The 228215-nt window shown below is 67.8% G+C and carries 209 protein-coding genes, 1 tRNA gene and 3 pseudogenes (2 of these 213 cut by a window edge); 125 read left to right on the plus strand and 88 right to left on the minus strand.

What is annotated here, in order from left to right; translation table 11 throughout:
• The 4 genes from nrdF to AC5RTY_RS05575 form a co-directional block, all read left to right on the plus strand.
• Positions 1–241: the final stretch of a class 1b ribonucleoside-diphosphate reductase subunit beta gene (gene nrdF, locus AC5RTY_RS05560; RefSeq protein ID WP_494073851.1), read on the plus strand. Its footprint begins 737 nt before the window's first position; the window shows 241 of its 978 coding nt (coding positions 738–978); its start codon lies beyond the left edge, outside the window; its stop codon occupies positions 239–241.
• 441 nt (positions 242–682) lie between these two features.
• Positions 683–2179, plus strand: coding sequence for an SIR2 family protein (locus AC5RTY_RS05565; protein WP_494139186.1), 1497 nt, complete (start codon positions 683–685; stop codon positions 2177–2179).
• A 666-nt stretch (positions 2180–2845) separates the two neighbouring features.
• Positions 2846–4045: a DUF262 domain-containing protein gene (locus AC5RTY_RS05570; RefSeq protein ID WP_494139187.1), complete on the plus strand. Its 1200-nt coding sequence runs from the start codon at positions 2846–2848 to the stop codon at positions 4043–4045.
• A gap of 173 nt (positions 4046–4218) precedes the next feature.
• Positions 4219–5451, plus strand: coding sequence for an AAA family ATPase (locus AC5RTY_RS05575; protein WP_494139188.1), 1233 nt, complete (start codon positions 4219–4221; stop codon positions 5449–5451).
• 219 nt (positions 5452–5670) lie between these two features.
• On the opposite strand, the pseudogene AC5RTY_RS05580 reads toward AC5RTY_RS05575, so the two are convergent.
• From AC5RTY_RS05580 to AC5RTY_RS05595, 4 genes and pseudogenes are all read right to left on the minus strand, one after another.
• Positions 5671–7097 (minus strand): annotated as a pseudogene (locus tag AC5RTY_RS05580) (NAD(P)-binding protein).
• Positions 7090–8067 (minus strand): thioredoxin-disulfide reductase, encoded by a 978-nt coding sequence (trxB, locus tag AC5RTY_RS05585; RefSeq protein ID WP_494139342.1) that lies wholly within the window; start codon positions 8065–8067, stop codon positions 7090–7092. Before trxB ends, AC5RTY_RS05580 begins: the two are co-directional and overlap by 8 nt.
• Positions 8068–8112: 45 nt before the next feature.
• Positions 8113–8535, minus strand: coding sequence for an arsenate reductase ArsC (locus AC5RTY_RS05590; protein WP_494139189.1), 423 nt, complete (start codon positions 8533–8535; stop codon positions 8113–8115).
• A gap of 158 nt (positions 8536–8693) precedes the next feature.
• Positions 8694–9368 (minus strand): arsenate reductase/protein-tyrosine-phosphatase family protein, encoded by a 675-nt coding sequence (locus tag AC5RTY_RS05595; protein ID WP_493999857.1) that lies wholly within the window; start codon positions 9366–9368, stop codon positions 8694–8696.
• Positions 9369–9414: 46 nt separating this feature from the next.
• On the opposite strand from AC5RTY_RS05595, the gene AC5RTY_RS05600 reads away from it, so the two are divergent.
• On the plus strand, positions 9415–10155 hold the full coding sequence (locus AC5RTY_RS05600) for an aquaporin (protein ID WP_494101537.1): 741 nt from the start codon (positions 9415–9417) through the stop codon (positions 10153–10155).
• 171 nt (positions 10156–10326) lie between these two features.
• Here the strand turns inward: AC5RTY_RS05600 and AC5RTY_RS05605 are convergent, their stop codons facing one another.
• Both AC5RTY_RS05605 and cmtR read right to left on the minus strand, forming a co-directional pair.
• Positions 10327–10998 (minus strand): cation diffusion facilitator family transporter, encoded by a 672-nt coding sequence (locus AC5RTY_RS05605; protein WP_494101536.1) that lies wholly within the window; start codon positions 10996–10998, stop codon positions 10327–10329.
• Positions 10995–11348, minus strand: a complete 354-nt coding sequence (gene cmtR / locus AC5RTY_RS05610; protein ID WP_494101535.1) for a Cd(II)/Pb(II)-sensing metalloregulatory transcriptional regulator CmtR — start codon at positions 11346–11348, stop codon at positions 10995–10997. The genes AC5RTY_RS05605 and cmtR overlap by 4 nt, the downstream gene beginning before the upstream one ends.
• 434 nt (positions 11349–11782) lie before the next feature.
• On the opposite strand from cmtR, the gene AC5RTY_RS05615 reads away from it, so the two are divergent.
• Positions 11783–12403, plus strand: coding sequence for a hypothetical protein (locus AC5RTY_RS05615; protein WP_494101534.1), 621 nt, complete (start codon positions 11783–11785; stop codon positions 12401–12403).
• Positions 12404–12496: 93 nt separating this feature from the next.
• Here AC5RTY_RS05615 and AC5RTY_RS05620 read toward each other — a convergent pair whose 3' ends face one another.
• The 4 genes from AC5RTY_RS05620 to AC5RTY_RS05635 form a co-directional block, all read right to left on the minus strand.
• A complete protein-coding gene (locus AC5RTY_RS05620; RefSeq protein ID WP_494101533.1) occupies positions 12497–12865 on the minus strand; it encodes a cupin domain-containing protein in 369 nt (122 codons plus the stop codon).
• 91 nt (positions 12866–12956) lie between these two features.
• Positions 12957–14030 (minus strand): DNA polymerase IV, encoded by a 1074-nt coding sequence (locus tag AC5RTY_RS05625; RefSeq protein ID WP_494101532.1) that lies wholly within the window; start codon positions 14028–14030, stop codon positions 12957–12959.
• Positions 14031–14179: 149 nt separating this feature from the next.
• Positions 14180–15346, minus strand: a complete 1167-nt coding sequence (locus AC5RTY_RS05630) for an MFS transporter (protein ID WP_494109294.1) — start codon at positions 15344–15346, stop codon at positions 14180–14182.
• Positions 15347–15390: 44 nt separating this feature from the next.
• A complete protein-coding gene (locus AC5RTY_RS05635; protein ID WP_494101530.1) occupies positions 15391–16278 on the minus strand; it encodes a dihydrodipicolinate synthase family protein in 888 nt (295 codons plus the stop codon).
• A gap of 132 nt (positions 16279–16410) precedes the next feature.
• On the opposite strand from AC5RTY_RS05635, the gene pdxR reads away from it, so the two are divergent.
• Positions 16411–17805, plus strand: a complete 1395-nt coding sequence (gene pdxR / locus AC5RTY_RS05640) for a MocR-like pyridoxine biosynthesis transcription factor PdxR (RefSeq protein ID WP_494101529.1) — start codon at positions 16411–16413, stop codon at positions 17803–17805.
• Between the two features lie 35 nt (positions 17806–17840).
• On the opposite strand, the gene AC5RTY_RS05645 is transcribed toward pdxR, so the two are convergent.
• The 3 genes and pseudogenes from AC5RTY_RS05645 to AC5RTY_RS05655 all read right to left on the minus strand — a co-directional run bounded on the left by AC5RTY_RS05645 (position 17841) and on the right by AC5RTY_RS05655 (position 18483).
• Positions 17841–17996: a hypothetical protein gene (locus tag AC5RTY_RS05645; RefSeq protein ID WP_494101541.1), complete on the minus strand. Its 156-nt coding sequence runs from the start codon at positions 17994–17996 to the stop codon at positions 17841–17843.
• Positions 17997–18112: 116 nt separating this feature from the next.
• Positions 18113–18259: pseudogene (locus AC5RTY_RS05650) on the minus strand (aldo/keto reductase); the annotation flags it as partial.
• Positions 18256–18483, minus strand: coding sequence for a hypothetical protein (locus AC5RTY_RS05655; RefSeq protein WP_494139190.1), 228 nt, complete (start codon positions 18481–18483; stop codon positions 18256–18258). The gene AC5RTY_RS05655 and the pseudogene AC5RTY_RS05650, both read right to left, overlap by 4 nt.
• Before the next feature lie 146 nt (positions 18484–18629).
• On the opposite strand from AC5RTY_RS05655, the gene AC5RTY_RS05660 reads away from it, so the two are divergent.
• Positions 18630–18818 (plus strand): hypothetical protein, encoded by a 189-nt coding sequence (locus AC5RTY_RS05660; protein WP_494139191.1) that lies wholly within the window; start codon positions 18630–18632, stop codon positions 18816–18818.
• A gap of 57 nt (positions 18819–18875) precedes the next feature.
• On the opposite strand, the gene AC5RTY_RS05665 is transcribed toward AC5RTY_RS05660, so the two are convergent.
• Complete coding sequence (locus tag AC5RTY_RS05665) at positions 18876–19130, minus strand: hypothetical protein (RefSeq protein ID WP_494101527.1); 255 nt, start codon at positions 19128–19130, stop codon at positions 18876–18878.
• Positions 19131–19238: 108 nt separating this feature from the next.
• The gene (locus AC5RTY_RS05670) at positions 19239–20138 is read right to left on the minus strand and encodes a ribonuclease Z (protein WP_494101526.1); all 900 of its coding nucleotides are present in this window, start codon (positions 20136–20138) and stop codon (positions 19239–19241) included.
• Positions 20139–20347: 209 nt separating this feature from the next.
• Between AC5RTY_RS05670 and AC5RTY_RS05675 the strand changes: the two genes are divergently transcribed.
• On the plus strand, positions 20348–20953 hold the full coding sequence (locus AC5RTY_RS05675; protein WP_494049876.1) for a DnaJ family domain-containing protein: 606 nt from the start codon (positions 20348–20350) through the stop codon (positions 20951–20953).
• Between the two features lie 7 nt (positions 20954–20960).
• On the opposite strand, the gene AC5RTY_RS05680 is transcribed toward AC5RTY_RS05675, so the two are convergent.
• Positions 20961–21584, minus strand: a complete 624-nt coding sequence (locus AC5RTY_RS05680; protein ID WP_494102311.1) for a uridine kinase family protein — start codon at positions 21582–21584, stop codon at positions 20961–20963.
• A gap of 152 nt (positions 21585–21736) precedes the next feature.
• Between AC5RTY_RS05680 and AC5RTY_RS05685 the strand changes: the two genes are divergently transcribed.
• Positions 21737–22516, plus strand: a complete 780-nt coding sequence (locus tag AC5RTY_RS05685) for a lipoate--protein ligase family protein (protein WP_494102312.1) — start codon at positions 21737–21739, stop codon at positions 22514–22516.
• Positions 22517–22575: 59 nt separating this feature from the next.
• Entirely contained in the window at positions 22576–23685 is a 1110-nt protein-coding gene (gene moaA / locus AC5RTY_RS05690; protein WP_494109293.1) for a GTP 3',8-cyclase MoaA, read from the plus strand.
• 141 nt (positions 23686–23826) lie between these two features.
• On the opposite strand, the gene AC5RTY_RS05695 is transcribed toward moaA, so the two are convergent.
• The 3 genes from AC5RTY_RS05695 to AC5RTY_RS05705 all read right to left on the minus strand — a co-directional run bounded on the left by AC5RTY_RS05695 (position 23827) and on the right by AC5RTY_RS05705 (position 25963).
• A complete protein-coding gene (locus AC5RTY_RS05695; protein WP_494073860.1) occupies positions 23827–24456 on the minus strand; it encodes an MBL fold metallo-hydrolase in 630 nt (209 codons plus the stop codon).
• Positions 24453–25541 (minus strand): S-(hydroxymethyl)mycothiol dehydrogenase, encoded by a 1089-nt coding sequence (locus AC5RTY_RS05700; RefSeq protein WP_493999841.1) that lies wholly within the window; start codon positions 25539–25541, stop codon positions 24453–24455. Before AC5RTY_RS05700 ends, AC5RTY_RS05695 begins: the two co-directional genes overlap by 4 nt.
• 164 nt (positions 25542–25705) lie before the next feature.
• On the minus strand, positions 25706–25963 hold the full coding sequence (locus AC5RTY_RS05705) for a glutaredoxin domain-containing protein (RefSeq protein ID WP_127512700.1): 258 nt from the start codon (positions 25961–25963) through the stop codon (positions 25706–25708).
• A 168-nt stretch (positions 25964–26131) separates the two neighbouring features.
• Here AC5RTY_RS05705 and AC5RTY_RS05710 point away from each other — a divergent pair, with 168 nt between their 5' ends.
• The 8 genes from AC5RTY_RS05710 (at position 26132) to pdxS (ending at position 36118) form a co-directional block, all read left to right on the plus strand.
• Entirely contained in the window at positions 26132–26839 is a 708-nt protein-coding gene (locus AC5RTY_RS05710; RefSeq protein ID WP_494073861.1) for an SOS response-associated peptidase, read from the plus strand.
• A 140-nt stretch (positions 26840–26979) separates the two neighbouring features.
• Complete coding sequence (locus tag AC5RTY_RS05715; RefSeq protein WP_494073862.1) at positions 26980–27414, plus strand: SRPBCC domain-containing protein; 435 nt, start codon at positions 26980–26982, stop codon at positions 27412–27414.
• A gap of 261 nt (positions 27415–27675) precedes the next feature.
• Positions 27676–27990, plus strand: coding sequence for a DUF6504 family protein (locus AC5RTY_RS05720; RefSeq protein WP_493977563.1), 315 nt, complete (start codon positions 27676–27678; stop codon positions 27988–27990).
• A gap of 99 nt (positions 27991–28089) precedes the next feature.
• Positions 28090–31710 carry a DNA polymerase III subunit alpha gene (locus AC5RTY_RS05725; protein ID WP_494101831.1) on the plus strand — a complete coding sequence of 1207 codons (3621 nt, stop codon included), beginning with the start codon at positions 28090–28092 and terminating at the stop codon, positions 31708–31710.
• A 156-nt stretch (positions 31711–31866) separates the two neighbouring features.
• Positions 31867–33879 carry a threonine--tRNA ligase gene (gene thrS, locus AC5RTY_RS05730; RefSeq protein ID WP_493999837.1) on the plus strand — a complete coding sequence of 671 codons (2013 nt, stop codon included), beginning with the start codon at positions 31867–31869 and terminating at the stop codon, positions 33877–33879.
• Between the two features lie 2 nt (positions 33880–33881).
• Entirely contained in the window at positions 33882–34460 is a 579-nt protein-coding gene (locus tag AC5RTY_RS05735; protein ID WP_493999836.1) for an HIT family protein, read from the plus strand.
• A gap of 7 nt (positions 34461–34467) precedes the next feature.
• Positions 34468–35079 carry a phosphatidylinositol phosphate synthase gene (pgsA, locus tag AC5RTY_RS05740; protein WP_493999835.1) on the plus strand — a complete coding sequence of 204 codons (612 nt, stop codon included), beginning with the start codon at positions 34468–34470 and terminating at the stop codon, positions 35077–35079.
• Between the two features lie 124 nt (positions 35080–35203).
• Positions 35204–36118, plus strand: a complete 915-nt coding sequence (pdxS, locus tag AC5RTY_RS05745; RefSeq protein ID WP_494014074.1) for a pyridoxal 5'-phosphate synthase lyase subunit PdxS — start codon at positions 35204–35206, stop codon at positions 36116–36118.
• An 89-nt stretch (positions 36119–36207) separates the two neighbouring features.
• Here pdxS and AC5RTY_RS05750 read toward each other — a convergent pair whose 3' ends face one another.
• Positions 36208–38256, minus strand: coding sequence for a M3 family metallopeptidase (locus tag AC5RTY_RS05750; protein WP_494139192.1), 2049 nt, complete (start codon positions 38254–38256; stop codon positions 36208–36210).
• A gap of 102 nt (positions 38257–38358) precedes the next feature.
• On the opposite strand from AC5RTY_RS05750, the gene AC5RTY_RS05755 reads away from it, so the two are divergent.
• On the plus strand, positions 38359–39732 hold the full coding sequence (locus AC5RTY_RS05755; RefSeq protein WP_494139193.1) for a CapA family protein: 1374 nt from the start codon (positions 38359–38361) through the stop codon (positions 39730–39732).
• A 58-nt stretch (positions 39733–39790) separates the two neighbouring features.
• Here AC5RTY_RS05755 and AC5RTY_RS05760 read toward each other — a convergent pair whose 3' ends face one another.
• Positions 39791–40513 (minus strand): type 1 glutamine amidotransferase, encoded by a 723-nt coding sequence (locus tag AC5RTY_RS05760; RefSeq protein WP_494139194.1) that lies wholly within the window; start codon positions 40511–40513, stop codon positions 39791–39793.
• Positions 40513–41811, minus strand: coding sequence for a MurT ligase domain-containing protein (locus tag AC5RTY_RS05765; RefSeq protein ID WP_494139195.1), 1299 nt, complete (start codon positions 41809–41811; stop codon positions 40513–40515). The genes AC5RTY_RS05760 and AC5RTY_RS05765 overlap by 1 nt, the downstream gene beginning before the upstream one ends.
• A 137-nt stretch (positions 41812–41948) precedes the next feature.
• On the opposite strand from AC5RTY_RS05765, the gene pdxT reads away from it, so the two are divergent.
• The 9 genes from pdxT to AC5RTY_RS05810 all read left to right on the plus strand — a co-directional run bounded on the left by pdxT (position 41949) and on the right by AC5RTY_RS05810 (position 51787).
• Positions 41949–42653 carry a pyridoxal 5'-phosphate synthase glutaminase subunit PdxT gene (gene pdxT / locus AC5RTY_RS05770; protein ID WP_494139343.1) on the plus strand — a complete coding sequence of 235 codons (705 nt, stop codon included), beginning with the start codon at positions 41949–41951 and terminating at the stop codon, positions 42651–42653.
• A gap of 2 nt (positions 42654–42655) precedes the next feature.
• Complete coding sequence (locus AC5RTY_RS05775; RefSeq protein ID WP_493999828.1) at positions 42656–43411, plus strand: YebC/PmpR family DNA-binding transcriptional regulator; 756 nt, start codon at positions 42656–42658, stop codon at positions 43409–43411.
• Between the two features lie 26 nt (positions 43412–43437).
• Entirely contained in the window at positions 43438–43998 is a 561-nt protein-coding gene (gene ruvC, locus AC5RTY_RS05780; protein ID WP_493999827.1) for a crossover junction endodeoxyribonuclease RuvC, read from the plus strand.
• Between the two features lie 164 nt (positions 43999–44162).
• The gene (ruvA, locus tag AC5RTY_RS05785; protein WP_494014068.1) at positions 44163–44798 is read left to right on the plus strand and encodes a Holliday junction branch migration protein RuvA; all 636 of its coding nucleotides are present in this window, start codon (positions 44163–44165) and stop codon (positions 44796–44798) included.
• Between the two features lie 28 nt (positions 44799–44826).
• Entirely contained in the window at positions 44827–45885 is a 1059-nt protein-coding gene (gene ruvB / locus AC5RTY_RS05790; protein WP_494128999.1) for a Holliday junction branch migration DNA helicase RuvB, read from the plus strand.
• Between the two features lie 142 nt (positions 45886–46027).
• Positions 46028–46471, plus strand: a complete 444-nt coding sequence (gene yajC / locus AC5RTY_RS05795) for a preprotein translocase subunit YajC (protein ID WP_494023013.1) — start codon at positions 46028–46030, stop codon at positions 46469–46471.
• Between the two features lie 111 nt (positions 46472–46582).
• Positions 46583–48310 (plus strand): protein translocase subunit SecD, encoded by a 1728-nt coding sequence (secD, locus tag AC5RTY_RS05800; RefSeq protein WP_493999824.1) that lies wholly within the window; start codon positions 46583–46585, stop codon positions 48308–48310.
• Positions 48311–49306: a protein translocase subunit SecF gene (secF, locus tag AC5RTY_RS05805; protein ID WP_494023015.1), complete on the plus strand. Its 996-nt coding sequence runs from the start codon at positions 48311–48313 to the stop codon at positions 49304–49306. It begins immediately after the preceding gene.
• Between the two features lie 270 nt (positions 49307–49576).
• Entirely contained in the window at positions 49577–51787 is a 2211-nt protein-coding gene (locus tag AC5RTY_RS05810) for a RelA/SpoT family protein (protein WP_494014064.1), read from the plus strand.
• 58 nt (positions 51788–51845) lie between these two features.
• On the opposite strand, the gene AC5RTY_RS05815 is transcribed toward AC5RTY_RS05810, so the two are convergent.
• From AC5RTY_RS05815 to AC5RTY_RS05825, 3 genes are all read right to left on the minus strand, one after another.
• Positions 51846–52457: a type IV toxin-antitoxin system AbiEi family antitoxin gene (locus tag AC5RTY_RS05815; RefSeq protein WP_494139196.1), complete on the minus strand. Its 612-nt coding sequence runs from the start codon at positions 52455–52457 to the stop codon at positions 51846–51848.
• A gap of 97 nt (positions 52458–52554) precedes the next feature.
• The gene (locus AC5RTY_RS05820; protein ID WP_494139197.1) at positions 52555–54135 is read right to left on the minus strand and encodes a DUF349 domain-containing protein; all 1581 of its coding nucleotides are present in this window, start codon (positions 54133–54135) and stop codon (positions 52555–52557) included.
• A gap of 62 nt (positions 54136–54197) precedes the next feature.
• On the minus strand, positions 54198–54989 hold the full coding sequence (locus AC5RTY_RS05825) for a peptidylprolyl isomerase (protein WP_494139198.1): 792 nt from the start codon (positions 54987–54989) through the stop codon (positions 54198–54200).
• Between the two features lie 195 nt (positions 54990–55184).
• Between AC5RTY_RS05825 and hisS the strand changes: the two genes are divergently transcribed.
• The gene (gene hisS / locus AC5RTY_RS05830; RefSeq protein WP_494139199.1) at positions 55185–56534 is read left to right on the plus strand and encodes a histidine--tRNA ligase; all 1350 of its coding nucleotides are present in this window, start codon (positions 55185–55187) and stop codon (positions 56532–56534) included.
• 80 nt (positions 56535–56614) lie between these two features.
• Here the strand turns inward: hisS and AC5RTY_RS05835 are convergent, their stop codons facing one another.
• Positions 56615–57865, minus strand: coding sequence for an APC family permease (locus AC5RTY_RS05835; protein WP_493999817.1), 1251 nt, complete (start codon positions 57863–57865; stop codon positions 56615–56617).
• A gap of 212 nt (positions 57866–58077) precedes the next feature.
• Between AC5RTY_RS05835 and aspS the strand changes: the two genes are divergently transcribed.
• From aspS to AC5RTY_RS05850, 3 genes are all read left to right on the plus strand, one after another.
• Positions 58078–59874: an aspartate--tRNA ligase gene (gene aspS, locus AC5RTY_RS05840; protein WP_494139200.1), complete on the plus strand. Its 1797-nt coding sequence runs from the start codon at positions 58078–58080 to the stop codon at positions 59872–59874.
• Positions 59875–59956: 82 nt separating this feature from the next.
• The gene (locus tag AC5RTY_RS05845) at positions 59957–60571 is read left to right on the plus strand and encodes a GNAT family N-acetyltransferase (RefSeq protein WP_494139201.1); all 615 of its coding nucleotides are present in this window, start codon (positions 59957–59959) and stop codon (positions 60569–60571) included.
• A gap of 51 nt (positions 60572–60622) precedes the next feature.
• Complete coding sequence (locus AC5RTY_RS05850; RefSeq protein ID WP_494139202.1) at positions 60623–62047, plus strand: replication-associated recombination protein A; 1425 nt, start codon at positions 60623–60625, stop codon at positions 62045–62047.
• A 50-nt stretch (positions 62048–62097) separates the two neighbouring features.
• Here AC5RTY_RS05850 and dtd read toward each other — a convergent pair whose 3' ends face one another.
• Positions 62098–62550 (minus strand): D-aminoacyl-tRNA deacylase, encoded by a 453-nt coding sequence (gene dtd, locus AC5RTY_RS05855; protein ID WP_493999813.1) that lies wholly within the window; start codon positions 62548–62550, stop codon positions 62098–62100.
• 270 nt (positions 62551–62820) lie between these two features.
• Between dtd and rpsD the strand changes: the two genes are divergently transcribed.
• From rpsD to AC5RTY_RS05980, 25 genes are all read left to right on the plus strand, one after another.
• Positions 62821–63447 (plus strand): 30S ribosomal protein S4, encoded by a 627-nt coding sequence (gene rpsD, locus AC5RTY_RS05860; protein WP_493967703.1) that lies wholly within the window; start codon positions 62821–62823, stop codon positions 63445–63447.
• Positions 63448–63698: 251 nt separating this feature from the next.
• Complete coding sequence (locus tag AC5RTY_RS05865) at positions 63699–64082, plus strand: DUF948 domain-containing protein (RefSeq protein WP_493999812.1); 384 nt, start codon at positions 63699–63701, stop codon at positions 64080–64082.
• Positions 64083–64100: 18 nt separating this feature from the next.
• A complete protein-coding gene (locus AC5RTY_RS05870) occupies positions 64101–64334 on the plus strand; it encodes a DUF6167 family protein (RefSeq protein ID WP_494023022.1) in 234 nt (77 codons plus the stop codon).
• 76 nt (positions 64335–64410) lie between these two features.
• The gene (gene alaS, locus AC5RTY_RS05875; RefSeq protein ID WP_494139203.1) at positions 64411–67089 is read left to right on the plus strand and encodes an alanine--tRNA ligase; all 2679 of its coding nucleotides are present in this window, start codon (positions 64411–64413) and stop codon (positions 67087–67089) included.
• An 8-nt stretch (positions 67090–67097) separates the two neighbouring features.
• Complete coding sequence (ruvX, locus tag AC5RTY_RS05880; RefSeq protein ID WP_494076820.1) at positions 67098–67670, plus strand: Holliday junction resolvase RuvX; 573 nt, start codon at positions 67098–67100, stop codon at positions 67668–67670.
• Entirely contained in the window at positions 67667–69226 is a 1560-nt protein-coding gene (mltG, locus tag AC5RTY_RS05885) for an endolytic transglycosylase MltG (protein ID WP_494139204.1), read from the plus strand. The genes ruvX and mltG overlap by 4 nt, the downstream gene beginning before the upstream one ends.
• A complete protein-coding gene (locus AC5RTY_RS05890) occupies positions 69223–70137 on the plus strand; it encodes a shikimate dehydrogenase (RefSeq protein ID WP_494139344.1) in 915 nt (304 codons plus the stop codon). The genes mltG and AC5RTY_RS05890 overlap by 4 nt, the downstream gene beginning before the upstream one ends.
• A 32-nt stretch (positions 70138–70169) precedes the next feature.
• On the plus strand, positions 70170–71369 hold the full coding sequence (gene aroC / locus AC5RTY_RS05895; RefSeq protein WP_493999807.1) for a chorismate synthase: 1200 nt from the start codon (positions 70170–70172) through the stop codon (positions 71367–71369).
• A complete protein-coding gene (locus tag AC5RTY_RS05900) occupies positions 71369–71911 on the plus strand; it encodes a shikimate kinase (RefSeq protein ID WP_493999806.1) in 543 nt (180 codons plus the stop codon). The genes aroC and AC5RTY_RS05900 overlap by 1 nt, the downstream gene beginning before the upstream one ends.
• Positions 71908–73005, plus strand: coding sequence for a 3-dehydroquinate synthase (gene aroB / locus AC5RTY_RS05905; RefSeq protein WP_494139205.1), 1098 nt, complete (start codon positions 71908–71910; stop codon positions 73003–73005). Before AC5RTY_RS05900 ends, aroB begins: the two co-directional genes overlap by 4 nt.
• 342 nt (positions 73006–73347) lie before the next feature.
• Complete coding sequence (efp, locus tag AC5RTY_RS05910) at positions 73348–73911, plus strand: elongation factor P (protein ID WP_493977527.1); 564 nt, start codon at positions 73348–73350, stop codon at positions 73909–73911.
• The gene (gene nusB / locus AC5RTY_RS05915) at positions 73911–74330 is read left to right on the plus strand and encodes a transcription antitermination factor NusB (protein WP_493999804.1); all 420 of its coding nucleotides are present in this window, start codon (positions 73911–73913) and stop codon (positions 74328–74330) included. The genes efp and nusB overlap by 1 nt, the downstream gene beginning before the upstream one ends.
• Before the next feature lie 233 nt (positions 74331–74563).
• Positions 74564–75157 (plus strand): bifunctional pyr operon transcriptional regulator/uracil phosphoribosyltransferase PyrR, encoded by a 594-nt coding sequence (gene pyrR, locus AC5RTY_RS05920; protein ID WP_494139206.1) that lies wholly within the window; start codon positions 74564–74566, stop codon positions 75155–75157.
• A complete protein-coding gene (locus AC5RTY_RS05925; protein ID WP_493999802.1) occupies positions 75154–76158 on the plus strand; it encodes an aspartate carbamoyltransferase catalytic subunit in 1005 nt (334 codons plus the stop codon). The genes pyrR and AC5RTY_RS05925 overlap by 4 nt, the downstream gene beginning before the upstream one ends.
• Complete coding sequence (locus AC5RTY_RS05930; protein WP_494139207.1) at positions 76155–77483, plus strand: dihydroorotase; 1329 nt, start codon at positions 76155–76157, stop codon at positions 77481–77483. The genes AC5RTY_RS05925 and AC5RTY_RS05930 overlap by 4 nt, the downstream gene beginning before the upstream one ends.
• A 1-nt stretch (position 77484) precedes the next feature.
• On the plus strand, positions 77485–77985 hold the full coding sequence (locus AC5RTY_RS05935) for a PH-like domain-containing protein (protein WP_494139208.1): 501 nt from the start codon (positions 77485–77487) through the stop codon (positions 77983–77985).
• Between the two features lie 8 nt (positions 77986–77993).
• Positions 77994–79199: a glutamine-hydrolyzing carbamoyl-phosphate synthase small subunit gene (carA, locus tag AC5RTY_RS05940; RefSeq protein ID WP_494139209.1), complete on the plus strand. Its 1206-nt coding sequence runs from the start codon at positions 77994–77996 to the stop codon at positions 79197–79199.
• Positions 79199–82498, plus strand: coding sequence for a carbamoyl-phosphate synthase large subunit (carB, locus tag AC5RTY_RS05945; protein ID WP_494014044.1), 3300 nt, complete (start codon positions 79199–79201; stop codon positions 82496–82498). The genes carA and carB overlap by 1 nt, the downstream gene beginning before the upstream one ends.
• The gene (gene pyrF, locus AC5RTY_RS05950) at positions 82491–83366 is read left to right on the plus strand and encodes an orotidine-5'-phosphate decarboxylase (protein ID WP_494139210.1); all 876 of its coding nucleotides are present in this window, start codon (positions 82491–82493) and stop codon (positions 83364–83366) included. The genes carB and pyrF overlap by 8 nt, the downstream gene beginning before the upstream one ends.
• A gap of 174 nt (positions 83367–83540) precedes the next feature.
• Positions 83541–83858, plus strand: a complete 318-nt coding sequence (gene mihF, locus AC5RTY_RS05955; protein ID WP_493999796.1) for an integration host factor, actinobacterial type — start codon at positions 83541–83543, stop codon at positions 83856–83858.
• Between the two features lie 12 nt (positions 83859–83870).
• On the plus strand, positions 83871–84443 hold the full coding sequence (gene gmk / locus AC5RTY_RS05960; RefSeq protein ID WP_493999795.1) for a guanylate kinase: 573 nt from the start codon (positions 83871–83873) through the stop codon (positions 84441–84443).
• 42 nt (positions 84444–84485) lie between these two features.
• Entirely contained in the window at positions 84486–84749 is a 264-nt protein-coding gene (gene rpoZ, locus AC5RTY_RS05965; RefSeq protein WP_493999794.1) for a DNA-directed RNA polymerase subunit omega, read from the plus strand.
• 24 nt (positions 84750–84773) lie between these two features.
• Complete coding sequence (locus AC5RTY_RS05970; protein ID WP_494139211.1) at positions 84774–86054, plus strand: bifunctional phosphopantothenoylcysteine decarboxylase/phosphopantothenate synthase; 1281 nt, start codon at positions 84774–84776, stop codon at positions 86052–86054.
• Between the two features lie 144 nt (positions 86055–86198).
• On the plus strand, positions 86199–87404 hold the full coding sequence (gene metK / locus AC5RTY_RS05975) for a methionine adenosyltransferase (RefSeq protein ID WP_494023035.1): 1206 nt from the start codon (positions 86199–86201) through the stop codon (positions 87402–87404).
• Between the two features lie 5 nt (positions 87405–87409).
• A complete protein-coding gene (locus tag AC5RTY_RS05980) occupies positions 87410–89545 on the plus strand; it encodes a primosomal protein N' (RefSeq protein ID WP_494139212.1) in 2136 nt (711 codons plus the stop codon).
• Here the strand turns inward: AC5RTY_RS05980 and AC5RTY_RS05985 are convergent.
• Complete coding sequence (locus AC5RTY_RS05985) at positions 89427–90938, minus strand: HNH endonuclease (RefSeq protein ID WP_494139213.1); 1512 nt, start codon at positions 90936–90938, stop codon at positions 89427–89429. The two genes, AC5RTY_RS05980 and AC5RTY_RS05985, sit on opposite strands and share 119 nt — an antisense overlap.
• Before the next feature lie 128 nt (positions 90939–91066).
• Here AC5RTY_RS05985 and AC5RTY_RS05990 point away from each other — a divergent pair, with 128 nt between their 5' ends.
• Entirely contained in the window at positions 91067–91510 is a 444-nt protein-coding gene (locus tag AC5RTY_RS05990; protein WP_494109271.1) for a hypothetical protein, read from the plus strand.
• A gap of 227 nt (positions 91511–91737) precedes the next feature.
• On the opposite strand, the gene AC5RTY_RS05995 is transcribed toward AC5RTY_RS05990, so the two are convergent.
• Both AC5RTY_RS05995 and AC5RTY_RS06000 read right to left on the minus strand, forming a co-directional pair.
• On the minus strand, positions 91738–92823 hold the full coding sequence (locus AC5RTY_RS05995) for a glycosyltransferase family 4 protein (protein ID WP_494109270.1): 1086 nt from the start codon (positions 92821–92823) through the stop codon (positions 91738–91740).
• Positions 92820–93698, minus strand: coding sequence for an alpha/beta fold hydrolase (locus tag AC5RTY_RS06000; RefSeq protein ID WP_494109269.1), 879 nt, complete (start codon positions 93696–93698; stop codon positions 92820–92822). Before AC5RTY_RS06000 ends, AC5RTY_RS05995 begins: the two co-directional genes overlap by 4 nt.
• A 313-nt stretch (positions 93699–94011) precedes the next feature.
• Between AC5RTY_RS06000 and glpK the strand changes: the two genes are divergently transcribed.
• The 3 genes from glpK (at position 94012) to AC5RTY_RS06015 (ending at position 99154) form a co-directional block, all read left to right on the plus strand.
• Positions 94012–95526, plus strand: coding sequence for a glycerol kinase GlpK (gene glpK, locus AC5RTY_RS06005; RefSeq protein ID WP_494139214.1), 1515 nt, complete (start codon positions 94012–94014; stop codon positions 95524–95526).
• Positions 95527–95690: 164 nt separating this feature from the next.
• Entirely contained in the window at positions 95691–98180 is a 2490-nt protein-coding gene (gene leuS / locus AC5RTY_RS06010) for a leucine--tRNA ligase (protein WP_494139215.1), read from the plus strand.
• Between the two features lie 17 nt (positions 98181–98197).
• A complete protein-coding gene (locus AC5RTY_RS06015) occupies positions 98198–99154 on the plus strand; it encodes a DegV family protein (protein WP_494139216.1) in 957 nt (318 codons plus the stop codon).
• Positions 99155–99221: 67 nt separating this feature from the next.
• On the opposite strand, the gene AC5RTY_RS06020 is transcribed toward AC5RTY_RS06015, so the two are convergent.
• The 4 genes from AC5RTY_RS06020 to AC5RTY_RS06035 form a co-directional block, all read right to left on the minus strand.
• Positions 99222–99983: a hypothetical protein gene (locus AC5RTY_RS06020; RefSeq protein ID WP_494139217.1), complete on the minus strand. Its 762-nt coding sequence runs from the start codon at positions 99981–99983 to the stop codon at positions 99222–99224.
• A 22-nt stretch (positions 99984–100005) separates the two neighbouring features.
• Positions 100006–100437 carry a hypothetical protein gene (locus AC5RTY_RS06025; protein ID WP_494139218.1) on the minus strand — a complete coding sequence of 144 codons (432 nt, stop codon included), beginning with the start codon at positions 100435–100437 and terminating at the stop codon, positions 100006–100008.
• Between the two features lie 760 nt (positions 100438–101197).
• Positions 101198–102166: a hypothetical protein gene (locus AC5RTY_RS06030; RefSeq protein ID WP_494139219.1), complete on the minus strand. Its 969-nt coding sequence runs from the start codon at positions 102164–102166 to the stop codon at positions 101198–101200.
• Positions 102167–102258: 92 nt separating this feature from the next.
• Complete coding sequence (locus AC5RTY_RS06035) at positions 102259–102507, minus strand: hypothetical protein (protein WP_494139220.1); 249 nt, start codon at positions 102505–102507, stop codon at positions 102259–102261.
• 431 nt (positions 102508–102938) lie between these two features.
• Here AC5RTY_RS06035 and AC5RTY_RS06040 point away from each other — a divergent pair, with 431 nt between their 5' ends.
• From AC5RTY_RS06040 to AC5RTY_RS06050, 3 genes are all read left to right on the plus strand, one after another.
• Complete coding sequence (locus AC5RTY_RS06040; protein WP_494139221.1) at positions 102939–104588, plus strand: fibronectin type III domain-containing protein; 1650 nt, start codon at positions 102939–102941, stop codon at positions 104586–104588.
• A 181-nt stretch (positions 104589–104769) separates the two neighbouring features.
• On the plus strand, positions 104770–105060 hold the full coding sequence (locus AC5RTY_RS06045; RefSeq protein ID WP_494139222.1) for a hypothetical protein: 291 nt from the start codon (positions 104770–104772) through the stop codon (positions 105058–105060).
• Positions 105061–105168: 108 nt separating this feature from the next.
• Positions 105169–105801, plus strand: a complete 633-nt coding sequence (locus AC5RTY_RS06050) for a DUF4240 domain-containing protein (RefSeq protein WP_494139223.1) — start codon at positions 105169–105171, stop codon at positions 105799–105801.
• A 32-nt stretch (positions 105802–105833) separates the two neighbouring features.
• On the opposite strand, the gene AC5RTY_RS06055 is transcribed toward AC5RTY_RS06050, so the two are convergent.
• The gene (locus AC5RTY_RS06055) at positions 105834–106163 is read right to left on the minus strand and encodes a hypothetical protein (protein WP_494139224.1); all 330 of its coding nucleotides are present in this window, start codon (positions 106161–106163) and stop codon (positions 105834–105836) included.
• Between the two features lie 103 nt (positions 106164–106266).
• Positions 106267–107139 carry an endonuclease NucS domain-containing protein gene (locus AC5RTY_RS06060; RefSeq protein ID WP_494139225.1) on the minus strand — a complete coding sequence of 291 codons (873 nt, stop codon included), beginning with the start codon at positions 107137–107139 and terminating at the stop codon, positions 106267–106269.
• Positions 107140–107455: 316 nt separating this feature from the next.
• On the opposite strand from AC5RTY_RS06060, the gene AC5RTY_RS06065 reads away from it, so the two are divergent.
• The 3 genes from AC5RTY_RS06065 (at position 107456) to holA (ending at position 112171) form a co-directional block, all read left to right on the plus strand.
• Entirely contained in the window at positions 107456–108262 is an 807-nt protein-coding gene (locus tag AC5RTY_RS06065) for a ComEA family DNA-binding protein (protein ID WP_494139226.1), read from the plus strand.
• A gap of 569 nt (positions 108263–108831) precedes the next feature.
• Positions 108832–111021, plus strand: coding sequence for a ComEC/Rec2 family competence protein (locus tag AC5RTY_RS06070; protein WP_494139227.1), 2190 nt, complete (start codon positions 108832–108834; stop codon positions 111019–111021).
• 142 nt (positions 111022–111163) lie between these two features.
• Positions 111164–112171, plus strand: coding sequence for a DNA polymerase III subunit delta (gene holA, locus AC5RTY_RS06075; RefSeq protein WP_494139228.1), 1008 nt, complete (start codon positions 111164–111166; stop codon positions 112169–112171).
• Between the two features lie 131 nt (positions 112172–112302).
• Here holA and AC5RTY_RS06080 read toward each other — a convergent pair.
• From AC5RTY_RS06080 to AC5RTY_RS06090, 3 genes and pseudogenes are all read right to left on the minus strand, one after another.
• Positions 112303–112719 (minus strand): annotated as a pseudogene (locus AC5RTY_RS06080) (DUF2231 domain-containing protein); the annotation flags it as partial.
• Between the two features lie 196 nt (positions 112720–112915).
• Positions 112916–113176, minus strand: a complete 261-nt coding sequence (gene rpsT, locus AC5RTY_RS06085) for a 30S ribosomal protein S20 (protein ID WP_493978395.1) — start codon at positions 113174–113176, stop codon at positions 112916–112918.
• Between the two features lie 268 nt (positions 113177–113444).
• The gene (locus tag AC5RTY_RS06090; protein ID WP_494139229.1) at positions 113445–114023 is read right to left on the minus strand and encodes a type II toxin-antitoxin system PemK/MazF family toxin; all 579 of its coding nucleotides are present in this window, start codon (positions 114021–114023) and stop codon (positions 113445–113447) included.
• Positions 114024–114289: 266 nt separating this feature from the next.
• On the opposite strand from AC5RTY_RS06090, the gene lepA reads away from it, so the two are divergent.
• Both lepA and hemW read left to right on the plus strand, forming a co-directional pair.
• Positions 114290–116143 (plus strand): translation elongation factor 4, encoded by a 1854-nt coding sequence (gene lepA / locus AC5RTY_RS06095; RefSeq protein ID WP_493999775.1) that lies wholly within the window; start codon positions 114290–114292, stop codon positions 116141–116143.
• A 47-nt stretch (positions 116144–116190) separates the two neighbouring features.
• Positions 116191–117420, plus strand: a complete 1230-nt coding sequence (gene hemW / locus AC5RTY_RS06100; protein WP_494139230.1) for a radical SAM family heme chaperone HemW — start codon at positions 116191–116193, stop codon at positions 117418–117420.
• On the opposite strand, the gene AC5RTY_RS06105 is transcribed toward hemW, so the two are convergent.
• A complete protein-coding gene (locus AC5RTY_RS06105) occupies positions 117368–117994 on the minus strand; it encodes a TetR-like C-terminal domain-containing protein (RefSeq protein WP_494139231.1) in 627 nt (208 codons plus the stop codon). The two genes, hemW and AC5RTY_RS06105, sit on opposite strands and share 53 nt — an antisense overlap.
• Positions 117995–118049: 55 nt before the next feature.
• Here AC5RTY_RS06105 and AC5RTY_RS06110 point away from each other — a divergent pair, with 55 nt between their 5' ends.
• Positions 118050–118535, plus strand: a complete 486-nt coding sequence (locus tag AC5RTY_RS06110) for a DUF4188 domain-containing protein (protein WP_494139232.1) — start codon at positions 118050–118052, stop codon at positions 118533–118535.
• A gap of 56 nt (positions 118536–118591) precedes the next feature.
• On the opposite strand, the gene AC5RTY_RS06115 is transcribed toward AC5RTY_RS06110, so the two are convergent.
• Together AC5RTY_RS06115 and AC5RTY_RS06120 are read right to left on the minus strand one after the other, a co-directional pair.
• Complete coding sequence (locus tag AC5RTY_RS06115) at positions 118592–119014, minus strand: DUF4870 domain-containing protein (protein ID WP_494014022.1); 423 nt, start codon at positions 119012–119014, stop codon at positions 118592–118594.
• Between the two features lie 109 nt (positions 119015–119123).
• Positions 119124–119966 carry a DUF3097 family protein gene (locus tag AC5RTY_RS06120; protein WP_493999770.1) on the minus strand — a complete coding sequence of 281 codons (843 nt, stop codon included), beginning with the start codon at positions 119964–119966 and terminating at the stop codon, positions 119124–119126.
• 146 nt (positions 119967–120112) lie between these two features.
• Here AC5RTY_RS06120 and hrcA point away from each other — a divergent pair, with 146 nt between their 5' ends.
• From hrcA to AC5RTY_RS06135, 3 genes are all read left to right on the plus strand, one after another.
• A complete protein-coding gene (gene hrcA / locus AC5RTY_RS06125) occupies positions 120113–121126 on the plus strand; it encodes a heat-inducible transcriptional repressor HrcA (RefSeq protein ID WP_494023054.1) in 1014 nt (337 codons plus the stop codon).
• Between the two features lie 73 nt (positions 121127–121199).
• Positions 121200–122333 carry a molecular chaperone DnaJ gene (dnaJ, locus tag AC5RTY_RS06130; protein WP_494001258.1) on the plus strand — a complete coding sequence of 378 codons (1134 nt, stop codon included), beginning with the start codon at positions 121200–121202 and terminating at the stop codon, positions 122331–122333.
• 2 nt (positions 122334–122335) lie between these two features.
• The gene (locus tag AC5RTY_RS06135; RefSeq protein ID WP_494139233.1) at positions 122336–123163 is read left to right on the plus strand and encodes a 16S rRNA (uracil(1498)-N(3))-methyltransferase; all 828 of its coding nucleotides are present in this window, start codon (positions 122336–122338) and stop codon (positions 123161–123163) included.
• Positions 123164–123186: 23 nt separating this feature from the next.
• Here the strand turns inward: AC5RTY_RS06135 and AC5RTY_RS06140 are convergent, their stop codons facing one another.
• Positions 123187–124188: a GerMN domain-containing protein gene (locus AC5RTY_RS06140; protein ID WP_494014019.1), complete on the minus strand. Its 1002-nt coding sequence runs from the start codon at positions 124186–124188 to the stop codon at positions 123187–123189.
• 278 nt (positions 124189–124466) lie between these two features.
• On the opposite strand from AC5RTY_RS06140, the gene AC5RTY_RS06145 reads away from it, so the two are divergent.
• The 5 genes from AC5RTY_RS06145 (at position 124467) to AC5RTY_RS06165 (ending at position 130183) form a co-directional block, all read left to right on the plus strand.
• Positions 124467–125573: a PhoH family protein gene (locus AC5RTY_RS06145; RefSeq protein WP_494139345.1), complete on the plus strand. Its 1107-nt coding sequence runs from the start codon at positions 124467–124469 to the stop codon at positions 125571–125573.
• Positions 125570–126043 carry an rRNA maturation RNase YbeY gene (gene ybeY, locus AC5RTY_RS06150; protein ID WP_493978405.1) on the plus strand — a complete coding sequence of 158 codons (474 nt, stop codon included), beginning with the start codon at positions 125570–125572 and terminating at the stop codon, positions 126041–126043. Before AC5RTY_RS06145 ends, ybeY begins: the two co-directional genes overlap by 4 nt.
• Before the next feature lie 30 nt (positions 126044–126073).
• On the plus strand, positions 126074–127387 hold the full coding sequence (locus tag AC5RTY_RS06155) for a hemolysin family protein (RefSeq protein ID WP_494014836.1): 1314 nt from the start codon (positions 126074–126076) through the stop codon (positions 127385–127387).
• Positions 127388–127437: 50 nt separating this feature from the next.
• Entirely contained in the window at positions 127438–128379 is a 942-nt protein-coding gene (gene era / locus AC5RTY_RS06160; protein WP_494014133.1) for a GTPase Era, read from the plus strand.
• A 253-nt stretch (positions 128380–128632) separates the two neighbouring features.
• Positions 128633–130183 carry an LCP family protein gene (locus AC5RTY_RS06165; RefSeq protein WP_494139234.1) on the plus strand — a complete coding sequence of 517 codons (1551 nt, stop codon included), beginning with the start codon at positions 128633–128635 and terminating at the stop codon, positions 130181–130183.
• A 6-nt stretch (positions 130184–130189) separates the two neighbouring features.
• Here AC5RTY_RS06165 and AC5RTY_RS06170 read toward each other — a convergent pair whose 3' ends face one another.
• The gene (locus AC5RTY_RS06170) at positions 130190–132130 is read right to left on the minus strand and encodes a M13 family metallopeptidase (RefSeq protein ID WP_494014017.1); all 1941 of its coding nucleotides are present in this window, start codon (positions 132128–132130) and stop codon (positions 130190–130192) included.
• Between the two features lie 211 nt (positions 132131–132341).
• Here AC5RTY_RS06170 and leuA point away from each other — a divergent pair, with 211 nt between their 5' ends.
• The 3 genes from leuA (at position 132342) to AC5RTY_RS06185 (ending at position 135711) form a co-directional block, all read left to right on the plus strand.
• On the plus strand, positions 132342–134093 hold the full coding sequence (gene leuA / locus AC5RTY_RS06175; protein ID WP_494014016.1) for a 2-isopropylmalate synthase: 1752 nt from the start codon (positions 132342–132344) through the stop codon (positions 134091–134093).
• 68 nt (positions 134094–134161) lie between these two features.
• Complete coding sequence (gene recO / locus AC5RTY_RS06180; RefSeq protein ID WP_493999761.1) at positions 134162–134914, plus strand: DNA repair protein RecO; 753 nt, start codon at positions 134162–134164, stop codon at positions 134912–134914.
• Entirely contained in the window at positions 134911–135711 is an 801-nt protein-coding gene (locus tag AC5RTY_RS06185) for an isoprenyl transferase (RefSeq protein WP_494014015.1), read from the plus strand. Before recO ends, AC5RTY_RS06185 begins: the two co-directional genes overlap by 4 nt.
• Before the next feature lie 24 nt (positions 135712–135735).
• On the opposite strand, the gene AC5RTY_RS06190 is transcribed toward AC5RTY_RS06185, so the two are convergent.
• Entirely contained in the window at positions 135736–136752 is a 1017-nt protein-coding gene (locus tag AC5RTY_RS06190) for an alpha/beta hydrolase (RefSeq protein ID WP_494014014.1), read from the minus strand.
• Between the two features lie 92 nt (positions 136753–136844).
• On the opposite strand from AC5RTY_RS06190, the gene AC5RTY_RS06195 reads away from it, so the two are divergent.
• Positions 136845–137912 (plus strand): quinone-dependent dihydroorotate dehydrogenase, encoded by a 1068-nt coding sequence (locus tag AC5RTY_RS06195; RefSeq protein WP_494014013.1) that lies wholly within the window; start codon positions 136845–136847, stop codon positions 137910–137912.
• Positions 137913–138074: 162 nt separating this feature from the next.
• Here the strand turns inward: AC5RTY_RS06195 and AC5RTY_RS06200 are convergent, their stop codons facing one another.
• Positions 138075–138659: a DUF3043 domain-containing protein gene (locus AC5RTY_RS06200; RefSeq protein WP_494139235.1), complete on the minus strand. Its 585-nt coding sequence runs from the start codon at positions 138657–138659 to the stop codon at positions 138075–138077.
• A 110-nt stretch (positions 138660–138769) separates the two neighbouring features.
• Here AC5RTY_RS06200 and AC5RTY_RS06205 point away from each other — a divergent pair, with 110 nt between their 5' ends.
• From AC5RTY_RS06205 to AC5RTY_RS06230, 6 genes are all read left to right on the plus strand, one after another.
• Positions 138770–140149, plus strand: a complete 1380-nt coding sequence (locus AC5RTY_RS06205; protein WP_494014012.1) for a M20/M25/M40 family metallo-hydrolase — start codon at positions 138770–138772, stop codon at positions 140147–140149.
• A 138-nt stretch (positions 140150–140287) separates the two neighbouring features.
• The gene (locus AC5RTY_RS06210; protein ID WP_493978415.1) at positions 140288–140674 is read left to right on the plus strand and encodes a HesB/IscA family protein; all 387 of its coding nucleotides are present in this window, start codon (positions 140288–140290) and stop codon (positions 140672–140674) included.
• Positions 140675–140847: 173 nt separating this feature from the next.
• On the plus strand, positions 140848–141693 hold the full coding sequence (gene ctaC, locus AC5RTY_RS06215) for an aa3-type cytochrome oxidase subunit II (protein WP_493999755.1): 846 nt from the start codon (positions 140848–140850) through the stop codon (positions 141691–141693).
• Between the two features lie 17 nt (positions 141694–141710).
• The gene (gene ctaD, locus AC5RTY_RS06220; protein WP_493999754.1) at positions 141711–143438 is read left to right on the plus strand and encodes an aa3-type cytochrome oxidase subunit I; all 1728 of its coding nucleotides are present in this window, start codon (positions 141711–141713) and stop codon (positions 143436–143438) included.
• 2 nt (positions 143439–143440) lie between these two features.
• Positions 143441–143842 (plus strand): cytochrome c oxidase subunit 4, encoded by a 402-nt coding sequence (locus AC5RTY_RS06225; protein ID WP_493999753.1) that lies wholly within the window; start codon positions 143441–143443, stop codon positions 143840–143842.
• Between the two features lie 143 nt (positions 143843–143985).
• Positions 143986–144771 carry a GntR family transcriptional regulator gene (locus AC5RTY_RS06230; protein WP_493999752.1) on the plus strand — a complete coding sequence of 262 codons (786 nt, stop codon included), beginning with the start codon at positions 143986–143988 and terminating at the stop codon, positions 144769–144771.
• A gap of 235 nt (positions 144772–145006) precedes the next feature.
• On the opposite strand, the gene qcrB is transcribed toward AC5RTY_RS06230, so the two are convergent.
• The 4 genes from qcrB to ctaE form a co-directional block, all read right to left on the minus strand.
• Positions 145007–146653 (minus strand): cytochrome bc1 complex cytochrome b subunit, encoded by a 1647-nt coding sequence (gene qcrB / locus AC5RTY_RS06235; RefSeq protein WP_493999751.1) that lies wholly within the window; start codon positions 146651–146653, stop codon positions 145007–145009.
• Positions 146654–146655: 2 nt separating this feature from the next.
• Positions 146656–147684 carry a cytochrome bc1 complex Rieske iron-sulfur subunit gene (gene qcrA, locus AC5RTY_RS06240; RefSeq protein WP_493978421.1) on the minus strand — a complete coding sequence of 343 codons (1029 nt, stop codon included), beginning with the start codon at positions 147682–147684 and terminating at the stop codon, positions 146656–146658.
• 90 nt (positions 147685–147774) lie between these two features.
• Positions 147775–148587, minus strand: a complete 813-nt coding sequence (gene qcrC, locus AC5RTY_RS06245) for a cytochrome bc1 complex diheme cytochrome c subunit (protein WP_493999750.1) — start codon at positions 148585–148587, stop codon at positions 147775–147777.
• An 82-nt stretch (positions 148588–148669) separates the two neighbouring features.
• Entirely contained in the window at positions 148670–149308 is a 639-nt protein-coding gene (ctaE, locus tag AC5RTY_RS06250) for an aa3-type cytochrome oxidase subunit III (protein ID WP_493999749.1), read from the minus strand.
• A 148-nt stretch (positions 149309–149456) separates the two neighbouring features.
• Here ctaE and trpD point away from each other — a divergent pair, with 148 nt between their 5' ends.
• Positions 149457–150509, plus strand: coding sequence for an anthranilate phosphoribosyltransferase (trpD, locus tag AC5RTY_RS06255; protein WP_494014011.1), 1053 nt, complete (start codon positions 149457–149459; stop codon positions 150507–150509).
• 92 nt (positions 150510–150601) lie between these two features.
• Here trpD and AC5RTY_RS06260 read toward each other — a convergent pair whose 3' ends face one another.
• Together AC5RTY_RS06260 and AC5RTY_RS06265 are read right to left on the minus strand one after the other, a co-directional pair.
• Positions 150602–150883 carry an Lrp/AsnC family transcriptional regulator gene (locus tag AC5RTY_RS06260; RefSeq protein WP_493978425.1) on the minus strand — a complete coding sequence of 94 codons (282 nt, stop codon included), beginning with the start codon at positions 150881–150883 and terminating at the stop codon, positions 150602–150604.
• Positions 150884–150930: 47 nt separating this feature from the next.
• Positions 150931–151338: a DUF3054 domain-containing protein gene (locus AC5RTY_RS06265; protein WP_493999747.1), complete on the minus strand. Its 408-nt coding sequence runs from the start codon at positions 151336–151338 to the stop codon at positions 150931–150933.
• 136 nt (positions 151339–151474) lie between these two features.
• On the opposite strand from AC5RTY_RS06265, the gene AC5RTY_RS06270 reads away from it, so the two are divergent.
• The 5 genes from AC5RTY_RS06270 (at position 151475) to AC5RTY_RS06290 (ending at position 154165) form a co-directional block, all read left to right on the plus strand.
• Positions 151475–151849, plus strand: coding sequence for a VOC family protein (locus AC5RTY_RS06270; RefSeq protein ID WP_494076057.1), 375 nt, complete (start codon positions 151475–151477; stop codon positions 151847–151849).
• Positions 151850–151911: 62 nt separating this feature from the next.
• Entirely contained in the window at positions 151912–152499 is a 588-nt protein-coding gene (locus AC5RTY_RS06275; protein ID WP_494023067.1) for a sigma factor-like helix-turn-helix DNA-binding protein, read from the plus strand.
• A complete protein-coding gene (locus tag AC5RTY_RS06280) occupies positions 152496–153020 on the plus strand; it encodes a hypothetical protein (protein WP_494076056.1) in 525 nt (174 codons plus the stop codon). The genes AC5RTY_RS06275 and AC5RTY_RS06280 overlap by 4 nt, the downstream gene beginning before the upstream one ends.
• Before the next feature lie 226 nt (positions 153021–153246).
• Positions 153247–153576, plus strand: coding sequence for a hypothetical protein (locus AC5RTY_RS06285; RefSeq protein WP_494014006.1), 330 nt, complete (start codon positions 153247–153249; stop codon positions 153574–153576).
• A 112-nt stretch (positions 153577–153688) separates the two neighbouring features.
• Complete coding sequence (locus AC5RTY_RS06290) at positions 153689–154165, plus strand: VOC family protein (RefSeq protein ID WP_494014005.1); 477 nt, start codon at positions 153689–153691, stop codon at positions 154163–154165.
• A 49-nt stretch (positions 154166–154214) separates the two neighbouring features.
• On the opposite strand, the gene AC5RTY_RS06295 is transcribed toward AC5RTY_RS06290, so the two are convergent.
• Positions 154215–155354 carry a glutamate--cysteine ligase gene (locus tag AC5RTY_RS06295; RefSeq protein ID WP_493999741.1) on the minus strand — a complete coding sequence of 380 codons (1140 nt, stop codon included), beginning with the start codon at positions 155352–155354 and terminating at the stop codon, positions 154215–154217.
• Positions 155355–155662: 308 nt separating this feature from the next.
• Here AC5RTY_RS06295 and AC5RTY_RS06300 point away from each other — a divergent pair, with 308 nt between their 5' ends.
• Genes AC5RTY_RS06300 through AC5RTY_RS06310 form a run of 3 tightly spaced genes read left to right on the plus strand, consistent with a single transcriptional unit; the run spans position 155663 to position 157583 of the window.
• A complete protein-coding gene (locus AC5RTY_RS06300; protein WP_493999740.1) occupies positions 155663–156154 on the plus strand; it encodes a cation:proton antiporter regulatory subunit in 492 nt (163 codons plus the stop codon).
• A gap of 2 nt (positions 156155–156156) precedes the next feature.
• Positions 156157–157341, plus strand: coding sequence for a cation:proton antiporter (locus AC5RTY_RS06305; RefSeq protein ID WP_494139236.1), 1185 nt, complete (start codon positions 156157–156159; stop codon positions 157339–157341).
• Positions 157338–157583: a GNAT family N-acetyltransferase gene (locus AC5RTY_RS06310; RefSeq protein ID WP_494074484.1), complete on the plus strand. Its 246-nt coding sequence runs from the start codon at positions 157338–157340 to the stop codon at positions 157581–157583. The genes AC5RTY_RS06305 and AC5RTY_RS06310 overlap by 4 nt, the downstream gene beginning before the upstream one ends.
• A gap of 595 nt (positions 157584–158178) precedes the next feature.
• Here the strand turns inward: AC5RTY_RS06310 and AC5RTY_RS06315 are convergent.
• Positions 158179–160566 (minus strand): ATP-binding cassette domain-containing protein, encoded by a 2388-nt coding sequence (locus AC5RTY_RS06315; RefSeq protein WP_493999737.1) that lies wholly within the window; start codon positions 160564–160566, stop codon positions 158179–158181.
• 191 nt (positions 160567–160757) lie between these two features.
• Positions 160758–161699, minus strand: coding sequence for a 5'-3' exonuclease (locus tag AC5RTY_RS06320; protein WP_494139237.1), 942 nt, complete (start codon positions 161697–161699; stop codon positions 160758–160760).
• Between the two features lie 61 nt (positions 161700–161760).
• Between AC5RTY_RS06320 and AC5RTY_RS06325 the strand changes: the two genes are divergently transcribed.
• Positions 161761–162663, plus strand: coding sequence for a putative periplasmic lipoprotein (locus tag AC5RTY_RS06325; RefSeq protein WP_494139238.1), 903 nt, complete (start codon positions 161761–161763; stop codon positions 162661–162663).
• Positions 162664–162781: 118 nt separating this feature from the next.
• Positions 162782–163414 carry a peptide deformylase gene (locus AC5RTY_RS06330; RefSeq protein ID WP_494139239.1) on the plus strand — a complete coding sequence of 211 codons (633 nt, stop codon included), beginning with the start codon at positions 162782–162784 and terminating at the stop codon, positions 163412–163414.
• Positions 163415–163439: 25 nt separating this feature from the next.
• On the opposite strand, the gene AC5RTY_RS06335 is transcribed toward AC5RTY_RS06330, so the two are convergent.
• Entirely contained in the window at positions 163440–165512 is a 2073-nt protein-coding gene (locus AC5RTY_RS06335; protein ID WP_494139240.1) for a S9 family peptidase, read from the minus strand.
• A gap of 74 nt (positions 165513–165586) precedes the next feature.
• Between AC5RTY_RS06335 and AC5RTY_RS06340 the strand changes: the two genes are divergently transcribed.
• Positions 165587–166489: a methyltransferase domain-containing protein gene (locus tag AC5RTY_RS06340; RefSeq protein ID WP_494139241.1), complete on the plus strand. Its 903-nt coding sequence runs from the start codon at positions 165587–165589 to the stop codon at positions 166487–166489.
• A 24-nt stretch (positions 166490–166513) separates the two neighbouring features.
• Here AC5RTY_RS06340 and yczE read toward each other — a convergent pair whose 3' ends face one another.
• A complete protein-coding gene (yczE, locus tag AC5RTY_RS06345; protein ID WP_493999731.1) occupies positions 166514–167161 on the minus strand; it encodes a membrane protein YczE in 648 nt (215 codons plus the stop codon).
• Positions 167162–167428: 267 nt separating this feature from the next.
• Here yczE and AC5RTY_RS06350 point away from each other — a divergent pair, with 267 nt between their 5' ends.
• The 3 genes from AC5RTY_RS06350 to AC5RTY_RS06360 all read left to right on the plus strand — a co-directional run bounded on the left by AC5RTY_RS06350 (position 167429) and on the right by AC5RTY_RS06360 (position 169517).
• The gene (locus AC5RTY_RS06350) at positions 167429–167902 is read left to right on the plus strand and encodes an NfeD family protein (RefSeq protein WP_493999730.1); all 474 of its coding nucleotides are present in this window, start codon (positions 167429–167431) and stop codon (positions 167900–167902) included.
• Positions 167903–167962: 60 nt separating this feature from the next.
• Complete coding sequence (locus AC5RTY_RS06355) at positions 167963–168898, plus strand: SPFH domain-containing protein (protein ID WP_493999729.1); 936 nt, start codon at positions 167963–167965, stop codon at positions 168896–168898.
• A gap of 271 nt (positions 168899–169169) precedes the next feature.
• The gene (locus AC5RTY_RS06360; RefSeq protein WP_493978444.1) at positions 169170–169517 is read left to right on the plus strand and encodes an RNA polymerase-binding protein RbpA; all 348 of its coding nucleotides are present in this window, start codon (positions 169170–169172) and stop codon (positions 169515–169517) included.
• An 89-nt stretch (positions 169518–169606) separates the two neighbouring features.
• Here AC5RTY_RS06360 and AC5RTY_RS06365 read toward each other — a convergent pair whose 3' ends face one another.
• From AC5RTY_RS06365 to AC5RTY_RS06450, 18 genes are all read right to left on the minus strand, one after another.
• The gene (locus AC5RTY_RS06365) at positions 169607–170338 is read right to left on the minus strand and encodes a polyprenol monophosphomannose synthase (protein WP_493999728.1); all 732 of its coding nucleotides are present in this window, start codon (positions 170336–170338) and stop codon (positions 169607–169609) included.
• A 507-nt stretch (positions 170339–170845) separates the two neighbouring features.
• The gene (locus AC5RTY_RS06370) at positions 170846–172480 is read right to left on the minus strand and encodes an amidohydrolase (protein WP_494013992.1); all 1635 of its coding nucleotides are present in this window, start codon (positions 172478–172480) and stop codon (positions 170846–170848) included.
• 40 nt (positions 172481–172520) lie between these two features.
• Positions 172521–175340: a DEAD/DEAH box helicase gene (locus AC5RTY_RS06375; protein WP_494139242.1), complete on the minus strand. Its 2820-nt coding sequence runs from the start codon at positions 175338–175340 to the stop codon at positions 172521–172523.
• A 67-nt stretch (positions 175341–175407) separates the two neighbouring features.
• Positions 175408–176268 (minus strand): twin-arginine translocase subunit TatC, encoded by an 861-nt coding sequence (tatC, locus tag AC5RTY_RS06380; RefSeq protein ID WP_493999725.1) that lies wholly within the window; start codon positions 176266–176268, stop codon positions 175408–175410.
• A gap of 5 nt (positions 176269–176273) precedes the next feature.
• Positions 176274–176558 carry a Sec-independent protein translocase subunit TatA gene (gene tatA / locus AC5RTY_RS06385; protein WP_493999724.1) on the minus strand — a complete coding sequence of 95 codons (285 nt, stop codon included), beginning with the start codon at positions 176556–176558 and terminating at the stop codon, positions 176274–176276.
• Between the two features lie 42 nt (positions 176559–176600).
• Positions 176601–176936, minus strand: coding sequence for a hypothetical protein (locus tag AC5RTY_RS06390; RefSeq protein WP_493999723.1), 336 nt, complete (start codon positions 176934–176936; stop codon positions 176601–176603).
• Between the two features lie 10 nt (positions 176937–176946).
• Complete coding sequence (locus AC5RTY_RS06395; RefSeq protein ID WP_494139243.1) at positions 176947–178944, minus strand: helix-turn-helix transcriptional regulator; 1998 nt, start codon at positions 178942–178944, stop codon at positions 176947–176949.
• A 109-nt stretch (positions 178945–179053) separates the two neighbouring features.
• The gene (locus tag AC5RTY_RS06400; RefSeq protein WP_493978452.1) at positions 179054–179449 is read right to left on the minus strand and encodes an FKBP-type peptidyl-prolyl cis-trans isomerase; all 396 of its coding nucleotides are present in this window, start codon (positions 179447–179449) and stop codon (positions 179054–179056) included.
• 72 nt (positions 179450–179521) lie between these two features.
• The gene (locus AC5RTY_RS06405) at positions 179522–180430 is read right to left on the minus strand and encodes an FKBP-type peptidyl-prolyl cis-trans isomerase (protein ID WP_493999720.1); all 909 of its coding nucleotides are present in this window, start codon (positions 180428–180430) and stop codon (positions 179522–179524) included.
• Between the two features lie 85 nt (positions 180431–180515).
• Entirely contained in the window at positions 180516–181877 is a 1362-nt protein-coding gene (gene pafA, locus AC5RTY_RS06410) for a Pup--protein ligase (RefSeq protein ID WP_494013987.1), read from the minus strand.
• A gap of 2 nt (positions 181878–181879) precedes the next feature.
• The gene (gene prcA, locus AC5RTY_RS06415; protein ID WP_493999718.1) at positions 181880–182611 is read right to left on the minus strand and encodes a proteasome subunit alpha; all 732 of its coding nucleotides are present in this window, start codon (positions 182609–182611) and stop codon (positions 181880–181882) included.
• Positions 182612–182613: 2 nt separating this feature from the next.
• Complete coding sequence (gene prcB / locus AC5RTY_RS06420) at positions 182614–183450, minus strand: proteasome subunit beta (protein ID WP_494074542.1); 837 nt, start codon at positions 183448–183450, stop codon at positions 182614–182616.
• A gap of 3 nt (positions 183451–183453) precedes the next feature.
• Entirely contained in the window at positions 183454–183657 is a 204-nt protein-coding gene (locus tag AC5RTY_RS06425; RefSeq protein WP_493978456.1) for a ubiquitin-like protein Pup, read from the minus strand.
• A 42-nt stretch (positions 183658–183699) separates the two neighbouring features.
• Positions 183700–185298 (minus strand): depupylase/deamidase Dop, encoded by a 1599-nt coding sequence (gene dop / locus AC5RTY_RS06430; protein WP_494139244.1) that lies wholly within the window; start codon positions 185296–185298, stop codon positions 183700–183702.
• Positions 185299–185312: 14 nt separating this feature from the next.
• Positions 185313–187001, minus strand: a complete 1689-nt coding sequence (gene arc / locus AC5RTY_RS06435) for a proteasome ATPase (RefSeq protein WP_493978557.1) — start codon at positions 186999–187001, stop codon at positions 185313–185315.
• 206 nt (positions 187002–187207) lie between these two features.
• Positions 187208–188248, minus strand: coding sequence for a tRNA (adenine-N1)-methyltransferase (locus AC5RTY_RS06440; protein ID WP_494013985.1), 1041 nt, complete (start codon positions 188246–188248; stop codon positions 187208–187210).
• 107 nt (positions 188249–188355) lie between these two features.
• Positions 188356–189513: a site-2 protease family protein gene (locus tag AC5RTY_RS06445; RefSeq protein WP_494013984.1), complete on the minus strand. Its 1158-nt coding sequence runs from the start codon at positions 189511–189513 to the stop codon at positions 188356–188358.
• On the minus strand, positions 189510–190238 hold the full coding sequence (locus AC5RTY_RS06450) for an HAD family hydrolase (RefSeq protein ID WP_494139245.1): 729 nt from the start codon (positions 190236–190238) through the stop codon (positions 189510–189512). Before AC5RTY_RS06450 ends, AC5RTY_RS06445 begins: the two co-directional genes overlap by 4 nt.
• Positions 190239–190449: 211 nt before the next feature.
• Here AC5RTY_RS06450 and AC5RTY_RS06455 point away from each other — a divergent pair, with 211 nt between their 5' ends.
• On the plus strand, positions 190450–191310 hold the full coding sequence (locus tag AC5RTY_RS06455) for a PAC2 family protein (protein WP_494001254.1): 861 nt from the start codon (positions 190450–190452) through the stop codon (positions 191308–191310).
• Positions 191311–191389: 79 nt separating this feature from the next.
• Here the strand turns inward: AC5RTY_RS06455 and mshC are convergent, their stop codons facing one another.
• Both mshC and AC5RTY_RS06465 read right to left on the minus strand, forming a co-directional pair.
• Positions 191390–192652: a cysteine--1-D-myo-inosityl 2-amino-2-deoxy-alpha-D-glucopyranoside ligase gene (gene mshC, locus AC5RTY_RS06460; RefSeq protein WP_494109249.1), complete on the minus strand. Its 1263-nt coding sequence runs from the start codon at positions 192650–192652 to the stop codon at positions 191390–191392.
• 111 nt (positions 192653–192763) lie between these two features.
• The gene (locus AC5RTY_RS06465; protein WP_494139246.1) at positions 192764–193588 is read right to left on the minus strand and encodes an undecaprenyl-diphosphate phosphatase; all 825 of its coding nucleotides are present in this window, start codon (positions 193586–193588) and stop codon (positions 192764–192766) included.
• A gap of 198 nt (positions 193589–193786) precedes the next feature.
• On the opposite strand from AC5RTY_RS06465, the gene AC5RTY_RS06470 reads away from it, so the two are divergent.
• Positions 193787–194722, plus strand: a complete 936-nt coding sequence (locus tag AC5RTY_RS06470) for an aldo/keto reductase (RefSeq protein ID WP_493999712.1) — start codon at positions 193787–193789, stop codon at positions 194720–194722.
• Positions 194723–194792: 70 nt separating this feature from the next.
• Here the strand turns inward: AC5RTY_RS06470 and AC5RTY_RS06475 are convergent, their stop codons facing one another.
• Positions 194793–195071 (minus strand): hypothetical protein, encoded by a 279-nt coding sequence (locus AC5RTY_RS06475; RefSeq protein ID WP_493978463.1) that lies wholly within the window; start codon positions 195069–195071, stop codon positions 194793–194795.
• 52 nt (positions 195072–195123) lie between these two features.
• Here AC5RTY_RS06475 and AC5RTY_RS06480 point away from each other — a divergent pair, with 52 nt between their 5' ends.
• Complete coding sequence (locus tag AC5RTY_RS06480; protein WP_493999711.1) at positions 195124–195357, plus strand: DUF5703 family protein; 234 nt, start codon at positions 195124–195126, stop codon at positions 195355–195357.
• Between the two features lie 27 nt (positions 195358–195384).
• On the opposite strand, the gene AC5RTY_RS06485 is transcribed toward AC5RTY_RS06480, so the two are convergent.
• Positions 195385–196542: an acyl-CoA dehydrogenase family protein gene (locus AC5RTY_RS06485; RefSeq protein WP_494139247.1), complete on the minus strand. Its 1158-nt coding sequence runs from the start codon at positions 196540–196542 to the stop codon at positions 195385–195387.
• A 32-nt stretch (positions 196543–196574) separates the two neighbouring features.
• Positions 196575–197879 carry a M20/M25/M40 family metallo-hydrolase gene (locus AC5RTY_RS06490; protein ID WP_494139248.1) on the minus strand — a complete coding sequence of 435 codons (1305 nt, stop codon included), beginning with the start codon at positions 197877–197879 and terminating at the stop codon, positions 196575–196577.
• A gap of 252 nt (positions 197880–198131) precedes the next feature.
• Between AC5RTY_RS06490 and AC5RTY_RS06495 the strand changes: the two genes are divergently transcribed.
• Positions 198132–198215, plus strand: a tRNA-Leu gene (locus AC5RTY_RS06495).
• Here the strand turns inward: AC5RTY_RS06495 and AC5RTY_RS06500 are convergent.
• Both AC5RTY_RS06500 and AC5RTY_RS06505 read right to left on the minus strand, forming a co-directional pair.
• The gene (locus tag AC5RTY_RS06500; protein ID WP_493999708.1) at positions 198180–198731 is read right to left on the minus strand and encodes a DNA alkylation repair protein; all 552 of its coding nucleotides are present in this window, start codon (positions 198729–198731) and stop codon (positions 198180–198182) included. The genes AC5RTY_RS06495 and AC5RTY_RS06500 overlap by 36 nt on opposite strands.
• A 43-nt stretch (positions 198732–198774) precedes the next feature.
• Positions 198775–200604, minus strand: a complete 1830-nt coding sequence (locus tag AC5RTY_RS06505; RefSeq protein WP_494139249.1) for a thiamine pyrophosphate-requiring protein — start codon at positions 200602–200604, stop codon at positions 198775–198777.
• A gap of 115 nt (positions 200605–200719) precedes the next feature.
• Between AC5RTY_RS06505 and AC5RTY_RS06510 the strand changes: the two genes are divergently transcribed.
• Positions 200720–201271, plus strand: coding sequence for a flavin reductase family protein (locus AC5RTY_RS06510; protein WP_494139250.1), 552 nt, complete (start codon positions 200720–200722; stop codon positions 201269–201271).
• A gap of 41 nt (positions 201272–201312) precedes the next feature.
• Here the strand turns inward: AC5RTY_RS06510 and AC5RTY_RS06515 are convergent, their stop codons facing one another.
• Positions 201313–201819, minus strand: a complete 507-nt coding sequence (locus tag AC5RTY_RS06515) for a hypothetical protein (RefSeq protein WP_494139251.1) — start codon at positions 201817–201819, stop codon at positions 201313–201315.
• 129 nt (positions 201820–201948) lie between these two features.
• Here AC5RTY_RS06515 and AC5RTY_RS06520 point away from each other — a divergent pair, with 129 nt between their 5' ends.
• The 5 genes from AC5RTY_RS06520 (at position 201949) to AC5RTY_RS06540 (ending at position 207043) form a co-directional block, all read left to right on the plus strand.
• A complete protein-coding gene (locus tag AC5RTY_RS06520; RefSeq protein ID WP_494139252.1) occupies positions 201949–203124 on the plus strand; it encodes a type III polyketide synthase in 1176 nt (391 codons plus the stop codon).
• A gap of 17 nt (positions 203125–203141) precedes the next feature.
• Positions 203142–203867: a class I SAM-dependent methyltransferase gene (locus tag AC5RTY_RS06525; RefSeq protein WP_494139253.1), complete on the plus strand. Its 726-nt coding sequence runs from the start codon at positions 203142–203144 to the stop codon at positions 203865–203867.
• Positions 203851–205122 carry an FAD-dependent oxidoreductase gene (locus AC5RTY_RS06530; protein WP_494139254.1) on the plus strand — a complete coding sequence of 424 codons (1272 nt, stop codon included), beginning with the start codon at positions 203851–203853 and terminating at the stop codon, positions 205120–205122. The genes AC5RTY_RS06525 and AC5RTY_RS06530 overlap by 17 nt, the downstream gene beginning before the upstream one ends.
• 118 nt (positions 205123–205240) lie before the next feature.
• The gene (gene mshA, locus AC5RTY_RS06535; protein WP_494023092.1) at positions 205241–206473 is read left to right on the plus strand and encodes a D-inositol-3-phosphate glycosyltransferase; all 1233 of its coding nucleotides are present in this window, start codon (positions 205241–205243) and stop codon (positions 206471–206473) included.
• Positions 206474–206530: 57 nt separating this feature from the next.
• Positions 206531–207043 carry a GNAT family N-acetyltransferase gene (locus AC5RTY_RS06540; RefSeq protein WP_493999700.1) on the plus strand — a complete coding sequence of 171 codons (513 nt, stop codon included), beginning with the start codon at positions 206531–206533 and terminating at the stop codon, positions 207041–207043.
• A gap of 16 nt (positions 207044–207059) precedes the next feature.
• Here AC5RTY_RS06540 and AC5RTY_RS06545 read toward each other — a convergent pair whose 3' ends face one another.
• A complete protein-coding gene (locus tag AC5RTY_RS06545) occupies positions 207060–208289 on the minus strand; it encodes a kynureninase (RefSeq protein WP_494023093.1) in 1230 nt (409 codons plus the stop codon).
• Between the two features lie 153 nt (positions 208290–208442).
• Between AC5RTY_RS06545 and AC5RTY_RS06550 the strand changes: the two genes are divergently transcribed.
• Together AC5RTY_RS06550 and AC5RTY_RS06555 are read left to right on the plus strand one after the other, a co-directional pair.
• Positions 208443–208886 carry a YciI family protein gene (locus AC5RTY_RS06550; RefSeq protein ID WP_494013970.1) on the plus strand — a complete coding sequence of 148 codons (444 nt, stop codon included), beginning with the start codon at positions 208443–208445 and terminating at the stop codon, positions 208884–208886.
• Positions 208844–210160: an RNA polymerase sigma factor gene (locus AC5RTY_RS06555; RefSeq protein ID WP_494139255.1), complete on the plus strand. Its 1317-nt coding sequence runs from the start codon at positions 208844–208846 to the stop codon at positions 210158–210160. Before AC5RTY_RS06550 ends, AC5RTY_RS06555 begins: the two co-directional genes overlap by 43 nt.
• Positions 210161–210179: 19 nt before the next feature.
• On the opposite strand, the gene AC5RTY_RS06560 is transcribed toward AC5RTY_RS06555, so the two are convergent.
• Genes AC5RTY_RS06560 through AC5RTY_RS06570 form a run of 3 tightly spaced genes read right to left on the minus strand, consistent with a single transcriptional unit; the run spans position 210180 to position 213750 of the window.
• Positions 210180–211076 carry a MaoC family dehydratase gene (locus AC5RTY_RS06560; protein ID WP_494139256.1) on the minus strand — a complete coding sequence of 299 codons (897 nt, stop codon included), beginning with the start codon at positions 211074–211076 and terminating at the stop codon, positions 210180–210182.
• Positions 211073–212413, minus strand: a complete 1341-nt coding sequence (locus AC5RTY_RS06565) for a 3-oxoacyl-ACP reductase (protein WP_494025905.1) — start codon at positions 212411–212413, stop codon at positions 211073–211075. Before AC5RTY_RS06565 ends, AC5RTY_RS06560 begins: the two co-directional genes overlap by 4 nt.
• Complete coding sequence (locus AC5RTY_RS06570) at positions 212413–213750, minus strand: acetyl-CoA C-acetyltransferase (RefSeq protein WP_494013966.1); 1338 nt, start codon at positions 213748–213750, stop codon at positions 212413–212415. The genes AC5RTY_RS06565 and AC5RTY_RS06570 overlap by 1 nt, the downstream gene beginning before the upstream one ends.
• Positions 213751–213828: 78 nt before the next feature.
• Between AC5RTY_RS06570 and AC5RTY_RS06575 the strand changes: the two genes are divergently transcribed.
• From AC5RTY_RS06575 to AC5RTY_RS06605, 7 genes are all read left to right on the plus strand, one after another.
• On the plus strand, positions 213829–214614 hold the full coding sequence (locus AC5RTY_RS06575; RefSeq protein ID WP_494139257.1) for a TetR/AcrR family transcriptional regulator: 786 nt from the start codon (positions 213829–213831) through the stop codon (positions 214612–214614).
• 77 nt (positions 214615–214691) lie between these two features.
• The gene (locus AC5RTY_RS06580) at positions 214692–216800 is read left to right on the plus strand and encodes an acyl-CoA dehydrogenase family protein (RefSeq protein ID WP_494139258.1); all 2109 of its coding nucleotides are present in this window, start codon (positions 214692–214694) and stop codon (positions 216798–216800) included.
• A gap of 236 nt (positions 216801–217036) precedes the next feature.
• Positions 217037–218497: a DUF3375 domain-containing protein gene (locus AC5RTY_RS06585; protein WP_494139259.1), complete on the plus strand. Its 1461-nt coding sequence runs from the start codon at positions 217037–217039 to the stop codon at positions 218495–218497.
• Positions 218497–219375: a DUF4194 domain-containing protein gene (locus AC5RTY_RS06590; RefSeq protein WP_494139260.1), complete on the plus strand. Its 879-nt coding sequence runs from the start codon at positions 218497–218499 to the stop codon at positions 219373–219375. The genes AC5RTY_RS06585 and AC5RTY_RS06590 overlap by 1 nt, the downstream gene beginning before the upstream one ends.
• Before the next feature lies 1 nt (position 219376).
• Positions 219377–222703, plus strand: a complete 3327-nt coding sequence (locus AC5RTY_RS06595; protein ID WP_494139261.1) for an ATP-binding protein — start codon at positions 219377–219379, stop codon at positions 222701–222703.
• Between the two features lie 171 nt (positions 222704–222874).
• Entirely contained in the window at positions 222875–223897 is a 1023-nt protein-coding gene (locus tag AC5RTY_RS06600; protein WP_494139262.1) for a DUF808 domain-containing protein, read from the plus strand.
• A gap of 94 nt (positions 223898–223991) precedes the next feature.
• Positions 223992–224360 carry a hypothetical protein gene (locus AC5RTY_RS06605; protein WP_494026073.1) on the plus strand — a complete coding sequence of 123 codons (369 nt, stop codon included), beginning with the start codon at positions 223992–223994 and terminating at the stop codon, positions 224358–224360.
• Positions 224361–224641: 281 nt separating this feature from the next.
• Here AC5RTY_RS06605 and AC5RTY_RS06610 read toward each other — a convergent pair whose 3' ends face one another.
• Positions 224642–225169, minus strand: a complete 528-nt coding sequence (locus tag AC5RTY_RS06610; protein ID WP_494139263.1) for an RsbRD N-terminal domain-containing protein — start codon at positions 225167–225169, stop codon at positions 224642–224644.
• Between the two features lie 120 nt (positions 225170–225289).
• Here AC5RTY_RS06610 and AC5RTY_RS06615 point away from each other — a divergent pair, with 120 nt between their 5' ends.
• Together AC5RTY_RS06615 and AC5RTY_RS06620 are read left to right on the plus strand one after the other, a co-directional pair.
• Entirely contained in the window at positions 225290–226984 is a 1695-nt protein-coding gene (locus tag AC5RTY_RS06615; protein ID WP_494025901.1) for an amidohydrolase, read from the plus strand.
• Positions 226971–228215, plus strand: the 5' portion of a protein-coding gene (locus tag AC5RTY_RS06620; RefSeq protein ID WP_494139264.1) for an MFS transporter. 81 nt of this gene lie beyond the right edge of the window; only the first 1245 of its 1326 coding nucleotides appear in the window; the start codon lies at positions 226971–226973; the stop codon falls past the right edge of the window. Before AC5RTY_RS06615 ends, AC5RTY_RS06620 begins: the two co-directional genes overlap by 14 nt.

Raw genomic sequence — 228215 nt, forward strand, 5'->3', positions numbered from 1 at the left:
CTACGACGCCGTCGGCCTGTCCGAGGACGTCAAAAAGTTCCTGAACTACAACGCCAACAAGGCGCTGATGAACCTGGGCTACGAGGCCATGTTCCCGTCCACCGTGACCGACGTAAACCCGGCCATCCTCTCCGCCCTGAGCCCCAACGCGGACGAGAACCACGACTTCTTCTCCGGCTCCGGCTCCTCCTACGTGATCGGCAAGGCCGTCAACACCGAAGACGAAGACTGGGACTTCTAGTTCAATCGTGAGATGCAGGCCTAGTTGGAAGAACCGCACCCTAGTCCCAGGGTTGCTGGAAGTTTTCCAACTAGGTCTGCAACCTGGGCAGATGCGAGGCCTGATGATGGTGACGGTTCTCTGTATAGCTGTCGGACCCGTCTGAGCACCTCGAAAAGCACGACGTCCACTGCAGGCCAGCCAATCCCGACTGTCCGTTGACAAGTCCTAGGCACGACTCGATCCCTAGGTCGCAAAGTCTCGCGTCGGCGCGGGTGAGGCTGAACTGCACTTGCTTATACGCGTGGCCATCGCGTCCGCCCACAAGGTTAAGCACTGCTGGCGACCGACTTAAAACCGGGCTCGCTGCCGAGTCCGCCGCCATAGGCGCCAACCTGCCCTGACGGGAGTCTACCTGTCCGTCGGCTAGTAATTTCCTCTCGCCCTGACGGAAGGCTCTTTATGCCCGCTTCACTCCGCACGCCCCGGCCCGTCTACATCCTCGGCGCAGGGTTCTCCAAGGCCATCCACAAAGCCATGCCTATCACCAACGCGCTGGGCGATGAACTTCAGCGACGATTGGCGGGGCAAGTGACCATCGACCTGCGCGCCCGGCAGACGTTCGAGGCTTGGTTGACGGCGATGCTTGACCCTATGCCGTTCCTTAGCCAAGCTGAAGTGCTGGCCCGCAGGTCGGCCGCTGCAGTGGTGACCCAGACGATCGCGGACATTCTGGATGAGGCCCAAGCCAAGGCCATCGCCGATCCTGCGCCGGATTGGCTGCTTCAGTTGGTCCGCCTGTGGCACGCCGAGCGCGCAGTCGTCATCACGTTCAACTACGACTGCCTAGTAGAGCGCGCCATCAACACTGCCCTCATCCCGGTCGGATACTCGAGGGAGTCACCAGAGGTGCTCCGAGGTATGGATGTAGTGAGCCCCGCGCCTCCTCGTCAAGAAAACCTCTATTTGGGCGACGGGAACTCGAATTTGGCGTTCGAATCGATGACCCTCGTGAAACTCCACGGATCGTTGAACTGGTACCGGGCTGACGGTGATGGGTTCGGGTCTACTCTGTTCCAGACCTTCGACTACGGGAAGTTCAACGGCGAGACACCCAACATGCCGCGAGGAAATCCGGAGTTTATCGCGCACATGGACCGCTTCGTCATCCCGCCTGTCTCAGAGAAGTCACAGCATTACGGAGCGTACGTGGTGCCGACGCTGTGGAAAACCGCACGGGATGCAATGTCCGTTGCCACGCGCGTGACCTTTATGGGCTATTCACTGCCGCCAGAGGACCGAGTCTCGGTGGAATTGATGACCTACTGCCCGAAGGGGGTGAAAACGATTGTCGTCGACCGCACTAAGTTCGATCCAGAATGCCCTGATGCTTTGCCCAACCGTCTCAAGGCACTTGGACTGAACGTCGTCAGCGAGATTTTCGGGGATGACGCCATCGCGCGGGCGGTGACGCGGCTGATGATGGCGACCCAGATCCAAATGTCGGGAGGTATCTCCAACGACGCGCCCGCACCCTCGTACGACTGCTACGTGACCTGGGTGGACGCTTCGGAACTCGAGAACGGCCCGTCATACGGGTTCCACCTGCTCACGTCCGACGACGTGGACCCCACCGTGCTCCATGCGGTGCCTGTCCGGGGTCAGGGCATCTTGTCAGACCGGGCGAGATTTCAAACGAACTTGGAGGAGGATTTCAGGGAGCGCGGCTTGAATCCCGGCGAGCTGGTCACCGAATCTGCATTCCGTAGGCTCGTCAACAAGCGCATCGGCATTCGCATCAACCCGAGCAACGGATCAATTTGGCGCACCGTCGTCGGGTTCCAGCATGTTGTAAGCACCCATGCAGAGGCAGGGGAGGTCATTTCTCTCCACACGATGGAGGGCGACTTCCCGCGTCCGAACCCCGATGGCTTGGGACTGGCCTTGCCGTCCGCTTAGGACCGGGAGGGAACGGGTCGCCTCTTGCACGAGATGAACGCGGACCCGAGGGGTTGAACCCTAGTCTCAGTACATAAATTGGGAATTTCAAGAAGGGACTGCGGCAGGTTCATCTTGTAGTATCTGCAAGTCCCTGCAGGTAATCCGCGTATCCCGCCTGTGGTTGCGCGGGGAGGTATGACGGTGCCCGATCTCGCGCCGGGCCAGTCCATGCTGAAAGGCACGGGTTCATCCTTCACCGGTTGCTAAAATTCTTAGGTGATCACCGGTGAAATCAAGTCCAAGTCGACAAAGTATGGAACGCCTGCAGGACAGTCGGGATCTCCAACCCGCTGGAGGACGATTCCAACCCTTGACGATCGTGCTGGAATAGGATCGGTAGCGAAATAACCCATATCATGACTGGATTTCTCGGGATGTGTAGGAAGTCCCACATAAGACTGGGTTAGATGAGCGTATAGGAATAAGAGGCGTGCTCGGGACACTCATAAATCACACGCTGGCTTACATTGGCTCAGTCACGATCTAGCGCAAAAGCTACGCGCGGTGCCTGGAGCAGCCATTGGAAACAGTCTCACCCGGCGGGCCAGAAAGTAACCCAGGGGATCGCGGCGGCGGCCGACGGATGCCCGAGGCAGAAGCTAGTAGCATAAGGAACACTATGCTTTGTATCACGTCGAAGCACATTCAACAGTTGAGGAACAGATGAAGCTAGAGCCATGGGAACCTGATCTTCGTACCATCAGAGACAGAGTCCGCGAAAAAGAGCTCGACCTTCAGCCGGATTTTCAACGGGGTAAGGTGTGGCCCGTGTCGAAACAGCAGAAACTGATCGACACGGTTCTTCGCGGCTGGGCCGTTCCAGCTGTTCATCTGCTCGTACTCAAGGACCACACTCTGGCTGTTCTTGATGGGCAACAGCGTCTTAATGCCATGATTGATTTCCTCGATGACGCATATAAAGTCAAATTGTTCGATCCGAACGATGAGTCGCTGGCTCACCTTGCGGGACTCAGGTTTAGTGAGCTTCCGCTCGAGACTCAGCGGATGATCTATAGCTACAAAGTATCCTCATACCGCCTATACGAGTATGAACCAGAAGAGCCGTATGAGTTGTTCTTCCGGTTGAATCTGCCGACTGGATTGACTCAGGCCGAGAAGCGTAATGCGCTTGTGGGGGGAGCCCGAGAACAAGTAAAAGATTTGTTGAGCGTGGCCCTTCGATCGGGCTGGTCCAAGGAAACGCTAGGCTTTGAGAACTCCAGGCTCGCCTATGACGATGCGATTGCGAAAATGTGTGAGTATGTCGAGTTGGGAACGGTTCGAGTTCCAATGAATACTCAGGTCATGGAGTCGCGCTATAGGTCCGTTCACGGGTTCTCCAATGAAACGATGCATGTAGTTTCTAAGGTAGTTTCCCATATAGGTGGCTTACGAGCGCGTACAGCGAGTTATGATTTTCGCTTAAATAAGGCGACCCTGCTTACGTGGGCACTAGCGTTAGCCCGGCAGGAAATAAACGAGAACCTCCGTGGGCTCGATGTCGATGCAGCGTTCTTCGCGTTAGAATCGGCGAGGACGAGTCTTAGAAAGCCCGAGTCACGGGACAAGGGCTCGTTCGGTCACTGGAATGTGTATGCATCGGTTTACTCAGACCGAGCAAGTCTACGCGTTTCCGATGTGCTCTCAGTGATAGCGCGCGACCTCTGCCTGTGGCGAGCCGTCTTGGGACTGCAGCCAGGGGCTCGGCAGTTGGAGAGCACGCTAAAGGAGTTGCTACAACTCGAGAATTCCATCGAGGAATTCGATGAAGCTGATGTTCTAAACTATCTCGAGATGTGCAAGGACTGGGGCGTCATAAAGTGAAACGCCAAGCACTTCAAGACATATGGAACCGCGTTCAACCTGACCGATGGCAGGTCCCGCGTGTAAATACGGTACTCCCGCATTCCTTGTCCGGCTTCACTGGGACGCCCGCAGAGCTCAGCGGTGGGATCTCAGTTTTGTGTGGATCAAATAGTAGTGGAAAGACCCGTCTTTTGGCTGCCCTGACAACCGCTTTAAGAGAAACTGATTCCTCGGTTATTGCAGTGGACTCAGTTGGAATTGAACCATCAAAGGTCGAGTTTCTAGACACTTCATGGCAGTTACAACGGCAGATTCTTTCAGTCGCAGGTGACGCAACCCTCACTGATAGATTGGCTCAGGCTGGCCCTCTAAGGGCAAAGCAATCCGACGTGAAGTTGCTGAACTATGTCCTTGCTGACGACATTTCAGAAATTAAAATTTATGAACTCGATGCCACTGATTCCTCGCCATTGATTGAAAATACAGCAGGTTCTCACCCAACTGCTCTTCTCTCCCGGGAGTTCAGGGAAGACGTTGTCCCCTACTTCGAGGTTACCGCACGGGGGGCGACCCGCGGGAGCCTGCAGCTTAGCCAGGGTGAACTTAGTGTGCTTACGCTGTATTGGACACTACTTCGTGCCGAGAAGGGCGGCCTTCTAGTGATGGACGAGCCGGACGCCTTCTTGTCTCCGCAGTCTGGCCGTCGGGTATTTGACCTTATCGCGCATTACGCGAGCGAGCGCAAGTGCCCCTGCGTCATCACTTCTCATTCATATCTCGCTCTATCGACAATTCCCGTCGATCACATACTTGTTCTACGCACTGATCTCCAGCGAGAAACGACCGTCGAGGCCGGCAGTAGGGACTTACTTTGGAAAACGCTTAAGGTTGGCCCGACCAGGAGAATCGTTTTCGCAGTCGAAGACGAGGCTGGACGACAATGGCTTCATGCCTTATTTAGACTGCTAGATTTCAGCCATACAGAAGTGTCGGCGATATGGAACGTCCAAGGTGATGATAAGGTACGGCGTATTGCCCTTTTGCCACCGAGTAAGGATGCCGACGTTGCTTTCTGGGGAGTTCTCGACGGGGATCAGCGAGGACACAAAGATAATGCAGGGCAATTCCTTGTTCTCCCGGGCGACAAGAGCCCGGAGGGCGTGATCCTAAACGTTTTGCGCAGTGGCGAGGAGCGCGTGTTGCCGGAGACGGTTACCCAAGCAAGGATCGAGGAAATCCTAGCGGACCACTTGGGGGAGGATCCCCACGAACAAGTCATAGCAGTGGCAAATAAACTAGGCTTCGAACTCCCTAGTTTCCGTGAACAGATCTGGACTCGGTGGCTGATGAACACAGAGGAGGGCCGAAGTGCACTTGAACAGTTCAAGGTTGAACTTTCGGCGGTGAAAGTCCTTGGGGCCTGACGAGTTGCGTGTATCGGTGCGTGACGCCTAGGAGTAAACATGCAGACGTGATTTGAGGACGGTTGAGGAACTAACTGGAGGCTCATTTCCTCGATGGTGGACGGTGCCTTGCCGCGTGGATCGCAAATGCTGCAAATACCATTGGGCCCTGGGAGCAGCCAACGGAGATTGCATGAGCAGCATCCCACCGAAAGGGTTTAGGCTGACTCATCCAAACCTTCATCGGGTTCTTTGGGCAGCTACCGCCGCCGCACCGGAGCGTCCATGCGCCAGCCCAGTTGGAATGCCAAGGAACGCCGGCTCGGAAGCTGCGCAGCAGGCATCGCCAGGTGCGGCGGCCGCTGCCGTTGTGTCACAGCTGCCGCCGAGGTCGGTGGAGCAGACGCCGGTTTCCGGTAGGACGAGTTCGACGTTGTCGGCTGCCTCCTGATCGACTGCGAGGGCAGCCGCGATGGAGCGGACCTGTTCGTACCCGGTGGCCATCAGGAAGGTCGGCGCGCGGCCGTAGGACTTCATGCCGGCGATGTAGAAGTCTTTCTCCGGGTGGGACAGGAGCTTGGCGCCGTGGGGTTCGACGGTGCCGCAGCTGTGAAATTCGGGATCGATGAGCGGGCCGAGCTCCCGCGGCGCTTCCACCGCAGGGTCCAAATCCAGCCGGACTTCGCGCAGCATGTCCAGGTCCGGGCGGAACCCGGTGGCCGGCACCAGCAGATCCACGTCCAGCTGTGCCTGTCCGTCAGGGGTTGTTCCGAGGACGGCCAGGGTGTCGGCGCTCTTGAAGCCGGTGATCGTGAACGAGGTGTGCAGCTCGATGGCTTTTTCCTCGACCAAGGCGCGCAGGCGGGAACCGAGCGCTCCGCGGGCGGGCAGGCCGTCGAGGTCGCCCCCACCGTAGAGGCTGGCGGCCGAGTTGCGGCGGATGGCCCAGCTGATCCGGGTTCCGGGTTGCTGGGCGGCCAGCTCGCCCAGCGACAGGAGGGTGTTGGCGGCTGAGTGTCCGCCGCCGACGACCAGGACGTGTTTGCCGGCGTAGCGGGTCCGGTCGCGTCCGGTGACATCGGGCAGCGGGTCTGCGATGTTACCCGCCGCGCGGGCTTCAACCTCCCCTTCGGCTGGGAGCCCGGCCCGCCCGAGCGGGTTCGGGGTGTTCCAGGTTCCGGAAGCATCGATGACCGCGCGGACACGATGATCGGTGCTGGTGCCTCCGGCGTCTTCCACCCGGACCAGGAACGGGGTGGTCTCCCGGCCGCGGGATTGGGTCTTGTCCATGCCTTCACGGCTAACAGCGGTGACCCGGCTGGAGGTCCGCAGGGCGCCGGCGATCGCGGGGACCGCTGCCAGCGGATTAAGGTACTGCTCGATGAGTTCTGCGCCGGTGGGCAGCGCCTCAGGGTCAGGTTCCCGCCAACCGGTTCCGGCAAGCAGCCGGCGTGCGGCGGCGTCGATGTTGTAGCGCCACGGTGAGAAGAGCCGGATGTGTCCCCACGCGTCGATTGCCGCGGCAGGCGTGTCGCCTGCTTCGAAGATGACCGGCTTTAGCCCTCGTGCAGCAGGTGGGCGGCTGCCGCCAGCCCGACCGGGCCGGCGCCGATGACGGCGACGGGAAGCTGCCTGGTCTCGGTCTGGGTGGCGGTGTCCTTAAGCATGGGTGCTCTCCTCGACGAGTGCGGTGGCAATGCTGTCGCTATCTTCGAGTGCTGCGAGGTAGCGTTCGGCGTCCAGGGCTGCCGAGCAGCCGGTGCCGGCGGCGGTGATGGCCTGCCGGTACCGGTGGTCCACGGCGTCACCGCAGGCGAAGACGCCTGGGAGGTTCGTGCAGGTGGTGGGTGCGTCGCCCTTGATGTAGCCCTCGTCGTCGAGGTCGATCTGTCCCTTGACCAGGTCGGTGCGGGGCAGGTGTCCGATGGCCACGAAGATCCCGGTCGCAACCGATTCGCGCGTGGTTCCGGTGACGGTGTCGGTCAGGGTCACGCCGGTGACTTTGCCATCGCCGTGGATCGCGGTAACCGCGCTGTTGTATTCGAAGCGGATCTTTTCGTTGTCCTTCGCGCGATGGGCCATGATCTTCGATGCGCGGAGGGCGTCGCGGCGCACGACGACGGTGACGGACTTGCCGAAGCGCGTGAGGAAGAGGGCTTCTTCCATGGCGGAGTCGCCGCCGCCGACCACAACGATGTCTTGTTCGCGGAAGAAGAACCCGTCGCACGTAGCGCACCAGGAAAGGGCGTGTCCGGAGAACTTCTTTTCTTCCGGTAGGCCCAGTTCCTTGTAGGCGGATCCGGTGGCCAGGATGACAGCAGGCGACTCGTGGGTCTGACCGTCCCCGGTGGTCACTCGCTTGAGGTGGCCCTTGAGAACAACTTCAGTGACGTCGTCGAAGACTATGCGCGCGCCGAACTTTTCAGCCTGTTTCTGTAGCCCTTCCATGAGTTCGGGTCCCTGGATGCCGCCCGGGAAGCCGGGGAAGTTTTCTACCTCCGTTGTGTTCATCAACGCTCCGCCGGCAGTGACGGACCCTGCCACGACCAAGGGGTTCAGTCCCGCGCGGGCGGCGTAGATCGCGGCGGTGTAACCTGCCGGGCCGGACCCGATGACGATCAGCTGTTCAGTGTGGATGTCGGTGCTCACGAAAGTCTCCCCTGATGCTCTAAGTCGGTTGGTCTAATTGGTGGCAGGGATCAGGGATTCGATCAATCCCTCGATGCGGGTCTTGATCTCGTCGCGGATGGGGCGGACAGCGTCCACACCCTGCCCGGCCGGGTCATCCAGGACCCAGTCCTCATAGCGCTTGCCGGGGAAATAGGGGCATTCGTCGCCGCAGCCCATGGTGATCACGACGTCCGACTCCTTGACGGCCTCGGTGGTGAGGACCTTCGGGATCTCGGCGGACATGTCGATGCCGAGTTCGGCCATGGCCTCCACTGCGGCCGGGTTGACCTTGTCAGCGGGCTGGGAGCCGGCCGAGCGGACTTCGATGGCGCCTTCGGAGAAGGTGGTCAGGAATGCCGCCGCCATCTGCGAACGCCCTGCGTTGTGGACGCAGACGAAGAGGACGGAAGGCTTTTTGATGGTACCGGTGCTCACGGGTTTCTCCAGTGGTTCGAACGGTGGTGGTTTTGCTTGGGTGTACAGCCGCTCCATCGCTGCACCGACTCCGCATTGATGCCTGTCGATGTGAGCAGCATCCGGCCCCCATATTGATGATTGTCGATATTTGCAATGCGCTTGTTCTGCCCGGCTGGTCAGGCGGCGCGCAGGCGTGGCGCGAGATCGCTGATGCGGTTGGAGATGTCGAGGAAGGCGTGTTCGAAAGCGTCGTTGGTGTTCGATCGGACGGGGTCCGGAACAGACCAGTGAATTCCTTCCAGGCTCGGCAGTTCCTCGTGTGCGTTGTCGCACACGGTGACGATAAAGTCGTCGCTGGTTGCAACGTCAGTCAGTTGGCGCGGACTTGCGTTCCCGAGATTGACGCCGTGACGTTGCGCGATATCGATGGCCCCCTGGGCGACGCGGTCTGCCGGCTGCGTGCCCGCCGACGTCGCCGGAATTTTACTCACGCGCCGCCATAGGGCAGTCGCCAGCTGAGACCGTGCGCTGTTGCGCGTGCAGACGAAGAGGACGCGGCGCACGCCGTGTTCACGCCGGGGCGACAGCCCCTCCAGCGCCCCGGAGGTGAGTCTGATGTAGCTGCGCCGCTTATCCGCCTCCGAGCGGCGGCGGGTCGCGAGGCCGGCAGCTTCCAAGGTGCGCAGGTGGTGGGACAGCAGGTTGGAGGGGATGCCGAGCTCCGCCTGAAGCTCCGTCGGTGAGTAGTCTCCGAGCGTCAGCAGATCGACAATCCGCAGGCGGGCAGGGTCTGCGAGGGCGGCATGTTTTGCAACTCGCGCCTGAAAGTCCCCGTTTAGCTCAATAGTCATTGATTCAATTTTGACTGAGTTAATTTATTCGGTCAAGCTGGATCTCATGACTTCACACCTGCCGCCCTTGTGGCGCCGCGCTGTCGCCGAGCTGCTTGGTACGGCACTGCTTGTTTGCATCGTCGTCGGCTCGGGCATTGCCGCGCAGCAACTTTCCCCGAACGATGTGGGACTGCAGCTGCTGCAGAACAGCACCGCCACGGTGCTGGGCCTCACGGTTCTGATCCTCATGTTTGGACCGGTCAGCGGCGCCCACTTCAATCCCATGGTGTCGCTCGCGGACTGGCTTCTGGGCAGGCGCAGCCGCACCGGCTTGACCCTCGCGGAATTGGGCACGTATCTGGTGGCGCAGATGGTCGGTGGGATCGGCGGCAGCGTACTCGCCAACGCCATGTTTGAAGTGGGTACGACCGTCTCGACCAAGGATCGAGCAACTGCGGGAACGCTGCTGGGCGAGGTGGTTGCGACGGCCGGGCTCATTCTGCTGATCTTCTCCCTGGCTGCCACTCGAAGGGGTATCCTCGCGGCTCCCGCTGTAGGTGCGTACATTGGCGCGGCGTACTGGTTCACGTCCTCGACGTCTTTCGCCAACCCTGCGGTGACGGTCGGCCGCATCTTCAGTGACACGTTTGCCGGCATCGCTCCGAGCTCCGTCCCCGGTTTCGTGCTGGCGCAGATCATCGGTGCGGCAGTGGGCGTCGGCCTCCTCATGCTCCTCTTCCCTGCGGCCTCGCGTATGGCGGACGACGTCGTTGTCCCGCACCCCTCGCGAAAGGGCGGATCCTGACCGCAAGGGCATGGGTTTCGTTCCCCGCCGGAATCTGGCAGGCGGGGCCCAGGTGTTGATGGCCCCCCCCCCCCCCGCCAGCGGGGACGTTCCTGGGTGCCCACGTGGCGAAGGAAACGGCCACCATTTTCAAGGCCCTGTCTGACCTGAGCCGACTGCGCCTGCTCTCTGTCACTCACGGTCTTCTTGGCCGCCGTCGTCGTGGAGTTCTTCGAGGACCTCGAACGGTGACTCGACATCTCCCGTCCAGGCCTCGATGCCTTCGCGGACGGCAAGGGCGGCAACCACCAGAGCCGCGATCGAATCTGCCCAGGCCCACCCGAACAAGGTGTTCAGAATTAGACCAATCAGTACAGTCCCGGACAAGTAGATGCAGAGCAACAATTGTTTGGCATCTGCCTGAACGCTCTTCGAGTTCAACTCACGCCCGGTCCGGAACTCGAACCACGCGAGCACGGGCATCACGATGAGACTCAGTGAAGCGATACCGATGCCGAGGGGGCTGTGCTCGACCTTTTCAATGCCCGAGAGAGCCAGTACCGCGTCTATGGTGACGTAGGCCGCTAAGGCGAAAAAGGCAATGCCGATTGCGCGGACAGTCACTTTCTCCCAACGTTCGGGGTCTTTGCGTGTGAACTGCCAGGCGACGGCTGCCGCGGAGAGAACCTCAATGATGGAATCGAGGCCGAAGCCGATGAGCGCCGCAGACGAAGCCATGGAGCCGGCCCAGATCGAGACAATCGCTTCGATCACGTTGTACGTGATGGTGGAAGCGACAATGAGTCGCACACGGCGGTGCAGTACAAAACGCCGCTCGGCAGAGAGCGCAGTTGGTGCTGTCATCGGGACCCCTCGCAGCACCCGGGCAATGGGCATGCCGGGTCGGCGCAGGGGTTGTTTTCGTCCACCATCAGTGTCACTTCGACGAGGGCCTGTAGAGCGTTCGCCAGATGGGGGTCGGCGATCTCGTACCGGGTTTGCCGACCTTCAGGTTCGGCAATGACGATGCCGCAATCACGAAGGCACGTCAGGTGATTGGAAACATTCGACCGCGTCAAGTTCAGGCTGCGCGCGAGGACGGCTGGGTAGCTTGGCTCCTTGAGCAGGGTCATGAGGATGGATGCTCGGCTTGGATCGGCCATGGCCCGCCCTAGGCGATTCATGACATCCAGCCTCGAAGTTATAGTCAGCATGCACTGACTATACAGTTGTTGCTGAACTATCCCACAACCAAAAGGGGTGCCCCTGCTCGGATGGGCAATAACTGGAAGAGAATCTGGTGCGGGAAATAACCTTAATTCGGGCATCGACATCGCTTCCGCCCCTAATACTCACCTTTGGATGTGACGTTATCGCCTGCCTCCTGATATCCCATTCGCAACTGGGAGAAACGGTGCATTTCTTTTTGCTCGGTTTTATACACCCTTAATGAGAGAGGGTAGTGGGACTGCGTCAGAACTCGTTGACAGTCGCAGAACCGCAGGCGTAGGTTGACCGCACTGTGCGCCTGGCTGGGGGAGGAACGCAGGGACCGTGGTTCTCTCAACGGACCTGTCGCCACTACGGCATCCAACGCATCTCCCTGCAGGATGAGCGAGAAGCCTCCTGCCCGCCCAGGAGCCCCATCATGATCACCAAGAAGACACTGCGCCTGCCCATTTTCATTGCTTTTGCCCTCGCCGCGGGGACCGCGCCGGCCATTGCAACGCCCCAAGAGGAAACCCCAACCCAGTGGCCGCCCGAGGACACCGGGGGGCACTATCTACCGGTCCCCGACGATTACTACGCTCCAATAGAGATCGAGGCATGCGGCTCGACCGTCACCCTGGAATCCGGAGACGTTCGGGAAGTCCACTACAAAGCCCGGGTTAGGCAGAACGGGTCAACACTGGTGAAGTTCCGGGGCGATGCCACCGTGGACCTGACGCGCGCTTCGGACGGTGCCTTCATCGACGAACTAGACATCTCCGGACCGGGCTTCCAATACTTCTCGGCCGATCAGTTAACCATCGTCGACTCGCTCAAGGGTGCCTCGATCATTTACCCCGTAAGCCCCGCTGATGCCGCGGCGCTGGAAGAAGAAGGCCTACCCGAGTTCTTGTACTTCGAGCGGGGGTGGCTGGCCTTCCATATTCAACTCTCTGAGGATCCGGAGGTGATGGAGCCAATTTCAGTGGATATCGTGATGAACACCATTCGGCACGTTCACGATGTGTGCGAAATGCTCGACGAGGCGGCCGAGAAGTAACACGTTCTCCTCCCCGGGCCGGGGAGGAGGAATCGAGGATGAGGCGCCCCAGAGGGCGTCAGCGAGCCAATTGCGGCGACGCGAGATGACGCCTTAGTCCTGTCGCTTGGCGTAGTCACTGTATCCGTGCCAGTCAAGGACCACGCATGGCTCATCGCCTACGACCCATGCATCGTGACCTGGAGGAACCGACATCAGGTCGCCGATGGCGAACTCGTTTTCCTCGCCGTCGTCCATGACGATCTTGATTCGTCCGGACAACACATAGCCGGTATGGGCCACCTGACAGCTGTCCGTCCCGGCGATGGGTTTAACGTGCTTGGACCACTGCCAACCGGGTTCGAAAACCGCCCGCCCGACGGCGCCTGACTCGAGATTGATCAGATCCAGTTTCCCCTTACCGTCCTCGAAAGGCCGGGTTTCTTCGGGCTCGTTCAGACTCTTGCGGATCATGGGTGACATGAGGGTCTCCTTTGAACCAACCTGCCCTGCACACACAAGTGTGGCAGCACGCCGGGAACAGGGTCAACGTGTGCCGGCCTGACGGGGACCGTCACCAACCGCCGCGCGTCGGCGTATGTCCCTTTCGGGCGTCGTCGGGCATCGCCATCTCGGCCCGCAGGCCCAAGAGACGGATGGGACGGCCCGCTTCGATTCCGGCTGCTAGGTCCAGGGTCCGCGCCAGGATTTCGTGCCGGTCGAACGTCTCGGGAATCTTCCGCGCATGGGTCTTGGTGAAGAACGGAGCGTATCGAACCTTGAGGGTCAGCCCGACGACGGGCCGTCCCTCGGCCACAACGTCCTCAAGGACCCGCGCTGTCAGCTCCCTGACGGCGTCGTCGACCTGGGCGGGCTCAGTCAGGTCCTGCTGGAAGGTGCTCTCCCGGCTATGTCCCCGGGCAACCCACGGGGTGTCGTCCACGACGCTGGCGCCGTCCCCGCGTCCGAGTTCCGCGTACCAGGGCCCCATCCTGGGGCCGAACTCCGGGACCAGCTCTTGGGGGTCGGACGCGGCGAGCTCGGCAACGGTGTTGATGCCGAGCTTGGCCAGCCGGCCCGACACCTTGGTGCCGACGCCCCACAGGTCTTTGGTGGGCCGGCCGCCCATGACGTCAAGCCAGTTCCCGGCGGTGAGGCGAAAGACGCCGGCCGGCTTGCCGAAACCGGTGGCGACCTTGGCGCGGACCAGAGTGTCGCCGATGCCCACGCTGCAATGCAGCTGCGTTCGCTCCAGTACGGCGGCCTGCACCTGCCGGGCGTAGGCTTCGGGATTCTCTGTTTCGACGCCGACAAAGGCTTCATCCCAGCCCAGCACCTGCACGGTGGCGCCTGGCTGCGCTCGCAGCGTATTCATCACCGCTTCTGACGCCGCGAGGTACGCCTCGTGATCGACGGGGAGGATGACGGCGTCGGGCACTTTCCGTGCCGCCGTGCGCAAGGGCATTCCGGAACCCACGCCGAACGCCCGGGCTTCGTAGGATGCGGTCGACACCACAGCCCGTTCCGTGGGGTCGCCCCGGCCGCCGACAATGATCGGCTTGCCCGCAAGCTCCGGCCGTCGGAGCACTTCGACCGCAGCGATGAACTGGTCGAGATCGACGTGCAGCACCCACGGGATTCCGCTCACGCCACCAGTGTGCCCTAAACATCCCCGGCAAGCATCGGGGCGCCGCCGGCTTGGCCGCAATCGGCCTTCAGTGAATTCCAGCGGTGCCGACGGGAGTCCCGCACCAGCGTAGAGCGTGTGGCGCAGCCGTGCGTTGATCTGGCCTTGCTTCAGGACTTGGCGGTGGCACGGCGGTCCACAACCGAGGCGCCCACGACGGCCGTAACGATGGACACTGCAAGGAATAACGGCAGCTGGGTGGCCTGCGAAACAACGGCACCGGCAACAGCAGTTCCTGCCGAACCGGCAGTGATCTTCAGGGCTCCGACCCACACGAACACCTGGCCGCGTGCTTCCGGCGGCGCATATTCGCTGCGGGCGGCCAGGGTTGCGGCGAAGAAGTACGAGTTCGCGATCCCGGCCAAGGAGTAGGCCGCCACCGCGACAGGGAAGCTGCCGGCGAATGCAGCCCCGGCCAGGGCTAGGCCTACCCCGACCGCAAGCCATGTCATCAGTCGGTCGGCGTCGGCCTGCATCGGCCGGACCATCACCCCTGCCGAACCGGCCAGCCCGCCCAGCCCGTAGGCCGCGGCTAGGACGCCCGCTGCAGCAGGTGCGACGGCGAGCTCCGCGGTGCAGGCTACGGCCGTGATGGGCAGGACCGCAACCGACAGGGCGACAACGACCGTCAGATAGAGCGTTCGGCGCAAAGGACCCGACGAGAGCATCATCACCAGCGTCCGCCCCGGCTGAGGCACCTCCGAGGGCGCGGCAGCAGGCGGGCAATAAGGCAGGAGCCTGATCACCGCCGCGGCGGCGAACGTGGCAGCGGCCAGGATCAGCGCTGCCACCGCGGGACCCGACCACGCCGAGACGGCGGCGACAAGGGAGGGCCCGATGGTGCCGCCAATGCCGTAGGTGGCCACGTCCCAGCCTTGGGCGCGGCGCTGGCTGGATTTTCCCGGTCCCGCTATGGCCGGCAGCCGGCTGCTGATGCCCCCGGTCAGCAGGGGACCAACCAGTCCGGAAGCGACCAGCAGTGCTCCCGTGATCACGGGCCAAGTCACCGGATATAGCAGTACAGCGGCCGCGAGCGTTGTCCCGTGGGCCATGCAGGCCAAGGCAATCACGGAACGGCCGTCGCGGGCAGTATCAAGGCGCCGGGCGACGAAGGGGCCAAAGAGGTGGGGAGCGGTAATGCAGGCGCCCAGAAGGCCGGCCAGCCATCCCGGCGACCCGCTCGTTGCCACCAGAAGAATGATGGCAACGACCGCACCCCCGTCCGCGCTGCGGGCCAGGGTGGCCGCCACGATATAGCGGGCGAGTGCCCCACGCACATCGGTGCCTCGGCCGGGCGCGTGGCCGGTAGTCACCCCTTGGGTCACGCCCGAAGACCGCACTGGCGAATAGCGTCCGCAACTTTCAGGCTGCCTTCACTGTCCAGACCGTGAAGCGGCAACGGCAGGCTGGGTGACGGAATCAGCCCCAACTGCTCTGCAATTGCTGCGGTAACGCGCAGGCTGCCGTACGTCCGGAAGAGCGACCACAGGGGCTCGAGATTCGCCGACGCTTCCAGGGCCCGGTCGCTGCGGCCGGCCAACGCATGATCCGCCATCGCCTTGGCCGTTTCGGGAAGGACGCCGGCGATCACCGAGTACCACACATTACAGCCGGCGAGCAGCGCTTCCGCAGCGGCCCAGTCGCCGCTGATACCTACCGATATGGGTTCCGGCAGCAGCGAGCGCAACTCCCTCGGGCGTGCAGAAGCCTGCCCCGGCGGGGGAGGCGGGATCTTGATGGAGACAATCGCCGGCATGTCGGCGATGCGCGAATACAGGGCATCGGAAAATGTGAACCCTGTCGTGCCGGGGTTGTCGTAGACGACGATGGGTACCGAAGCTGCCGCCGCGACGTCCTGGTACAGGCCGAACACCTCCGCCTCCGTCAGGCGTTGGTATGAAACCGGGGCCAGCAGCAAACCCGAAGCCCCTGCCGCCTGGGCATCTTCAACATTCGCCAAGACATCGCGCGTACGAACCGCACCCACGCCGGCGATAACCGGGACCCCGTCGGAGGCATCGACAGCTGCCTCAAGTACTGCACGGCGTTCCTCCCGGGACAAGTACGCGTAGTTTCCGGTGGATCCGAGCACTCCAAGGGAATCCACGCCGGCTCTCGCAGCCCGGGACACCAATAAAGCAACGGCCTTCACATCGATGCGGTCATCAACAATCGGTGTGAGGGGGAAAGCGCAGAGTCCGTCAAACATGAGTCCTTCTTTCATCCGGCTGTCGGCTGGTTAAAAACGGAGCAGCGGCGTGGGCGTCTGGTTGCGGTTTCCATGGTGGCAAGCCCCTTGGACCTACACTAGGTCCAAGAAAAATCAAATCAGGAGGTCCATGTGGGAGAGGCCGAGCTTCCGCTCACACTCGACAGGAATGCGCCGGCTCCACTCGCCGCCCAACTGGCCGACCAGCTCCGCCGGGCCATCCTCGGCGGGCTGCTGGGGCCGGAGCACACGCTCCCGGCAACACGCAGGATGGCCTCCGAGCTCGGCATTTCACGCGGGGTCGTGGTCCGGGCGTTCGAGCAGCTGGCCGGTGAGGGATTCCTGGAAAGCCACGGTGCCGGTGGAACCCGGGTCGCGCTCCGCCCGGACGTTCAACACCCTGCCCACGAAGAACGCCCGGTCCCGCACCATCAGGACAGCAGGCCAATCATCGACCTCACACCGGGACGTCCCTCGCCCGCGCCCTTCCGGGACCGCGAGTGGCACACGGCCTGGCGCAAGGCGGTATCCGAACAAGGACCGACGCACCTGCCCCCGCCGCTGGGGACCGCCACCCTGCGGAAGGAAGTCGCAGGGCACCTGGCCGCAGCCAGGGGACTGGCCGTCGAACCCGATGACGTCATCATTACCGCCGGAACCAGCGACGCCCTGCTTCTGGCCGTGGCAGCCCTGCGAAACCGCAGAGAGCATCCCCACATACTCGTCGAGGATCCCGGGTATCCAACGGCCCGACGGGTCATGGCCGCCGCCGGTGCCGTGGTGGAGACAGTGCCCGTCGACGACGACGGACTCAAAGCCGCCCAGCTGGCGTCCCTTGGTCGGCCGCCGGACGCCGTGCTGATCACCCCGAGCCACCAGTACCCGCTAGGCGGCCGGATGCCGGTGCAGGAACGGCTGAATCTTTTGAACTGGGCAGCCGAACACGACGTGCTCGTCCTCGAAGACGACTACGACAGCGAATTCCGTCACCGCAGGATGCCCTTGCCTGCCGTTGCTTCACTTCCATCCACAGCCGACGTCGCGCTGCTGGGGACATTTTCCAAGTCCCTCAGTCCCTGGCTGCGGTGCGGCTACCTCGTGGTCCGCGGGGAATCAGGCCGCGCGCTAAAGGCGATCCGCGAAGACCTGGACACGCCGGTCGCCGGCATCATGCAAACGGCCCTTGCCTACTACATCCAGGCCGGAGGCCTGGCACGGCACATCACGCGCGCCCGCCGCGAATACGCGCACCGCAGGGCCCTGCTGCTGGAACGCCTTGGAACCCGTTCGGACCTTCAACTCGCCGCCCTCGACGGCGGACTTCACGCAGTCCTGCGGTTCCAGGGAAAGGACGCCCCTCTACTGGCCAACGACGCCCTTCGCCGCGGAGTCCGCCTGGCCACCCTGGCCGCCTACTACGCCGACCGGGCACCCGAGAACGGCCTCGTTATCGGTTATGGCGCCCCCAGCGATCTGCAGCTCACCCAAGCCCTCGACGTCATCGTCGAACTGCTGAGCGCGCCCTGACCGCTGCAACTGAACGCCGGCAGCAACTCCTCGCCTCAGTTGATCTGATCAGGGTGGGAACCGATTCGGCCGTCCCGCCGGTCAAGGCCGGCCAGGCACTCCATGGCGGCGTTGTCCAGCAGGAAGTCCCAGACGCGGAAGTTTTCCTGAATGCGGGGACTTGTTGCCTTGGAGATGGCGATATTGCCCAACTGGAGATGCCAGCGCAGGACCACCTGTGCAGGGGTTTTGCCCAGGTCGCGGGGCCAGGTCCACCACGATAGGATCCTTTAGCGCTGCCCCCCCGGGCCAGGGGACTCGAGGCCACGGTGCGGATGCCGTGGGCGGCGTTGAATTCCCGCAGTCCCGCTTGTTGGAACCAGGGGTGCAACTCGATCTGGTTGACCGCCGGCACGACGTCGGTGTGTTGGAGCAGCTGTTCGAGATGTTTCGGAAGGAAGTTCGAAACGCTCACCGCCCGTACACGCCCCTCATGGTAGAGGCGCTCGAGCGCCTTGGAGGTTTCACCCCCCCCTGCTCGTTGCCGTACAGGGCCGCGGTGTCGATGTGGCGGAAACCGGCCTGCAAAGCGCGATAGCAAAGCCCGGCGGTCTCCGGCGGGGGGATTCTGGCCGTGCCGAAGCCGAGACGGTCTATCCACACACCGTTGTTGAGCGCTGTCTTCTGCTCGGCCGCCATGGACGAGACTCTAGTCTGCGGGGCCCGCAGAAACGATCGTTCAGAGACGAAAGTGCCCACCCTGCATCACTGAATCTTCGAGCGAGCGGCCCTTGGCATCCGACGGCGACCGGAGGACGATTAAGGGACCGATAAAAAGGAGGTTCGTGATGTGCTACGCCTCGAATAGGGATTCCCGCTGGGGCTTCCGCAAGGAAGCCGTGGACACGCCGGAAACCCGCCGCGAAGACAAGGACACCGGGCGCGAAACCTGGACGAAGACTGATGACTCCGAAGTGATTGCCTTCCTGGACAAGTCAACAGTGGAAGAGCCAGCCAGCGACCGAACCACGTAGCCGAAACCGTACGGGATAGATGAAGCCCCGCAGTAACTCTGCGGGGCTTCATTGCGCCTACTGGCTCGGCGATTCATCCGGGTCGAAATCTTCCAGCGGGGCTCCCAGCCGGTCGTCCGCCATCCCGCCCTCGAGCGGATCGGACAGGGTCTCGTCCACGGGACGCGCGGAGTCCGTATCGATCCCGGCATCCACCAGTTCCGGCGGCACCGCGTCGACGCCCTCATCCGGGATGAGCGGGTCTTCACCTTGGATGTTCAGCTCCGGATCCGGCAGGGTCTGTTCGTCCTCCGGGCGGTTCTGCTCGCTCATTGCAGCCTCCTTCGATCGTGATTCACCTTGCGCTGAGATTGCCACCGTAACCCGGACGAGCCGGGAGGGAAACAGGCAGGGCTGCCGGAAAACCGGCCAGGGCGTGCTTCATCGCCCGATGCCGGTCCGCCGGCGCTGGGGAAACGGGATCAGGTCCAGGTCTCGGGCCGCAACCACCTCGGCCCCTCCTGCCCGCGCCCTGGCCTGTTCCTCGAGCGGGGCCAGGTCGGGATAGCGCGAGGAGAAATGGGTCAGCACCAGCGTGCCCACACCGCCGCCGGCGGCGAGTCCGCCGGCCTGACCGGCGGTGAGGTGGCGGTGCCGGACGGCAAGAGCACCGTCGTCGTCGCTGAAGGTGGACTCGGCCACGAGCAGGTCGGCGCCGTCGGCCAGTTCCTCCGCCCCGGCGCAGACCGCGGTGTCCATTACGAAGGCGAAGCGCTGTCCCGGGCGGGCCACGCTGACATCCTCCAGCCGCACCCCCTTCCAGGTTTCTTCCCGCTGCAGGCGGCCCACGTCGGGGCCGGAAATCCCGGCGGCAGCCAGCCGGTCGGGCAGCAGGGTGCGGCCGTCGGGTTCGACCAGCCGGTAGCCGTAGGCCTCGATCCGGTGGTCCAGGGGTCGCACCTCGAGGCCGTCCGCGATGGCCCCGGCGCCGCCGTGCGGGTGCAGGCGCAGGTCAAGTCCCGGGGAGGCGAGTGAGACCAGGGCCCGGACCACATCAGCACCGGAGGCCGGATAGTGCAGATGAACCGGATGCTCAACGCCGTCCAGGACCATGCGCGAGAGCACGCCGGGCAATCCGTAGCAGTGGTCGCCGTGCACATGCGTCAGACAGATGCGCGTGATCCGGCTGGCCGAAACCCCGGCGAGGATCATTTGCCGCTGCGTTCCCTCACCCGGGTCGAACAGCACTCCCTCGCCGTCCCAGCGCAGCAGGTAGCCGTTGTGGTTGCGGCTCCGGGTAGGAACCTGCGAGGCGGTGCCCAGGACGACAAATTCGCGCATGCGGCCGAGTCTGCCATCGCGGATGCGCCGGCGGCCACCGCCTGAAGCGCGCCGGCGCGGCCGCGCCGGCGCGACCGGCCGGGGAACCTGCGATCGGCGCATGAACGACGGCGACGCATTGCTGGCTCGCAACGGGGCTGGGAAAATGTCAGGAAAAGCCCGGTGGCCGAGCATCGGGCCCAAGTCGTACCGGAGGCGGTGTCTGACGAGTGAACAGCAGGGCAGCGGGTGACGACGGCCGGCGGCTGGAACGCGCCGCGGAGCTGCGGGCGTCACGCGAACGCGGGCCGGCCGACGCGGAGGAAGAGGAGCGGGCGGAGGCCGAAGAGGAGAAGCACCGGAAAATCCGGGAGCTGGACACCTCCCGGCGCGCGGACTACCTGATCCGGGATGCCATGGCCCGCGGGGATTTCGATGACCTGAAATACGCCGGAAAACCGATACCCAACCTGGGCAACGGGTATGACCCCGACTGGTGGCTTAAGGGGCTGATCGAGCGCGAGAACCTCACGGGGCTGGGCCCCGAAGCCCTGCTGCTGCGGACCGAGGACGCCGAGCTGGACGGACGCCTGGACCAGCAGATCTCGGACCGGCGGGTGCGCGAAATCCTGGAGGACTTCAACGCCCGGGTGGTCAACGCGCGGCGACAGTTACAGGGCGGCCCGCCGGTGATCACCAAGACCCGGGACGTGGAGTATGAACTGGAACGCTGGCGGGAACGCCGGGCGGCCAGGGCGGCCGCGGCGGCACGCGAGGAACCGGAGCCCGAGCCCAAGCGGCCATGGTGGCGCCGGATGTGGGACGTGACCGAATAGCCGGGCGCTACTTCCGCTGGGCGGCCGGTGTCCGGCGCAGGGCGGCCAGCTCCCTCTTCACCTGCCGCTTGGCGACAGGGCGAAATCCCGCCGCCACATAACGGTCGCGCACGGCGCGCTCGGAACGGAAGATTGCCCAGCCCCGTTTGAGCAGGAACGGCAGTGGCTTGCGGTGCTCCCGCAGGTCGCGCACCAGGCGGCGCACCGCCGTCGTGATGGGGGAGACCCTGATGAAGACGGGGTCAACCTCCGCCCCGAGGCCGCGCAGCCGACCGAGCACGGCGTCGGCGAAGATCCCCTCGGCAATCACCGGCCCCTCCGAGAGTTCCACGGTGCGGTGCCCGCTGTAGCTGGAGGTGGCGATGGAGTAGTTGGGGATCCGGGTGCTGCCGGTCTCCAGCAGGTCCATTATGGCGCCGGCCGCGGCGCCGCTGTTCCAGGTGCCGGCATGGTCCCAGTCGATTTCCCCGTACGGGGTGAGCGGCATGGGGGACGCGCCGGTGTGCTCGCTGATCTCCCGGTAAAACGCGTCGAGCTCCACATGCGGACGGCCGAACCGCGCTGCCAGGTAGGACTTACCGGAGCCGGAGACGCCGCCGAGCAGCACGAGCGGTGTTTGGGGAGAAGTCACATGGCTATTATTCCGTGTCGGGCACGGTGGCAAGGTCCTCGATTGCCTGGACCCGGCGCGGACAGCACTTTATGGCCCCGGGCCGTAAAATGGCAGGGGCATCCGCCGAGACCGGCGGCGCGGATCAGCAGGTTCAGGAAGCAGGCATCACTTTGGAGCAGTCGGCGCAGGGCCCTGGCGGGCTCGACTGGGTCCGCCAGCCGGAGTCTTTCGGCGCGGAGGCGGACCTGCAGTTTGGACTGGAACTGCTGGCCTCGGCCAAGCAGGGACGGCTCGGCGCTACCGTGCGCCTGTACCGTCCGGCACCCACGGTGGCGTTCGGGCAGCGGGACGCTCATCTGCCCGGCTTTCAGGAGGCGGCCCGTCGCTGCCGCGAACGTGGATTCGAACCGCTGGTGCGCAAGGCGGGCGGCCGCGCGGCCGCGTACCACGAAGGCTGCCTGGTGCTGGACCATGTGGAGCCGCTGGCCGATGCCATTGCCGGCGCGAAAAAGCGTTTCGGCCGGTTTGGGGAGCTCATCGCCGGCGGCCTGCGGGCCACCGGGCTGGAGGCCGGCGTGGGCGAAATCCCGGGGGAGTACTGCCCGGGTGAGTTCAGCATCCACGGCGCGTACCCGGTTGATCCCCTGCGCAGGATCAAGCTGGTGGGCACCGCGCAGCGGGTCGTGGCCGGTGCCTGGCTGTTTTCCTCCGTCGTGGTGGTGGAGGATGCGGCACCGCTGCGCGAGGTCCTCACTGCCAGTTACGACGCACTCGGCCTGGACTGGGATCCGGCAACGGCCGGCGCGGCCGAGGACCTGCTGCCCGGCCTCGGCGTGGACTCGGTGGAGCAGGCGCTGCGGGCGGCGTACGCCGGCTACGCCGACGTGGCGGACGGGGCGTTTGCCGACCTGCTGGCCCGCGTGCAGGTCCCGGAACCGGCCCCGTTGTAGTCGACGCCCGGCCCGCCTAGTCTGGAGGGGACTTCGAGTCCCGGCAGCGGAGGCACACCATGGACGGGCCAGCGCAGCACGGTCCGCACACCCTCGACGACGCACTGGGCCGGCCCCTGCGGGATCTGCGGATCTCCGTCACCGACCGGTGCAACTTCCGCTGCGTCTACTGCATGCCCAGGGAAGTATTCGGCCGCGACTTCGTGTTCCTGCCCAAGGACCAGCTGCTGACCTTCGACGAAATCGTCCGGGTGGCCCGGATCGCCGCCGCCGAAGGGGTGGAAAAGCTGCGGCTGACCGGCGGCGAACCGCTGCTGCGGCGGGGAATCGAGGACCTGGTCACCGGGCTGGCCGGGCTCCGCACGCCCGAAGGCCGTCCGCTGGACCTGGCGATGACGACCAACGGCTCGGCGCTGGCCCGCAAGGCCGAGGCGCTCAAGGCGGCCGGGCTGTCCCGGGTGACCGTCTCGCTGGATTCGGTTGACGACGCTACCTTCCGCGCGATGAACGACGTCGACTATCCCGTCGCCGCGGTGCTGGAGGCCATCGAGGCCGCGGCCGCGGTCGGGCTGGGCCCGGTCAAGGTCAACATGGTGGTCAAGCGCGGCCAGAACGACGGCGGCGTCCCGGCCATGGCGCGCCACTTCCACGGCACACCCCACATCGTCCGGTTCATCGAATACATGGATGTGGGCACGACCAACGGCTGGAACCTGGCGCAGGTCGTCCCGTCGGCCGAGATCGTGCGGCGGATCGATGCCGACCTGCCCCTGGAACCGCTGGCACCCCGGTACCCCGGCGAGACGGCCACGCGCTTCAGGTACCGCGACGGCGGCGGCGAAATCGGGACCATCTCCAGCGTCACGCAGGCGTTCTGCCACGGCTGCACCCGCGCCCGGCTGAGCACCGACGGGAAGCTGTTCACCTGCCTGTTCGGCACCGGCGGAACGGACCTGCGCGCCCTGCTGCGCGGCGGCGCGGACGACGGCGAACTGACGCGCGTGCTCTCCGGCGTCTGGCGGGCCCGCTCGGACCGCTACTCGGAACTGCGCAGCGCCGAGACCGCGGGCGTGGCCGCCGGAAACGAGACCGGTCCGGCGCCGCGCGAGGCGCCCCCGGCCACCGGTTGGCCAGGGCAAAGGGTCGAGATGCACTACATCGGCGGCTGATCGGTCGGCCGCACCGCAGCCGCGCGTGGAACCGATGGCGCCACCGCCGGCAAGCCGGATCCGGCCCCGGACAGCACACCGCCCGCACCCGAACCGGAATACGGTCGGGCGCGGGCGGTGCGGGACTGGGCCCGGACTTACTCAGTGGCCGCGGGCAATCCACTCGTCGAGCTGCGGCGCTTCGGCGCCGATGCTGGTGGAATCGCCGTGACCGGTCTTCACCGTGGTCTCGGCCGGCAGCGTCAGCAGCCTGCCCTTGATCGACTCGATGATCGTTTCGAAGCTGGAATAGCTGCGGCCGGTGGCTCCCGGACCGCCGTTGAACAACGTGTCCCCGCTGAACAGCACGTTCTGCGATGCCAGGTGGAAGCAGACCGATCCGGGGGAGTGGCCCGGAGTGTGGATGGCCTGCAGCCGCGCCCCCGCGATCTCGAAGGTGTCGCCGTCCTCGATCGCGTGGTCGGGTGCGCTGTCCGGGAAGACGGCGTCCCAGAGCATCCGGTCGGCGTCGTGCAGGTAAACCGGTGCCTTCACCAGGTCCCGGAATTCACCGACGGCGCGGATGTGGTCGTCGTGACCGTGCGTGAGCAGGATGGCCTTCACCGTCCGGGAGCCGACGGCGTTGGCAATGGCCTGCGGATCATGTGCCGGGTCGATGACGATGACCTCGGTGGCGTCGCCGACGATCCACACATTGTTGTCCACGTCCCAGGTGCCGCCGTCCAGCGAGAACGTGCCCGAGGTGACCAGGTTTTCGATTGCGGCGCTCATGCGACCTCCACCACCGAACGCAGCACCTTGCCCTCGTGCATCTTGTCGAACGCGGCCTCAACCTCGTCGAGCTTGATCCGCTCGGTGACGAAGGCGTCCAGGTCCAGGTTGCCCTGCTTGTAGTGGCTGACCAGCATCGGGAAGTCGCGGGACGGCAGGCAATCGCCGTACCAGGAGGACTTCAGCGAGCCGCCGCGGCCGAACACGTCCAGCAGCGGCAGTTCGATCTTCATGTCCGGCGTGGGGACTCCCACCAGGACCACGCGCCCGGCCAGGTCGCGGGCGTAGAACGCCTGCTTGTAGGTTTCCGGACGTCCAACCGCTTCAATCACGACGTCGGCGCCGTTGCCGCCGGTGAGCGCCCGGATGGCCTCCACCGGGTCCTGTTGCTTCGAGTTGATCCCGTGCGTGGCACCCAGCGACTTGGCCAGCTCCACCTTGTTGTCATCGATGTCGACGGCGATGATCGTGGTGGCGCCGGCCAGCTTGGCGCCGGCGATGGCGGCGATGCCCACGCCGCCGCAGCCGATCACGGCCACGGATTCGCCGCGCTTGACCTCGCCGGTGTTGATCGCCGCGCCGATGCCGGCCATGACGCCGCAGCCGAGCAGTCCGACCGCCGCCGGGTCGACGTCGTCGTCCACCTTGGTGCACTGGCCGGCGGCCACCAGGGTCTTCTCGGCAAAGGCACCGATGCCCAGGGCGGGGGAGAGCTCGGTGCCGTCCTCGAGGGTCATCTTCTGGGTGGCGTTGTGCGTGTTGAAGCAGTACTGGGCTTCACCGCGCCGGCAGGCCCGGCACTCGCCGCACACTGCGCGCCAGTTCAGGATGACGCGGTCGCCGGGCTCAAGATCGGTCACGTCGGGGCCGACGGCGCTGACCACGCCGGTGGCTTCGTGGCCGAGCAGGAACGGGAAGTCGTCGTTGATCCCGCCCTGCTTGTAGTGCAGATCGGTATGGCAGACGCCGCAGGTGAGGATGTCCACCAGCGCCTCGCCCGGGCCCGGATCGGGAACCAGGATGGTTTCGATGGAGACCGGAGCATTCTTTTCCAGGGCCACTACTGCCCGAACCTTGTGAACCATGCGGGAGTGATTCCTTCCTAGCGAAGTCTGGCGAGGCCGTCGTCGGCCGTCCTGCCCCATCCTAGGAACAAAACAGGGGCGCCACAATTTCCAAAACGATTGTTATGGAAACTGCGGCGCCCCGTGGCCCGCGGTCCGGATTCCGCCGGTGGAGCCTGCCGCTGCTAGACGCCCAGGCGTTCCTTGACCAGGGAGAGCGGCGGGTTCGTGGCGCTGCTGCCATCCGGGAAGAGCAGGGTGGGAACCGTCTGGTTTCCGTCGTTGAGCTTCTCGACGAGCTCCGCGGTGCCGGGGACCTCTTCGATATTAATCTCGGTGTAGCCGATGCCCTGCGCATCGAACTGGGTCTTCAGGCGGCGGCAGTACCCGCACCAGGTGGTGGAGAACATGGTGACGGTTCCGGCAGCAGGTGTGTAATCCAAGATGGCTCCTTCTGGTCTGAAAGCTTGTGTACATGTCAACGTCGCACCGGGCGCGGTCATTCCCGGCGCCGGCCGCGGCGGCTGCCGGGCGGGGAGTACCGCCGGGGTGCGAGGCCGTTTCGGGCCGCGCGCCGGGCTTCCGCCGCGCGGCTGGACCATAATGGAGGCATGTGCGGCAGATACGTCATGGCCCGGAGCACCGGCGACCTGGTGGCTTCCTTCGACGTCGATGAGTCCTATGTCGAAGAGATCCAGCCTTCCTACAACGTGGCTCCGACCGACGAGGTCCCCTTGATCATCGACCGCAAGCAGGCCGACGGCGAGGGAGTGTCCAGGAAACTCATCCTGGCGCGGTGGGGCCTCGTGCCGCCGTGGGCCAAGGACCCCCGCTCCGGCGCCCGCCTGATCAACGCGCGGATGGAGACCGTGACGGAGAAACCCTCGTTCCGAAAGGCGGCGGCCAGGAAGCGCGGATTGCTTGTTGCCGACGGGTATTTCGAATGGCAGAAGACCGAGGACGGCAAGATCCCGACCTACCTGCACGGCGCAGGCGACGAGGCGCTGGCTTTCGCGGCTTTGTTCGAGAACTGGCCCGACCCGGCCCTGCCCGAAGACCACCCGGAGAAGTGGCTGCGCACCTGCACCATCATCACCACCCAGGCGGCCGATGCGCTCGGGCATATCCATGACCGGACACCGCTGATCGTTCCGCCCGGCCTCTATGCGGACTGGCTGGATCCGGAAACAACATCCGAGGCCGACGTGCGGCAGCTGCTGGAGGCCATGCCCGAACCGCATCTTGTCCCGCGGCGGGTCAGTTCGAAGGTGAACAACGTGCGCAACAACGGGCCCGACCTCATCGACGAGGCAGCATGAGCGCCGTCGGGCGGCCCGGAAGCGGGGATCGTTCCCTGAGCGGTGTCCCCGCAGCCATTGTGCGCCGGCCCCGGCTGCCGGAAGCTGGGATGGAGTAGCCGCACCCGCGGCGCCACGGCGGGAACCAGGGGAGGAAGCCAATGTCCGGACGGTACGTGGCCAGTTCGACGGCGACCATTGCGGCGCCGCCGGACCGTGTCTGGTCCGTGATCACGGACCCCGAGGCCATCAGGGGATTCATGTTCGGCACCGACGTGCAGACCGATTGGAGCGTTGGCGGGCCCATCCGTTGGCGGGGCGAGTGGGAGGGCGAGGCGTACGAGGACAAGGGCCAGGTGCTGGAGTTCGAACCCGGACGGCGGCTGGTCGTCACGCATTTCAGCCCGCTGTCCGGCCGGGAGGACTTGCCCGAGAACTACCACCGTCTCGTCTGGACGCTGGAGGAAGTTCCGGGCGGCACGGAGTTCACGCTGTCGCAGGACAACAACGAGACCGCCGAGGCGGCGGAACACTCCAAGCTGATGTGGGACAAGCTGGTCGGCGACGTGAAGTACCTCGCCGAGCACGACGGCTAGGCTCCTTGGCCGCCGCACGGCACGCACCTGGCCGTCCTACCTGCACGGTAGGCCGTGCTGCTGCACTTAGCCGCAGTGCGGCCGCGCGCTGAGCCGACGTCGGCGGGAGGCCCGATTTTGTCAGTGCCCGAACCTAGGCTTGATCTTGGATTCGAATACATATTCGAATAGAATAAGAGGGTCAAGTTCTTCGGCGGGCGTGTTGGCAGGGGCGCTCGCCGGGGATTATGACCCGTTGTCCAGATGAAAGGCGACTGGGACATGGGTGTTTTCAGCGAAGCAGTTGACGTTGTGTGTTCCCCTGCCGGACAGCCGCTCCGGCTGCGCTGGCAGGGCAGGAGCTACCGCATCGTCGCGGAACCGGTGCGTTGGTACGAACGCCGCAAATGGTGGGCGGAGGAACTGCGTGCGGAACGGGGCCGGGGCGCGGGACTGGTGGACCATGAGATCTGGCGGGTGCAGGCGCGGCTGAACGGCCGGTCGCAGATCCGCACCCTGGACCTTTCCCATCAGGTGGATACCGGACGCTGGCGCCTGATCCGCGTCCATGATGCCGTCCGGGAGCTGAGCGCCTGACCGCACCACGGTACCCGCCGGCCTTTCTGTCAGCCCCCGGTTCGCCCCGGCAGTCCGCCGGATGCCGATCCCGAGACCCGACCGTTGTTTGGAATGTCCATGAGCTTTACCCACCTGCACGTATCCACGGCGTACAGTGCCCACTACGGTGTCTCCTGGCCGGAGGAACTGGCCGCTGCGGCCGCTTCCTTCGGAGCCGACGCCTTGGCCTGCACCGACCGGGACGGTCTCTACGGCACGGTCAAGCACCTGAAGGCATGCCTGGCGACGGGGATGGATCCGATAGTCGGCGTGGACCTGGCCGTCCAAGACGGCGGCGGTCGGGACACCGGCCGCGTTGTGGTGCTGGCCCATGGCGGGAACCAGGGCAGCGGTTACCATGCGCTCTGCCGCCTGGTCTCGGAAGCCCACGCCGGCACGGCTGCCCGCGGGCGTTCCGCCAGCCGCCGGACGCCCGGCGTGACGGTGGATCAACTCGCCCGGCATGCGGGCATTCCGGACGGCGGACCGGCCCTGACGGTGCTGGTGGGTCCTTTTTCCGACGTCGGACAGGCGCTGCGCCGCCGTAGCTACGCCGAAGCCCGCCGGCTGGCCGGACGCTGGCGCAGCGGACTGCCGGCCGGGGCGCTCGCAGTGGAAATTGTCTCCCACCTGAGTGCCCCGGGGGAGAATCTCAGTACCGCCCACGCGGTGCGGATGCTTAACCTGGCCGGGGAGTTGAATCTTCCCGCAGTGCTGACCAACGCCGTGCGCTACTGCGAAGAGGACGGCGCCGCCACTGCAGATGTGCTGGACTCGGCGAGGGCGCTGACAGCCTTGTCCAAGCTGCCGGATCTGCAGCCGAGCGCCCAGGGCTGGTTGAAATCCCCCGACCGGATGCAGGCCCTGGCGCGGGAAATCGTGCAGGCAGCCGGCGGCGGAAGCAAGGACGTCATTCGCCTGCTGGCCACGACGGAAGCGGTGGCCGACCGGTGCCGCATGGATCCTTACCGGGACATGGGGTTCAAGCGCCCGGTGGTCCCCGAAGCCTCCGTCATCGGGATCGACGGGGATCCCGTGGCCGAGCTGGTCCAGCGCTGCGAAACCGGCATCGCCGAACGGTTTGGCGGAATGTCCGGACGGGCGGAGAAGGAACTGCGGGACCGGCTGGCCCATGAGCTGGGCATCATCTCGCGGCTGGGCTTCGCCTCCTACTTCCTGACGGTGGCCGAAGTGTCGCGCATGATCACCGGGATGGGCGTGCGCGCCGCGGCCCGGGGGTCGGGTGCCTCGAGCCTGGTGAACTATCTGCTCTACATCAGCCACGTGAACCCCCTGGACCACGGGCTGATCTTCGAGCGCTTCCTCTCCCAGGACCGTTCCACCCTGCCGGACATCGACATCGATGTGGAAAGTGCAGAGCGGCACAACGTCTACCAAAAAATCTTCGACCGTTTCGGCAGCCAGCGGGTCACCCTGATGAGCATGCAGAACGGTTACCGTGCCCGCGGGGCGGTCCGCGACGCCGGCTTGGCGCTGGGCCTGCCGGAGGAGGAGATTTCGGGCATCGCCAAACAGCTCTGGCGGTTCTCCGCGCGCCAGTTCCGTGAGGCTATGGCGGAGAAGCCGGAGCTGCGCGCGTTTTCCGCCCAGGTGGAGCAGGACCAGCAGCTGGACCTGCTGGTGGATTTGACCGAACGGCTGGACCGGCTGCCCCGGCATATCTCCATGCACCCCTGCGGCGTGATCCTGGGCGACAGCTCGCTGTTGGACCGCACCCCTACCCAGCCAAGCGGGCTGGGTCTGCCGATGAGCCAGTTCGACAAACACGACATGGACCCGATGGGCATGCTCAAGCTGGACGTGCTGGGCGTGCGGATGCAGAGTTCCATCGCCTACGCGCTCAAGGAAATAGCCCGCATACATCCGGGCAAGGACGCCGTGACGGCAGCCGGCCGGCATCCGGTGGGCGAGGACGGAACCGGGCCCGACTACATTGCCGCGGACGGGACCATCAACCTGGAACAGGTCCCGCTGGACGACGAGCCGACCTATGAGCTGATCCGCAGCACCCACACCCTGGGATGCTTCCAGATTGAATCGCCGGGCCAGCGCGAGCTGGTGGGCAAGATGGCCCCGCGGGACTTCAACGACCTGATTATCGACATTTCGCTGTTCCGTCCGGGGCCGATGCAATCGGATATGGTCAGGCCGTTCCTGGAACACCGCCATGGCTGGGCGCCGGAGCGCTTCCCGCACCCGGATTTGATTCCGGTCCTCAAGGAAACCCACGGCGTCACGATCTTCCACGAACAGGTCCTGCGGACCTTCGACGTATTCACCGGTTGCGGACTGGCCAAGGCGGACGAATTCCGCCGGCTGCTGGGCAACGAGGAAGCCGAACCCGCGGTGGAGGAATACTTCCGCAACGCCTCGCTGGACCGGGGGTATCCGCCGGAGGTGGTCGACACGGTGTGGGGCACGCTGAAGTCCTTCGGCAGCTTTGGCTTCTGCAAAGCCCACGGGGCCGCCTTCGCGGTGCCCACCTACCAGACGGCCTGGCTGAAGGCCCACCACCCCGAGGCGTTCCTGGCCGGGCTGTGGCAGCACGATCCGGGAATGTACCCGCTGCGCCTGCTGGTGGCCGAAGCGCGGCGGCTGGGCATCCCGATCCTGCCGCTGGACATCAACCGCAGCACCGACCGCTACCAGGTGGAACGCGTACCCTCCGGCAGCGGCGAAAAGCTGGGGATCCGGCTGAGCCTGACCGGCATCTACGGGCTCTCGGCGGCCGAGCTCAAACGCATCGTCGCCGGCCAGCCGTACGAATCGCTGGCCGACCTGCGCGCGCGGGCCAAGGTCGGCAAACCCGCGCTCAAACGCCTGGCCCAGCTGGGCGCCTTCGACGAGCTGAACCGCCGGACCGGCCAGCGCGGCGGCCGGGCGGCCAGCCGGACGGATTTGGTCTACCATCTGGACCAGCCGGACAGCCGCCCGGTTCCCCAGCGCTACCAGCCCACCGAGGGCCAGCTGTCCCTGCCGCTGGGGGACTTGGAGCTGCGCCATCTGGTCCCGGTCTTCCCGGAACCGACCACGGTGGACAAGGTGCGCACCGAACTGGACCTGCTCTCGATCGACGCCAGCTCCCACCTGATGGAGAGCTACGCTCCGCTGCTGGCCCAACTCGGAGTCACCCAGGCCAAGGACCTGCTGCAGATGCGCAACGGGAGCGAAGTAATGGTGGCCGGCATCCGTGTGGCCACCCAGACACCGCCCATGCGCGGCGGCCGTCGGGTGGTTTTCATCAGCGTGGACGACGGCACCGGCTGCGTGGACGCCACCTTCTTCCAGGAAGCCCAGGAACGCTCCGGCCCGTTGCTGTTCGGCACCGAGATGCTGCTCATCCGCGGCCTCACCCGGCGGACCGGCCCCAGGGGAATCGGGCTGCAGGCGCTGGAGGCGTGGGACCTTTCGGACACTGCCAGCCTTCCGCTGCCGGGGCACCCTGTTCCTTCCGGGCCCGCTGCAGGACGGGGGCCGGCAACACCGGCGGCAGGACGAGGGCCGGCAACACCGGCGGCAGGACGGGGGCCGGCAACACCGGCGGCCGGCAGGGACGCCGCCCGCCAGGAAAAGCTTGGACCTGGCGAACTTGCCCGCCGCATGGCCGCCGAAGGACTGGATCACCGCGTGCCGGCCGGGTCCTGGCTGGCCGGTAGCCACGGGAACCGGGCAGGATGATGCGCGGCCAGACGCGGCTCGCCGGCCCCAGCGGGCGCGCAGCCCCGCCGCGGCGGTGTTGGTCGGGCTTCGCGTCAGCGGATACGATCGTAGAGGCTTGCAGCGCCCAAGTATGTCGCTGCAGTAACGGCTTACATCCACCATAAGGAGACCTCTGTGTCAGCGCCCCAGAACATCACCCTCATCGTCGACGGCGAAGAGAACCAGGTGACCGAGGGCACGACGGGAGCCGACCTTTACGGCGCCCGACGGGAGGTCGTCGTCGTCCGCGTCGACGGCGAACTGAAGGACCTGGACCAGCCGATCCCCGCCGGAGCCAAGGTCGAAGCCGTGACTATCGACTCTCCCGACGGGCTCAACGTGCTGCGCCACTCCACCGCGCACGTCATGGCCCAGGCGGTCCAGCAGCTGCGGAAGGACTCCAAGCTCGGGATCGGCCCGTACATCACCGACGGTTTCTACTTCGACTTCGACGTCGATGAGCCCTTCACCCCGGAGGACCTGAAGCAGCTGGAGAAGATGATGCTCAAGATCGTCAACTCCAACCAGCGCTTCGTCCGCCGCACCGTCTCCGAGACCGAAGCGCTCGCCGAGATGGCGGGGGAGCCGTACAAGGAAGAGCTGATCGGGCTCAAGGGCCACTCCGACGAGGCCGGCGAGGGCGCCAGCATCGAAGTGGGCGCCGGCGAACTGACCATCTACGACAACGTGGACGCCAAGAGCGGCGAAGTGGTCTGGAAGGACCTCTGCCGCGGGCCGCACCTGCCCAACACCAAGCTGATTTCCAACGCCTATGCGCTGACCCGCTCGGCCGCCGCCTACTGGCGGGGCAACGAAAAGAACAAGCAGCTGCAGCGCATCTACGGCACCGCCTGGCCCACCAAGGAAGACCTGAAGGCCTACCAGGAGCGGCTGGCCGAGGCAGAGCGCCGCGACCACCGCCGGGTGGGCGCCGAACTGGACCTGTTCTCCTTCCCGGATGAACTCGGCTCCGGCTTGCCCGTCTTCCACCCGAAGGGCGGCATCGTCCGCAAGGCGATGGAGGACTACTCGCGGCAGCGGCACACCGAGGCGGGCTACGAGTTCGTCTACACCCCGCACATCACCAAGAGCAACCTGTACGAGGTCTCCGGCCACCTGGACTGGTACCGGGACGGGATGTTCCCTCCCATGCATGTGGACGAGACCCGCGACCCCGAAACCAACGAGGTCGTCAAGCCCGGCCAGGACTACTACCTGAAGCCGATGAACTGCCCGATGCACAACCTGATTTTCCGCTCGCGCGGCCGGTCATACCGCGAGCTGCCGCTCCGGATGTTCGAATTCGGCTCCGTCTACCGCTACGAAAAGTCCGGCGTAGTCCACGGCCTGACCCGCGTGCGCGGCATGACCCAGGACGACGCCCATATCTACTGCACCCGCGAGCAGATGAAGGACGAGCTGACCACCACGCTCAACTTCGTGCTGGACCTGCTCAAGGACTATGGGCTCGACGACTTCTTCCTGGAGCTCTCCACCAAGGACCCGGAGAAGTACGTGGGCGCCGATGAGGTCTGGGACGAGGCCACCCGCACCCTGGCCGAGGTCGCCGAGGCATCCGGCCTGGAACTGGTGCCGGACCCGGGTGGAGCGGCCTTCTACGGCCCCAAGATTTCGGTACAGGCCCGCGACGCGATCGGCCGCAGCTGGCAGATGTCCACCATCCAGCTGGACTTCAACCTGCCCGAACGGTTCGAACTCGAATACCAGGCAGCCGACGGCAGCCGCCAGCGCCCGGTCATGATCCACCGCGCCCTGTTCGGGTCGGTAGAGCGCTTCATGGGCCTGCTGATCGAACATTACGCCGGCGCCTTCCCGGCGTGGCTCGCCCCGGTCCAGGTGGTCGGCATCCCGGTGGCGGAGGCGTTCAACGACTACATGCTGGAGATCGTGGCCAAGCTGCGCGCTCAGGGCATCCGCGCCGAGGCCGACCTGGGTTCGGACCGCTTCCCGAAGAAGATCCGGACCGCCAGCAAGGACAAGGTTCCGTTCGTGCTGATCGCAGGCGGCGAGGACGCCGAGGCCGGAGCCGTCTCCTTCCGCTTCCGCGACGGCAGCCAGGACAACGGCATCCCGGTGGACGAGGCCGTGTCCCGGATCGTGCAGGCCGCCGCCAGGCGCGGCAACTGACGATGGCCGAGACGACCGAAGCCATGACCGACCGGACCGGCGACGAGGTGACGGACGGCTTTGAGCTGCCCGGCGTGCCGGATGCCTTCCAGCGGCTCTGGACGCCGCATCGCATGGCCTACGTCAAGGGCGGCCAGGGCCAGTTCAAGAACAAGGACGAGTGCCCGTTCTGTGTGGCTCCGGCCCGCCCCGACGAGGAATCGCTGATCGTCCACCGCGGCGAGTTCGCCTACGTGGTGCTCAACCTGTTTCCTTACAACCCCGGGCACCTGCTGGTCTGCCCGTACCGCCACGTGCCCGACTACACCGACATCACCGCGGAGGAGACCGCCGAGTTCGCCGAGCTGACCCAGACGGCGATGCGGGTCCTGCGGAAGGTGGCCAACCCCAGCGGCTTCAACCTGGGCATGAACCAGGGCGAAGCCGGGGGCGCCGGGGTGGCGGCGCACCTGCACCAGCACGTGGTGCCCCGGTGGGGCGGCGACGGGAACTTCTTCCCGATCATCGCCCAGACCAAGGCGATCACCGAGACCCTGGACGAGGTCCGCAAGCAGGTATCCCAAGCCTGGCCGGCACGGTAGCGCGGCGATGCTCAACAAGTACGCGCGCGGGTTCTTCGGAAAGCTGTTCTCGCCGCTGGCCCGTGCCCTGATCCGGATGGGCGTCTCGCCCGACGCCGTCACCATCGTGGGCACCCTCGGGGTCTCCGTGGGGGCGCTCGTGTTCTACCCGCTGGGGGAGCTGTTCTGGGGAACGGTCTTCATCACGGCGTTCGTCTTCTCCGACATGGTGGACGGCCTGATGGCGCGCATGCTGGAGCGCAACAGCCGCTGGGGCAACTTCCTGGATTCCACCCTCGACCGGCTGGCCGACGGCGCGGTGTTCGCCGGCGTGGCCATCTGGTTCTTCACCGGCGGGGAGAACACCGCCATCGCCGTCTCCGCGCTCGTATGCCTGCTGCTCGGCTCGTTGGTCTCCTATGCCCGGGCCAAGGCCGAGTCGCTGGGCTGCACCGCCGCGGTGGGCCTGGCCGAACGCTCCGAGCGCCTGGTATCCGTCCTGGTTTTCACCGGCCTGACCGGACTGGGCCTGCCGGAGGTGGTCCTGCTGGTGGTCCTGGTGCTGCTGGCCGCCGCCAGCCTGCTGACCGTGGCCCAGCGGATCATGGCCGTCTACCGTCAGACACAGCAAACCGCCTGATCCGCCCCGGACCGCCCAGGCCCCCGGTTGGGGCCCCGAGGAAGGTTACGTCATCGGTGACCCAGCGCACCGGGCCGGACGTATGATGAGGTGTACGTTTCCTACCGACTCCTAGGGGCTTTTAGTGTCCAGCAGTGAAGAAACTTCAACTCACGCGCCCGTGACCGGCAGCAGCCGCGTCAAGCGGGGCATGGCCGAGATGTTGAAGGGCGGCGTCATCATGGACGTCGTGACTCCCGAACAGGCCCGCATCGCCGAAGACGCCGGTGCGGTGGCCGTGATGGCCCTTGAACGCGTTCCGGCGGATATCCGCGCCCAGGGCGGCGTGTCCCGGATGAGCGACCCGGACATGGTGGACGGCATCATCGACGCCGTCTCCATCCCGGTAATGGCCAAGGCCCGCATCGGCCACTTCGTCGAGGCGCAGGTGCTGCAGTCCCTCGGCGTGGATTACATCGACGAGTCCGAGGTGCTGACCCCGGCCGACTACACCAACCACATCGACAAGTGGAACTTCACCGTTCCCTTCGTCTGCGGCGCCACCAACCTGGGCGAGGCCCTGCGCCGCATCAACGAGGGCGCGGCCATGATCCGTTCCAAGGGCGAAGCCGGCACCGGCGACGTCTCCAACGCCACCGGCCACATGCGCCAGATCCGCTCCGAGATCAAGCGCCTGTCGGCAATGCCCGAAGACGAACTGTACGTGGCCGCGAAGGAACTGCAGGCCCCGTACGAGCTGGTCAAGGAAATCGCCGCCACCGGCAAGCTGCCCGTGGTGCTGTTTACCGCCGGCGGCATCGCCACCCCGGCCGACGCCGCGATGATGATGCAACTGGGCGCCGACGGCGTGTTCGTCGGCTCCGGCATCTTCAAGTCCGGCAACCCGGCCGAGCGCGCCGCCGCGATCGTCAAGGCCACCACCTTCCACGACGACCCGGACGTCATCGCCAAGGTCTCGCGCGGGCTGGGCGAGGCCATGGTCGGCATCAACGTGGACGAGATCCCGCAGCCGCACCGCCTCGCCGAGCGCGGCTGGTAAGTACCGACGACGGCGAACGCCCGGTCCCGCACGACAGTGCGGGACCGGGCGTTTGCCGTTTCCGGGGGGTTGCCCTTCCGGGGCCGCCGTTACGGGACGTCCCCGCGGCCGGCCGGGGCGCTGCTGGCCCGGTCGAGGCCGCGCCTGGCCAGCAGCGGCGCGAGGTCGGCGTCCCGTCCGCGGAAGCTCCGGTAGGCCTGCAGCGGGTCCATGCTGTTGCCCCGTGAGAGTAGTTCGCGGCGGAAACGGTCTCCGTTGCCGCGCCGGAGTCCGCCGTTTTCGCCGAACCAGGCGACCGTGTCTGCGTCGAGGATTTCGCTCCAGATGTAGGAGTAATAGCCCGCCGCGTAGCCGCCGGCGAAGATGTGCTTGAAGTAGCCGGTGCGGTAGCGGGGCGGGACCAGGGGCAGGTCGATTCCGGCGTCGGCCAGCGCCCGCCGTTCGAAGGCCGGCGGATCCTCGACCCGCTGCCCGGCGGACAGGCTGTGCCACGCCAGGTCGAGCACGCACGCGGCCAGGTACTCGGTGGTGGCAAAGCCTTCGCCCCACAGCTGCGCAGCCTTGATGCGGTCCACCACCTCCCGCGGCAACGGCTCGCCGGTCAGGTGGTGCCTGGCGTAGCTGCCGGCGACCTCCGGCTCCAGCATCCACATCTCGTTGACCTGCGACGGGTACTCCACGAAGTCCCGGGGCACGTTGGTGCCCGAGAGGCCGGGGTACTCCACCCGGGACAGCAGGCCGTGCAGCGCATGGCCGAACTCGTGGAAAAGCGTCACCACGTTGTCGTAGCTGAGCAGGGCCGGCTCGCCGGGAGCGGGCTTCGGGATGTTCAGGTTGTTCATCACGACGGCGCGCTGTCCCAGCAGGTGGGACTGCTCGACCAGCGAATCCATCCAGGCACCGCCGTTCTTCGTGTCCCGGGTATGGAAGTCGCCGATGAACAGGCCCAGCCGGGCACCGTCGTCGTCCATCACTTCCCAGATCCGGGCCTGCGGATGATAGGCGGCGAGGTCCGGCCTGGCCTCGAACCGCAGCCCGTACAACCGGTTGGCGGCGAAGAAGACGCCGTCGGCGAGCACGCGTTCGAGCTCGAAGTACTGCCGCAGTCCGGCCAGGTCCACGCTGTAGTCGCGGCGGCGCACAACCTCCGCATAGTAGGCCCAGTCCCACGGCTCGAGGGGGTGGCCGGCCGCCTCGGCGAGGATCTCCGCCTCGGCGCGGGCGTTGGCGACGGCCGGCGGGACGAGCCGCGCCAGCATGTCCTGCACGGCCGCGAGCGAGGGCGCCGTCTGCCCGTCCAGCACATACTCGGCATGATTGGCGAAGCCGAGCAGCGCGGCCCGCTCGGCCCGCAGCTCCGCCGTGCGGGCCGCCAGCTCCAGCGTCCGGTGGCCCGCTTCGCCGCGGCCCACCGATGCCTCATGCAGGCGGCGGCGGGTGCCGCGGTCGGTGAGGGTTTCCAGCGCCGGCTGGGCGGTTGGCAGGGTCAGGACCAGTAGCCATCCGTCGTCGTAACCGGCGTCCCGCGCCGCGAGTTCGGCGGCGGTCAGGTCGTCGTCGGCGAGCCCGGCCAGTTGTGCGCGGTCGGTGACATGTACCGCGGCGGCATTGCCGGCGTTTAGCAGTTCCCGAGAGTACTCCGCGTCCAGCTCCGACAGCTCCACGTTCATGGCGCGCAGCCGCTCCTGGTCTGCCGGGGGGAGCTGGGCGCCGGCCCGGCGGAACTTCTTGCGCAGCTCGGTGAGCAGGCGCAGGTCTTCGCCCTCGAGGCCTTCGGCGGCTTCGTCGACCGCCGAGACCCGCCGGTAGAGCGCCGCATGCAGGTAGATGTTGTCACGGTGGGCGGCCCGCTGCGGGGCCATCCGTTGCTGCAGCTCCATCACGTCGTCGGTGGCGTCGGCGGCGGCGAAGTTGTCCAGCACGGCGCTCACCCGGTACAGCGTGCGGCCGGACCGTTCGAAGGCGACGGCGGTGTTCTCGAACGTCGCCGGTGCCGGATTGGCCGCGATCGCCTCGATTTCCGCCAGTTGCTCGCGGAACCCGGCCTCGAACGCTTCCGGATAGTGTTCAAGGCGGATCGCGGCGAAATCGGGCAGCTCATAGGGGAGGACACTGGGTTCCAGGAAGGGGTTGGCCATGCCACCACTTTGCCATGGGTACCCGGCGTCCCCGCCGTACCTGCCGGGGGCACGCCGCCGCGCCGCCGTGGTGCACGGCACAGCCGGACTTACACTTGCGGCATGAGCAGGCAGCCGCCCGAGGGCCCGACGGGTTCCCCGGTGCGGGAACCGGGCCGATGCCTTCACCGGGCAGCGGTGTCGCGGACTCCCGCAACGGCGGCGGCGTTGGCCATCGCGGCCCTGCTGCTGGCCGGCTGCGGCCCGGGGCGGGAGGCCGCCGGACCGCCCGGCACAGGGCCGGCCGACACCAAGCCGGCGGCGGTGCCCTCCGGATCCGGCCCACCGGGGAGCGGCGGCGCGGGGGAGGCGCCGCCGTCGACCTCCGCACCGGAGCCCGCCCCGGAGCCGGCGGCGACGGCCGGCGCGGGCCCGGCGTGCCCGGGAATCCGCTGCGCCACCGTAGCCCTCACCGGCGACCTGCTGCTGCACGAGCCGCTCTGGGAGCAGGCGGCCGCCGACGCGCGGCGGACCGGGAAAGGAACCTTGGACTTCGAGCCGATGTTGGCGGCCCAGGAGCAATACCTGGACACCGCCGACCTCGCCGTCTGCCAGCTGGAAACCCCGTTGGCCGGTGACGACGGACCGTACTCCGGCTACCCGGCGTTTAACGCGCCGCCGCAGATCCTCGACGCCGCCGCCGCCCTGGGCTACGACGCCTGCACCACCGCCAGCAACCACGCGTTCGACCACGGCACCGCCGGCCTGGAACGGACCCTGCAGGCGCTGGACGCGCGCGGCCTGGCACACACCGGCACCTACGCCAGCGCGGCCGAGGCCGAGGAGGTACTGGTTCTGGACACCCCGGCCGCGCGGATCGCGTTCATCACCGGCACCTTCTCGCTGAACGGGCTGGAGCCGGATCGGCCCTGGCAGGTGGACGTGCTGGATCCCCCGGCGATGATCGCCAAGGCCAGGAAGGCCCGGGCGCAGGGCGCGGACATCGTCCTGGGAGCGGTGCATGCCGGGGACGAATACACCGCCTACGCCAGCCCGCAACAGCAGGAGGTTGCCCACGCGTTGGCCGACAGCGGCGAGTTCTCCTTGGTGTACGGGCACCACAGCCACTCCGTCCAGCCGATTGAGCGCCACGACGGCACCTGGATCGTCTACGGGCTGGGCAACACCCTCGCCGCGCATGCAACCCCGAACATCCTCAACACCGAGGGGTTGATGGTCCGGGTCCGGTTCAGCCAAGCCGGCGACGACGGCGCCTGGGAGGTGGCGGGGCTGGACTGGCTGCCGGCCACGTTCGACGGACCCGGGCACCGCTGGTGCCCGGTGGCAGCGGATGCGCTGGCGGCAGCCGCGAAGTCCGGGGACTGGTGCGTGTCCGAACAGGCGGACGCGGCCAGCCGGCTACGGACCAAGGCGACCGTCGAGTCCATGGGAGCCCCGACGGACGTCGCCCGCGAGTGGCTGCTCAGCGGCGATTGACGCCGCGGTCCGTCGCCCAACCGGCTCAGCGGCGGGCCAGCAAAGCGGCAGTCCGGCGTCAGCGCGGACGGGCCGCCGCGTCGGCGCGGGCTTCGGCCTCATGCGGAATGTCCAGCGCCACGTCGTTGAAGCTGCCGTAGCGCCGCTCGACGGCGTGGCGGATCAGGTAGTCGGCCACGGCCGGGTTCTTGGGCAGCAGGGAACCGTGCAGGTAGGTGGCAATGATGTTCCGGTAGCGGGCGCCCTCGGTGCCGTCGGTGCCGTTGTTGCCCTGGCCCTTGGTGACCCGTCCCAACGGCCGGACATCGCTGCCGAGGGTGGTCAGTCCGCTGTGGTTCTCGTACCCGATAACCGTGCCGAACTCGCCGCTTTCGAGCACGGTGTTGCCGATCAACCGGGTGGGCCCGCCCACGGTTTCGGCATCGAGCAGCCCGATGCCGGTGATGACCTCGCCGGTGTGGGTGGTGAACCGGTGGCCGAACAGCTGGTAGAGGCCGCAGACCGCCAGCATCGGCAGGCCGTCCTCGGCCAGCTCCCGCAGCCGCCCGCCCTGGGCCAGCAGGTCGGCCTGGATCTTGTTCTGGCCGGAGTCCTGGCCGCCGCCGCCCACGATCAGGTCCACCTGCTCGGGGAACGCGTCGCCGGGGTTGTACTCGTGCAGCCGGACGTCGTAGCCGCGCAGCTCCAGGCGCTTGCGCAGCACCAGGACATTCCCCCAGTCGCCGTAGATGTTCATGTCCCGCGGGTAGAGCTGGAGCAGGTCGATAACAGGAGCGTCCATCAGGAGACCACTTCCACTTCGGTCAATTTGCCGAGCTCGCGGCGCAGCGCCAGCATGGCGGTGTAGGTGCAGTAGATGCGCTTCGGCGTCTCCGGACCGCCCGCAATGAACCGCTGCAGCGAGGCATTGAGGTCCGTGTCCACCCGGTCCACCGGAACGTCCTCATAGAAGAGGCGCAGCCCCATGTCGCGTGCCCGAACGCCGGAAACCTCGGCCACGCCGGTGTCCCGCAGCGAATCGAAGTCGACGTCCCACAGCCAGGACATGTCCCGCCCGTCCGCGTAGTTGTCGTTAATGGCGATCATGGTCCGGTAGCCGGCGGCGGGGAAAGACTTCAGTGCCAGCCGGAAGCCGGCCGGGTTCTTCACCAGCACCAGGTCCAGCGGCTGGCCGTTGACGGTCAGCGATTCGCCGCGGCCGAAGGCCGGCGTCACGTTCTCCAGCGAGGCCAGCAGCGCCGGCTCGTCCACCGCGGGGCCCAACACGGTCCGCGCCAGCACCAACGCCGCGGCGGCGTTGAACACGTTGTAGACGCCGGTCAGCTTCAGCTCGACCTCGAGCTCACGGCCGTCCAGCTGGAAGGTTGCGGCGGCCCCTTCACAGGCCGAGAGCACGACGTCGGCGCTCGGCCGGCCGCCGTCGGCGGCGGCGGTGTCGCCGGATGGGCCGGCGGAGGCGGCGGACCGCATTTCGTCGTCGTGCGGAAACATGTGGCGCAGCTGCGGCGCCAGGCCGAAGTATTCGACCCGCGGCGCGGCCACGGCGCCCGCAAGCGCCGCGATGCGCGGGTCTTCCCGGTTCAGTACCACTGCCTCGGTCGTCGCGGCGGCGATCTGCCGGAGGAAACCCGCGGTCGTTTCTATTTCGCCAAAGCGGTCCAGCTGGTCCCGCATGACGTTGAGCAGCAGGCTGTAGCGCGGGGCCACCAGTTTGACGAAGTGAACCGCGTGGGCCTCGTCAAGCTCCAACACGGCAATGTCCGCGTCAAGCCGGCCCCGGGCGTCGGAGTCGCCCAGCACGGCAGCGACCACGCCGCGGGTGAAGTTGCTGCCCGTCCGGTTCGTGAACACCTTCAGGCCCTGCCCCTGCAGCAGCTCCACCACCATCTTGGTGGTAGTGGTTTTGCCGTTCGTCCCGCTGATCACCACGACGCCGCGCGGCAGCTCGCCGAGCGTGCGCGGCAGGAACTGCGGATCGATTTTTTCGGCTACCAGTCCGGGCAGTGCGGAACCGCCGCCGCGGAGCCTGGCTACCGCCTTTACGGCCTTTCCGGCAACGGTCGCAAGGAGGTGTCGCATGAGTAGAGACTATACAAGCCGCCGTGCCCCGGCGCCGTCGGCCCGGGCCGAACAGTGTCGGTCACCACAGGGCGAGGGGGGGCACCGTTTAACACCGCCGGACCGGTTGGCACTACTGTTTTTCCGTACGGCCGCCACTGAGGCGGCGCCGATGCGAACTCCGAGGAACCGTCACCGTGGTCACGATTGGTGTGCTTGCCCTGCAGGGCGATGTCCGCGAACATCTATCCGTCCTGCAGCACAGCGGCGCCACGGCGGTGCCGGTGCGCCGGCCTGCGGAACTGGCGGCCGTGGACGGCCTGGTCATCCCAGGCGGTGAATCCACGACTATCGACAAGCTCACCCGCATTTTCGAGCTGGCCGACCCGCTGAAGGGGCGGATCGAGGCGGGCATGCCGGTCTACGGTTCGTGCGCGGGCATGATCATGCTGGCCCGGGAGATTGCAGACCCGGCCACCGACCTGAAGGGCGAACCGCAGCAGACGCTGGGCGGCCTGGATATAACGGTGCGCCGGAACGCCTTCGGCCGGCAGCGCGAATCGTTCGAGTCCGAGCTGGACTTCCGGGGCCTGGAGTTCAGCGCGGCGTCTCCCGGCCAGGACCCGTCGCCGGTCCACGCCGTGTTCATCCGTGCGCCCTGGGTGGAACGCGTGGGCAAGGGCGTGGAGGTCCTGGCTGCCGTGCAGCCGGAGGAGGCCTCCCACACCGACACTTTGCACGGGACAGCTAGAATAGTGGCAGTGCGTTCGCGGCATCTGCTGGCGACATCCTTCCACCCGGAGATTACGGGGGAGCGCCGCATCCACGAACTTTTCATCCGCATCGTCAGAGGAGAGGCGTAAGCATGGCCGGACACTCCAAGTGGGCAACCACCAAGCACAAGAAGGCCGTGATCGACGCCAGGCGTGCCAAGTCGTTCGCGAAGCTGATCAAGAACATTGAGGTAGCGGCGCGCAACGGGGGAGCGGACATGTCCGGCAACCCCGCGCTGGAACTGGCCGTCCAAAAGGCCAAGAAGACCTCGGTTCCCAACGACAACATCGACCGCGCGGTCAAGCGCGGTGCCGGCCTGACCGGCGAAACGGTGGACTACAGCGAAATCATCTACGAGGCCCGCGGGCCGCAGGGCTCCGCTGTGCTGATCGAGTGCCTCACCGACAACAAGAACCGGGCCGCCTCGGAGGTTCGCCTGGCCATCACCCGCAACGGCGGCACCATTGCCGACCCGGGGTCGGTGTCCTACATGTTCTCCCGCAAGGGCGTGGTGTCCCTGCCCAGGAACGAACTCACGGAAGACGACCTCCTGATGGCGGTGCTCGAAGCCGGCGCGGAGGAAGTCAAGGAGCAGGGCGACAACTTCGAGGTCCACGCCGATCCCACGGACCTGCGCGCCGTCGTGGCCGCACTGGAAGAGGCCGGCATCGAATACGAAACCGACGAGATCGAGTTCGTGTCCTCGATGGCCGTGGAGCTCGACGCGGACGCGGCCCGGAAGTTCATGAAGCTGGTGGATGCCCTCGAGGACCTGGACGACGTCCAGAACGTCTACTCCAACGCCGACATCAGCGCGGACGTCCTCGCCGAAATCGAGAACGACTGACACCGGTCCGGCCGTCGGCGCCCGCCATGCGCGTGCTGGGAGTGGACCCGGGCCTGACCCGCTGCGGCCTGGGCGTGGTCGATGTTGAACCGAACCGGCGCTCCTCCCTCGTGGACGTCGGTGTGGTGGGGACCACCCCGGACATGGCGCTGGAGCTGCGCCTGCTGAAGATTGCCGACGCGATCGACGAATGGCTCGACGCGCACACCCCGGACGTGCTCGCCGTCGAACGCGTCTTCAGCCAGACCAATGTCAGTACCGTGATGGGCACCGCGCAGGCGTCCGGGGTGGTCATCGCGGCGGCGGCACGGCGCGGGATCGCCGTCGCGCTGCACACGCCCACCGAGGTGAAAGCGGCGGTCACCGGCAACGGGCAGGCGGACAAAGCCGCCGTGACCAAGATGGTGACCCGGATCCTTCGGCTGGACACCCCGCCGCGCCCGGCCGATGCCGCGGACGCCCTGGCGTTGGCCATCACCCATGCCTGGCGCGGCGGAGCTGCGAGACCGGCTGCCGGCGGCGGGATGACGACGGCGCAGCGGCTCTGGGCGGAGGCCGAAGCGAAGGCCAAGCGCACCCGCCGCTGACGTGCGGCCGGCGGCGGCCGCCGGAACCGGTGCCACGGTGTGGCGGTGGCCGGCAATGTCCGTGCTGCCCCGTAAGCTATTCGTAGATATGTTCGGACAATCCGCCGCCGTGCTGCCCGCGGGGCGGACTCCGGGCCGCAGTGCCGGAATTGGGAGTTGAGTTCATGATTAGCTCGTTGCGCGGCGTCGTCGCCCACGTGGGATTGCAATCGGCCGTGATCGACGTCAACGGATTCGGCATGCTCGTCCAGGCGACGCCGCAGACCCTGGGCACGCTGTTCGTGGGGCGGGAGGCCGAACTGGCCACCACCATGATTGTGCGCGAAGACTCCATGACGCTGTTCGGCTTCGAGGACGCAGCGCAACGGGAAGTTTTTGAAACCCTCATCTCGGTCAGTGGGGTCGGCCCGAGGCTGGGCCTGGCGGCGCTGTCGGTGCACTCGCCCGAGGCGCTGAGGGTCGCCGCCGCGGAGGGGGACAGCAAGGCGTTCACCAAGGTTCCGGGTATCGGGCCGAAGCTCGCCGGCCGGATCGTGCTCGAGCTGGCCGGGAAGCTGATCCCCACCGGCGAGCAGGCCCCCCAGCAAAAGGGCGGCTGGAAGGGACAGGTGCAGGAGGCACTGGCCGGCCTGGGCTGGTCCGAGAAGGACGCCGCCGCGGCGGTGGACACCACCGCCGAGGAAAATCCAGAGGCGGCAGCGGCAGGCAACGTGGGCGACTTGCTGCGGCTGACCCTGCGCAGGCTCGGCCAGGACGGCGCCCGGACCGGCGCGTCCCGGCGGACCGCGGGAGTGAACTAGCGTGGCGGAGGATTCCGAGAACAACCGGCTGGTCGCCAACACGTCGGAAACCGAAGAACGGGCGATCGAATCGGCGCTGCGGCCCAAGAACCTGGACGATTTCGTGGGCCAGGCCCGGGTCCGCCAGCAGCTGTCGCTGGTGCTGGAGGCGTCCCGGATCCGCGAACGGACAGCCGACCATGTCCTGCTGTCCGGCCCGCCCGGACTGGGCAAGACCACGCTGGCCATGATCATCGCCGCGGAAATGAACGCGCCGCTGCGCATCAGCTCCGGACCGGCGATCCAGCACGCGGGCGACCTGGCGGCGATCCTGTCGTCGCTGACCGAAGGGGAGATCTTCTTCCTGGATGAGATCCACCGGATGTCGCGGCCGGCAGAGGAAATGCTCTACATGGCGATGGAGGACTTCCGGGTGGACATCGTGGTGGGCAAGGGCGCCGGCGCCACCGCCATCCCGCTCGACCTGCCGCCGTTCACCCTCGTCGGGGCCACGACGAGGGCCGGGCTGCTGCCGGGGCCGCTGCGCGACCGGTTCGGCTTCACCGGGCACTTGGAGTTCTACGCCGTCGCGGAGCTTGAGCTGGTGCTCCGCCGCTCGGCCATGCTGCTGGACCTCAAGGTCAGTTCAGCCGGTTTCGCCGAGATCGCCGGGCGCTCCCGCGGCACGCCCCGCATCGCCAACCGTCTGCTGCGCCGGGTGCGGGACTGGGCCCTTGTGCACAAGATCGAGGAGATCGATGCGCGTGCGGCAGCGGCGGCGCTCGATATGTACGAAGTCGACGAACGGGGACTGGACCGGCTGGACCGGGCGGTGCTCACCGCCCTGATCACCAAGTTCGGCGGCGGGCCCGTCGGTTTATCCACCCTGGCCATAGCCGTCGGCGAGGAAACCGAGACGGTGGAGACGGTGGCCGAGCCCTACTTGGTCCGCGAAGGGCTGCTCGGCCGGACGCCGCGCGGACGGATCGCCACCGCCGCGGCCTGGCAACACCTGGGGCTGGCGGTGCCGGATCACCTGACCGCGGGACAGACCGAAGACCTGCTCTCGGAACTGCTGGAGCCGGACACGGATTTCGCCGAAAACTGAAGCTTGACCGTGTCAGGGCGGTCACCGCGTAGAATGGTAGGAACGTGCGGAGTGCGCCGTCCCCCACGGGACGCGGCAGGCTGCGTACACGGTCCGGATTTTCCTACCGGTCCGCTCCAGACTTCTAGGACGGAACTTCCCTGTGTTCGTAAATCTCTTCACCGGCACCACTCCCCAGCAGCAGTCGGGCGGCATCGACGTGATGACCATCGCCCTGTTCGCCGTTTTCGCGCTGTTGATCTTCTTCATGTTCCGCAAGCAGAAGAAGGTCCAGGCGCAGATGCGCGAAAAGGCCGAGCGCATCAAGGAGCAGATGGTGCCGGGCACCGAGGTGATGACTCAGTTCGGCCTCTTCGGCACCGTCGTTTCCCTCGACCCCGACAACAACAAGGTGGTCCTTGAACTGTCGCCGGGCAACACCGCCACCGTGCACACCCAGGCGGTGAACGAAGTCGTGACCCCGGAGGCCCCCGAGGTTCCCGACGACGCCTCGTCCCTCACCGCGGAAAGCGCTACGCGCCCGGAGGAATCCGCCGAGGACACACTTAAGCGGCTCAACGAAGAGCAGAACAAAGACACCAAGTAGGCCAGCGACGGCTTAGCCGTATAGGCGTGCAGTGGCGGGGCATGCCCCGCCACTTCGCCATGTACCGGCCGGTTCCTCCGGCCGACTGAGCCGATGAGAGAAAGATCTTCCATGGCACGATCCGGTTCCACCAGCATTGCGCGGCGGACACTTATCTGGCTCGGTGTGCTCCTGGCCGCCGGCACCGTCATCCTGGGCAGCGGTGTATTCACCGGCCAGGCAAGCTGGGCGCCCAAGCTGGCGCTCGACCTTGAGGGCGGCACCCAGATGATCCTGGCTCCGCAGGTCCAGGGCGGCGGGGGCGAGATCACCGCCGAGCAGCTCAACCAGGCCGTGGAGATCATCCGCCAGCGCGTCGACGGCTCCGGCGTGGCGGAAGCCGAGATCACCACGCAATCCGGCCGCAACGTGGTGGTCAGCCTGCCCGGTGTCCCGGACCAGCGGACCCGCGAACTGATCCAGGCGTCGGCCGCCATGGAATTCCGCCCGGTGCTCACCGTTGCGCCGGGTTCCGCCGTTCCGGAGGAGGAGCGGACGCCCGAAGCGGACCTTCCGAAACCGGCGGCCGAACCGAAGAACGCCAGCGACTTGAACTGGATCACCCCGGAGCTCTACCAGGAGTTCGAGGCGCTGGAGTGCCTTGACCCGGCCGCGGCCGCAGAGGAGACCGAGCCGGCCGACCCGGCCAAGCCAACCGTCGCCTGCGAACCGGATACCGGCATGAAGTACATCCTGGGCCCGGTGGAGGTGCCCGGCACGGACATCGCCGACTCCAGCTTTGGCCAGGTGCGCGGCACCCAGGGACAGACGCTGAACCAGTGGGCGGTGAACATCGAGTTCAACAGCGAGGGAACCGCAACCTTCAAGGAAGTGACCGAACGGCTGTTCGGGCTCTCCGGCGCCCAGAACCAGTTCGCCATCGTGCTGGACGGCGAGGTGATTTCCGCTCCCACGACCAACGCGGTCATCCCCGACGGCAAGCCGCAGATCACCGGCAACTTCACGGAGGAATCGGCCCGTGTCCTCTCCGAGCAGCTGAAGTACGGCGCGCTGCCGATCAGCTTCGAGATCCAGAGCGAGCAGCAGATTTCCGCCACCCTGGGCGCCGACCAGTTGCGGATGGGCCTGATCGCCGGGCTCATCGGCCTGGCGCTGGTCGCCGCCTACTCGATCTTCCAGTACCGCATGCTCGGCCTGGTGACCATCGCGTCGCTGGTGGTGGCCGGCATTTTGACGTATCTGGCGATCGCGATCCTGGGCTGGACCGAAAACTACCGGCTGTCGTTGGCCGGGGTCGCCGGCCTCATCGTGGCGATCGGCCAGACCGCCGACTCGTTCATCGTCTACTTCGAACGCATCCGCGACGAACTGCGCGAGGGCCGGGGCCTGGTCTCGGCCGTGGACAACGGCTGGAAGCGCGCACGGCAAACCGTGCTGGCTTCCAAGGCGGTCAACCTGCTGGCCGCCGTCGTGCTCTACTTCGTGGCGGTGGGCAACGTGCGCGGTTTTGCCTTCACGCTGGGCCTGACCGCGGTGGCCGACCTCCTGGTGGTCTTCATGTTCACGCACCCGACCATGCAGCTGCTGGCACGCACCAAGTTCTTCGGCGAGGGCCACCGCTTCTCGGGCCTGGATCCGCGCCTGCTGGACGCGGTGCCGCTGTACCGAGGGGCGGGCCGGATCCGCCAGCCCGGCGAACGCAAGGTGCCGGTGCGGGCCAAGAACGCCGCGGCGGCTGCCGAAGCCGACCGCCGCCAGACCATCGCCGAACGCCGGGCGGCCGAGAAGCAGCGCGCCACCAGCGGCGCGGGCCGCGGGTCCGACAAGGAGAGCAACTAAATGGCCAACTTTGCTAAGTGGGGCAACGATCTCTACACCGGCAAGCGCTCCTACGACTTTGTCTCCAAGTACAGGCTCTGGTTCGGCATTGCCGCCGCCGCGATCCTCCTGTCCATCGTGGTGCCGTTCGTCAAGGGCGGGTTCAACCTGGGCATCGACTTCCGCGGCGGCTCCGAGTTCACCGTGTCCAACGTGGAAAACACCGACGTCGGTCCCGGCGAGGCGGCCGTGGCCCAAGTCGCGGCGGATGCCGATCCCCGCGTGACGAACATCGCCCCGGGGACCATGCGGATCCAGACCGAGCGGCTGGACGACGACCAGACCCTGGAACTGCGCGACGCCCTCGTCGAAGCCTACGACGTCGAGTCAGACGAGGTGACGTCCTCGTACGTCGGTCCCACCTGGGGTGCCGACGTGACCCGGCAGGCGATCTGGGGCCTGGTGGTGTTCGTTGTGCTGGCGGCGATCATGATGGCGCTGTACTTCCGGACCTGGAAGATGTCCGTCGCCGCGCTCAGCGGCCTGGTGGTGGTGCTCATCGTGACCGCCGGCATCTATTCGCTGAGCGACTTCGAGGTGACGCCCTCGGCGATCATCGGCTTCCTGACCATTTTGGGGTACTCGCTGTACGACACGGTGGTGGTCTTCGACAAGATCCGCGAGAACACGGAAGACCTGGACAAGTCCACCAGGAGGACCTTCGCGGAGGAGGTCAACCTCGCCGTGAACCAGACCCTGGTCCGGTCCATCAACACCTCCGTGGTCGCCGTCCTGCCGGTCGCCGCCATCTTGTTCATCGGCGCGTTCCTGCTCGGCGCCGGCACGTTGAAGGACGTGTCCCTGGCACTGTTCATCGGCATCATCATCGGCACCGCCACCACAATCTTCATTGCGGCGCCGATGTATGCGCGGCTCCGGGCCAAGGAACCGGCGCTGCTCAAGCAGGCCAAGAAGGTGGAAGAACGGCGCCGCACCGAGGCCGCCCCCGTCGGGTGATGCCGTACCGGAACGACCGGGCCGCCGGACGAGCATAGAATGGTTTGCGGAACAGTGCTGGGCTGTGCGCCGCTGCCTTGCGGGCTGTAGCGTCGGTTCCAGGACTCATCGGGAAGGCGGGAAGGATTGGCCGAACACCTCAGGTCGACGGACCAGGCCAGTGACGCCGGTGTGACACCGGATCCTGGTCCTTCTGTTGTGCCCGCGGCCGCCGAAGCCCCGGGCAACGCACCGGTCCGCCATGCCTTCCCGGGGCGCCGGGAACGGACGATGTCCCGGCTTGCCCGGCTGGCCGGCCGGGGCGGGACCAGCTACTCGCCCATCCTGGAGCCGCTGCTGCGCACCGTCCGGGCCAACAACCCGCGCGAGGACTTCGACCTGATCCACCGCGCCTTCGTGGTGGCCGAGCGCAGCCACCGCGGGCAGAAACGCAAGAGCGGCGACCCGTACATCACCCACCCGGTGGCTGTGGCCACGATCCTCGCGGAACTGGGCATGACGGGCACGACGCTGGCCGCCGCCCTGCTGCACGACACGGTCGAAGACACCGAGTACACGCTCGCCGACCTGAAGGCGGAGTTCGGTCCGGAAATCGCGATGCTGGTGGACGGCGTCACCAAGCTGGACAAGGTGCAGTTCGGCGACGCGGCCCAGTCCGAGACCGTGCGCAAAATGGTCGTGGCGATGGCCAAGGACATCCGCGTCCTGGTGATCAAGCTGGCCGACCGGTTGCACAACGCCCGGACCTGGCGCTTTGTCTCGCCGGAGTCGTCGGCGAAGAAGGCGCGCGAAACCCTGGAGATCTTCGCCCCGCTGGCGCACCGGCTGGGCATGAACACCATCAAGTGGGAGCTGGAAGATCTTTCCTTCGCGGCCCTGCACCCGAAGGTCTACGAAGAGATCGTGCGGATGGTGGGGGAGCGCACCCCCGAACGGGAGAAGTACCTGACGACGCTGCGCACCAAGATCGGCGACGACCTGCGCGCGGTGAAGATCAAGGCCACGATCACCGGCCGGCCCAAGCACTACTACTCCATCTACCAGAAGATGATCGTGCGGGGTAAGGACTTCGACGACATTCACGACCTGATGGGCATCCGGGTACTGGTAGACACGGTCCGCGACTGCTACGCGGCACTCGGTGCCCTGCATGCGCGCTGGAACCCGCTGCCCGGCCGGTTCAAAGACTACATCGCCATGCCCAAGTTCAACATGTACCAGTCGCTGCACACCACGGTGATCGGCCCGGGCGGCAAGCCGGTGGAAATCCAGATCCGCACCCACGAGATGCACCGCCGCGCCGAGTACGGCGTCGCGGCCCACTGGAAGTACAAGGACATTGCCCGCGGCGGGACGGCCGACGGCGGTGACATGGGCTGGCTGCGCAGCCTGGTCGACTGGCAGCAGGAGACCAGCGACCCCGCCGAATTCCTGGACTCCCTCCGGTTCGAAATCAACGCCAAGGAAGTCTTCGTCTTCACGCCCAAGGGCGAAGTCATGGCGCTGCCGGCAGGATCAACGCCGGTGGACTTTGCCTATGCCGTGCATACCGAGGTCGGCCACCGCACCATCGGTGCCCGGGTCAACGGCAAGCTGGTCCCGCTGAACAGCGAACTCAGCCACGGCGACTGGGTGGAGATCTTCACCTCCAAGGCGGAGGGCGCCGGTCCCAGCCAGGACTGGCAGGGCTTCGTCAAGAGCCCGCGGGCACGGAACAAGATCCGCCAATGGTTCACCAAGGAGCGCCGCGAAGAGGCGATCGAAAAGGGCAAGGACCAGCTCACCCGCGCCATGCGGAAGCAGAACCTGCCGCTGCAGAAGATGATGACGCACGACGCGTTGATGTCGGTGGCGCAGGAACTTCACCACGCCGACGTGTCGGCGCTGTACGCCGCCGTGGGCGACGGCCATACGTCCGCCCAGAACGTGATCGAGCACTTGGTCGGCCTGCTCGGCGGACGCGAGGCGGTCGAGGAGGCCGAGCCGTCGCTCCCGACGACAGTCAGGCGGCCGAAGCATCCGGACTCCGGCGTCACGGTCGTGGGGGTCGGCGACGTCTGGGTCAAGCTGGCCCGGTGCTGTACCCCGGTCCCGCCGGATCCCATCATCGGATTCGTTACCCGGGGCTCGGGCGTCTCGGTGCACCGGTCCGACTGCCGCAACGTGGCGGAACTGCGCGAAAGCCCCGACCGGATCGTCGATGTCGCGTGGGCGCCCACCCAGTCCAGCGTGTTCCTGGTGGAGATCCAGGTCGAGGCGCTGGACCGCAAGAGCCTGCTCTCCGACGTCACCCGGGTGCTCGCCGAGAACCATGTCAATATCCTCTCGGCCACGGTGCATACCTCGAGCGACCGGCTCGCGATCTCGCGGTTCTCCTTCGAGATGGGCGACCCGAAGTACCTCAGCCATGTGCTCAGCGCGGTCCGGCGCATCGACGGCGTCTACGACGTGTACCGCACCTCGGGGTCCCAGCGCCGCTGATCCGCCCGCCCGCGGGGAAACGCCACTCCGCGGCCGCCGCGCAGGAACGTTTCCGCCGTCAGGCCGTACCCGTCGCCGAGTCCAGGCGCTGCAGGGCCCGGGCCTTGCCCGGCAGCCTCGGCCTCGCCTCGACCGCCTGCCGGACGGCGTCCAGCGGGCAGCCGAGCCCGCTGGCCCCGGCCAGCGCCCGCAACACGGGGATGGCCTCTTGGTCCGGAACGTGCAGGGCCACGTCCAGCGCGGTCCTCAGCGGCGTGCTCACCGGGACCCCGCCGATGGTCACGGTATCGAGGGGGCCAAGTGTCACTTCGTGGATCAGGGCAAGGCGGTACCGGCCCTGCGACGTGGTCCTGTGCCGGTGGTCCAGCAGCACCGAGAGTTTCTGCGGGGCCGGCGCGCAGCCGTAGACCCATGCCGCCGTCATCCTCCCCAGCACCACTTTCCGGCGGACATGCCCGGGCAGGCTGAAGTACGCCGCTGCCGCACGGTGTCGGGGCGTGATCGGCTCCCATGGCAAGGCAAACCCCGGACCGTAGACGTTGACTAAGAGGCCCTCCAGGCGCATGCACTCAAGTTCGCTGCGGCTGAACGGATGCCCCGGCCGCAGTACCGCCGGCGCGGCCTGGGCGATACGTTCAGCCGCCATGGCGGCGGGATGTAGACGGGCCATGCAGACAGCATGCCAAACGGGCCGGGACAGCCGAAGGGCCCCCGAACGCCTTGTGAAAGCCGTTCGGGGGCCCTCGGGTTGTGTAGGGCTTAGTCCTCTAGGAGAAGTCCTCCGCTGAGCGCTGCAGCGTGTCGAGCCACTGGCGGCGCGCCTCCAAGGCCTCCCGGGCCTTGGCGATCCGCCGCTGGTCGCCGGCCTTTTCGGCCTGAGCCAGGTCATCCTCGAGCCCGGCGATGGCCGACTCGAGCTGGGACAGGGCACTGTTGGTGCGGGCCTTGGTCTCCGGATTCGTCCGGCGCCAGTGATCGTCCTCCGCGGCCTTGACCGCATCCTCGACCTTGCGCAGGCCGGCATCGATCCGCTGCATGTCGCCGCGCGGAACCTTGCCGGCTTCCTCCCAACGATCACGGATGGACTGCAGGGCCTTCTTGGCTGCGGACAGGTCGGTCACTGGCAGCAGCGCCTGCGCCTCGGCGACCAGCGCTTCCTTGACCACCAGGTTGGCGGCGAACTCCTGGTCGATTGCCTCGTTGGCGGCCTGGCGTGCCGCGAAGAACCTGTCCTGCGCCGCCCGGAACCTGGCCCAGAGCGCGTCGTCGTCCTTGCGGCTGGCGCGCTTGGATGCCTTCCAATCGTCCATCAGCTTCCGGTACTCGGCCGCGGTGTGGCCCCAGTCCGTGGAGGTGGAAAGCTCTTCGGCCCGGGCGATCAGGGCTTCCTTGGCGGCCTTTGCCGCGGCGTTGTCGCTGTCCAGTTGGCTGAAGAACGCGCGGCGGTGCCGATCAAAGACCGTCCGTGCCGAGCGGAAGCGTTTCCACAGTGCGTCCTCGGTGCTGCGGCCCAGCCGGATGCCGTTCTTCTGGGCGGCCTTCCACGCGTCGAAGAGTTCGTTCATGCGGGCGCTGCTGGTTTTCCACTGCACCGACGACGGGTCCTTGCCGGCGATCTCCTCGGCTTCGGCGACGATGGCTTCGCGGGCCGCCAGTTCTGCGGCTCGCTGGGCTTCCTGGTTTGCCCTCTCGGCCTTCTGCAGTTCGCTGATGGCTGAGCCAAGTTTCGCCAGCCGGGACTCGAGCGCGGGCACGTCGCCCACCATGTGCCGCTCGGCCACCTGGGCCTTCAGATGCTCAAGGGTCTTGTGCATGTCGTTGGAGGGAGCCTTGGCTTCGACCCGCTGTTCCAGCAGGGCAGCCTGGGCCGCCACGTCGTCATACTTGCGCACGAAGTAGGCCAGCGCCTCGTCCTTGCTGGCGTCCGGGTACTGTCCGACCGGATGTTCCTGCCCGTCGACCAGCAGGAAGACGTGGCCGTCGTCGGTGACTCGGGCCCACTTGGACGCCTCGGACAGCGGTGTGGAGGCGACCGCCGGAACAGGGATGACGTGCTGTGCGGGGGCAGCGGCAGCAATCTTTCCCGGCATGGCCGCCGGCGTGGGCTTGCGGCCCGGGGCGGGCTTCGGGGCCGGTTTGCCTGCCGGCTTCGGGGCACTGGGGGAGGGCGCGGCCGGGGCCTGCTCGGTTGCCGGCTCAGCGGGTGCCGCCTCTGCGGCAGGCGGCTGGCCGGCTGCCGAGCCGTTTGCCGTTTGGTCGGTCGGAACCTGTTCCGCTGCCAAACCGTTTGCGGCTTGTTCGGTCTCGGCGGTCTGGGCTGCTTCGTCGGATTGCTGACTGGGTGTCACCGCTAGAACTCTTTCGCTTGTGCCTGGGGCCGCGTATTCAGCGGCACCATCGTGGTGGGTGCTCACTGGAGGGTGAACGACTCTATTGTTACCGGTATCTTAGGCGGGCCGTCCTGGCTGTCGGCATCCTCGACGCCTCCGGCCGCGATCTGCTCGATGACGTCCAGCCCTTCGGTTACCTTACCCATAATCGTGTAGCCGCCGGTATCTTGCGGGATGGTGGAATCTTTCCACGCAATGAAGAACTGCGTCCCGTTGCTGTAGGTATCGGCACCGCGGGCGACGGCGATTGTGCCGGCCGGATACACGCCGTCTTCGGGGGTGTTCTCCACCGGGCCCCACTGGTATGCGGGATCGCCGCCGCCGGCCCCGTCCACGGAACCGCACTGCAGCACGCCCATGCTGGCGGCGGTGGTGAGCCGGTGGCAGTTCTTGCCCTCGAAGAAACCGTCCCGGGCCAAGGTGCTGAAGACCGCTGCCGCCTGCGGCGCCACGTTGCCGTCCAGTTCCACACCGATATCGCCCTCGTTCGTGGCGATGGTGCCGTTGAAGACCTTTCCCTCGGCGATCTCCGGCGACGGGATGCCGGCCGCGTTGGCGGAGGGCGGCGGCGAGGCGACGCCTTGCGGGTCTTCGAGGCCTCGGCGGACCTGTTCCACCTCGGACGGAGTGGGGTTCGAGGCGAACACGGTCATCTGGACGATCACGCCGCCGGCTACCAGTGCCGCCAAGGCTGCGCCGGCGATGATGTTGTCGCGCTTGCGCCGCGCCGCCTGCTGCCGGCGCAGGTCGCGTTTGGCCTCCATCCGGGCGATGCGGCGCCGGGTTTCGCGGTCATGACGGCTCCGGGCCAAAGCTCCTCCTGGTCGTTGCGCTGAACGGCTCCGCCCGGCGCCGGGGCGGCGCCCGGCAGCGCGTTTGGTTCCGCTGCCGTGGCAGGCCTTAAACTGGTCCAGCAGCAAGTCTAGCGATCCGGTGCCGCAGCACCGCCGTCGGCTTCAATGCACCCGCCTCATCCTTACCCCTCATCTACTAGGAGATACGTCCGTATGGCACGCAAGGCCTCCCTGTCAGGCTTCCCGGAATGGCTTCCGCAGGAGAGGCTTGTGGAGCTGCATGTTCTGGATTCCCTGCGCCGGACGTTTGAGCTGCACGGTTTCTCCTCCATCGAGACCCGCGCCGTCGAAACCGTGGCCCAGCTGCTGCGCAAGGGCGAGATCGACAAAGAGGTTTACGGCCTGCACCGCCTGCAGGCCGACGAATCCGAGGGCAAGTCCGAAGACAAGCTGGCCCTGCACTTCGACCTCACGGTCCCGTTCGCCCGCTACGTCGTGGAGAACGCCGGCCACCTGGCCTTCCCCTTCCGCCGGTACCAGATCCAGAAGGTCTGGCGGGGCGAACGTCCGCAGGAGGGCCGGGCCCGCGAGTTCACCCAGGCGGACATCGACGTGGTGGGCGACGGCGAGCTGCCCTTCCGCTACGACGTGGAGCTGGCGCTGGTCATCGTCGAGGCCCTCAGCGCGCTGCCCATCCCCGAGTTCAAGCTGCGCGTGAACAACCGCAAGCTGGCCGAAGGCTTCTACCGCGGGATAGGGCTGACCGACACCGCCGGGGTGCTGCGCAGCATCGACAAGCTGGAGAAGATCGGTCCCGAGAAGGTTGCCGCGCTGCTGCAGGAAGAACTGGGCGCCACCGACGAACAGGCGCAGGCCGCGCTGAAGCTGGCATCCATCCGCACCGAGGACACCTCCTTCGTGGACCAGGTGCGGGCGCTCGGTGTCCGGCACGAGCTGCTGGACACCGGCCTGGCCGAGCTGGAGGAAGTAATCGGCGAGGCGCACCGGCGCGCCCCGGGCAAGGTGCTGGCCGACCTGAGCATCGCCCGCGGCCTGGACTATTACACCGGCACGGTCTACGAAACCGTCCTTGTGGGCCATGAGCAGCTGGGATCCATCTGCTCCGGAGGCCGTTACGACGCGCTGGCGGCCAAGGGCAACCGGACCTTCCCCGGCGTCGGCCTCTCCATCGGCGTGACCCGGCTGGTCATGCGGATCCTGGGACAGGAGTTCGCCGTGGCGTCCCGGCAGGTGCCGACGACCGTGCTGGTCGCACTGGCCAACGAGGACAGCTGGTCGCAGGCCCAGGACGTGGCGGGGGAGCTGCGTTCACGCGGCATCAGCGTGGAGGTAGCCGCGAAGGCAGACAAGTTCGGCAAGCAGATCAAGTACGCGGACCGCCGCGGCATCCCCTACGTCTGGTTCACCTCCGTGGCCGACGACGGCAGCCTCAGCCACGAGGTCAAGGACATTCGCTCCGGCGACCAGGCCGCGGCGGATCCGGCGGTCTGGACCCCTCCGGCGGAGGATCTGGCCCCGCAGATCACCGCGGCCGCCAACTAAGGGCGGCCGCGGCCGGGCGGCCCTGCTCAGCGGCCGCGGCCGGGCGGCCCCGCTCAGCAGCCGCGGCCGGGCGGCCCCGCTCAGCCGCCCGGACGGCGGCGGACCGGCGCCAGCGCCGCGCGGCCGACCACGCCCGCGCCGAGCACCGCCAGCATCATCACCACGGACGTGACCGGCAGGGTGAAGGCCAGCAGCAGGCAGCCGAGGAGCCCTGCGACATTCAGCAGCTTCGGCGCGTGCCAGGGCCGCTCGTCGAGGGTGAGGGCGGCCGCATTCGTGACGCTGTAGTAAATCAGCACGCCGAAGCTGGAGAGCCCCACCACGGCGAGCACATCCTGGGTGAGCAGCAGGAAAATGACGACGGCGGCCACCACCAGGTCCGCCGCCCACGGAACCTTGAACCGGGTGCCCACCGTGGCGAAGACGCGCGGCAGGTCGCCTTCCCGGGCCATGGCGAACGTGGTCCGGCCGACACCGGCGATCAGCGCCAGCAGGGCGCCCAGGCTGGCGAGGGCGACTGCGATGCCCATGGCCGTGGTGCCCACGCCGCCGCCGACCTCCTCCATGACGGCGCGCAGCGGGGCATCGCTCTCCGCCAGCAGCTCGGGTCCCAGGTAGCGCAGCAGTCCCAGGCCGATCAGCACGTAGAGCACGAAGGTAATCAGCAGCGCGGAGAAAATAGCGAGCGGAATCAGCTTCTTTGGTTCCCGGATCTCTTCGCCCATGGTGGCGATCCTGGCGTAGCCGGCGAAGGCGAAGAAGAACAGCCCCGCGGCCTGCAGCACACCATACGGGGACGTGGCGATCTGCCCGCCCGGGACCCCGACCGGATCGGCGTCGAAGGCCACAACGACCGCGAACACCAGCACGGCGGCCACGAACGACACGATCCACCGGGTCACCCAAGCGGTCCGGGTGATGCCCAGCAGGTTGATCGAGGTCAGCACGACGACGGCGGCCACGGCAGCGGCCGTGGCATACTCCGGGAAAACGTAGAGGCCGAAGGTCAGGGCCATGGCCGCGCAGGAGGCAATCTTGCCGGTCACGAAGCTCCAGCCGGCCAGGAAGCCGGGCCATTCGCCCAGCCGCTTCCGTCCGTAAATGTACGTGCCGCCGCTGGTGGGGTAGAGGGCGGCCAGCTGCGCAGTCGCCGCCGCGTTGCAATAGGCCACGAACGCCGCGATGCCCAGCGCCAGCGGCAGCCACGAACCGGCCGCGGCGGCCGCGGGACCAAACACCACGAAGACGCCGGCACCGATCATGGATCCGACGCCCACGGTGGTCGCGTCGACCCCGCCGAGGCGGCGTTCCAGCGACGATTCACTACTCACAGTTGCTCCAGCTCCTTGCCCGCTGCGCCCCGGCGCCGGCCGGCCGGTCCGGGCCATTTCCCCTCGCGCGGCGGCAGCCGAGGTCCGGGGCGCAGCTTGATCAACGGTAAACTCGTCTACATCTCCACTCACCATAGCCGTACCCCGCCGCCGCACCAGGTAAACAGCGGGCGGCGAACAGATGAGCGAATCGTTCTACCGGAAGGACTGTTGTGCTGCGCACACACGACCTCGGCACCCTCAGGGCCGAGCACATCGGACAAACCGTTACCCTCGCCGGCTGGGTGGCCCGCCGCCGCGACCACGGTGGTGTGGCGTTCCTGGACCTGCGCGACGCCTCCGGTGTGGCGCAGGTAGTAGTCCGCGAGGAGGACGTGTTCCATTCGCTCCGCAATGAATACGTGCTGCAGATCAAGGGCACCGTGGAGAAGCGTCCGGAGGGCAATGAGAACCCGGCCCTCGCCACCGGTGAGGTGGAGGTCATGGCGGAGGACGTCGTCGTCCTCAACACCGCCGACCCGCTGCCGTTCCAGGTGGACGAGCACGTGGAGGTGGGCGAGGAGGCCCGCCTCAAGCACCGCTACCTGGACCTGCGCCGGCCTGGCCCCTCGAAGGCGCTGCGGCTGCGCTCGGAAGCCAACCGGGTGGCGCGCGAGCTCCTGCACGGCGACGGATTCGTGGAGATTGAGACCCCGACGCTGACCCGCTCGACGCCCGAAGGCGCCCGCGACTTCCTGGTCCCGGCGCGCCTGGCCCCGGGGGCCTGGTACGCGCTGCCGCAGTCCCCGCAGCTGTTCAAGCAGTTGCTGCAGGTGGGCGGCTTCGAGAAGTACTACCAGATTGCCCGCTGCTACCGCGACGAGGACTTCCGCGCCGACCGCCAGCCGGAGTTCACCCAGCTGGACATCGAGGCCAGCTTCGTGGACCAGGACGACATCATCGCCCTGGGCGAGCGGATCGTGCAGGCCCTGTGGCGGCTGGTCGGCGTCGAGATCAGCACCCCGATCCCGCGGATGACCTACGCCGAGGCGATGGACAAGTACGGTTCGGACAAGCCGGACCTGCGGTTTGGCCAGGAACTGACCGAGCTGACCGAATTCTTCAAGGACACCACGTTCCGTGTCTTCCAGGCGCCCTACGTGGGTGCCGTGGTGATGCCCGGCGGGGCGTCGCAGGCCCGCCGCACCCTGGACGCCTGGCAGGAGTGGGCCAAGCAGCGCGGCGCCAAGGGCCTTGCCTACGTGCTGGTCCAGGAGGACGGGGAGCTGACCGGCCCGGTGGCCAAGAACCTCACCGACTTCGAGCGCGAGAACCTCGCGGGCACCGTGGGCGCCAACCCCGGCGACTGCATCTTCTTCGCGGCCGGCGACCGTGCCGCCTCCCGAGCGCTGCTGGGTGCGGCGCGCGTGGAAATCGGCCACCGCACCGGCCTGATCAACGAGGGCGACTGGGCGTTCGTCTGGGTGGTCGACGCGCCCATGTTCGAGCCTGCCGAGGCGGCCGTCGCCTCCGGCGACGTGGCCGTGGGCGGCGGCAAGTGGACGGCCGTGCACCACGCCTTCACCTCGCCGAAGCCGGAGTTCATGGACACCTTCGACACCGACCCGGAGTCGGCGCTGTCCTACGCCTACGACATCGTTTGCAACGGCAACGAAATCGGCGGCGGCTCCATCCGTATCCACCAGCGTGACATGCAGGAACGCGTGTTCAAGGTGATGGGGCTGGACAAGGAGTCCGCGCAGACCAAGTTCGGCTTCCTGCTGGAGGGCTTCAAGTACGGCGCCCCGCCGCACGGCGGCATCGCCTTCGGCTGGGACCGCGTGGTCGCCCTGATGGCCGGCGAGGAGTCCATCCGCGAGGTCATCGCTTTCCCGAAGACCGGCGGCGGCTACGACCCGCTCACCGCGGCGCCGGCACCGATCACGCCGCAGCAGCGCAAGGAAGCCGGCGTCGACGCCAAGCCGCAGCCCAAGGACGCGGCCAAGGAGGCCGGGGCCAAGGCGGAGTAGCCGGGCACTGATCCGTCCCTGACGTACGACGGCGGGCGCGCACCCCTTGCGGTGCGTGCCCGCCGTGCTGTCTGCTGGGAGCATGCAGACAGCTGCTGCCGGCGCCGGCGTCGCCGTCGTCCCGGCAAACCAAGCCTCCTGGGAGGATCTGCAGGCAGTCTTCGGCACCCGCGGCGAAGCGGCGCGTTGCCAATGCCAGTGGTTCCAGACCCCCGCGGCCCGGTGGCGGGAGGAGCTGGTCGAGGAACGGGCTTTCCGGCTCCGGGCCGAAACCCGGTGCGGTGATCCAGAGGCCGGTTCCACCAGCGGCCTGGTGGCCTACCTGGACGGCGAACCGGCCGGCTGGTGCGCCGTGGAACCCCGGACGGCCTACCGGCGCCTGCGCACCAGCAGGGTGGTGTGGGCCGGACGCGACGAAGACCCCGACGACGGGACGGTGTGGGCGGCGGTGTGCTTCACCACCAGGACCGGCTTCCGGCGCCGCGGCATCAGCCGGGCCCTGGCTTCGGCGGCCGCCGCCTGGGCAAAGGAGAACGGCGCCCGCGCCATCGAGGGCTACCCGCTCATCCCCAAGCCCGGGCAGCGGCTGACGTGGGGCGAACTGTACGTGGGCAGCCACAGCATCTTCAGCGCGGCGGGTTTCCGCGAGGTCACCCGCCCCACGCCCCGCCGCGCCGTGATGCGCATCGACTTTTAGGAATAGCGCGGCCGGTCCCCGGGCGTCAGGGGGCAACGATAGCCTTGACGTGTGAGTGACTTGTTCAGTGCCGCCGCGGGCGATGATGAAGACTACGACGGCGACGGCCGGGGACCGGATTCCGACGGCGAGGCCGACGCCGGATCCGGGCGTCCGCGCAGCCCGCTGGCGGTCCGGATGCGGCCGCGCACGCTGGACGACGTGGTCGGCCAGCAGCACCTGCTCCAGTCGGGATCGCCGCTGCGGCTGCTGGCCGCCGGCGGTGCGGCCACCGGACCGGCGGGGCCGTCCTCGGTGATCCTGTGGGGCCCGCCGGGCACCGGCAAGACCACCCTGGCGCACGTGATCGCCCGCGGTCCCGGCCGCAAGTTCGTGGAGCTCTCCGCCATCACCGCCGGCGTCAAGGACGTGCGCCGGGTGATGGACGAGGCCCTGACCGCCCGCGACCTGCACCGGATCACCACCGTGCTGTTCCTCGACGAGATCCACCGCTTCAACAAGGCGCAGCAGGACGCGCTGCTGCCCGGCGTCGAGAACCGCTGGGTGGTGCTGGTCGCCGCGACCACCGAGAACCCGTCGTTCTCCGTGGTCTCGCCCCTGCTGTCCCGCTCGCTGCTGCTGACGCTGCAGCCGCTGACCGCCGCCGACATCGAGGCCCTGCTGGTGCGCGCCGTCGCGGACGAGCGCGGGCTGGCCGGGCGCGTGGCCCTCAGCGACGAGGCACTGGAACACCTCGTGCGGCTGGCCGCCGGCGACGCGCGCCGCGGCCTCACCGCGCTGGAAGCCGCCGCCGGAGTGGCCTGGGGCGAGTCCGGCGGAACGGGCGAGGACGGCGCCCCGGTCCTCGTCGAGCTCGCCCATGCCGAGCGTGCCATGGACCGTGCCGCGCTGCGCTACGACCGGGCCGGCGACCAGCACTACGACATCACCAGCGCCTTCATCAAGTCGATGCGCGGCTCCGACGTGGACGCGGCGCTGCACTACATGGCCCGGATGCTGGAGGCGGGGGAGGACCCGCGGTTCGTGGCCCGCCGGATCGTAATCCATGCGTCCGAGGACGTCGGCATGGCCGACCCCACCGCGCTGCAGACGGCCGTCGCCGCCGCCCAGGCCGTGCAGCTGATCGGCATGCCCGAGGCCCGGCTGGTGCTGGCCCAGGCCGTGGTCCACATCGCCACCGCACCGAAGTCGCCGGCCTGCTACCTGGCGATCAACGCGGCAGTGGCGGACGTGCGCGCCGGACGCGGCCAGGGAGTTCCCGTGCACCTGCGCGACTCCCACTACGCCGGCGCCAAGGGGATGGGCCACGGGAAGGGCTACGTGTACTCGCACGATGCCCCGCACGGGATCGCCACCCAGCAGTACGCACCCGACGACCTGGTGGGCCGGAACTACTACGAACCGACCACCAACGGCGCCGAGCGGGAGATCTCCGCCCGGGTGGACCGGCTGCGGAAGATCATCCGCGGCCAATAACGACGGCGGTGCGCGGCGTCCAACGACGGCGCTGCCCGGCGCGGCACGCCCTAATCGCGGCGCGGCTTGCCGAAGTCCTCCGTGTCCAGGCTGACGGTGAACGGGCCGGAATTCACCAGTTCCAGCTCCATCATCGCGCCGAACACGCCGGTTTCGACCTGCGCGCCGAGCACCCGCAGCGCCGCCACGAAGTCCTCCACCAAGGGTTCGCCGACCGCCGCCGGGGCGGCCGCCGACCAGGACGGCCGCCGGCCGCGGCGGGTGTCGGCGTACAGGGTGAACTGGCTGACCACCAGCAGCGGGGCGCCGGCCGTGGCACACGACTGCTCGCCGTCGAGGATCCGCAGCTGCCAGGTCTTCTGCGCCAGCGCCACGGCGTCGTCAGGGGTGTCGGTGTGGGTGGCGCCGACCAGCACCACCAGTCCGGGACCGGGCAGGGCGCCCACCACGGCGCCGTCGACACTGACGCTGGCGCGGCTGGCGCGCTGCAAAATGGCTCGCATGGACCCAGCCTAGGCAAAGCCGCCGCTGCACACGAATGGCGGCGGCCGGAAGCCGGCACCCGGACGCGTGCGGCAGCAACCCGAGCTGCTGCTAGAATGGTTGGCTGACTGGCAAGCCGTTCTTCACGCGCCGTCAAACCCCGGATCACATCAGAGGTGGGGCCAGACGCGTGCCGCGAACGGACTGTAGCTGAAGGTAGCGGTTGACCAACGCTCTCCGATACATGGAGGCCAGCAAACCATTGCACCGCACATAACTGGAAGGACATCGTGGCTAACAACACACGAGCCCGCCGCAAGGTCCGCATTTCGCGTGCCCTTGGCATTGCCCTGACGCCCAAGGCTGAGAAGTACATGGAGCGTCGCCCGTACGGCCCCGGCCAGCACGGACGCGCCCGCCGCAAGCAGGACAGTGACTACGCCGTACGTCTGCGCGAGAAGCAGCGTCTGCGTGCCCAGTACGGCATCCGCGAAGCACAGATGACCCGTGTCTTCGAGGAAGCCCGCAACACCGCCGGCCTGACCGGTGAAAACCTGATCGAGCTGCTGGAAATGCGTCTTGACGCCCTGGTGCTGCGTGCCGGCTTTGCCCGCACGATTGCCCAGGCCCGCCAGCTGGTGGTGCACCGCCACATCATGGTTGACGGCAAGCGCGTGGACCGCCCGTCCTTCCGCGTTTCCGAAGGCCAGCTGATCCACGTCCACGAGCGCTCCGAGAAGATGCCCCCGTTCCAGGTGGCAGCTGCCGGCGCTCACCGCGACGTGCTCCCCAACGTTCCGGCGTACCTGGATGTCGCTTTGGAGAAGCTGCAGGCCCGCCTGGTCCGCCGCCCCAAGCGCTCCGAGGTCCCCGTGACCTGCGAAGAGCAGCTGGTGGTCGAATACTACGCTCGCTAGGCCCGTTGTCCCGGGCGTGAAACCCCGGGACAGCACCTGCGAGATGCCGTCCCCGTGCGCGGGGTCGGCGCAGAACAGCCCGCGGCATCGCCGCGGGCTGTTCAGTAGGTAAGGTGTTGTCAGTGGCGGTACGGTGCCTGCGTCCAGGTGCGCCCCGCCGTCGTTAGCCGGAACCCGCAGCCGATGGCCCGCCCATGCCGCGCGCGGAACCGGAGTACGCCAAGAACCAACAAATAGGAGCGTTTGAGCCCATGTCAGGTGGAGATATCGCCGGTCTGATCGCCGCGGGCGTGTTCGCGGTGCTGGTGGCCCTGCTGGCCATACCGGTCTGGAAGCTCGGCAAGGTGTTTGACGAACTGCGCCAGGCAATCCGGGACATCAGCGACGGCACCACGCCGCTGATCGGCGAAGTCACCACCACGGTGAGCACCACCAACGAACAGCTCAGGAAGGTCGACGGGATCTCCAACCACGTCTCGGACGCCTCCGCCAACCTGTCGGCCCTGACCTCGCTGGTCTCCGCGACCCTGGGCTCGCCCCTGATCAAGGTGGCCGCCTTCTCCTACGGCGTGCGCAGCGCCTTCAATTCCGCCGGCAAGGGCGCGCCCGAGGGCAAGCGCCGCCGCGGCCGCTGACCGGAAAGAGGAACCGACATGAAGCGAATGATCTGGATGGCCGCCGGCGTGGCGATCGGCGTGCTCGCGGTACGCAAGGTGTCCCAAACGCGTGACGCGTTGGGCCCGGCGGGACTGAACCGCGCCCTGGCGCAGGTGGCCGACTCCGTGGCCAACTTCGCCGACGCGGTCCGCGACGGCATGCAGGAACGTGAAACCGACCTGCGCCTGGCCCTGGGCATCGATTCCGCCGACGACGTCCGCAAGCGATAAGTTTTTTTACGGTCACCGAAGCCGCAGCCCGGCGCCCACAACCGTATTGCACCCCGGAAGGTAAGACACAGGCACCATGAAATCCCATGAGATTGTCCGCCGCTGGCTCGACTTCTTCGAGAAGAAGGGCCATTCCGTGGTCCCCTCCGCGTCCCTCGTGTCGCCGGATCCCTCGCTGCTGTTCACCGTGGCCGGCATGGTGCCGTTCATCCCGTACCTGACCGCCCGCGAGACGCCGCCGTACCCGCGCGCCACCAGCGTGCAGAAATGCATCCGCACCGCGGACATCGAAGAGGTCGGCAAGACCGTCCGGCACGGCACGTTCTTCCAGATGTGCGGCAACTTCTCCTTCGGCGACTACTTCAAGGAACAGGCCATCGCGATGGCCTGGGAACTGCTGACCAGCCCGGTGGAGCAGGGCGGCTACGGCCTGCCGCCGGAGAAGCTCTGGATCACCGTGTACGAAGAGGACGAGGAAGCACTGGCCATCTGGCGCGACCAGGTGGGCGTTCCGGCCGAGCGGATCCAGAAGTCCGGCAAGAAGGACAACTACTGGTCCACCGGCCAGCCCGGCCCGGCCGGCCCCTGCTCGGAAATCTTCTACGACCGCGGCCCGGAGTACGGGATCGAGGGCGGCCCGATCGCCGACGAGACCCGCTACATCGAAATCTGGAACCTGGTCTTCATGCAGTACCAGCGCGGCGCCGGCATCGGCAAGGAAGACTTCGAGATCCTGGGCGAATTGCCGCAGAAGAACATCGACACCGGCCTTGGCATGGAACGCCTCGCGATGATCCTGCAGGGCGTGGAGAACATGTACGAGACGGACCAGGTCCGCCCCGTGCTGGACAAGGCCGCGGAGATCTCCGGCAAGGAGTACACCAGCGCCGAGTCCGACGACGACCCGCACCACGGCGACGACGTGCGAATGCGCGTGGTGGCCGACCACATCCGCTCCGCCCTGATGCTGATCTCCGACGGCGTGACCCCCTCCAACGAGGGCCGCGGCTACGTGCTGCGCCGGCTGATCCGCCGCGCGGTGCGCGCCATGCGCCTGCTCGGCGTGGAACGCGCCTGCCTGCCGGACCTGCTGCCGGTCTCCCGGGATGCGATGAAGGGCACCTACCCGGAAGTGGCCGAGGACTTCGAGCGCATCAGCCGGATTGCCTACGCCGAGGAGAAGGCGTTCCTGCGCACCATCGCCTCCGGCACCGCGCGGCTCGAAGAGGCCGTGAAGGAATCCAAGGCCGCCGCCAAACCGATCTCCGGCGAGGACGCCTTCACCCTGCACGACACCTACGGCTTCCCGATCGACCTGACCCTCGAGATGGCCGAGGAAGCCGGCCTGCAGGTGGACGAGGCCGGATTCCGCACGCTGATGGCCGAACAGCGCGAGCGCGCCCAGGCCGACGCCCGCGGCAAGAAGCTGGGCCACGCCGACGTGACCGTCTTCCGCGAGATGCTCGCCGATGGCGAGACCGTCTTCACCGGCTACGACGAACTCACCACCGAATCCACGGTGCGAGGCATCGTCCGCGGCGGCGAAGTGCGCGGCTTCGCCGGCCAGGGCGAGGAAATCGAACTGGTGCTCGACGCCACCCCGTTCTACGCCGAGGCCGGCGGGCAGTCCGCGGACGTCGGGCTGATCACCGGCGACGGGTTCGTGGTCGAGGTGCTCGACGTGCAGAAGCCCGTCAAGGGCCTGAGCGTGCACAAGGCCGTGGTGCGCGAGGGCGAACTGCCCTCCGGCGCCACGGTGCAGGCCGCCGTCGACGCCCAGCGACGCCAGGCCGGCGAGCAGGCGCACACCGGCACGCACATCATCCATGCGGCCCTGCACCAGATCCTGGGCCCGGAGGCGCTGCAGCGCGGTTCCTTCAACAAGGCCGGCTACCTGCGCTTCGATTTCTCCTGGGGCGAGGGCCTCTCCGACGCCGCCAAGTCGGAGGTCGAAGAGGTCTCGAACCTGGCCATCCGCAACAACTTCGAGGTCCAGACCCGCGTCATGCCGCTGGCCCAGGCCCGCGAGCTGGGCGCCATGGCGCTGTTCGGCGAGGCCTACGGGGACACCGTGCGCGTGGTGGAGATCGACGGCGCGTGGTCCCGCGAACTCTGCGGCGGCACCCATGTGGAGGCCACCTCGCAGATCGGTTCGCTGACCCTGCTGGGCGAGGCATCGGTGGGTTCGGGCAACCGGCGCGTGGAGGCGTTCGTGGGCATGGAGGCCTTCCGCCACATGGCCGCCGAGCGCGCGCTGGTGAACGAACTCTCCGAAATGCTGAAGGTGCCGGGGGCACAGCTGCCCGAGCGGATTTCCGCCACCCTGGCCAAGCTCAAGTCCGTGGAGAAGGAGCTGGACAAGCTCCGCAAGGAACAGCTCGCCGCCTCGGCCGCCTCGCTGGTGGCCCAGGCCCAAGATGTGGCTGGGGTCCGGCTGCTGGCGCACCATGCCGGCGAACTCAGCGGCGCGGACGACCTGCGCAGCCTGGCCCTGGACCTGCGGACGCGGCTGGGCTCCGACCCGGTCACCGTGGCGATGACGGGGGTGGCCAACGGCCGGCCCCTGATCCTGGTGGCCACCAACGAGGCCGCCCGTGCCGCCGGTGTCAAGGCCGGCGCCTTGGTCAAGACCGCCGCCGGAGTACTGGGCGGCGGAGGCGGCGGCAAGGACGACGTCGCGCAGGGCGGCGGGTCCGATGCCACCAAGATCGACGAGGCACTGGCCGCCGTGACGGCCGCGGTCGCCAACCGCTAGGGCATCCGGTGTCTGTTCCCGATTATCCGCACGGCACCAAGCTTGGTGTCGACGTCGGCGCGGTGCGCGTGGGCGTGGCCAGCTGCGATCCGGACGGGATCCTGGCCACCCCGGTGCGCACCCTGAAGCGCGACGCCAAGAAAGACAGCGACGTCAGGGTCCTGGTGCGGGAGGCCGCCGAGCGGGACGCAGTGCAGGTGTTCGTTGGGCTGCCGCGCACCCTCTCCGGCGGCGACTCGGCCTCCACCGAAATGGCCCGCGACTACGCCCGGAAGCTGGCCGCAGCGCTGGCCGGGGCGGGGTCGGGCGCCCGGGTCAACCTGATCGACGAGCGCCTGACGACGGTGGCGGCGCACCGCGGGCTGCGGGAGGCTGGTATGGATACGCGTCAACATCGTAAAGTAGTTGATCAGGTAGCCGCAGTGGGTATACTGCAGCAGGCTATTGACATGCAACGGGCCCAAGGGCAGGACGTGGGGACACCTGTCGCACCGCCCGCCGGCAGCCATGTGCCGGCTGCCAGCCATGAGGAGCCGACGATTTCGCACGGACATGACCGAAGCGGGGACCCCGGGACATGAGCAAGCACCCCGACGACTGGAACAACCTGCCGTCCCGGCGCGCCGCACGCGGCCGCCAGGCCGCCGACCCGCGCTTCGACGACACCGTCCCGCCGTACTGGGACGACGACGCCGTACCCGAATGGGAGGAAGCGCCCGCGGACGAGGCGTGGCCTTCTCCGCCCGCCCACCCCGCCGCGCCCGCGGCCCCCGTCGCCGCGGCTCGGTACGAGCCGGAACCCGGCGTCGGGGACGCACCGGTTGCGGCCGGCTGGGACGAGCCGGAACCCATCATCGAGGACGAACGGTCCGCCGCCTGGCATGAACCGGAGCCGGCCACCGTGGTCCAGCAGCAGGTTCCCGCCGAGGACGGCGAAGCGGAGCAAAACTGGGACGTGGCCGACGACGGCGTCGTGTACCAGGACGACGGACAGGTCTACCATGACGGCCGGCTGGACTTTTTCGAGGACGAACCGGCGCCCGGCCGCAAGGGCCCGCCCCGCAGCAAGCAGCGTGCCCGCCGCCGGCGCAACACGATCATGCTGGTGGTGTTCGCGGTCTTCGCCGCCGGACTGGTCGGCGTCGTGCTGTTCCTGCAGAACCTGCTCGGCATGGGCGGCGGCCCCGAAGACTACGCCGGCCCCGGGGAGGGGCAGGTGACCTTCACCGTGGAACAAGGCGCCGGCCCGCTGGCCATCGCCAGTTCCCTCGTGGAGCAGGACATCGTTTCCAACAGCGAAATATTCCTGGGCGAGCTGGCCAGCCAGGCCAACGGCCGGGAGGTCCAGCCCGGCGACTACGAGATGCAGTACAAGCTGCCCGCCGCCGACGCGGCCGCCATCCTGCTCGCGGACGTGGGGGAGAAGGTTTCCTACGTTGCCATCAACCGCACCTGGCGGCAGAACGAGGTGTTCGACGCCCTGAGTAAGGGCACGAAGATCCCGGCCTCCGAGTTCGCGGAGCTGGCCAAGAATCCGCAGCAGTTCGATTTGCCCAAGGACGCACGGAACCTGGAAGGGTACCTGTTCCCCGGAGAGTACCGCTGGCCGCTGGACGCCACCGCGGAGGACATCATCTCCGAACTGGTCGCCAACACCAAGGAGCGGCTGACCGCGGACGGCATCACCGATCCGCAGGAACAGTTCCGGGTGCTGACCATCGCGAGCATCATCGAAGCAGAGGCCGGCGAGGCCGACTACGCCAAGGTCGCCGGGGCCATCCAGAACCGGCTCAAGCCGGACAACACCGAGACGAACGGCCTGATCCAGTCCGACGCCACGGTCACCTATGGGCTGGGCCGGAAGGGCTACGACATCACGCCCGAGGAGAAGGCCGACAAGTCCAATCCGTACAACACGTACGCGCACACCGGGCTGCCGGCCGGGCCGATCAACTCACCCGGCGGGCCTGCCATCGACGCGGCCGCCAACCCGGCCGACGTCCCCTACTACTACTGGGTGACGGTCAACTTGGACACCGGCGAGACCAAGTTCGCCGAGACCCTGGCGGAGCACAACGCGTACACCAAGGAATACCTGCAGTGGTGCAGCGAGCAGGAAGAGGGCCGGTGCAGTTGACCGCCCGTCCCGCGGACGGCGTGCCGGCCGGCACGCGGCCCGCTTCCCGGCAGTACCAGGCGGCGGTGCTCGGCCATCCGATCGACCACTCCCGGTCGCCGGCCCTGCACCGCGCGGCCTATGAGTTGATCGGCTTCGACTGCAGCTACCGGGCCATCGATCTCACGGCGGACCGGGTGCCGCAGTTCGTCCGGGACCTGCGCGCGGAGCGGGACTGGGCCGGGCTGTCGGTGACCATGCCGCTGAAGGCCGCCATGGTCGGCCAGATGGACCGGGTCAGCGAACTGGTGGACGTGCTGGGAGTGCTCAACACCGTGGTTCCCGAGTACGACGGCGGGGGCCGGGTGACGCTCTCCGGCCACAACACCGACGTGGCCGGCATCGTCGGCGCGCTGCGCCACGGCGGCGTCGCAGAGGGCGGGCCGGCGGTCATCCTCGGTGGCGGCGGCACCGCCGCCGCGGCCGCGGCCGCGCTGGGGGACCTGAAACCGTCCGAGGTGACCCTGTGCCTGCGGAACCCGGCCGGCGCCGGGAGCGTGCAACGCATCGCCCGGCACGTCGGCCTGCCGCTGCGGGTGGCCGGGTGGGACCAGGCGGCCGCCGCGCTGCGGCAGGCCGGGACGGTGGTCTGCACGCTGCCGCCGCGCGCCGCCGATTCACTGGCCGCGGAGCTGGCGGCGGAGGCCGGAACGGACCGGAGCGGACGCGTGCTGCTCGACGTCGCCTACGATCCCTGGCCCAGCGACCTGGCAGCCGTATGGGAAGGCCAGGGCGGCTCGGTGGTCCATGGTTTGGAAATGCTCATCTACCAGGCCGTGGAACAGGTGCGCTTGTTCGCCGGCGATCGCTTCACCGACGCCGCCGAAGTCACAAATGTGATGTGTGACGCGGTAGGTGCACCGCGGCGCTAAACAGCCCGCCGATGCATGGCAGTATTGAATCCATGTTGCGTTGGTTAACCGCCGGTGAATCCCATGGTCCGGCCCTGGTAGGCATTATCGAAGGCGTCCCTGCCGGCGTCGAATTGACCGCGGCCGAGGTCCAGGATGCCCTGGCCCGGCGGCGTCTCGGCTACGGCCGCGGCGCCCGGATGAAGTTCGAAAAGGACCAGGTCACCCTGGTGGGCGGCGTCCGCCACGGTCTGACCCAGGGCGGCCCGGTGGCCATCGAGGTTGCCAACACCGAATGGCCCAAGTGGGAAACCGTCATGTCCGCCGATCCGGTGGATCCGGCGGCCCTGGCGGACCTGGCCCGCAACGCCCCGCTCACCCGGCCCCGGCCGGGCCATGCCGACTTCACGGGCATGCAGAAGTACGGCTTCGACGAAGCCCGCCCCGTGCTGGAACGGGCCAGCGCCCGGGAGACCGCGGCCCGCGTGGCCCTGGGTACCGTGGCCGCGAAGTTCCTCGCCGCGCTGGGCATCCGACTGGTCAGCCACACCACCGCGGTGGGCCGGGTCTCCGTGCCCGAAGGCTGCCCGCTTCCCGGGCCGGGCGACGTCCTGGCGCTGGACGAAGATCCGCTGCGGTGCTTCGACGCCGAGACGTCCGAGGCCATGGTGCTGGAAGTGGACCAGGCGCACAAGGACGGCGAAACCCTGGGCGGCGTGGTCGAGGTGCTGGCCTATGGCCTGCCGCCGGGACTGGGCAGCTACGTGCACTGGGACCGCCGGCTGGACGCCCGCCTGGCCGCCGCCTTGATGGGAATCCAGGCCATCAAGGGCGTGGAGGTCGGCGACGGCTTCCTCACCGCCGCCCGCCGCGGATCGGAAGCCCATGACGAGATCGTCCGCGACGAAGACGGCACCATCGTGCGGGCCAGCAACCGGGCCGGCGGCATCGAGGGCGGCATGAGCATCGGGGAGACCCTGCGCGTCCGGGCGGCCATGAAACCGATCGCCACGGTGCCCCGCGCGCTGTCCACCATCGACGTCACCACAGGAGAGCCCGCCAAGGCCCACCACCAGCGTTCGGACGTCTGCGCGGTGCCGGCATCCGGCGTCGTCGCCGAAGCGATGGTTGCCCTGGTCCTCGCCGAGGCCGTGACCGAGAAGTTCGGCGGCGACTCCGTGAGCGAGACGGCACGCAACCTCCGGTCCTACCTGGCGGCGATCCCGGAGTCGCTGGATTCGATCGGCCGCTAATGGCAGCCGGGCAGCCGCTCAAGCTGCGGCGCCACCTGGTCCTGATCGGCCCGATGGCGTCCGGCAAGTCGACGCTGGGCAGCCAGTTCGCCAGCCGGCACGGCCTCGCCTTCGCCGACAGCGACAAGCGGCTCGTCGAACGCCACGGTCCGATCACCGCGATCTTCGCCTCGATGGGCGAGCACGCCTTCCGCGAGCTCGAGGCCCGCGAAGTGGCCGCACTGCTCGCCGCCGGCCGGCCGCCCGCCGTGGTCTCGCTGGGCGGCGGCGCCATCCTGGACACCGGCACCCAGCAACTGCTGGCCGACTGCACCGTGGTTTTCCTGGACATCGACGTGGATACCGTGCGGCCGCGCATCATCAAGGACACCGGCCGGCCGCTGCTGGCCGGCGACCCCGTGGGCCGATGGATCGAGACCTTCGGGCAACGCCGGCCGGTCTACGAGCGGCTGGCGGACCTGGTGCTGGACACCCGCGGCAAATCACAGCAGCAACTGCTGGCCGAACTGAGACAACTGCTTGATGAAAGGCACGAACAGTGAGCAACACCGCCGAGGCAACCACCATCCCGGTCACCGGGAACACGCCCCAGGAGGCGTACGACGTCGTCGTCGGCCACGCGCTGCTGGGCCGCCTGCCGCAGGTGCTGGGGGAGCGGGTCCGCAAGGTCCTGGTGATCCACCCGCGCGCGCTGCGTGCCACCGGCGACGCGGTGCGCGAGGACTTGGCCGCCAACGGGCTGGAGGCGCTGACCGCCGAAATTCCGGACGCCGAGGAGGGCAAGCACATCCAGGTGGCTTCGTTCTGCTGGCAGGTGCTGGGACAGAACGACTTCACCCGCTCGGACGCCATCGTGGCCGTGGGCGGCGGCGCGGTCACCGACGTGGCCGGCTTCGTGGCCGCCACCTGGCTGCGCGGCGTCAAGGTGGTACACATCCCCACCAGCCTGCTGGGCATGGTGGACGCCGCGGTGGGCGGCAAGACCGGCATCAACACCGCCGAGGGCAAGAACCTGGTCGGCGCGTTCCACCCGCCGGCCGCGGTGCTGGCCGACCTGGACGCGCTGCAGACACTGCCGCCCAACGAACTGGTCACCGGCCTGGCCGAAGCCGTCAAGTGCGGCTTCATCGCCGACCCGGCCATCCTGGAGGTGGTCGAAGCGGACCCCAAGGCCGCCAGCACCGCCGGCACGCCGCAGCTGCGGGAGATCATCGAGCGGTCCATCCGGGTCAAGGCCGGGATAGTCTCCTCCGACCTGCGCGAGTCCGGCCGCCGGGAGTTCCTGAATTACGGGCACACCCTCGGCCACGCGATCGAGCTGGCCGAGCGCTACCAGATGCGCCACGGCGCGGCCGTTTCGATCGGCCTGGCCTTTGCCGCCGAGCTGTCCCGGATGGTGGGCCGGCTGGACGACGCCACCGCCGACCGGCACCAGGCGATCCTGACGTCGCTCGGGCTGCCCGTGACCTACCGCCGCGACCGCTGGGCCGCGCTGCTGGACGGGATGAAGCGGGACAAGAAGGCCCGCGGCGACCTGCTGCGGTTCGTGGTGCTCGACGGCCTGGCCAAGCCCGGAATCCTGGAGGTGCCGGACACCTCGCTGCTGTTCGCCGCCTACCAGGAGATCGCCGAGTAGCCCCCGACGTCGGCGCCGGAGGTGGCGCAGGGGTCCGGCGCGCCTTGGGTTCGCTCCCGCGTTTGGCTGGGCGGCCCGTACATCTCCGCACGTCGGGGCCCTTTGGGCTGACAAGACGTGGGCAGTTAGGGCTAAACGTGGGACGCAACCACCCACCCTGTCCGCGGCAGCGGCTGGCGTTGCCGGCCGCTGGAACCGCTCCGGGCCAAGGCGCGGCCAGCCCGTCCGCAGGGCCGCGCTTCGGTCAGGCAACCCGCCAGCAGGTAGAATGTCTGCTGGACTTCGCTCCGGGCCGGGCGGACTTTCCGCCCGCGGCCCGCCATCATCGACGAAAGTGAAACTGTGGCCACGACCAACGACATCAAGAACGGCACCGTGCTGAAGCTGGACGGCCAGCTGTGGAACGTCATTGAGTTCCAGCACGTGAAGCCGGGCAAGGGCGGCGCATTCGTGCGCACCAAGATCAAGAATGTCGTCAGCGGCAAGATCCAGGACAAGACGTTCAACGCCGGCCTGAAGATCGAGACCGCCACGGTTGACCGCCGCGATTACACCTACCTGTACAAGGACGGCGACGACTTCGTCTTCATGGACGTGCAGGACTACGACCAGGTCACCGTTCCCGGCCCGGTGGTCGGCGACGACGAGAACTTCCTGCTGGAAAACATCAAGGTCAACATCGCCATGCACGACGGCATCCCGCTCTACATTGAGCTGCCCGCCTCCGTGGTCATGGAGATCACCTACACCGAGCCCGGCCTGCAGGGCGACCGTTCCACCGGCGGCACCAAGCCCGCCACCGTGGAGACCGGCTACCAGATCCAGGTTCCGCTGTTCCTGGAGACCGGCACCAAGGTCAAGGTCGACACCCGCACCGGCGACTACCTGGGACGAGTCAACGACTAGTGAGTGCTCCCACTTCTGCCCGCGGCAAAGCCCGCCGCAGGGCCGTCGACGTCCTCTTTGAAGCCGAACAGCGCGGCGTGTCCCCGGCCGATGCGCTGGCCGGTCGCGGCAACACCGACCAGGTGATCAACCCCTACACCGCCCAGATTGTGGAGGGGGTCGCCGCCCTGCAGCCGACCATCGACGAGTTCCTGGCCACCTACGCCCAGGGCTGGACGCTGGAACGGATGCCCGCGGTGGACCGGATTATCCTGCGGGTCGGCTCCTGGGAACTGCTCTACAACGACGACGTCCCCGACGGCGTCGCGGTCAGCGAGGCCGTCGAGCTGGCCAAAACGCTCTCGACCGACGAGTCGCCGTCCTTCGTCAACGGCCTGCTGGGCCGGCTGCAGCAGCTCAAGCCCACGCTCCTGGCCTGACCCCGGCCAGCAGCCACCATCCCCACGCACGACGGCGGGTGCCCGCATTCCGGGCACCCGCCGTCGCCGCGTTCGGCACCCCCGCGCCGCGCGGGTGAGCTTGCGCACATCGCCCGCGCATCGCCGTCGCACAGCCGTCACGAACGGCAGGAGCGGAGGCGGGCATGGTAATTTTGAGGGCGCAAGCAACCTTTAAATTCCGTCCAGTGAGGCGGGGAAGGAGGCGGCAACAGATGAACACGGACCACCCGGCGCAGCCGGCATCGTCGCGCGTTGTACTTGCCGAAGCGGACATCAACCGCGCATTGACCCGTATCGCCCACGAGATCCTCGAGGCGAACAAAGGCTCCCAGGACCTGGTCCTGCTGGGCATCCCGCGCCGCGGTTACCCGCTGGCCCGGCGGCTGGCCGCCAAAATCGCCGCCGCCGACCCCTCCGTCACCGCCGACAAGATCATCGGCCAGCTCGACGTGACCATGTTCCGCGACGACCTGCGCCGGCATCCCACGCGGTCGCCGCTGCCCACCCAGCTGCCGGCCGACGGCATCGACGACAAGGTCGTGGTGCTGGTCGACGACGTGCTCTATTCCGGGCGCACCATCCGCGCCGCCCTGGACGCCCTGGTGGATCTGGGCCGGCCACGGATCGTGCGGCTGGCCGTGCTGGTGGACCGCGGGCACCGCGAGCTGCCGATCCGCGCCGACCACGTCGGCAAGAACCTTCCCACCTCCTCCAAGGAGAAGGTCCGGGTCCGGCTGGCCGAGACCGACACCAACAACGGCGCACCGGCGGCCGACGAAGTAGTGATCGAGGACGTCAGCGCATGAAACACCTGCTCTCCACCGCGGACCTGGCCAAGCAGGACGCGGTGCAGATCCTCGACACTGCCGAGGAGATGTCCGCGGTCTCCCAGCGCGAGGTCAAGAAACTGCCCGTGCTGCGCGGCCGCACCGTGGTCAACCTCTTCTTCGAGGACTCCACCCGCACCCGCATTTCCTTCGAAGCAGCCGCCAAGCGGCTCTCCGCCGACGTCATCAACTTCGCGGCCAAGGGATCCTCGGTTTCCAAGGGCGAATCGCTCAAGGACACCGCCCAGACCCTGGAGGCGATGGGCGCCGACGCCGTCGTCATCCGGCACTGGGCCTCCGGGGCACCGGCCCGGCTGGCCGGGTCGGGCTGGATCGACGCCGCCGTGGTGAACGCCGGCGACGGCACCCACGAACACCCCACCCAGGCGCTGCTGGACGCGTTCACGCTGCGGCGCACCTGGGCCAGGCTCACCGGCACCGCCTCGGCCGGGAGCGACCTGGCCGGCATGAAGGTGGCCATCGTCGGGGACATCCTGCACTCCCGGGTGGCCCGCTCCAACCTCTGGCTGCTGCGCACCCTCGGCGCCGAGGTCACCATGGTCGCCCCGCCGACGCTGCTGCCCGTGGGCAGCCGCCAGTGGCCGTGCACGATCAGCTACGACCTGGACGCCACGCTCGCCGAGGGCACCGACGCCGTCATGATGCTGCGCGTGCAGGGGGAGCGGATGAACGCCGCCTACTTCCCGTCCACCCAGGAGTATTCGCGCCGCTGGGGATTCGACGACCGCCGCCTGGCGGCGCTGGACGCCTCCGGCCGCGCCGGCACCATCATCATGCACCCCGGCCCGATGAACCGCGGGCTGGAAATTTCCTCGGCGGCCGCCGACTCGCCGCGGTCCACCGTGCTGGACCAGGTACGCAACGGTGTTGCCGTGCGGATGGCCGCGCTCTACCTGTTGCTCTCCGGCGGCACCGAATCCGCCGCCCCCGCTCCCACCGCCACCCAGGAGGCCAAGTGACCGAGTCCAGCGAAACCACCTACCTGATCCGCGGGGCTTCGCTGACCGGCGGCGAGCGTGCCGACCTGCTGCTCCGCGGCGGGAGAATCGCGGAGGCGGGCACCGGCCTGAGCGCGGCCGGCGCCGTCGACATCGATGCCGACGGGCTGATCGCGCTGCCGGGCATGGTCGACCTGCACACACACCTGCGCGAGCCGGGCCGCGAGGACGCGGAGACGGTGGAGACCGGCACCCGGGCCGCGGCCCTGGGCGGCTTCACGGCCGTGCACGCGATGGCCAACTCGACGCCGGTCGCCGACACCGCCGGCGTGGTCGAGCAGGTATACACGCTGGGCCGGACCGCCGGCTGGGCCGATGTCCGCCCGGTGGGCGCCGTGACCGTGGGCCTGGCCGGCGAACGGCTCGCCGAACTCGGCGCGATGGCCGACTCCCGGGCCCGGGTCCGGCTCTTTTCCGACGACGGGATCTGCGTGTCGGACCCGGTGCTGATGCGCCGCGCGCTGGAGTACGTCAAGGCGTTCGACGGCGTGATCGCCCAGCACGCCCAGGAGCCGCGGCTGACCGACGGGGCGCAGATGAATGAGGGAACCGTCTCGGCGGTGCTGGGCATGACCGGTTGGCCGGCAGTCGCGGAGGAGAGCATCATCGCCCGCGACGTGCTGCTGGCCCAGCACGTGGACTCCCGCCTGCACGTCTGCCACGTCTCCACGGCCGGATCGGTGGAGCTCATCCGCTGGGCCAAGGCCCGCGGGATCAAGGTCACCGCCGAGGTCACGCCGCACCACCTGTGGCTGACCGACGAACTGGTCCGCAGCTTCGACCCGGTCTACAAGGTCAACCCGCCGCTGCGCACCGACGAGGACGTGCAGGCTCTGCGCGCCGGCCTGGCCGACGGCACCATCGACGTCGTCGGCACCGACCACGCACCGCACCCATCGGAGGCGAAGGAGTGCGAGTGGGCGCAGGCAGCCATGGGCATGACCGGGCTGGAAACCGCGCTGTCCGTCGTGCAGCACACCATGATCGAATCCGGCCTGATCGGCTGGGCCGACTTCGCCCGGATCACCTCCGCCATGCCGGCCCGGATCGGCCGTCTGCCCGGCCAGGGCCAGCCGCTGGCCGCAGGATCGGCCGCCAACATCACCCTGGTGGACCCGGCGGCCCGCTGGACAGTGGACCCCTCGGCGATGGCCACCAAGGGCAGGAACTCGCCGTTCGCCGGCCGGGAGCTGCCCGGCCGCGTGGTTGCCACGTTCCTCAACGGACACCCCACGGTGCTGGACGGCGCCCTGAACACGCCGGCACGCCCGGCAGGGGAGGCCTGAGATGAACCAGATGCAAGCGGGCCTGGTGATGCTCGCCGTCGCCGTCGTGCTCATGGTGCTGGTGGGCGTCGGCTGGCGCAACCGGGTCAAACGGCAGCGGGACATCGCGCCGTTGCCGCAGGTCCCGGCGGACACCGCCAACCCGACCGGCTACTACGAAGGCATGTACGTGGTCACGACGACGGCGGGGGACTGGCTTGACCGCGTCGCCGTCCACGGCCTCGGCATCCGGACCAAGGCGGCGCTGCGGACCTATCCGCACGGCGTGCTGATCGAGCGGCCCGGCTCCACGGACCTCTACATTCCGGCCGGAAGCATCTCCGACGTCCGCACCGAGAGCGGCATGGTGGGCAAGTTCGTGGAGTCCGAGGGCCTGGCCGTGATCACGTGGAAGCTGGGGGAGCGCGAGGTCGACACGGCCTTCCGCACCCGGCAGGCCGCCGACAAACACCCGCTGCTGGCGCAGCTGCAGACATACCTACCCGCCGTACAGGAAGACTAGGACCTATCGTGAGCGCAGAAACAACTTACCTCTCCGCACCGGCGCTGCTGGTGCTCGAAGACGGCCGGACCTTCCGCGGCCGCAGCTACGGCGCGCAGGGCACCGCGCTGGGCGAGGCGGTCTTTTCCACCGGCATGACCGGCTACCAGGAGACCATCACCGACCCGTCCTACGCCCGCCAGCTGGTGGTGCAGACCGCACCCCACATCGGCAACACCGGTGTGAACGACGACGACGCGGAGTCCCGCAAGATCTGGGTGGCCGGGTACGTGGTCCGCGACCCGGCCCGCCGTCCCTCCAACTGGCGCTCCGAGCGCAGCCTGGACGACGAACTGGTCAACCAGGGCATCGTGGGCATCCAGGGAGTGGACACCCGCGCCCTGACCCGCCACCTGCGCGAACGCGGCGCCATGAAGGCCGGCATTTTCTCCGGTGACGCGGCCGCCCGCCCCGCCGCGGAGCTGCTGGCCGAGGTCACCGCGCAGCCGGCGATGGAAGGCGCCCGGCTCGCCGAAGAGGTCAGCGTCACCGAGGCCTACACCGTGGACCCGGCCGACCACGGCTGGGACGGGGAGCCGCGGTTCACCGTCGCCGCCCTCGACCTGGGCATCAAGGCCATGACCCCCGTCCGGTTCGCCGAGCGCGGGATCCGGGTGCACGTGCTGCCCGCCACCGCCAGTTTCGACGACATCCAGGCCCTCGCGCCCGACGGCATGTTCATGTCCAACGGGCCCGGCGACCCCGCCACGGCCGACCGCCAGGTGCTGCTGCTGCGCAAGGTGCTCGACGCCGGCCTGCCGTTCTTCGGCATCTGCTTCGGCAACCAGATCCTGGGCCGCGCCCTGGGCTTCGGCACCTACAAGCTGCGCTACGGCCACCGCGGCATCAACGTGCCGGTCATGGACCGGAGCACCGGAAAGGTCGAAATCACCTCGCAGAACCACGGCTTCGCCGTCGACGCCCCGCTGGACGGGCCCACCCTGGCCCCGGAGGAGCGCTTCGGCCGGGTCGAAGTCAGCCACGTCTGCCTCAACGACGACGTCGTCGAAGGCCTGAACTGCCTGGACATCCCCGCCTTCTCCGTCCAGTACCACCCGGAGGCGGCCGCCGGACCGCACGATGCGGCGCCCCTGTTCGACCGCTTCACCGACCTGATGAACTCCCGCCGTAACCAGACCGGGACCGCTTCCGAGACCATGAAGGAAAGCAAGTAATGCCCAAGAGAGAAGATCTGAAGTCCGTCCTGGTCATCGGTTCCGGTCCCATCGTGATCGGACAGGCGGCCGAGTTCGACTATTCCGGCACGCAGGCGCTGCGGGTGCTGAAGGAGGAGGGCCTGCGGGTCATCCTGGTCAACTCCAATCCCGCCACGATCATGACGGACCCCGAGTTTGCCGACGCCACCTACGTGGAGCCGATCACCCCGGAGGTGGTCGAAAAGATCATCGCCAAGGAGCGCCCGGACGCCGTGCTGCCCACGCTGGGCGGCCAGACCGCCCTGAACACCGCCATCGCGCTGGACAAGAACGGTGTGCTGGACAAGTACAACGTGGAGCTGATCGGCGCCAACATCGCCGCCATCGAACTTGGCGAAGACCGGGAGAAGTTCAAGGGCGTGGTGGAGCGCTGCGGCGCCGAGTCCGCCAAGTCCGTGATCGTGCACTCGATGGACGAGGCCTTCGCCGCGGCCGAGGAACTGGGCTACCCGATGGTGGTGCGCCCGTCCTTCACCATGGGCGGCCTCGGCTCCGGGATGGCCTACAACGCGGATGACCTGCGCCGGATCGCCGGGGCCGGCATCCAGTACAGCCCCACCAGCGAGGTGCTGCTCGAAGAGAGCATCCTGGGCTGGAAGGAATACGAGCTCGAGATGATGCGCGACAAGAATGACAACGTCGTCGTCGTGTGCTCGATCGAAAACTTCGATCCGGTGGGCGTGCACACCGGCGACTCCATCACGGTCGCCCCCGCCATGACGCTGACCGACCGCGAGTTCCAGAAGCTGCGCGACATCTCCATCGCGGTGATCCGCGAAGTCGGCGTCGACACCGGCGGCTGCAACATCCAGTTCGCCATCGAACCGGACACCGGCCGCGTCGTCGTGATCGAGATGAACCCGCGCGTCTCCCGGTCCTCCGCGCTGGCTTCCAAGGCCACCGGTTTCGCGATCGCCAAGATCGCCACCAAGCTGTCGCTCGGGTACACGCTGGACGAGATCCCCAACGACATCACCCAGCAGACCCCGGCCGCCTTCGAACCGACGCTGGACTACGTCGTCGTCAAGGTTCCGCGTTTCGCGTTCGAGAAATTCCCGGCCGCCGACCCGACGCTGACCACCACCATGAAGTCCGTCGGCGAGGCGATGGCCATCGGCCGCAACTTCACCGAGGCGCTGCAGAAGGCGCTGCGGTCGCTGGAGCAGAAGGGGTCGCAGCTCGAGTTCGACCCGGTCAACGACTACGATGTGCCCGAACTGCTGGCCAAGTCCAGGGTCGGGTCCACCGAGCGGCTCTCGATGGTGCAGCGGGCGCTGCTCGGCGGTGCCACCGTCGAGCAGGTCTTCGAAGCCACGTCGATCGACCCGTGGTTCCTGGACCAGCTGCAGCTGATCAACGAAGTGGCCACCGAAATCCGCCGGGCGCCGGCACTGACCGAGGACATCCTGCGGCTGGCCAAGCGGCACGGCTTCTCCGATGAACAGATCGGCAAGCTCAGCCACACCAGCGAGGCAGTGGTCCGCGGAGTCCGTCACGCGCTGGGCATCCGCCCGGTGTTCAAGACGGTGGACACCTGCGCCGCCGAATTCGCCGCCTACACCCCGTACCACTACTCGTCCTACGACGAGGAGGACGAGGTCGAGCTGCACGCGAAGCCGTCGGTGATCATCCTCGGCTCCGGCCCCAACCGGATCGGCCAGGGCATCGAGTTCGACTACTCCTGCGTCCACGCCACCATGGCGCTGCGCAAGGCCGGGCACGAGACCGTCATGATCAACTGCAACCCGGAGACCGTCTCCACCGACTACGACATCTCCAACCGCCTGTACTTCGAGCCGCTGACGCTCGAGGACGTGCTGGAGGTCATCGCGGCGGAGGAGCGCACCGGCGGCGTGCTCGGCGTGTTCGTGCAGCTGGGCGGCCAGACCCCGCTGAAGCTGGCGCAGGCGCTGGCGGACGCCGGCATCCCGATCCTGGGCACCTCGCCGGAGGCCATCGACCTGGCCGAGCACCGCGGCGCCTTCCAGCGGGTGCTGGATTCGGCCGGGCTGGTAGCCCCGAAGAACGGCACGGCGGTTTCCTTCGAGGAAGCGAAGAAGATCGCCGACGAGATCGGCTACCCCGTGCTGGTCCGCCCGTCGTACGTGCTGGGCGGGCGCGGCATGGAGATCGTCTACGACGAGGCCAACCTGTCGCGCTACATCGCCAACGCCACCGAGATCACGCCGGACCATCCGGTGCTGGTGGACCGCTTCCTGGAAGACGCCATCGAGATCGACGTCGACGCCCTCTACGACGGCAAGGACCTCTACGTCGGCGGCATCATGGAACACATCGAGGAGGCCGGGATCCACTCCGGCGACTCCGCCTGCGTGCTGCCGCCGATCACGCTGGGCGCCGACGTGCTGGACCGGGTGCGCAAGGCCACCGCCGCCATCGCCGAGGGCGTGGGGGTGCGCGGCCTGATCAACATCCAGTTCGCGCTGGCCGCCGACGTGCTCTACGTGATCGAAGCCAACCCGCGCGCTTCCCGCACCGTCCCGTTCGTGTCCAAGGCCACCGGCGTGCAGCTGGCCAAGGCCGCGGCGCTGATCGGTACCGGCGTGGACATCGACATGCTGCGCAGCGTCTACAAGGTGCTGCCCGAGACCGGCGACGGTTCCCGGCTGCCGCTGGAGGCACCGGTGGCGGTGAAGGAAGCGGTGCTCCCGTTCAGCCGCTTCCGCACGCCGGAGGGCACCGTGGTCGACTCGCTGCTGGGGCCTGAAATGCGCTCCACCGGCGAGGTCATGGGCATCGACAAGTACTTCGACACGGCGTTCGCCAAGAGCCAGGCCGCGGCCGGCAGCGCCCTGCCCACGTCCGGCAAGGTGTTCGTCTCGGTGGCCAACCGCGACAAGCGCTCCATCATCATGCCGGTCAAGCTACTGGTGGACCTGGGCTTCGAGATCCTCTCCACCGGCGGCACGGCCGAGGTGCTGCGCCGCAACGGCATCCAGTCCACCACGGTGCGGAAGGTCGCCGAGGGCCGGTCCGACGACGGCGAGGGCACCATCGTCGACCTGATCACCGAAGGCCAGATCGGACTCGTGCTCAACACCCCCTCCGGCGGCCAGGCCCGCGGCGACGGCTACGAGATCCGCGCGGCGGCGACATCGGTGGGCACGCCGATCATCACCACGGTGTCCGAGTTCGGCGCCGCCATCCAGGCGATCGAAGCGATGCGCCAGTACGAGTGGGACGTCACCAGCCTGCAGGAGCACGCGGAGAACCTGAAGGCCGCCTTCCATGCCTGAGCCGCACGCCCGGTCGCAGCGCGCCGCCTTCGGGCAGCGGCTGCGGGCGGCGATGGAGGCCCGCGGGCCGCTGTGCGTGGGGATCGACCCGCACCCGTCGCTGCTCTCCGCCTGGGGACTGAACGACGACGCCGGAGGGCTGGAACGCTTCTCCCTCACCGTGTTGGACGCGGTGGGGGAGCAGGCCGCCGCCCTCAAGCCCCAGGTGGCCCTGTATGAACGGCACGGTTCGGCCGGGCTGGCGGTGCTGGAGAAGCTGCTGGCGGCCGCGGCCCAGGCCCGTGCCCTGACCATCGCCGACGCCAAGCGCGGCGACATCGGCTCCACCATGGCCGCCTACGCCGACGCGTGGCTGCGCGACGGCTCGGCGCTGGCGGCCGACGCCGTGACGCTCAGCCCCTACCTCGGGTACGAATCGCTGCGGCCGGCGCTGGACCTGGCGTCGGCAACCGGCCGCGGGGTGTTCGTGCTCGCGCTGACCTCCAACCCGGAGGGCGCCAGCGTGCAGCACGTCGGCGGCGCCGAATCCGTGGCCGCCCGGATCGCGGACGCGGCCGCGGCGGACAACGCCGAGGCCGGGCGCGCCGGGGAGCTGGGCTCCGTGGGCCTGGTGGTCGGCGCCACGGTCCGGGCCGAGGTGATGGAACGGCTCGGGCTGGACCTCGCCGCGGTCAACGGGCCGTTGCTGGCCCCGGGGCTGGGCGCCCAGGGTGCCACCGGGGCGGATATCGCGGCGGCCTTCGGCTCCGCCGTCGGGAATGTCCTGGCCACCTCCAGCCGGGACATCCTCCGGGCGGGCCCGGACCTCGCCGGCTTGCGCGCCGCCGCGGACCGCACCCTGGCCGGCCTGGCGGGCCTCTCGGGTTGAGCAGCCGGCGCAGGAGGCGGGGCCTCGGGCGGCCGGCAGCCGGCTGCCCGGTCCACGCCTCCTGCGCCGGGCAGCGGCCCTTCAGCCGCGGTGTTGCCGTTCTGGTAAGTTCAATTCATGCCCAATATGCCCGCCCGGCATCTTGTCCGACGGGCCGGATTGTCTGGAGGAGCTGTGGGTCTTCGACCGCTGACGGAGAGCGAACGCACCACCGCCCGGCTGAAAGCGACGGCCGCCCGGGTCGAGCGCGCGGAAATCAAGGCCAAAGTGAAATCCGGCGCCATGACCGTCGCCGAGGTAATCGAGGCGGCCGGGTCGATGGAATCGGTCGGCCGGCTGCGCGTGGCCGACCTGCTCGAATCGTTGCCGGGCATCGGACCGGTCCGCGCCGCCGCCATCATGGAGGCGGTCCGCATTGCGCCCAGCCGCCGGCTGCGCGGGCTCGGCATCCACCAGCGGCGAGCCCTGATAGACCACTTGGAATCCCAGTAACAGATGGAAGATATGTCCGACAAACCCCGCCTGACCGTTCTCGCCGGCCCCACCGCCGTCGGCAAGGGCACCGTTTCCACCTATATCCGCGACAACTACCCCGACGTCTGGCTTTCCGTATCCGCCACCACCCGGGAACCGCGGCCCGGCGAGCAGGACGGCGTCCACTACTTTTTCGTCGGCCCCGAAGAGTTCGACCGCCTCGTGGCGGCAGGCGACATGCTGGAATGGGCCCTGGTGCACGGGCGGAACCGCTACGGCACGCTGCGGCGCACCGTGGAAGAGGCCATGGCAGACGGAAAGTCCGTGCTCTTGGAGATCGACCTGCAGGGCGCCCGGCAGGTCAAGCAGTCCATGCCCGATGCCACGTTCGTGTTTCTGGCCCCGCCCAGCTGGGAGGAAATGGTCCGCCGGCTGGTGGGGCGCGGCACGGAAACACCCGAGGAACAGCAGCGCCGGCTGGAAACCGCTAAACTGGAACTTGCTGCCGAGCCCGAGTTCGATTTCACCGTCGTGAATGACGATGTCAAGCGGGCGGCAGACGAGCTCGTTTCATTGATGGGACTTGTTCCGCACCCGCGCTGAGCGGGCCCCGAAGAACACGTCCCGGAACCCATTGGAGATTTTGTGTCGACCAACCTCGAAGGCATCATCAACCCGCCGATCGACTCCCTGCTGGAAGCAACGGATTCGAAGTACGCGCTGGTGATTTACGGTGCCAAGCGTGCCCGCCAGATCAACGCCTACTACTCGCAGCTGCACGAAGGCCTGTTCGAGTATGTCGGCCCGCTGGTGGACACCAAGCTGAACGAGAAGCCGCTGTCCATCGCACTGCGCGAAATCAACGAGGGCCTGCTGGTCAGCAAGCCCGTCGAAAAGGTTGCAGAGTAACCAGCGTCTAACACCGGGGCAGGCATGCGGATCATTTTGGGCGTAGGCGGCGGGATCGCCGCCTACAAGTCGGCATCCCTGCTTCGGTTGTTTAAGGAAGCCGGCCACGAGGTGACGGTGATCCCGACCGACGCCGCCGAGAAGTTCGTTGGCCGCGCCACCTGGGAGGCCCTCTCCGGCAACCCGGTGAGCAACAGCGTGTTCGATGCCGTCGAGTCGGTCAACCACGTCCGCCTCGGCCAGGAAGCCGACCTCGTGGTGGTATGCCCGGCCACAGCGGACCTGTTGGCGCGCGCCGCCGCCGGCCTGGCCGGCGACCTGCTCACCAACACCCTGCTGGTGGCCACCGCGCCGGTGGTCTTTGTGCCGGCCATGCACACCGAAATGTGGCAGCACCCGGCCACCGCGGCGAACGTGGCCACGCTGCGCAGCCGCGGCACCACGGTGATGGAACCGGCCATCGGGCGGCTCACCGGCAAGGACACCGGCCCCGGCCGGCTGCCCGAACCGGCGGACATCTACGACTTCATCACCGCCGCCCTCGCAGACGGGACTCTGCAACCGCGAACGACGGCGGAGGCCGGCTGGCCGGCGGATGCGTCAGCCCCCGCCCTCGCGGCTCCGGAACCCGGTCCGCTGGCCGGCAAGCGGGTCCTGGTCACCGCCGGCGGCACCCGCGAACCGCTGGACCCCGTACGCTTCCTGGGCAACCGGTCCTCCGGCAAGCAGGGCGTGGCACTGGCCCGCGCCGCTGCGGCCGCGGGAGCGGAGGTTGAACTGATCGCCGCCCACCTTGAGGTGGATATCCCGGACGGGATCAAGTCCAGCTCGGTGGAAACCGCCCTGGACCTGCGCGAGGCGACGCTCGAAGCGGCGGCGCGCTCCGACGTCGTCATCATGGCAGCCGCCGTGGCGGATTTTCGTCCGGCTGAAGTGACCGACACCAAGATCAAGAAGCGCGACGACGCCGACGACCCCGTGATCACGCTGGTGCGGAATCCGGACATCCTGGTGGAGGTCGTGCAGCAGCGCGGCCCCGGCGATGTGCCGCTGATCGTCGGTTTCGCCGCGGAGACCGGCGACGACCGCGGCGACGTGCTCGACTACGCGCGCAGCAAGCTCGAGCGAAAGGGCTGCGACCTGCTGGTGCTCAACCGCGTGGGCCGCGACCTGGTGTTCGGGCAGGATGACACCGAGATCACGGTGCTGGCGCGCAGCGGCGTCGAACCGCAGACCCACCGCGGCAGCAAAGACAGCGCGGCGGCCGTGGTCGTCGAGCGCATCACCGCCGAACTCTCCCGCTGACACTGCGCGCGGGCGCTTCCGGCCGGCCGCGGGAACCGGCCCGCCCGTGACCCCCTGTGTACTACCGTTTCGCTCCATGACCCGGCCTTTCGAGGCCGCGCCAACCGTTCCGTGGCGGTCCTCGCCAGCAAGTAAGGTATGTCTGTGACTTCTTCTGACAGCAATCTGCGGCTCTTCACGTCCGAGTCCGTGACCGAAGGCCATCCGGACAAGATCTGTGACCAGATTTCCGACGCCATTCTCGACGCGCTGCTGCGCGAGGATCCCGAGTCGCGGGTAGCCGTAGAGACGCTGACGACGACCGGCCTGGTCCACGTGGCCGGCGAGGTCACCACGAAGGGCTATGTGGAGATCCCCCAGATTGTCCGCGACACCATCCTGGAGATCGGATACAACTCCTCGGATAAGGGGTTTGACGGCGAGCGTTGCGGCGTGTCGGTTTCGATCGGGCAGCAGTCGCCGGAGATTGCCTCCGGGGTCTTTAATTCGTTCGAAACCCGCGAGGGGACCGGCATCGATGCGCGCGATGCCCAGGGTGCCGGTGACCAGGGCATCATGTTCGGCTATGCCAGCGACGAGACCGACGTCTTGATGCCCGCACCGATCTGGCTCGCGCACCGGCTGTCCGAGCGTTTGACCGAGGTGCGGAAGGACGGGACGCTTCCGTATCTGCGGCCCGACGGCAAGACGCAGGTGACCATCGGTTATGACGGCGACAAGCCGGTGTCGGTTAACTCGGTCGTGATTTCCAGCCAGCATGAAGGCGGCGTGGACCTCGACCACCTGCGTGCTGACCTCGCCTCGCGCGTGATCGAGCCGGTGCTGGCGGCCAGCTCCCTGGATGCTACGAACGTGCGCTACATCCTTAATCCGGGCGGCGACTTCGTGATCGGCGGGCCGGTGGGCGACGCCGGGCTGACCGGACGCAAAATCATCGTGGATACCTACGGCGGCATGGCCCGTCACGGCGGCGGCGCATTTTCCGGCAAGGATCCGTCCAAGGTTGACCGTTCCGCTGCCTATGCCATGCGCTGGGTGGCCAAGAACGTGGTCGCCGCGGGACTGGCCCGGCGCGCCGAGATCCAGATCGCGTACGCCATCGGGATGGCGCGGCCGGTCGGCATCTACGTCGAAACCTTCGGAACCGAGACCGTTGACCCGGCGCGTATCGCCCAGGCGATCGAGGAAGTCTTCGACCTGCGTCCGCTGGGCATCATCGACGACCTGCAGCTCAAGCGGCCCATCTACAAGCAGACCGCGGCGCACGGCCATTTCGGCCGCGAACATCCCGACTTCACGTGGGAGCGAACCGACCGGGCCGACGCGCTGCGCAGTTACTTCAACGCCTGAGCCTGATGGGCTCTGATCCGCACCAGCTGAGCCTGCTGCAGGGCTTCGGTGTCCCCAAGCAGGCGCCGGGTACCTCGCCGGCGGCGGCGACCGACCCGGTGGCGCAGGTGCTGATCGAAACGCCGCTGCCACATCTGGACCGGATCTTCGACTACCTGGTGCCGGAGAATCTGGACGACGACGCTGTTCCCGGCGCGCGGGTCAAGGCCCGCTTCGGCGGCCAGGAAATGAGCGGGTACATCACCCGCCGCACGTCGGAGGTTCCGGAAGGGGTCAAGCTTGCCCCGTTGGCCAAAGTGGTTTCCGCGCAGCCGGTGCTGACCGAAGAACTGCTCCGGCTGGCCACGTCCGTGGCCGAGCGTTACGCAGGCAACGTCAGCGACGTACTGCGCGCCGCCATCCCGCCGCGCGTCGCCAAGGTGGATAAGGAATTCGCCGCCCGCGAGGCGGGCCAGTCGGCTGACCCGGCACCTCCGGCTAGCACCGGGCCTTCGGCCGGCCCGGCACTTTCGGCTGACCCGGCACCTCCTACTACCGCCGCGCCTCCGGCTACCGTGCCGGTCGCGGATGGCGCAGAGCGAGCCTTCGCCGGTTATGACGGCGCCGGCGAGTTTCTGGCCCGGCTGGCGTCGGGTGCCGCCCCGCGTGCCGTGTTGGCCAGCCACAAGTCCTACGGCCCTGCTTCGTGGACAGCCCAGGTAGCCCACGCCGTGGCGAGCGTACGGCAGAGCGGCCGCGGCGCCGTCGTCGTTGTTCCGGACGCCAAGGACCTGGCGCGGCTGGAAGCCGAATTGGAGCGCGTCCTCGGCGCGGACCAGTATGTCCGCCTGACTGCCGAGGACGGGCCGACGCCCCGCTACCGGAACTACCTGCGGTTGCTGCATGGCGAAGTGTCCGTGGCCGTGGGGACGCGCTCGGCCGCCTTCGCTCCGGTGCAGGATCTGGGACTGGTGGCGATGTGGGACGACGGCGACGACCTGTTGCTGGAGCAACGTGCCCCGTACCAGCATGTGCGCGAGGTGTTGTTGCTGCGCACGGCACAGGCCGGTTGCGCCGCCCTTTTCGCCGGTGTCTCGCGCAGCGGCGAAACACAGCGCCTGGTTGAGAGCGGCTGGGCGTCGGCGCTCACACCTGCCCGGCCGTTCCTGCGCCAGGCGACCCCGCGGATCCTCAACACCGCTGATTCGTTCCAACAGGAACGCGATCCCATGCTGCGCCATGCCCGCCTGCCGCATGCCGCGTGGCTTGCCGCCAAGGAAGGCCTGGAGCGCGGTCCGGTGCTGGTCCAGGTGGCGCGGACCGGCTTTTCACCTGCCCTTGCCTGCCAGGACTGCCGCACGCCCGGCAGATGCACCGACTGTAATGGGCCGCTGGCGCAGCCGGGCCGGTCCGCGGCGCCGGCTTGCCGGTGGTGCGGCCGATTGGCCACGAACTACTCCTGCCCCGAATGCGGGTCCCACAGGCTCCGGGCCTCTGCGGTCGGCGCCCTGCGCACGGCGGAGGAACTGGGACGTGCGTTCCCAGGGGCGACGGTCGTGTCTTCCTCGGGGGAACACATCAAGTCTGTCGTCGAATCACGTAAAGCCCTGGTGGTCGCAACACCGGGAGCCGAGCCGGTGGCGCCCGATGGGTACGCCGCGGCGTTGCTGCTGGATGGCAACGCCATGCTCAGCCGCGAGTCTCTGCGCACCCCCGAAGACGTGCTGCGCCGGTGGTTCCGCGCCGCGTCGTTGGTGCAGCCGTCGTCCGAAGGGGGGCTGGTGGTAGTCACCGCCGACCAAGACGCGGTTGTGGCGCCCTTGGTACGGTGGGACCCCTCCGGCGCCGCAGCCCGGGAAATTCAGTTGCGGCGTGAGCTTCAGCTCCCCCCAGCCGTCAGGATCGCCGCCCTGACCGGGAAGCCCTCAGGCATTGAAGCCTTCATGGCGGACTTTGAGCTCAGCGGCAGCCTTCGAAGCGTCGGACCCGTTGAGCTTCCGGCCCGATCGGGGGAGAGCAGCGAGCACCGCTTGCTGCTGTTCTTCAGCTATCAGGACGGACCCCGCGTGACTGCCGCGCTTCGTCACCGCAAGGCCGCGCTGTCCGCCAAGCGGGTCCCCGACCCGGTGCAGGTGCGCTGCGACGGGACCGACCTGCTGTAACCTTCCGCACGCGCGGTCCTGCGCCGGGCGCGGGAGCAGGGGCTGCTTTTGTTTCCGCCGGCGGAGTGCCTGATAGTGGTGGCGGGGTGGAGGTGTAGGTGTGGCCGGTGGGTGTGGTGGTTTCCACCACATGGCCGGGTCCATCAATAGGGCGGCTGGACCAGCCTTCGGCTTCCTTTGACTGGTTGCATTGTTCGCACAGTCCCTGGCCGTTGGCCATGGTGGTTTCACCGCCTTGTGTCCAGGGCACGATGTGGTCGATGTGCCGGATCGGGGCGTCGCACCAGGGCCTTGCGCAGACGGCGTCGCGGGCGTGGATCATCCGGCGCATCCCGTCGGGGAATTTTCGTGCGGCCGAGTCCATCCCCAGCAGTTGCCCGGTCGCAGGCGCGGTGTAGAGGCGGCGGATCCAGACGTCCTCCACGCTGGCCTGTTGCAATACCTTGGTGCGTTGGGCCTGCTCGCGGGCGGTCTTCCACCCCGGCTCGGTCCCGGCCGGCGGCGCCTTCTGCCCGGCCGGGCCGGGCGGGCTGCCGCCGGTTGCTGCCAGTGCTGGCGCCGGTGCCGGCGGTTGCGGCGGGCGGGTGAGGTTGCGGGCGTAACGGGCCGGGACGATGCCGTGCCCGGTCAGCCAGGCCGGTTCGGCCTCGCCCCGGAGCAGGGCGCGGTCGGTCATCACCAGTTGGATTTCCAGCCGGGCGGGGTCGGCGGTGCTGCGGCCGGTGACGCGTTCGAACACGGTATCGGCCATCATCTGGCCCCGCGACCGGGGGTCGCCCGTGCTGCGCAGCCGGTCCGCTTCCTTGTGCAGGGCGGCCATCACCGCGACCCCCTGGGTGACCGGCAGCAGGGTCCGGACCGAGACCATGGTGTCCGGTTCGGGCCGGGAGGACACGTGCCGGTCCGCTTCGGCCTTCGCCGCCCGGTCCACCACCGAGCGGGGATCGAGCCGGTAGGCGAGGCGTTTGGCTTCGGCGCGCAGCGCCCGGTTCCCGAGCCCGTGCAGCCGGTCCCGGTTGCCGGCCAGTTCCCGGTCCACCCGGGCGCGGTGCTCCGGGGACAGGCAGCCGGTTTCCTGGGCCAGGATCTCGGCCCGGTATTCGTTCAGGTCCCCCGCGGCGAGGGCGGCCAGGGTGTGCGGCATCTGTGTGACCAGGGTCCGGGAGAGGTTCAGCAGGACCGCGGCACGGTGCGGGGACTCGCGCCGGGCCAACCCGATCTGGGCGGCCACCCCGGCGCCCTGCCGGTCTTTCGGGATCCCGGCGGCGGCACGGCGGGCACGCACCGATTCCTCCAGCGCGATCTGCACCCGGGCCTGCGCGGCCGCGGCGGCAGCCTTCAAACCCTCCAACGCCGTCAGCTCCTCCACCAACTCCCGCTCCGACGCACCCACGTCGATGCCCTCGAGGGCAACGGCCGCAGCGCGAACAGCGGCAGACCGCTTCGGACCCGCCGTCGGCCCGGCGCCCCGCAACAAACCGCTGCCGGCAGACGGGGCTGTGGCAGGTGGTCCTGCTTCTGATGCTGTGGCAGACGGGGCTCCGGCAAGTGGTCCTGCTGCAGGCGATGCTGTGGCTTTCGCGGCTGCAGCAGACGGGGGTGCGGCAGGTGGTCCTGCAACAGGCGATGCTGTGGCGCGTGATCCGGCGGCGGGAGATGCTGGGGCGCCCGGGGCTGCGGCAGGCGGGGCTGCGGCAGACGATCTGGGCGCAAGCACTGCTGCGGCGGGAGAATCGGGTACGGCCGGATCAAACATCTCAGCGTCTCAATCTTCAGCATGCGTACTGCATGGCCTCGACTACGAACGGTCACGAACCCTGCACGGATCCGCAGACGCCGCCGGCAAACTCACAACCCGGCGGCCAACGATGGTGCTCAACTGCTACTGAAAACAGACTATTGGCCGCCACTGACAGTTTCGGAGGGTGCGGCCTCCGCCGCCGCATCCGCATCCGCCTCCGGTGACGGTGCCGCTGCCGCTGCCGCTGCCGGTGACGATGACGGCGACGGTGCAGATGACGGCAGCACGGAAAGCTGTGCAGTGGCCCCGACCGAAAGCGCCACATTGGGACGGACGTCCGCCGTCAGCAGCTCAACCCGCCGTGAGTATGGAAAGAAGACATGAGTCGACGTGTCGATCGGGCGCTTCAAAAACGACATCCATCGGCTCCTCCTCGGATGCCGGCCACCAACTACCGGGACCGGCCCCGCCGTCGTTCCAGCACTTCCTCGGCGGCGGCGACCAGCTGCTTGGCCGACTCGTTCCAGTCGTAGGCCGCCGCTCGGCGGATGCTGGCCTCCGACGCCGCGCGGAAGGCACCGGGCTGGTCGAGCGCCGCCACCGCCGCCGCAAAGTCGGCGGGCTCATCCGGGTCCACGAGCGTGACGGCGCCGCCACCGACCTCGCGGAAGATAGGGATGTCGCTGGCGATCACCGGTGTCCCGGCTGCCATGGCCTCGATCAGCGGCAGGCCGAAGCCTTCGTCGCGGGAGAGGGTGACCAGCGCCGTGGCCCGTTGCAGCAGCTGCTGATACCCGTCGTCGGAAATCCCGTTGTGGAAGACCAGCCGGCGAGGGTCGACGGCCCGCGCCTCCAGTTCGGCCTGCCGATCAGGACGCACCGGGCTGAGCAGATGGAGCCGGTAGTCCGGCAGCAGCGCCATGGCGTCAACGATGGTTTCAACGTTCTTGTACGGCATGAACGACCCCATGTAGAGCAGGGTCTTGTCGCGGCCGCCGGCTGGATCACGCGGCGCTCCCTGCGGCTGGGCGGCGTTGGAAACAATCCGGATCGGCCTGCGGGTGAGTCGGTGCCGTTCCATCAGCGCCTGCGTGGTGTGGCTGATGGTGGCCACCGTGTCCGCACGGTTCAACAGCAGGCGCTGCGGCCAGTAGGCCTTGTGGTAGAGCCGCCACAGCCACTGCACCGGCTTGGGCAGGAAGCCCGGCGGTTTGGGGTGGGAATAGTAGATCAGGTCGTGCAGCGTCAGGATCAGCCCGTATCTGCGGCCGAAACTGCCCATGGTCTGCATCGGGCAGACGACGACGTCGGCGCCCAGCTTGTTCACGCGGCGCGCCACGAAGAGTTCGGCGGGGGAGAGGGGGCTGTTGATCTTGACCCAGGGCACGTCGGGCAGGAACTGCAGCTGCCGCTCGTCGTTGATCAGCATGCTCACGTCCGCCAGCCTGGACGCGGCCTCGATGAGGCTGGCGCCGTAGCGGCTGATGCCGTCCAGCTGGTCGGTTCGGGTGAACCGGGCGTCAATCAGGAGTTTCATGCACTCATTCCGTCGATGAAGTCCCGGATGAAGGCGGCCGCCGCTGCCGGGGTTTCGTAATGGATCAAATGCCCGACGGCGGGGATCACTTCCAGCCGGGAGTCCGGGATCATCGCCGCGAGCCTGCGCTGGCTGGCCACGGAACCGATGTCGTCCCGTTCGCCGGCGATCAGGAGGACCGGAAGCTCCAGCAGGCCGGCGACCTGCGCGACGTCGGCGGAGATGGACGCCCGGAAGGCCTCCAGCACCACGCGGCGGTTCGCGAACGCGCTGAAGTAGGCGTCGTGCTGCCCGTGGATGTAGGAACGCAGCTGCGGGTCGCGGGTCTTCGCCATCATGATGCTCATGCCCCGGACGATCAGCCGGTGGCGCAGCAGCCAGAGACCCAGCCGCTCGGGCAGCTTTGCCCCGGCGAAGTAGTAGAACCCGGCGAGCCGGGAGGGGATCGCCTTGGGTCCCTGCAGGGCGGGTTCGCTGATCGGGTTGACCAGGACGGCGGCCCGGAAGCTGCCCGGATGCGCCGCCAGGTAGTGACTCACCACGATGGACCCGAAGGAGTGTCCCAGGACGTAGGTGTCCGGGCCCAGCTTGAGTTCGCCGGCCAGGGCGTGCAGGAACCGGGTGTAACCCTCGATCCCGTGGCTGCCGGCAGTAAGCGGCTCCGATTCGCCGAAGCCGGGAAGGTCGGGGGCGATCACCCGGTAACCGGGCAGCCGGCCCACCACCAGTTCCAACCCGTGGTGATCACCGCGGAAGCCGTGGATGACCAGGAGGGCGGGCGCGCCGTCGTCGTCCGCGGGATATTCCCAGTAGCGCACCCGGGCGCCGTCGAGCAGAAGTTCGCGGCGCACCGCACGGTCGGCAACGGCGGTCACGCCGGGGTCCTTCCTGATTTCATGCCTTCGACTCTACCGACCTGCGGGCGCGTTGCCGCGCAGCGCGGCCGATGTTGCCTAGGGCCGACGACGGCGACCGCCGCGGGAGCGGCACAGGTGGGGGCACAGCCGGGGCTGGCACCGGACAGGCGCGGGGAGCAGATGCGGAGGCAGGCCCCGGCTGGCACACGCCGCAAGCGGGCCGCACGGCGGACGACGGCGAGGGCCCGCTCGATTGACGCTGCCGTGCGCCGCCGGTTAGGTTCAACAGCAGCCGGGCACCGAGGCCCGGATTGGAGCGTGGAGGACACAGATGGCGGAGTTCGTGCTGGCGATCGACCAGGGGACCACCTCCACGCGCGCGATTATTTTCGACCACTCCGGGACGCCGGTCTCCACCGGTCAGCGCGAGCACCGGCAGATTTTCCCGCAGCCGGGCTGGGTAGAACACGACCCGCTGGAAATCTGGGACAACACCCGCGAGGTAGTGGGCACGGCGCTGTCCCGGGCCAGCCTGACCCGCCACGACATCGCCGCCGTCGGCATCACCAACCAGCGCGAAACCACGGTGGTGTGGGAGAAGAGCACCGGCCGGCCGGTCTACAACGCGATCGTCTGGCAGGACGTGCGCACGCAGCAGATCTGCGATCAACTGGCCGCCGACGGCGGCGTGGACCGCTTCCGGGAGCAGACCGGACTGCCGCTCGCGCCCTACTTCGCCGGCACCAAGCTGGCCTGGATCCTGCGCAACGTGGACGGGGCGCGGGAACGGGCCGAGGCCGGCGAGCTGCTGTTCGGCACCACCGACAGCTGGGTGCTGTGGAACCTGACCGGCGGGCCGGACGGCGGCACGCACGCCACCGACGTGACCAACGCCTCCCGCACCCTGTTCATGGACCTGCGCACGCTCCAGTGGGACCGGGAGATCCTGGACGCCTTCGGCGTGCCGGCCGCCATGCTGCCGGAGATCCGCTCCTCGTCCGAGCCTTATGCGACCGTGCACGGCTCGCAGCTGCTGCGGCACGTCCCGGTCGCGGGCATCCTCGGCGACCAGCAGGCGGCCACGTTCGGGCAGGCGGCCTTCAACCCCGGCGAGGCCAAGAACACGTACGGCACCGGGTGCTTCGTGCTGGTCAACACGGGCGAGGAGATCGTCAGGTCATCGCACGGCCTGCTGACGTCCGTGGGCTACCAGTTGGGCAAGGCGGCGCCGCACTACGTGCTGGAGGGGTCGATCGCCGTCGCAGGGTCGCTGATGCAGTGGCTGCGCGACAACCTGGGCCTGATCTCATCCGCGCAGGAGGCGGAGCAACTGGCGGCCACGGTCGAGGACACCGGCGGCTGCTACTTCGTGCCCGCGTTCTCCGGCCTGTTCGCCCCGTACTGGCGGCAGGACGCGCGCGGCGCCCTGGTGGGCCTGACCCGCTTTGTGACCAAGGCGCACATTGCCCGGGCCGCGCTGGAGGCCACGGCATTCCAGACCCGGGAAGTCCTGGACGCGGTGAACGCCGACGCCGCGGTGCCGCTGACCGGCCTCAAGGTCGACGGCGGGATGGTCGCCAACGACGCGCTGATGCAGTTCCAGGCGGACATCCTGGGCGTGCCCGTGAGGCGGCCGCGGGTCACCGAGACCACGGCGCTGGGAGCGGCCTACGCCGCGGGCCTCGCCGTCGGATTTTGGGAGGACACGGACCAGCTGGCCCGGAACTGGGTGCAGGACAAGGTGTGGGAGCCGCAGATGCCCGCGGAAGAGCGGGAGCGCAGGCTGCGTTTGTGGAAGAAGGCGGTCACCCGGACCTTCGACTGGGTCGACGACGATGTCCGGTGAACGTGCGGTAAAGTGGTCCCATGTTCGCACTGCTCCTTAGCTAGCCGCTGCCGCGGGGCCCAGGCCCTGCTTCAGCGGCCCGCCCCTCCGATGCCGAGGGGCTTTTGTGTGTCTAGGGGAGTCAGGCCAGTGCGCAGTACAGACAAGAGGACGAGGCAAGCACAGTGAGTACGCAGCCGGGAACGGAACAGCACGAGTACAGTTTCTCCGCCATGGAGGCCAAGTGGCAGGCCGTGTGGGAGGAACTTGATGTCTTCGCTCCCGCCGACGACGGTTCCCGCGAACGCCGCTACGTGCTGGACATGTTCCCCTACCCCTCCGGCGACCTGCACATGGGCCACGCCGAAGCGTTCGCCATGGGCGACGTGGTGGCCCGCTACTGGCGGCTGAAGGGCTACGACGTCCTGCACCCGATCGGCTGGGACTCCTTCGGCCTGCCGGCCGAGAACGCCGCGATCAAGCGCAACGCCCACCCCAGCGAGTGGACCTACGCCAACATCGACACCCAGGCGGCGTCCTTCAAGCGCTACGCGATCAGCGCCGACTGGTCCCGCCGACTGCACACCTCCGACCCGGAGTACTACCGCTGGACCCAGTGGCTGTTCCTGCGGTTCTACGAGCGCGGCCTGGCCTACCGCAAGAACTCCCCGGTCAACTGGTGCCCGAAGGACCTGACCGTGCTGGCCAACGAACAGGTAGTCAACGGGGCCTGTGAACGCTGCGGCACGCCCGTGACCAAGAAGAGCCTGAACCAGTGGTACTTCAAGATCACCGAGTACGCCGACCGCCTGCTGGACGACATGGACGAGCTCAAGGGCCACTGGCCGGAGCGCGTGCTGGCCATGCAGCGCAACTGGATCGGCCGCTCCGAGGGCGCCCACGTCCGGTTCACGGTGGAGGAGGCGGGCGGACGCCCGGCCCAGGACGTCACGGTCTTCACCACCCGCCCGGACACGCTGAACGGCGCCACCTTCTTCGTGGTCGCGGCCGACGCGCACCTGGCCCTGGACCTGGTGGCCCCGGAGCACCACGATGCGCTGATGGCCTACCGGGAGCAGATCAAGGCACTCTCCGACATCGAGCGCCAGTCCACCGAACGCGAAAAGACCGGCGTGTTCCTGGGCCGCTACGCGATCAACCCGCTCAACGGCGAAAAGCTGCCGGTCTGGGCCGCCGACTACGTGCTGGCCGACTACGGGACCGGCGCCATCATGGCCGTCCCGGCGCACGACCAGCGCGACCTCGACTTCGCGAGGGCCTTCGACCTGCCGGTCCGCGCCGTCGTCGACACCGGGGAAGGGGATCCGGCCGAGACCGGGATCGCCACCAGCGGCGAAGGAACCCTGATCAATTCCGGCGAGCTGGACGGCCTGTCCAAGACCGAGGCCATCGCCCGCGCCATCGACCTGGTGGAGGCGGCCGGCACCGGCGAGAAGACCGTGAACTTCAGGCTGCGCGACTGGCTGCTGTCCCGGCAGCGCTTCTGGGGCGCGCCGATCCCGATCGTCCACTGCGACGAGTGCGGCGAGGTCCCGGTTCCCGATGACCAGCTGCCCGTGCGGCTGCCCGACGACCTGCGCGGCGAAGCCCTGTCGCCCAAGGGCACCTCGCCGCTGGCCTCCGCCGCGGACTGGGTCAACACCGACTGCCCGAACTGCGGCAAGGCCGCCCGCCGCGACACCGACACCATGGACACCTTCGTGGATTCGTCCTGGTACTACCTGCGCTTCGCCTCCCCGGACTACGCCGAGGGCCCGTTCGAGAAGGACGCCGCGGCCCGCTGGCTGCCGGTGGACCAGTACGTCGGCGGCGTCGAGCACGCCATCCTGCACCTGCTCTACAGCCGGTTCTTCACGAAGGTGCTCAAGGACATGGGCCTGATCGATTTCGACGAGCCGTTCCGTGCGCTGCTGAACCAGGGCCAGGTGCTCAACGGCGGCAAGGCGATGAGCAAGTCGCTGGGCAACGGCGTGGACCTGGGCGAGCAGCTGGACAAGTTCGGCGTGGACGCCGTGCGCCTGACCATGATCTTCGCCTCGCCGCCCGAAGACGACGTGGACTGGGCGGACGTCTCGCCCTCCGGCTCGGCCAAGTTCCTGGCCCGCGCCTGGCGGCTGGGACAGGACGTCGCCTCCGCTCCGGGCACGGAGTACGACGACGGCGACCGCGCCCTGCGCTCGGTCACCCACCGGACCGTTGCCGACGCGGCGGAACTGCTCGACGCCGGCAAGTTCAACGTGGTCATCGCCCGGCTGATGGAGCTGGTCAATGCCACCCGCAAGGCCATCGACGCCGGACCCGGTGCCGCCGACCCGGCCGTCCGCGAAGCCACCGAGGCAGTGGCCATTATCCTGAGCCTGTTTGCCCCCTACACCGCGGAGGACCTCTGGGCCCGGCTGGGCCACGAACCGTCCGTGGTCAAGGCGTCCTGGCCGGCCGTGGACCAGTCCCTGCTGGTGCAGGACACCGTGACGGCCGTGGTGCAGGTGGCCGGGAAGGTGCGCGATCGGCTGGAGGTGGCAGCCGACGTCGACGCGGACGAGCTGGAGAAGCTCGCCCTGGCCTCGCCGCAGATCATCCGGACCCTTGACGGCCGCGGAGTGCGCAAGGTGATTGTGCGCGCGCCGAAGCTGGTCAACATCGTGCCGGCCTGACCGGCGGCCCGGCCCCGATGAATTGGCTCGAGCACCTCGTACAGCGGTCCAAGCAGTTGCTGCACCAGCAGCAGCAGGCGCCTGCCCGGCCCGGGCAGCCGCCGCGGCACCGGGTCGCCGTCGTGACGGATTCGGCGGCCTCGCTGCCCGCGGACTGGGTCAACCAGCCGGACACCGCGGACTGGCTGCGGGTGGTGCCGATGCCGGTGATGATCTCAGGGCAGATCTACGGGGAAGGCGTCGACGACGTCGCGTCCGCCCTGGCGGTCGGGCTCGCTGAGGGGCGCGACATCAAGACGTCGCGGCCGTCGCCGGGGCTGCTGGAGAGGACCTACCGGGAGCTTGAAGACCTGGGCTTCGACGCGATCGTCTCCATCCACCTCTCGGCCGAGCTCTCCGGCACGATCGAAGCGGCAGGCTTGGCCGCCGACGGCGTGGGCATCCCGGTGGAAGTAGTGGACACGCGCAGCGCCGCTCTGGGTGAAGGATTCGCCGTCATTGACGCCGTCGTCGCGGCGCAGAGCGGTCTCGACCGGCAGGCCGTGACGGATCGCGCCAAGGCGGCCGCCGTGTGTTCCGACGTCTTTTTCTACGTGCCCAGCCTGGACCAGCTGCGCCGCGGCGGCCGGATTTCCGCCGCCTCCGGCCTGCTCGGCTCCCTGCTGGCGATCAAGCCGTTGCTGGCCATCCGCGACGGTGCCATCCTGCCTCTGGAGAAGGTTCGGACCGCCGCCCGCGCCCAGGCCCGGCTGCAGCAGCTGGTGGTGCGCCGGATCGAGGAACTCGATTACGAACCCCGGGTGGCGGTGCACTACTTCGGCAACGAAACCGAGAGCCGGGCCATCGCGGAAACCCTGCAGCAGTACCTGAGCGACGAGGTGCTGCTGACCCCGGTTCCCTCGGTCCTGGCCGCCCACACCGGCTTGGGCGTGGTCGCAGTGGTCGTCGGTCCGCCGACGCCGCCCCTGGACTGACCGCTCCTTTCCTGCACAGGCGGCGCCGCCGGAGCCGCAGCGTTACCCTTGCAGAGGTGTCGGCTGATCAGGGGTAAACGAGCAGGTTCTTGTGCACATGGCGCCAGCCTTCAGCCAGTTCCTTACTGACGTCGTAGTCGTCGTCGACCAGCTTTGCCTTTACGCCGGGGGCGCCCAGCTCCACAGCGGGGGTGCCGCCGCCACAGCCGGCGGAGGCTGTTTCGGCTTTCAGATTCTCCACGACCACGCACACAATGCCGTCTCCACCAGGGTCGTTCGACAGCGCCGCATGGAACACGTATTCGTCGTCCTTGAACAGGAGCCGCGCGCTGTCTGCCTTGATGTTGAGGTCCTCCGCGTCGCCGGCCAGGCTGGTGTCGGCCGGTGTGGCCGGTGCTTCGAGAGCAGCAATCTCGAACTTCGGATCATCCAACCCGCGCACCAGCAGGTTCTTGTGCAGGTAACGCCAGCCTTCGGCCAGTTCCTTACTGGCGTCGTAGCCGTCGTAGGCCAGCTTCGCTTCCAGGAGGCCGGGAGTTCCCTCGGTCTTGTCCCAGGCAATATAGGGGGTGCTGTCGCCACATCCAGTTGATTCGACGCCCCCTTCATCCTGGATGACCACGCAGAGGCGCCCGCTAGCCATTTCGGCGAGCGGCACTAAGGAGTAGAACCTGTAGGGCGCCTCTTCTGCCAGCAGGTGCTTATTGGTTGAGGTGAGGGGCAGGTCCTTGAATGCCGGATCAGGCGGCGCGGGCTTTGGTCCGCTGGTGCAGCCGGTCACCGCTAGGAGTACCGCTACACCGGCTGTCAGTTTGGTCAGCGTGCGCACATCGTGTTCCTGTCTGCCGGTGTTACCGCTTCACTGTGTACGTGGCGCCGAGATCCTCGGCGAGGGCTTCCATGTTCGTATTTCTTTGACGATCCTCTACCCCCAGCGCGACCTCAGCGACATCGGCGACAAACCAGTTCTGGCCCTCGACCAGGTAGACAGACCCGGGGTTACCGGCTGCACCGACATACATCTCGTGCACGTTGTCGTAGGCTTCCTGGCTGTCGAACCAGAGAACTTCGACAGTCTCGGTACACAGCACTGCCTCGCCCGTAGGTCCTCCTCCTAGCGGAAACTTCGTCGGCGGGTCACCGACGTCATCCGCACAGTTCAGCACTGCGTCGACCGCCTGATAAGCAGCATCCAGCGACGAAAACTGCGGTAATTCCTGAGCGGCACCACTCTCACTACCGCAGGTTGTCGTGATACCAACAAACCCGAGTGCTAACACCAAAGATAAGTGATTCCCTAGGCGGTGTTTAGTCCCACGGATTTCCTTTACCGTTGAAATGTTGGTCTCAGGCTAACCCCAAGACGCTACGTGCGAGATCTTTCCAACGTTGCGAAGCAATAACTTCTTTATGTGCATGGCCACAGCTGCTTAGCTGTTGCGGCTCCCTTCACGCCCCCTTCAGTTTGGGCAGGGGAGCAGGCTTCGGATACCAAGGGTGTAGTTGAAGGCAACCTTTTCTAGACAATCGCTCAGGTTGATTTCGGTCCAAGCCTCCTGATGGCAAGCATGACTATTCAGGTGCTGGCTCCGATGTAAAGAAGAAATATCGCATGGTCCGCGGCCACCTTGTTCTATGCAGGTAAACAGTGACTTCATGGATTACCGAACCGTTCCGGAAGTGGTGCTTCATACACGGCGTTTTGCACTCACCATCACTGCCGCCGCGACTGACTAAAAGCTGCAATCATCAGTAGTGTCTCAACTTAGGGGGAACATGAACCAGAATCACGCCACCGCAAACTTTCAAACCGTGCATATGGTTGTTGCCATTTGTGCCGGTCCTTTTCTCGCGGGCTGCACTGTGTTGGAAGTACTTCCGGCTGTCTCTCAAATGGCGCCTGCCAGCCGGAGGAGAGTCCCTTTGCCCACGGGTTGAAGGCAGCCTTGTTAGCGAGACGGCAAGCCAGTTTCGGTAGACGCAGGATGGGCAGGAGGAGGCCCCAGCCCTCATCCCACCCCGGAGTATCTGTCTGGCGGCCTGCTACCGGCGAATGACCAGGTCCTGCGTATTTGTGGCGGTGTAAACAGGCGACCAGGTCTTCCTGATTACCGTACTGTTTGTTTTCTTGACCAACGGCTCCCCGGGGAAGAGCGTTACCGTTGCCTTCGCGCCGATAACTGGTTTGGGCACCCCTGCGGTCTCCTTCTCGTTGTCATTCCAAACGGTCTGGCCGGCGGTGCGGCCGAGGAGCCAGCGCTGCCCTTCCCCCTTCTCGATCATGTAGTAGGCGTCAGTGATGTACTCTCCCCTGAAGTCACCCGTGCACTTGAGCCGCATATCAATCCAGGCGGCGTATTCGGACTCGCCTTCGGCCCTGGGCCAGAACCCGAAAACCTTGCAAGTCATCTTCGTGGACTTCTTGGAGTAGGCGACCAGAATGTCATTCCCAGCCTCCGTGACGGTGGTGTAGATGGGGAATTGGTACTTCGTGCTCGTGGTGACCTTGTACCTGCCGGGCTTGAGCGCGGCCGAGGCCTGATCTTTGGCCACCGTTTTTGACCCCTGCTTGACGGTAAGGCGACTGGAGACGACCTTAGCGCCCTTGGCCACTGTGAATTTCGGTCGGACGGTCGCAGTGCCGTCCGCTGAGGCTGTCCTGCCGGCGATCTTACCGGCAGTCACCGCGGGGACGACGGTGAGGTTCTGGTTCCGGCTTGTGGTTTTCATGTTTGAGTAGCCATTGTGGCCTCTGGTCGTCCAGTATTTGACAGTGGTGGTGACTTTGTAGGTACCGGCCTTGAGCCTGGCGGCGCTCTTGCCACGGACCAGCGTCTTCTTGCCCTGGGTGACAGTGAGGGACTGGGAATAGACAACGACCGTCCCGCTGAGCGACAGCGACGGTTTGATGACCGCGGTGCTTCCCACTTTCACAGCCGGGCTCGCGATGGTCCTGATGGTGACCTTCGCTGCGGCCTTTTTGGTGACAGCGGCAGGGACAGACGCCGTCAAATCTGAAGCCGGGGCAGCGACAGTCGGGGGCACACAACCGAGTCCTATGGCCGCAGCAACGGCAAGAGATATGGCCCCTCTAGTAAACCTGTTCAATTTTCCCCCAACGTCTCTGATTCTGATGTTGCTTTAGCATAAACGTTCAATCGATCGGGGAGGTATAAGCGCAGAAATGTTTTTTGCTCGGGCCGCGCCACGTCTTCCGGAATATTTAGCAGATCCTGGAGCGGCCGGCCATTGACCAAGAACAGGGACTCCACCGGATGCTCCCGCTCTGCAGGAAAATCCGTGTAACGCGACGCGGCAGCTTTGACGCTTAGACGCTGGCGGCCTTTTCTCATGGCGAGAAGAAGAATTTTGGGTGGATCAGGTCAGGGCAATCCGCAACTTTTTCAGAACCAGCAGGGGGCGTAAGATGGCGGCTTTTCGGATTCGGGCTTCGCTAACAGTGAGGCCGGGAGTGCCGACAGTGGATGAGACAGGCGAATCGTGGTGCGTCGAAATTCTCCTCATCGCGCAGGGAGTTGAGGCTGCGACGAACTGCACTTCGGCCTGCAACAGGTATCGGCCGTCGGGCGTCAATTCGTCGCAGGCGGCTATGACCATAGGTGATGTGGCTCAAATTATGCCGGACTTCTAATCACTGTTTCCCTTTCTCAAAACTTGATCCACAGACTTAGGAAGGTCCAACACCTTGAAACTCAGAAAAGGCTTGGCGCTGGTCCTGGCGGCCGGCGTCCTGTTGTCCGGAGGCGGTGTCGCCGCCACCACCATGACGGCTGCGCCCGCGTCCGCGGCTCCTGTTGGCGTACTCGACGCGCCCACCAACGTCAAAGTCTCCAAAGTGTCCTTCGATTCAGCAACGCTGACCTGGGCCATACCGGCGGGCTATGCGGGGCTGGGCCATTCCTACGACTTCATCATCGAGCAGGACGGCCGGGAGACCCGCAACATAGGAACCGGGGGTGACGAATACACCTCTGATCAGGTCGGGGAATTCCGCGTTTTCGGCTTGAGTGAAAACACCGAGACCAGGGTCGGAATTTGGGTCCATGGCGGGTACCGGAGTGGGTTTGGCGATTCTCCGGTCACCTGGGTGAGTTTCAAGACCGGCATTGAGGCCGACACCGTGCTCGCGGATCCCGTGCTTGATCTCAAGATCCGGGAGGTCACCAACTCCCACGCCGTTTTGTCCTGGTATGAACCGCGGTTCTACGTCGGCAAAATCGTGAACTACACCCTGACGCTGAAGAGGGGCACGGCCCTCGTAAGGAATGTCGTTGTACCGCACGCGTCTATCGAGTTCCTGTACGGCCTTCTGCCCGATACGGCTTACACCGTCGAGGTCCGCGCCAACGTGGTATCCCCGAACGGCCTGCACAAGATCGCCTCCGCCCCCGTGACGGTCAGTTTCACGACCCGGAAGGACTCCACGGCGGAGGTGGCCTTCCCGCCTTCCACCTCCCTCACCATGAGCAAGGTTGGCTTTGACAGGGTCACCGTCAACTGGCCGAAGCCTCTCGTGCGCGGCACCCACGCCGGCTACCGGATCCTCGTTGAGGGAGCGGGCGGCGAACGATGGATCAATGTCGGTGCCAGCGCCACCTCCCTGACTGTCACGGGACTGAAGGCGGAAACCAAGTACCTCATTTCGGTTTATGGCGACGCTGTCTCTGACGATGGCAGGCGATACAGCGGAAGCATCCAGAAAGCGGTTACCACCACGAAGGACCCCGCCAGCATCGTCAGCGTTGCCACGCCCAAGTCCGTGAAGGCTTCCGCCACCACGGACTCAATCACTGCTTCATGGGGCAAGCCTGCCGTCACCGGCAAGCTGACCAACTACACGGTCACGCTGAAGCAGGGCTCCAAGACTGTGAAGGCTTTTAACACCGCGAAGACTTCGCAGACTTTCACCCGACTGAAGGCCGGCACCAGCTACAGGCTCTACGTGAAAGCCAATGCTGTCTCTGCCAACGGAAAGTCCAAGAAGTCTTCCTCCTCGGTCTCCAAGGTAGTGAAGACGGTTTCGGCTTCCGCGGTGAAGGTCGCCGCACCGGCGTCCGTCAAGACCTCGGCCGGGAAGGGCAGCGTCACGGTTTCGTGGAAGACGCCTGCCGTGACCGGCAAGGTGACCGGCTACACCGTCACGCTGAAGCAGGGGAAGAAAACGGTGAAGGTCTACACCACGACCAGCACCAAGGCGACGTTCACGAAGCTGAAGGCCAACACCAGCTACAAGGTGTACGTGAAAGCGAACGCGAAGTCCGTCAACGGGAAGGTCAAAAAGTCCTCTTCCACCGTCGCTAAGACTGTGAGGACGAAGAAGGCGGGCAGTGGCGGCGTCTTTGGCGGCAACTACGGTCCTGTCGACTTCTGCTGGACCAGCAACGGAATGGGCGGCACAATGCCCTGCCCGTAGCCCTGCGACAGAGAAGGCGGGAAGTCATTCGTGGCTACTCGCCTTCTTTATGCCCGCCTTTAGGGACGAATTAGTTGAGCAGTGACCTCCATGGACTAGTCGCTCATCTTTCCCGCCGCAGCACCAGCAGGTCAACGCGGCCGCGTAAACTGAGAATACGATTTCATTCAAGGGGGAGAATATGAAGTACAAAAACGCGGCAGGGTTGTTCGTGAGCGGTATTAGCTTTATTTTGGCTGGTCCGCTAATTGTTTTTATTGCCCTGACGTTCGGAGCACGCGCGGCTTTCACCGATCCCTCCGCTGAGCTGGGTGGCCTGTTCCTCGGTGTAACGGTTTTCGGGGGACTACTGGGCTTCCTGGGCTTGGTCTTGCTCGTTGGGTCGATATACAGGGCTTTGGTGAAGATCGATGCCTTGCCGGTTACGATCCCATCCGCGGACAGGGAGAGTCGGCCTGTCGACCGTTGGTAAGCGATCCTTTGTGCATTCGGCCCTACAGCCTTTCCTGTTCCAAGAGAAGCGGCCTGAACGAGGTGGCCACTCAACCAGACGGGCGATTGTGAAGGGCTGCTTCGGGGCATGAGAGCGAAGGTTTGGACGGCGTCGCTGCTGGTGGCCGCTGTGGTCATGCTGGCCGGCTGCGGCTCCGATGAGGAGCCGGCTGCGACGGGCCACTGCGGCGGAGTAGCTTCCGTCAAAGACGGCGGCTTTTGGGACATCATCGCGCACACCCAGTCGGCCTCGGGGGGCAGCATTCAAAGGCAGACAGCCGCTCTCGAAGAGTGCCTGGCGAAGCTTCCCGCAGCAGAGATCGCTGAGTTCGACATGGAGTTCGCCCGACACCATGACGAACTCTATCCCTGGGATCTCTGGGGTGCGGCCTTCCTGGTGCAGAACGGCTGCGGGGACGACTGCTTCGAGTATTTTCGCAGCTGGGTTATCGCGCAGGGGCCGGATTACTTCGAGGCGGTCCGCGACGACCCGTCGGCCTTGGCAGATGGACGCCTGACCGATGAGGAAGAAGTTGCCGAGGCGGAACTGCTCTCCTACGTTGCCGCCGACACCTATGCATACCTCACGGGGCGACAGATGTGGGACGACTACCCGGACCACCCCGGCGTCTTCGACATCGACGAGCCCTCAGGCAAAAAGTGGGAGGAGTCCGAGCTCGATGCTGTCTTCCCGGAGCTGACCCCGCTGCCACTGGAATGACCCGGGCGCGGGTCTGAGACTAGATTCACCGATCAGCAGCTGGGGTCGCGGCCTAATCGGTGCGAAGAAATAAAGCGGGGTTTGGGAGAGGTGGAGCTGCCGGTCGCGCGACCGGGCAGGGGCGCGAGGGAGCGGGATCCTCCGTGTGCTTGTGGCGTTACTTCGTCACCGTCTTCGACGTCGCACCTATTGCCCGCGACGCTTCGCTGAATGTGACCCGGTACTTTTTTGGCAGCCCGCTTTACCTTGCCCGACGCCTTGCCGCCCTTCTGGTCCACAGTCTTGATGGTCTTCCATTGACTGCCGGACTTGACCTGGAACTTTGCCTTCTTGGCGTTATACGCGGTGAACTTCTCCGCCATTAAGCCGGAACAGTTTCAAATCAGCCACGGAACGGTCCTTTTTCCTTTGATGTGCCGGTACAACGCTGCTGCTACTAACCTTCCAGCGCACGACTAGACGCGGTCATGATTCCAAGTGGAACTCAACCCGGTACCTCATGAACCGTATGTTTTTGGCAATGCACAGTGCCCGGCGAATCTTCAAATCGTCCTCTTGGGCAATGATTACACCCTCAACGCTCTGACCGGGTTCGAGCAGGGCTTCCTGAACGAACCCCATATAGCGCTGGATTTGGCCGACGACGGCGTCGCTGGCTCGTCCCCGCTTTAGCTCAACGACGAGCAGCTTGGTTCGGTCCTTGCTGATCGCGAGAATGTCCATTGGCCCGGTGTCAGTGAGGTACTGCTGGCCCTTGAGCTGGCCGTCTTCCTCGTAGATGTCGTATTCCCGGCCCAATGTAGTGCTGCGCCAGTTGTGGACCAGGAAGTCTTCGAGCTGCTTCTCCATCTGAAACGCAAGCTGGTCTTCGACCTGCGAGGAGATTGCTTGTGCGATAGGTTGGGCCGGGTCTGCCAGCTGTGTGAGGGCGGCAAGCTCTGCCGTGTGCGCGGTCAGTTGAAACACCGTCATCATCGAACCAGTCGAGGACGCCAAGGTCGGGCTCATATCGTCCTTGTTCAGCGTTCCCTTCCAGTCGACCCGACGCCGGTGTGGAAGTTCAGTGCCGGGATGATACTCATAGGGCCCGGTGACAATGCCGTACTGGTAAGTCCGCCCCGGTTTCGGCGCAAGCACCATGTCGCCTTCGCCGATGCCCTCACATGCGGCCCACAGGTTGCCCATGGCAAGGCCGGCGGCGATACGCGACTTGTCCGGGTACATGTTGAGGAACACACTGTTCATCGCACTTCGGAAGGCCTCGGCCCCGCGGCCTAGGTGGGGCTTGATGTCATAGTCACCGATGAAGTCGACGCCCATGTAGCCAGCTTCGATCATCTCCTCTGCGTTCCTGCCGCCCGTTCCTTGGCGGACTACCCATGCTGTCGTCAATACTCGCTCCCAGTGTTCATGTCCCAAGGGGACACACGTTCTTCCTTACTTGAACCTATCCCACAGGGCCCCGTCGCACCTGTCGACCCCCGCATCGCTTCAGCCCCGCAGGCAGATTTCGCGGCGTCTTAGTGGTCGTCGCGTCGCCCACGCCGCCCCTGGGCCGAGCCTCCTCTCCTCCACATAGGTGCCGCCGGAGCGGCTCTCCACGAGTGCTTGCCAGCTGGGCAGGGCAGCAGCACCGCCGACCTAGTGTTGCCGCATGGGCCGACACCGCTGGCTTCCGTCAACCGCCCGCGGCGGCATCGCGTCGCAGCCGCGGCGAACTCCGCGCTTCCGCATAGCCCTCGGGGCCGCATTCGTGGTAGCCGGTCTGTGCCTGGGCTATGGACTTGTTTCGCTGGCCACCGCAGATGTGAGTCGCTCGGCTGCTCCCATCCTGGATAGCATCCCGCTGGCGTCCGAGCCGGCTGCCGGCCCTTCTGCCGACGAGGAAAGGGAAGGGGAGCCCCCAGCCCCGCCCTCCGCCGCCGGCGAGGACGGTACGGAGACCGCGGGTGCACCGTCAGGCGGCGGCCTCGACATCATCGTCCATGTGGCCGGGGCCGTTGCCTCGCCGGGGATCGTTCGGCTGGCCGACGGCTCCAGGGTGTTCGAGGCCATCGACGCGGCCGGGGGTGCGACGAAGAAGGCCCAGCTCGAGGCGCTGAACCTCGCGGCGCCGCTGACCGACGGACAGCAGGTCTACGTGCCCACGCCGGATGCGCCCGGGCCGCCACAACCGGCGGCCGGTTCGGGAGGTGGCGGCGGTGCAGGTGTGGGCTCCGGCGGCGGGGAAGCTGAACCCGGCGGGGGCGGTGCCGGTGAGGGTCCGGCTGCCAAGATCAACATCAATACGGCGACGGCCGAGGAGCTCCTCGAGCTGCCCCGGGTAGGACCGGTTCTTGCCGCCCGGATTGTCGAGTTCCGCGAGCAGCACGGCCCGTACGGGCAGCCATCGGATCTTGATGCAGTGCCCGGCATCGGGCCGGTCATGCTGGAGTCGTTGGTGGAGCTGGTGTCGGTATGAGCCGGCCGCCGCGCTGGCAGCGGTACGCGGATGCGGCCCGACGTCCTTCTGTCGTCAGGCCGGACCAGAATGAGGGAGGACAGCCGCCCAGACGGCGCAGCGACTTGGGCCGGCGGTTGCTGCGCCACGTCAAGCCAGATCCCGCTGCCGCTGGGGCCGCCGCGGCGGAGGCCGACGGCCGGCGCCTGGATCTTCGTCTGGGGCTCGTCGCGGCGGCATGCTGGGCAGCTGCGCTGGCGCTGCCACACGCGCCGCCGGGGGTGGCCCTGCTGTCCGCGGGCGTGCTGTTGGGAACCGCCTGTGCAACGGCCACCCGTTTGCTGTTGCCGCTGCGGCCGGTCCGGCTCCTGCCTCGACCTGCCAGCTTGCCGGCACGCCACCATCGGACCAGGCCCCGGGAAGACCCGCCTCAGCCAAGATCCCCCCGGCAGGCAAGTCTGCACCACCCACACGCCCGGCAGCAGGGGCACCCGCCTCAATCCCGCGTCCGACCTCGGCGCGGCGGCGGCGCGGGAGGCATTGCCGTCGTCGTTGTGCTGTGCAGTTGCACCGGGCTGCTGGCACTGACGGTGGGGCTGCAGCAGGCGGAGCGGCTGGCGGGGCCGATCGGGACGGCCATCAGCGCCGAGCAGACCATCACGGCCCGCCTGGTAGCGACCGGGGACGCCGCGGAGGTCAAGGCGCCGCCGCAGTTTGGCAGCGGGCCGCGTTTCCACCTGACCGCGACCATCGTCGAGGCCACAGCCGGCCGCGTGCGGTTCGAGGCCGACACGCCGGTGCTGGTCCTCGGCGGGCCGGAGTGGTCCCACGTGCGGTTCGGCGAGCGGCTGCGGACCTCCGGCAAGCTCGTCCGGGCGGACCCGGGCCAGGCCGTCGACGCCCTGCTGATAGCAGCCACCTCCCCGTCGGAGCGCTCGGCACCACCCCTGGACGCGTGGGTCTCGGCCCTGCGCGGCCAGTTCGTGGTGGCGCTGGCGGGATTGCCACCCGACGCCCGGGGGCTCCTTCCCGGGATGGTGCTGGGGGACAAGGAACACCAGGGTGCGGACCTCGAGGAGGCCATGCGGCGTACCGGGTTGACGCACCTTCTCACCGTCAGCGGCGCCAATGTTTCGTATGTGCTGGCCTTCATCTACCTGCTCGGATCGGTGGTCCGCCTGCCCCGATGGGCCAAGGCGGTTGCGGGCCTTGTTGGTCTCGCCGGATTCGTGCTGCTGGTCCGGCCGGAGCCCAGCGTGCTGCGGGCGGCGGTGATGGGATCGCTGGGAGTGGTTTCGGTACTGAGCGGAAGGCGCAGGGCAGCGCTGTCCTTCTTGGCCGTTGCGGTGCTGGTGTTGCTGATCGTCGATCCGTGGCTGGCGGCCAGCTACAGCTTCGTGCTCTCGGTGTTGGCAACCCTCTCGCTCGTGCTGCTGGGGACCGCGTGCTCCCGCCGCCTGCAGCGCTTCCTGCCGGTCCCGCTGGCGCACGCGGTCGCCATGCCGCTGGCGGCGCAGGTCTTCTGTGCCCCGGTCATTGTCCAGCTCCAGCCCGAACTGGCCTTGTATGCAGTCCCCGCCAACGTGGCTGCGGGTCCGCTGGTCCCCTTCATCACGGTCGCCGGGATGATCGGGACGGGGCTGCTGCCGCTGTTGCCCGGACCGGGCGCCGCGGTGCTGCATGCCGCGGGCTGGATGACCTTGTGGATTGCAGGGGTCGCCCGCTGGTTCTCCGAATTGCCCATGGCCGCGCTGCCGTGGGCTGGTGGCTCGCTGGGTGCCGCCGGAGCGGCGGGTGCCGGTTTGGCGCTCCTGTGGGGATTGCGGGCCGCGAACAGGCGGCGGGCTCCGCAGGAGCAACACCAAGGGTCCGACGACGACGCCGGGTCGGAGTTGCGGGGGCGCGGCTTCGCTTCCGGCATGCGCCCTACGTTGCTCAAGCTGATCTGTTGGACGGCCCTGCCCGGGCTCGCGGCAGGGGCGCTGGCGGGTGCGCTGCTGCGGCCGGCACCGTCGGGGGAGTGGGACGTGGCGGCCTGCGACGTGGGACAGGGTGACGGGTTGGTGGTGCGCACAGGCGAGGGCAGCGCGATCGTGGTGGATACCGGACCCGACCCGGAGGCGATGGGCCGGTGCCTTGACGGACTCGGCGTGGAAAGGATCGACCTGCTGGTCCTGACGCACATGCATTTGGACCACTATGGCGGACTCGCGGGAGCCGTTGAGGGACGGCAGACAGCGCGGGTGCTGTACTCGAGCGCCGAGGCAGCGCCACCGGCTTCCGTGCTGGCCTCGCTTGAGGACCGGCGGCTGCAGGCAGAACGTGCCTTCGCGGGCTTGTCCGGCTCGTCCGGCGCAGTTGCCTGGACGGTGCACTGGCCGGTGGAGGGCAGCGCCGGCCTGTCCGAAAACGACGCGAGCATAGTCCTCGACCTCACCCTGCCGTCGCCTGCCGGGGGATCGACGCGGATGCTGCTGACCGGCGACCTGGAGGAGGAGCAATTGCCGGCCCTGATACGCCGGTTGGGACCGGACTTCGCCGTCGACGTGCTCAAGGTCAGCCATCACGGCGCACGGAACGGGGGAACCGCACTCATCACCGCGCTGCGGCCGGCGGCGGCCCTGATCTCCGTGGGCGCCGGCAACGATTACGGCCATCCGGCGGGCGAAATCCTGGCGGCGCTCCAGGCGGCCGGCGCGCACGTCCTCAGGACCGACGAGCTGGGAACGGTCCTCGTGGACGTCGGCGACCGGGAACTGTCCGTCCGCGCCAACAGGTAGGCGGGTGGCGAGACCCGAGCCGGCCGGCCTGGGTGAACTGAGCCCGGCGGGTTGCGGAGAGCCAAGCCAGACGCGCGGGCAACTACTTTGGGCAAAAGGCACGGATCGTGAAACTCTTGACCTGAACAAGGAGGAAACTGCCGTGAACCCGCCACCCGGATCCCGCTCTTCGGCCGCCAAGAAGAGTGCCGTCACCGTCTCCTGGCGTGACGTCGAGCCGGCCGCCGTCGTGCTCGTCAGCGGTCCGGAAGAGTACTTGGCCCACCGGGCCAAGGAACGCATCCGGGGCCTCCTGCGCGGCCAGCACCCGGACCTCGAGCTGGTCCAGCTCGATGCCTCCGCCTACACCACCGGCGAGCTCACCATGCTGGCCAGCCCCAGCCTTTTCGGAGAAGCGAAACTCATCGAGGCGTCGTCCCTGGCGCAGATGAACGACGAGTTCCTCACGGACCTGCTGGCCTATGTGACGGCACCGGCCGAGGACGTCTGGCTCGTCCTGCACCACGGGGGCGGAACCCGCGGCAAGAAACTGCTGGACGCGGTCAAGGCTTCCGGCGCCCCCGTTGTCGACTGCCAGGCCATGAAAAAGGACTCCGAGAAACTGGAATTCGTCAGGCAGGAGTTCAAGTCGGCCCGCCGGGCCATCGAACCCGCCGCGGCCCAGGCCCTGGTGGCCGCCGTCGGCTCGTCCCTTCCGGACCTGGCAGCCGCCTGTTCCCAATTGATTTCCGACGCCGACAGCGCGGTCACCGAAGAGACGGTCGAGAAGTACTACGGCGGGCGGGTCGAGGCCACCGGATTCAAAGTCGCGGATGCGGCCGTATCCGGCCGCGGCGCGGCCGCGCTGTCGTCCCTCCGGCACGCCCTGGCCACCGGGGTGGATCCCGTGCCGATCGTTGCCGTGCTGGCCATGAAGCTGCGCCAGATTGCCAAGGTCAAGAGCGCGTCGGCCAATGCGCGCGATCTGGGCATGGCGCCGTGGCAGTTCGACCAGGCCCGCAGGGACGCGCGGCTGTGGGAATCAGATGCCCTGGCCCGCTGCATCCAGGTTTTGGCCGAGACCGACGCCCAGGTCAAAGGCGAGGGACGCGACCCGGAATATGCCGTGGAGCGGGCCGTTACCTTGATCGCCACCAGCGCGCGCCGCTGAACCTCAGGCGCCGCTGGCTCTTCCGCCGCGTCCCCGGAGCCGGCTGCCCATGTAGCCGCCGAGGAAACCCCGGTGATCGCAACGGCTGAGCCTGCCCGCGCCAGGCCGATCCCCAGCCTCTGACGTCCCTTCCGGCGGGCCAGCCACGAGCCGGCGAATACCAGGGTGGCTGCCGAGGTTGCCGCTGAATGCAAAACGCCGATGCGCCGCGTGGCCGGGTCCGCCGTGGTCCATTCGGCCAGGCCGGCCACTGCAGTGGGGAGGGCGGCCAGCACCCCCACACCCACCAGACGGCGGGCGGCCAGGCGCTCTCCACCGTCGTCGTCAAACAAGTCGAGGAACACGGCCATGAACCAGGCGCCGAACGGCGCGTCGGTCAGGATCGCATGCGGCGGGATGGCTGTGTCCACCCCGCTGAAGAACCGTTTGAGCACGGGCCTTCCGACCAGGGGAGCCCCCAGCCCGCCCAGCACCCCGACCGCCCCGTCCAGCGCCGGGGACCGCCCCACCCGGTCGACTAACCGCAGGTAGGCATTCGAGCCGTTCATTTCCCCGCCCCCTTCCCGCCCGAGATACCGGCGCGCGCAGACCCCCGGCGCCCGCGGACACAACCAAAGGTACCCTCCGGGCGGGCCGTCGTCTGCAGCCGGACGGCCGGACGCACAAAGGCCGGAGGCCGCCACCCCGAACGGGTGGCGGCCTCCGGCCTTGGCTTAGGTCGGCCTCTCGGCCGGAACGCGCTGCTTAGAGCGCGTTGACCTTCTTGGCCAGCGAAGACTTGTGGTTCGCGGCGTTGTTCTTGTGGATGACACCCTTGCTGACGGCCTTGTCGAGCTTCCGGCTCGCGGCAACCAGGGCGGTGGCGGCGGCGTCCTGGTCAGCGGACTGGACGGCACCGGTCACGGCGCGGATGGCGGTCTTCAGCTCGGACCGAACCGAGATGTTGCGCTGGCGTGCCTTCTCGTTGGTGAGGATGCGCTTCTTCTGGGACTTGATATTGGCCACGAAATAACTCTCTTTGTTGAGGAACTTGGTCTTTTGAGGGCAGTCGGTCCGGTCATTGACTGAGCGGCGTGGGGTACCGTAATGGCAACCGGCCCGAGGTGCCCGTCGACCTGCGCGGACACACAGCTATAAATGTTAGCAGATCCGTGCTCAGGGCGGCGGATCTGCGGGTGACCGACACGCCGCGCCCCGGCGGCGGGCCTGCGGGCGGCCGACACGCCGCGGGCCCGACTGGTGCACAGCCCGGGACCGCCGGCCGCCCCTCCGATCACCTCCAGCCGCGGCGGCGCATGGCCCGGGCAACCTCGTCGAACGAGGCCCGCGGCAGCGCCGCTCCTTCGCGCCGGACCCGATCCGGCTCCAGTTGCAGCACGCGGTCGAGCTTGACTTCACTCGGGCGGCCCCGGACGTCCCAGGCGCCGGAGCCCAGATCCAGGTAGTCGCCGTCGCGCCGGCCGTCGTTGTTCCGGTCCCGTGTGGTCAGCATGAGCGCCAGCAAGCGGCCGCGGTGGTAGCCGATGACCAGGACGGGCCGGTCCTTGCCCCGCGTGTGGTCCTCTTCGTAGGGCACCCACGTCCAGACGATCTCGCCGGGATCCGGCGCGCCGTCGGCCTCGGGGGAGTAGCTGATGGTCCCGGTGCCCCGGTAGTCGCCCGGATACGGCCTGCCCGGGCCGGTTTCCGCGCCCCGGGGACCGGCCACACCTCCGGGAGGCCGGCCCTGCCTGCCGGCCACCGGGCCGCGCCGTTGCGAGGAACCTCCGGAGCGTCCGGCACGGGACAGCCCGCGGACGGCCCGGACGGCGGAGCGAAGGAGACGGTTGAGGCCGCGCTGGGAAAATGCCATGGCCCTAGGCTACCGACGGCGGCACGTGTGGGAAATCGGCGCGTCTGCCGTTTCGGCACGGCCGCGATATGGGCGGGTCTGCCGTTTCGGCACCACCGCGAGAGCGGCGGGTCCGTCGATCCGGCACATGAGCGATCTCGCCAGCTACGCGCCCGGGTGCGCGGATCACGGGCCGGCGTGGGACACTTATAGTTGAGCAAATTCAGCGTGCTGGTCGACCCGGCCGCATTGCCGTAGCCCGCTTGTCTGAGAGTAAGGAACCATCTGTGTCACCGATGGCCCGCACCGCGCCGGTGCCTGCCGCCACCGATCCGGCGATCATCAGGAACTTTTGCATCATCGCCCACATCGACCACGGCAAGTCCACTCTTGCCGACCGGATGCTCCAGCTCACCGGCGTGGTCCAGCCGCGCGACATGAAGGCCCAGTATTTGGACCGGATGGACATCGAGCGGGAACGCGGCATCACCATCAAGTCCCAGGCCGTTCGCATGCCGTGGGAGCTTGACGACGTCAGTTACGCCCTGAACATGATCGACACCCCGGGCCACGTGGACTTCACCTATGAAGTTTCGCGGTCGCTGGCAGCCTGCGAAGGCGCGGTCCTGCTGGTGGACGCGGCCCAGGGCATCGAGGCCCAGACGCTGGCCAACCTCTACCTGGCGATGGAGAACGACCTCACCATCATCCCGGTCCTGAACAAGATCGACCTGCCGGCCGCGCAGCCGGAAAAGTACGCGGCCGAGCTGGCGAACCTGATCGGCGGCGATCCCGAAGACGTGCTGAAGGTCTCCGGCAAGACCGGCGTGGGCGTCGAAGCGCTGCTGGACAAGATCGTGCGCGACCTGCCGGCACCGACGGGCGACGCGGACGCACCGGCCCGCGCGATGATCTTCGACTCGGTCTACGACACCTACCGCGGTGTGGTCACGTATGTCCGGGTGGTCGACGGCAAGCTCTCGCCGCGCGAACGCATCCAGATGATGTCCACCCGGGCCAGCCACGAGCTGCTCGAGATCGGGGTCAGCTCGCCCGAACCCACCCCGTCCAACGGCCTGGGCGTCGGGGAGGTCGGCTACCTGATCACCGGTGTGAAGGACGTCCGCCAGTCCAAGGTCGGCGACACCGTCACCAACCTGCTCAAGCCGGCAGCGGAGTCCCTCGGCGGCTACGCAGACCCCAAGCCCATGGTCTTTTCCGGGCTCTACCCGATCGACGGCACGGACTACCCGGTACTGCGCGACGCGCTGGACAAGCTCAAGCTCAACGACGCGGCACTGATCTACGAGCCGGAGACCTCCGCCGCCCTCGGCTTCGGCTTCCGCGTCGGCTTCCTCGGGCTGCTGCACCTGGAAATCACCCGGGAACGGCTCGAGGCCGAGTTCAACCTGGACCTGATCTCCACGGCCCCCAACGTGGTCTACGAGGTCACGCTGGAGGACAAGAAGGTCCTGACGGTCACCAACCCGAGCGAATATCCCGACGGGAAGGTTTCCGAGGTCCGCGAGCCGATGGTCTCGGCGACCATCCTCGCGCCCAACGAGTTCGTCGGCACGATCATGGAGCTCTGCCAAGGCCGCCGCGGCGAGATGAAGGGGATGGACTACCTTTCCGAGGACCGCGTGGAGCTGCGCTACCGGCTGCCGCTGGCGGAAATCGTCTTCGACTTCTTCGACAACCTCAAGTCGCGCACCCGCGGCTATGCCTCGCTGGACTGGAAGGCCGACGGCGAGCAGGTGGCCGACCTGGTCAAGGTGGACATCCTGCTGCAGGGCGAACAGGTCGACGCGTTCAGCGCCATCACGCACCGCGAGAAGGCCTACAGCTACGGCGTGATGATGACCTCCAAGCTGCGCGAACTCATCCCGCGCCAGCAGTTCGAGGTACCCATCCAGGCCGCCATCGGTTCCCGCATCATCGCGCGCGAAAACATCCGCGCCATCCGCAAGGACGTGCTGGCCAAGTGCTACGGCGGCGACATCTCCCGCAAGCGCAAGCTGCTGGAGAAGCAGAAGGAAGGCAAGAAGCGGATGAAGATGGTCGGCCGCGTGGAGGTCCCGCAGGAGGCCTTCATCGCCGCGCTGTCGTCGGATGACTCCAAGGACAAGGCAAAGAAGTAGTTCCGCAGTGCTTGTGACAACAACGACGACGGCGGAGGCGCGCCTCAGTGCCTAGCGTCCTGCCCCTGGGGGACCCTGCGCCGGCCGACGGCCTGCTGCCCGCGCAGGCGGCGGCCGGCGCGGAGGACCGCGCGTTCTGCCTGTATGTGCACATCCCGTTCTGCCGGGTGCGCTGCGGCTACTGCGATTTCAACACGTACACCGCCAAGGAACTGGGTTCCGGCGCGTCGCAGGATGAATACTCGGGCACCCTGAACACGGAGCTGGAGCTGGCCGCGCGGGTCCTGCGCGATTCCGGCGTGCCGGACCGGCCGCTGTCCACGGTGTTCTTTGGGGGTGGCACGCCCACCCTGCTGCCGGCGGCGGACCTGGCGTCCATGCTGCGCCGGGCCGCGGGCCTGTGGGGTTTGGAGCCGGGCGCCGAGGTCACCACGGAGGCCAACCCGGACTCGGTGACGCCGCAGTCACTGGAGATCCTGGCGGACGCCGGATTCACCCGGGTGTCCTTCGGCATGCAGTCGGCCGTGCCGCACGTCCTGCAGGTGCTCGACCGCACGCATGACCCGGAGCGGGTGCCGCAGGCGGTGCAGTGGGCACGCGACGCCGGGCTGAACGTCAGCCTCGACCTGATCTACGGCACGCCGGGCGAATCCATCGCGGACTGGGAAGTCAGCCTCGACTCCGCGATCGCCTGCGCGCCGGACCATATCTCCGCCTACGCCCTGATCGTCGAGGAAGGCACCAAGCTTGCCGCCCAGATCCGGCGCGGCGAAGTGCACGGCATCGACGACGACGACCATGCCGCCAAGTATGAGATCGCCGACGCGCGGCTCGGCGCGGCAGGCTTCGGCTGGTACGAGGTCAGCAACTGGGCCCGCACTCCCGAGGACCGCTGCCGGCACAACCTGGCCTACTGGCGCGGGGACGACTGGTGGGGAGCCGGTCCGGGCGCACATTCGCACGTGGGCGGCGTCCGGTGGTGGAACGTGAAGCACCCCGCGGCGTACGCCCAGCGGCTGGCCACGGGGGTATCTCCGGCAGCCGGCCGCGAAACGCTGGACACCGGCACCCGCCAGCTGGAACACGTGATGCTCCAGACCCGCATCATCGACGGGCTGCAGACCCGGGACCTGGGCCCGAACGGCCGGAAGGCCGTGGCCGGGCTGATCGCCGACGCCCTGGTCGACCCGGCCGCGGCCTTCGCCGGGACCATCCGGCTCACCCTCAAGGGCCGGCTGCTGGCCGATGCCGTGGTGCGGCGGCTGCTCGAGGACTGACCGTGCCGGCCTCCAGCGACCGGCCGATCCGGTGCAGGGCCGCCTCGTAGGCGGAGTCCCAGCTCCACCCGGCCGCCGGCGCGCCCGCGAGCTCCAACGAGACGAGCCCGTGGACCTGGCCCCACACCACGCCCACCATGGACGCGACGTCGTCGTCCGACGCCCCGGGCAGGGCGGCGGCGACGGCGGCAAACAGCGGCGCGATCGCCGGTTCCGCGGCGCCGGGCGTCGGCTGGCACGGCACCTGGCTGGCCAGTGAGCCGCCGAACATGAGCCCATACAGGACCGGATGCTCCAGGGCCCACGCCCGGTAAGCCTTGCCCAGCGCCTCCAGTCCGTCGGGAGCGGCGCGCTGCTGGGAGGCCGCGAAGGAGGCGAAACCGTCGTCGAGGATGGCGGTGAGCAGCTCCGCCTTCCCGCCGAAGAGCGAGTACACCGCCGTCGTCGACGTCCCGGCCGCCGCCGCGATCGCCCGGAGCGACACGGCGGGGGCGCCGTCGCGGGCGATCAGGGCCGCGGCAGTATCGAGGAGTGTGCGGCGCAGCGAATCATCGTGGACTATGGGTCTTGCCATGACCCCAGTATTCCATAACAATGTTCTGTAACACTGTTACGAAAGGAATCGGCTCATGTCGGAACACGTACACACAGGACGGTACACAGCCGATCCGGGCGGCGAACGGGTCACGGTCTTCCTCATCGGGATGCGGGCGAACCGCTGGTGGAAGATCGGCAAGGTGGCCCGCACCGCGTCGGCAATGCCGGCGATGCTGGCGCACCTGGCGGCATCGCCGGAGGCCGGTCTGCTGGGCTTCCACCAATGGTTCGGGCGCACCACGATCATGCTCAGCTACTGGAAGAGCCCGGAACATCTGCAGCGGTTCGCGTCCGACCGCTCGGCGCCACACCTGGAACCCTGGCGGCGGTTCATGCGCGAATCGGCAGGCAGCGGGGACGTCGGCGTATGGCACGAAACGTACGAGACGGTGCCGGGGGGCCGGGAGAGTGTCTACAGCGACATGCCGCGCTTCGGTCTGGCCGCGGCGACCGCCCACGTGCCGATCGCGGCGGGGATGAACACCGCCCGCCAGCGGTTCTCCCGGCAGGCAGGGTAGGAGGGGGGCAGGGCCGGCAGGGCTACCGGAGCGGCTGTGCGGGCCGTATGTCAGAGCTACCGAAACAGGCGCAGGTTGTAGGCGTACCGGTAGGGAACGCCGCGGTTGCACTTGACGCCGGCGATGACGGAATAGACCGTGAGGAAGACCCAGATGGCGGCCGCGATGACGGCAAAGAGCCCGCTGACCGCCGGGATGAGGATCAGCAGGTTCGCAATGATGGCCACCGCCGTGGGCGGAACCGTGAAGTTCAGGGCCTCTTTGGACTCCTGGGCGGTAAAGGGACCCCGGTCCTTGAAGATCAGGTAGATCGCCAGCGACGGGAAGCAGCCCAGGATGCCGCCGAAGTGCGCCATGGTGGCCCATTGCCGGTCCTCCGAAGGGGTCAGGGGCAAAGCGGACGCCGACGCGCTCTGGTACTGCTGGCGCGGAGCGGACTTGCGCTCCGGCTGCTGCTGGCGAGCAGAGTTCTCGGACACTGGACCTACCTTCGGAAAATCTTCTGACGGCTCACTTCTGTTCCTAGCCTAGCTGTTCCAGCCCGTCTCCCGGTGCATTCCGCGGGCGGGGGCGCCGGCCTTAACCCGCTCAAACCGTCAGGAAATCAATGACTTCCTCCACCCGGCCCAGGAGACTGGGCTCCAGGTCGGCATAGGTGTTAACACTGCCCAGCAGCCTCTTCCAGCCGTCGGCGATGTCTATCTGGGTCCGGTGCGGCCAGCCGAGGCCGGCGAGGATGCCGGTCTTCCAATCGGTGCCGCGCGGAACCACCGGCCACGCGGACCGCCCGATGACCGCCGGTTTGATGGCCTGCCACACATCGACGTAGGGGTGGCCAACAATCAGTACGTTGCCCGCCGCCGCGGGCACGGCCATGGCGGCCTCGGCTATCCGCCACTCCTTGGAGTTGGGGACCAGATGGTCCACCAGGATGCCGAGCCTGCGCTGCGGGCCGGGGGAGAAGTCCGCCACGGCAGCTGCCAAATCGTCCACGCCGTGCAGGGGTTCGACCACGATCCCCTCTACCCGGAGGTCGTCACCCCAGACCTTCTCCACGAGTTCGGCGTCATGCTTGCCTTCGACCCAGATCCGGCTGGCCCGCGCGACCCTGGCCCGCTGTCCCTCGACCTTGACCGAACCGGAGGCCGTCCGTTGCCGGACGGGAGCCTTCGCCGCCGGCGCCGCCGGCACCACCTTCACCGGCTCGCCCTCGAACAGGAAGCCGAAACCCAGCGGGAACGAGCGGACCTTGCCCCGGCGGTCTTCCAGCGACACCAGATGCACACCGCCGGACTTCTCCACCCGGACGACGGCGCCGACCCACCCGCTCTGTGCGTCCTCGAGCACCAGTCCCGGTTCGGCGCCGATTTCGCGCAGTGCCCGGGCCTTGGGGGCGGTGAGATCCTGGGGGCCCCAGCCGTAGCTGCTCATAAACTTTAAGTCCTCTGCTGGTTGTCGTCCTCACGGCACGGCCGCCCGACAATGCTAACAACGGCGGCGACGTATTAGACTTAGCACTTGGACGTGTTGAGTGCTAACGGTCTGTCCGCAGACGAGTTGGAGACAGGAGGAGTGCAGTGAGCGAGGTCCGGAGGCTGGAAGTGCTCCGCGCCATTGTCGAAGACTATGTGCACTCGCGCGAGCCGGTGGGCTCCAAGGCACTGGTCGACCGGCACAGCCTGGGCGTGTCGTCAGCCACGATCCGCAACGACATGGCGGCGCTGGAGGAAGAGGGGCTGATCGTCGCCCCGCACACCAGTGCCGGCCGGATTCCCACGGACAAGGGCTACCGCCTGTTCGTGGATCGGATTTCGGACGTCAAGCCGCTCTCTGCCCCCGAGCGCCGCGCCATCCAGAAACTGCTGGAAGGCGCCGACGACCTTGATGATGTCATGGAACGCACCGTGCGGTTGCTGTCCCAGTTGACCAACCAGGTGGCCGTCATCCAGTATCCCCAGCTGGGTGCTGCCAAGGTGCGGCACATCGAGTTCATCCTGCTGGCTCCCAAAAGGGCCCTGGTCGTGCTGATCGCGGACAACGGCAAGGTGGAGCAGCATGTCGCGGCGCTTCCGGCGGACGTCACCGAGGATGCCCTGGCCACGCTGCGCACGGCATTCCTGTCGGTGCTGTCCGGGAAGCCGCTGGCGGCAGTGCCGGGGCTGCTGAAGAACTCCCCGGTGCCGCCGCAGGCGGGGCCGGCGGGCACGGCCGAGGCCCTGGCGTCGCAGCTTTCGCAGCTTGCCGCGGCCACGAACGAGGAGCGGATCTTGATGGCCGGCACGGCCAACCTGGCCCGATCCACGGTCGACTTCCAGCTGAGCATCGGTCCCATCCTCGAGGCTCTTGAAGAACAGGTGGTGCTGCTGCAGTTGCTCTCCGAACTGCATCAGGACGCGCGTGGCATGTCGGTGAGCATCGGCAGCGAAAACCCCTACGGTTCGCTGGCCGAAACCTCCGTAGTGGCCACCGGGTACGGCCCGGGCGCGACGGCCAAGGTCGGCATCCTCGGCCCCACCCGAATGGACTATCCCACCACCATGGCCGCGGTGCGCGCCGTCGCACGTTATTTGTCACGGATCCTCGCCGGCTAGCCACACGCCGCGCAGTGTCCGCACCGGCCGTCGGCGCCGGTGAACCGATCCCCAGGAAGTGAAGTACTACAAGGTGAGTAACCACTACGACGCCCTCGGTGTCAGCCAGGACGCCTCCACCGAGGAAATCAAGAAGGCCTACCGCAAGCTGGCCCGCAAGCTGCATCCGGACGTGAACCCCGGCCCGGAGGCAGCCGAACAGTTCAAGCAGGTCAGCCACGCGTACGAGGTGCTGTCCGACCCGCAGAAGCGGCGCATCTACGACACCACCGGCAACGAGAACGGCAACGACACCGGCTTCGGCGGCGGCTTCTCCGGGTCCGGGTTCGCCTTCCAGGACATCTTCGAAAGCTTCTTCGGCGGCGCCGGAGCGGGCGGCGCCGGTCCGGCCTCCCGGACCCGCCGCGGCCAGGACGCCCTGATCAACGTGCGGATCGACCTCAAGGACGCGGTCTTCGGCGTCAACAAGAAAATCGAAGTGGACACCGCCGTTGTCTGCCCCACCTGCGACGGCAGTTGCTGCCGCCCCGGCACCAGCCCGCGCACCTGCGACATCTGCGGCGGTTCCGGCCAGGTCCAGCGTGCGGTGCGGTCCATCCTGGGCCAGGTCATGACCACTGCCGCGTGCGGCAGCTGCCAGGGCTTCGGTACGGTCATTCCCGACCCCTGCAACGAGTGCAACGGTGAGGGCCGCGTCCGCAGCCGGCGTTCGCTGACCATCAAGCTCCCGGCGGGCGTCGGGACCGGAACGCGGATCCAGCTGGCCGGCCAGGGCGAAGCAGGCCCCGCCGGCGGCCCGCAGGGCGACCTGTATGTGGAAATCCGCGTGAACCCGGACAAGAATTTCATCCGCGAGGGCGACGACCTGCACGTCACGCTCTCGGTGCCGATGACCGCTGCCGCGCTGGGCACCGACCTTACGCTGGACACCTTCGACGGCGAACAGGAAGTCAGCATCAAGCCCGGCACGCAGGCGGGCGAGACCCTCACCCTGCGCGGCCTGGGCGTGACCCACCTGCGCGGCTACGGTCGCGGCGACCTGCAGGTGCACGTGCATGTGGAGACCCCGAGCAAGCTGGATGCGGAGCAGGAGGACCTGCTGCGCCGGCTGGCCAGGGCCCGCGGCGAGGAATACACCGAGGGCAAGCTGGCGTCCTCCGGCACTGGCGTCTTCGCCCGCCTGCGGGACCGGCTCGGTAACCTCTAGGCGTGACCAACCACCTGTTCTTCACCGCTCCGGGCGAGCTCGACGACGTCGCTCCGGGCGACAGCTTCACCCTGGCCGGGGACGAGGCGCGGCACGCCGTCACGGTCAAGCGGATCGAACCGGGTGAAGCCGTCGATCTGGCCGACGGGCGGGGCCGGCGGCTGGTAGGGGAGGCCGTTGCCGGCACCTCCGGCCAGCTCACCGTCCGCGCGCTCCGGATCCTGCAGGAGCCACGGCCCGACCCGGAGTTGGTGCTGGTGCAGGCGCTGGTTAAGGGAAACCGCGACGAACTTGCCATCGAGGCGGCCACCGAACTGGGTGTCGATGCCGTGGTGCCGTGGCAGGCCGAACGCAGCATCGTGCGCTGGAGGGCGGACAAGGCGGCCAAGGGCGCGGCGAAATGGCAGCTGGCGGTCCGGGCGGCCGCCAAGCAGTCGCGGCGTGCCCGCGTTCCGGAGGTGGAGCCGCTGGTGGAACGGGCCGGGCTCTGCGCCCTGATCCGGGACAGCCGGCTCTCGCTGCTGCTGCACGAGGACGCCGCAGGCAGCGTGGCCGACGCCGTGGAGGGGGCCGGGTTGGGTGCCGACCCTGCCGTCGGGGAGCGCGGCGGAAACGACGGCGGCGCTGCCTTGCCCGATGCCCGTACCGGCGGCGCGGGGCGCGTGCTGATGATCGTGGGCCCCGAAGGCGGGATGAGCCAGGCCGAAGTGGAGGCGATGCTCGACGCCGGGGCGGTGGCCGTGCGGCTGGGGCCGCACGTCCTGCGGTCCTCCACGGCCGGGCCCGCCGCCTTGACCCTGCTCAGCGAGTTGCTGGGCCGCTGGCGCTGACCACGTCCGTCAGCAGAGCCGGCCTAGGTGATGGTGAAGACCTTGCTGTCCGCATTCTGCCGTTCGTCGGTCCGCCCGTCCTGGTCCTTTTGGAACACGTACAGCCGGTAGGTGCCCGGATCCAGCTTCTGGCTGAACCGGAACTCGCCGATCTGCCCGCTGTCGGCATCAACGAGGGCCGTGCCGTCCTTGACCAGGTCGCCTTCGGACGTGTCGTCGGAACCGGCCAGGCGGAAAATCTGCCAGCTCAGTTCCGATTCGTACGCGACCCCGCGGCCGAACACCTCCACGCGTCCGGCTGCGGTGGCACCGTCGGCCGGATCAATGATCCATACCGGGGCGGCCAGGCTGCTGTTCCGGCCCATCGGCTGGCCCAGCGGCACATGGCCAAAGGCTTCGTAACCGTGGTGCCCGTCCACGAGGATGACCACTTCCAGCGGATCATCCGACGTGCTCAGCCCGGCGTTCGCCGCCGCGGCCGTGGCGGTGAAGACCAGTTGCTGCACGGCCCGTTCGGCGATGCCGGCATCCACGCGGCGGCTGAACGCGTCCGAGGAAATGTCCAGCGTGATGACCGAACCGTTGGTGATGGAGGCGCCCACCTTGCTCGCCGGGCTGAGCGGATTAAAGTAGTCCGGATCGAGGGGCTGCAGCCGCGTCAGCGCGGCCACCGCCGTCGTAATGGGATCACCCAGGTTCTCCGCCTGGCGGTATTCCCGGTACAGGAACACGTTCCCGGCATTGGTGCCCAGCCAATAGACGGGGGAGAGCTCCGAGGAGCGCAGGGTCTCGACCGGCACGCTGGAGACCAGGGGGCTGCTGGCCGAAGCGGGGTCGGTGGGATTGGGCATGGAGGTCTGTCCGCCGCCGCCACCGCCGGCGGCCTGCGGCGAGCATCCGAGCAGCACCAGCGATGAGGCAGTGACCAGGGCCAACCACGCACCGAAGCGGCGTGTTGGGACCGAGCCTGCAGGCTGCCGGAGCTGGTTGCTGGTGATGCTTTCGATCCCTTCTGACGTTGGCAATGACCGGGTTTTTGTGGGCCGAAAAGGGCTGCTGCCGCCTTTCCTGCCTCACTAGCTTGGCATACGGGAGGGGGGCTGATGGCTGCTTTAACCGGCGCTCAACCGGACTGATGCAGGATTGATGCAGGATCGATACCAAGGCGTTTTTCGGGCCCGCAGAGGACTGTGCGGCGGCTCGTGCCGTAGCATGGACTTGTACCGTCGGGACCGGATCCATTTCCGGTTACCGCCAGCAAGCGCCCACCGAAGGAGCGATGAAAGGCCACATCGGCCGGACTATGTCCCAATCACGCCTGGATGTCGATCCGCTGGGATCAAGCAGCCGTTCCGTCCATTTCGATTCGTCGGAACACATGGTCAAGGCGCTCGGCGCCCACGACGAGGTGCTGCGGGTCATCGAGTCGGAGTTCAGCGATGTGGACCTGCATGTACGCGGCAACGAACTTTCCATCACCGGCCCCGCCGACGCGGTGCAGCTCACGCTCAACGTGGTGGAAGAGATCCGCGCCCTGGCAGCGAAGGATACGAGGATCACCGCGCAGGTGGTCGCCCAGCTGCTGCGCATGCTCGGGGAACAGTCGGCGCAGCGGCCGGCCGAAGTCCTGACGCTGAACATCCTCTCTTCGCGCGGCCGCAACATCCGGCCCAAGACCCTGAACCAGAAGAATTACGTCGAAGCCATCGACAACCACACCGTGGTGTTCGGCATCGGCCCCGCGGGTACCGGCAAGACCTACCTGGCGATGGCCAAGGCGGTCCAGGCCCTGCAGCACAAAGAGGTCAACCGCATCATCCTGACCCGTCCCGCGGTCGAGGCGGGGGAGCGCCTGGGCTTCCTGCCGGGCACGCTCAGCGACAAGATCGACCCGTACCTGCGCCCGCTCTATGACGCCCTGCACGACATGATGGACCCGGAATCGATTCCGCGCCTGATGGCCGCGGGCACCATTGAGGTGGCGCCGCTGGCCTACATGCGCGGGCGCACGCTCAACGACGCGTTCATCATTTTGGACGAGGCGCAGAACACGACCCCGGAACAGATGAAGATGTTCCTCACCCGGCTGGGCTTCGGTTCCAAGATGGTGGTGACCGGGGACGTGACGCAGATCGACCTGCCCGGCGGCACCAGCTCGGGCCTGAAGATCGTCAGCGAAATACTCGACGGCGTGGAGGACGTCCGCTTCTCCCGGCTGGACGCCACCGACGTGGTCCGCCACCGGCTGGTCAGCGACATCGTGACGGCGTACAGCCGCTGGGACGAGTCCCGCCGCGGCGAGGGCGGCCGGGACGAGTCGCGCCGCTCAGACGGCGGCCGGGGACCGCGCCGCGCACCCGCGGCCAGGCGGAAGACGGACGTGGAAGCCGGCCCGGAGGATCGAGCATGAGCATCGAGGTCAACAACGAATCGGCCGTCGCCGCCAACGAGGAAGAGCTGGTGCGGCTGGCACGGTTCGTGCTGGACTCGCTCTACGTCCATCCGGAGGCGGAACTGTCCATCATCATGGTCGACACCGAAGCGATGGAGCGGCTTCACATCGAGTGGATGGACGAGCCGGGCGCCACCGACGTGCTGTCCTTCCCGATGGACGAACTGCGTCCCGGCACCGCGATGAAGCCGGGCCCGCCCGGCGTGCTGGGCGACATCGTGATCTGCCCGCAGGTGGCGCAGGAGCAGGCAAAGAAGGCCGGCCACGGCCTGTTGGACGAAATGCTGCTGCTGACCACGCACGGCATCCTGCATTTGCTCGGTTTCGACCACGCCGAGCCGGCCGAGAAGGAAGAGATGTTCGGCCTGCAGCGCCAGTTGCTGTCCTCCTTCACCGGCAAGGCAGCCCCCACCGAAACCACCCTGTAGAGCCCGGCGATGCTCTGGATACTCGCCGCCATGACGCTGGCTTTCACGCTGTTCGCCGGGGTGCTGACCGCCGCCGAGGCCGCCTTTACCTACCTGCCGCGCCACGACGCGGAAAACCTGCTGCGTTCCGGGCGGAGCCGCAGCCTGCGCCTCATCCTGGCGTCGCCGGCGGCCCACATGCACGGGCTGCGTTTCTGGCGCGTCTGGTTCGAGATGGCCGCCGCCGTCGCCATCGCCCTGCTGTTCCACGACCTGCTGGACAACATCTGGCTGGCCGGACTGCTGGCCACCGTCACCATGGCCGCCGTCGGGTTCGTGCTGGTCGGGGTCTCCCCGCGGCAACTGGGCCGGATGCACGCCGGCGCCGTCGTGCTTTCCACCGCCTTGCTGGTCAGGCTGCTGTGCTCGATCCTCGGTCCCGTGCCCCAATGGCTGGTCCGTCTGGGCAGCGCGGTGGCCCCGAACGCGCCGCGCGCCGACGCGGCCTTCTTCACCGAAGAGGAGTTCCGCGAACTCGTGGACCGGGCCAACGAGTCCGACATGATCGAGGACACCGAGGCGGAACTAATCCACTCCGTCTTCGAGCTGGGCGATACCAAAGTCCGGGCGGTGATGGTGCCGCGCACGGACATGCTCAGCATCGACTCCGGCTCCACCCTGCAGGAGGCCATGACGCTGTTCCTGCAGTCGGGCTATTCGCGGATCCCCGTGATCATGGACACCGCGGACCAGATCCGCGGCATCGTCTACCTGAAGGACGTGGCCGCCCGGATCCACGGCCGGGAGGACCACGGCGCCGGCATGCTGGTGGACCAGATCTGCCGCGAGGTCCGGTACGTGCCCGAGTCGAAGTCGGTCGGCGAGCTGCTGCAGGAAATGCAGCGCGAGTCCACGCACGTGGCCATCGTGATCGACGAATACGGCGGCACCGCCGGCCTGGTCACGCTCGAGGACCTCATCGAGGAGATCGTCGGCGAGATCGTCGACGAATACGACACCGAGCGCCCCGAAATCGAGGCGCTGCCGGACGGCCTGTACCGGGTCAGCGCGCGCACCGGCATCGACGACGTCGGCGAACTGTTCAATCTGGAGCTGGACGACGAAGAGGTGGACACCGTCGGCGGGTTGCTGGCCAAAAGCCTCGGCCGGGTGCCGATTGTCGGCAGCGAAGTAGAGCTGGACGGCCTGCACCTGCGCGCCGAACGGCTGGAGGGCCGGCGCAACCGCGTCAGCCATGTCCTGGCCTGGTACGAAGCGCCCGCCCGGAACCAGTACGCCAACGACGACGGCGCTGCCGCCGCCGATGACCCCGCCCGGATGCCCGGGACGGAGAGGGAACGATGACCAACCCCGAAAACGCCACCGGCGCCAACAGCACCGACAAGGCCGTGGCCATGCCGTCAAGCGGCTGGCCCAAGGACTACCGCGCCGGTTTCGTGTCGCTGGTGGGCCGCCCGAACGCGGGCAAGTCCACGCTGACCAACGCGCTGGTCGGGCAGAAGGTGGCCATCACCTCCGCCAAACCGCAGACCACGCGGCACACCATCCGCGGCATCGTGCACCGGCCGGATGCCCAGCTGGTGCTGGTGGACACGCCCGGCCTGCACCGGCCCCGGACCCTGCTGGGGCAGCGGCTGAACGACCTCGTGGCGGACACGCTTGCCGAAGTGGACGCGATCGGCTTCTGCCTGCCGGCCAACGAGAAGATCGGCCCCGGCGACCGCTTCATTGCCAACCAGCTGGCCGCCCTGTCCGGCAAGCCCGTGGTGGCGCTGGTGACCAAGACGGACCTGATGGACAAGCAGGCGCTGGCCGAGCAGCTGCTGGCGGTCGCGGCACTGGGCGCGGAGATCTTCGGCCCGGACGGCTTCGCCGACATCGTGCCGGTTTCCGCCGCCAAGGGAGACCAGGTCCAGACGGTCGCGGATGTGCTGGTCCGGCAGATGCCGCTGTCGCCGCCGCTCTATCCCGACGGCGAGCTCACGGACGAACCCGAAGCCGTGATGGTGGCCGAGCTGGTCCGGGAGGCGGCGCTGGAGGGGGTGCGCGACGAACTGCCCCACTCGCTGGCCGTGGTGGTCGAGGAGATCGTTCCGCGCGAAAGCCGCAGCGCCGACAACCCGCTGCTGGATGTCCGGGTGAACCTCTTCGTGGAGCGTCCGTCGCAGAAGGCCATCATCATCGGCAAGGGCGGGGAGAGGCTCCGCGACGTCGGCACCCGCGCGCGCAAGGGGATCGAGGGCCTGCTGGGCACCCGCGTCTACCTTGACCTGCACGTAAAAATAGCCAAGGACTGGCAGCGCGACCCCAAGCAGCTGGTGCGGCTCGGTTTCTGAGCCTCCGGCGCCGCCGGGAACTTTCCCCGGCCGCAACCCGTAGAATACTTAGCGGCCAGTGATGGGCTGGCCGCGTCTTTTTTATCTGACTTACAACCGTGCAGAGGGGTATCCCGTGGATCATCGCGGCAGTTCCGGTGATGACCCGCAGACCCCGACGGGACAGCCGCCCGCGGGGCAGGATCCCGCCCCGCGGTCACCGGCCGGCGGCCCGCCGCGGCGCGCGCAGGCGCGGGCCGCCAATCCGAGGCACATGGGCCGCGGGCCCAAACTGCTGTGGCTGAAGGTCGTGGCGGGCGCGCTGGCGCTGGCCCTGGCGGCCGGTGTGGGCGTCGTGGTGTTCAAAATCGTGGGCCTGCGCGACAGCATCAGCACCTCGCCGCTGAACCTGGGCACCGGCGCCCAAGGGCTGCCGGTGGACCTGAGCCGTGATCCCGTGCAGATCCTCATCCTGGGTACCGACACACGCGCCGGCAGCGACGGCCGGTACGGCTCGGACGGCTCGTCGGCCGGCTTCGGCAAATCGGACGTGATGATGCTGATGAACCTGTCCGCGGACCGGGAGCGGGTCACCGTGGTCAGCCTGCCGCGCGACCTGCTCACCACCATCCCCACCTGCACCGATCCGGAGACCGGCGAGGTGTACCCGGAGCAGCAGGATGCCCAGCTCAATGCCGCCCTGACCTATGGCGGCCCCGGCTGCACCGTGGCGGCCGTCAACGAAATGACAGGCCTGGAGATCGACCACTTCATGATGGCCGACTTCAACGCGGTCAAGGAGCTCTCCACGGTGATCGGCGGCGTGGAAGTCTGCGTCAACGAGCCCATTAATGACACCTACTCCAAGCTGCGGCTCCCGGCCGGCGTGAGCACCGTGCAGGGCGAGCAGGCGCTGGCGTTCCTGCGCACCCGGCACTCCTTCGGCGACGGCGGAGACCGCGGCCGTATCCGTGCGCAGCAGAGCTTCCTGGCGTCCATGGCCCGCAAGATCCAGTCCGAAGGCACGCTGACCAACGTGCCCCGCCTCTACTCCATCGCCGAGGCCGTGGTCAACAACCTCACGGTGGACGAAGGCCTGGCCGAGGTTTCCCGGCTGCTGGCCCTGGCGGACCGGGTCAAGAGCGTTGACCTGGGGAAGGTCGCGTTCGTCGCGCTGCCCACTAAGAGCGCCCCCATGGACGAGAACCGCCTGGTCCTGGACGAGGAACCGGGACAGGCCCTGTTCCGGATCCTGCGCCAGGACGGCGACGTCACCGCACCGGAGGTCAACACCGCCGGGTCGCCCGACCCGACGACGACGGGGGAGGCCGGCGGAGAACCCGCGGCCGGCGCCTCGGGCGGCGGCACCCCGTCCCCGACGGCAACCGACGACGGCGGGCCGACGGCCGGGGCGACGACCGCGCCGGGCGGGGACCCGACGGCCGGCGTGCCGTCCTTCGACCCGGCCGTGCAGCCCGTCGAGGTAATCAACGCCTCCGGCGCGGCCGGCCGCGACGAGGAACTGGCCGAACAGCTGCAGGCGCTGGGGTACCTGCTGGCGGCCCCGGGCGACGGCGGATCCGAACGCACCACCACGCAGCTGTTCTACTCGGCCGGATTCGAACACGTGGCCCTCTCCCTCGCGGAAGAACTGAACGTCCCCCGGGCCAACGTCCTCGCCTCCGGCGACCACTACGGCGTCGCCCTGTCGGTCGGCCGGGACTTCGCCAGCGGCACGCAACTGGCCGAGACCGGCGGCGTGGCCGGCGGCTTCAAGGGCCAGACCGCCGACCAGGTCACCTGCCAGCAGCCCGGCGCCTTCTAGCAGCCGCTACCAGATCCTGACCCGCTCGGCCGGGTCGAGCCACAGCCCGTCGCCCGGAGCGGTGCCGAACGCTTCGTGGAACGCGTCCAGGTTGCGCACCACCTGGTTGCAGCGGAACTCGTTCGGGGCATGCGGGTCGATCGCCAGCCGGCGCGCCGCCTCCTCCGAACGGATCTTCTGCCGCCAGCACTCGGCCCAGGAGTAGAAGAACCGCTGGCTGCCGCTCAGCCCGTCAATCACCGGGGCTTCCCGGCCCGCCAGGCTCAGCCGGTACGCGCGGTACGCGATGGCCAGCCCGCCGAGGTCGCCGATGTTCTCGCCCAGGGTGAGTTCGCCATTGACCGTGTTGCCGGGAGCCTCCGCCGGACTGAGCGCCGCGTATTGGGCCACCAGTTGGCCGGTGAGCCGCTCGAAGGCGGCCCGATCTTCGTCGGACCACCAGTTCCGCAGCGCGCCGGTGCCGTCGTACTGCGATCCCTTGTCGTCGAAGCCGTGGCCGATCTCGTGGCCGATGACCGCACCGATGGCGCCGTAGTTGGCCGCGGCATCGGCGTCGGCATCGAAGAAGGGCGGCTGTAGGATCGCCGCGGGGAAGACGATCTCGTTCATGGTCGGCATGTAGTAGGCGTTGACGGTCTGCGGCGTCATGTGCCACTCGGCCTCGTCGATGGGCTTACCCAGCTTCGCCAGGTTGCGGCGGACCTCGAACTCGTTGGAGGCGAGGACGTTGGACCAGACATCGTCCCCGGGCACGAAGGCGGAGTAGTCGATCCACTTCTCCGGGTAGCCGATCTTGGTGCGGAAGGCCGCCAACTTCTCCAGCGCTTTCCCGATCGTTGCGCTGCTGAGCCACGGCAGGGCGGAGATGCTCTCCCGGTAGGCGGCCAGAAGGTTGGCGACCAGTTCTTCCATCCGTTCTTTATGCGCCGGCGGGAAATGCCGCGCCACGTATTCCTGCCCGATGGCCTCCCCGAGGGCGCCTTCCACCAGGGACACGCCGCGCTTCCACCGCTCCTTGAGTTCCGGGGTGCCGCTGAGGGTGCGGCCGTAGAAGCCGAAGTGCGTCTGGACCGCTTCGTCGTGAAGATAAGGCGCCGCCGTCGTCAGCACGTGGAGCCGCAGCCAGGCCTGCCAGGCCTCCAGCGGCTCGCTGTCCAGCAGGGCGTCGAGCGTGCCGAGGAACCCGGGCTGGCAGACCACCAGCTCGGCCGCCGCGCCCGCTTCGGGGCCCAGCGCCGCCAGCCATTCCGGCATCCAGTCCGCCATGGCGGCCACCTGCCCGGCGGTGCGCAGGTTGTAGGTCTGCTGCGGATCGCGGCAGGAGACCTTGTCCAGGTGGCCGGCCGCCAGCTTGTGCTCCAGATCCAGCGCCGCGTCAGCCTGCACCGGGTCGAAGCCGGCCAGCTGCAGCATCTTCCGGGCGTAGTCCCGGTAGGCCTCGCGGATGGGACCGAAGTCCTCCTCGCGGTAGTACGCCTCGTCCGGCAGACCCAGTCCCGCCTGGTACAGGTAGATCAGGTAGCGGGTGGGGTCGCCGGCGTCGTTGTTGACGAAGAACGCGAGCGGATACGCGGCGCCGCTGCGGCTGAAGGCCCCGATCACCTCGCGCAGCCCGTCCCGGTCGGAAATCTTCGCGATCGCGGCGAACTGCTCCGCCAGCGGCGAGAAACCCTTGGCCTCGGCCGTGTCGGTGTCCATGAAACCGGCGTAGAGGACGCCGATCTTACCCGCCGGGCTGGTGGGATCCGGGTGCGCGGCGGCGTCTTCGATGATGGCCCGCACGGATTCTTCGGATGCGTCGCGCAGGGCCGTGAAGGAGCCTTCCAGCGCCCGGTCGTCGGGGATGGCGGTCTCGGCAAGCCACTTCCCGTTCACGTGCCGGAAGAGGTCGTCCTGCGGGCGGACGGCCGGGTCGACGTTGGACAACACGATGCCGGAGCGGCTCATGTGCGCCTCATTTCTTCGTTGCTTTCATCTATTCCCTCACATCCTACGCACCGTGCTAGTGTGAAATTGTGCGCGCAGGAATGCTCCTTCTTAGCTGCCGCGGCGAGGCCACGCGAACTACTGTTTGACAGGCCGAACCCTCGCTGCGGAGTTTGTGTTGCCCGGCCAAAATTTTTCGATTAGCTCACATGAGAAAAGGCCACACACCAAAATGCGAAACGCACAAAAGTCCTCCGGAATGCCCATCCATAAGTACATTCCCTTCCAGGACCAGATCGCCGTAGAACTGCCCGACCGCACCTGGCCGGACAAAGTGATGACGAAGTCCCCGCGCTGGTGCGCCGTGGACCTGCGCGACGGGAACCAGGCGCTGATCGATCCGATGAGCCCCGAACGCAAGCACAAGATGTTCGACCTGCTGGTGAAAATGGGCTACAAGGAGATCGAAGTCGGTTTCCCGTCCGCATCGCAGACCGACTTCGACTTTGTCCGCCAGCTGATCGAAGGCGACCGGATCCCCGATGACGTGACCATCCAGGTCCTCACACAGTCCCGCGAGCACCTGATCGAGCGCACCTACGAGTCCATCGCCGGCGCCGGCCGCGCCATCGTGCACCTGTACAACTCCACCTCCGTGCTGCAGCGGCGGGTGGTGTTCCGGGAAGACCAGGACGGCATCGTGGACATCGCCTTGCAGGGCGCCCGGCTGTGCCGGAAGTACGAAGAGGGCCTGAAGGGCACCGAGATCACCTACGAATACTCGCCCGAGTCCTACACCGGCACGGAACTGGAATTCGCGGCCCGCATTTGCAACGCCGTCACCGACGTCTTTGAGATCTCCGCCGACCGGAACGTCATCCTGAACCTGCCGGCCACGGTGGAGATGGCGACCCCGAACGTGTACGCCGATTCCATCGAGTGGATGTCGCGGAACCTGAACAACCGCGAGAACGTGATCCTCTCCCTGCACCCGCACAACGACCGCGGCACCGGGGTGGCGGCGGCGGAACTGGGCTACCTGGCCGGCGCCGACCGGATCGAGGGCTGCCTGTTCGGCAACGGCGAGCGGACCGGCAACGTGGACCTGGTGACGCTGGGGCTGAACCTGTTCAGCCAGGGCATCGACCCGATGATCGATTTCTCCAACATCGACGAAGTGCGCCGCACCGTCGAATACTGCAACCAGCTGCCGGTGCCCGAACGCTCCCCGTACGGCGGCGACCTGGTGTTCACCGCATTCTCCGGCTCCCACCAGGACGCCATCAAGAAGGGCTTCGAGGCCATGGAGGCCGACGCGGCCGCCCAGGGCAAGACGGTGGACGAACTCGTCTGGGCGGTGCCCTACCTGCCGGTCGATCCGAAGGACCTGGGCCGCAGCTATGAAGCCGTGATCCGGGTGAACTCGCAGTCCGGCAAGGGCGGCGTGGCCTATCTGCTCAAGCACGAGCACAACCTGGACCTGCCGCGCCGCGCCCAGATCGAGTTCTCGGGCGTCATCCAGCGGCGCACGGACACCGTGGGCGGCGAGGTCAGCCCCGCGCAGCTGTGGGAGACCTTCACCGACGAGTACCTGCCGACCCCGGACAACCGGTGGGGCCACTACACCCTGGGATCCGTTAAGACCGACAGCGCCGACGACGGTTCCTTCCAGCTGACCGCCACCATGGGCGTGGACGGCGTCCAGAGCCGCCGCACGGCCGAAGGCAACGGCCCGATCGCCGCGCTGCTGGAAATTTTCCGGCAGGACGGCGTGGATGTGCGGGTACTGGACTACACCGAGCACGCGCTCTCCGAGGGCGGCAACGCCCGGGCCGCCGCCTACGTGGAGTGTGCCGTGGGCGACCGGGTGCTGTGGGGCATCGGCATCGACACGAACACCACCATGGCCTCCCTGAAAGCCGTCGTGTCCGCGGTAAACCGCGCCATCCGCGACGAAGGGGCCAAGGCCGCCGGCTCCCTCTAGGGAACCCTCCAGCGGGCTTCCCTGCCGTGCCGCGGCGGGGGAGCCCGCTTTAGTGGGAGAATGGGACGGTGTCCAACAGATCCTTCGCCTCCCGCACGTACCGGGACCAGGGCGTCATCCTGCGGACCCACAAACTCGGCGAGGCCGACCGGATCATCACGCTTCTCACCAGGCAGCACGGCCAGATCCGGGCGGTTGCCAAAGGCGTGCGCCGCACCAGCAGCAAGTTCGGCGCGGTGCTGGAACCCTTCATGGTCGCGGACCTGCAGTTGGTCTCCGGCCGGAGCCTGGACATCGTCACGCAGGCCCAGATGGTCGGGCCGTACGGCCGGGACATCGCCGCCGACTACACCAAGTACACCTCCGCCGCCGCCATCTGCGAGACGGCGGAAAAACTCACCGACGTCGACGGCGAATCGGCAGGAGCGCATTACGGGCTGGTCATCGGCGCGCTCTCGGCGCTCAGCCGCAGCGTGCACGCACCCGAGCTGATCTTGGATTCCTACCTGCTGCGGGCGCTTGCGACGGCGGGCTGGGCCCCCAGCTTCGACCAGTGTGCCCGGTGCGGCGCCCAGGGACCGCATACCGCCTTCGCCGCTCCGCTGGGCGGCGCGGTATGCCACGACTGCCGTCCGCCCGGGTCGGCCTCGCCCGCACCGGAAACGATGCAGTTGCTCGCCGCCCTGCTCTCCGGAGACTGGCCGGCAGCGGACGCCTCCGCCGCCGGCCCGCGCCGCGAGGCCGCCGGCCTGGTGGCCAGTTACCTGCAGTGGCACCTTGAACGAACCCTGAAATCCCTCAAGCATGTGGAGCGAGTGTGACCCCGATTTCCCGGCAACCGCAGCAGCCATGGCCGCATCCCTCCGGCGCCAGACCGCCCGCCCTGCCTCCGGCGCTGGTCCCGGAACACGTGGCCATCGTGATGGACGGCAACGGCCGCTGGGCGAACCAGCGCGGGCTGCCGCGGACCGAGGGGCACCGCGCCGGGGAAGCGGCCCTGCTGGACGTGATGGCCGGCGCGATCGAAATCGGGGTCAAACACGTCAGCGTGTATGCCTTTTCCACCGAGAACTGGAAGCGGTCCCCGGAAGAGGTCCGCTTCCTGATGGGCTTTAGCCGGGATGTGCTGCGCCGCCAGCGCGACCAACTCGACGATTGGGGGGTGCGGATCCGCTGGTCCGGCCGCCGGCCCCGGTTGTGGAAGTCGGTGGTCAACGAACTGGAGGTCGCCGAGCGACAGACGGCCGGCAACTCCACCTGCACCCTGACCATGTGCGTGAACTACGGCGGGAGGGCGGAAATTGCCGATGCCGCCGCCGCCATCGCCGCCGACGTCGCGGCCGGACGGCTGCGGGCATCGTCGGTCTCGGAAAAGACCGTGCAGCGCTACCTCGACGAGCCGGACCTGCCGGACGTCGACCTGTTCCTGCGCACGTCGGGGGAGCAGCGTTTCTCCAACTTCATGCTGTGGCAGTCCGCGTATGCGGAGATGGTGTTCATGGATACCCTCTGGCCCGATGTGGACCGCCGCACCCTTTGGGAAGCCATCGACATTTACGCCCGCCGCGACCGGCGGTACGGGGGAGCGGTGGACGCCGCCGCGGCCGGCGGGGCCTAGCCGGTTGCAACCGCGGCGGCCGTACTACCGCTGCTGGGTGTCCGTAAGGTCCTCGGTCCGGTCGTCCTGCAACACGTAGGCCTGCGCCCAGCGCTGCAGCCGGGCATAGGCGTCCCGCCGCACGTCGGTGCGGGAGAGGAACACGTCGTGCAGGGCGTCATGCACCTGCTCGATGGAGACGCTGTATCCCAGCCGGACCGCCCGCTCAGTCATGGTGCGGATGTCCAGCACCACGTCGGTGCTCCTCATGTCCTCGTGCCAGACCGAGCCGTTCATGCTGCGCGTCGAAGACATCACCAGCACCGGGATCTCGAGCTTCAGCCCCTTCGCGACCTTCGACTGTCCCTCCCAGATGGCGCTGAGCCAACCGGCGCGCACGGGGAAGGACTCCGGCGGCCGCAGCCTGGGGTCCAGATCCCATTCGCCCTCGGCGGTGCGGCTGATGCTGCGGTAGTAGAAGCCCCGGACCGGCAGTTTGATCTCGGTTTCCGGCTTGAGCCGGGACAAGGGTTCCAGCACCGCGCCGGCGGCTCGCCGGACCAGGGAGCTGCCGTGCATTTCCAGCCAGGGACTGTTCAGGACCAGGGCGCGCAGCTCGCCCGGGTGTTCCGCCGCCCACAGGGCCGCCACCAGCCCTCCGGTGGAGTGTCCCATCAGCGTGATCTTCGTCTCCGACTGGCCGCGTTCCTCACGGATCAGATCGAGCGCCAGCGAAATCTCGTCCTCGTACTGGCGCAGGTCCGTCACGAAGCCCGCCGGATCCCCCTCCCGCAGGCTGCGTCCGTGATGGTGCAGGTCCAGCGCAAAGAACGCCACGCCTTGGCGGTGCCAGAACTCCGCCAGTTCCGTGTTGAAGAAATAGTCGCTCCAACCGTGCACATACAGGACGGCGTGCCCGCCGGGGGAGCGCTGCGGGGAGTGCGGCAGGTAGCGGATCAGCGTCGCCCGCTGCTCCCGCCCGCCGGGGGCCGGCACTTGCAGGACCGTGGACTCGAACTCCGGGCCGAGGATGTCTTCTTGCCAGTCGGCTGCCGTCGCCACGTGGTCCTTCCTCTCTGTCCGGTTGCTGCCCCCATGTTATCGCCGGGTGGACACGGTTTGGTGCGGCGGCCTCCGCACGGAAAACTAGGACCATGCGCCTCTACCCCGCCTTCTTCCGCGCCGCGTTCTCCTGGATGGACGCCGAGCGTGCCCACCGAATCGGTTTCCAGCTCATCCGTGCCGCGCACCGGTGCGGGGCCGGGGCAGTGCTGCGCCGCGTCACGCGCCCGGATCCGTCCCTGGCCACCGAGGCGCTGGGCCTGACCTTCCCCTCGCCGTTCGGCCTGGCCGCGGGCTTCGACAAGGAGGGTTTCGGCATCGAGGCGCTGGCCGACCTGGGTTTCGGCGCGGTGGAGGTCGGCACCATCACCGGGAGCGCGCAGCCGGGCAACGCGCAGCCCCGGCTGTTCCGGCTGGTCGAGGACCGCGCCGTGATCAACCGGATGGGCTTTAATAACGACGGCGCGGCGGCCGTCGCGCCGCGGATCGCCGCCGCCCGGCGCGGCCTGGCTTCCCGATACGGCACGCTCCGGCCCGTCATCGGCGTGAACATCGGCAAGACGAAGGTGGTGGAACTGGCCGATGCCACCGAGGACTATCTGAAGAGCACCCAGCTGTTGGCCCGGTCCGCCGACTACCTCGTGGTCAATGTTTCGTCGCCGAACACGCCCGGATTGCGGCTGCTGCAGAACGTGGAGACGCTGCGGCCGCTGCTGCGGGCAGTGGGGGAGACCGCCGATTCCGCGGCCGGCCGCCATGTCCCGTTGCTGGTGAAGATCGCCCCGGACCTCAGCGACGAGGACATCGACGACGTCGCCCGGCTCGCGCTGGAACTGAACCTGGACGGCATCATCGCGACCAACACGACGGTTTCCCGCGAGGGCCTTGTCTCGGACGACACCAAGATCGCGGCCTGCGGGGAAGGCGGCCTCTCCGGGGCCCCGTTGAAGCAGCGCTCCCTCGACGTGCTGCGCCGGCTGCGCGCCGCCGTCGGGGACGACCTGGCGCTAATCTCCGTGGGCGGTGTCGAGACGGCCGGCGACGTGCAGCAGCGGCTGGACGCCGGTGCGACCCTGGTGCAGGGCTATACGGCGTTCCTGTACGAGGGACCCTTCTGGGCAAGCCGCATCAACCGCGGCCTGGCCAAGCGCCGGCGCTGAACGGACCCAGCGCCATCCGGCGCCCCGGCATGCCCTCCGAAGCGCGACCGGGCCTCGGACGGGATGCGAAAGGGCAGGGCCTTGATGCTCCAAGCCCCAGGGATGCGAAAGGGCCGGGAGCCGCGATGCTCCCGACCCTTCGACCGGCCCCTCCCCGCTGGATCAGGCGGGGTATTCGCCGCGCTTGACCTGCGGCTTCGGCAGGCGCATCCGGCGCAGCTGCAGCCCGCGCATCACGCCGTACCAGACAGCCCCGCGCTCCACGTCGCCAAACTTGGCGGCCAGGCGCTTCTTGAGCTGGCGGCCGAGGATGAAGGCATCGATGGCGACCAGCGCCAGCAGCACCCAGAAGCCGAACAGGATGAACGCCTGGACGTTGAGGTCGCGGATAAAGCTGAGGACCACGAAGATGAGGGCGAAGATGATCAGGAATTCGCCCAGCACCCAGCGGGCGTCCACGAAGTCGCGGACGAAGCGCTTCTGCGGCCCCTTGTCGCGCAACGGCAGAAAGCGCTCGTCGCCGGTGTTCATGGCCTCGCGCATCTTCAGCCGCTGATCCGCCATGGCGGCCCGGTTGGCCTCCTTGGCGGCCTTGCGGTCGTTCGGAACCAGGGGGCGCTTGCGCGCAGCTTCCTGGTCCTTGCGCCGGGGCGTGGGCGCGCCCTTGCCGTATCGAGGCTGCTGGGCGTCGTTGGCCTGGTCGATGGTTTCCTGGGGCGTGGGAGCCTCTTTTTTACGTCCGAACACCAGTCAAGAATACCGGACCGCGTACGGCCGTTGTCCCCCTTGGGACCCGCGCCGCCGGGGGAGTCACGGGGGCATCGTCGCGACGGAGCCCGGGCGATAGGGTGTCGACTATGACCAATGTGAACGTAGACGAACTTGCGGCCGCGGTCGACGCCGGCATGGGGCTCACCATCTCCTCGTTGGAACAGCTGGTTTCGATCCCGGGGATCGCCTGGCCGGCCTTCGACCCGGAGGACCTGGCGCGCAGCGCGGATGCCGTAGCCGGCATGGTCCGGGAGCTGGGCCTGGAGGACGTGCAGATCCTCAGCGTCGCGAACGGCGAGGCCGCCGGCGGCCCCGCCGTCGTGGCCCGCCGCCCGGCCGCGGCCGGCAAGCCGACCGTCCTGTTGTATGCCCACCACGACGTGCAGCCGCCGGGGGACCCGGCGCTCTGGCGGACGGAACCGTTCAAGGCCACGGAGATCGACGGCCGCCTCTATGGGCGCGGAACGGCCGACGACAAGGCCGGGATCATGGTCCACCTGTCCTCGCTGCGCACGCTGCTGGAGGTCCTCGGAGACGATTTCGGGCTCGGCATCACGTTGTTTATCGAGGGGGAGGAGGAGGCCGGCTCGCCAAGCTTCCGCCCGTTCCTCGAAGCTCACCGCGAACTGCTGCGGGCAGACGCCATCATCGTCGCCGACTCCAGCAACTGGAAGGTCGGCGTCCCGGCACTGACCACGAGCCTGCGTGGCCTGGTGGACGGCACCGTGGAGCTGCGGGTGTTGGAACACGCCGTCCATTCGGGCATGTTCGGCGGGCCGCTGCTGGACGCGCCCACGCTGCTGGCCCGGCTGATTGCCACCTTCCACGACGACGACGGGTCGGTCGCCATCGAGGGCCTCGTGTCCGCTCCCGCCGCCTCGGTGGACTATCCGGAAGAAGACTTCCGCCGCGATTCGTCGGTGCTCGAGTCCGTGCGGCTTGCGGGCACCGGAAGCATTGCCGACCGGCTCTGGAACAAGCCGGCCTTGTCGGTGATCGGCTTTGACGCCCCCAGCGTCGAGCTCGCGTCCAACACCTTGATCCCCGCCGCCCGCGCCAAGATCAGCCTGCGGCTGGCACCGGGACAGGATCCGGACCGGGCGATGGAGGCGGTGGCCGCGCATGTTGCCGCCCACGCGCCCTTCGGCGCCGCCGCCACGTTCGTGCCGGGGGAACGCGGCCACGCGTTTGCCACCGACACCTCCGCGCCGGCGGCCCGGGCGGCGCTGTGGGCCCTGGAGCAGGCGTGGGGCACGCTGCCGGTGGAGGCCGGCATGGGCGGGTCCATCCCGTTCATCGCCGACCTCACGGAGGTCTATCCGGAGGCACAGATCCTGATCACCGGCGTCGAGGACCCCGATTCGCGGGCGCACTCGGCCAACGAGTCGCTGCATCTCGGGGACTTCCGCAACGCGGTCCTGGCCCAGGCGCTGCTCCTGGCACGGCTGAACGGCGAGGGACTCTAGGCCTGTTCGCGCCAGGCTGGAGGCGGGGGAGAGTTATCCCATTTCGGCCCACCAGACGTACGATGGATGGGAAGCCCGACGCACCACTGAGTAATAGCAGCAGGTCACCGGACGGCCCGAAATAGATAAGGAAGTGCAATGAGCGCAACGACCAACTCGTCCGCCCCCACCACGGCACCCGAAGCGGCAGAACTGCCCACGCATGAAGTTGCTTTGACCGACGTCGCCGCCGGAAAGGTCCGCAGCCTCCTGGAGCAGGAAGGCCGCACGGATCTGCGCCTGCGCGTTGCCGTACAGCCGGGCGGATGCTCCGGCCTGATCTACCAGCTGTACTTCGACGAGCGGATGCTCGACGGAGACGCTGTCCGTGATTTCGACGGGGTCGAGGTCGTCGTCGACAAGATGAGCGTTCCTTACCTCTCGGGCGCCTCGATCGACTTCGAGGACACGATTTCCAAGCAGGGCTTCACCATCGACAACCCGAACGCCGGTGGCTCCTGCGCCTGTGGAGACTCCTTCCACTAAGGGCCTGCAGGGCGCTCTCCGGCCGCCGGGACGGCCGACGCACGGGGGAGCCTGTCACATGGAAGTCATGTGGGCGGGTAAGCTCTACAGTGAGTAGTAAAACTGGATATGCGGCCAGGCTCAGCTCTGCCATGGCCGCATCACTTGCACGAAACAAAGAGGAAGGGCCGTCTGTGAGTTCGCAGGTTCGAACCGGCAGTCGACGCGCCAGAATCGCCAAGGCTACAGGTCTGGGTGCACTCGGTGCGTTGTTGTTGACGGGATGTTCAGAAGAAGTCCGTTTGGGTTGGTTGCCCACCGAGCGGGACGTTACCAACCACACGCCCGAAATCATTGATTTGTGGGTCAACGGATGGATCGCCGCGCTGGCCGTCGGTGTCGTGACCTGGGGCCTGATCCTCTGGTGCATCATCGCGTACCGCCGCCGCAAGGACGAAACGGGTTACCCGCGCCAGCTGAGCTACAACCTGCCGCTGGAGATCTTCTACACCGCGGTTCCCGTGGTCATGGTCATGGTCTTTTTTTACTTCACGGACAAGACCACGTCCAACATCACCGAGCGGGTGGACAACCCCGACGTCGTCGTCGACGTGCGCGGCAAGCAGTGGGCCTGGGACTTCAACTACGTCAAGCAGGACAAGTACTTTGCCGGCGTGCAGGCCCACCTGACCGGCGAGACCGGCGTCCCGGAGACCCTGCCCACGCTGTACCTGCCGGTCAACCAGAGCGTGGAGCTGCAGATCAACTCCCGCGACGTCATCCACTCGTTCTGGGTTCCCGCCTTCCTGCAGAAGGTGGACATGATCCCGGGCAAGACCAACTTCCTGAACTTCACCCCCACCCGTGAGGGCATCTACGACGGCAAGTGCGCCGAGCTTTGTGGCGAGTACCACTCCGAAATGCTCTTCCGTGTCGCGGTGGTCTCCGAGGCTGAATTCGACGCTCAGATGGCGCGGCTCAAGGACGGCCAGCTCGGCGAAGAGTACGACCGCAACCCCTACGCTGAAGCGTCTGAGTAAAGGAGCGAGGGCCACAAGTGTCAACGTACGAATACACAGCTGACGACCGGGCTACCACGGTAGCTCCGCGCGTCGTGCCGGTGTCCAAGGGGCGCATCGTCGTCAACTGGATCACCTCCACGGACCACAAGACCATCGGGTACATGTACCTGATCGCGTCGTTCATCTTCTTCTGCCTCGGCGGCGTGATGGCCTTGGTCATCCGCGCCGAACTGTTCGAGCCCGGCATGCAGATCCTGCAGACCAAGGAACAGTACAACCAGCTGTTCACCATGCACGGCACGGTGATGCTGCTGATGTTCGCCACGCCGCTGTTTGCCGGCTTCGCCAACGTCATCATGCCGCTGCAGATCGGTGCCCCCGACGTAGCGTTCCCGCGCCTGAACGCGCTGGCTTTCTGGTTCTTCCTGTTCGGCAGCATCATTGCGGTGGCCGGTTTCATTACCCCGCAGGGCGCCGCTTCCTTCGGCTGGTTTGCCTATGCACCGTTGTCCAACACCACCTTCTCCCCGGGAGTCGGCGGGGACTTGTGGGTCTTTGGCCTGGCGCTGTCCGGCTTCGGCACCATCCTCGGTTCGGTCAACTTCATCACCACGATCATCACCATGCGCGCCCCGGGCCTGACCATGTGGCGGATGCCGATCTTCACTTGGAACACGCTGGTCACCGCCATCCTCGTCATGATGGCATTCCCGCCCCTGGCCTCGGCGCTGTTCGCCCTCGGCGCCGACCGGCGCTTGGGTGCGCACATCTTCAACCCGGAGAACGGCGGTGCCATCCTCTGGCAGCACCTGTTCTGGTTCTTCGGCCACCCAGAGGTTTACATCATCGCCCTGCCGTTCTTCGGCATCGTTTCCGAGATCTTCCCGGTGTTCAGCCGCAAACCGATCTTCGGATACAAGGGCCTGGTCTACGCCACGATCGCCATCGCCGCGCTGTCCGTGACGGTGTGGGCCCACCACATGTACGTCACCGGCTCGGTGCTGCTGCCGTTCTTCGCCTTCATGACGATGCTCATCGCGGTGCCCACCGGGGTGAAGTTCTTCAACTGGATCGGCACCATGTGGCGCGGATCGATCACCTTCGAGACGCCCATGCTGTGGAGCCTGGGCTTCCTGGCGACCTTCCTGTTCGGCGGCCTGACCGGCATCATCCTGGCTTCGCCGCCGCTGGACTTCCACGTCTCCGACACCTACTTCGTGGTGGCGCACTTCCACTACGTGGTCTTCGGCACCGTCGTGTTCGCAATGTTCGCAGGCTTCTACTTCTGGTGGCCCAAGTGGACCGGCAAGATGCTCAACGAGCGCCTCGGCAAGATCCACTTCTGGATGCTGTTCCTGGGCTTCCACGGCACCTTCCTCATCCAGCACTGGCTCGGCGTCGAGGGCATGCCCCGTCGCTACGCCGACTACATGCCGGAAGACGGGTTCACCGCGATGAACCAGTTCTCCACGGTTGCATCCTTCGTGTTGGGCGCCTCGATGATCCCGTTCTTCTGGAACGTCTACATCACCTGGCGCAACGGCAAGAAGGTCGAGGTCGACGACCCCTGGGGCTTCGGTGGTTCGCTTGAGTGGGCGACCTCCTGCCCGCCGCCGCGGCACAACTTCACCTCGCTGCCCCGCATCCGGTCGGAGCGCCCCGCCCTGGACCTGCACCACCCGGAGCTGGCACCGCGGCACACCCCGACGACTCCGGCACCGGTGGCCCAGATGGCCGGTCCCGCTGACCAGAAGGACGCATAACTGTGAAGATTGAAGCCTGGCTATTCATTGCGCTTGCGCCGTTCTTCGCCCTCGTTGCCACCGTCTACGGCTACATGGGGAACTGGGAAGAGCCTGTCGGCTGGCTGGCGCTGTACCTGACGGCCGGATTGTCCCTGATGATCGGCGGTTACCTCTGGTTTACGGCGCGGCGCATCGGTGCCCGTCCGGAGGACCGGGTCGACGCCGAGATCCATGAGGGTGCCGGCGAGCAGGGCATGTTCAGCCCGTGGAGCTGGTGGCCGATCGTGCTCGGTCTGGGTGCCGCCACAGGGTTCATGGGCCTGGCGGTCGGCTGGTGGATCGTCTACATCGCCGTCGGCCTGACCACGGTGGCCATCATCGGCTGGGTCTACGAATACAGCCGCGGGGACCACGCGCACTGATTCCCGCAACTACACGACGAAAGGGTCCGGAACCGTCAGGGTTCCGGACCCTTTCGTCGTCCCCGCCGGGCGGCCGGGCGCGGCGACGCTGGTCTAGACCGGATAGGATGAAGGGGATTCCAACCGGCTGAGCAGGAGGCCGCATGTCCGTGAACGCCGCCGCGATCGAGGGTGGGCTCGATGGCTCCTCCCGTACCGCCAAGCACGTCCAGCTCAGGGACATTTTGCGCAGGCATGCACAGGAGCGCTGCGAACCCGGGGCCGCTTTTCCCTCGGAGAGGGAGCTGGCCGAACGCTTCGGCGTGGCGAGGATGACCGTGCGCCAGGCGATCGACTCTCTGGTCGCCGAACAGGTGCTCGAACGGATTGTCGGCCTGGGAACGTTTGTGCGGCAGCCGAAGCTGGACCTGCAGGTCAAGCTCACCTCCTACAGCGAAGAGATGCAACGGCGCGGCATGGTTCCCGATGCCCGTGTCCTCAGCTTCGAGCAGATCGGCGCCACCCCGCTGGTGGCCCGCGAGCTGCAGATCGAGGAGGGGCAGCCGGTGGTGCGCTTCCGCCGCCTGCTGCTGGCGGACGCCGAACCGATGAGCGTGGACGAAAACTTCATTCCGGCGCAGCGCGTGCCGGGGATCCTCGACGAGGGCCCGCCGTCGTCGCTGTATAACGTCTTGAGCGAACGGTACGGACTCATCATGGAGTGGGGCGAGGACACGATTGAGGCGACCGCGGCCCAGCCCTCCATCGCGCGGCTCCTGAGCGTGGACATCGGATCGCCGCTGCTGAAAATCCAGCGGCATGCCTACGTCTCCAAGACCATGGTCGACTTCTCGATCTCGTATTACCGCGCGGACCGGTACAAGCTGTGGGTGCCGCTGCAACGGCCCGGAGGACGCGCGCCGCGTTCCTACAACGTCAAGCGCTTCTAAGGGCTGTACGGCGCTGCTGAAGGCCGTCCCGGCCGCAAACGGCGCCGCCGGCCGGGCCCAGAGCTACTGCTGCGCCGGGGGAGCGCCGTGCGGCCGCGTGCCGCCCGTGGTCGCCGTGAGAGCCCGTCCCGCCCGGTATACGCAGGGTGCCCCACCGCGGGTGAGGCAAAAGGGCGAGACACAGAGAAATGGCCCCGGACCAGGTCCGGGGCCATTTCTCTATGTGGATATTGCCTTAGCGGGCGGTGACTTCCGCCTTCTCGGCGGGTGCCTCGACCTCGGCGTGGTGGCTATGTGCAGCCTCCAGCTCGGCCGGGGTAACCGGTGCCACACGGTCTTCGAAGAAGAACCGGGACAGGGCACCGCGCAGCTTCTCGGAGCGCTTGATGTGCCCGGCCCTGTTCGGCTGCGCCGGGATTACCTCGGGCGACTCGTAGCTGACCAGCCGGTACTGCTTGTACTCGTTCAGCGGCTCGTGGACCTCGATGAACTCGCCATGCGGCAGGCGGACAATGCGTCCGGTCTCCCGGCCATGGAGGGCGATCTCGCGGTCCTTGCGCTGCAGCGCCAGGCAAATGCGGCGCGTGACGATAAAGCCGAGGATCGGGCCCAGGAAGAACAGGGCGCGCAGCCAGTAGGTCACGTCGTTGAGCGACACGTGGAAGTGCGTGGCGATCAAGTCGGAGCTGGCAGCTGCCCACATCACCGAGTAGAAGACGATGCCGGCGACGCCGGTGGCGGTGCGGAACGGGACGTTGCGCGGGCGGTCCAGGATGTGGTGCTCGCGGGTGTCCTTGGTCACCCAGCTTTCGATCCACGGCCAGGCGAACATCACGGTGAACAGCAGGGCCGCCGGGCCGAGGGCCGGGATGAGCACGTTCAGCGAAATGGTCCGGCCGAAGATCACGAACTCGCCCACACCGGGCATTAGGCGCAGCGCGCCGTCCACCCAGCCGATGTACCAGTCAGGCTGGGTACCGGCCGAGACGGGGGAGGGGTCGTAAGGGCCGTAGTCCCAGATCGCCAGAATCTGGAAGTTCGCGGCAATGACGGCCAGGATGCCGAAGACAACGAAGAAGAAGCCGCCTGCCTTGGCCGCGTAGACCGGGCCGATCGGGAAGCCGACGACGTTGGTCTCGGAACGGCCGGGGCCGGGGTACTGGGTGTGCTTGTGCACGACAACCATGAACAGGTGGACGGCGATCATCAGGAGGATCAAGGCCGGGACCAGCAGGATGTGGAGCACGTACAGGCGGCCCACGATGTCCGTACCCGGGAACTCGCCGCCGAACAGCAACAGCGATATGTAGGTACCAACCAAGGGGATTGCCTTGATCACGCCGTCGATGATGCGCAGGCCGTTACCGGAGAGCAGGTCGTCCGGCAGGGAGTAGCCGGTGAAGCCGGCTGCCAGGGCCAGGATCAACAGGACGCAGCCGACAACCCAGTTCAGCTCACGCGGGCGGCGGAACGCGCCGGTGAAGAACACGCGCAGCATGTGGAACGAGACCGAGGCAACGAACAGCAGCGCAGACCAGTGGTGCAGTTGGCGCATGAACAGGCCGCCGCGGACCTCGAACGAGATCTCCAGGGTGGACTGGTAGGCGACGGACATTTCGACGCCCTTGAGCGGGACGTACGGTCCGTCGTAGTGCGTCTCGGCCATCGAAGGATCGAAGAAGAACGTCAGGAACGTTCCGGTGAGCAGCAGGATGACGAAGGAGTACAGCGCCACTTCGCCGAACATGAAGGACCAGTGGTCGGGGAAGATCTTCCGACCGAATTCCTTGACGATCCCCGAACCGCCGACGCGGGTATCGACGAAGTTGGTGATCCGCCCGACCCGCGTCTTGGGTACGTAGGTATCAGTTGAAGCGCTCATGCTTAGCCACGCTCCCAGTAGCTCGGTCCGACAGGTTCATGGAAATCGCTCGTGGCGATCAGGTAGCCCTCGTCGTCGACGCTGATCGGCAGCTGGGGAAGGGCGTGCGCGGCCGGGCCGAACACTACCTTGCATTCCTGGGCGGCATCGAAGGTCGACTGGTGGCAAGGGCAGAGCAGGTGGTGCGTGTGCTGTTCGTACAGCGCCACCGGGCAGCCAACGTGGGTACAGATCTTGGAGTACGCAACGATGCCATTGTAGTTCCAGTCTTCGCGGCCTGGGGAGACCTGGAGGACGTCGGGATTCAGGCGCATCAGGAGGACGACGGCCTTGGCCTTCTCCTCGAGCTTGTGCTCGGCCTCGTTGAGCCCCTCGGGGATAACGTGGAACGCGGAACCAATGGTGACATCCGAGGCCTTGATCGGGGTGCCGCTGGGGTCGCGGGTCAACCGGACGCCTGCGTCCCACATGGTGTGCCGCAGCACCTCCGGGTTCAAATCCTTGGACAGGTCGCGGAAAATGCCGATGGCCGGCAGGATCGCCAGCACGCCGGCGCCGATCAGGGTGTTGCGGATCAGCGGGCGGCGGGAGATGCCGGACTCGTCCAGGACCTGGCCGATGATCTGCTCGGCGTCCTTGCGGTCTTCCTCGGTGCGGACCTCGTGGCGCTCTTCGACGATCTCGTGGTCCGGCATGAGGGTCTTGGCCCAGTGGACAATGCCCACGCCAATGCCCAGCATGGCAAAAGCGGTGCCCATGCCGAGGGTGAAGTTCTGCAGTCGCAGCGTTGCGGTGGTGTCATCCAAGCGGATGCCAAAGTACCCGACGAAGAAAAGTACGGTGCCGATGATGGAGATTACGAAGAGTATCGCAACCTGGCGTTCGGCTCGCTTTTCCGCACGGGGATCTTTGTCGGCACGGCGCGGGCGGTGCGGGGGGAGTCCAGGATCCTGAAACTTCTCCACGTCGCTCTGACCAGCCGTAGCAACGGTGCCCGAGGTGTTCGGACTGCCGTGACTATGGTCGCCCATGATCCCTCTCATCCTTCTCTAAATAGTTCAAAACTCATTAATGACTGTTGGCGCTTCTCCGGCGGCCCGTTGGGCCGCCGGAAGCGAAGGTTAGGAAGACCGCTGGGTCAGCCAAATGGTGAACGCGATGACCACGCCCAATCCAAGCGTCCACATCAGCAGGCCCTCGGACACGGGGCCGAGCCCGCCAAGCGAGATCCCGCCGGGGGAGGGCTGCTCTTCGATGGTCTTCAGGAAGGCGATGACGTCGCGCTTCTCCTCCGGGGAGATGTTCGCGTCGCTGAACACCGGCATGTTCTGCGGACCGGTGGCCATGGCTTCGTAGATGTGCGCTTCGCTGACGCCGCTAAGCGCCGGCGCGAACTTGCCGCGCGTCAGGGCACCACCTGCTGCGGCAGCGTTGTGGCACATGGCGCAGTTGACCCGGAAGATCTCGCCGCCGGCCGCAGGATCACCCTGGGAGACGTCGAGGAATTCATCCGCCGGAATCGCGGGACCGGCGCCGAGGGAGGCTACGTAGGCCGCCAGCTGCATGGTCTGCTCTTCGTTGAACTGGTTCGGCTTTTCCAGTGCCTGGGGGCCGGACATCTGCATGGGCATGCGGCCGGTTCCTACCTGGAAGTCCACGGCTGCGGCGCCGACGCCGATCAGCGACGGACCGGCCTGGTTGCCGTGCGCACCCTCCGGGGCCCCGACAGCACCGATTCCGTGACAAGTTGCGCAGTTGGCCACGAAGAGCTTCTCGCCCTCTTCGATGTCCTGCGCGGAAAAGGTGGTGGTTTGGGCCTTGGCCTCGTTGACGTTCCCGGCAACGGCGTACAGTCCGCCGGTGACGAGCAATCCCATGAGCAGCAGGGCAACGGCCGCCAGGGGATGTCGTCGCCTCTGGGAGAGTGCCTTCACTTGTTGGTTCCTAACTTTGCGGTGCGTGTGCGTAGATGTTCGGCTGGCTCGGTTCGCAGCGAGGCGCGGACCTTTCGGCCGTCTACTTAAGGAAGTAGATGATGATGAAGAGAGCGATCCACACGACGTCGACGAAGTGCCAGTAGTACGACGTGACGATGGCCGATGTGGCTTCGAAATGGCCGAACTTCTTGGCGACGTAGGCGCGGCCGATGATCAGCAGGAAAGCGATGAGGCCGCCTGTGACGTGGAGGCCGTGGAAGCCGGTGGTGATGTAGAACGCGGAACCGTAGGAGTTCGAGGACATCGAGACGCCTTCGGAGACGAGCATCGCGTATTCGTAGGCCTGGACGGAGACGAAGATGGCGCCGAGGATGAATGTCAGCAGGAACCATTCGACCATGCCCCACTTGGCGACATTGAAGAGCCCGCCGGAGCGGCGGGCCTGCAAGCGCTCTGCGGCGAAGACGCCGTACTGGCAGGTGAAGGAGCTGGACACCAGGACGATGGTGTTGGCCAGCGCAAACGGAACATTCAACTTCTCGGTTTCCATCGCCCACATCTCGCCGGAGGTGGCGCGGAGGGTGAAGTACATAGCGAAAAGGCCGGCGAAGAACATCAGCTCGCTGGAGAGCCACACAACGGTTCCGACGGAAACCAGGTTGGGGCGATTCAGCGTTGGATGCGCCGGGGTACTGGGGGCATGGGTTGCAGTTGTCACAAGGCCATTATGTCTATAAATCTGCCCACTTCACCAATGCATTTGAACGCGTGGCGCCGCGTTCCGGTTCCTGAACCGCTGGATTCCGCGGAACGGCGCGGAAGTTAACAATCCGGAAGTTTCTACAAAACGTAGATAACCTAGTGAAGTGACGACCGAACCCAACGCTCAGAACACACCCACCTGGCCTGAACTGATCTCTGCCCTGATCTCCCGGCAGGACCTCACGGCGGCCCAAACCCAGTGGGCGATGAACACAATCATGTCCGGCGGGGCCTCCGACGCGCAGATGGCCGGCTTCCTGGTCGCGCTGCGGGCGAAGGGGGAGACGGTCGACGAGCTGACCGGCCTGGTGGAGGCCATGGTCGGCAACGCCCGGCCGATCGACATCCCGGGGGAGAAGCTGGACATCGTCGGTACCGGCGGGGACCGGCAGAACACCGTCAACATCTCGTCCATGGCCGCCCTGGTGTGCGCGGGGGCCGGGGCCCGGATCGTCAAGCACGGAAACCGCGCCGCGTCGTCGTCGTCCGGTTCGGCCGATGTGATCGAAGCCCTGGGCGTTCGCCTGGACCTCCCGGTGGACCGCGTGGCGCAAACTGCCGTCGAAGCGGGGATCACGTTTTGCTTCGCGCAGGTGTTCCACCCCTCCATGCGTTATGCGGGCGCGGTGCGCGCGGAACTCGGGGTGGCCACCGCCTTCAACTTCATGGGACCGATGACCAACCCGGCGAATCCCACGGCGGCCGCCATCGGCGTTGCCGATGCCCGGCTCGCGCCGCTCATCGCCGGCGTGCTGGCCGCCCGGGGCATCCGCGCACTCGTCTTCCGCGGCGGGGACGGGCTGGACGAGCTGACCACCACGGGCCCCTCGTCGGTATGGGAGGTGCGCGGCGGCGCCGTGACGGAACACGCCCTGGACCCGCTGGACCTCGGCATCCCCCGGGCCACGCTGGACGACCTGCGTGGCGGGGACGCCGCCGCGAATGCCGAAGTGGTGCGCCGCGTGCTCGCGGGGGACAAGGGGCCGGTGCGCGACGCCGTCGTCCTCAACGCAGCCGCCGCCCTGGTGGCCAACGAGGCAACAGCCGACGCTCCGCTGCTGGAGCGGCTGGCCGCCGGTTTGGAACGGGCCGAGGAAGCCATCGACAGCGGTGCTGCGGCCGAGGCGCTGCAGCGCTGGATCGACGCTACCCGCTGACCTTCCGGCCCGCGCGTTGGGCGCAACAGCTTAACAATTAACAGGGAGTGCCCCGGACAAAATGTCCGGGGCACTCCGCCTGTCCGCGGAGCCTAGTGCTCGAACCCGAGCGAGAAGGCTGCATCCAGGTCGTGCTTGGAATAGGCGCGGAAGGCGATGTGAGTGGTCGTTGCCTGAACGCCCTGGACCTTCGAGAGCCGGTCGGCGATGACATCGGCCAGCTCGTCGTGCTTGGCGACCCGTGCGACGGCGATCAAATCCCATTCCCCGGTGACCGAATAGACCTCGCTGATGCCCTCTATCTCGGAGATCTCCTGGGCGCACTCCGGAATCCGGGTCGCATCGGTGCGGATGAGAACGAATGCTGTAGCCACTGCACTGCCTTTCTGCTGGAACTGGGTGTTCTTCCCTATGTCCGAGGTTATTCCACCCGTCGGGCGAAACGTAGTTTGATGAACAGTGCGGCGGCCGCGCGCCACCCCAACAGCAGGGCGCCGAGCACCAGGAAGGCCACGATCTGGAAGGACGGCGCGAGCCCGCCGCCCGCGAGGCCGCGAAGGGCGAGCCCCAGGGCCACTGCGGCCAGCCAGACCGCGACTCCGGTCGGCCAGAGGGCGGCCGGCCGGCGCCAGGCGCGCGAGGCCAGCCAGCCTACGAGGGCCCCGGCCAGAAACGGGCTCGCGGTGATCAGGATTCCGGCCAGCGCCATTCCGTGTTCGTGCGTGTTTCGGCCCGCCGCCGCAAAAATGACGACGGCGGCCAGGTCCAGGGCGAGCGATGCTGCCACCAACGGGATGCCCGCGCGGAGCCGGGGCGATGTTTCAGTCACCCCTCCACACTATCGGGCAGGCACGGGCGTACGATTCGAGGACGAGCCGGTCGGGTCCCTGGCGACGGGTCAGGGGCCGAAGCCGGTCGGCTGGTCAGGGGCCGAAGCCCGCGGCGGATGGGGAGGAGCCGAAGCCATGAAGTTGGCACAGGTTGCGCTCGGTGTGCACGAGCTCGAGCGGGCCACCGCTTTCTACACCGACCTGCTCGGTTATCCGCCGGCCGGGGTCTTCAACCCTCCGGGCCTGGTGTTCTTCGATCTCGACGGCGTGCGGCTGCTGCTGGAGGTGGGCGCGCCGGCCGCCCTGTTGTATCTGCAGGTCGACTCGGTGCGGGACCGGGTCGAGGAACTGCGCGCCCGGGGAATACCGGTTGCCGAAGAACCACACATCATTTTCCGGCATGCCGATGGTGCCTTGGGACCTGCCGGCATGGATGAATGGATGGGCTTCATCCGCGACTCGGAAGGCAATCTCGTGGGGCTGGTCAGCCACGAGCAGGCGGAGCATTAAGGTAGCATCCGTGCCCACAACCGTGCATACTTGTTGCTTGAGCAACAAGGAAGCAGATTTGTATGTATGTGTTGACGGTCGATCAGCGGCGCTCCCGGCGCCACGTGGACCTCGTCGAGGGCGCGCTCGGCGCCCTGAATGACGACCCGTCCCGTCCGCTGGTGCGCGGTTTCGAACGCACCGCCGGCGACGAGATGCAGGCGGTGGTCGCCGACCCGGCCGTCGCGGCTGATCTTGCCCTGGACCTGGCGGTCAGCAACCACTGGAGCGTGGGAATAGGCGTGGGCGGGGTCGTCACCCCGCTCCCGGAGTCTACCCGCGCGGGTTCCGGCGAGGCCTTCGAGCGCGCGCGCGAAGCGGTGACCGCGGCCAAGACATCGCCCGGCAACGTCGCCGTCTCCGGTGCCCGCGAGGAGGCCGGCCATGCCGAAGCGGTGCTGCAGTTGCTGGTATCAGTGGCACGGAAGCGCAGCAGGCAGGCGACGGAAGCCGGGTTGCTCAGTGATGAAGGACTGACCCAACAGCAAATTGCCGACCGGCTGGGGATCACCCAGCAGGCCGTCTCCAGCAGGCTGCACAGTGGGCTCTGGCCCGAGTGGCGACGCGCACGGTTGGCGGCCCAAGCGTTGCTGGAAGGGGCCGACCGATGAGCGTCATCGCACTGCTCACGCTCTGCGTGGCCACGGCCGTGGCGGCGCCCATGTACTTCGAGCGGTTCCAGGGCCGGGGCAACCGCTGGCTGTACGCCGCCAGCGCCGTATCGCTGTTGCTCTTGGGCATTGCGGCATTGTTGGCGGTCCTGGGGTCGGGCGGTCTAGGCCCGGCAGCCTATGCGCTGGGCGTGGCGGCCGCCGCGATCGGCGGTGGCCCGGCCACCGTGACCATCCTGCGGTTGTCGTTCAATGCCTCGCACCCTGACAACCACACCGACCCCGAAGCATCCCCGGTGCTCCGCGGAGGGGCCTGGATCGGGGTGCTCGAGCGGACGGCCATCGCGGCCACCCTGCTGGCCGAGTGGCCGGAAGGATTGGCAGTCGTCCTCGCGGTGAAAGGCCTGGGCCGGTATTCCGAACTCGGTCAGTCCGGGGCGGCCGAGCGATTTATCCTGGGCACCTTCGCGAGCGTGCTGTGGGCCGCGGCCGCTACCGGCATCGCGGTTCTCCTGCGCTGAGCGCAGGCGGGCTCGGCATTCCCGGGCCAAGGCGGCGGCGCCAGGCCAGCGGCGCGCAGTCCGTAACAAAAACCACGGTCCCGCCCGGTGCTGCCGCCGCCCCTGCTGGGCCCGTGTTCCGTCCCCACGAAATATTGCCCGCGGTCTGTTGCCCACGCCACATTCGGCCTCTTATGATGATCACCGGTCAAGGAGCGGCCATGGGGAACTCTTGAGGGGACAAAGCATGGATCCCAAACTGCGAGTGGTCGTCCGGCTGGATATCGATCGGGAATCCGCCAATATCGAAGTGCGCGGGCACGTGACAACCCGAAACATCGTGGCGCTGTATTCGTTGGTTCGCCGCACCAGCGCCCTTGCGCCCGGTCGGGGCGTCACCATCAACCTTCAGCATGCCCGGATTGAAGCTGCCGCGCTGGAAGAGCTTCACCGCTGCAGTGAAAGCAAGCAGCTTCCCGGTTATGCGGCGCCCGAAGGGGAGGGGTGCCGCCTGCAGGTGATAGACCCGGGTGGCAGGGACGCCACGGCCCCGGTGCTGGCCGGTGCCCCCGGCTGAGCTGGAGGCATAATTTTTGGCTGCCGGTGGGTGCCCGGTTCACGTTGAACACCCGATTCATGGACGTTCGAGGGGCGGTTCTGGTACGCCTGACGCAGGGGAGGAGCCCATCATGCAGAAGATCACGCCATGCCTGTGGTTCGACAGCGAAGCCGAAGAGGCGGCACAGTTCTATGTCCAGCTGTTCAAGAACTCGAAGATCCTGGACGTAACGCATTACGGCGAGAGCGGTCCCGGGATGGAAGGCCAGGTGCTGACCGTAGAGTTCGAGTTGGACGGCCAGTCCTTCACGGCCCTGAACGGGGGAGCCCAGTTCACGTTTAATGAGGCCGTGTCCCTGCAGGTGGATTGCGAGGACCAGGCGGAGGTCGACCGGCTCTGGGACGCCCTGACCGCCGACGGCGGTGCCGAGAGCCAATGCGGATGGCTCAAGGACAAGTACGGATTGTCCTGGCAAATCATTCCCTCGGTGCTGCCGCGGCTGATCGGGGGACCGGATGCGCAGAAGGCCCAACGTGCCATGGAAGCCATGCTGCAGATGCGGAAGATCGACATCGCCGAACTGCAGCGCGCCTACGACGCCGGCTAGCGCCTTGTCCGCCGCGAGCCCTTTCTGTCCGCTGCCGCCGGCCGGGTGCTCACAGGATGCCGGCCGGCAGGTGCGTGTTCCTGACTGCGTCGAAGACGACGTCGGTGAGTCTGTGCTGGCGCGCGAGGACTCTCCGCTGCCTTGCCGCGCCGGTGCCGTCGCGAAGGATTCCGTCGACGACGACCTGTATGGGTTCCAGATCGTCCGTTTCCGCCAGCACGGGGCCGACGTGTTCGAGCAGGGCGCTGACCACGTTTCGGGCCGGGGTGCGGTCGCTCTTCAACGGGTGGAGCAGTTCGTCTTCCAGTCCTGACCTGCTGGCCCGCCAGGACGCAAGACGCAGCAGCTCTGCCGGTACCGGAGGCGGCGGGCTGCCGTCGCTCCATTGGCGGGCAGCCGTCTCTACCAGCGCCCGGCACAAGGCGGCCACGGCGGCAGCTTGTTCCGCTTGCAGGCAGACATCGGCCACGCGTATTTCAACCGTGGGATGCCGTTGACCGAGCCGCGCGTCGAAATAGATCATGCCCTTATCCAGCAGCACGTCGCACTCGAGCAGCATCCCCAACAGTTGGTGGTAGGCAGCGGGGGAGCCGAAGATGCCGGTCGGCCCGGCGGTGGGCCACCGTTTCCAGACCTGGTAGCGGAAGCTGGCGTAGCCACTGTCCACGCCCTGCCAAAAGGGGGAGTTGGTGCTCAGCGCTAGCAGGACCGGCAGCCAGACCCGGATCCGGTCAAGCACGGCAACGGCTTCCTCATCGGAGGCAACCGAAACGTGCACGTGGAAACCGCACGTCAGCTGTTCGTGCAGGGTCAGACCGAACCGGGCTTCCATGGCCTGGTATCGCGGGCGCGGCACGAGACTGGTAGTGGCGGGCAGGGGATAGGTGCCCAATGCTGCAGCCCTGGCGCCAAAACGCCGCGCCTGTCGGTCAGCCTCGGCGCGCCCGGCCCTGATACCCGCTGCCAGCTCCTGCAGATCCTTGTACGGAGCGGACACCGCTTCGAGCTGTTCCTGCTTGACCTCCGACATCAGGCTGCCCTTGTAGCCTCCGCGGGACGCCGTATCCCGAGGTGTATCCAACGTCGCAGGCTCTCCCTGCCCCCGGAGCAGTTGTTCCGAGACTGAGGCCAGGGCGCCGGTCTTGGCGTCCACCAGGAGCAGCTCTTCCTCCACGCCAAAGGTTCGCATGCTGTTTAGTGTTCACCACAGGCGGGCTTGGCGAAAGACCGTCGCGGCCCGCCGGACATTCCTTGGGGCCGGACGCGGCACGTTCACGCCGGTTGATCAGGTTCGCCCGCGGTCATGACCGCATTCAGGGGTCCCGCCGGGCCGCAAAACGGGATACCGTAGCCGTCACGGAGGAGCGCATGCACCTCCGGCAGGGCCCGCAACCGATCAGAATCCCCACGGCCTGATCTTCGCAACGCCGCTTTGCAGCCCCGGGGTCTGTGCCGTTGCGAGCCGGCGTATATCGGCCCTCACCCTAGGATCGTGCTGTGGAAATCGTCGAAACCATGCTCCCCGGCGTCGGCATGCGCTATGACCTCAAGACGAGGACCAACGTCAATTTTTCCCTGGTGATAGACCGGAATGGCGGGGCCGACATCCTGACCTTTGACGAGGCCGATCCGGACCGGGCAATCAGCAAGCTCCAATTGGAACCGGAAGAAGCGTTACAGCTGGCCGAGCTCTTGGGCGCGCCCCGGATCACGCAGCGCTTTGCGGATCTTTCCAGGGAGGTCCCGGGATTGGAAACCAGCCGCTTCACCGTTCGGCCCGACTCACCGTATGCGGGCCGGGCTCTGGGTGACAGCAAGGCCCGCAGCCGGACGGGGTGCTCAATCGTGGCGATCATACGTGGAGAGCGCGTGATCACGGGCCCGACCCCGCAAGAGCAACTCCTGGCCAACGATGACCTGATAGCCTTGGGGTCGGCCGACGGGCTCGCCGCACTTGAGGCCCTCATCAATGCGCCGACCGCCACCTGAACGTGACACACCTGTCGCTCCTCCTGATCGAACTGGGAGTGCTGTTCACCGTCCTATCCGGGCTCGGGCTTCTGGCCCACAGGCTTGGCCTTTCACCGGTCCCGTTTTACCTCCTTTCCGGCTTGCCGTTCGGAGAGGACGGACTGCTGCCGGTGCATGCCGCGGGGCCCTTCGTGGAAACCGCGGGGGAGATCGGCATTGTCCTTTTGCTGCTCCTGCTGGGACTCGAGTTCTCCGCGGCCGAGCTGATGTACAGCCTCAAGCGGCATCGTGTCTCGGGTTTGATCGATTTTTTGCTGAACGCGGTACCCGGATTCCTGCTGGGACTGGTGCTGCAGCTGCCGTGGCAGGCGGCTTTGGCGCTTGGGGGAGTCACCTGGATATCCTCGTCCGGCATTATCGCCAGGTTGCTTGATGACCTGGGCCGCTTGGGAAATCGGGAGACGCCCGCGGTGCTGTCGATACTGGTCCTGGAAGACATGGCCATGGCACTGTTCCTGCCCATCCTGGTGGTGGTCCTTGCCGGCGGCGGAGCCTGGCAGGCAGCCGGGGGAGTCGCCCTGGCCGCAAGCGCTGTGACACTCGCCCTTGTCGCGGCACGCAAGGCCGGGTATCGGATGGGACGTCTGTTGTCTCATCCCCAGAATGAACAGGTCATGTTGCGCCTCCTCGGCATTACATTGGCCGTTGCCGGAGTGGCCGAGGGTATGGGCGCCAGCGCAGCAGTCGGCGCGTTCCTGGTGGGCATAGCGATTCCTCAGCACTTTGCTGACCGTGCCCGGCACGTTTTGAGCCCGCTGCGCGACCTCTTTGCTGCGATCTTCTTTGTGACCTTCGGCCTGGCCATCGATCCTGCGGACATGTGGCCCATCCTGCCGGCAGCCCTGCTGTTGTCCGTCGTGACCGCTGCTACGAAACTGGGTACAGGCTGGTGGGCAGCAGGAAAGGAAGGCGTGCGGCAGCGTGGACGGCTCCGGGCGGGGGCCGCCCTGGTCACCCGGGGTGAGTTTTCCGTCGTCATTGCCGGTCTGGCGGTTGCGGCAGGCTACACAGTGGTGGGGCCCATCGCCGCAGCATATGTGATGATCCTGGCGGTCGCAGGTCCTCTTCTGGCCCGCTTCAGCGACGCATGGGTGCCTCGAGCGGACGGTAAGGGCCTGCCGAAACAGGGCCCCGAACCGAGGTGAAGACTTTTTACGCCGAAGCCGGGGCACGCGGGCAAGACGTCCTGGTGCACCCGGCGTTTCAGGGAACAGGCGTAGGGCGCGCCCTTTTTGATCATGTGAGGCAGCGGTACCAGCACGTTCGGCAAACGGTGCTCATCACCGATGATGAACCTCGGCAACGCGCCTTCTACCAATCCATGGGACTAACCGAGGGATCGGATTTCGAATCAGGTCCCGTCCGCGTCTTCGCCCGGTTCCGCTGACGTGCGACCGTCCAAATACCGACGGCGCTGTGCTCTTCAAGACGCCGCCGCCCGCGCTTCAGCGCAATCTGGCCCTGGGCAGCACGTCTCTGAAGTCCCGGCCGTCAGGGGACAGGATGGATGCCCCAGCCGAGCCATTACTTGACATAATGTGGATTATCGGCGTTACGGAAAGGCCTAAGCGGGGACCTAATCCGTGGCGGTTCGCCTCCTGCTGCGGCGCATGTATACGTGGTCGTCGGCTGCGCGTTATGCCCAGCTTTCGAGTGTCCTGGCATGCGCGCCTGACCGGTGCATCTCGCTGCAGGCCGGCTGTGTTCGGCTCGTGGGTCCAATGATCCCTTGTCGTCCACAGACACACGAGCTCGCCGAACGTTGGCAACAGGCAGCCAGGACTCAATGTCACGCTATCTGTGCGGCGAGTTCGAGGCGAGACCCGATAGTGGGCTGGAAAAGCTGTTTTCCCGCAACCGCGTGTGCAATCGGGATCCCCTCGAACAACGTCGGCACTCCCCTCAAACCATCATTAGGTTGACATAACTCTGCACCCGCCTGCTGCCGTCGACGCTCCGGACTCCGGCGGCAAGCTTGGTCCTCAGGCGCCGACGTAAGCCGCCAGGTGCTTGCCGGTCAGCGTGGAACGATCGGCGACGAGATCAGCAGGCGTCCCCTCGAAGACAATGCGGCCGCCGGCATGCCCGGCCCCGGGCCCGATGTCGATAATCCAGTCGGCGTGGGCCATGACGGCCTGATGGTGCTCGATCACGATGACCGACTTGCCGGAGTCGACGAGGCGGTCCAGCAGGCCGAGCAGCTGCTCGACGTCGGCCAGGTGAAGTCCCGTCGTTGGCTCATCGAGCACGTAGATGTCGCCCTTTTCGGCCATTTGGGTCGCCAGCTTGAGCCGTTGCCGCTCGCCGCCGGACAGCGTGGTGAGCGGTTGGCCCAGCGTCATGTAGCCGAGTCCCACGTCGGCGAGCCGCTCCAGGATTTTGTGGGCGGCCGGCGTGCGCGCGTCGCCCGTGCCGAAGAACTCCTCGGCCTCGGTCACCGGCATGGCGAGCACCTCCGCGATGTTCCGGCCGCCCAGCCTGTATTCCAGCACGGCCGCCTGGAACCGCTTCCCCTCGCATTCCTCGCAGGTGGACTCGACGGTTTCCATGATGCCCAGTTCGGTGTAGATGACGCCGGCGCCGTTGCAGACGGGGCACGCGCCCTCGGAATTGGAGCTGAACAAAGCCGGCTTGACGCCGTTGGCCTTGGCGAATGCCTTGCGGATCGGTTCGAGCAATCCGGTGTAGGTGGCCGGATTGCTGCGCCGGGACCCTTTGATCGCTCCCTGGTCAATCACCACGACGCCGGGGCGGCGGGCGACCGAGCCGTGGATCAGCGAACTCTTGCCCGAGCCGGCGACCCCGGTAATCACCGCGAGTACTCCGAGCGGGACGTCGACGTCCACGTCCTGCAGGTTGTGCGTCGAGGCGCCCCGGACCTCCAAGGCACCGGTGAACGGGCGGACCGACTCCTTCAGGGACGCCCGGTCGTCGAAGTGGCGGCCGGTGGTGGTGTCGCTCCCCCGCAGTTCCTCAACGCTGCCTTCGAAGCAGATCGTCCCGCCCGACGTGCCCGCGCCCGGCCCGAGATCCACGACGTGGTCGGCAATCGCTATGGTCTCGGGCTTGTGCTCCACCACCAGCACGGTGTTGCCCTTGTCCCGCAACTGGAGCAGCAACTGGTTCATCCGCTCGATGTCATGGGGGTGCAACCCGATGGTGGGTTCGTCAAACACGTAGGTGACGTCGGTGAGCGACGAGCCCAGGTGGCGGATCATCTTCGTTCGCTGTGCCTCTCCCCCGGACAGCGTCCCCGCCGGCCGGTCGAGCGACAGGTATCCCAACCCGATCTCCGCAAACGAATCGAGCAGGTGCTGCAGCCCGGTGAGCAGCGGCGCGACCGACGGCTCGTCCAGAGCGCGGATCCAGTCGGCCAGGTCGCTGATCTGCATCTGGCAAAGATCCGCGATGTTCTTGCCGCGGATTTTCGACGACAGCGCCTCCTGCGCGAGCCGGGTTCCGTTGCACTCGGGGCAGGTGGCGAAGGTGATTGCGCGGTCCACGAAGGCCCGGATGTGCGGCTGCATCGCCTCACGGTCCTTGGAGAGCATCGATTTCTGGATCTTGGGAATCAAGCCCTCATAGGTGAGGTTGATCCCCTCCACCTTGATCTTGGTCGGCTCCGAATAAAGCAGCTGATGGAGCTCCTTCTTCGTGTACTTCGCAATCGGCTTGTCCATGGGCAGTCCTGCACCGCTGAAGATGCGGCCGTACCACCCGTCCATGCTGTAGCCGGGTACCGTCAGTGCGCCTTCGGAGAGCGACTTCGTGTCGTCGTAGAGCGCGGACAGGTCGAAATCGCTGACCGAGCCCATGCCTTCGCAACGCGGGCACATCCCGCCGAGGCGGTTGAAGGTGGCCTTCTCCGCCTTGGTCTTGCCGCCGCGCTCGACCGTGATGGCCCCGCTGGCCTTGACCGACGGGACGTTGAAGGAGAAGGCGTTGGGCGACCCGATATACGGGTCTCCCAGCCGGCTGAAGAGGATCCGCAGCATGGCGTTGGCGTCGGTGGCCGTGCCCACGGTGGAACGCGGGTTGGCGCCCATGCGTTCCTGGTCCACGATGATTGCGGTGGTCAGGCCGGCGAGGAAGTCGACCTCGGGACGCGACAATGTCGGCATGAAGCCCTGGACGAACGCGCTGTAGGTCTCGTTGATCAGGCGCTGCGACTCCGCGGCAATGGTGCCGAACACCAGCGAACTCTTGCCCGATCCCGAGACCCCGGTAAACACCGTGAGCCGCCGCTTGGGGATCTCGATATTGATGTCCCTGAGGTTGTTCACCCGCGCGCCCTGCACCCGGATCAGGTCGTGGCTGTCCGCCGAATGCAGCGATGGCTGCTGCAGGTCCCTCGTCGTGGCCGTGCTCATTGCTGTCTCCATCCCTTGGGTGCCTCGCCCGCACGGCCCGACCCTGCGCCGGCGAGACCGCTGTCCGCTCGGTTCGGGGTGCCTTGCCTGCCGGCGCCCCTCCGCCCGACGCGGCAACGGTTACGTCTCTTTACCTTAATGGACTAGCCCGGAACCCGCTCCGGATTTTTGGTCCGCCGCGCGGCCGGTCGTTACTCCGCGGCCTCGCCGACCGCTTCGAGCGCTTGGCGGATGCGGCGGGACGGTCCGCCCAGGTTCAGGTCCTTCGCGAGCTGCTCAAGCCGCTCTGCCTCTTCGGGGCGCAGCGGCCGGAGGGTGGCATCGAACGTCCCGAGCTCCAGGTCGCGGACGACGCCGACAACGGTCGGCGCGACGTCGAGGTAATCGGAGGCCTCCGTGATCCTGGCCCGCATCCGTGCCGCCATGGCAGCCGTGGGATCCGCCGCCGCCGCAACGATCCCGCCGAGGCTGCCGTAGTCCTTCAGCAGCCCGGCCGCCGTCTTGTCGCCGATGCCCGCAACTCCGGGCAGGCCGTCGGACGCGTCCCCGCGCAACGTGGCGAAGTCGGCGTACTGACTGGGCAGCACGCTGTACTTGCGCACCACCGACACGTCGGTCATCACCTCGAGGTTGCTCATGCCCCGCGCCGTGTAGATCACCCGCACACCGCGGTCGTCGTCCACCAGCTGGAAGAGGTCCCGGTCCCCCGTGACGATATCCACCGGCACATCGGCCTGGGCCGCGAGACTGCCGATGACGTCGTCGGCCTCATGATGGTCCGCGCCAACGACGGCGACATTGAGCGCGTCGAGCACCTCGCGGATCAGGGGCAGCTGTTCCACCAGTCCCGCCGGTGTCTCCTCGATATCGAGACCGTCCGGCACGCGCCGGGCCACGCGGTGGCTCTTGTAGGTGGGGAGCAGCTCCACCCGCCAGGCGGGGCGCCAGTCGTTGTCCCAACAGGCCACCAGCCGGGTGGGCCGGTAGTCGGTGATCAGCCGGGCCATGATGTCGAGCAGCCCGCGCACGGCGTTCACGGGGGTGCCGTCCTTGGCTTTGATCGTGTCCGGCAGGGCGTGGAAGGCCCGAAAGTACAGCGACGCGGTGTCGAGGAGCATCAATCGTTCTGCCACAGGTTGCCCTTTCGCTGCCGGTGAGGAGCACGTCCACGGGAGTTGGTACTACCTTAGTGGCATGGCTCCCGGTCCCCTGCGGTACGGCAGCGGCTTGGTGGTGCTGCCGATGACGGCGGCCCTGCTGGCCGCATGTTCGGGCGCTCCGGGGAGCCTCTCCCCTGCCTCCCCGAGCGCCCGGAACGTGATCACTGCTGCCGTGGACCAGAGCCGGGCGGACTACACGGACCGGGTGGTCAGCCTCATGATCACCAACACCTCCGCGCAGCCCCTGCTCGTCACCTCCGCGGCGCTGCATTCCCCGCATTACGACGGCGCCGCCGACTGGAAGCCGACGCGCACCGGCGGGACCAAGGTGGCCCCCGGTGCGACGGTGAGCCTGCCGGCCGACCTGCCGGCCGCCCGGTGCTCCGCCGGTCCGTCCCCGACTGCTGCGGAGTATCGGATAACCGTGACCCTTGACGGCGAGGGCCCCGCGCCGGGCACGGTGGAGGTCCCTGCCGGGGATCCGCACGGTGTCCTCGCGCGCAACCACACCGGGGACTGCCTAACCCAGGCGGCGGCTTCGGTGGCCGGGCTTCGGGTCAACCCCGGGCTTCAGGTGCTGGCCGGGAGCCGCGCTGCCGTCGTCGAAGTCGAGGTCCGGCCGTCCGGCGGGAAGGGCTCGCTGGTGATCGAATCCTTCGGGACCACCACCTTGCTCAGCGAAGACGCCGAACACCCGTGGCCCAAAAACATCCGGGTGGCCGGGACGGATCCGGCGTCGCGGCTGGCCCTGCATGTCGTGCCGACCCGCTGCGATCCCCATGCCCTGGCCGAAGACAAGCTGGGCACCAAGATTCCGGTAACGATCAGGACGGCGGGCGGAGCCGGCGTGCTGCGGTTGGACGGCGGACGGGATTTCACCCGCGAGGTATACCGGTTTATCGCCGACGCCTGCTCCTCCGCGGACCGGAGCGGCTAGCGGCGCAGGATCGACCGGAGCGGCTAGCGGGGCAGGATGGAACGGAGCGGCTAGCGGCGCAGGATGGGACGGAGCGGCCAGCAGCGCAGCAAGGGCCGGCGCCCCTACACTGACAGCTGTGACTGACTACCCTGCGGAACGCCTGCGCGATCTCGTTCATTCGCTGGCCGCCTCCGGCGACCCGGCGCCCATCCTGCAGGTCGGCGAGCCCGTGCTGAGGCAGCCTGCCGCGACGTTCGACGGGCAATTGGACGACGCGGAACTGAACGCCCTGCTCGCACTCCTGCGCCGGACCATGCACGCGGCGCCCGGCGTCGGACTGGCGGCGCCGCAGGTCGGCATCCCGCTGCGCATCGCGGTCCTCGAGGATGCCTTTCCAACGGCGCCCGAGGTGGCCGCCACCCGGGAACGGGCGCCGCTGCCCTACTTCGCCATCATCAATCCGTCCTACCGCGCCCGCGGCGACGAGACAGCCGCATTTTACGAGGGGTGCCTGTCCTTCGCGGGCTACCAGGCGGTGGTGGAACGCCCCCGCAGCGTCGACCTCGACTTCGAGCGGCCCGACGGCGTCCGCGTGCGCGAGACCTTCTCGGGTTGGCAGGCCCGAATTGTGCAGCACGAAACGGACCACCTCTCGGGCACGATCTACGTGGACAAGATGCAGCCCCGGTCTTTGAGCGGCAATGACGAGTACACCCGGCACTGGGCGCAGCCGACGATTGACCTGGCACGCGCCGGCCTGGCCTTCTAGGCCCCGCAACGGCCCAGCCGCCGTGCTACGCCCGGGCTGCGGGATCCGGTTCGGCGGCTGCCGCCCGTCCGCCGTCGTTGTTCTGCGCCGTGGGAAGGTGGGCCGCCCACCAGCGCAGGATTTCGTCGAAGCGCTGCTTCCGGTGCCACGGCGTACCGGTACGGGACAGCTCATGGTTCTCCCCGGGGAAGATCAGCAATTGCGTGGGCACGCCGCGCTGCTTGAGGCCCACGTAGTAGCGCTGGGCCTGTTCCAGCGGGCAGCGCAGGTCGTCTTCGGAGTGGATGACGAACACCGGCGTCCGGACGGAATCCAGCAGGGCGAACGGGTTCTGGCTGTGCACCTGCTCGGGATCCGTGCCGGTGTATTCGTCGGAGAAGAACCAGCCGATGTCCGAGGAGCCGGCGAATGACGGCGGGTCCAGGTAACCCCGCTCCACGATCGCGGCGGTGAACCGGTGGTCCCGGGACACCGTCCAGGCGGTCAGGTAGCCGCCGTAGGATCCGCCCATGATGCCCTGCCGCGTACCGTCCAGCTGCGGGTATTTGGCGACGGAACCCTCCAGGAACGCCAGGACATCGGCCATGGCGAGGGTTCCCAAGGCACCCTTGACGGCGCGCCCGTGCGCCTGCCCGTAGCCCGCGGAACCGCGCGGGTTGCACATGACGACGGCGTAGCCGGCCCGGGCATAGACCTGTGCCTCGTCGAAAACCTCCCAGCCGTACTGCGCGAACGGCCCGCCGTGGATGTTCAGCAGCACGGGATGCGGCCCCCGGCCCTCGGGCAGCAGCACCCAGCCGTGCACCGGGTATCCGTCGGCCGAAGCAAAAGTCTCTTCCCGCGGCGCAATGAGGCCCGAGTCCCGCAGCTCCGCGGAGAAGTCGGTCAGCCGGGTGAGCCCGCCGCCGGCCACGAGCCCCAGATCACCGGCGGTCGACGCGTCGGAGAAACTGACGACGGTGTGGCCCGCCGCCCGGTCGGCCGCCGCTGCGTTCAGCGGCCCGTCGACCAGGACCGCCATGCCGCCGGTTGCCGAGACCTCCACCAGCTGCACGGCGCCGCGCTGCCGGTTCAGGGCCAGCACCGCATCCGGGCCGGCCGCCACCAGCGTGCCTTCGCCCAGGTCCGTCCCCTCCGGATCGGTCAGGCGGCGCACCTCGTGGGGGGCGGAGACCGGAGCCGCGTACAGCGCGGTATTCTGCGCCACGAAGTCCCTCCCGCCGCCGATGAGGCTGCCGAGGTAGAACAGCCAGCGGCCGTCGGCGCTGGGCTGTGGCGCCGCGGCGGCCAGGAGCGGGCCGGAAAGGTTGGACATCAGCCGCGGGCTGCCGCCGGCAGCGTCGGGCTCCAGCGCGTACACGTCCCGGCGCAGGTCCTCGTCGGCTCCCTCGTGGAGGGCGGCGGTGAAGTAGAGCGTGCGGCCGTCCGGGCTGAAGGCCGGGCAGTCATGGTCGGCGTCCGCGAACGTCAGCCGGCGCGCTTGGGGCACGGCGGTAAAAGCGTCTTCGCCGTCCCGGCCCGCCTGCCGGGCGGCGCGGCCCACCGGGGCGACCGGCGGTTCGGCCTGCAGATCCGGTGCGTCCACCTCGAACAGCTGGGCCCGCTTGTCGCCGGTGTAGCCGACCCCGTTCAGGCGGTACTTGTAGCCGGTGACCAGCCGGGCGTCCTCGGCGCCGGGGCCAACCCCGTCCATCGTGCCGTAGCGACCGTCGGCGGGGACCCGGGCCGCGAAGACCAGGCGGCGTGAGTCCGGGGACCAGACGAACGAGGAGACACCCAGTTTCTCGTCGGTGACCGCGACTGGCTCCCCGCCCCGGCTGTCCACCACCATCAGTTGCGCCCGCTCCCCCGGTCCGGCCGCGCGGAGGAACGCCAGGCAGAGCCCGTCGGGCGAGTAGGCGGGTGCGGTGTCCCTAAAGCCGCGCGTGAGGCGGCGGGGCGCACCGCCGCCGTCGTCCAGCGGGACTTCCCACAGTTGCCCCACGTAGCTGTCCGACGTGAAGTCGGGATGCGTGGCCGAAACCGCGGCCCGGCCGCCGTCCGGATGGAGCGTGGGGGCGGACACGGAATTTAATAAAGCAATGTCTTCAGATCGCACGACTGTGAGCCTAGTCTCACCAGCAGGCCGGAGCCAATCGGCGGATCGTGGTCCGGCTTTGCCTAGGATGGAGCATGCCCTCCGCCCCGCACTTCCAGGACCTGATCCCGCTGCTGCTCTGCCCGGTCTGCGGGGAAGGACTGCTGGCCGCCGGGCCCACCCCGGCCCAGGGGCTGCGCTGCGCGGAGGGCCACCAGTACGACGGCGCCCGGCAGGGTTACGTCAATATGCTCACCGGGCGCGGCACCCGGTTCACCCCGGACACGGCCGAAATGGTCTCCGCCCGGGAGGCGTTCCTGGGCGCCGGCCACTACGCACCCCTGGCGGACCAGCTGTCCCGGACGGTCCGCGCCCTCCAGCCCGGCTCCCCCGCTCCCGTGGTGCTGGATGCCGGCGCCGGCACCGGCTACTACCTCGCGGCCGTCCTCAAGGGACTGGGCGACGGGCGGGCCGTGGCGCTGGACCTGTCCAAGTTCGCCCTCCGGCGCGCGGCCCGGACGCTGCCGGACGCCTTGTGCCTGGTCTGGGACCTCTGGAAGCCGCTGCCGCTGGCGGCCGGGACCGTGGACCTGATCCTCAACGTTTTTGCGCCCCGCAACCCGGCCGAATTCGCCCGGGTGCTGAAACCGAACGGGCACCTGGTGGTCGCCACCGCTGCGCCGGGGCACCTGGACGAGCTGCGTGACGTGGTCCCGCTGCTGGCCGTCGACACCGATAAGGCCGACCGGCTGGGGGCGGCCCTGGGCGGCGACTTCGAAGAACTGGCCGCCGATCCGCTGCAGGTGCCGCTTCAGTTGGGCGCCGAGGACATCGTGCGGCTGGTCATGATGGGGCCCAACGCCCACCACACTGACGCCGACGCGGTGCGTGCGGCCGTCGGGGATGCCGGACGGCCGCTGCAGGTCACCGCGCGTTTCACCGTGAGCACGTACCGGCGCCGCGGCCGCGGCGGGGAGCCCGTCCGCCCCGCCGGTTAGCCGCCGCCGGTGTCCGAGCGCCCCCTAGCCGCGGCCGGGCCTGGCGGGGGATTTCTTCCGGACGCCCGGATTCAGGTCGACGAACATCCACTTCAGGAACAGCTGGATCAAGGGTCCGATGGCCAGGACGAACACCAGGGTGCCGAGGCCCACGACGCCGCCGAGCAGCCACCCGGCGAGGGTTGCCGCTGCTTCGATGCCGGTGCGGACTATCCAGACCTGCCAACCGGTCGCGGCGTGCAGGCCGGTCATCAGGCCGTCCCTGGGTCCGGGTCCGAGGCCTGCCCCGATATACAGCGCGCTGGCCGCCGCCAGCAGGACCAGTCCGGCCGTGAACGAGAGGACCTGCGCGGCCAGGTGATCCCAAACCGGGATGAGCAGCAGCCCGAAGTCGGCGAAAAACCCCACGAGGATGGCGTTCGCGACCGTTCCCGCGCCCGGCTTTTGCCGCAGCGGGATCCACAACAGCAGCACGGCCGCGCTGATCGCCACCGTGGCCCAGCCGAAACTGATGCCCGTGGCCTTGGCGACGCCCTGGCTGAGCACATCCCAGGGGGCCGAGCCAAGATTGGCCCTGATCATCAGCGCGATGGCGATCCCGTAGGCGAAGAGGCCGGCCAGCAGCCGCAGCGTCCGCAGGGACAGCCGATTGCTGGTCAGCAGGGTTCGCATGGCCGGTTCCGGGGTGCGCGGCAGGGCGCGGTGTTCAGCACTGGATCATCCTATCCGGCAACGCACCCAGGCCCGCGGGACGGCCTATCTGGTCACAACTTGGCCACGAAACGCCTCGGAGCGTCCGGAAGTGACGGATTTCACTCCGCCGCGCGTCGTCGTCGGGCATGATGGAGGTACTAAGGGCACCGGCAGCCCGCGGTTTCATGCATGCGTACAAGAGGCAGGCTCGGGAGACGGCGGCTGCTCCAACATCAGGGGGTACTGATGATCGAATGGCTCGTCGCCAACAGCTGGGTCCTCTGGCTGGCCGTGTTCCTGATCCTGGCCATCGTCGAAATGATGACGCTGGACCTGTTCTTCATCATGATGTCCTCCGGGGCGCTCGTGGCCCTGTTCGCGGCACTGCTCGGCCTGCCCTTCTGGATGCAGGTGGTCATCTTCTGCGTGGTCGCGTTGCTGATGGTCCTTTTCGTCCGACCGGTAGCGCTGCGGCATCTGCGCAGCGGACCGCGGGACCTGGCTACCAACGTTGACCGGCTGATCGGCGAATCGGCGATGACCCTCGAATCCGTCACCGATCATTCCGGCGTCGTGAAGATCGGCGGCGATACGTGGTCGGCCCGGTCGGCGGACGGCTCGCCCATCCCGGCCGGCCAGCGCGTTTCGGTCGCCCGGATCGAGGGGGCGACCGCCGTCGTGACTCCGCAGCGCGCGGACGGGCCGCTGCCGGCCCAGTAAGACCCGGGCGGGCATCGTGCCGGCACCGTGACCCACTGAAACCACTCTTAGAGGGGAACTATGGATAGCAATATCGGAATCTGGATCGTGCTGCTGGTCCTGATCGTCTTCGTCGTGATCGTGCTCGTCCGCGCCGTGCGGATCATCCCGCAGGCACGGGCGGGCGTCGTGGAACGGCTGGGCAAGTACCAGCGCACGCTGAACCCCGGGTTGACCATCCTGATCCCCTTCGTGGACCGGCTGCTGCCGCTGCTGGATCTGCGCGAACAGGTCGTGTCCTTTCCCCCGCAGCCGGTCATCACCGAAGACAACCTGGTGGTCTCCATCGACACCGTCGTCTACTTCCAGGTGACCGATGCCCGCGCCGCGACCTATGAGATCGCCAACTACATCCAGGCAGTGGAGCAATTGACCACCACCACGCTCCGCAACGTGGTGGGCGGCCTGAACCTGGAAGAGGCGCTCACCTCACGCGACCAGATCAACGGCCAGCTCCGCGGCGTCCTGGACGAGGCGACCGGGCGCTGGGGCATCCGCGTCTCCCGCGTGGAACTCAAGGCGATTGACCCGCCCCACTCCATCCAGGACTCCATGGAAAAGCAGATGCGGGCCGAGCGCGACCGCCGGGCGGCCATCCTGACGGCTGAAGGCACCAAACAGTCCCAGATCCTGACGGCCGAAGGCCAGCGCCAGGCGGCCATCCTCGCCGCCGAAGGCGACGCCAAGGCAGCGATCCTGCGTGCCGACGGCGAGGCCCAGGCAATCCAGAAGGTGTTCGACGCCATCCACAAGGGCAACCCCACGCAGAAGCTGCTGGCCTACCAGTACCTGCAGACGCTGCCCAAGATCGCTGAAGGCGAGTCGAACAAGCTCTGGATCATCCCCAGCGAGGTGGGCGAGGCGCTCAAGGGCATCGGCAGCCTGCTGGGAACGGCCACCCCGGACAGCGAGACGGCCCCGGCCGGCTCAACAATCGGCAGCGAGCTGCGCGGCTGACACAGCAGAAAACAGGCACGGGGCCGGGAGCCCGGAGCGTCAGCCGGTCGGATGCTCCGCGCCCCTGCTTCGGTTTACCCGGGACCGCCGCCCGGACTATAATGGGTGGTTTGCCGGGAAGTTGCCGCCTACAACCATCCTTGACGCAGGCGGGATTCGCGTTATCATCGCGGCCGGGAACAGACGGCCGCCCGCCGACGTTGAGAGTGTTAGCGAGCCATCGCGGACGCGGTCCAGCCGCCGGTCCGCCACAAGACAAGAGGGAGAGATCATGAGCGATCGTAGCCTGCGGGGTATGCGCCTCGGAGCGCAGAGCATGGAGACTGAATCCGGTGTTGAACCGGCTCCGCGCCAGCGCGTTGAGTACCGTTGCGAGGACGGCGAGCAGGTGTTCGTGACCTTTGCCGCAGAAGCCGAGATCCCCCCGGTATGGGTTTCCAAGTCGGGGAAGGAAGCACTCCTGGTCAACGGAGAAAAGCCCGTCGACCCGAATGCCAAGCCGGTGCGCACCCACTGGGACATGCTGCTGGAACGCCGCAGCGTTGAGGAGCTCGAACAGATCCTCGAGGACCGCCTGACCAAGCTGCGCGAACGCCGCGGGGAACGGCGCACGGCTTAAGGCCTGACCGCCCCGTCCTTAAAGAGAGGGAGCGCGCCCGCCGGGGCGCGCTCCCTCTCTTTGTGCCGTGGGGTTGTGTACGGTCGCGGTCAGCCTTTGCGGGCGCGGAGTCTCCGCCACTTGTCCGCGATCCCCCACTTGGTGACCAGCAGTATGGACTCCAGCACGATGCCGCCGCTCATTTTCGAGTCGCCGTATTCGCGTTCGACGAAGGTGATCGGAACTTCACGGACCGCCAGTCCTGCCTTCAGCGTCTGCCAGGTGAGGTCGATCTGGAAGCAGTAACCAACCGATTCCACGCTGTCGAGATCGATGGCGCGCAGGGTCCCGGCCTTGAAAGCGTTGAAGCCGCCGGTGATGTCGCGGATAGCCACGCCGAGCATGAGCCGGGAGTACAGGCTGCCGGCCAACGAGATGGCCTTGCGGTGGAGTGGCCAGTTGACGACCTTCCCGCCCGGAATCCACCGCGAGCCCTTGACCATGTCCGCGCCGCCATCGAGTGCGCCCAGTAACCTGGTCAGCTCCTCGGGCTGGTGTGAGCCGTCGGCGTCCATCTCCACCAGGACGTCGTACCCGGCGTCAAGCCCCCAGCGAAAGCCGGCGATGTAGGCGGCGCCCAGCCCCGCTTTCCCTTCGCGGTGGAGGACATGGATGGCGGAGTCATCGGCCGCCAGCCGATCGGCCAAGGTTCCGGTGCCATCCGGGGAATTGTCGTCGACCACCAGGATGTCCGAGCCAGGTACGGCGGTGCGGAGGCGGGCTACTGTCTTCGGGAGGGACTCGATCTCGTTATACGTCGGGATGATGGTGACGACCCGCACTCAGTGGCCTTTCGAACGTTGTGCTGCAAACCGCAGATTTCCTCGTGCCGGAGATACCCGGAGGCTTCCGCATCGACGGTCCAGTATAGGCCATGAGTTTGGACCGGAGGCCGGCGGGCACGCCCGGCCGCGCGGCCTGAAGGTGAAAGGAAGGGTAGGTCCACACGCCTTCGGGCCACGAAAGCAAACCTGTGGGGGAACGCAGACATGTTTTCTACTGACGTGCGGACCTACCCCGGAAGTGCCGGTTCGTCAAGGGACGTCGGGCGCAACCGCCCGCAGGCAGGTGCCGCCAGCAGCCTCTCTCCCCGGCACGGACCGGTATCCGCGAAGAAATACCGGCCCATTGAGAGTTCAGCCTACTGGTTGTGCGGGATGTGTCAATACCGCTCTGACCTGCGGTTTTGTCCATACCTGCACGTCAGAGCGGGGCTCCCGGCGGTCGAAAGTTCTCGAAATCAAACAAATCGTTCAGATTTTTCCGCGACCGCCGAAAACGGAACTACCTCAGGAGCCGTCATAAATGGTTACTCCATTCATCACCGTGCGGACACACACCGGCAACCTGCCGCTGTCCAGAGAGGGCAGCATCGGCGTGCCCGCACGCGCATCGGTGCTCCAAGCGGACACCCGCGAGTCGGGAGTCTGGATGGAGAGTTCGTCCGCGTCCCAGACGGCGAACGTCGCGGGAGTACCCGGAGCCAGCTGGCCCTCCATGGGGTTCCGTTCGCCCGCGGCCCGCCAACCGGCCCTGGTGTGCGCCAGGAACGCCGCCCGGGCGGAGATCTGCTCGGACCGGTTATGGTGCTCCAGGCACGCCTTCACGGCGGCCCACGGGCTTTGTTCCGTGACCGGGGCGTCGGACCCGATCGCGACCGGAACGCCCGCAGTCTGCAACGTTCCCACCGCGTTCATGGCGAGTGCAGACTCGGCGCCCAGCCGCGTGGCATACATGCCTTCCGCCCCGCCCCAATAGGCGTCGAAGAGCGGCTGCATGCTGGCGGTCACCCCGTGCCGGAGCATCCGCTCCAGCGCCCCCTCGGGGACCATTTCCACATGTTCAAGGCGCGGGCGGGCCGACCGTACCGCCGCGTCCCCGACGCGTTTGGCGGCCAGGTCCAGGGCGTCAAGCACCCGCAGCAACCCGGCATCGCCAATCACGTGGAAACCCGCCTGGATGCCCTGCTCCGCCGTCAGTTCTACATGCCGCGCAGCAGCCTCGGTGTCGAGATAGAGCGTCCCGTGCTCCCCCGGGAGGTCGGCGTAGCCCGCACTGACGGCCGCCGAATGCGATCCGACGGACCCGTCCATGGTCAGGTCCCCGCCCAGCCCCCGCAGGCGGCCGGAGAAGTAGTGCACCGTTTCCTTGACCTGTTCGGCGGAGGTCATCAGCTCCCCCCAATACGGCAGGATCCTCGGCCCGGGCTCGGCATCGCCGAGTTCGAGCAGCGCCAGCAGGTCCTCGGCGGGACCCAGCTGCGGGGCGGCCATTTCCGTGACGGCGACGTACCCGCGGGACGCAGCGTGCCGGAGGGCCAGCCGCTGGAGCTCTTCGCGCCGGCCGGCTGCAGGGATCTGGACCGCGGCCCGGGCCCGTGCAAGGGCCGGCCCGCTGGCCGTCCCCGTCTCCGACCAGCCGGGCAACTCCGAGAGCGACAGGCGGGTCGCCAGCGCGGCCGAGACGGCCGCGGAATGGACATCCACCCGCGTCAGGAAGACATCCGCCCCGCCCGACGCGCGATCCAGTTCGGCGGCGGAGGGGGCGCGGTTCTCGGGCCAGCGGGTTTCGTCCCAACCGTGGCCCAGGACGGGGCCGCCGTCCTGCCGGGAAGCGGCGGCGACGGCGTCGAGCAGTTCCACCAGCGACGCGCAGCCGGTCAGGTCGAGCGAGGACAGGGCGAGCCCCGTCTGCGTCACGTGGGCGTGCGCGTCCACGAAACCGGGCGCCACCAGGCGTCCATCGAGGTCGACCACCCGCATGCTGCCGTCGGCAATGGACGTCGCGGCGTGCTCCGACCCGATCCAGGCCACGGTGCCGCCGTCGACGAGCATCGCCGTGGCGTACGGGTCGGCGGCGCTGTAGACGCTGCCGTTGCGGTACAGCGTAAGGCCCGTGGCAGCGGGCAGGACAGATTCGCTCATGGAAATCCTTTCAGAAGGTGGTGTGCGCGCGGTAGCCGGGCTATTCGGCCACGGCGGCGTAGGCGACGACGCCCCGGCGGACCAAGCCAATGGCTTGCCTGCCGCGGGCCGCGAGCTGAGGATCGAGGGCGGGCACTTTGATCAGCTGGTCCAGCAGGTCGATCACCTGCTTGGCCCACCGGACAAAGTCGCCGGCGGCCAGGTCCGTGCCCTTGAGCGCGGTCTGCAGGGACCGGCCGCTGGCCCACTTGTACATCGGCCAGGCGAGCCCGAGCTCCGGCTCGCCGGTGAGCGGCAGCCGGTGCTGTTCCTCAAGATCGGTCAGCTGCGACCATTCACGGACGGCGATCATGACTGACGCTTCCATGGCGGCCGAGGGCATCTTGGGCCGGATGCCGGCCTCTTCCCGCTTGGCCTGGTACACGAGGCAGGACACGAAGGCCGCCAGTTCCGCGGCGGTGAGCCCGGCGAAGGCGTCCTGCTCCAGGCACAGCGCCACCAGCAGGTCACGGTCGCCGTAGATGCGCCGCAGCCGTTCCCCGGCGGGGCTGATGGCGACACCGTCGCCGCCGGTCTCCAGGTAGCCATAGCTGTCCAGCACCTGGCAGACCCGGTCGAAGGTCTTGGCGATGGTGTTGGTGCGGCCCTGGATCTGCGTCACCAGCTGGTCGGTTTCCTTGCGGAGGTTCCACCAGCGCTCCGCCCAGCGGGCATGGTCTTCCCGGTCGCTGCAGCCGTGGCAGGGGTGGGCCTTGAGTTTGCGGCGCAGGTCGTTGATCTGCCGCTCGGCCTGGGTCCCGCCGGGAACGATGAAGTCACGGTGCTCGCTCCCCCGCCGCGGCGGGCGCTTGTCGTGCAGCGCATTGCGCAGCGAGGACGCCAGGTCGCGGCGTTCCTTGGGGCTGCGCGCGTTGAAGGTCTTGGGGATCCGGATGGTGGAGAGTACCTCCACCGGGCCCTGGAAGTCGTCGACGGAAATGCGGCGGATGTGCTTCTCCTGGGTCAGCACCGTGGGGCGGGGCTCGCGGGCGGCTTCGTCCCGGTCCAGCACCACGGCGTAGCCGAGGTTCCGGCCCGCCGAAATGTCGATGATGTCGCCGCGGCGCAGGCGGTCCAGGGACGATGCCGCCGCCGAGCGCAGGTGCCGGGACTGGGTGCGGGAGGCGCGTTTCTCGACCTCGTTCAGGTCCCGGCGCAGGCGGGCGTATTCGTTGAAGTCGCCCAGGTGGCAGCTCATGGCCTTCTCGTAGCCTGCCAGCGACTCTTCCCGGCTGCGCACCTGCTTGGCAAGGCCCACCACGGAGCGGTCGGCCTGGAACTGCGCGAACGAGGTTTCCAGGATCTCCCGGGCCGGGCCGCGGCCAAACTGCGCGATCAGGTTGATGCTCATGTTGTAGGTGGGCCGGAAACTGGAGTTCAGCGGATACGTCCGCCGCGACGCCAGGCCGGCTACGGCTCCCGGATCCGTGCCGGGCTGCCAGAGCACCACGGCATGGCCTTCGACGTCGATGCCCCGCCTGCCGGCGCGGCCGGTGAGTTGCGTGTACTCCCCTGCCGTGATGTCGACGTGCGCCTCGCCGTTGAACTTGTCCAGTTTCTCCAGCACCACCGTCCGCGCCGGCATGTTGACGCCCAGCGCCAGCGTCTCCGTGGCGAAAACCGCGCGGACCAGGTTGTCGGCGAAGAGCTTCTCGACCACTTCCTTGAACGTCGGCAGCATGCCGGCGTGGTGGGCGGAAAAGCCGCGGGACAGGCCTTCGCGCCAGGTCCAAAAGCCCAGCACGTCCAGGTCCTCTTCGGCTATGTCCTGCACGGCCTCGTCCACGCGGCGGACGATGACGGCGCGTTCCTTTTCCGTGGTGAGCAGCAACCCGGATTCCAGGCACTGCTTCACGGCGGCGTCGCAGCCGTTGCGGGAGAAAATGAACGTGATGGCCGGCAGCAGTCCCTCGCTGTCGAGCTTGGCGATGACCTGCGGACGGCTGGCGCGCCGAATCCGGGTCAGCGCCTGCCGCGGGGGTTCGGGCGCGCGCCGCCCGCGCCGGCCGCCGGAACGGCCCCAGTTGGCGCTGCGGTTGAGCCGGTGCTCGGCCGACGCCAGTTTCAACAACTCGGGGTTCACCTCGTAGGCGCGGCCGCTGCCGGTGCCGGATTCCTGCGCGGTTTCGTCGAAGGCGACGTCGCCGGCGAAAAGATCGAACAGGTCCGAGCCGACCATGACGTGCTGCCACAGCGGCACCGGGCGGTGCTCGGACACCACCACGTCTGTGTCGCCGCGGACGGTGTCCAACCAGGCGCCGAACTCCTCCGCGTTGGAGACGGTCGCGGACAGTGAGACCAACTGCACGTCGTCGGGCAGATGGATGATGACCTCTTCCCACACGGCGCCGCGGAACCGGTCGGCCAGGTAGTGGACTTCGTCCATCACCACATAGGCCAGGTCCAGGAGGGTGTCGGAATTGGCGTACAGCATGTTCCGCAATACCTCGGTGGTCATCACCACCACGTCCGCGTGCGGATTGACCGAGGTGTCCCCGGTGAGCAGCCCCACCCGCTCCGCGCCGTAGGTAGCCGCCAATTCGTTGTACTTCTGGTTGCTCAGGGCCTTGATCGGCGTCGTATAGAACGCCTTGAGTCCCCGCTGCAGGGCCATGTAGACGGCAAACTCGCCGACGACGGTCTTGCCGGCGCCGGTAGGAGCTGCAACCAGGACGCCGCGGCCGCGCTCCAGGGCCTCGCACGCCTCGCGCTGGAAGGGGTCGAGTTCGAATCCGAGCGTCTGGCTGAACGAGTACAGCCGGGTCTTGGAGAAGGCCACCCGTTCGGCGGCCGCAAGGTAGCGTTCGGAGGGGGAACTCATAGCAAAAGCCTATCCGCTTAAATTCGCCGGCCCGATGGGTGCCGCCGGCCCCTGGCCGGGCCGCAGCCTATTTGGCTCCGTCCTGCTCCGGGTTGTCGGCCTTCAGCTGATCGAGCGGCGTGGCCTGGTCGACGCCGGCGGCGACTTCCGCTTCACGGACCTTGCGCCGCTTGTCCCGGCGCTTGTCGTTGAGCAGGCTGATGCCGGTTGCCACGAAGAACAACGCCAGCAAGGGGGCCGCCAGCAGGAACATGGACATGGCATCCGGGCCGGGGGCGGCCATCGCCGCCACCAGGCAGACCACGAACACCACGATCCGCCAGCTCTTGATCACGCGGCGGCCGGACAGCAGGCCGGCGAAATTCAGCCCCACCAACACCACGGGGAGCAGGAACGCGATGCCGAGGGAGAGGAACATCCGCATCACGAACGTCAGGTAGTCGGTGGCCAGGATCTGGTTCACGCCGCCTTCCGGCGTGAACATGGTCAGCACCTTGACGATCTCCGGGAGCACGATCCAGCCGAAGTAGATCCCCAGCAGGAACAGCGGCACGGCGGCGACCATGAAGCCGAGCGTGTAGCGGCGTTCCTTGGTCTTCAGGCCGGGCGTGATGAAGGCCCACACCTGGTAGATCCACACCGGGGAGCTGACCAGCAGCCCCAGGAAGATGGAGACCTGGATTTTCAGGTCGAACGGAGATCCGACACTGCCGTAGTTGATTTCCGCGCGCCGGCCCTCTTCCGCCGAGATTTCCATCAGCGGTGCCTGGACGGCGACCATCACGGGGTCGTACAGGAACCAGCCGGCGACCGCGCCGAGCAGGACGGCAATGCCGGACACGATGAGCCGGTTGCGGAGTTCTTTCAGATGGGCCTTGAGCGGCATCCGCCCCTCAGGGTTGGCCTTCCGGCCTTTCTTACCGGCCACGGCCCTTACTGCTGGTGCGGCGATGGGGATCCGCCGTTCGCATTCGGCTGCTGTCCGCGGTTGTCAGTGTTGTTCCGCGGCGGGTTGACCACGCGGCCCTCGACGGGTTCCGAGTCCGGGGCGGCGGTGGACGCGTCGTCGTCCTTCATCTGCTTCACCTCGGACTTGAAGATCCGCATGGACTGGCCCAGGCTCCGGGCAAGGCCCGGCAGCTTCGGTGCGCCAAAGAGCAGCAGCACAATGATCACCAGAATAATGATGGTCCAGGGGTTATCGAAGAGTCGTCCCATGCGTGGTTCCTTTCGTCTAGTCCATCCTATGCCATCGGCGGGTCAGGACAGCCGCAGATCTCGGAGGGACTGCCGCTGGCCGCGGGCGGCGCGCCGGGCGAATCTGCGCTGCCTCCGCTCCTCGCGCCGCCGCTCCTTGCCCTGGACGTATTCCTCCTTGAGTACCGCGGAGTCGGCGAAGAGTGCCAGCCGGGGGCGGTGCGGGTCGGCGGGCTGCCGTTCCGTTTGGAGTCCGCCGGCCAGCCGGTCGGCCGCCGCCTCGAATTCACGCAAAGTTCGCATGAACTGGCGGAAAATGCGCCAGCCGAGCAGGGCGATGAACACGAGGGCCAGCGCACAGAGGGCAACCCAGAGCAGGATCCAGAACCAAAGGGGCATGCTGTCCACTCTAGCTTCCGGCCGAAGCCGGGGCCGCGCGGTAGGCCTCCAGCGCCTGCCGCAGCCGTTCCCGGGTCTGGCCAGCCGCCTCCGCCGGTTCCAGCACGGCCACTTCGCCGCCGTGGCGTGCCGCCAGGCCGGGCAGCACCGCCGTGCTGGACAGCCGGATTTCGGCTGCGAGCGAACCGTCGGCAAGGACCGCGCGGCGCCGGGCGTTGTATTGGTCGGCCAGTTCGGCCAGGCGCTCGGAGATCCGCAGCACCACCACCTGGTCCGTCTCCTGCGGGGTGAACAGGCTGTCGGGGAATTCGCTGCTCCGTTCGGCCGGCGGCTCAAAGTGCTCGGCGGTGGCGGCCAGGGAGCGCATGCGGTCTACCCGGAACTGCCGCACGGCCTGCTGGCGGTGGCACCAGGCCTCGGTGTACCAGTGGCCGTCCACGGCGAAGACCCGGAGCGGATCGATCCGGCGGTTCGTCATCTCATCCCGGGACGGCACGAGGTAGTCGATGTCCACGCTTCGCCGGGCGGCCGCGGCTTCCTGCAGCGCGAGCACCTCGGGCGTGCTGTCCTCGGCCGCCAGATCCGCGGCGATGGCCGTGTGGCGGGCGGCAACCCCGCCGGCCGCCGCCAGCAGCTTGCTGAGCGCGCTGCGCAGGGCGGGCTGCTCCCCCACCCCGGGCACGGTCTCGAGGGCCTGCAGGCCGACCACCAGCGAGAGCGCCTCGTCCAGGCTCAGGCGCACCGGCTTGTCGATCTCGTCGGCGTTGTTGATGGAGATGGTGCCGTCTTCCCAGAAGGCTTCGATGAGCTGGTCCGGGCCGTAGCCGGGAGTCCCGCAGACGAACAGCAGGTTCAGGTCCTTGATCAGCTGGTTCTTGCTGATCTTGAACTTCTCGGCGGTGGCGTCCAGCGGCACCCCCGGATTCGCCGTGACGTAGGAGACCAGGTCCAGCAGCCGCGGCAGATGGTCCAGGGACCCCGTCTTCCGTGCCGGCCGTGAGCTGTCCTCCAGCAGGGTGTACGACGGCGGTGCCTGGGTGGCGGCGGCCAGGGCGCCTTCCAGCCGGCGCACCACGGCGCCGCGCAGCTCGTCCGGACCCTGGACCAGGGCGTTGGCGCCGTGCGAGGCAATTTCCTCCGCCAGCACCTCCGCGTCGCCGTAGCCAAGCGTGACGGCGTCCCAGCCCGCCGGCGGCCGGACGTCCTCGGCGGGTGCGGCGGCCGCACGCAGCGAGTTGGCCTTGTCCTGCCGGAGCAGGAGGACGGCGGTCCCGTTGTCCTCCGGCGCCTGCAGCCCGTCCAGCACCGTGCGCATGGCGAAGCCTTCCGGGATGCTGTAGGTCCCGTTCAGCTTCTTGATGGTGGAGGTGATCCTGGACAGCCGGAAGGTGCGCTGGGCGTCCCGGTCCAGGTCGCGGCCGGCCAGGTACCAGTGGCCGTAGCGGTTGCCCAGCCCCCAGGGCTCCACCCGCCGCGGCTGCGGCCGGCCGTCTTTGGGCGACCGGTAGTCGAAGGAGACCGGGGTGTGGTCCAACACCGCCTTGAGCAGCGGTTCGAAGGCCGGCTCCGCGGTGCGGATCCGCGGTTCAACCCCGATCAGTGGATCGCCGTCGGCCAGGGCTCCGTGCACGTCGAGCCGGCGGACGGCCCGGGCGGCTGCCGACCCCAGCGAGGCCTGCTGCCACAAGCGGGAGGCCAGCGAGAGCACCGCGCTCTCCCGGGCGGTGAAGTGGAGTTCCGGCAACCGGTACTTGTGCCGGTCGATCCGGTACCGCAGCCCGCTGTTGTCGTTTTCGTAGAGCGTGTCGTCCGGGAACGTCTCCACCGGGATGCCCATTTCCCGCAGGTCCTCTTTGTCCCGCTCGAACAGCCGGTTGAAGGCGTCGTCGCTGGTCGCCTCGCGATACGGCGGGATCAGCGCGCGCAGCTCCTCCTTGCTGTAGCCCCGGCGGCGTTCCAGCAGCGCGATCAGCAGGTTGAGGAGTCGTTCGGTCTTGGAGGCGGACATAGTTGAAACGTTACTGGCTGGAGGGTTTCGGGGTGAAGTCAACGCCGAAGGGGCGGAGTAACGATGAACTAACGTTCTCCGTCGCTCCGCCCCCTGCTGCCGGTCGGGCTCAGCGGACGCCGAGCAGGTCCACCACGAAAATCAGCGATTCGCCCGGCGCGATCGCGGACCCGGCGCCGCGGTCGCCGTACGCGAGGTGCGCCGGGATCTCCAGCCGGCGGCGGCCGCCCACCTTCATGCCCAGCAGGCCCTGGTCCCAGCCCTGGATGACCTGGCCGACGCCAACGCGGAAGTCCAGCGGTGCGCCGCGGTTCCACGATGCGTCGAACTCTTCACCGGTGGACCAGGCGACGCCCACGTAGTGGGTGGACACGGTGTCGCCGGCCTTGGCCTCGGCACCGTCTCCCACGATGATGTCTTCGATCACCAGGTCCTGCGGGGTTTCGGTCCCCGGGAAGTCGATCTCGGGTTTGGTGCGGTCGTATTCGCGCTTGCCAAAAGACATGCTGAACCTCTCTTGCTTGACGTGTATCTGTTGCTGCGTCGGCTACGTTACCGCACGGTGCGGCGGCATCCCTTACCGGACGTCCGTCAGCTCCACATAGAAGATGAGGTCACCCACGGCATCTCCCTGGCCCTGGACGTAGGCCAGTTCGGTGGGAATGGACAGCATGACCTTCGAGCCTTCCTTCAGGCCGGTCAAACCCTTGGTCCAGCCTTCGATGACGCCGTCCAGCGGGAATTCGGTCGCCTCCCCGCGGGAGAAGCTGGAATCAAATTCGGTGCCCTCGGCCCAGTTCCACCCGGCGTAGTTCGCCTTCACGGTGCTGGTTTCGGTGGCTTCCTTGCCGTCGCCTTCTTCGATGACCTTCACGATGAGGTTGTCCGGGGCGTCGTTGCCTTCCGGGATCTTGACCGAGGGGACGCCCTCGTCGTCGAGCGTGATCTCGGGCAGTTTGCCGGCCTTCTCCAGCTCGGCGACCTCGGCGGCGTCGGCCTTGACGCCCTTGTCCTTGACATCCTGCACGGTCAGGAACAGCAGTTGCGGGTTCTGGGCGGGCGCGGAAGCACCGGCATCCGCCGGCGGCTGGACGTAGTAGGCGATTTCGCTGCCCGGGTTGGAACCGAGCAGCGCCTCGTACAGGGCGGGGTCGGCGGTCTCGAAGCCCTCGCTCAGTTCCACCGTCTGGTCGGCCAGCCCGGAGTAGGTCTCGCCGAGCTGTTCCCCGGTGACGGCGTCCTTGGCCAGCAGCCGGTAGCGGATCCACTGGCCCGCGGCAGCACCGTCCCCCTCGCCTTCGGTGATGACTTCGGCCCGGGATTCGGGCAGTTCCAGCGGCGCGGCGAATTCGACGGCGGGGGCGGCGCCCTCGGCGCCGGAGGTCACGGAGATGTCATCCAGGCTGTCCGAACCCGAATCGCCGTTGCCGCCGCACGCGGTGAGCAGCAGGGCGGCCGGCAGGAGGATGGAGAGTATTTTGCGCACAATCGACTTTCTTATCGCGGAACTTGCGGGCACGGGACATTCTCGCAGAGAAATCTGGTGATCCGCTTGGAATACGGGGCGGAGGTCACAAGGTGGCGAGCAGCGCCTCGACCCTGGGGTCCTCGCTTTTGAACGGGTCCTTGCAGAGGATGGTCTGCTGGGAACGGTCGTTGAGCTTCAGGTGGACCCAGTCGACCGTGAAGTCGCGGCCGTTTTCCCGGGCCGCGCGGACGAAGTCGCCGCGCAGCTTGGCGCGGGTGGTCTGCGGCGGCCGGTCCACGGCGTCCTTGACGTCCTGCTCCTCCACCACCCGGGCCACCTCCCCGCGTGCCTGCAGCAGGTGGTAGAGGCCGCGCCGGCTGGAGATGTCGTGGTAGGTCAGATCCACCTGCGCGATCCGCGGGTGATCCAGGTCGATGGCCTGGCGGTCCATGATCCGGTTGATCAGCCGCTTCTTGATGGCCCAGTCGATCTCCCGCTCGATGCCGCGGTGGTCGCCCGATTCGACGGCCGCCAGGGTCCGTTCCCACAAATCGAGGATGCGTTCCACGTGCGGGCTGTGTGCCCCGTTGGCCTGGACGAACCCGCGCGCCTTGGCCAGGTATTCCTGCTGCATGGCCAGCGCAGACATCTCCCGCCCGCTGGCCAGCTTCAGCGGCCTGCGGCCGGTCAGGTCGTGCGAGATGTCCCGGATGCTGCGGATCGGGTTTTCCAGCCGGAGGTCGCGCATGATGACCCCTGCTTCGATCATCCGCAGGAGCAGGTCCACCGTCCCGACCTTGAGCATGGTGGTGGACTCGGACATGTTTGAGTCGCCGTTGATGACATGCAGCCGCCGGTAGTACTCGGCGTCTGCGTGCGGCTCGTCCCTCGTGTTGATGATGGGCCGTGACCTGGTGGTGGCGGACGAGACGCCCTCCCAAATGTGGTCGGCGCGCTGGGAGAAGGCGAAGATGGAGCCGTTCTGCGTCTTGAGCACCTTGCCGGCGCCGACCAGGATCTGCCGCGTCACCAGGAACGGGATCATGATGTCGGCCAGCCGGGAGAATTCCAGTTTGCGCGGGATCAGGTAGTTTTCGTGGCTGCCGTAGGAATTCCCGGCAGAATCGGTGTTGTTCTTGAACAGGTAGACGCTGCCGCCGAAGCCCTCCCGCGCCAGGCGCTCCTGGGCTTCGTTCATCAGGTCTTCGAGGATCAGTTCCCCCGCTCGGTCCTGCGCCACCAGTTGGGCGACGTCGTCGCATTCCGCGGTCGCGTACTCGGGATGGGACCCGACGTCCAGGTACAGCCGGGACCCGTTGGTCAGGAACACGTTGGACGACCTGCCCCACGTGACCACCTTGCGGAAGAGGTAGCGGGCCACCTCTTCGGGCGAGAGCGGGCGCGAATCCGGCGCCGAATAGGAAATGCCGAATTCGGTCTCGATCCCGAAGATGCGTCGGTCCATGGCTAGCCGTCCATTCCCTCGCCTAATATCCGGTGCAGTTCAGCGGTCGGCAACCGGCGGAAGGCGCGCCGGCTCCCCCGGGTGGACAGCGGGTCGCGGTCCAGGACGGCGACTTCCAGGCCCTCGGGACGCAGTTCCCTGCCCTGCCCCGCGTCCTGCTCGCCGGTCCCGCCGGACAGGGCGGCCACCGCCGCGCGGACCGCGTCCGAAAAGTCCCGGTCCGCGGCCGGGTTGCCGCGCAGCCTCTCGCCCACCGCCTCGGCCGAACCACCCATCACCACGAAGCCGCGTTCGTCGGCGATGGACCCGTCGAAGGTCAGTCGGAACAGCCGGTCGTCGCCCGGCGTATCGCCGACCTCGGCGACGGCAAGCTCCACTTCGAACGGCTTGCTGTCGGCGGTGAACACGGCGCCCAGGCTTTGCGCGTACACGCTGGCGAGGCCACGGCCGGTGACGTCGTCCCGGTCGTAGGAGTAGCCGCGCACGTCGGCGTAGCGGACCCCGGCCTGGCGCAGGCTTTCGAACTCGTTGTATTTGCCGACCGCGGCGAACGCGATCCGGTCGTAGATTTCCCCGATCTTGTGCAGCGCCGGCGAGGGGTTTTCGGCGACCAGCGCGATTCCCTCGGAGCAGCTGAGCACCACCACGGAACGGCCCCGGGCGATGCCTTTCCGGGCGAAGTCCGCCCGGTCCTTCATCAGCTGTTCGGGCGAGACGTAGAACTGCTGCGTCATGCTCAGGCCTCCCGTCCGGCCGCGGCGCGCGCGCCTATGACGGCCTCGGACGTGGCGGCGAGTTCCCGGTCCGGGATCCGGCGGGCGCCGGCGGCGTTGACGGTGTAGATCACGGGCCACACCTGCCGGACGGCATCAGGTCCCCCGGTCGCCGAGTCGTCGTCGGCGGCGTCGTACAGGGCTTCGACGGCCACCCGGACCGCCGCCGCCTCCTCCAGGTTCGGCTGCCAGAGCTTCTTCAGCGCCCCGCGGGCAAAGACCGACCCGGACCCCACGCTGTGGTGCTCCTGCTCCTCATAGCGTCCGCCCGTGACATCGTAGGAGAACAGCCGGCCAACCCGCCGCTCGGCATCAAATCCGGCGAAGAGCGGAATGACCGCGAGGCCCTGCATCGCCATGGGCAGGTTCGACCGGATCATCGCGCCCAGCCGGTTGGCCTTGCCGTCGAGGCTGAGCAGCGTGCCTTCGATCTTCTCGTAGTGCTCGAGTTCCACCTGGAAGAGCCGCGTGATGTCCAGGGCGATGCCGGCGGTGCCGGCAATGCCCAGCAGCGAATGGGAATCGGCCGGAAAGACCTTTTCAATGTGCCGGCTGGCAATCAGGTTGCCCATGGTTGCCCGCCGGTCGCCGGCCATCAGCACGCCGCCGGCGAACGTCATCGACACGATGGTGGTGCCGTGGGGCACCATCGGTGCCGCCCCCGCCGGCAGCTGCTGGGCCCCCCGGGCGCCCGGCAGCAGATCCGGGGCGGTGCGCGCCAGATACTCGCTGAAGGAGGCGGTGGCTGAATGGGAAATGTGGGCGAAAACCGAGCCCGGACCGCCGGCCGGCATGTCCATCAATTACTGGCCGCCCTTCTGCACGAAACCGCGCACGAATTCTTCCGCGTTCTGTTCCAGCACGCCGTCGATCTCGTCCAGCAGATCATCCGTGCCTTCGGTCTCGGCCTGCGCGGCGGGTGCGGCGGCAGGCTCGGGCGTGGGCTCGTCGTCGTACTCTTCGTCGTCGCGGCGCGAGTCCACGTTCTTGCGGTCCTGGGTTGCCATGATGGCCTCCTTCTGGTGGGACGATCGGCTCTGTCCTAGTGCTTATGTTGCCACGTGGGGCTCGTCCGCGGGGCCCAGCAACGCCGTGATGAACTCCTCCGCCGACGAAGCTTCCTCGAAGAGCCTGCCGGTCAGCGCGCGGTTGCCGCGCAACGGCTCGCGGGTGGGGATGCGCTGCAGCCGGCGCCGGTCCGGAAGATCGAAAATCACCGAGTCCCAGCTGGCCCCGACGACCTCGCGGGGGAAGTGTTGAATGCACTTCCCGCGGAAGTAGGCCCTGGTGTCCTCGGGCGGCTCGCCCACGGCGGCGTCGATCTGGGCGTCCGAGAGCAGCCGGCGGATCCGGCCGCGTGCGGCCAGGCGGTGGTAGAGGCCCTTCTCGGGCCGCACGTCGGCATATTGCAGGTCGATCAGGCCCAGGCGCGGGTCGCCCCACTCCATGCCGTCCCGGTCCCGGTAAGCCTGCAGCAGCTTGAGCTTGGCCACCCAATCCAGCTGGTCGGCGGCGTCCATCGGGTCCCGGCGGAGCGTGTCCAGCACCGCAGCCCAGCGCCGCAGCACGTCCGCGGTCTGGCCGCTGTCGGTCCCGTGCCGCCGGCAATGCTCCACCGCTGCCTGCAGGTAGATCTCCTGCAGGTCCAGGCCGGTGACCATGCTGCCGTCCTTGAGCGCGACCTTCTGCTGCAGGGAGGGGTCGTGGCTGATCGCCTGCAGCGCCTGCACCGGCTCGGCCAGCTGGACGTCCGGTACCTCGCCGTGTTCGATCATGGACAGCACGACGGAGGTGGTGCCCATCTTCAAAAAAATCGACACCTCGCTCAGATTCGCGTCGCCGATGATCACGTGCAGCCGCCGGTACTTGTCCGCGACCGCGTGCGGTTCGTCCCGGGTGTTGATGATGGGCCGCCGGATGGTGGTCTCCAACCCCACTTCGGCCTCGAAGAAGTCCGCGCGCTGGCTGACCTGGTAGCCCGGGGTGCGGCCGTTGCTGCCCAGCCCCACCCGCCCGGCACCGCACACGACCTGCCGGGACACGAAAAACGGAATCAAGCCGGTGACAATCCGGTTGAACGGCACGCTGCGCGGCATCAGGTAGTTCTCGTGCGCGCCGTAGGAGACCGACTTGTTGTCGGTGTTGTTCTTGTACAGGTTCACCGGCGAGAATCCCGGCGTGGCGGCGATCCTGCGCATCGCGGCGAGCACGACGGCGTCGCCCGCCTTGTCCCAGCGCACCGCATCCAGCGGGTTGGTCACCTCGGGCGAGGAATATTCCGGATGGGCGTGGTCCACGTACAGCCGGGCCCCGTTGCTGAGCACCATGTTCATGAGCACGCCGGAGGATTCGTCCGTGTAGAACTCGTTGCCGGCCGCGCGGCCGCCGGCCAGCGCTATCTGCTCGGCGTCGAGGATCGGCGGGACATCGGTGAGCTGGGATGGGTCCGCCTGGTCACGCGACAGGTCGAATCCGCGGGCATCGTGCAGCGGCTCCTCGTCGGTGTAATCCCACCGGGTGCCGGCCAGGTTCCCCAGGCCCTTCCGCATGGTCGCCGCGTACGCGTTGATCACCTGCGAGGAGAGCACCGTGGAGTTGGCCAGGGGTTCGCCGGGAGCATGGATGCCATACTCCGTCTCTGAACCCATCACGCGATAGACGCTCACAGGTACTGCCCGGTGTTGGACATCGTTTCGATGGCCTTGCCGGCCTCCTGCCCGGCCTTGCCCTGCACGATCGTGCGGATGTAGGTGATCCGCTCGCCCTTCTTGCCGGAAATCCGAGCCCAGTCGTCCGGATTGGTGGTGTTGGGGAGGTCCTCGTGCTCGCGGAATTCGTCCACCACGGCGCTGAGCAGATGCTCGATCCGCAGGCCCTTCTGCTGGTTGGTCAGCAGGTCCTTGATGGCGTTCTTCTTGGCCCGGTCCACCACGTTCTGGATGACGGCGCCGGAATTGAAGTCCTTGAAGTAGAGCATTTCCGTGTCGCCGCTGGCGTAGGTGACTTCCAGGTACTCGTTCGACTTGTCGGTGGAGTACATTTCCTCGACCGTGCGCTGGATCATCGCGTCGATGGTCGCCTTGCGGTCCTGCCCGTGCTCGGCGAGGTCCTCGGCATGGATGGGGAGGTTGGTGGTGAGGTACTTGGCGAAGATGTCCGCGGCCGCCTCGGCGTCGGGCCGGTGGATCTTGATCTTCACGTCCAGCCGGCCGGGGCGCAGGATGGCCGGGTCGATCATGTCCTCGCGGTTGGAGGCGCCGATGACGATGACGTTCTCCAGCTTCTCGACGCCGTCGATTTCGGACAGCAGCTGCGGCACGATGGTCGTTTCGACGTCGGACGACACGCCGGTGCCACGGGTACGGAACAGCGAATCCATTTCGTCGAAGAAGACCACCACCGGGCTGCCGTCGGATGCCTTCTCGCGTGCCCGGGCGAAAATGAGCCGGATGTGCCGCTCGGTCTCGCCGACGTACTTGTCCAGCAGTTCCGGTCCCTTGATGTTCAGGAAGTAGCTGCGGGTGTCGGTGCCGCTGCGCTCGATGGCCTTGGCGGCCAGGGAGTTGGCCACGGCCTTGGCGATCAGCGTCTTGCCGCAGCCGGGAGGGCCGTAGAGCAGGATGCCCTTGGGGGCCTTCAGGCCGTGCTCGCGGTAGAGGTCGGGATGCAGGAAGGGAAGCTCGACGGCGTCGCGGATCTGGTCGATCTGCGGGCCCAGGCCGCCGATGTCCTCGTAGGAGATGTCCGGCACCTCCTCGAGGATGAGGTTCTCCACCTCGCTGCGGGGAATCTTCTCCAGCGCGTAACCGCTGCGGGCGTCGATGGACACGGCGTCGCCGACCCGGAGCCGTTCGGTCCGCAGGGCGCCGGACAGCTTGACGACCCGTTCCTCGTCGGCCCGTCCCACCACCAGGACGCGGTCGCCGTCGAGCATTTCCTTGATGGTGACCAGTTCGCCGGAGCGCTCGAAGCCGAGCGCGGCGATCACTGTGAGCGACTCGTTGAGCAGGACTTCCTGGCCGGGGGCGAGGTGGTCCATCTTCACCAAAGGGCTGACCGCGACGCGCAGCTTGCGCCCGGACTGCACGATGTCGACGCTCTCCTGCACCACGGCAGCGTTGCTCGTGCCGGGCCGCGGCCGCTGCGCCTTGTTGACCTGGGTGATGGTCGCGAAGCTGAAGGGGGTTTCGCCGTCGCGTTCGAGGGCGGACTTAAGCCGGACGATTTCGCTCTTCGCGGTCTCGAGCGTGGAGACGAGGCGGGAATTGTTTTGGGTGGCCGCGGCCAACTGCTTGTCCAGGTGGCGGAGTTTGTCGCGCAGAACGTTGATCTGGCGTTGGGCGACCGTCAACGCGTCACGCTGGTCGTCCTGCCGTTCAGCCGGTGCCGGTTGGTTGTTCTGGTTCTGGTCGTTCATCACCGCGACCTGCTTCCGTGATCGGTTCCTTCCCTAGACACTAACCGGCCCCCGCCCCGGCTGCACCTGTCTACGAAAGAAAACGCCAAACCGAGACATCTTGTTCCGATGCCCCCACGGAAGCGGCCCGCGTGCCGCCCTCAGTCGGTTTCGGGGTTGATGTCCTTGAACGCTCCGCGCTGCACGGTGGAGGCGGCATCCTTGGCAGCGCGGCGAAGCCGGCGGTCGGACACGGTCCGCTCCCCCAGTGCCTCGGCATTCCAATCGTCCTCGTTGCCGGTCCACGCCTGCACGTCCTCGGCGGCGAAGCCGGTCTTGGACGGACGGCGCTTGGGCGTCAGTCCCGTCTCGCCGCCGGCCAGCCGGCGGGCCGTGAGCAGGAAACCGGTGTGCGCCACCATGCGGTGGTCGGGCCGGACGGCCAGGCCCTCCAGGTGCCAGCCGCGGACCATCGACTCCCAGCCGTCGGGCTCGGTGAACCGGCCGTCGGCCCGGATCGCCTCGGCAGTACGTGACAATTGCGTAACGGTCGCGACGTAGCTGATCCAGACGCCGCCGGGCGCCAGCACCGTCGCCACGGCGTCCAGGCACTCCCACGGCGCCAGCATGTCCAGCACCACCCGGTCCACGCTGCCGGGCTCCTCGGCTTTGACGACTTCGTCCTGGAAATCTCCCAGCGAGATCTGCCAGGCGGGGTGCGGCCCGCCGAAGAACGTTTCCACGTTGCCGCGGGCGACGTCGGCAAATTCCTCGCGCCGCTCGAACGAGTGCAGCCGTCCGCCGTCGCCCACGGCGCGCAGCAGCGAGATGCTCAGGGCACCCGAACCGACCCCGGCCTCCACCACCCGGGCGCCCGGGAAGATGTCCGCCATGGTCACGATCTGGGCGGCGTCCTTGGGGTAGACCACGGCGGCGCCGCGCGGCATGGAGAGCACGAAGTCCGAAAGCAGCGGGCGCAGGGCCTGGTACCGGTGGCCCACCGTGTTGGCCACGACCGTGCCCTCTTGCCGTCCGATCACCTCGTCATGCGGCAGGAAGCCCTTGTGCGTGTGGAACGCGCCACCGGGCGTCAGGGTGATGGTGTTCATCCGGCCCTTTTCGTCCGTGAGCTGGACCCGTTCCCCGGGCCGGAACGGCCCGCGTCGCTGGTCGGCGCCGTGCGCGCTGGTGGTGGAGCTCATGCGTGGATCACTTCCGGTCGTTTTGTGTGCGGCCCGGCGGTGTGTGCCGGGCCGGTTCGTCGATTGTATTCCGGCCGGCGGCCGGGTTCCCGGCCCAGCCGGCGGGATCAGAGCCTGCCGGCCTTGCCGGTGATGGCGCGGACCACCGTGCTTTGCTGGAGCACCCCGGTGACGCGGCCCTCGCCGTCGATCACGGCGTACTCGCTGCCGGCCAGCCGGGCCAGGTACTGCACCAGCTCCTGGCCGGCAGCCGCCTCCGGCACGTAGGCCCCCGGCGCCAGGGCCCGGGAGACGGCCGCGGCGGGAGTCCGGGGGGCGGCCGGCGGCGGCACCTGGTCCAGCGCCGTGCGGTCCACGACTGCTTCGGGTTGGCCGGTCGCGGCGGTGAGCACCACGGAGAGCCCGGGGTGCCCCTGGATCAGCTGCCGCACCTGGTCCACCGTGGCGGTGGCGGGCAGCGACGCGGCCGGAAGCTTGAGCTGCCCGGCGCTGACGGACGGCAGCCGCAAGCGCATCCGGGCGTGCGAGATGGCCGAGCTGGCGCCCATCCAGAGGAAACCGCACACCAGCACCATGAGCACGACCAGCTGGAGGTCCGGCGTGCCGCCCCGCAGCAACGGGACGCCGATCACGCCGATCACCAGCAGCACCACGATGGCGCGGCCGGCCCAGCCCGCTGCCACGGTCCCCTTTTCCTGGCTGCCGGTCGCCTTCCAGACGGCGGTCTCCACCAGACGCCCGCCGTCCAACGGGAGCCCCGGGAGGATATTGAAGACGGCCACCAGGAAGTTGGCCCAGATGAAGATGTCCGTCAGCAGGAACGGGATCGGTTCGCCGCGGAACAGCGGCAGGACGAGCATGCCGGCGCCGGCCAGCGCGAAGTTGGCCACGGGCCCGGACAAGGCCACCAGCAGGGACTTGCCCGGCGTGGCGTTGAAGTTGTCGAACTGCGTGTGGCCGCCCCAGAGGTTGAGCACGATCTTGGCCGACGGCCACCGGAAGGTCCGGGCCGTCAGGGCGTGGGCGAGTTCGTGCACCAGCACCGAGAACAGCAGCAGCAGTGCGTAACCGAACGCCACGGCGTACGCTCCCACGCCGATCTCCGGCATCAGGCGCTGCACCTGCGGGCCGAAGATCAGCACGATGAAGGCGGCGATCACGAACCAGGACCAGGCCAGGACCACCGGGACGCCGAACATGCGCCCGAGGGGAATCCCTTCGCTGCGTTCCTTTTCCTCGGCCGGCCGGGGGGTCTGCGTGCTCATACTCCTGCTTCCTGGGCGGCGCCCACCAGGACGCGCTCCACGTCCGCCAGGCCTTTTCCGGCCAGGCTGTCCCAGTGCGGACGCCCCGGTGCCGGCGGGACGGGCACGACGTGCGGAATGGCCACGGTCACGAGGCCGGCGGCTTCGGCGGAGGCAACCCCGGGAACCGAGTCTTCCAGTGCCACGACGTACTGCTTGTCGGCGCCGGGCAGGTGGCCGCTGAGCCAGTCGAAGGCCTGCTGGTACGGCTCCGGGTCCGGCTTGCCGCGCGTGACCATGTCACCGGTGACGACGTGGCGGAAGCTGCCCTCGGGCAGCGCCCTGACCACTTCGGCGGCGAGTTTGGTCTCGCTCATGGTCACCAGGATCGACGGAATGCCTGCCCCGTCCAGCTCCGCGAGCAACTCCCGCGCGCCGGGGCGCCACGGGATGCGCCCGCGGACGCGTTCGGTCACGGCGTCGATCAGCCGGTCGACAATCTCGCGGATGCCCAGGTCGACGCCGGCCTGCTGCAGCACGGCGGCCGATGTCTCCAGCGCATTGCCCACCAGCTTTTTGCCCAGTTCGTCGTCCCACACCCCGCCGAACGAAGCAACCAATTCGGTTTCGGCTTCGATCCAGTACGGCTCGGTGTCGACGAGCGTTCCGTCCATGTCCCAGAAAACGGCCTGCAGGGCGGACGACGGGTGGCTGGACGCAGCGGGGGAAGGGGAAATTTCGGGCATGCATCCAGTCTACGGGCCCTTCCTGCCCGGCCCCGGCATCGGCCCCGTGACGGCCTCCGGCATGGGTCTCCGGGACCGGATTCGGGGGCTATGCTGGGCGCGAATCGAATGTCGGCTCACTGACAAGCCGTGCCGGGAGGATTAGGGTGAAACCGTGAGTACTCAGGACAGTGGCGACCTGCCCACGGAAGGCGACGGCGAGCAGCGCGGTTTGCACTTGCTGTTCCCGCAGACGAAGCCCGGCGAGACACCGCGGCGTTATACCGTGATGCTGGCTGCATTCGAAGGCTGGAACGATGCCGGCGAAGCCGCCACGGACGCCGTCAAGTACCTGAGCCGGCTCTGGGACAGCCACAAGGTGGCCACGGTGGACCCGGATCTTTATTACGACTTCCAGTTCACCCGGCCGGTGGTGCACCGCACCGCCTCCGGGGAACGCCGGATCAAATGGCCGACGACGAAACTGACGCGCAGCAGCATCCCGGGCAGCCGGCTGGACATTATCTTTGTCCACGGGGTGGAGCCGTCCTACCGCTGGCGGGCGTACACCGCGGAACTGTTGGCCCACGCCGAAGAGCTGGGCGTGGACTGCATCATCCTGGTAGGCGCCCTCTTGGCCGACGTGCCGCACACGCGCCCCATTCCCGTCACGGTCACCAGCGACGACGACGACGTCCGCCGCGCCCTGAATACCGAGTCCAGCCAGTACGAAGGCCCCACCGGAATCGTCGGAGTGTTGTCCGATGTCGCCTCACTGGCCGGCATTCCCACCATGTCCGTCTGGGCCGCGGTGCCGCACTACGTGGGACAGTCGCCCTCCCCCAAGGCCGAGCTGGCTTTGCTGCACCGGCTGGAGGACATCCTGCAGGTCCCGCTGGAAGTGTCCGTCCTGAGCGAAGAAGCCGAAGCGTGGGAGCGCGGCGTGGACGAACTTGCCACCGAGGATCCGGAAGTCGCCGCCTACGTGCGGCAGCTGGAGGAGGCCAAGGACACCGCCGAGCTGCCGGAGGCAACCGGGGAATCCATCGCCCGCGAATTCGAGCGCTACCTCAAAAAGCGCGGTAAAGAGTAGCACCCGGGCGGCAACGGCACCGCTCCGCGGACGATGGCACTTTCGTGCCGGTCCCGCCGCCCCGTTCAGCCCCCTCGAACTAGAGCCGGATGCCCAGCAGCGCGTCGAGCAGCGCCGCGAACTGCCCGGCGCCGTCACCGGCCTGCCCTCCGGCCTGCTGCCGGGAGTGCTCGGCGAAGCCGTCGATTTCGGCCAGGGCCGCGGGTGCGTTGAGGTCGTTCGAGAGCGCCTGGCGGATTTGCTGTGCCAGCTCGGGTACCTGTTCGGCCTGCACATAGGGGGCCGCGCCGCGCCACGCAGAAAGCCGCGCCTGCGCCTGGCGGAGCAGATCCCCGGTCCAAAACCAGTCGCTGCGGTAGTGCTGGCCCAGCAGCACGGTGCGGATCGCAGCCGGCTCCACGCCTTCTTCGCGCAGGGCCGAGACCAGCACGAGGTTGCCCTTGGACTTGCTCATCTTTTCGCCGTCGAGGCCGACCATGCCAGCGTGCATGAAGTGCTTGGCCAGCGGCTTGCCGGTCATCGCATAGGCGTGCCCGGCGCTCATTTCGTGATGCGGGAAACTCAGGTCCGAGCCGCCGGCCTGGACGTCGAAGGTTTCCGGCAGGAATTTGCGCGCGATCACCGAACACTCGATGTGCCAGCCGGGGCGGCCGGGGCCGAGCGAGGCGCCCGGCCACTCGGGTTCGCCGTCACGGGCGACGCGCCACAACAGTGCGTCCAGCGGGTGTTTCTTGCCCGGGCGCTCCGGATCGCCGCCGCGCTCGGCAAAGAGCGGCAGCATTTGATCTTCGGTCAGCCTGGAGGTGGCGCCGTTGTGCCAGCCCGGTCCCGCTGCGGCAACGGAATCGAAGTACACGTCGCCGTGGGGCTCGCCGTCGGTGCCCGGTACGCGGTACGCGAGGCCGCGGGCCAGCAGGTCCTCCACCACCGGAACGATCCACTCAATCGATTCCACCGCTCCGATGTACTCGCCGGGCGGGATGACGTTGAGTTCTTCCATGTCCGTGCGGAACAGCTCGGTCTGGTCCTTCGCCAGCAGCTGCCAGTCCATGCCGGTGGCCGCGGCACGTTCCAGCAGCGGATCGTCAATGTCCGTGACATTCTGCACATAGTTGACGGTGCGCCCGGCGTCGCGCCAATAGCGGTTGAGCAGGTCGAAGGCCACGTAGGTGGCGGCATGGCCCATGTGCGTGGCATCGTACGGGGTGATGCCGCAAACGTACAGGCTTCCCGTCGAGGACGGCTCAAGCCGTACCAGCGACCCCACGGAGGTGTCGTGGATGGTCAGTTCGTCTTTGCCGCCCGGAATTTCGGGTACAGCACGGGCATTCCAACCAAGCACTCTTGGGTTTCCTTCCGATGAGGTGAACGGACGCGGATGGCGGGCGGGGCCGCCGTCGTAAATGACGCTCCTAACATTCAAGAATGCAGGAGCCGGATAAATTCCCGCGGGTCAGGCGTTGATGACTCCGGCGCCCAGCAGCAGGAACAACAGCGCGCCCAGGGCGATCCGGTACCAGACGAAGAGCCGGTAGCTGCGGGTGGACACATACTTCAAGAACCACCCGATGATCACGAAGCCGACGCCGAAGGCCACCACCGTGGCCAGCGCCGTCTCCCCCAGCCCGTACGGCCCGGGTTCACCGAAGCTCTTGGCCAGCTGGTACAGGCCCGAGGCGAAGACCGCCGGAATCGCCAGCAGGAATGAATACCGGGCGGCGGCCTCGCGGGTGTAGCCCATCAACAGGCCGGCCGTGATGGTGCCGCCGGAGCGGGAGACGCCCGGGACCAGGGCCAGCGCCTGGGCCAGCCCGTACAGGATGCCGTGCTTGTAGGTGAGCTTGTCCAGCGTGCGCACCTGGCGGCCGATGGAGTCGGCGATGGCCAGGAACACGCCGAAGACAATCAGCATGGTGGCCACAATCCACAGGCTGCGGAAGGTGGATTCGATCTGGTCCTGGAACAGCAGCCCGAGCACACCGATGGGGATCGAGCCGATGATCACCAGCCAGCCCATCCGGGCGTCCGGGTCGTTCCGCGGCACCTTGCCGGTGAGGGAGCCGAACCAGGCCTTGATGATGTTGACGATATCGCGCCAGAAATAGACGACGACGGCGGTTTCCGTGCCCAGCTGGGTGATGGCGGTGAAGGCGGCCCCGGGATCGGCGGCACCGGGCAGAACCTCTCCGATGATGCGCAGGTGCGCGCTGGATGAGATCGGGAGGAACTCGGTCAGGCCCTGCACGAGCCCCAGGATGATTGCTTCTAGCCAATTCACATCCTCGACCTTATGGCACCAAGGCCCGCGGAACGGAAACGGACACAGCCGCGGCGGCGAAGATCCGCCCACGGCACAACGCCGGGTGCCCGGCGCGGGGCCGGGGCGGATGGGCTGCCCGTGCGGGAGGACGAGGCACGCGCCTGCGTCGGCGGGCCGCTGCCAAGGGCGCGGCAGCGCAGGCCATAAGCTGGCTTTATGGAGCACAATCGCTTGGGTCACAGCGGGCTGAAGGTCCCGCAGCTGTCGCTGGGAACGATGACGTGGGGAGAGGAAACGGACGAGGAGGCCGCGGGCACCATGCTGCGCGCCTACCTGGACGCCGGCGGCACGCTCCTGGACACCGCCGCGCCGTATGCCGAAGGCCGCAGCGAGGCCATGCTCGGGGCGTTCCTGGGCGAGCTGGTTCCCCGGCAGGAGGTGCTGGTGGTCTCCAAGGCCGGCGTGACGCGCAGCGAGGGCCGGCGCGAGGTGGACACGTCCCGCGGCGCCATGTTGCGCAGCCTGGACGCCAGCCTGGCCCGGCTGGGCACGGACTACCTGGACCTGTGGCTGGTCCATCTCTGGGACGACGGCGGCGCGCCGCTGGAAGAGACCCTGTCCGCCCTCGAGCACGCGGTGTCGTCGGGTCGCGCCCGCTATGTGGGAGTCTCCAATTACTCCGGCTGGCAGCTGGCCCGGGCTGCCTCGATCAGCCCGGTTCCGCTGGTCGCGGTGCAGAACGAATATTCGCTGCTGCACCGCCGGGCGGAACACGAGGTCATTCCGGCGGCGCGGGCCCTCGGGCCGGGCCTGATGGCCTGGTCGCCGCTGGGACGCGGCGTCCTGACCGGCAAGTACCGCACCGGCATTCCGGCCGATTCCCGGGCCGCCTCCGAGCAGCGCGCCGGGTACGTGGAACCGTACCTAAGCGGCCGGCCGGCCCGGATTGTGGATGCGCTGGCCACGGCGGCGCGCGGCCTGGACGTCCGGCCGCTGGACCTGGCGTTGAGCTGGGTGCTGCAGCGGCCCGCCGTCGGCACGGCCGTGGTGGGTCCCCGCACGCCCGCCCAGCTGGCAGAAATCTTGAAGGCGCCCTTGGACGCCCTGCCCGCCGCGATTGGCCAGGCGCTGGACGAGATTTCCACGCCGTAACGTTCCGTCCCGGGCGCGGCGGCGCCGGCCCGTCAACGCTTGATCGGGTCCGGGCGGCCTCGGGGGCGTGCTACTTTTCTTCGATCTCCAGATCGTCGTCGAAGGGGTCCACCACGTCGTCGGGTTCGTCCATGCCCTCGTCGTCCGACTCGTCGTAAATGACCAGCGGGGTCACTTCGCCGTAAGCATCGTAGAGCGCGTCCTCGTAGGTTTCGAACGATTCCATAATGGACGAGAAGGCCGCTTCCACGGCAGGATCGTCATCACCCCGGCGGCTGGATGCGGCGGCCAAATGCTCTTGCAGGGCGGAAACCAGTGACTCGAGTGCGACGCGCGGATCAATGCTCATGCTGTAGACGTTAGCCGCATTGTGGAGAATAAGTGAAGAGAACAGGAGGGCAATGAGAGAACAATTTCTGGGTGCCGCCGTCACCCGCGAACGCGACTACGCCCGGCAGTACGAATACCTGGTCCTGACCGTGAACAAAGACGAATCCGTCGGCGAGGCCCGCCGCGCGCTGACCGAGCACGCCGAGTACGGCAAGTGGGATCTGGTCCGGACCCGGTTGTATCTGGGCGGCGGCCGCAAGTACTGGCTCCGCCGCAGGGTGCTGAAGGTCGAACGCACCGCCTGACCCCCGGCAGGCGGTGCGCGGCCCGCGTCAGTCTTCCAGCGGCCCCAGCCAGGCCGTTGCAACAGTGCTGTGCGCGGACTCGTCGTCCGAGGGGTGGTAGAGCCCGGCCAGCACGTCGCGGTACAGCCGCTCCAGTTCACCGCCGCGGAAGTACCCGCCGCCGCCGGAGACGCGTACGGCCTTCTCCACCACGTCCTTGGCGGTTTCGGTGGCCCTGATCTTGATGCCGGACAGTTTGGCGAACCAGAACCTGCCGTGGTCGGCCAGCGTATCCACGTCGCGGGCAATGGACGCCAGCTGCGGGTACAGCCCGTCCATGGCCAGGGCGGCGTCGGCCACCCGCCAGCGGATGTCCGGATCCTGCGCGTAGCTTTTGCCCGTTTTCAGCGAACGACGGCGGTGCACGGCTTCCACCGCGAGGTCCAGGGCCCGGGTGCCGATCCCCGCATAGACGGACGAGAGCAGGATTTCGAAGCACGCGAAGATGCCGAAGATCAACGGATCCGGGTTGGGTCCCACCGGCAGTTTCCGGAAGATCCGCTCCGGCGCGGCGACCGCGTCTTCCAGCACCGTGGTGTTGGACTGGCTGGCGCGCATGCCCAGCGTGTTCCAGTCGTCCTTGATCCGGTAGCCGGGCTTGTCCCGGTCGATGAACCCCCACACCAGCTGCGGTTCGGTGCCGGAATCGTCGCGGCCGAAGACACCGAGCCGCGTCCAGGCGGGCGAGAGGCTGGTGAACACTTTCGTGCCGGTGAACCCGTACCCGCCGTCCCCGCGGGGTGCGGCGACGGTGCGCGAATCGAAGAGGACCTGGTCGTTTCCGGCCTCGGAGACCCCGAACCCGAAGACTTCGCCGCGGCCGGCCTCGGCGAGGACGTAGTCCATGCTGTCGTCGCCACGGGCCTGGAGGACCCGCGCGACGCCGGTCCACACCAGATGCATGTTGACGGCCAGCGCCGTGGCGGGCGCCGCGGTGGCCAGCCGCATCTGTGCCCGGGTTGCCTCCTCCAAGGTGTAGCCCAGGCCGCCGTCTTCCTCCGGGACGAACATTTTCAGGTAGCCCGCCTCGACGAGGTCGGCGAAGTCTTCGTGGAAGAAGCTGTTCGCTTCGTCGTAACCTGCGGCCCGGCCCCTGATGGTCTCAAGCAGGTCGTCCGGGAGCAGTTCTTCAACACTGGCGGGCATGCCGGTGGTCCTTTCGTCGTCGTTCCAAGTGGTCAGTAGGTGGTGAGCAGGCGCTGCAGGACGCGGGTGCCGAACTTCAGCGAGTCAACCGGCACCCGTTCGTCCACGCCGTGGAACATCCCGGTGAAGTCCAGGTCGTCGGGCAACCGCAGCGGAGCGAAGCCGTAGCCGGTGATGCCCAGCCGGGCCAGCGCCTTGTTGTCCGTGCCGCCGGAGAGCGTGTACGGGAGCACCACGGCGTCCGGATCCTCGTGCGCCAGCGAATCGATCATGGCGTCCACCAGGTTCCCGGCGAACGGCACCTCCAGCGACCTGTCCTGGTGCACGTAGCTGACCTGCACGTCGGGGCCCGCCAGTTCGCGGATGGTGGCCAGCACGAGCTCTTCCTGTCCGGGCAGTGTCCGGGCGTCGATCCGCGCCTCGGCCAGCCCGGGGATCACGTTTTCCTTGTAGCCGGCCTTCAACACCGTGGGGTTGGACGTGTTCTGCAGGGTGGCGCCGACGAAGCGGGCCAGGGTGCCCAGTTCCTTGAGCAGGATGTCCGGGTTGTCCGGGTCGAATTCGACGCCGGTCAGCTCGGTCACCCCGTCGAGGAACCGGCGGGTGGTGTCCGTCAGCTCGATTGGCCACTGGTGGGCCCCGATCCGGGCCACCGCCGCCGCCAGCGTGGTTACCGCGTTGTCCGTGTTGATCTGGGAACCGTGCCCGGCCCGGCCGGCGACTGCCAGCCGCAGCCACGCGATCCCCTTCTCCGCGGTCTGGAGCAGGTAGGCGCGGCGGCCGCCAATGGTGGCCGAGAAGCCGCCCACCTCCGAGATGGCCTCGGTGGCGCCGTCGAAAAGCTCGGGACGGTTCTCTACCGCCCAGCGCGCCCCGTAGGTGCCGCCGGCCTCTTCGTCGGCGAAGAACGCGAAGACGATGTCCCGGCGCGGGCGGGTGCCGCTGCGTGCCATGTGCCGCGCCACCGAGAGGATCATCGCGTCCATGTCCTTCATGTCCACGGCGCCCCGGCCCCAGATGAGGCCGTCCCGCTCCTCGCCGCTGAACGGGTCCACCTGCCAGTCATCGGCTTGCGCCGGCACCACGTCCAGGTGGCCGTGCAGGACCAGCGCCGGCGCCGAGGGGTCCGTGCCGGCCATCCTCGTGACCACCGACGTCCGGCCGGGCGCGGACTCGAACACATCGGTGGCCAGTCCGGCTTCTTCCAGCAGACCGGCCGCGTACTCGGCGGCCAGCCGCTCCCCCGGCCCCTCGTTGCCGCCGTAGTTGGAGGTGTCGATCCGGATCAGTTCCTGGCAGATCTGGGCCACTTCTTCGTGCGGGCTCGGTACAGTCATGAAGGCTCCTCGGAATCGATGTCTGTCCCCAGCCTAACGAGCGGGCGCGGTCGAAGGCAGCAGCTGTCCGCAGGAGGCGCCGCAGGTGGCGCCGCAGTTGGTACAGCCGGAGTCGGGCCCCGGTGCCGGCTCCGTCGCGCGCACGGAGGGCCCGATTCAACAGTTCGGGCAAAACATGTTAGAGTTTTTCTCGCTGCTTTCGACGGAATCGGTGCGCCTGAGGGCCTCTGGAGAACCGGCGAAAGTCCACCTGCGCGGGTGGCGGAATGGTAGACGCGCTAGCTTGAGGTGCTAGTCCTCTTATTGAGGGTGAGGGTTCGAGTCCCTTCCTGCGCACAGAGAAAGCCCCGGACTTCCGGGGCTTTTTTGTGCCCGCAGCGCGCGAAGAGTACAGGCGGCCCGGCGCAGCCACGGGTCCTCGTCTTCCGCCCACCGATCGAGGATTGCTTCCGCACGCATGCGGGACCGGCCGGTCAGCCCCTGGATCAAGGGACCGACGACGTCAATGGCGAGCGGGTCCGCCAAGGCCGCCAGGCGCGCGTCGCGCAGGAAGCCTTCCAGCCGGGTGAGGTCCGAGCTTCGCAAGAGGCGTTGGTTCGACTGCAGCAGCACCACGGCGGCCAGGCGCCGCTCGAAGACCGGCCGGGCCCACAGTTCGGAGCTGAGGGCGGTCACCTCGTCGTGCGAGAGCAGCCGGAACTTCCGCCCGGCGTCCCGGACCGTACCCCGGACCGCACCGACCGACGCACCGTAGTAGCGCAATCCGTCGCCCGCCTCGTTCTGCGCTTCCGCCCGTGCCCAGGAGGCTTCCCGCCGCAACGTGCGGTCGATGAATTCTGCCGCCTCGCTCATCCAGCAATTCTTTCATTCACTCACCGTCCCGGCCGCTACCCTCCTATCCGGATGCCCGATCGTTGCCGGCTTCTTCCTGGCCGGGCGCCCGTTCGTGACCGGCTTCTTCCTGGCCGGTGTAGGTGCGCAGCAGGTCTTTCGCGCCCTCGGCCGCCTGCCCTTCCTGATCCAGCGTCCGCTGCATGGTTTCCGCGTTCTCCCGGCCGGCCGGGAACGGCGGGAGCAGCGGAACGTCGGGATCGGTGAGCACCTCGATAAGATACGGCCGGTCGGCGGCCAGTGCCTCGTCCCATACGGCCCCGAGCTGCTCGGGGTCCTCGACCCGTTTCCCGTGCAGTCCGAGCAACCGTGCGTAGCCCGCGTAGTCGACATCGGGCAGGGCCTGGCTGTCGGCAAACCGCGGCTCGGCCTCCATCTCCCGCTGTTCCCAGGTCACTTCGGCGAGTTCCCGGTTGTTCAGGACGCACACCACAAAACGAGGGTCCATCCACCGCTGCCAGAGTCGGCCGACGGTAATCAGTTCGGCCAGGCCGCTCATCTGCATGGCCCCGTCTCCCGTGAGGGCAACAACCACCCGTTCCGGGGCGGCCAGCTTGGCGGCGATGCCGTACGGTATCGAACAGCCCATGCTTGCCAGGGTGCTGGAGAGGTGCGCTTGCGCCCCTGCCGGCAGCCGCAGCTGCCGGGCATACCAGTAGACGGAACTGCCGACATCGACGGCGAGCAGGCCGTCCGGCGGGAATCGTTCGCTCAGCTCAAAGGCCACCCGTTCGGGGTTGACCGGTTGCGCCGGCGTCATGGCCCGCTGCCGGGACAGCTCGCGAGACTGCCGCACCCAGCCTTCCACCTGCTCGCGCCACCCGCCGCCTGCGCGGTCCTCAAGCAGCGGCAGCAGCGCCGCCAGGGTGGTGGCGGCGTCGCCGGTGAGCGCCGCCTCGACCGGATAGCGGTTGCCGATGGCACTGGCGTCATTGTCGATCTGCACCGCTCGGGCAGCACCGGGCGGCGGGTAGAACTCAGTCCAGGGGTCATTGGAGCCCACGATCAGCAAGGTGTCGCAGTGTCCCAGCAGTTGGCCGCTGGCGGCGGTACCCAGATGCCCCATGGTTCCGGCCGCGAAGGGCAGCGACTCGTCCACATAGGGTTTGCCCAGCAGGCTGGTGGCAATGCCGGCCCCGAGCTTCTCCGCCACCGCAACCACCTGCCCGCGGGCATCCCGCGCTCCCTGTCCTACCAGCAGGGCAACCCGCTGCCCGGCGTTGAGCACGTCCGCGGCCGCGCGCAGGTCGTCCGGGTCCGGGACCACGTGCGGGGCACGCCAGATCGGCGCGGTGGTCACCACGCCATGGGTGTGCTCAAGTTCGGGGGCGGGAAGTTTCTGGATGTCGTGCGGAATGATCACCACGGCCGGGCCGCGGCCGCTCAGGGCCGCCTTGAAGGCGCGGTCCAACACCAGCGGAACCTGCTCCGGAGTGCTCACCTGCTGCCGGAAGGTGGCGACGTCCTTGGTCAGGTTGGCCAGGTCCACTTCCTGCATGTACCCGGAGCCGAGCGTAGTGCGCGACTGCTGCCCGACGATGGCCACTACCGGGACGCTGTCGAGTTTGGCGTCGTACAGGCCGTTGAGCAGGTGCACGGCGCCGGGACCCTGGGTGGCCGTGACCACCCCCACCCCGCCCGTGTACTTGGCGTGCCCCACCGCCATGAAGGCGGCATTTTCCTCATGCCGGGCCTGGACGAACTCGACCGTCCCCGCGCGCCGCAGCGCGCCCATGAACGTGTTGATGCCGTCCCCGCTGTAGCCGAAGATCCGCGACACCTGCCACGCGCGAAGCCGATCGACAATAAGGTCTGCAACGAGCCGCTGGGCCATATCCACTCCACTCGCAATCCTCAGGGTGCTTGCTGTCTATCATCCCTATCATCCGGTGCCGTCGTTTTAAACCCTTCCCGGAGCCGCGCCGCGGCCGGCATGCAAAGATGGCGGCATGGAACTGGACGGAGAACTGGCGGCCCATCCCGTCAGGCAGGGCGCGGCGGATCAGCGGGACATCGACCTGTACCGCACGCTCAGCGCCGACATTGCCGCCGGCGTCGCGGTGGTGTCGACGCGGTGGCGGAACCGGGACTATGCGGCGACCGTCAGCGGCTATCTCTCGGTGTCCTACGATCCGCCCACCATGCTGGTCAGCCTCTTCGAGGAGTCGAGGATTTGCGACGCCGTGGCCGACTCGGGGACCTGGGCCTTGAGCCTGCTGGCCTCGCAGCACCAGGGCACGGCGAACTGGCTGGCGAGCCCGGGCAATCCGGTGGAAGGCCTGCTCAACCAAGTGCCGTACCGGCGCGGCCCGGCCACCGGTGCCGCCGTGATCGGCGGCGCCCCGGCATGGTTCGAGTTGAGGACGACGGCGGTGCATCCGGCGGCCACCCATCTGGTGATCGTCGGCGAGGTGCTAACCATGGGCCGGGACGCTGCCGGTTCGGAAAGCGCCGACCCGCTCATCCACTTCGGCTCCTCCTACCGGCGTCTGGGCCGCTAGGAGCGCCGGGCCACGGCCCGAGCCAGCGAGGCCGGAGTTGGTCAGGGCAGCGCCGGCGGCCCGGAGTAGGCGCCTTCCCAGACCGCCCGTGTTCCGGATTCGCCGGTCAGCACCACTGCCACCGTGGCGCCGGCACACACGGCCAGCACGGCGGCGGCGACCACCGCCGCGAGGACGCGGTATCCGGCGCCAAGCCTGCGCCGGGAGGAGGCGTCCGCCGTCGTTCCGTAGCGGAACCACAGCCACAGTCCCAGCGCCGCGGCGAAAAGACCGGCCACCCACGGCAGCAGCATGTCGCCCAACCGCATGTGTTCGACGGCCAGCGGCGTCTGGTCGATCCTGAGGAACAGCCAGTGGCCGGCCTGTTGGGTGACCGGCACCAGCACCAGGGCCAGCAGGGCGATCAGCGGGGTGGCAATCCCCAGGCGCCGCCTCGCCGCCGGCCAGAGCAGGGTGAGCGCAACGCACAGCGCCGCCAGCGGAACGAACACCACGGTGGCGTGGACCAGGAGCACATGCAGCGGCAGGGAATTGATTTCGTACTCCACCGGATCCGCTCCTTGTGTACCGGCTTGGCCCGTCAACCGGTAAGACGACCGCGTATTACGTAGCGGTTCAGCCGGGAGCCGGGCGGCCTGTCCATTGTCTTACCCGGCTGCCTGCTCTATGAATGGACTATGACGGCCACGCTGCGAGCCTTGGAAACCGCTGTTCCGGATACCATCCTGATCCAGTCGGAGGCGCGCGACGTGTTCTCCACGCAACCGGGCCTGACCCGCCTGGGACAGCGCCTGGTGACCACATCGTTCGACCAGTCCGGCATCGACACCCGGTACACCGCCGTCGAGGAACTCACGACGGCCAAGCGGGCGGACAACCCGGTGTTCTTCGACGCCGAATCCCGGCAGCTGCTCTCTCCCAGCACGAAGGTGCGCAACGACATCTTCGCCGACAAGGCAACCCCGCTGTTCATCGAGGCGGCCGGCAAGGCGCTTGCCTCCTGCGAGGGGATCGGCCCGGCGGACATCACACACCTCATCACCGTCTCCTGCACCGGGTTCTTCAACCCGGGACCCGACTACAAGATCGTGCGTGCGCTGGGGCTCAATCCCGCCGTCCAGCGCTACCATCTCGGCTTCATGGGGTGCTACGCGGCGTTCCCGGCCCTGCGGGCGGCCAAGTCGTTCTGCGACGCCGATCCCCAGGCGGTGGTGATGGTCGTATCGGCAGAACTCTGCACGCTGCACGTGCGCACGTCCAACGACCCCGACACCATTGTCGGGTCCTCGCTCTTCGCAGACGGCGCGGCGGCAGCGGTCATCACCGCGCGCGGCCTGGACGAGATCGGGCCTGCCATCCGGCTGGACCACTTCGAAACCGTCCTCACCCCGGTCGGCGAGGAATCCATGGCCTGGAACATCGGTGACGAGGGCTTCGAAATGGTCCTGGGGACCTATGTTCCGCACATTATCGACGAACACATCGTTGGTGCGCTGGAGCCGTTGCTGGCCCGTGAACCGGACGTGGCGGCAAGACCATACCGCGATATTGAGCACTGGGCGATCCATCCGGGCGGCCGCAGCATCCTGGACAAAGTCGAAGCCAAGCTGGAGCTGACCGGGGAACAGCTCGTGCCGGCCCGGGAAACGCTGCGGCGGTACGGGAACATGTCCAGCGCCACCGTGATGTTTGTGCTCAAGCACATCCTGGAGCAACCGGCAGGGTCCGGGGAGGAGCGGATCTGCTCGATGGCCTTCGGCCCGGGCCTGACGGTGGAAACCGGGCTGTTCACCAAGACCGTGCCCGCCGCCACCCTCGAGGCCCGCCAGGTTTCCGCGGCAGCGGCGGTGTAGGGCAGGAACGGACCGCCGTGGCCGCCCGCCTGCCGGATCGCAAGGCGTCGACGTTCCTGGCCCTCCGCGCCACGGACGCCGTGGAGGAAATGGACAAGCCGGACTGCGACCCCGCGATGCTTCGGCGCACCTACGCCCAGTTTCCGCTGATCAACCGGGCGGTGTCGGGTTGGCACGGCATCTACCGGCGCCTGCTCCGCCCGCGCCTGGCCGGCCTCGAGGCCCCCACCCTGCTCGATATCGGCTCCGGCGGCGGCGACGTTCCCCGGCTGCTCGCCCGCCTGGCCGCCCGGGACGGCCTCGACCTGCGGATCACGGCGATCGATCCCGATCCGCGCGCGCATGCCTTCGCCGTGTCCCGGCCGCGGTCGCCGGGCCTCGAGTTCCGGCAGGCGTTCAGTTCGGAGCTGGTGGCCGAAGGACGCAGCTTCGACGCCGTCGTGTCCAACCACTTGCTGCACCACCTGACCGCCCCCGAGCTGGCAGGCCTGCTGGCGGACTCGCAGCGGTTGTCGCGCGCCCTCGCAGTCCACAGCGACATCATCCGCAGCCGCACGGCATATGTGCTGTTCGCCGCCGGGACGCTGCCGTTTTTCCACCGCTCCTTCATCCGCCGGGACGGGCTGACCTCCATCCGCCGCAGCTACACCCCGGAGGAATTGCGCGCCGCCGTCCCGCCGGAGTGGCGGGTGCTGCCCGATTCGCGTTTCCGCCAGCTGGTAATCCATGAGCCCGATGCCTGAGGCGGCGCTCCCCCGGGGCCGGCCTGTTGCAGCGCCCGGCGGCCGCCTGCTCGATGTCGCCGTGGTCGGCGGCGGGCCGGTGGGTTTGCTGATGGCCATCCTGCTGGCCCGGCGCGGGGTGGACGTCGCGGTCCTGGAACGGCGCAGCGCCCGCAGCAGCCACTCCCGGGCGATCGGGATCCATCCGCCGGCGTTGGCCGTGCTCGACGACGCGGGCGTGGGTCCGGAGCTGTTGGCGGCCGGCGTCCGCATCCGCCGGGGCGTGGCCCGCAGCCGCGGCCGGGACGTCGCGTCGCTCTCGTTTGACGGCATTCCCGACGCGCATCCCTACGTGCTGGCCGTGCCGCAGGTCATCACCGAACGGCTGCTGGAAGAACGGCTGGAGGCGCTGCGTCCCGGGGCGGTGCGCCGCGCGGTGGCGGTGCAGGGGGCGTACGACGACGGCGCGACCGTGACGTTGTCCTGTCGCCGGGGCGCGGAACCGGAACCGGCGGCGGCGGGCACGGGCAGGGCACCGGCACCGGCACCGCCTGCCGGCGTGGCACCGGCTGCCGCTGCGGAGACGGTGCGGGCCAGGCTGGTGGTGGCGGCCGACGGCGCCTATTCCGCCCTGCGCCGCCAACTCGGCGTCCCGGTGCGGACGCGGGTGTATCCGGACGCCTACCTGATGGGAGACTTCGCCGACACCACCGGCGACGGCAGCACCGCCGTGCTTTATCTGGAGGCCGGCGGCATCGTCGAATCCTTCCCGCTCCCCGGGGGTACCCGGCGCTGGGTGGCCAGGATGCCCGGCGTGGTCAGCCATCCGACGTCGGACGGCCTCGCCTCCCTGGTCGCGCGGCGCACCGGGACGGGCCCGGACCCCGGCAGCTGCTCCATGCTCAGCGCCTTCTCCGTCAGCTCCCGGACGCCGCGGCGGCTGATAGCGGGACGCGTCGCGCTGGTCGGCGACGCAGCACACCAGGTGAGTCCGATCGGCGGGCAGGGCATGAATTTGGGCTGGCTGGATGCCGCAGCCCTGGCTCCGATCGTCGCCGCGGCCCTGGCGGGCGAGCCGACGGGCACGGCGTTGCGAAGATACGAGGCGGACCGGCGGCGGGCGGCCAACACCGCCATCTGGCAGGCGCACCTGAACATGGCCCTGGGCAGGCCGTTGCCGCCGCCGGTGCTCGCGGCCCGCAACCGCCTGTTCAGCACGCTCACCCGCTTCCCCGGAGTGCAGGACACGGTGGCCAGCCGCTTCACCATGCACTGATCCGTCATCAAGCGGCCGGGGCCTACCCGGGCGGCTAAAGTGGCTGCTAGACAAATTCGGCGGCACGTCGATTTTCCCGAGCCGGAGACGTCCCGGCTGACACGGTCTGGAGGTGGGCATGGTCGGCGCGGAGCGCATCGCCGTGCTGTCGCTGCACACCTCGCCGCTGGCCCTCCCCGGCGGGGGCGATGCCGGCGGGATGAACGTCTACGTGCGCGCCCTGGCGCGGGAACAGGCGGCGCTGGGCACCGCCGTCGACGTTTTCACCCGCTCACTGCACGACGGGCAGGAACCGGTGGAACATCCCCGGGCCGGCGTCCGCGTGATCCACCTGGACGGGGCCCCCGCCGACGCGGTAACCAAGGAAGACCTGCCGCAGCGGTTGGCCGCGCTGGAGGCCTCGCTGCGGCAGTTCACGCAGCAGGACGGGGCACGGTACGACGTGCTGCACTCGCACTACTGGCTCTCGGGTGCCGTGGGGCTGCGGTTGCAGCACGACTGGCACATTCCGCTGGTGCACTCGATGCACACGATGGGGCTGGTCAAAAACCTGCACCTGCAGCCCGGCGAACCGCCCGAGCCGGCCTCCCGGATCGACGGCGAACAAGCCATAGCGTCCGGAGCCGGCCGGCTGATCGCCAATACCCTGACCGAGGCGGCCGAGTTGGTCGATCTCTACGGCGCGGACGAGGGCACGGTCGACGTGATCCCGCCCGGCGTCGACCTGCACACCTTCCGCCCCGACGGCCGCCGCGCGGACCGGGAGGCCGCCGGCATCGGCCCGGATACCTTCCACCTGGTGTTTGCCGGCCGCATCCAGGTGCTGAAAGGGCCGCAGGTCCTGCTGGCCGCCGCGGCCGAACTTCGCCGCCAACGGCCCGACATCCGGCTGCGCGTGTCCATCATCGGCGAGATCAGCGGGTCCGCCGGGCTGGACCTGCCGGCGCTGGCCGGGAAGCTGGGGCTGGCGGACACCGTGACGCTCTCGCCCCCCGTGGAGCCGCGCGCCTTGGCGGCCACCTTCCGCAGCGCCGATGTGGTCGCGGTCCCGTCCTTCAGCGAATCCTTCGGCCTGGTCGCCCTGGAAGCGCAGGCCTGCGGTACGCCCGTCGTTGCCACCAACGTGGGCGGGCTGCCGGTGGCGGTCAGCCACGGGCTCACCGGGCTGCTGGTGGACGGGCACGACCCTGTCCGGTGGGCGGGGGCCCTCCGCGAGCTCCACGACTACCCGGAGTTCCGCCGGCGGTTGGGCGCCAATGCCGCGGTGCACGCCTCGTCCTTTGGCTGGGAGCAGACCGCCGCGCTGACGGCGCACAGCTACCAGCTCGCGGTCGACCACTTCCGCCGCTGAGCCTGACGGCGCCGGCATGATCTGGGATCCGGGCAGCCGCACGGCTAGGATTCATGGGTGCCAACCCCCGATTTCCGCATCCGCCGCGCCACCCCAGACGACATCCCCGCCACGCTCGACATGAAGCTCGCCGCCTGGCGGGAAACCTACTCGTCCCAGCGGCCGGAGAGCTTCTTCGCCGCCGAAGCGGCCCGGCGGGACCAGCAGATCGACTGGTGGTCGCGCGGGCTGGCGGCGGGGGCGGAGCTGTGGGTCGCCGAAGACCCCGCCGGACGGATCATCGGCTGCTCGGGCGGCGGCCCCGTGCAGGACGACGACGCCGACGCCGGCGTGCCGCACGAACTGCAGATGCTCTACGTGCTGGCGGAGGCCTACGGGACCGGGCTCGGGCGGCAACTGCTGGAGGCGGCGATCGGTGGCGGGCCCGCGCTGCTCTGGGTCCTCGAGGACAACCCGCGCGCCCAAGCGTTCTACCGCAAGCACGGATTCGGCCCGGACGGACGCCGCGAGCCCCTGACCGGCCTGTGGGAAGGCCTGCACGAGATCCGGATGGTCCGGCGGGGCGGCTAAACCCGTTCGAGCTCGGCTACATCCGTTCGAGCTCGGCGCGAATGGCGGCGATGCCGCGCCACACCTCCTGGAAGCTGGTGGACAGCGGCGAGAGCCCCAGCCGGAGGCCGTCGGGCTCGCGGAAGTCCGGTATCACGCCCTGCTCCCAGAGCCTGCCGGTGATTTGCTTGAAGTCCGGGTGGTCGATGGTGACGTGGCCGCCGCGTTCCGCCGGATCAAGCGGCGAGGCGATGGCTACGCCGAAACCGGCCAGCGCCTCCTGCACGGCCTCGACGGCAAACCCGGTCAGGGCGATCGACTTTTCCCGGACCGCCGCCAGCCCGGCCTCGTCGATGAGGGCGACCATGTCCTGGAGGGCGGTCATGCCGATGATCGGCGGAGTTCCGGACGTGAACCGGCGGATCCCGCCGGCCGGCTGATACCCCTGACCCATCTCGAAGGGTTTGGCGCTGCCCAACCAGCCTTGGATCGGCTGGCTCAGGTGCTGGTGCTCGGTCCGCACGTAGGCCCAGGCCGGGGCGCCCGGACCGCCGTTAAGGTACTTGTAGCTGCAGCCTGCGGCCAGGTCGACGCCCCAGCCGTCCAGTTCCACGGGCAGCACCCCGGCGGAATGGCACAGGTCCCACAAAACCATGGCACCGGCGTCGTGCGCGGCGGCGGTGATGGCCGGGATGTCCGCAACATAGCCGGAGCGGTAGGCCACGTGGCTGAGCAGCACGAGCGCTGTGTCGGGCCCCACGGCGGCCCGGACCGCTTCTGCCGTCACTCCCCCGGCGTGCGGGGGCTCGAGCCAGTCCAGCTCCAGGCCGCACTCGGCGGCGATGCCTTCGACGATAAAGCGGTCGGACGGAAAATTGTCCCGGTCCACCAGGATGCGCCGGCGCCCTGGCCGCGCATCGATCGCGGCGCGGGCCAGCTTGTACAGCAGCACCGTGGTGGAGTCGGCCACCACGCATTGGCCCGGCGCGGCTCCCAGCACGACCCGGCCCAGCTCGTCGCCGATCTGCTCCGGCAGCTGGAGCCAGACCTCGTCCCAGGCCCGGATCAGCCGGCCGCCCCACTGCTGCGCCATGACGTCCCGGACGCGCTCGATGCTGGCGGCCAGCGGCCGGCCCAGCGAATTGCCGTCGAGGTAGGCCACGACGGCGTCGTCGTCATGGCCCGCGAACCGGGTCCGGTATCCGGCCAGCGGGTCTGCGGCGTCAAGCATCCGGGCGCGGTCACGCAACTGATCGTCGTTGGTCATACGGCAAGCATAGAGGCGGCTGCCGCGGGGCCGCCGAACCGCGGCGTGAAGATTTCCGAAAAAAATTCCCGGGCCTGTCGATATCCACGGCCCCCGTTCGACGGCATAGTAGAAGGCGCATGCCCGCGTCTCGTTCCGAGAAGGAGAAAAGCCATGAAGTACATGTTCATCATGCGGTCCACGGATGCAGCCCTTGAGGCGTCCAAATCCATGCCGTTCGAAGAAATGATCAACAAGATGGGCGCCTACAACGAGGCGATGATCAACGCCGGCGTCATGCTGGCGGGAGAAGGCCTGGCGGATCTTTCCGACGGCAGCGGATTCGTCGTGGACTTCTCGGAGGAGCCGCCGATTGTGACCGACGGCCCGTACGGCGAAACGCACGAACTGTTCAACGGTTTTTGGATCGTCCAGGTGGCCTCCAAGGAGGAAGCCGCGGAGTGGGCCAGCCGCTGCCCGCTGGGACCGGGCTCAAAGCTGGAGGTCCGCCGCGTAACCGAGGCCGCCGATTTCGCGGACTTCGCCGACAACGAGTACATCCGGAAGGAAGAAGGATGGCGCGAGGAAGAGGCGAGGCTCCGCTCGGAGAACGCCTGACCCCCGGGGCCGAGGCCCGGGAGCCTGGGGCGGCGGGGGCCGAGGCCCAGGCGGCAATCCGGCGCCGGATCGATGCGTTGTGGCGGATCGAGGGCGCCCGGATTGTTGCCGCCCTGGCCCGTGCCACCGGGGATGTCGGTTTCGCCGAGGACGTCGCGCAGGAAGCCGTGGCCGACGCGCTGGCCCGGTGGCCGCATACCGGCGTCCCCCGCAACCCGGCGGCGTGGCTGACCACCGTGGCCAAGCGACGGGCCATCGACTCATGGCGGCGGGCGGAACGCCTGGAGGACCGTTACCAGGTGCTGGCCCGCGGGCTGCGGGACGAGGAAGACCTGGGTTGGGACCCCGTACCCGACGACGTGCTCCGGCTCGTCTTTACCGCCTGCCACCCGGTGCTCTCGCGGGAAGCGCAGGTATGCCTGACGCTGCGGGTCGTCGCCGGCCTGTCCGCCGAGGAGATCGGCCGGCTCTTCGTGATTCCGGTCGCCACGGTGCAGCAGCGGATCGTCCGGGCCAAGAAAACCCTGGCCGCGGCGAAGGTCCCCTTCGAAGTCCCCGAACCGAACGACTGGGGCCCGCGGCTGGGCGCCGTCCTGCGCGTGGTCTACCTCCTGTTCACGGAAGGGTACGCGGCGACCTCCGGGAACCGTTGGATCCGGTCGGACCTGGCCGGCGAAGCCCTGCGGATCGGACGCGTCCTGGTGTCACTGGTGCCCCGGGAGCCCGAAGCGCACGCACTGGTGGCCCTGATGGAGTTCCAGGCGTCGCGTTTCGGCGCCCGCACTCGGCCGGACGGCAGCGCGGTCCTGCTCGCCGACCAGGACCGGACGCGTTGGGACCGCGCCCAGATTGAACGCGGCCGAGCCGCCCTGGCCAGGGCCGACGCGCTGGGCCGCGGCCGGGGCAGCTACGCCCTGCAGGCGGCCATCGCCGCATGCCATGCGGCCGCCCCCAGCGTCGCCGGCACCGACTGGGCGCAGATCGTGCTGCTCTACGAAGCGCTTGGCCGGGTGGCGCCGAGCCCGGTGGTGGAGCTCAACCGTGCTGTGGCAGTGTCCATGGCCACCGGCCCCGCCACCGCCCTGGCGATCGTGGACCGGCTGGCCTCGGAAGGCGCCCTGCGCGGCTCCCACCTGCTCCCGAGCGTCCGCGGCGAGCTGCTGGCCCGGCTCGGCCGGGCGGACAAGGCCCGCTCCGAGTTCGCCGCCGCCGCCGCGCTGGCGAAGAATGATCGCGAACGGGAGGTCCTCGAACGCCGGGCCGTCACCGGCTGACCCGGTCCGGCCACGCCGCTCAGCCGGCGAGCGTGTGGACGCTGCCCGTGAAGTGCAGCCGGTGGCTGCGCTCCCCCCAGCCGGTGAACTCGGAAGCTTCCCAGGACCCGTCACGTTCCGTGTCATGGATCCTGACGGCCACGGTGGCGGGCAGGAAGACCGGAGCGGCAAAGTCGATGCGCCAGCTGAAGGGTTCGCTGGCCGTGGCTTCCACGCTGGTCAGGACTCGTGAGGCCAGGTACATCCCGTGGGCGATGGACCGCTTGAGCCCCAGCATCTTCGCGGACACCGCGCTCAGGTGGATCGGGTTGAAGTCGCCGGACACCCCGGCGTACTCGCGCCCGGCCTCCGGCCCGAGCCGCCAGCGGGCCGTCGGCTGCGGCGGCGTGAAATCGGCGCGCTCCGGGCGGGCTGCCTTGTCCAGGCCGGGCAAGTAGACCGCCTTGGCCAGGTAGTCCGAGACACCTTCCCACACGGCCTCGCCGTCGGCCTCGATCCGGGTGTGCAGTTCGACCTGCGTGCCCGCGTGGTGGCCGCGGAGGCCCTCGGCCCAGGCCGTCACGGTCAGGGGCTCAGTGAAGTGGACCGGCCGCAAGTGCCGCACCCGGTTGGCCAGATGGACCATGCCGAGCAGCGGCAGCGGAAAGTCCGGCCGCGTCATCACGCTCATCGCCACGGGGAACGCGACCGAGTGCAGGAACACGGAGGGCAGGGTGTCCCGCACGGTGCCGTGGACCAACTGCTGGAACCCGCTGATCCGCTCGGGGGTGATCTGAACTCCGTGCAGGGTATGCCGCGCCGCCGGGACCTGCTCGGCGTGCTGTCCCACGCCCAGCTTGTGCCGCGCGGCAGTCGACGCCGCCGTCAGGTAGAGGCGCGAGAGCGTGGGCATCTCCCCCAGGATGACTTCGTTCATGCGCCGACCATGCTTTGCCCGCAGACCCGCAGGGTTTGGCCGTTGATGCCGCCCGCAGCATCGCTGGCCAGGAAGGAGACGGCCTCGGCGACATCGCGCGGCTGTCCGCCCTGTTGCAGCGAGGAGAGCCGGCGTGCCACTTCCCGGGTCAGGAACGGCATCCGGGCGGTCATGTCCGTCTCGATGAAGCCCGGTGCCACGGCGTTGATGCTGCCGCCGGCGTCGGCGAACCCGGCGGCCGAGGCCCGGACCATGCCGATGATTCCCGCCTTCGACGCGGCGTAATTGGTTTGCCCGCGGTTGCCCGCAATGCCGCTGGTTGAGGCCAGTGAAACCACGCGCGGCCGCCCGCGGAACGCGCCCGAGGCCAGCAGCTGCCCGTTCATCGTCAGCTGCGAGGTGAGGTTGACGGCGATCACGGAGTCCCATTTGGCCTGGTCCATGTTGGCCAACAGTTTGTCGCGGGTGATGCCGGCGTTGTGGATCACGATGTCCAGTCCGTGGTGCCGCTCCACGGCATGGGCGGCGATCTTCGCGCCGGCATCGGCCGCGGTGATGTCCAACTGCAGGGCGGTGCCGCCCACCCGGTTCGCGACCTGCGCCAGCTGTTCCCCCGCCGCGGGGACATCGACGACGACGAGTTGTGCGCCGTCGCGGTGCAGGGTCTCGGCGATGGCAGCGCCAATGCCGCGCGCGGCGCCGGTGACGACGGCGACCTTGCCGGTCAGCGGACGGTCCGGATCCGCGGGGAGCGAGCCGTCGTCGGAGCCGACCAGCAGGAACTGCCCGCTGACGTAGGCGCTCCGGGCCGAGAGCAGGAAGCGCAGGGGTCCCAGGACGGCCGGTGCTCCGGCGTCCACGCCTTCGCCGAGCAGGATGCCGTTGGCGGTGGCGCCGCCGCGCAGCTCATGGGCCAGTGACCGCAGCGACCCGTCCACCGCCTGGCGCGCGGCGGCCTGCGCGGGCCGGGCGGCGCCGTCGGCGGGCCGGGATACGGTGATGACGCGGCCGCCGGGGGCCAGGTCCCGGAGGCTGGCGCCGGCGCTGAGCATGGGCTCCGACAGGTCCTCGGGCGCTTCCAGCTCGTCGAGCACCAGCACGATGCCGCCGAGGCGTTCCTTTGGTGCCGCATGCCGGCGAACGTCGAGGTCCCACCCGAGCATTTCCTTGGCCACCGTGTCGGCGCCGGCGCCCGCGCCGAGCACCAGGACAGGTCCGGGCAGCAGCGGTGCGCCGGGCCGGTAGCGCCGCAGCACGGCGGGCTGCGGCAGCCCCAGCTTCTTGGCCAGGCTCTTCACCGGTCCGGCGTTGACCAAATCCACGTACCGGTCGGTCATCAGTTCGCCTCCAGGATGGCGACGACGCCCATGCCGCCTGCGGCGCAGACGGAGATCAGGCCGCGGGTGGTGCGGGACTCGGCGTCGGCCTTCTCGCGCAGCATCTTGGCCAGGCTGGCCACCAGGCGTCCGCCGGTGGCCGCGAAGGGATGGCCGGTGGCCAGCGAGGAGCCATTGATGTTGAGGCGGGTCCGGTCGATGGCGCCCAGGGGCTTCTCGAGGCCCAGCTTGTTGCGGCAGAACTCCTCGCTTTCCCACGCCGCCAGGTGGCACAGCACCGTCCCGGCGAAGGCCTCGTGGATCTCGAAGAAGTCGAAGTCGGCGAACGTCAGGGCCTGCCGGGCCAGCAGCCGGGGCACGGCATATGCCGGCGCCATCAGCAGTCCTTCCTTGCCGTGCACAAAGTCAACGGCGGCGGCTTCGGAGTCCACCACCTCTGCCAGCACCGGCAGGTCGTTGCTCCGGGCGTACTCTTCCGAACTGAGCAGCACGGTGGAGGCTCCGTCGGTCAGCGGGGTGGAATTGCCGGCCGTCATGGTTGCCTCGGCGCCGAGGTTCTTGCCGAACACCGGCTGCAGCTTGCCCAGCTTCTCCAAGGTGGTGTCGGCGCGCAGGTTGGAGTCCTTGGCCAGGCCCCGGTAGGGCGTCATGAGGTCATCGAAAAACCCGCGCTCGTAAGCTGCCGCCAGGTTGTGGTGGCTGGCCAGGGCAAGTTCGTCCTGCGCGTCGCGGCTGATGTTCCAGGCCGCGGTGGTCAGCGCCTGGTGCTCGCCCATCGACAGCCCTGTCCGCGGCTCGGCCGTGCCCGGCGCGTTGGGGGCCAGATCCTTGGGCCGCAACTTGGCGATGGCGGTCAGCTTCTGCTGCATGCTCTTGGCGCGGTTCAGTTCCAGGAGGACGGCCCGGAGGCCCTCGCTGACGGCGATCGGTGCGTCCGAGGCGGAGTCCACGCCGCCGGCGATGGCGGAGTCGATCTGCCCCAGTTTGATCTTGTTCGCCAAGCCCATCACGGTTTCCAACCCGGTGGCGCACGCCTGCTGCAGGTCGTACGCAGGTGTTTGCGGTGAAAGCGCCGAGCCGAGCACCGCCTCGCGGGTGAGGTTGAAGTCGCGCGAGTGTTTAAGGACAGCGCCGGCGGCCACCTCGCCGATGCGTTCGTCCTGCAGCCCGAACCGTGCCACCAGCCCGTCCAGGGCCGCGGTGAGCATGTCCTGGTTGCTGGCCTGGGTGTAGGCTCCGTTCGCGCGGGCGAAGGGGATGCGGTTGCCGCCGACGACTACTGCCCTGCGCAGTCCGTTGGCGGAGCGGGTGCCGGTGGCGTCAGGTGAAGTGGCCATGTGGGCTCTCCTCGATTGGGTGCGGAGCGGAACAAACGACAGTTACCGTAACCAAGCGTACCTGATACGCTGAGTTACGTGAACACCGCCACAGGCCGCCAGGCCGCCTCGAATCCGGCGACGCCCGCGGACGGCCGCTCGGCCCGCTGGGACCGTCACCGGACGGAACGCCGCCGGGAGCTGATCCGGGCGGCGCGGCACGCGGTGCACCGGCTTGGCCCCGATGCGTCCATGGAGGAGATCGCGGCGGCGGCCGGGACGTCCAAGCCCGTCTTCTACCGCTACTTCGGCGACAAGGCCGGCCTGCAGCGAGCCATGGGCGAGGTGGTGATCGGCCGGATGCAGGCCCGGCTCCAGGAGGCCGCCGCCACCGCGACCACGGCCCGGGAGGGCCTGCACGCCATGGTGTCGGTCTACCTGCAAATGGCCGAATCCTCGCCGCACGTGTACGCGTTCGTCATCCGGGCCGCGCCGTCCGAGCCGCCGGCCGCACCGCAACCCGGTCGGGACGATGCGCGGCCGGCGGCCGCACCGGAGGACGGCAGTTCCGCCGTCCTGCAGGACTTTTTCGCCAACGTCACCGCCATGATCGAGGCCCCGCTGCGCGGCCACCTGGCCGCGGCAGCGGGAAGTGCCGCGGAACTGGCGGCCGCTTCCTACTGGCCCCGGGCCGCCATCGGCATGGTGCGTGCCGCCGGTGAATGCTGGCTGGCGGCTCCCGATGATGGAACCAAGCCGAGCCGGGAAGTCATGACGGGCCTGCTCACCCAATGGCTGCTGGGCGGCGTCGCACCGGACAACGGAGCTCCCGCAGCGGGCTCCGGGCCACCCGGCCGTTCCCGCAACACCCCGGGCATGGACTGACCGCCCGCACCCGGCCACCCCGCCCCGCAGCCTTCCCGGCCCCACCGACACACACCTGACGACCGAAGGATCATCCGATGACGTATACGCCCGCCCTGGAAACCCCGGAACCGGTTGAAGACAACGGAGCCACCGTGGATGTGGCCGAACTCGGCCGGCTCCTGCTGGGCCGCTGGGCCGACATCCGCCAGGCGGCACGCGACCTGGCCGGCCGCCCGGAACTCCACCGCATCGACGGGCTGACGATGGAGGAGCACCGGCAGCGGGTCTTCGGGCAGCTGAAGTACCTGGTGGACACCGGCGCCGTGCACCGTGCCTTCCCCGCACGGCTCGGCGGCGAAGACAATCACGGCGGCAACGTGGCCGGTTTCGAGGAACTCGTCACCGCCGACCCCTCGCTGCAGATCAAGGCCGGTGTGCAGTGGGGCCTGTTCGGCGCGGCGGTGCTGCACCTGGGCACCCGGGAACACCATGACCAGTGGCTGCCGGACATCATGAGCCTCAAGACGCCGGGCGCCTTCGCCATGACAGAAACCGGTCACGGATCCGACGTAGCCAGCATCGCCACCACTGCCACCTACGAACCGGCCACGCAGGAATTCGTCATCCACACACCCTTCCGGGCCGCGTGGAAGGACTACCTGGGAAACGCCGCCAACGACGGCCTGGCCGCGGTGGTGTTCGCGCATCTCATCACCCGGGGCGTCGACCACGGCGTCCACGCCTTCTATGTGCCCATCCGGGACGAACAGCACAACTTCCTGCCCGGCATCGGCGGCGAAGACGACGGTTACAAGGGCGGGCTCAACGGCATCGACAACGGCCGCCTGCACTTCGACCATGTCCGCATCCCGCGCACCAACCTGTTGAACAGGTACGGCGACGTTGCCGAGGACGGCACCTACACCTCCCCCATCGCCAGCCCGGGCCGCCGCTTCTTCACTATGCTGGGAACCTTGGTGCAGGGCCGCGTTTCGCTCGATGGCGCCGCGGTGGCCGCCAGCAAGGTAGCCCTGGCCATCGCGGTGCACTACGGCACCGAGCGCCGGCAGTTCAATGCGTCCTCGGACACCTCCGAAGAGGTCCTGCTGGACTACCAGCGCCACCAGCGGCGCCTGCTGCCGCGGCTGGCCACCACCTACGCGGCGTCCTTCGCGCACGAACAATTGCTGGAGAAGTTCGACGACGTGTTCTCCGGCGCCCACGACACCGACGAGGACCGGCAGGACCTGGAAACCCTGGCCGCCGCCCTGAAGTCGCTCAGCACGTGGCACGCGCTGGACACCCTGCAGGAGTGCCGGGAGGCCACCGGCGGGGCAGGTTTCCTGGCCGAAAACCGCTTCGCCGCGCTGCGCTCCGACCTGGACATCTACGCGACCTTCGAGGGCGACAACACGGTGCTGCTGCAGTTGGTCGCCAAGCGGCTGCTCGCGGACTACGCCAAGGAGTTCCGCCACGCAGACTTCGGCGTGATGGCCCGGTGGGTTGCCCACCAGGCGGCCGACGCCACCTTCCACCGCACCGGCCTGCGCCAGGTGGCCCAGACGTTCGCGGACAGCGGTTCGGAGCGCAAGAGCGCCAACTACCTGAAGGATCCGGAGTCGCAGCGCCAGCTGCTCACCGACCGGGTCTCCACCATGATCGCCGGCATCGGCGGCGCGCTCCGCAATGCCACGAGGCTGCCGCAAGCAGAGGCCGCGGCGCTGTTCAACGAACACCAGCACGAGCTGATCGAGGCCGCCCGCGCACACGCGGAACTGCTGCAGTGGGAGGCCTTTACCGCCGCACTCGGGCAGATCGACGACGACGGTACCCGCCAGGTGCTGACCTGGTTGCGGGACTTGTTCGGCCTGTCGCTGGTGGAGAAAAACCTGGGCTGGTACCTCATGCACGGGCGGCTCTCCGCCCAGCGCGCCCGCATCCTTGGGGGGTACATCAACCGTCTGCTGTCTAGGCTCCGCCCGCACGCCCGCGACCTTGTGGACGCCTTCGGCTATGGGCCCGAGCATCTGCGCGCGAAGATCGCCACCGGCGCCGAGCAGGAACGCCAGGACGAAGCCATGACCTATGCCCGCTCGCGGCGGGCCAGCGGCGACGCCCCGGTGGACGAGAAGGTGCTCGTCGCCCGCCGGAAGGCCGCCGAAAAGCTCGCCGCGCGACGCCAGAAGCTGCCGGCAAGCAGCTAGGCGAACGACGGCGGGGCCCAGGCCGGAGGCGATCCGTTTCGCCACGGCGGGCACACCGCCGTCGTCAGCAGGTATCCCCGGGCGACACGGCCCACCCGTGGCGGCCGCCGCCGTCGTCAGCGGGTTAAGCCCGGGCGACACGGCCCACCCGTGGCGGCCGCCGCCGTCGTCGGCCCAGTTGGAGCGGCTAAGATTTTCTGGGCCCGCTTTTCCCTTCCGCGGGCGGAAAGCACAGCATGTCCTTCACCCAGAACGCCCTTGCCCGCTGGCAGGAGCTGCAGGCCTTGTCCGCGACGCCGGGCCTCAAGCTCGCCGCCGCCAGCCCGTGGGTGCCCGCGCTGTTCCGGACCGCTTTCACGCGCTCCCGGCCGCAGCTGCCGCTGGAGGAGTTCCACCGCAACACCGACGCCATCCTGGCCGAGCTGCGGCGCGCCGGGGTGCCGCTGCGCGAGGATTGGTCCGCCCGCCAGTACGCCGACGACTGGGTGGGCCGCAGGTTCCTCTCCCGCCTGCGCGAGGGCGGGCGGTTCGTTTACGAGCCCACCGAAGCGACAGTGCGCTTCCTGGAGTACCTGGACGGCCTGACCGGGGCTTCCTCCTCCCTGAACAGCTCCCGCCTGGCCACGCTGCTCACCCGGGTCGAGGCCCTGGCCCATGAAACCGATCCCGACCCCGAGGCGCGCATTGCCGTGCTCCGGGCCGAAATCGCCGAACGGCAGGAAAAGATCCGCGCGCTGGAAGCAGGCGACGCGCCGGCGGCGGTGCCCGCAGCCGCGGCGGCGGAGGCGGCACGCGACATCCTGGCGCTGGCGGCCGGGCTGCCGGCCGACTTCAAGCGGATGCGCGACGGCTTGGAGCGCATGCTGCACACGCTGCGCGCCGAAATCGTCGAGTCGAATGCCACCAAGGGCATCACCATGGGCGAGGTGCTCGACGCCGACAAACGGCTGCGCGGCACCAGCGAAGGCCGGACGTACGAGAGCTTCACGGCGTTCCTGAACGACGAGGACCAGCAGCAGCGTTTCCGGCAGGCCATCGCCGACGTGCTCGAGCGGGACTTCGCCGACGGCCTGGAGCCGGAGGACCGGAGGGCCCTGCAGCAGCTCATGCCCCAGTTGCGGGCGCAGGCGGCCGAGATCCACCGCATCTACGGGCGGCTCTCGGAGAGCATGCACACCTTCGTGCAGTCGGACGACTACCGCGAATCGGTCCAGCTGCGCCAGGCGATTCGCGCTGCCGAGGCCGCTATCTTCAAGTCGCGGCACAGCCTGCCGGGCCGGCGTGCGGTAATACCGGCGCCGCAGTTGTACGGCTCCGGCTTCGAATCGGTGAGCATGATCCGGCTCTACGACCCGCAGGATCACCAGGCGCCGGCGAAGTTGCCGCCGCCGCCCGAGTTCACCGAAGCGGACATCCGCCGCGCGGTACGCACGCCGCAGGCTGACGCCGAGGTGCTCTCCCGGGCGGTGCGCACCGCCGTCGAAGCACGCGGGCCGGCGCCGTTGTCGGCGGTCTACGACCAGCTGGAACCGGAACACCGGCACCTGAACAGCCTGCGCTGGCTGCTGCACCGGGCCTTGAATACCGGCGGCGTGCTCGATCCGGACGCGACCGACAGCGTGACCCTGATCCAAATCGACGGCAGCGAACGAACCGCGGTGCTGCCCGCCGTCACTTTCACGAAAGCTGCAGACTAATGAACGAGTTGACCGAGGACGAGTTGACCGGCGTTTCCGCCCAACCGCCCGCAGGGCCCGAGGACGCGGCCGCGCCGGAGGAAGCGGATCCCGCCGAGGCTGCCGGGCCGGAGGAGGCGGATCCCGCCCAGGCTGCCGGGCCGGAGGAGGCGGATTCCGGCCAGGCTGCCGCGCCGGAGGAAGCGGATCCCGCCCAGGCTGACGAGGCGACCGCCCGCAACGAGATTGTGGACGGGCCCGAACTCTTCGACGGCGATACCGGCAAGCTGCCCCTGAAGCTGCGCCAGGCCCTGGTCCGGCTGCTGCGCGGCCCCTACCTGCACGCCGGCTCCACGGACCGGGTCTACGACACCGTGGTGGAACACCGCCGCGTCCTCGCCTCCCGGCTCAGCGAGCTGTTCCTGCAACTGATCATCGACGAAGACCGCAAGGTCGCCATGCTGCGGCCGGTCCCCATGGCCGAACCGCACACCAACGCCCTGCAGCGGCAGCGGGAGATGACGCGCGAGGAGACGCTGCTGCTCCTGCGCATGCGGCTCATCCAGGATCGCCACGCCGGCACCGGGACGGAGCCGCTGATCAGCCGGGCCGACGTGATCGACGTGCTGCAGGACTACGTGGACCCCGAACAGCACGACGCCAAACACGTCGAGGACCTGGCCGATGCCTCCATCCGCAAACTGTCCAACGAGCGCCGGTTGCTGGAAGCCACCGAACTTTCGGACGTGTGGGTCATTTCCCCGGCCCTGCCGCTGGCCTTGCCCTTCGAGAACATCGGCGACATTCCGGCGGTGATCGGCTCGCTGGCCGGTACTCTCCCGCCGGCCGGCGAGGCGCCGGAGTCGGACCAGTTGACTGTTGACGGCGAGGAGGCCTGACATGAGCATCGAGACAATCCTGCCCCTGGACGGGCTGCTCAATCCCGGCCAGCACCGCCTCAGCCGCGTGCAGCTGGTCAATTGGGGCACCTTCGACGGCTCCCACACCATCCGCGTGGACCGCGCCGGAACGTTGCTGACCGGCGGCTCCGGGGTGGGCAAGTCCACAATCTTCGACGGCATGCTGCAGGTGCTGGACGCGCGGCCGAAGATGAACGAGGCCGCCCAAACCAGCGCCGGCAGCGCCGCCGAGGAACGGCGCACCGCGTTCAGCTACATGCGCGGACGGCTGGGCGCCACCCCGGCGGACGGCGACGGTTCCCGGAACGCCACGTTCTACCAGCGTCCCGGTGCCACCTGGTCGGCGGTCTGCCTGACCTTCGACAACGCCCTGGGGCAGACCACCAGCCTGTCCGTGCTGCTGGACCTGCCGGCCAACGGGACCGAACACAATGTGGGCCGTTTCTATGTGCTGCACAACAAAGCCCTGGACATTCCCGCCCTGGAGGCCCGCATGCTGGGCCGGTTCAGCAAGACCTCGCTGGAGGCCCTGTTGCCGGGCAGCCAGGTCTTCGATTCGCACAAGGCGTTTGCCGAGCGATTCCGGCAAGCGCTGGGCATCGACCAGGAAAAGGCCTTCGGCCTGCTGCGGACGCTGCAGACGGGCAGGGGCCTGGGCGGCACCGTGAACGACTTCTTCCGCAACCATGTGCTGGACACGCCCCGGACGCTGGCCGCCGCGGAGGAGGCCGTGGAAGACTTCAGCCACCTCAGCAGCATCAGGCGGCAGCTGGAACGCGCCCGGCAGCAGCGGGACCTGCTGGCCCCCGTGCCCCGACTGCATCGGGAGCTGCAGCAGGCGCAGGCCGGGCTGGAGCGCAACCAGGTGTTGGCGGACGAGGCTTTGCCGCTCTACCGGCGACGTTTGGCGCTGGACTGCCATGGCCGGCAGATCGACCGGCTGGAAGCGGAAGCAACGGCGGCGACGGCCGCGCTGGCAACCGCCGAAGCGGCACGCGACGGGCTCCGGGAGAAGGCGGCGTCGCTCAGGGCGCGCTACGGCAGCGAAGGAGGCTCCGCCGTCGCCACCCTGGAACGGGAGCTGGCGGCGGCCCAGGCCGAGCTGCGGGCCCGCCAGTCCGTCGAAGATGCCCTCCGGGGCGAGCTGGCGGCCGCCGGGATTGAAGCAGATTTCAGTCCCGCCGGCCTCGCTGCCGCGCGCAGCCGTGCCGCCGTGCTGGCCAAGGACCTGGCCAAGGAGGCCGAGTCGGCCCGCGAACGGAGCAACGATGCCCAGGGCGAGGCTTGGACCCTCAAGGGCCGGATCCGTGCGCTGGAGGAAGAAATCGAGTCCTTCCGGCGCCGTACCAGCAACATCCGTCCCGACAGCCTGGAGCGCCGCCGGCAGATCTGTGCCGCCACGGGCATCGCGGAAGAGGAACTTCCGTTTGCCGGCGAGCTGATCGACATGGCCGCCGCCGAGGCCCGCTGGCGCCCGGCCGCCGAACGCGCACTGCGGTCGCTGGCCGCCGCAATGCTAATCCCGGGCGACCGGATGAAGGCCGTCACCCGCTACCTGAACGAGCACAATATCCGTGGCTTCCTGCGGATCATAGACGTCAGCGCCCCGCTGGACGGAAAGGCCGACGCCGGCGACGATGACCTGGTCACCAAACTGGTCACCAAGGACACCACCATGGGGCACTGGGTCCGGCGCAAGATCACGGCGCACTACGACTATGTCTGCGTCGACGACCCGGACGAACTGGCACACGTCGCCCGCGGCGTCACCCTGGGCGGCGCGGTAAAGCGCAGCAGCAGCACCACAGAAAAGGACGACCGGCACACCGGGGCGTCCGATTATCTGCTCGGCTTCGACAACCAGGACAAGATTGCCGCCCTCGCCGCGCGGTTGTTGGAACTGCGCGAGACGTACGGCACGGCGGATGCCGAGTCCGCCGAACGCGCCCGCGAGCAGCATGATCTGGGCCGCCGGCTGGCCGCAGCCAAGGCCGTGGCGGCCGACACCCGCGACTGGGAGGAGGTTTCCGCCGAAGCACACGCCGCCGCCGTGGAAGCGGCGGCGGAACGCCTGGAGCAGGCCCGGGATGCCAACGCGGACCTGGAGCAGCTGCGGTTCGAGCTGGAAACGGCGGAACTGGACCTCACGGCCGCCACGGAGAAGATCGGTGTGCTCAAGGGCGACGCCGCCCGGTTGACCGCCGAACTGGACGCCGCGCGCAGTCGCCGGGACACCCTGGCCGCCACCGGTGAGACCGCCGGGCAACTGACGGACGAACTGGCCTCCGAGCTGGATGCCCTCTTTGCCCCGCACGGGGAGATCACCGACCTGGCCTTCCTGGGGGACGTCTGCACCCGGATCGAGCGCGCGCTGCTGGAATCCCGCGGCCTGCTGGAGCGGACCAGGCTGGAGGCCGGCAACCAGCTGGTGAAGATCTTCGAGTCCTACGGCAGGCAGTGGGGCTCAGACCACGGCACGTCGCTGGAGGCCGCCGCCGACTACGAGGCGCGCTACCACGACATCGTGGGCGAAGGGCTGCCGCAGCGGGAGGCGGAATTCCGCGAGTACTTCAACAACCGCACCTACGAACGCTTCAGCGACCTGCTCCAGTTGCTGGACGAAGAACGCCGCAGCATTGCGTCCCGCCTGCAGCCGCTGAACCAAATCCTGCGGCGCGTGAAGTACCACGAGGACAGCCACCTGCAGATTGAGATCGCCAACGCGGTGCCGGACGCGTCGCACAAGTTCCGCACCGACCTGAAGAACGCGCTGCCGGTCATGGGCAGGCGGCAGACCGCCGAGGACATGGACGCCCGCTACCTCGCCCTGGAGCGGATTGTGGAGAGGCTGGCCTCCGAGGACGAGCGCCGCTGGCGCGCCGAGGTCCTGGACGTGCGGTCGCACGTGGACATCACCTGCACCAATCTCCTGGCGGACGGCCGCGCCTACACCAACCTGCAGGCCAGCCTGATGTCCGGCGGCGAGGGCCAGCGCTTCACCGCATTCATTATGGCGTCGGCGCTGGCCTACCAACTGGGCATCGCCGGGCAGGGCTTCAGCACCTTCGGCACGGTGATGATGGACGAGGCCTTCGTGAAATCATCGCTGGCGTTCGCCGAGGCCAGCATCAACGCTCTGCACGAATTCGGTTTCCAGCTGCTGTTGGCCGCCCCCGAGGACAAGGTGGACCTGGCCCGTTTCCTCGGTTCGGTCACCGAAGTCCTGCGCGATGAATCCGCCAACCGGTCGGGCATTCTGGAACGGGGTCACTCCCTGGCGCGGCCGGTGGACATCGTGTTGCGCTGATGAGTTGTCCCCGGCCGACCTCGATGAACGCATTCCGCCTGGCGTCCATCAACGCACTCCCCCGGGCCGGCGGGCGTCGCGCCGCCGTATACTTTTGAGCATGCCGATCACGCACCTCAACCGTGGACTCTACGTCCAGCAGTCCGCCGTCGAGCAATGCGGAGGCGATCTGTGAGCGGCGGTCTCGTCGCCCTGCTCGACGACGTCGCAGCCCTGGCCCGCATCGCGGCCGCCTCGGTGGACGACGTCGCGGCAGGCGCCGCCAAGGCCGGGGCCAAGGCCGCCGGCGTGGTCATTGACGACGCCGCCGTCACCCCGCAGTACGTGTCCGGGGCGGACCCGTCCCGCGAACTGCCGATGATCAAGCGCATCTTCTGGGGCTCGCTCCGGAACAAGCTGCTGATCATCCTGCCGGCGCTGCTGCTGATCAGCGCCTTCATCCCGGGGGCGATCCCGTTCATCCTCATGCTGGGCGGCACCTACCTCTGCTACGAGGGTGCCGAGAAGGTCTGGCACAAGCTGCGCGGCCACCACGAGGCCGACAAGGCGCCGGCGGTCGAGCGGGGACCGGAGGCGGAGTCCAAGGTCGTCAAGGGCGCCATCACCACCGACTTCATCCTGTCCTGCGAGATCATGGTGATCTCGATGAACGAGGTGGGTGACGCCTCCCTGTGGGTCCGGGCGTTCATCCTGGTTGTCGTGGCGATTGCGATCACGGTGCTCGTGTACGGCGCCGTCGGGCTCATCGTCAAGATGGACGACATCGGCCTGCACCTGACCACCAAGGACTCCGCGGGCTCGCAGCGCTTCGGCGCGCTGCTCGTCAAGGGCATGCCCGCGGTGCTGGCCGCGATCACCTTCGTCGGCACGATCGCGATGCTTTGGGTCGGCGGCCACATCATGCTCCAGGGGGCATACGACCTCGGCTGGCACGCTCCCTATGATTTGGTCCACGTCTTCGAGTCCCCGTTCGCCGGGATCCCGGTGGCCGGCGGCTTCCTGGCCTGGCTCGTGAACACCCTGTGCTCGGCCATCCTCGGACTCGCCTGGGGCCTGGTCGTCATGGCTATCCTGCACCCGCTGCTCAAGGTGCTGCCCTTCGGCAAGAACAAGGGCGGGCACGAAGAGGGCGACGCCCGCGCCGCCACAGCCGGGCATCGGCCGCCGGGACGCGACGCCGATCCCGCCCCCTAGTCTCTGCCCTCCGGGGTAGCCGAGTTCCTCCCTGCATTCCGCCCTTGGCTCCACACGCAGCGACTGTTCAGAGTGCACAAGACATCACCCGGTCATGGGGACGACGCCGGGTACTCAAGTGGTCGGCTTCCGGGCAAAAAGAAAGCCGGGCAGGATCCCCTGCCCGGCTTTCATGTTCCGTCAGGCTCCCGACGCGGCAATCATGCCGCCAATCAGGACGATGAAGACGATGATCCCGATGACGCCGAAGATGGTGTCGATCCAGCCGAGAACCTTTGCCGGCGGTGGCCGGGATGTTCAGCTGCTCGGCCTTCTTCGCGTTGATGATGGCCAGCGGGCCGAAGACGACGCCGAGGAAGAAGAAGCCGACGATGCCGAAGATCAGGAGGACTGGGCGGCCTTCTGGCCCTCGAACGTTTCCCGCGACTGCATGGTCTGCGTTGGCGGGCCCTGCGGCGGGTAGTAGGACGGGCTGGGCTGCTGGTGCTTGGACATGGTATGCAGTCCAGCGGGGCTAGCCAGGGGCGTGTCCCCTCCGGCTCCTGCCCGGCTCGGGTGGGAAGGTCCTCAAGGATAAGCATCAGCGTCCCGTCCCGTTCGTGCAGAAACTGTTCAACGCCGGCACGAAGCACTTCTGCCCGGAATGCCTTCTGAGCGTGGTCGGCTGCAACGGCGACGATGAAGCTGCTTTCCGGCTTCACGCCGAGCGCCCGGGCGGCGGCCTGTCCCAGCAACTGGGGATCTTTACCGTCGGAGTTCAGGAGTCTCGACAGGAGGAACGCATGCTGCGTCTCCTTGTGCCATGGTGGCAAGCTCATCGAGGTAGCCTGCATGAATCCGGATGGTGTGGAACTCCACTGCTTCCCAGACGCGGACCCCGTCCTTGGTCAGGTCCGGCAAGGACGCGGATGGGACTTTCTCCAGCATCGCTGTCCAGAGCACTCGGAAGGCGCGCAGGAGCGATTCAAGGGGCAGGCCCTGTTGGGCGCGGCGATGTCCCAGTGCTTCGGACATCCCCGCTAGCCGGTCTGGGAATGGAAGATTGCCCACTAGGCGCAGCAAGAGTTCCATCGAGGCTACGGCTGTCTCCTCCAGATCCTGGGCGGCCACCGTGGAGGCCGCGTAATCGTCAATTTTCCGTATCTCAAGGAGATATGCGTGCGCGATCGCGTCGATGTCCGCGAGGCAGTCTGCTACCAAATCCGACACCACGGACCCGGGAGCCGGCCCCTTGGGCGCGTGTGTGGGGTCCGCAGACGCTTCGCGGGGCATATGCCCATTCTTGAACCGTGCATTGTATTCATCCATTGATTGCGCGGGTGATCGGTACCACACTTGCATGAAACGGTGTGTGCGGCTGGGCTTCTCTCAGGGAAGGACATCGACCGAGACATGATCGATTTGAAACTAGTTAACGCCCGTATCTTCACCATGGATGATGCTGCTCCCGCAGCTCATGCCTTGGGAGTGCTTCACGGCCGGATTGTGGGCTTCGATGACGACGTCGTACACCTCCCGGCGCGGCGTAAGCTCGATTGCGGTGCTGCTGTCGTCGTCCCCGGTTTTGGCGATTCCCACAACCACATGGCGTGGTTTGGGCAGTCCCTCGCCGAACTTGATCTGTCCGGCTGCCGGGCCTTGGATGAGGTGTACGACGCAGTCGCCCGGTTTGCGCTCGATCTCCCTGAGGACGCGTGGGTGGTGGGATCCGGTTATGACGACACGGTCATGGGCGGCCATCCCCACCGAAGCGGTCTCGACCGGTCCGCTCCCGGCCGTCCGGTCTGGCTCAAGCATCGGTCAGGGCACATGTGCGCGGTCAACACTGAGGTGCTTGATCGCACAGGTGTCCTGGACCGTTCAGCTGTTGTTCCCGAAGGCGGCACAGTGGTGGAGGATTCCGACGGGCCCACCGGATTACTTGAAGAGCAGGCCCAAAAACTGGTGACGGCCCTCGTTGTGCCCTACCCGGTGGCGGACCTCGCGGAAGCGATCGGGGCAGCGAGTGAAGTTTACGCCGCCGAGGGCCTGACACATGTGGTGGAGGCAGGCATCGGGTCGGGCTGGATTGGCCGCAGCCCGGTAGAACTTGCCGCGTACGTTGAAGCACGACGGCGCGGCCTCCTGAAAACCCGCGTACAACTGATGGCGGTCAGCGATGCTCTGCACCCGCTCCAGTCCAATGCTGCCGATGGGATTACCTTCGGCCTGGACCTCGGCATCGCATCGGGTTTCGGCGATGACCATGTCCGGCTTGGGGCTATGAAAATCTTCATCGACGGCTCGCTGATTGGCCGCACTGCAGCGGTGACTGAGCCCTTCTGCGACCACGACCATGGCACTGGCAGCTTCCAACTCTCCCCCGAGGAACTGACACAACGGATCATCAGCGCGCACTGCTCAGGTTGGAACGTCGCCGCGCATGCGATCGGAGACGCAGCCGTCGACATCGCGCTGGACGCCTTTGGGACCGCGCAACAGAAGCTACCCCGATCCGACGCGCGGCATCGCATCGAACACGCCGGCATGGTCCGACCGGACCAGCTCCCCCGGTTCGCAGCGCTGGGGATCACACCGGTCCCGCAACCGCACTTCCTGTATGAGGTCGGCGACACGATGTCAGACGCGGTCGGCACGGAACGGACACCATGGCTGTACCGCCACAAGTCCTTCCTGAACGCCGGGGTACGCGTTCCTGGCAGCTCGGACCGGCCGGTAGCGGCCGGGGCACCGCTGCTGGGCATGCAGTCCATGGTGACGCGCCGCAGTTCCGGCGGAGCCACCTTGGGTCCCGAGGAACGGGTCGACCCCGAGACGGCCCTGCGTGCCTACACGGCCGACGCCGCGTGGATCGCAGGCGAAGAAGACCGGCGGGGAACACTCGAATCGGGAAAGAACGCCGATTTCGTGTTCCTCTCGGACCACCCTGCAGAGGTGCCGCCCGATGAGATCGGCCGCATCAAGGTACTGGCGACCATGCTCGATGGCACCTGCGTTTTCGGGCACGACTACATCGAGGAACTCCAGAGCACCGCATCGTCCCAGTCCGATCCCGCAAAGAGAGGCGCCGAGCATGCAGCCACATGAGACAACAGACGGAGAGGAAGCAGCTGTACCAGTTGTCAGCGGAGCCGAGGCAGGCAAAATCGCCTGGGCTGCGTTCGTAGGAACTGCCCTCGAATGGTACGACTACTTCCTCTTCGGCACCGCTGCAGCCATCGTCTTCAACCGGCTGTTCTTCACGTCGCTGGACCCGACCGCTGCAACAATGGCAGCCTTTGCCACATTTGGTGTCGGCTTCGCTGCCCGTCCGCTCGGCGCCGTATTGTTCGGCTACATCGGTGACCGTGTGGGGCGACGCCCCGCGCTGCTGATCACGATCGTCGCGATCGGCGTGGCCACCGGGCTTATCGGCGTCCTACCCGATTTCGGCACTATCGGCCTCGCAGCACCCATCATGCTTGCCATCCTGCGCCTGGTCCAAGGCCTTGCCGTCGGCGGGGAATGGGGCGGCGCCATGACCATCGCCGTCGAACATGCCCCCCTCGAGAAGCGCGGGCGGTATGCCGCGCTGGTACAGGTGGGTTCACCGGTCGGCACGCTGCTGTCCTCCGGCGCCTTCGCACTGGTACTGCTCATGCCCCCGGAAATTTTTGACTCATGGGGGTGGCGTCTGCCGTTCCTGGCAGCGTTCCCACTGCTGCTGGTCGCGCTGTACATCCGATTGAAAATCGAGGAATCGCCGATCTTCCGCGAACTGGTCAAGCTGGAGGAACGCGCCAAAATTCCTGCGCTCGATGTGTTCCGCCAGGCATGGGGCCGGCTGATTCTTGCTATCGCAGCCGCTTTCCTCGGCGTCGGCGGGTTCTACATCATGACCACCTTCGTCATCAGCTACGGCACCGCCACCCTCGGCCTGGACCGAGGACTGATGGTCAACGCAACCCTGGTTGCCGCGGTTGTGCAAATCGGAGTCATCTTGGTCATCGGTCGTATCAGCGAGAAAACGGGTCCGGGAAAGATGACCTTTATCGGCGGCGTCGTGACCACGGCCGCCGCGTTCCCACTTTTCTGGATGATCGACTCCCGCAATCCATTCGCCGTAGTCCTCGCTGTCACTCTCGGCATCGCGCTGCTGTCCGTTGCCTACTCGGTCACCGGCGCCCTGCTGACCGAACTGTTCCCGCCACAGCTGCGCTACAGCGGTGTCGCTCTCGGTTACAACCTGGCCGGCGCCCTTAGCGGATTCCTGCCACTGATCGCCGTCGCCCTGCTCGCCGTCTCCGATGGAGCGTCCTGGACCGCTTCCCTGCTGCTG

The sequence above is a fragment of the Arthrobacter sp. Y3224055 genome, assembly GCF_059090825.1.

Excerpts from the sequence above, each read along its gene's own strand:
- AC5RTY_RS05565 (WP_494139186.1), top strand. The coding sequence starts at position 683 with ATGCCCGCTTCACTCCGCACGCCCCGGCCCGTCTACATCCTCGGCGCA.
- AC5RTY_RS05595 (WP_493999857.1), bottom strand. The coding sequence starts at position 9,368 with ATGACTATTGAGCTAAACGGGGACTTTCAGGCGCGAGTTGCAAAACAT.
- AC5RTY_RS05600 (WP_494101537.1), top strand. The coding sequence starts at position 9,415 with ATGACTTCACACCTGCCGCCCTTGTGGCGCCGCGCTGTCGCCGAGCTG.
- AC5RTY_RS05605 (WP_494101536.1), bottom strand. The coding sequence starts at position 10,998 with ATGACAGCACCAACTGCGCTCTCTGCCGAGCGGCGTTTTGTACTGCAC.
- cmtR (WP_494101535.1), bottom strand. The coding sequence starts at position 11,348 with ATGCTGACTATAACTTCGAGGCTGGATGTCATGAATCGCCTAGGGCGG.
- AC5RTY_RS05615 (WP_494101534.1), top strand. The coding sequence starts at position 11,783 with ATGATCACCAAGAAGACACTGCGCCTGCCCATTTTCATTGCTTTTGCC.
- AC5RTY_RS05620 (WP_494101533.1), bottom strand. The coding sequence starts at position 12,865 with ATGTCACCCATGATCCGCAAGAGTCTGAACGAGCCCGAAGAAACCCGG.
- AC5RTY_RS05635 (WP_494101530.1), bottom strand. The coding sequence starts at position 16,278 with ATGTTTGACGGACTCTGCGCTTTCCCCCTCACACCGATTGTTGATGAC.
- AC5RTY_RS05655 (WP_494139190.1), bottom strand. The coding sequence starts at position 18,483 with ATGGCGGCCGAGCAGAAGACAGCGCTCAACAACGGTGTGTGGATAGAC.
- AC5RTY_RS05665 (WP_494101527.1), bottom strand. The coding sequence starts at position 19,130 with ATGAGCGAGCAGAACCGCCCGGAGGACGAACAGACCCTGCCGGATCCG.
- AC5RTY_RS05670 (WP_494101526.1), bottom strand. The coding sequence starts at position 20,138 with ATGCGCGAATTTGTCGTCCTGGGCACCGCCTCGCAGGTTCCTACCCGG.
- moaA (WP_494109293.1), top strand. The coding sequence starts at position 22,576 with ATGGACGGGCCAGCGCAGCACGGTCCGCACACCCTCGACGACGCACTG.
- AC5RTY_RS05695 (WP_494073860.1), bottom strand. The coding sequence starts at position 24,456 with ATGAGCGCCGCAATCGAAAACCTGGTCACCTCGGGCACGTTCTCGCTG.
- AC5RTY_RS05700 (WP_493999841.1), bottom strand. The coding sequence starts at position 25,541 with ATGGTTCACAAGGTTCGGGCAGTAGTGGCCCTGGAAAAGAATGCTCCG.
- AC5RTY_RS05710 (WP_494073861.1), top strand. The coding sequence starts at position 26,132 with ATGTGCGGCAGATACGTCATGGCCCGGAGCACCGGCGACCTGGTGGCT.
- AC5RTY_RS05715 (WP_494073862.1), top strand. The coding sequence starts at position 26,980 with ATGTCCGGACGGTACGTGGCCAGTTCGACGGCGACCATTGCGGCGCCG.
- AC5RTY_RS05720 (WP_493977563.1), top strand. The coding sequence starts at position 27,676 with ATGGGTGTTTTCAGCGAAGCAGTTGACGTTGTGTGTTCCCCTGCCGGA.
- AC5RTY_RS05725 (WP_494101831.1), top strand. The coding sequence starts at position 28,090 with ATGAGCTTTACCCACCTGCACGTATCCACGGCGTACAGTGCCCACTAC.
- AC5RTY_RS05735 (WP_493999836.1), top strand. The coding sequence starts at position 33,882 with ATGGCCGAGACGACCGAAGCCATGACCGACCGGACCGGCGACGAGGTG.
- pgsA (WP_493999835.1), top strand. The coding sequence starts at position 34,468 with ATGCTCAACAAGTACGCGCGCGGGTTCTTCGGAAAGCTGTTCTCGCCG.
- AC5RTY_RS05750 (WP_494139192.1), bottom strand. The coding sequence starts at position 38,256 with ATGGCCAACCCCTTCCTGGAACCCAGTGTCCTCCCCTATGAGCTGCCC.
- AC5RTY_RS05755 (WP_494139193.1), top strand. The coding sequence starts at position 38,359 with ATGAGCAGGCAGCCGCCCGAGGGCCCGACGGGTTCCCCGGTGCGGGAA.
- AC5RTY_RS05760 (WP_494139194.1), bottom strand. The coding sequence starts at position 40,513 with ATGGACGCTCCTGTTATCGACCTGCTCCAGCTCTACCCGCGGGACATG.
- AC5RTY_RS05765 (WP_494139195.1), bottom strand. The coding sequence starts at position 41,811 with ATGCGACACCTCCTTGCGACCGTTGCCGGAAAGGCCGTAAAGGCGGTA.
- AC5RTY_RS05775 (WP_493999828.1), top strand. The coding sequence starts at position 42,656 with ATGGCCGGACACTCCAAGTGGGCAACCACCAAGCACAAGAAGGCCGTG.
- ruvC (WP_493999827.1), top strand. The coding sequence starts at position 43,438 with ATGCGCGTGCTGGGAGTGGACCCGGGCCTGACCCGCTGCGGCCTGGGC.
- ruvA (WP_494014068.1), top strand. The coding sequence starts at position 44,163 with ATGATTAGCTCGTTGCGCGGCGTCGTCGCCCACGTGGGATTGCAATCG.
- secD (WP_493999824.1), top strand. The coding sequence starts at position 46,583 with ATGGCACGATCCGGTTCCACCAGCATTGCGCGGCGGACACTTATCTGG.
- secF (WP_494023015.1), top strand. The coding sequence starts at position 48,311 with ATGGCCAACTTTGCTAAGTGGGGCAACGATCTCTACACCGGCAAGCGC.
- AC5RTY_RS05810 (WP_494014064.1), top strand. The coding sequence starts at position 49,577 with ATGTCCCGGCTTGCCCGGCTGGCCGGCCGGGGCGGGACCAGCTACTCG.
- AC5RTY_RS05815 (WP_494139196.1), bottom strand. The coding sequence starts at position 52,457 with ATGGCCCGTCTACATCCCGCCGCCATGGCGGCTGAACGTATCGCCCAG.
- hisS (WP_494139199.1), top strand. The coding sequence starts at position 55,185 with ATGGCACGCAAGGCCTCCCTGTCAGGCTTCCCGGAATGGCTTCCGCAG.
- AC5RTY_RS05845 (WP_494139201.1), top strand. The coding sequence starts at position 59,957 with ATGCAGACAGCTGCTGCCGGCGCCGGCGTCGCCGTCGTCCCGGCAAAC.
- dtd (WP_493999813.1), bottom strand. The coding sequence starts at position 62,550 with ATGCGAGCCATTTTGCAGCGCGCCAGCCGCGCCAGCGTCAGTGTCGAC.
- AC5RTY_RS05865 (WP_493999812.1), top strand. The coding sequence starts at position 63,699 with ATGTCAGGTGGAGATATCGCCGGTCTGATCGCCGCGGGCGTGTTCGCG.
- AC5RTY_RS05870 (WP_494023022.1), top strand. The coding sequence starts at position 64,101 with ATGAAGCGAATGATCTGGATGGCCGCCGGCGTGGCGATCGGCGTGCTC.
- alaS (WP_494139203.1), top strand. The coding sequence starts at position 64,411 with ATGAAATCCCATGAGATTGTCCGCCGCTGGCTCGACTTCTTCGAGAAG.
- mltG (WP_494139204.1), top strand. The coding sequence starts at position 67,667 with ATGAGCAAGCACCCCGACGACTGGAACAACCTGCCGTCCCGGCGCGCC.
- aroC (WP_493999807.1), top strand. The coding sequence starts at position 70,170 with ATGTTGCGTTGGTTAACCGCCGGTGAATCCCATGGTCCGGCCCTGGTA.
- AC5RTY_RS05900 (WP_493999806.1), top strand. The coding sequence starts at position 71,369 with ATGGCAGCCGGGCAGCCGCTCAAGCTGCGGCGCCACCTGGTCCTGATC.
- pyrR (WP_494139206.1), top strand. The coding sequence starts at position 74,564 with ATGAACACGGACCACCCGGCGCAGCCGGCATCGTCGCGCGTTGTACTT.
- AC5RTY_RS05925 (WP_493999802.1), top strand. The coding sequence starts at position 75,154 with ATGAAACACCTGCTCTCCACCGCGGACCTGGCCAAGCAGGACGCGGTG.
- AC5RTY_RS05935 (WP_494139208.1), top strand. The coding sequence starts at position 77,485 with ATGAACCAGATGCAAGCGGGCCTGGTGATGCTCGCCGTCGCCGTCGTG.
- carB (WP_494014044.1), top strand. The coding sequence starts at position 79,199 with ATGCCCAAGAGAGAAGATCTGAAGTCCGTCCTGGTCATCGGTTCCGGT.
- pyrF (WP_494139210.1), top strand. The coding sequence starts at position 82,491 with ATGCCTGAGCCGCACGCCCGGTCGCAGCGCGCCGCCTTCGGGCAGCGG.
- gmk (WP_493999795.1), top strand. The coding sequence starts at position 83,871 with ATGTCCGACAAACCCCGCCTGACCGTTCTCGCCGGCCCCACCGCCGTC.
- AC5RTY_RS05970 (WP_494139211.1), top strand. The coding sequence starts at position 84,774 with ATGCGGATCATTTTGGGCGTAGGCGGCGGGATCGCCGCCTACAAGTCG.
- AC5RTY_RS05980 (WP_494139212.1), top strand. The coding sequence starts at position 87,410 with ATGGGCTCTGATCCGCACCAGCTGAGCCTGCTGCAGGGCTTCGGTGTC.
- AC5RTY_RS05990 (WP_494109271.1), top strand. The coding sequence starts at position 91,067 with ATGCTGTGGCAGACGGGGCTCCGGCAAGTGGTCCTGCTGCAGGCGATG.
- AC5RTY_RS05995 (WP_494109270.1), bottom strand. The coding sequence starts at position 92,823 with ATGAAACTCCTGATTGACGCCCGGTTCACCCGAACCGACCAGCTGGAC.
- glpK (WP_494139214.1), top strand. The coding sequence starts at position 94,012 with ATGGCGGAGTTCGTGCTGGCGATCGACCAGGGGACCACCTCCACGCGC.
- AC5RTY_RS06015 (WP_494139216.1), top strand. The coding sequence starts at position 98,198 with ATGAATTGGCTCGAGCACCTCGTACAGCGGTCCAAGCAGTTGCTGCAC.
- AC5RTY_RS06035 (WP_494139220.1), bottom strand. The coding sequence starts at position 102,507 with ATGAGAAAAGGCCGCCAGCGTCTAAGCGTCAAAGCTGCCGCGTCGCGT.
- AC5RTY_RS06040 (WP_494139221.1), top strand. The coding sequence starts at position 102,939 with ATGACGGCTGCGCCCGCGTCCGCGGCTCCTGTTGGCGTACTCGACGCG.
- AC5RTY_RS06045 (WP_494139222.1), top strand. The coding sequence starts at position 104,770 with ATGAAGTACAAAAACGCGGCAGGGTTGTTCGTGAGCGGTATTAGCTTT.
- AC5RTY_RS06050 (WP_494139223.1), top strand. The coding sequence starts at position 105,169 with ATGAGAGCGAAGGTTTGGACGGCGTCGCTGCTGGTGGCCGCTGTGGTC.
- AC5RTY_RS06055 (WP_494139224.1), bottom strand. The coding sequence starts at position 106,163 with ATGGCGGAGAAGTTCACCGCGTATAACGCCAAGAAGGCAAAGTTCCAG.
- AC5RTY_RS06060 (WP_494139225.1), bottom strand. The coding sequence starts at position 107,139 with ATGATCGAAGCTGGCTACATGGGCGTCGACTTCATCGGTGACTATGAC.
- AC5RTY_RS06065 (WP_494139226.1), top strand. The coding sequence starts at position 107,456 with ATGGGCCGACACCGCTGGCTTCCGTCAACCGCCCGCGGCGGCATCGCG.
- AC5RTY_RS06090 (WP_494139229.1), bottom strand. The coding sequence starts at position 114,023 with ATGGCATTTTCCCAGCGCGGCCTCAACCGTCTCCTTCGCTCCGCCGTC.
- AC5RTY_RS06105 (WP_494139231.1), bottom strand. The coding sequence starts at position 117,994 with ATGGCAAGACCCATAGTCCACGATGATTCGCTGCGCCGCACACTCCTC.
- AC5RTY_RS06110 (WP_494139232.1), top strand. The coding sequence starts at position 118,050 with ATGTCGGAACACGTACACACAGGACGGTACACAGCCGATCCGGGCGGC.
- AC5RTY_RS06120 (WP_493999770.1), bottom strand. The coding sequence starts at position 119,966 with ATGAGCAGCTACGGCTGGGGCCCCCAGGATCTCACCGCCCCCAAGGCC.
- AC5RTY_RS06145 (WP_494139345.1), top strand. The coding sequence starts at position 124,467 with ATGTCCCAATCACGCCTGGATGTCGATCCGCTGGGATCAAGCAGCCGT.
- ybeY (WP_493978405.1), top strand. The coding sequence starts at position 125,570 with ATGAGCATCGAGGTCAACAACGAATCGGCCGTCGCCGCCAACGAGGAA.
- AC5RTY_RS06155 (WP_494014836.1), top strand. The coding sequence starts at position 126,074 with ATGACGCTGGCTTTCACGCTGTTCGCCGGGGTGCTGACCGCCGCCGAG.
- era (WP_494014133.1), top strand. The coding sequence starts at position 127,438 with ATGCCGTCAAGCGGCTGGCCCAAGGACTACCGCGCCGGTTTCGTGTCG.
- AC5RTY_RS06165 (WP_494139234.1), top strand. The coding sequence starts at position 128,633 with ATGGGCCGCGGGCCCAAACTGCTGTGGCTGAAGGTCGTGGCGGGCGCG.
- AC5RTY_RS06170 (WP_494014017.1), bottom strand. The coding sequence starts at position 132,130 with ATGAGCCGCTCCGGCATCGTGTTGTCCAACGTCGACCCGGCCGTCCGC.
- leuA (WP_494014016.1), top strand. The coding sequence starts at position 132,342 with ATGCGAAACGCACAAAAGTCCTCCGGAATGCCCATCCATAAGTACATT.
- AC5RTY_RS06195 (WP_494014013.1), top strand. The coding sequence starts at position 136,845 with ATGCGCCTCTACCCCGCCTTCTTCCGCGCCGCGTTCTCCTGGATGGAC.
- AC5RTY_RS06205 (WP_494014012.1), top strand. The coding sequence starts at position 138,770 with ATGACCAATGTGAACGTAGACGAACTTGCGGCCGCGGTCGACGCCGGC.
- AC5RTY_RS06210 (WP_493978415.1), top strand. The coding sequence starts at position 140,288 with ATGAGCGCAACGACCAACTCGTCCGCCCCCACCACGGCACCCGAAGCG.
- AC5RTY_RS06230 (WP_493999752.1), top strand. The coding sequence starts at position 143,986 with ATGTCCGTGAACGCCGCCGCGATCGAGGGTGGGCTCGATGGCTCCTCC.
- qcrB (WP_493999751.1), bottom strand. The coding sequence starts at position 146,653 with ATGAGCGCTTCAACTGATACCTACGTACCCAAGACGCGGGTCGGGCGG.
- qcrA (WP_493978421.1), bottom strand. The coding sequence starts at position 147,684 with ATGGGCGACCATAGTCACGGCAGTCCGAACACCTCGGGCACCGTTGCT.
- AC5RTY_RS06270 (WP_494076057.1), top strand. The coding sequence starts at position 151,475 with ATGAAGTTGGCACAGGTTGCGCTCGGTGTGCACGAGCTCGAGCGGGCC.
- AC5RTY_RS06275 (WP_494023067.1), top strand. The coding sequence starts at position 151,912 with ATGTATGTGTTGACGGTCGATCAGCGGCGCTCCCGGCGCCACGTGGAC.
- AC5RTY_RS06280 (WP_494076056.1), top strand. The coding sequence starts at position 152,496 with ATGAGCGTCATCGCACTGCTCACGCTCTGCGTGGCCACGGCCGTGGCG.
- AC5RTY_RS06285 (WP_494014006.1), top strand. The coding sequence starts at position 153,247 with ATGGATCCCAAACTGCGAGTGGTCGTCCGGCTGGATATCGATCGGGAA.
- AC5RTY_RS06290 (WP_494014005.1), top strand. The coding sequence starts at position 153,689 with ATGCAGAAGATCACGCCATGCCTGTGGTTCGACAGCGAAGCCGAAGAG.
- AC5RTY_RS06295 (WP_493999741.1), bottom strand. The coding sequence starts at position 155,354 with ATGCGAACCTTTGGCGTGGAGGAAGAGCTGCTCCTGGTGGACGCCAAG.
- AC5RTY_RS06315 (WP_493999737.1), bottom strand. The coding sequence starts at position 160,566 with ATGAGCACGGCCACGACGAGGGACCTGCAGCAGCCATCGCTGCATTCG.
- AC5RTY_RS06325 (WP_494139238.1), top strand. The coding sequence starts at position 161,761 with ATGGCTCCCGGTCCCCTGCGGTACGGCAGCGGCTTGGTGGTGCTGCCG.
- AC5RTY_RS06340 (WP_494139241.1), top strand. The coding sequence starts at position 165,587 with ATGCCCTCCGCCCCGCACTTCCAGGACCTGATCCCGCTGCTGCTCTGC.
- yczE (WP_493999731.1), bottom strand. The coding sequence starts at position 167,161 with ATGCGAACCCTGCTGACCAGCAATCGGCTGTCCCTGCGGACGCTGCGG.
- AC5RTY_RS06350 (WP_493999730.1), top strand. The coding sequence starts at position 167,429 with ATGATCGAATGGCTCGTCGCCAACAGCTGGGTCCTCTGGCTGGCCGTG.
- AC5RTY_RS06355 (WP_493999729.1), top strand. The coding sequence starts at position 167,963 with ATGGATAGCAATATCGGAATCTGGATCGTGCTGCTGGTCCTGATCGTC.
- AC5RTY_RS06360 (WP_493978444.1), top strand. The coding sequence starts at position 169,170 with ATGAGCGATCGTAGCCTGCGGGGTATGCGCCTCGGAGCGCAGAGCATG.
- AC5RTY_RS06370 (WP_494013992.1), bottom strand. The coding sequence starts at position 172,480 with ATGAGCGAATCTGTCCTGCCCGCTGCCACGGGCCTTACGCTGTACCGC.
- AC5RTY_RS06375 (WP_494139242.1), bottom strand. The coding sequence starts at position 175,340 with ATGAGTTCCCCCTCCGAACGCTACCTTGCGGCCGCCGAACGGGTGGCC.
- tatA (WP_493999724.1), bottom strand. The coding sequence starts at position 176,558 with ATGGGACGACTCTTCGATAACCCCTGGACCATCATTATTCTGGTGATC.
- AC5RTY_RS06390 (WP_493999723.1), bottom strand. The coding sequence starts at position 176,936 with ATGCCCCTTTGGTTCTGGATCCTGCTCTGGGTTGCCCTCTGTGCGCTG.
- AC5RTY_RS06395 (WP_494139243.1), bottom strand. The coding sequence starts at position 178,944 with ATGTCCGCCTCCAAGACCGAACGACTCCTCAACCTGCTGATCGCGCTG.
- AC5RTY_RS06400 (WP_493978452.1), bottom strand. The coding sequence starts at position 179,449 with ATGTCTTTTGGCAAGCGCGAATACGACCGCACCAAACCCGAGATCGAC.
- pafA (WP_494013987.1), bottom strand. The coding sequence starts at position 181,877 with ATGGACCGACGCATCTTCGGGATCGAGACCGAATTCGGCATTTCCTAT.
- prcA (WP_493999718.1), bottom strand. The coding sequence starts at position 182,611 with ATGACGCAGCAGTTCTACGTCTCGCCCGAACAGCTGATGAAGGACCGG.
- prcB (WP_494074542.1), bottom strand. The coding sequence starts at position 183,450 with ATGGACATGCCGGCCGGCGGTCCGGGCTCGGTTTTCGCCCACATTTCC.
- AC5RTY_RS06425 (WP_493978456.1), bottom strand. The coding sequence starts at position 183,657 with ATGGCAACCCAGGACCGCAAGAACGTGGACTCGCGCCGCGACGACGAA.
- dop (WP_494139244.1), bottom strand. The coding sequence starts at position 185,298 with ATGGGTTCAGAGACGGAGTATGGCATCCATGCTCCCGGCGAACCCCTG.
- AC5RTY_RS06440 (WP_494013985.1), bottom strand. The coding sequence starts at position 188,248 with ATGAGCTCCACCACCAGCGCGCACGGCGCCGACCAGCGACGCGGGCCG.
- AC5RTY_RS06445 (WP_494013984.1), bottom strand. The coding sequence starts at position 189,513 with ATGAGCACGCAGACCCCCCGGCCGGCCGAGGAAAAGGAACGCAGCGAA.
- AC5RTY_RS06450 (WP_494139245.1), bottom strand. The coding sequence starts at position 190,238 with ATGCCCGAAATTTCCCCTTCCCCCGCTGCGTCCAGCCACCCGTCGTCC.
- AC5RTY_RS06470 (WP_493999712.1), top strand. The coding sequence starts at position 193,787 with ATGGAGCACAATCGCTTGGGTCACAGCGGGCTGAAGGTCCCGCAGCTG.
- AC5RTY_RS06475 (WP_493978463.1), bottom strand. The coding sequence starts at position 195,071 with ATGAGCATTGATCCGCGCGTCGCACTCGAGTCACTGGTTTCCGCCCTG.
- AC5RTY_RS06480 (WP_493999711.1), top strand. The coding sequence starts at position 195,124 with ATGAGAGAACAATTTCTGGGTGCCGCCGTCACCCGCGAACGCGACTAC.
- AC5RTY_RS06485 (WP_494139247.1), bottom strand. The coding sequence starts at position 196,542 with ATGCCCGCCAGTGTTGAAGAACTGCTCCCGGACGACCTGCTTGAGACC.
- AC5RTY_RS06490 (WP_494139248.1), bottom strand. The coding sequence starts at position 197,879 with ATGACTGTACCGAGCCCGCACGAAGAAGTGGCCCAGATCTGCCAGGAA.
- AC5RTY_RS06500 (WP_493999708.1), bottom strand. The coding sequence starts at position 198,731 with ATGAGCGAGGCGGCAGAATTCATCGACCGCACGTTGCGGCGGGAAGCC.
- AC5RTY_RS06505 (WP_494139249.1), bottom strand. The coding sequence starts at position 200,604 with ATGGCCCAGCGGCTCGTTGCAGACCTTATTGTCGATCGGCTTCGCGCG.
- AC5RTY_RS06510 (WP_494139250.1), top strand. The coding sequence starts at position 200,720 with ATGGAACTGGACGGAGAACTGGCGGCCCATCCCGTCAGGCAGGGCGCG.
- AC5RTY_RS06520 (WP_494139252.1), top strand. The coding sequence starts at position 201,949 with ATGACGGCCACGCTGCGAGCCTTGGAAACCGCTGTTCCGGATACCATC.
- AC5RTY_RS06530 (WP_494139254.1), top strand. The coding sequence starts at position 203,851 with ATGAGCCCGATGCCTGAGGCGGCGCTCCCCCGGGGCCGGCCTGTTGCA.
- mshA (WP_494023092.1), top strand. The coding sequence starts at position 205,241 with ATGGTCGGCGCGGAGCGCATCGCCGTGCTGTCGCTGCACACCTCGCCG.
- AC5RTY_RS06545 (WP_494023093.1), bottom strand. The coding sequence starts at position 208,289 with ATGACCAACGACGATCAGTTGCGTGACCGCGCCCGGATGCTTGACGCC.
- AC5RTY_RS06550 (WP_494013970.1), top strand. The coding sequence starts at position 208,443 with ATGAAGTACATGTTCATCATGCGGTCCACGGATGCAGCCCTTGAGGCG.
- AC5RTY_RS06555 (WP_494139255.1), top strand. The coding sequence starts at position 208,844 with ATGGCGCGAGGAAGAGGCGAGGCTCCGCTCGGAGAACGCCTGACCCCC.
- AC5RTY_RS06560 (WP_494139256.1), bottom strand. The coding sequence starts at position 211,076 with ATGAACGAAGTCATCCTGGGGGAGATGCCCACGCTCTCGCGCCTCTAC.
- AC5RTY_RS06565 (WP_494025905.1), bottom strand. The coding sequence starts at position 212,413 with ATGACCGACCGGTACGTGGATTTGGTCAACGCCGGACCGGTGAAGAGC.
- AC5RTY_RS06570 (WP_494013966.1), bottom strand. The coding sequence starts at position 213,750 with ATGGCCACTTCACCTGACGCCACCGGCACCCGCTCCGCCAACGGACTG.
- AC5RTY_RS06580 (WP_494139258.1), top strand. The coding sequence starts at position 214,692 with ATGACGTATACGCCCGCCCTGGAAACCCCGGAACCGGTTGAAGACAAC.
- AC5RTY_RS06585 (WP_494139259.1), top strand. The coding sequence starts at position 217,037 with ATGTCCTTCACCCAGAACGCCCTTGCCCGCTGGCAGGAGCTGCAGGCC.
- AC5RTY_RS06590 (WP_494139260.1), top strand. The coding sequence starts at position 218,497 with ATGAACGAGTTGACCGAGGACGAGTTGACCGGCGTTTCCGCCCAACCG.
- AC5RTY_RS06595 (WP_494139261.1), top strand. The coding sequence starts at position 219,377 with ATGAGCATCGAGACAATCCTGCCCCTGGACGGGCTGCTCAATCCCGGC.
- AC5RTY_RS06605 (WP_494026073.1), top strand. The coding sequence starts at position 223,992 with ATGGGGACGACGCCGGGTACTCAAGTGGTCGGCTTCCGGGCAAAAAGA.
- AC5RTY_RS06610 (WP_494139263.1), bottom strand. The coding sequence starts at position 225,169 with ATGCCCCGCGAAGCGTCTGCGGACCCCACACACGCGCCCAAGGGGCCG.
- AC5RTY_RS06615 (WP_494025901.1), top strand. The coding sequence starts at position 225,290 with ATGATCGATTTGAAACTAGTTAACGCCCGTATCTTCACCATGGATGAT.